Origin of the sequence: Streptomyces sp. NPDC053474 (assembly GCF_044544845.1) — a bacterium.
GTDB lineage: Bacteria > Actinomycetota > Actinomycetes > Streptomycetales > Streptomycetaceae > Streptomyces.
The window spans coordinates 564,976-791,594 of sequence record NZ_JBITXV010000001.1; the positions used below are offsets into that span (position 1 = coordinate 564,976).

208 protein-coding genes and 4 tRNA genes (2 of these 212 only partly in view) are annotated in these 226,619 nt (G+C 71.8%); 71 read left to right on the forward strand and 141 right to left on the reverse strand.

The annotated features are described in order from the left end of the window. The 29 genes from rplN to ACIG3E_RS02650 form a co-directional block, all read right to left on the reverse strand. Positions 1-7: the 5' portion of a 50S ribosomal protein L14 gene (gene rplN, locus ACIG3E_RS02510; RefSeq protein WP_003974257.1), read on the reverse strand. It extends 362 nt beyond the left edge of the window; only the first 7 of its 369 coding nucleotides appear in the window; its start codon is at positions 5-7; its stop codon lies beyond the left edge, outside the window. Between the two features lie 109 nt (positions 8-116). Then, positions 117-428, reverse strand: a complete 312-nt coding sequence (rpsQ, locus tag ACIG3E_RS02515) for a 30S ribosomal protein S17 (RefSeq protein WP_399610257.1) — start codon at positions 426-428, stop codon at positions 117-119. Beyond that, positions 428-652, reverse strand: a complete 225-nt coding sequence (gene rpmC, locus ACIG3E_RS02520; protein ID WP_010036720.1) for a 50S ribosomal protein L29 — start codon at positions 650-652, stop codon at positions 428-430. The genes rpsQ and rpmC overlap by 1 nt, the downstream gene beginning before the upstream one ends. Next, positions 652-1,071, reverse strand: a complete 420-nt coding sequence (gene rplP, locus ACIG3E_RS02525) for a 50S ribosomal protein L16 (protein WP_366789142.1) — start codon at positions 1,069-1,071, stop codon at positions 652-654. The genes rpmC and rplP overlap by 1 nt, the downstream gene beginning before the upstream one ends. A gap of 5 nt (positions 1,072-1,076) precedes the next feature. Then, complete coding sequence (rpsC, locus tag ACIG3E_RS02530; protein WP_030567260.1) at positions 1,077-1,916, reverse strand: 30S ribosomal protein S3; 840 nt, start codon at positions 1,914-1,916, stop codon at positions 1,077-1,079. Next, a complete protein-coding gene (rplV, locus tag ACIG3E_RS02535) occupies positions 1,916-2,263 on the reverse strand; it encodes a 50S ribosomal protein L22 (RefSeq protein WP_030685471.1) in 348 nt (115 codons plus the stop codon). The genes rpsC and rplV overlap by 1 nt, the downstream gene beginning before the upstream one ends. A gap of 42 nt (positions 2,264-2,305) precedes the next feature. Next, entirely contained in the window at positions 2,306-2,587 is a 282-nt protein-coding gene (gene rpsS, locus ACIG3E_RS02540; RefSeq protein ID WP_003948639.1) for a 30S ribosomal protein S19, read from the reverse strand. Between the two features lie 12 nt (positions 2,588-2,599). Then, complete coding sequence (rplB, locus tag ACIG3E_RS02545) at positions 2,600-3,436, reverse strand: 50S ribosomal protein L2 (protein WP_138961314.1); 837 nt, start codon at positions 3,434-3,436, stop codon at positions 2,600-2,602. Between the two features lie 38 nt (positions 3,437-3,474). Further along, positions 3,475-3,891 carry a 50S ribosomal protein L23 gene (rplW, locus tag ACIG3E_RS02550; RefSeq protein ID WP_030685476.1) on the reverse strand — a complete coding sequence of 139 codons (417 nt, stop codon included), beginning with the start codon at positions 3,889-3,891 and terminating at the stop codon, positions 3,475-3,477. After that, complete coding sequence (gene rplD, locus ACIG3E_RS02555) at positions 3,891-4,541, reverse strand: 50S ribosomal protein L4 (protein WP_030685479.1); 651 nt, start codon at positions 4,539-4,541, stop codon at positions 3,891-3,893. Before rplD ends, rplW begins: the two co-directional genes overlap by 1 nt. Positions 4,542-4,549: 8 nt before the next feature. Continuing rightward, on the reverse strand, positions 4,550-5,194 hold the full coding sequence (rplC, locus tag ACIG3E_RS02560) for a 50S ribosomal protein L3 (RefSeq protein WP_138961312.1): 645 nt from the start codon (positions 5,192-5,194) through the stop codon (positions 4,550-4,552). Between the two features lie 14 nt (positions 5,195-5,208). Next, complete coding sequence (gene rpsJ, locus ACIG3E_RS02565) at positions 5,209-5,517, reverse strand: 30S ribosomal protein S10 (protein ID WP_003948644.1); 309 nt, start codon at positions 5,515-5,517, stop codon at positions 5,209-5,211. 512 nt (positions 5,518-6,029) lie between these two features. Next, positions 6,030-7,223, reverse strand: coding sequence for an elongation factor Tu (gene tuf / locus ACIG3E_RS02570; RefSeq protein ID WP_366789141.1), 1,194 nt, complete (start codon positions 7,221-7,223; stop codon positions 6,030-6,032). Between the two features lie 149 nt (positions 7,224-7,372). After that, positions 7,373-9,499 carry an elongation factor G gene (gene fusA / locus ACIG3E_RS02575; protein ID WP_030685487.1) on the reverse strand — a complete coding sequence of 709 codons (2,127 nt, stop codon included), beginning with the start codon at positions 9,497-9,499 and terminating at the stop codon, positions 7,373-7,375. A gap of 39 nt (positions 9,500-9,538) precedes the next feature. Further along, positions 9,539-10,009 (reverse strand): 30S ribosomal protein S7, encoded by a 471-nt coding sequence (gene rpsG / locus ACIG3E_RS02580; protein WP_003974303.1) that lies wholly within the window; start codon positions 10,007-10,009, stop codon positions 9,539-9,541. Between the two features lie 2 nt (positions 10,010-10,011). Next, positions 10,012-10,383, reverse strand: a complete 372-nt coding sequence (gene rpsL / locus ACIG3E_RS02585; protein WP_003948652.1) for a 30S ribosomal protein S12 — start codon at positions 10,381-10,383, stop codon at positions 10,012-10,014. Between the two features lie 333 nt (positions 10,384-10,716). After that, positions 10,717-11,220: a DUF1707 and DUF4190 domain-containing protein gene (locus ACIG3E_RS02590; RefSeq protein ID WP_399610269.1), complete on the reverse strand. Its 504-nt coding sequence runs from the start codon at positions 11,218-11,220 to the stop codon at positions 10,717-10,719. A 119-nt stretch (positions 11,221-11,339) separates the two neighbouring features. Further along, positions 11,340-15,239 (reverse strand): DNA-directed RNA polymerase subunit beta', encoded by a 3,900-nt coding sequence (locus ACIG3E_RS02595; RefSeq protein ID WP_366789139.1) that lies wholly within the window; start codon positions 15,237-15,239, stop codon positions 11,340-11,342. Positions 15,240-15,333: 94 nt separating this feature from the next. Then, positions 15,334-18,819: a DNA-directed RNA polymerase subunit beta gene (gene rpoB / locus ACIG3E_RS02600; protein ID WP_399610273.1), complete on the reverse strand. Its 3,486-nt coding sequence runs from the start codon at positions 18,817-18,819 to the stop codon at positions 15,334-15,336. A 605-nt stretch (positions 18,820-19,424) separates the two neighbouring features. Next, positions 19,425-19,814, reverse strand: coding sequence for a 50S ribosomal protein L7/L12 (gene rplL, locus ACIG3E_RS02605; protein WP_172384593.1), 390 nt, complete (start codon positions 19,812-19,814; stop codon positions 19,425-19,427). 111 nt (positions 19,815-19,925) lie between these two features. Further along, a complete protein-coding gene (gene rplJ / locus ACIG3E_RS02610) occupies positions 19,926-20,453 on the reverse strand; it encodes a 50S ribosomal protein L10 (RefSeq protein ID WP_030685499.1) in 528 nt (175 codons plus the stop codon). A gap of 311 nt (positions 20,454-20,764) precedes the next feature. After that, on the reverse strand, positions 20,765-21,628 hold the full coding sequence (locus tag ACIG3E_RS02615) for a DUF6612 family protein (RefSeq protein WP_399610278.1): 864 nt from the start codon (positions 21,626-21,628) through the stop codon (positions 20,765-20,767). Between the two features lie 125 nt (positions 21,629-21,753). After that, positions 21,754-22,656, reverse strand: a complete 903-nt coding sequence (locus ACIG3E_RS02620) for a hypothetical protein (RefSeq protein ID WP_399610281.1) — start codon at positions 22,654-22,656, stop codon at positions 21,754-21,756. Between the two features lie 228 nt (positions 22,657-22,884). Next, the gene (rplA, locus tag ACIG3E_RS02625) at positions 22,885-23,607 is read right to left on the reverse strand and encodes a 50S ribosomal protein L1 (protein WP_138961307.1); all 723 of its coding nucleotides are present in this window, start codon (positions 23,605-23,607) and stop codon (positions 22,885-22,887) included. An 80-nt stretch (positions 23,608-23,687) separates the two neighbouring features. Next, positions 23,688-24,122 (reverse strand): 50S ribosomal protein L11, encoded by a 435-nt coding sequence (rplK, locus tag ACIG3E_RS02630; RefSeq protein WP_016645192.1) that lies wholly within the window; start codon positions 24,120-24,122, stop codon positions 23,688-23,690. A 272-nt stretch (positions 24,123-24,394) separates the two neighbouring features. Continuing rightward, the gene (locus tag ACIG3E_RS02635) at positions 24,395-24,922 is read right to left on the reverse strand and encodes a hypothetical protein (RefSeq protein ID WP_399610285.1); all 528 of its coding nucleotides are present in this window, start codon (positions 24,920-24,922) and stop codon (positions 24,395-24,397) included. Positions 24,923-25,206: 284 nt separating this feature from the next. Continuing rightward, positions 25,207-26,088: a transcription termination/antitermination protein NusG gene (gene nusG / locus ACIG3E_RS02640; protein ID WP_399610288.1), complete on the reverse strand. Its 882-nt coding sequence runs from the start codon at positions 26,086-26,088 to the stop codon at positions 25,207-25,209. A 77-nt stretch (positions 26,089-26,165) separates the two neighbouring features. Next, on the reverse strand, positions 26,166-26,450 hold the full coding sequence (gene secE, locus ACIG3E_RS02645; RefSeq protein WP_242721128.1) for a preprotein translocase subunit SecE: 285 nt from the start codon (positions 26,448-26,450) through the stop codon (positions 26,166-26,168). 107 nt (positions 26,451-26,557) lie between these two features. Next, positions 26,558-26,630 (reverse strand) — tRNA-Trp (locus ACIG3E_RS02650). 306 nt (positions 26,631-26,936) lie between these two features. On the opposite strand from ACIG3E_RS02650, the gene ACIG3E_RS02655 reads away from it, so the two are divergent. Together ACIG3E_RS02655 and ACIG3E_RS02660 are read left to right on the forward strand one after the other, a co-directional pair. Continuing rightward, on the forward strand, positions 26,937-28,163 hold the full coding sequence (locus ACIG3E_RS02655) for a pyridoxal phosphate-dependent aminotransferase (RefSeq protein WP_366789132.1): 1,227 nt from the start codon (positions 26,937-26,939) through the stop codon (positions 28,161-28,163). A 131-nt stretch (positions 28,164-28,294) separates the two neighbouring features. Then, positions 28,295-29,314 (forward strand): adenosine deaminase, encoded by a 1,020-nt coding sequence (locus tag ACIG3E_RS02660; RefSeq protein WP_399610293.1) that lies wholly within the window; start codon positions 28,295-28,297, stop codon positions 29,312-29,314. Here the strand turns inward: ACIG3E_RS02660 and ACIG3E_RS02665 are convergent. Beyond that, entirely contained in the window at positions 29,304-29,915 is a 612-nt protein-coding gene (locus tag ACIG3E_RS02665) for a TetR/AcrR family transcriptional regulator (protein ID WP_399610296.1), read from the reverse strand. The genes ACIG3E_RS02660 and ACIG3E_RS02665 overlap by 11 nt on opposite strands. Positions 29,916-29,998: 83 nt before the next feature. Here ACIG3E_RS02665 and ACIG3E_RS02670 point away from each other — a divergent pair, with 83 nt between their 5' ends. Beyond that, on the forward strand, positions 29,999-30,637 hold the full coding sequence (locus ACIG3E_RS02670; protein WP_399610299.1) for an NAD(P)-dependent oxidoreductase: 639 nt from the start codon (positions 29,999-30,001) through the stop codon (positions 30,635-30,637). Positions 30,638-30,674: 37 nt separating this feature from the next. Here ACIG3E_RS02670 and ACIG3E_RS02675 read toward each other — a convergent pair whose 3' ends face one another. The 8 genes from ACIG3E_RS02675 to ACIG3E_RS02710 form a co-directional block, all read right to left on the reverse strand. Continuing rightward, the gene (locus tag ACIG3E_RS02675; protein WP_399610303.1) at positions 30,675-31,730 is read right to left on the reverse strand and encodes a UDP-N-acetylmuramate dehydrogenase; all 1,056 of its coding nucleotides are present in this window, start codon (positions 31,728-31,730) and stop codon (positions 30,675-30,677) included. A gap of 119 nt (positions 31,731-31,849) precedes the next feature. After that, positions 31,850-33,289 carry a DHA2 family efflux MFS transporter permease subunit gene (locus tag ACIG3E_RS02680; RefSeq protein WP_399610306.1) on the reverse strand — a complete coding sequence of 480 codons (1,440 nt, stop codon included), beginning with the start codon at positions 33,287-33,289 and terminating at the stop codon, positions 31,850-31,852. A 155-nt stretch (positions 33,290-33,444) separates the two neighbouring features. Then, the gene (locus tag ACIG3E_RS02685) at positions 33,445-34,065 is read right to left on the reverse strand and encodes a TetR/AcrR family transcriptional regulator (RefSeq protein ID WP_399610309.1); all 621 of its coding nucleotides are present in this window, start codon (positions 34,063-34,065) and stop codon (positions 33,445-33,447) included. A 225-nt stretch (positions 34,066-34,290) separates the two neighbouring features. After that, a complete protein-coding gene (locus ACIG3E_RS02690) occupies positions 34,291-34,719 on the reverse strand; it encodes a MaoC family dehydratase (protein WP_399610312.1) in 429 nt (142 codons plus the stop codon). A 4-nt stretch (positions 34,720-34,723) separates the two neighbouring features. Continuing rightward, positions 34,724-35,182: a MaoC family dehydratase N-terminal domain-containing protein gene (locus ACIG3E_RS02695; protein ID WP_138961295.1), complete on the reverse strand. Its 459-nt coding sequence runs from the start codon at positions 35,180-35,182 to the stop codon at positions 34,724-34,726. A gap of 303 nt (positions 35,183-35,485) precedes the next feature. After that, positions 35,486-35,650, reverse strand: coding sequence for a 50S ribosomal protein L33 (gene rpmG / locus ACIG3E_RS02700; RefSeq protein WP_003956487.1), 165 nt, complete (start codon positions 35,648-35,650; stop codon positions 35,486-35,488). An 88-nt stretch (positions 35,651-35,738) separates the two neighbouring features. Then, positions 35,739-35,811 (reverse strand) — tRNA-Met (locus ACIG3E_RS02705). Between the two features lie 48 nt (positions 35,812-35,859). Further along, positions 35,860-35,932: transfer RNA gene (locus ACIG3E_RS02710), tRNA-Thr, on the reverse strand. 456 nt (positions 35,933-36,388) lie between these two features. On the opposite strand from ACIG3E_RS02710, the gene ACIG3E_RS02715 reads away from it, so the two are divergent. Continuing rightward, positions 36,389-37,621 (forward strand): amidohydrolase family protein, encoded by a 1,233-nt coding sequence (locus tag ACIG3E_RS02715; RefSeq protein WP_399610316.1) that lies wholly within the window; start codon positions 36,389-36,391, stop codon positions 37,619-37,621. A 79-nt stretch (positions 37,622-37,700) separates the two neighbouring features. Further along, a complete protein-coding gene (locus tag ACIG3E_RS02720) occupies positions 37,701-38,357 on the forward strand; it encodes an SDR family oxidoreductase (RefSeq protein ID WP_399610320.1) in 657 nt (218 codons plus the stop codon). A gap of 28 nt (positions 38,358-38,385) precedes the next feature. On the opposite strand, the gene ACIG3E_RS02725 is transcribed toward ACIG3E_RS02720, so the two are convergent. Beyond that, entirely contained in the window at positions 38,386-38,607 is a 222-nt protein-coding gene (locus ACIG3E_RS02725) for a hypothetical protein (RefSeq protein ID WP_138961292.1), read from the reverse strand. A gap of 254 nt (positions 38,608-38,861) precedes the next feature. Further along, positions 38,862-38,943: transfer RNA gene (locus ACIG3E_RS02730), tRNA-Tyr, on the reverse strand. 196 nt (positions 38,944-39,139) lie between these two features. On the opposite strand from ACIG3E_RS02730, the gene ACIG3E_RS02735 reads away from it, so the two are divergent. Next, on the forward strand, positions 39,140-39,628 hold the full coding sequence (locus ACIG3E_RS02735) for a YajQ family cyclic di-GMP-binding protein (protein ID WP_384797877.1): 489 nt from the start codon (positions 39,140-39,142) through the stop codon (positions 39,626-39,628). Positions 39,629-39,776: 148 nt separating this feature from the next. Here ACIG3E_RS02735 and ACIG3E_RS02740 read toward each other — a convergent pair whose 3' ends face one another. Further along, complete coding sequence (locus tag ACIG3E_RS02740; RefSeq protein ID WP_242721098.1) at positions 39,777-40,043, reverse strand: GlsB/YeaQ/YmgE family stress response membrane protein; 267 nt, start codon at positions 40,041-40,043, stop codon at positions 39,777-39,779. Between the two features lie 98 nt (positions 40,044-40,141). Here ACIG3E_RS02740 and ACIG3E_RS02745 point away from each other — a divergent pair, with 98 nt between their 5' ends. Continuing rightward, positions 40,142-41,416: an APC family permease gene (locus ACIG3E_RS02745; protein ID WP_399610325.1), complete on the forward strand. Its 1,275-nt coding sequence runs from the start codon at positions 40,142-40,144 to the stop codon at positions 41,414-41,416. Positions 41,417-41,727: 311 nt separating this feature from the next. On the opposite strand, the gene ACIG3E_RS02750 is transcribed toward ACIG3E_RS02745, so the two are convergent. From ACIG3E_RS02750 to ACIG3E_RS02805, 12 genes are all read right to left on the reverse strand, one after another. After that, a complete protein-coding gene (locus tag ACIG3E_RS02750; protein WP_399610328.1) occupies positions 41,728-42,165 on the reverse strand; it encodes a YccF domain-containing protein in 438 nt (145 codons plus the stop codon). Next, complete coding sequence (gene htpX, locus ACIG3E_RS02755; RefSeq protein WP_399610331.1) at positions 42,162-43,025, reverse strand: zinc metalloprotease HtpX; 864 nt, start codon at positions 43,023-43,025, stop codon at positions 42,162-42,164. The genes ACIG3E_RS02750 and htpX overlap by 4 nt, the downstream gene beginning before the upstream one ends. Before the next feature lie 182 nt (positions 43,026-43,207). After that, positions 43,208-44,776 carry an NADH-quinone oxidoreductase subunit N gene (locus tag ACIG3E_RS02760; RefSeq protein WP_399610333.1) on the reverse strand — a complete coding sequence of 523 codons (1,569 nt, stop codon included), beginning with the start codon at positions 44,774-44,776 and terminating at the stop codon, positions 43,208-43,210. Continuing rightward, positions 44,773-46,350: an NADH-quinone oxidoreductase subunit M gene (locus ACIG3E_RS02765; protein ID WP_399610335.1), complete on the reverse strand. Its 1,578-nt coding sequence runs from the start codon at positions 46,348-46,350 to the stop codon at positions 44,773-44,775. The genes ACIG3E_RS02760 and ACIG3E_RS02765 overlap by 4 nt, the downstream gene beginning before the upstream one ends. A gap of 6 nt (positions 46,351-46,356) precedes the next feature. Next, on the reverse strand, positions 46,357-48,351 hold the full coding sequence (locus ACIG3E_RS02770; protein WP_399610337.1) for an NADH-quinone oxidoreductase subunit L: 1,995 nt from the start codon (positions 48,349-48,351) through the stop codon (positions 46,357-46,359). Continuing rightward, positions 48,348-48,785, reverse strand: a complete 438-nt coding sequence (gene nuoK, locus ACIG3E_RS02775) for an NADH-quinone oxidoreductase subunit NuoK (protein ID WP_399610339.1) — start codon at positions 48,783-48,785, stop codon at positions 48,348-48,350. The genes ACIG3E_RS02770 and nuoK (ACIG3E_RS02775) overlap by 4 nt, the downstream gene beginning before the upstream one ends. Then, positions 48,785-49,423 (reverse strand): NADH-quinone oxidoreductase subunit J, encoded by a 639-nt coding sequence (locus tag ACIG3E_RS02780; RefSeq protein WP_399610342.1) that lies wholly within the window; start codon positions 49,421-49,423, stop codon positions 48,785-48,787. Before ACIG3E_RS02780 ends, nuoK (ACIG3E_RS02775) begins: the two co-directional genes overlap by 1 nt. Beyond that, positions 49,420-50,043: a NuoI/complex I 23 kDa subunit family protein gene (locus ACIG3E_RS02785; RefSeq protein WP_399610345.1), complete on the reverse strand. Its 624-nt coding sequence runs from the start codon at positions 50,041-50,043 to the stop codon at positions 49,420-49,422. The genes ACIG3E_RS02780 and ACIG3E_RS02785 overlap by 4 nt, the downstream gene beginning before the upstream one ends. Beyond that, positions 50,043-51,011, reverse strand: coding sequence for a complex I subunit 1 family protein (locus tag ACIG3E_RS02790; protein ID WP_138961283.1), 969 nt, complete (start codon positions 51,009-51,011; stop codon positions 50,043-50,045). Before ACIG3E_RS02790 ends, ACIG3E_RS02785 begins: the two co-directional genes overlap by 1 nt. After that, a complete protein-coding gene (locus ACIG3E_RS02795) occupies positions 51,008-52,204 on the reverse strand; it encodes an NADH-quinone oxidoreductase subunit C (RefSeq protein WP_399610349.1) in 1,197 nt (398 codons plus the stop codon). Before ACIG3E_RS02795 ends, ACIG3E_RS02790 begins: the two co-directional genes overlap by 4 nt. After that, entirely contained in the window at positions 52,201-52,854 is a 654-nt protein-coding gene (locus ACIG3E_RS02800) for an NADH-quinone oxidoreductase subunit B (protein ID WP_399610352.1), read from the reverse strand. Before ACIG3E_RS02800 ends, ACIG3E_RS02795 begins: the two co-directional genes overlap by 4 nt. Then, entirely contained in the window at positions 52,845-53,237 is a 393-nt protein-coding gene (locus ACIG3E_RS02805; RefSeq protein WP_030684951.1) for an NADH-quinone oxidoreductase subunit A, read from the reverse strand. The genes ACIG3E_RS02800 and ACIG3E_RS02805 overlap by 10 nt, the downstream gene beginning before the upstream one ends. A gap of 248 nt (positions 53,238-53,485) precedes the next feature. Here ACIG3E_RS02805 and ACIG3E_RS02810 point away from each other — a divergent pair, with 248 nt between their 5' ends. The 5 genes from ACIG3E_RS02810 (at position 53,486) to ACIG3E_RS02830 (ending at position 60,687) form a co-directional block, all read left to right on the forward strand. Continuing rightward, entirely contained in the window at positions 53,486-54,661 is a 1,176-nt protein-coding gene (locus ACIG3E_RS02810) for a sensor histidine kinase (protein ID WP_399610355.1), read from the forward strand. A gap of 217 nt (positions 54,662-54,878) precedes the next feature. Continuing rightward, positions 54,879-56,261, forward strand: a complete 1,383-nt coding sequence (locus ACIG3E_RS02815; protein ID WP_399610358.1) for a sensor histidine kinase — start codon at positions 54,879-54,881, stop codon at positions 56,259-56,261. Positions 56,262-56,580: 319 nt separating this feature from the next. Then, entirely contained in the window at positions 56,581-57,288 is a 708-nt protein-coding gene (locus ACIG3E_RS02820) for a LuxR C-terminal-related transcriptional regulator (RefSeq protein ID WP_399610360.1), read from the forward strand. A gap of 392 nt (positions 57,289-57,680) precedes the next feature. Further along, on the forward strand, positions 57,681-59,612 hold the full coding sequence (locus ACIG3E_RS02825; RefSeq protein ID WP_399610362.1) for a 2-oxoacid:acceptor oxidoreductase subunit alpha: 1,932 nt from the start codon (positions 57,681-57,683) through the stop codon (positions 59,610-59,612). Continuing rightward, entirely contained in the window at positions 59,605-60,687 is a 1,083-nt protein-coding gene (locus ACIG3E_RS02830; RefSeq protein WP_399610365.1) for a 2-oxoacid:ferredoxin oxidoreductase subunit beta, read from the forward strand. The genes ACIG3E_RS02825 and ACIG3E_RS02830 overlap by 8 nt, the downstream gene beginning before the upstream one ends. 37 nt (positions 60,688-60,724) lie before the next feature. Here ACIG3E_RS02830 and ACIG3E_RS02835 read toward each other — a convergent pair whose 3' ends face one another. Further along, positions 60,725-61,111 carry a winged helix-turn-helix transcriptional regulator gene (locus ACIG3E_RS02835; RefSeq protein ID WP_399610367.1) on the reverse strand — a complete coding sequence of 129 codons (387 nt, stop codon included), beginning with the start codon at positions 61,109-61,111 and terminating at the stop codon, positions 60,725-60,727. 102 nt (positions 61,112-61,213) lie between these two features. Between ACIG3E_RS02835 and ACIG3E_RS02840 the strand changes: the two genes are divergently transcribed. Together ACIG3E_RS02840 and rarD are read left to right on the forward strand one after the other, a co-directional pair. Further along, positions 61,214-62,074: an SDR family oxidoreductase gene (locus tag ACIG3E_RS02840; RefSeq protein WP_399610370.1), complete on the forward strand. Its 861-nt coding sequence runs from the start codon at positions 61,214-61,216 to the stop codon at positions 62,072-62,074. A 248-nt stretch (positions 62,075-62,322) separates the two neighbouring features. Further along, complete coding sequence (gene rarD, locus ACIG3E_RS02845) at positions 62,323-63,243, forward strand: EamA family transporter RarD (RefSeq protein WP_399610768.1); 921 nt, start codon at positions 62,323-62,325, stop codon at positions 63,241-63,243. Here rarD and ACIG3E_RS02850 read toward each other — a convergent pair. Beyond that, positions 63,197-64,063, reverse strand: coding sequence for an NAD(P)H-binding protein (locus tag ACIG3E_RS02850; RefSeq protein ID WP_399610373.1), 867 nt, complete (start codon positions 64,061-64,063; stop codon positions 63,197-63,199). The genes rarD and ACIG3E_RS02850 overlap by 47 nt on opposite strands. A 101-nt stretch (positions 64,064-64,164) precedes the next feature. Here ACIG3E_RS02850 and ACIG3E_RS02855 point away from each other — a divergent pair, with 101 nt between their 5' ends. Next, positions 64,165-65,025: an AraC family transcriptional regulator gene (locus ACIG3E_RS02855; protein WP_399610376.1), complete on the forward strand. Its 861-nt coding sequence runs from the start codon at positions 64,165-64,167 to the stop codon at positions 65,023-65,025. On the opposite strand, the gene ACIG3E_RS02860 is transcribed toward ACIG3E_RS02855, so the two are convergent. Then, the gene (locus tag ACIG3E_RS02860) at positions 64,962-66,428 is read right to left on the reverse strand and encodes an MFS transporter (protein ID WP_399610379.1); all 1,467 of its coding nucleotides are present in this window, start codon (positions 66,426-66,428) and stop codon (positions 64,962-64,964) included. The two genes, ACIG3E_RS02855 and ACIG3E_RS02860, sit on opposite strands and share 64 nt — an antisense overlap. A gap of 89 nt (positions 66,429-66,517) precedes the next feature. Between ACIG3E_RS02860 and ACIG3E_RS02865 the strand changes: the two genes are divergently transcribed. Both ACIG3E_RS02865 and ACIG3E_RS02870 read left to right on the forward strand, forming a co-directional pair. Then, positions 66,518-67,024, forward strand: a complete 507-nt coding sequence (locus ACIG3E_RS02865; RefSeq protein ID WP_399610382.1) for a winged helix-turn-helix transcriptional regulator — start codon at positions 66,518-66,520, stop codon at positions 67,022-67,024. 23 nt (positions 67,025-67,047) lie between these two features. Continuing rightward, positions 67,048-67,497, forward strand: coding sequence for a VOC family protein (locus tag ACIG3E_RS02870; RefSeq protein WP_399610386.1), 450 nt, complete (start codon positions 67,048-67,050; stop codon positions 67,495-67,497). Between the two features lie 10 nt (positions 67,498-67,507). Here ACIG3E_RS02870 and ACIG3E_RS02875 read toward each other — a convergent pair whose 3' ends face one another. Then, entirely contained in the window at positions 67,508-67,924 is a 417-nt protein-coding gene (locus ACIG3E_RS02875) for a cupin domain-containing protein (protein WP_399610388.1), read from the reverse strand. A gap of 51 nt (positions 67,925-67,975) precedes the next feature. Here ACIG3E_RS02875 and ACIG3E_RS02880 point away from each other — a divergent pair, with 51 nt between their 5' ends. Continuing rightward, on the forward strand, positions 67,976-68,983 hold the full coding sequence (locus tag ACIG3E_RS02880) for a helix-turn-helix domain-containing protein (RefSeq protein WP_399610391.1): 1,008 nt from the start codon (positions 67,976-67,978) through the stop codon (positions 68,981-68,983). 587 nt (positions 68,984-69,570) lie between these two features. Here the strand turns inward: ACIG3E_RS02880 and ACIG3E_RS02885 are convergent. After that, positions 69,571-70,458, reverse strand: coding sequence for a TIGR03619 family F420-dependent LLM class oxidoreductase (locus ACIG3E_RS02885; protein ID WP_399610392.1), 888 nt, complete (start codon positions 70,456-70,458; stop codon positions 69,571-69,573). A 134-nt stretch (positions 70,459-70,592) separates the two neighbouring features. On the opposite strand from ACIG3E_RS02885, the gene ACIG3E_RS02890 reads away from it, so the two are divergent. The 4 genes from ACIG3E_RS02890 (at position 70,593) to ACIG3E_RS02905 (ending at position 74,696) form a co-directional block, all read left to right on the forward strand. Next, positions 70,593-71,303 carry a hemerythrin domain-containing protein gene (locus ACIG3E_RS02890; RefSeq protein WP_399610395.1) on the forward strand — a complete coding sequence of 237 codons (711 nt, stop codon included), beginning with the start codon at positions 70,593-70,595 and terminating at the stop codon, positions 71,301-71,303. Between the two features lie 94 nt (positions 71,304-71,397). Then, positions 71,398-72,843, forward strand: coding sequence for a hypothetical protein (locus ACIG3E_RS02895; RefSeq protein WP_399610397.1), 1,446 nt, complete (start codon positions 71,398-71,400; stop codon positions 72,841-72,843). Between the two features lie 209 nt (positions 72,844-73,052). Next, complete coding sequence (locus ACIG3E_RS02900; RefSeq protein WP_399610400.1) at positions 73,053-74,006, forward strand: M28 family metallopeptidase; 954 nt, start codon at positions 73,053-73,055, stop codon at positions 74,004-74,006. Positions 74,007-74,096: 90 nt separating this feature from the next. Continuing rightward, positions 74,097-74,696 (forward strand): flavodoxin family protein, encoded by a 600-nt coding sequence (locus tag ACIG3E_RS02905; RefSeq protein ID WP_399610402.1) that lies wholly within the window; start codon positions 74,097-74,099, stop codon positions 74,694-74,696. Positions 74,697-74,706: 10 nt separating this feature from the next. On the opposite strand, the gene ACIG3E_RS02910 is transcribed toward ACIG3E_RS02905, so the two are convergent. From ACIG3E_RS02910 to ACIG3E_RS02945, 8 genes are all read right to left on the reverse strand, one after another. Then, on the reverse strand, positions 74,707-75,675 hold the full coding sequence (locus tag ACIG3E_RS02910) for an ABC transporter permease (protein ID WP_399610405.1): 969 nt from the start codon (positions 75,673-75,675) through the stop codon (positions 74,707-74,709). Beyond that, positions 75,662-76,609 carry an ABC transporter ATP-binding protein gene (locus tag ACIG3E_RS02915; RefSeq protein ID WP_399610408.1) on the reverse strand — a complete coding sequence of 316 codons (948 nt, stop codon included), beginning with the start codon at positions 76,607-76,609 and terminating at the stop codon, positions 75,662-75,664. Before ACIG3E_RS02915 ends, ACIG3E_RS02910 begins: the two co-directional genes overlap by 14 nt. Before the next feature lie 470 nt (positions 76,610-77,079). Continuing rightward, positions 77,080-78,294, reverse strand: a complete 1,215-nt coding sequence (locus tag ACIG3E_RS02920; RefSeq protein WP_399610410.1) for an outer membrane lipoprotein carrier protein LolA — start codon at positions 78,292-78,294, stop codon at positions 77,080-77,082. A gap of 295 nt (positions 78,295-78,589) precedes the next feature. Next, positions 78,590-79,525: a CHRD domain-containing protein gene (locus tag ACIG3E_RS02925; RefSeq protein WP_399610412.1), complete on the reverse strand. Its 936-nt coding sequence runs from the start codon at positions 79,523-79,525 to the stop codon at positions 78,590-78,592. 141 nt (positions 79,526-79,666) lie between these two features. Then, positions 79,667-80,677, reverse strand: a complete 1,011-nt coding sequence (locus tag ACIG3E_RS02930; protein WP_399610415.1) for a polyprenyl synthetase family protein — start codon at positions 80,675-80,677, stop codon at positions 79,667-79,669. A 353-nt stretch (positions 80,678-81,030) separates the two neighbouring features. Continuing rightward, positions 81,031-81,876 (reverse strand): HAD family hydrolase, encoded by an 846-nt coding sequence (locus ACIG3E_RS02935; protein ID WP_399610417.1) that lies wholly within the window; start codon positions 81,874-81,876, stop codon positions 81,031-81,033. A 470-nt stretch (positions 81,877-82,346) separates the two neighbouring features. Then, entirely contained in the window at positions 82,347-83,549 is a 1,203-nt protein-coding gene (locus ACIG3E_RS02940) for an FAD-dependent oxidoreductase (protein WP_399610419.1), read from the reverse strand. A gap of 53 nt (positions 83,550-83,602) precedes the next feature. Then, positions 83,603-84,859, reverse strand: coding sequence for an ATP-grasp domain-containing protein (locus tag ACIG3E_RS02945; RefSeq protein ID WP_399610770.1), 1,257 nt, complete (start codon positions 84,857-84,859; stop codon positions 83,603-83,605). Positions 84,860-85,071: 212 nt separating this feature from the next. Here ACIG3E_RS02945 and fahA point away from each other — a divergent pair, with 212 nt between their 5' ends. Further along, positions 85,072-86,382 carry a fumarylacetoacetase gene (gene fahA, locus ACIG3E_RS02950; RefSeq protein WP_399610421.1) on the forward strand — a complete coding sequence of 437 codons (1,311 nt, stop codon included), beginning with the start codon at positions 85,072-85,074 and terminating at the stop codon, positions 86,380-86,382. Positions 86,383-86,422: 40 nt separating this feature from the next. Here fahA and recQ read toward each other — a convergent pair whose 3' ends face one another. Then, positions 86,423-88,279 carry a DNA helicase RecQ gene (gene recQ / locus ACIG3E_RS02955; RefSeq protein ID WP_399610424.1) on the reverse strand — a complete coding sequence of 619 codons (1,857 nt, stop codon included), beginning with the start codon at positions 88,277-88,279 and terminating at the stop codon, positions 86,423-86,425. A 256-nt stretch (positions 88,280-88,535) separates the two neighbouring features. Between recQ and ACIG3E_RS02960 the strand changes: the two genes are divergently transcribed. After that, a complete protein-coding gene (locus tag ACIG3E_RS02960) occupies positions 88,536-89,084 on the forward strand; it encodes a hypothetical protein (protein WP_399610427.1) in 549 nt (182 codons plus the stop codon). A 70-nt stretch (positions 89,085-89,154) separates the two neighbouring features. Here the strand turns inward: ACIG3E_RS02960 and nuoN are convergent, their stop codons facing one another. The 14 genes from nuoN to ACIG3E_RS03030 all read right to left on the reverse strand — a co-directional run bounded on the left by nuoN (position 89,155) and on the right by ACIG3E_RS03030 (position 105,332). Next, positions 89,155-90,804: an NADH-quinone oxidoreductase subunit NuoN gene (gene nuoN / locus ACIG3E_RS02965; RefSeq protein ID WP_399610429.1), complete on the reverse strand. Its 1,650-nt coding sequence runs from the start codon at positions 90,802-90,804 to the stop codon at positions 89,155-89,157. Continuing rightward, the gene (locus ACIG3E_RS02970) at positions 90,801-92,372 is read right to left on the reverse strand and encodes an NADH-quinone oxidoreductase subunit M (protein WP_399610432.1); all 1,572 of its coding nucleotides are present in this window, start codon (positions 92,370-92,372) and stop codon (positions 90,801-90,803) included. The genes nuoN and ACIG3E_RS02970 overlap by 4 nt, the downstream gene beginning before the upstream one ends. 5 nt (positions 92,373-92,377) lie before the next feature. Then, entirely contained in the window at positions 92,378-94,324 is a 1,947-nt protein-coding gene (gene nuoL, locus ACIG3E_RS02975; protein ID WP_399610435.1) for an NADH-quinone oxidoreductase subunit L, read from the reverse strand. Between the two features lie 14 nt (positions 94,325-94,338). Beyond that, positions 94,339-94,638: an NADH-quinone oxidoreductase subunit NuoK gene (gene nuoK, locus ACIG3E_RS02980; RefSeq protein ID WP_399610437.1), complete on the reverse strand. Its 300-nt coding sequence runs from the start codon at positions 94,636-94,638 to the stop codon at positions 94,339-94,341. After that, positions 94,635-95,501: an NADH-quinone oxidoreductase subunit J gene (locus ACIG3E_RS02985; protein ID WP_399610440.1), complete on the reverse strand. Its 867-nt coding sequence runs from the start codon at positions 95,499-95,501 to the stop codon at positions 94,635-94,637. The genes nuoK (ACIG3E_RS02980) and ACIG3E_RS02985 overlap by 4 nt, the downstream gene beginning before the upstream one ends. After that, positions 95,498-96,187 (reverse strand): NADH-quinone oxidoreductase subunit NuoI, encoded by a 690-nt coding sequence (gene nuoI, locus ACIG3E_RS02990; RefSeq protein ID WP_399610442.1) that lies wholly within the window; start codon positions 96,185-96,187, stop codon positions 95,498-95,500. The genes ACIG3E_RS02985 and nuoI overlap by 4 nt, the downstream gene beginning before the upstream one ends. Beyond that, the gene (nuoH, locus tag ACIG3E_RS02995) at positions 96,180-97,547 is read right to left on the reverse strand and encodes an NADH-quinone oxidoreductase subunit NuoH (protein WP_399610444.1); all 1,368 of its coding nucleotides are present in this window, start codon (positions 97,545-97,547) and stop codon (positions 96,180-96,182) included. The genes nuoI and nuoH overlap by 8 nt, the downstream gene beginning before the upstream one ends. Continuing rightward, the gene (locus ACIG3E_RS03000; RefSeq protein WP_399610447.1) at positions 97,544-100,057 is read right to left on the reverse strand and encodes an NADH-quinone oxidoreductase subunit G; all 2,514 of its coding nucleotides are present in this window, start codon (positions 100,055-100,057) and stop codon (positions 97,544-97,546) included. The genes nuoH and ACIG3E_RS03000 overlap by 4 nt, the downstream gene beginning before the upstream one ends. Continuing rightward, on the reverse strand, positions 100,054-101,415 hold the full coding sequence (nuoF, locus tag ACIG3E_RS03005) for an NADH-quinone oxidoreductase subunit NuoF (protein WP_399610450.1): 1,362 nt from the start codon (positions 101,413-101,415) through the stop codon (positions 100,054-100,056). The genes ACIG3E_RS03000 and nuoF overlap by 4 nt, the downstream gene beginning before the upstream one ends. Next, positions 101,412-102,242 carry an NADH-quinone oxidoreductase subunit NuoE gene (nuoE, locus tag ACIG3E_RS03010; RefSeq protein WP_399610453.1) on the reverse strand — a complete coding sequence of 277 codons (831 nt, stop codon included), beginning with the start codon at positions 102,240-102,242 and terminating at the stop codon, positions 101,412-101,414. Before nuoE ends, nuoF begins: the two co-directional genes overlap by 4 nt. Before the next feature lie 26 nt (positions 102,243-102,268). Next, positions 102,269-103,606 (reverse strand): NADH-quinone oxidoreductase subunit D, encoded by a 1,338-nt coding sequence (locus ACIG3E_RS03015; protein ID WP_399610456.1) that lies wholly within the window; start codon positions 103,604-103,606, stop codon positions 102,269-102,271. After that, entirely contained in the window at positions 103,606-104,355 is a 750-nt protein-coding gene (locus ACIG3E_RS03020) for an NADH-quinone oxidoreductase subunit C (protein ID WP_399610458.1), read from the reverse strand. Before ACIG3E_RS03020 ends, ACIG3E_RS03015 begins: the two co-directional genes overlap by 1 nt. Continuing rightward, a complete protein-coding gene (locus tag ACIG3E_RS03025; RefSeq protein WP_030678080.1) occupies positions 104,352-104,906 on the reverse strand; it encodes an NADH-quinone oxidoreductase subunit B family protein in 555 nt (184 codons plus the stop codon). The genes ACIG3E_RS03020 and ACIG3E_RS03025 overlap by 4 nt, the downstream gene beginning before the upstream one ends. Before the next feature lie 66 nt (positions 104,907-104,972). After that, on the reverse strand, positions 104,973-105,332 hold the full coding sequence (locus ACIG3E_RS03030) for an NADH-quinone oxidoreductase subunit A (RefSeq protein WP_138961244.1): 360 nt from the start codon (positions 105,330-105,332) through the stop codon (positions 104,973-104,975). Positions 105,333-106,293: 961 nt separating this feature from the next. On the opposite strand from ACIG3E_RS03030, the gene ACIG3E_RS03035 reads away from it, so the two are divergent. Continuing rightward, positions 106,294-107,154 (forward strand): C40 family peptidase, encoded by an 861-nt coding sequence (locus tag ACIG3E_RS03035; RefSeq protein ID WP_399610462.1) that lies wholly within the window; start codon positions 106,294-106,296, stop codon positions 107,152-107,154. A gap of 73 nt (positions 107,155-107,227) precedes the next feature. On the opposite strand, the gene ACIG3E_RS03040 is transcribed toward ACIG3E_RS03035, so the two are convergent. Further along, entirely contained in the window at positions 107,228-108,520 is a 1,293-nt protein-coding gene (locus tag ACIG3E_RS03040) for a geranylgeranyl reductase family protein (RefSeq protein WP_399610465.1), read from the reverse strand. Between the two features lie 97 nt (positions 108,521-108,617). On the opposite strand from ACIG3E_RS03040, the gene ACIG3E_RS03045 reads away from it, so the two are divergent. Together ACIG3E_RS03045 and ACIG3E_RS03050 are read left to right on the forward strand one after the other, a co-directional pair. Continuing rightward, the gene (locus tag ACIG3E_RS03045) at positions 108,618-109,163 is read left to right on the forward strand and encodes a GNAT family N-acetyltransferase (RefSeq protein WP_399610467.1); all 546 of its coding nucleotides are present in this window, start codon (positions 108,618-108,620) and stop codon (positions 109,161-109,163) included. A gap of 88 nt (positions 109,164-109,251) precedes the next feature. After that, positions 109,252-109,617 carry a PASTA domain-containing protein gene (locus ACIG3E_RS03050; protein ID WP_399610469.1) on the forward strand — a complete coding sequence of 122 codons (366 nt, stop codon included), beginning with the start codon at positions 109,252-109,254 and terminating at the stop codon, positions 109,615-109,617. A gap of 113 nt (positions 109,618-109,730) precedes the next feature. Here the strand turns inward: ACIG3E_RS03050 and ACIG3E_RS03055 are convergent, their stop codons facing one another. The 15 genes from ACIG3E_RS03055 to ACIG3E_RS03125 all read right to left on the reverse strand — a co-directional run bounded on the left by ACIG3E_RS03055 (position 109,731) and on the right by ACIG3E_RS03125 (position 125,862). Then, positions 109,731-112,259 carry a zinc-ribbon domain-containing protein gene (locus ACIG3E_RS03055; RefSeq protein WP_399610471.1) on the reverse strand — a complete coding sequence of 843 codons (2,529 nt, stop codon included), beginning with the start codon at positions 112,257-112,259 and terminating at the stop codon, positions 109,731-109,733. Between the two features lie 174 nt (positions 112,260-112,433). Beyond that, positions 112,434-113,129 (reverse strand): demethylmenaquinone methyltransferase, encoded by a 696-nt coding sequence (locus tag ACIG3E_RS03060; RefSeq protein WP_242720913.1) that lies wholly within the window; start codon positions 113,127-113,129, stop codon positions 112,434-112,436. Between the two features lie 172 nt (positions 113,130-113,301). Then, positions 113,302-113,844, reverse strand: coding sequence for an imidazolonepropionase-like domain-containing protein (locus ACIG3E_RS03065; protein ID WP_399610475.1), 543 nt, complete (start codon positions 113,842-113,844; stop codon positions 113,302-113,304). A gap of 17 nt (positions 113,845-113,861) precedes the next feature. Continuing rightward, positions 113,862-115,076 (reverse strand): cyclic dehypoxanthinyl futalosine synthase, encoded by a 1,215-nt coding sequence (gene mqnC / locus ACIG3E_RS03070; RefSeq protein WP_399610478.1) that lies wholly within the window; start codon positions 115,074-115,076, stop codon positions 113,862-113,864. Positions 115,077-115,170: 94 nt separating this feature from the next. Next, on the reverse strand, positions 115,171-115,926 hold the full coding sequence (locus tag ACIG3E_RS03075) for a prepilin peptidase (RefSeq protein WP_399610482.1): 756 nt from the start codon (positions 115,924-115,926) through the stop codon (positions 115,171-115,173). After that, entirely contained in the window at positions 115,896-118,997 is a 3,102-nt protein-coding gene (locus ACIG3E_RS03080; RefSeq protein ID WP_399610485.1) for a BTAD domain-containing putative transcriptional regulator, read from the reverse strand. The genes ACIG3E_RS03075 and ACIG3E_RS03080 overlap by 31 nt, the downstream gene beginning before the upstream one ends. Positions 118,998-119,309: 312 nt before the next feature. Then, on the reverse strand, positions 119,310-119,789 hold the full coding sequence (locus ACIG3E_RS03085) for a TadE/TadG family type IV pilus assembly protein (protein WP_399610488.1): 480 nt from the start codon (positions 119,787-119,789) through the stop codon (positions 119,310-119,312). After that, positions 119,786-120,235, reverse strand: a complete 450-nt coding sequence (locus tag ACIG3E_RS03090) for a TadE/TadG family type IV pilus assembly protein (protein ID WP_399610491.1) — start codon at positions 120,233-120,235, stop codon at positions 119,786-119,788. The genes ACIG3E_RS03085 and ACIG3E_RS03090 overlap by 4 nt, the downstream gene beginning before the upstream one ends. Then, on the reverse strand, positions 120,232-120,714 hold the full coding sequence (locus tag ACIG3E_RS03095) for a TadE/TadG family type IV pilus assembly protein (RefSeq protein WP_399610494.1): 483 nt from the start codon (positions 120,712-120,714) through the stop codon (positions 120,232-120,234). The genes ACIG3E_RS03090 and ACIG3E_RS03095 overlap by 4 nt, the downstream gene beginning before the upstream one ends. A gap of 20 nt (positions 120,715-120,734) precedes the next feature. Beyond that, positions 120,735-120,986, reverse strand: coding sequence for a hypothetical protein (locus tag ACIG3E_RS03100; protein WP_399610496.1), 252 nt, complete (start codon positions 120,984-120,986; stop codon positions 120,735-120,737). 67 nt (positions 120,987-121,053) lie between these two features. Then, positions 121,054-121,983, reverse strand: a complete 930-nt coding sequence (locus tag ACIG3E_RS03105) for a type II secretion system F family protein (protein WP_399610499.1) — start codon at positions 121,981-121,983, stop codon at positions 121,054-121,056. After that, positions 121,980-122,969, reverse strand: a complete 990-nt coding sequence (locus ACIG3E_RS03110; RefSeq protein ID WP_399610502.1) for a type II secretion system F family protein — start codon at positions 122,967-122,969, stop codon at positions 121,980-121,982. The genes ACIG3E_RS03105 and ACIG3E_RS03110 overlap by 4 nt, the downstream gene beginning before the upstream one ends. Before the next feature lie 4 nt (positions 122,970-122,973). Beyond that, positions 122,974-124,281, reverse strand: a complete 1,308-nt coding sequence (locus tag ACIG3E_RS03115) for a CpaF family protein (RefSeq protein ID WP_399610505.1) — start codon at positions 124,279-124,281, stop codon at positions 122,974-122,976. Beyond that, positions 124,278-125,111, reverse strand: coding sequence for a hypothetical protein (locus ACIG3E_RS03120; RefSeq protein ID WP_399610507.1), 834 nt, complete (start codon positions 125,109-125,111; stop codon positions 124,278-124,280). The genes ACIG3E_RS03115 and ACIG3E_RS03120 overlap by 4 nt, the downstream gene beginning before the upstream one ends. A 19-nt stretch (positions 125,112-125,130) precedes the next feature. Next, positions 125,131-125,862, reverse strand: coding sequence for a hypothetical protein (locus ACIG3E_RS03125; protein ID WP_399610509.1), 732 nt, complete (start codon positions 125,860-125,862; stop codon positions 125,131-125,133). 541 nt (positions 125,863-126,403) lie between these two features. Here ACIG3E_RS03125 and ACIG3E_RS03130 point away from each other — a divergent pair. Then, positions 126,404-127,297 (forward strand): S1 family peptidase, encoded by an 894-nt coding sequence (locus ACIG3E_RS03130; RefSeq protein ID WP_399610510.1) that lies wholly within the window; start codon positions 126,404-126,406, stop codon positions 127,295-127,297. Between the two features lie 182 nt (positions 127,298-127,479). Here ACIG3E_RS03130 and ACIG3E_RS03135 read toward each other — a convergent pair whose 3' ends face one another. Beyond that, complete coding sequence (locus tag ACIG3E_RS03135; RefSeq protein ID WP_399610512.1) at positions 127,480-128,001, reverse strand: DinB family protein; 522 nt, start codon at positions 127,999-128,001, stop codon at positions 127,480-127,482. A 424-nt stretch (positions 128,002-128,425) separates the two neighbouring features. Here ACIG3E_RS03135 and ACIG3E_RS03140 point away from each other — a divergent pair, with 424 nt between their 5' ends. From ACIG3E_RS03140 to ACIG3E_RS03175, 8 genes are all read left to right on the forward strand, one after another. Continuing rightward, entirely contained in the window at positions 128,426-128,734 is a 309-nt protein-coding gene (locus ACIG3E_RS03140) for a hypothetical protein (RefSeq protein ID WP_399610515.1), read from the forward strand. Between the two features lies 1 nt (position 128,735). Then, positions 128,736-128,918 (forward strand): hypothetical protein, encoded by a 183-nt coding sequence (locus ACIG3E_RS03145; RefSeq protein ID WP_399610517.1) that lies wholly within the window; start codon positions 128,736-128,738, stop codon positions 128,916-128,918. Between the two features lie 274 nt (positions 128,919-129,192). After that, positions 129,193-129,855 carry a hypothetical protein gene (locus ACIG3E_RS03150; RefSeq protein ID WP_399610520.1) on the forward strand — a complete coding sequence of 221 codons (663 nt, stop codon included), beginning with the start codon at positions 129,193-129,195 and terminating at the stop codon, positions 129,853-129,855. Between the two features lie 251 nt (positions 129,856-130,106). Further along, positions 130,107-130,436, forward strand: coding sequence for a hypothetical protein (locus ACIG3E_RS03155; RefSeq protein ID WP_399610523.1), 330 nt, complete (start codon positions 130,107-130,109; stop codon positions 130,434-130,436). Then, positions 130,433-131,644 carry a putative T7SS-secreted protein gene (locus ACIG3E_RS03160; RefSeq protein ID WP_399610526.1) on the forward strand — a complete coding sequence of 404 codons (1,212 nt, stop codon included), beginning with the start codon at positions 130,433-130,435 and terminating at the stop codon, positions 131,642-131,644. Before ACIG3E_RS03155 ends, ACIG3E_RS03160 begins: the two co-directional genes overlap by 4 nt. A gap of 2 nt (positions 131,645-131,646) precedes the next feature. Then, on the forward strand, positions 131,647-132,243 hold the full coding sequence (locus ACIG3E_RS03165) for a hypothetical protein (protein ID WP_399610528.1): 597 nt from the start codon (positions 131,647-131,649) through the stop codon (positions 132,241-132,243). Then, positions 132,240-132,950 carry a hypothetical protein gene (locus ACIG3E_RS03170; protein ID WP_399610530.1) on the forward strand — a complete coding sequence of 237 codons (711 nt, stop codon included), beginning with the start codon at positions 132,240-132,242 and terminating at the stop codon, positions 132,948-132,950. Before ACIG3E_RS03165 ends, ACIG3E_RS03170 begins: the two co-directional genes overlap by 4 nt. After that, positions 132,947-133,579, forward strand: a complete 633-nt coding sequence (locus ACIG3E_RS03175; RefSeq protein ID WP_399610532.1) for a hypothetical protein — start codon at positions 132,947-132,949, stop codon at positions 133,577-133,579. Before ACIG3E_RS03170 ends, ACIG3E_RS03175 begins: the two co-directional genes overlap by 4 nt. A 125-nt stretch (positions 133,580-133,704) precedes the next feature. Here ACIG3E_RS03175 and ACIG3E_RS03180 read toward each other — a convergent pair whose 3' ends face one another. After that, positions 133,705-134,004: a WXG100 family type VII secretion target gene (locus tag ACIG3E_RS03180; RefSeq protein WP_150512489.1), complete on the reverse strand. Its 300-nt coding sequence runs from the start codon at positions 134,002-134,004 to the stop codon at positions 133,705-133,707. Between the two features lie 364 nt (positions 134,005-134,368). Between ACIG3E_RS03180 and ACIG3E_RS03185 the strand changes: the two genes are divergently transcribed. Further along, positions 134,369-138,949 carry an FtsK/SpoIIIE domain-containing protein gene (locus ACIG3E_RS03185; protein ID WP_399610534.1) on the forward strand — a complete coding sequence of 1,527 codons (4,581 nt, stop codon included), beginning with the start codon at positions 134,369-134,371 and terminating at the stop codon, positions 138,947-138,949. A 156-nt stretch (positions 138,950-139,105) separates the two neighbouring features. On the opposite strand, the gene ACIG3E_RS03190 is transcribed toward ACIG3E_RS03185, so the two are convergent. Then, positions 139,106-140,758, reverse strand: coding sequence for a protein kinase (locus ACIG3E_RS03190; RefSeq protein WP_399610536.1), 1,653 nt, complete (start codon positions 140,756-140,758; stop codon positions 139,106-139,108). A 145-nt stretch (positions 140,759-140,903) separates the two neighbouring features. On the opposite strand from ACIG3E_RS03190, the gene ACIG3E_RS03195 reads away from it, so the two are divergent. Continuing rightward, a complete protein-coding gene (locus tag ACIG3E_RS03195; protein WP_399610538.1) occupies positions 140,904-141,911 on the forward strand; it encodes an alpha/beta hydrolase in 1,008 nt (335 codons plus the stop codon). 18 nt (positions 141,912-141,929) lie between these two features. Here the strand turns inward: ACIG3E_RS03195 and ACIG3E_RS03200 are convergent, their stop codons facing one another. After that, on the reverse strand, positions 141,930-142,784 hold the full coding sequence (locus ACIG3E_RS03200) for a menaquinone biosynthetic enzyme MqnA/MqnD family protein (protein WP_399610772.1): 855 nt from the start codon (positions 142,782-142,784) through the stop codon (positions 141,930-141,932). Between the two features lie 527 nt (positions 142,785-143,311). On the opposite strand from ACIG3E_RS03200, the gene ACIG3E_RS03205 reads away from it, so the two are divergent. Beyond that, on the forward strand, positions 143,312-143,515 hold the full coding sequence (locus ACIG3E_RS03205) for a cold-shock protein (protein WP_016645643.1): 204 nt from the start codon (positions 143,312-143,314) through the stop codon (positions 143,513-143,515). Between the two features lie 535 nt (positions 143,516-144,050). On the opposite strand, the gene ACIG3E_RS03210 is transcribed toward ACIG3E_RS03205, so the two are convergent. From ACIG3E_RS03210 to ACIG3E_RS03235, 6 genes are read right to left on the reverse strand one after another with little or no spacing between them, the layout of a single operon-like run. After that, on the reverse strand, positions 144,051-144,878 hold the full coding sequence (locus ACIG3E_RS03210; protein WP_399610541.1) for an ABC transporter ATP-binding protein: 828 nt from the start codon (positions 144,876-144,878) through the stop codon (positions 144,051-144,053). After that, positions 144,875-145,822 (reverse strand): ABC transporter ATP-binding protein, encoded by a 948-nt coding sequence (locus ACIG3E_RS03215; protein WP_399610543.1) that lies wholly within the window; start codon positions 145,820-145,822, stop codon positions 144,875-144,877. The genes ACIG3E_RS03210 and ACIG3E_RS03215 overlap by 4 nt, the downstream gene beginning before the upstream one ends. After that, entirely contained in the window at positions 145,822-146,670 is an 849-nt protein-coding gene (locus ACIG3E_RS03220) for an ABC transporter permease (RefSeq protein ID WP_399610545.1), read from the reverse strand. The genes ACIG3E_RS03215 and ACIG3E_RS03220 overlap by 1 nt, the downstream gene beginning before the upstream one ends. Beyond that, positions 146,667-147,632 (reverse strand): ABC transporter permease, encoded by a 966-nt coding sequence (locus tag ACIG3E_RS03225; RefSeq protein ID WP_399610547.1) that lies wholly within the window; start codon positions 147,630-147,632, stop codon positions 146,667-146,669. The genes ACIG3E_RS03220 and ACIG3E_RS03225 overlap by 4 nt, the downstream gene beginning before the upstream one ends. A 6-nt stretch (positions 147,633-147,638) precedes the next feature. After that, a complete protein-coding gene (locus ACIG3E_RS03230) occupies positions 147,639-149,330 on the reverse strand; it encodes an ABC transporter substrate-binding protein (protein ID WP_399610550.1) in 1,692 nt (563 codons plus the stop codon). Then, positions 149,327-150,583, reverse strand: coding sequence for a C45 family autoproteolytic acyltransferase/hydolase (locus ACIG3E_RS03235; protein ID WP_399610552.1), 1,257 nt, complete (start codon positions 150,581-150,583; stop codon positions 149,327-149,329). Before ACIG3E_RS03235 ends, ACIG3E_RS03230 begins: the two co-directional genes overlap by 4 nt. A 502-nt stretch (positions 150,584-151,085) precedes the next feature. On the opposite strand from ACIG3E_RS03235, the gene ACIG3E_RS03240 reads away from it, so the two are divergent. Then, positions 151,086-151,931 carry a MurR/RpiR family transcriptional regulator gene (locus ACIG3E_RS03240; protein WP_399610555.1) on the forward strand — a complete coding sequence of 282 codons (846 nt, stop codon included), beginning with the start codon at positions 151,086-151,088 and terminating at the stop codon, positions 151,929-151,931. A 27-nt stretch (positions 151,932-151,958) separates the two neighbouring features. Here ACIG3E_RS03240 and ACIG3E_RS03245 read toward each other — a convergent pair whose 3' ends face one another. Beyond that, the gene (locus ACIG3E_RS03245; protein ID WP_242729052.1) at positions 151,959-152,474 is read right to left on the reverse strand and encodes a helix-turn-helix domain-containing protein; all 516 of its coding nucleotides are present in this window, start codon (positions 152,472-152,474) and stop codon (positions 151,959-151,961) included. A gap of 181 nt (positions 152,475-152,655) precedes the next feature. Between ACIG3E_RS03245 and ACIG3E_RS03250 the strand changes: the two genes are divergently transcribed. Both ACIG3E_RS03250 and ACIG3E_RS03255 read left to right on the forward strand, forming a co-directional pair. After that, entirely contained in the window at positions 152,656-153,390 is a 735-nt protein-coding gene (locus ACIG3E_RS03250) for an AzlC family ABC transporter permease (RefSeq protein ID WP_399610557.1), read from the forward strand. Beyond that, positions 153,387-153,701 (forward strand): AzlD domain-containing protein, encoded by a 315-nt coding sequence (locus ACIG3E_RS03255; protein WP_399610560.1) that lies wholly within the window; start codon positions 153,387-153,389, stop codon positions 153,699-153,701. The genes ACIG3E_RS03250 and ACIG3E_RS03255 overlap by 4 nt, the downstream gene beginning before the upstream one ends. 89 nt (positions 153,702-153,790) lie before the next feature. Here ACIG3E_RS03255 and ACIG3E_RS03260 read toward each other — a convergent pair whose 3' ends face one another. Next, complete coding sequence (locus ACIG3E_RS03260; RefSeq protein WP_399610562.1) at positions 153,791-155,557, reverse strand: AMP-dependent synthetase/ligase; 1,767 nt, start codon at positions 155,555-155,557, stop codon at positions 153,791-153,793. Between the two features lie 186 nt (positions 155,558-155,743). On the opposite strand from ACIG3E_RS03260, the gene ACIG3E_RS03265 reads away from it, so the two are divergent. After that, on the forward strand, positions 155,744-156,787 hold the full coding sequence (locus tag ACIG3E_RS03265; RefSeq protein ID WP_399610564.1) for an AraC family transcriptional regulator: 1,044 nt from the start codon (positions 155,744-155,746) through the stop codon (positions 156,785-156,787). A gap of 98 nt (positions 156,788-156,885) precedes the next feature. Then, entirely contained in the window at positions 156,886-158,043 is a 1,158-nt protein-coding gene (locus tag ACIG3E_RS03270; protein WP_399610566.1) for a lipase family protein, read from the forward strand. 74 nt (positions 158,044-158,117) lie between these two features. On the opposite strand, the gene ACIG3E_RS03275 is transcribed toward ACIG3E_RS03270, so the two are convergent. Beyond that, positions 158,118-159,521: an MFS transporter gene (locus tag ACIG3E_RS03275; RefSeq protein WP_399610568.1), complete on the reverse strand. Its 1,404-nt coding sequence runs from the start codon at positions 159,519-159,521 to the stop codon at positions 158,118-158,120. A 243-nt stretch (positions 159,522-159,764) separates the two neighbouring features. Between ACIG3E_RS03275 and ACIG3E_RS03280 the strand changes: the two genes are divergently transcribed. After that, positions 159,765-160,634, forward strand: coding sequence for a helix-turn-helix domain-containing protein (locus ACIG3E_RS03280; RefSeq protein ID WP_399610570.1), 870 nt, complete (start codon positions 159,765-159,767; stop codon positions 160,632-160,634). Positions 160,635-160,647: 13 nt separating this feature from the next. Here the strand turns inward: ACIG3E_RS03280 and ACIG3E_RS03285 are convergent, their stop codons facing one another. Next, positions 160,648-162,171, reverse strand: a complete 1,524-nt coding sequence (locus ACIG3E_RS03285) for an alpha/beta hydrolase (RefSeq protein ID WP_399610573.1) — start codon at positions 162,169-162,171, stop codon at positions 160,648-160,650. A gap of 393 nt (positions 162,172-162,564) precedes the next feature. Between ACIG3E_RS03285 and ACIG3E_RS03290 the strand changes: the two genes are divergently transcribed. Both ACIG3E_RS03290 and ACIG3E_RS03295 read left to right on the forward strand, forming a co-directional pair. Then, complete coding sequence (locus tag ACIG3E_RS03290; protein ID WP_399610576.1) at positions 162,565-163,881, forward strand: 3-oxoacyl-ACP reductase; 1,317 nt, start codon at positions 162,565-162,567, stop codon at positions 163,879-163,881. 789 nt (positions 163,882-164,670) lie between these two features. Then, the gene (locus tag ACIG3E_RS03295; RefSeq protein ID WP_399610774.1) at positions 164,671-165,495 is read left to right on the forward strand and encodes a MaoC/PaaZ C-terminal domain-containing protein; all 825 of its coding nucleotides are present in this window, start codon (positions 164,671-164,673) and stop codon (positions 165,493-165,495) included. Positions 165,496-165,592: 97 nt separating this feature from the next. Here the strand turns inward: ACIG3E_RS03295 and ACIG3E_RS03300 are convergent, their stop codons facing one another. The 4 genes from ACIG3E_RS03300 to ACIG3E_RS03315 form a co-directional block, all read right to left on the reverse strand. Then, positions 165,593-166,933 carry a dicarboxylate/amino acid:cation symporter gene (locus ACIG3E_RS03300; RefSeq protein ID WP_399610578.1) on the reverse strand — a complete coding sequence of 447 codons (1,341 nt, stop codon included), beginning with the start codon at positions 166,931-166,933 and terminating at the stop codon, positions 165,593-165,595. 347 nt (positions 166,934-167,280) lie between these two features. Then, complete coding sequence (locus ACIG3E_RS03305) at positions 167,281-167,574, reverse strand: DUF4229 domain-containing protein (RefSeq protein WP_399610581.1); 294 nt, start codon at positions 167,572-167,574, stop codon at positions 167,281-167,283. Between the two features lie 106 nt (positions 167,575-167,680). Next, positions 167,681-168,844 (reverse strand): aminofutalosine synthase MqnE, encoded by a 1,164-nt coding sequence (mqnE, locus tag ACIG3E_RS03310; RefSeq protein ID WP_399610584.1) that lies wholly within the window; start codon positions 168,842-168,844, stop codon positions 167,681-167,683. A 105-nt stretch (positions 168,845-168,949) separates the two neighbouring features. Further along, positions 168,950-169,405, reverse strand: a complete 456-nt coding sequence (locus ACIG3E_RS03315) for an Lrp/AsnC family transcriptional regulator (RefSeq protein ID WP_138961196.1) — start codon at positions 169,403-169,405, stop codon at positions 168,950-168,952. Between the two features lie 139 nt (positions 169,406-169,544). Here ACIG3E_RS03315 and ACIG3E_RS03320 point away from each other — a divergent pair, with 139 nt between their 5' ends. Then, complete coding sequence (locus tag ACIG3E_RS03320) at positions 169,545-169,670, forward strand: hypothetical protein (RefSeq protein WP_267885627.1); 126 nt, start codon at positions 169,545-169,547, stop codon at positions 169,668-169,670. Between the two features lie 81 nt (positions 169,671-169,751). Here the strand turns inward: ACIG3E_RS03320 and ACIG3E_RS03325 are convergent, their stop codons facing one another. From ACIG3E_RS03325 to ACIG3E_RS03335, 3 genes are read right to left on the reverse strand one after another with little or no spacing between them, the layout of a single operon-like run. Next, on the reverse strand, positions 169,752-170,453 hold the full coding sequence (locus ACIG3E_RS03325) for a UbiX family flavin prenyltransferase (protein WP_399610588.1): 702 nt from the start codon (positions 170,451-170,453) through the stop codon (positions 169,752-169,754). Beyond that, positions 170,450-171,352, reverse strand: coding sequence for a menaquinone biosynthesis prenyltransferase MqnP (gene mqnP, locus ACIG3E_RS03330; RefSeq protein ID WP_399610590.1), 903 nt, complete (start codon positions 171,350-171,352; stop codon positions 170,450-170,452). The genes ACIG3E_RS03325 and mqnP overlap by 4 nt, the downstream gene beginning before the upstream one ends. Beyond that, positions 171,349-172,800: a menaquinone biosynthesis decarboxylase gene (locus ACIG3E_RS03335; RefSeq protein ID WP_399610592.1), complete on the reverse strand. Its 1,452-nt coding sequence runs from the start codon at positions 172,798-172,800 to the stop codon at positions 171,349-171,351. Before ACIG3E_RS03335 ends, mqnP begins: the two co-directional genes overlap by 4 nt. Before the next feature lie 88 nt (positions 172,801-172,888). Between ACIG3E_RS03335 and ACIG3E_RS03340 the strand changes: the two genes are divergently transcribed. After that, positions 172,889-173,185 carry a PLD nuclease N-terminal domain-containing protein gene (locus ACIG3E_RS03340; RefSeq protein ID WP_366791008.1) on the forward strand — a complete coding sequence of 99 codons (297 nt, stop codon included), beginning with the start codon at positions 172,889-172,891 and terminating at the stop codon, positions 173,183-173,185. A 161-nt stretch (positions 173,186-173,346) separates the two neighbouring features. Further along, positions 173,347-174,267 carry an isopenicillin N synthase family dioxygenase gene (locus ACIG3E_RS03345; RefSeq protein ID WP_399610596.1) on the forward strand — a complete coding sequence of 307 codons (921 nt, stop codon included), beginning with the start codon at positions 173,347-173,349 and terminating at the stop codon, positions 174,265-174,267. Between the two features lie 33 nt (positions 174,268-174,300). On the opposite strand, the gene ACIG3E_RS03350 is transcribed toward ACIG3E_RS03345, so the two are convergent. Continuing rightward, on the reverse strand, positions 174,301-174,642 hold the full coding sequence (locus ACIG3E_RS03350; protein WP_399610598.1) for an ArsR/SmtB family transcription factor: 342 nt from the start codon (positions 174,640-174,642) through the stop codon (positions 174,301-174,303). 93 nt (positions 174,643-174,735) lie between these two features. Here ACIG3E_RS03350 and ACIG3E_RS03355 point away from each other — a divergent pair, with 93 nt between their 5' ends. Then, positions 174,736-175,713, forward strand: a complete 978-nt coding sequence (locus ACIG3E_RS03355) for a zinc-binding alcohol dehydrogenase family protein (protein ID WP_399610601.1) — start codon at positions 174,736-174,738, stop codon at positions 175,711-175,713. A 123-nt stretch (positions 175,714-175,836) separates the two neighbouring features. On the opposite strand, the gene ACIG3E_RS03360 is transcribed toward ACIG3E_RS03355, so the two are convergent. From ACIG3E_RS03360 to hemL, 8 genes are all read right to left on the reverse strand, one after another. Continuing rightward, the gene (locus ACIG3E_RS03360; protein ID WP_399610604.1) at positions 175,837-176,340 is read right to left on the reverse strand and encodes an SRPBCC domain-containing protein; all 504 of its coding nucleotides are present in this window, start codon (positions 176,338-176,340) and stop codon (positions 175,837-175,839) included. Positions 176,341-176,395: 55 nt separating this feature from the next. Then, positions 176,396-177,529, reverse strand: coding sequence for a c-type cytochrome biogenesis protein CcsB (gene ccsB / locus ACIG3E_RS03365; protein ID WP_399610607.1), 1,134 nt, complete (start codon positions 177,527-177,529; stop codon positions 176,396-176,398). After that, entirely contained in the window at positions 177,526-179,388 is a 1,863-nt protein-coding gene (locus ACIG3E_RS03370; protein ID WP_399610610.1) for a cytochrome c biogenesis protein ResB, read from the reverse strand. Before ACIG3E_RS03370 ends, ccsB begins: the two co-directional genes overlap by 4 nt. A gap of 3 nt (positions 179,389-179,391) precedes the next feature. Continuing rightward, the gene (locus ACIG3E_RS03375) at positions 179,392-180,162 is read right to left on the reverse strand and encodes a cytochrome c biogenesis CcdA family protein (protein WP_399610777.1); all 771 of its coding nucleotides are present in this window, start codon (positions 180,160-180,162) and stop codon (positions 179,392-179,394) included. 17 nt (positions 180,163-180,179) lie between these two features. Beyond that, complete coding sequence (locus ACIG3E_RS03380; protein WP_399610612.1) at positions 180,180-180,827, reverse strand: TlpA family protein disulfide reductase; 648 nt, start codon at positions 180,825-180,827, stop codon at positions 180,180-180,182. 102 nt (positions 180,828-180,929) lie between these two features. Next, positions 180,930-182,273, reverse strand: a complete 1,344-nt coding sequence (locus ACIG3E_RS03385; RefSeq protein WP_399610614.1) for a hypothetical protein — start codon at positions 182,271-182,273, stop codon at positions 180,930-180,932. Between the two features lie 313 nt (positions 182,274-182,586). Then, positions 182,587-183,234, reverse strand: coding sequence for a histidine phosphatase family protein (locus ACIG3E_RS03390; protein WP_399610780.1), 648 nt, complete (start codon positions 183,232-183,234; stop codon positions 182,587-182,589). Between the two features lie 32 nt (positions 183,235-183,266). After that, positions 183,267-184,592, reverse strand: coding sequence for a glutamate-1-semialdehyde 2,1-aminomutase (gene hemL / locus ACIG3E_RS03395; protein ID WP_399610617.1), 1,326 nt, complete (start codon positions 184,590-184,592; stop codon positions 183,267-183,269). A gap of 209 nt (positions 184,593-184,801) precedes the next feature. Between hemL and ACIG3E_RS03400 the strand changes: the two genes are divergently transcribed. From ACIG3E_RS03400 to fxsT, 5 genes are all read left to right on the forward strand, one after another. Continuing rightward, positions 184,802-185,398, forward strand: a complete 597-nt coding sequence (locus ACIG3E_RS03400) for a hypothetical protein (protein WP_399610620.1) — start codon at positions 184,802-184,804, stop codon at positions 185,396-185,398. A gap of 160 nt (positions 185,399-185,558) precedes the next feature. Then, positions 185,559-186,587, forward strand: a complete 1,029-nt coding sequence (locus tag ACIG3E_RS03405) for a trypsin-like peptidase domain-containing protein (RefSeq protein ID WP_399610623.1) — start codon at positions 185,559-185,561, stop codon at positions 186,585-186,587. Further along, a complete protein-coding gene (locus ACIG3E_RS03410; RefSeq protein ID WP_399610625.1) occupies positions 186,584-188,218 on the forward strand; it encodes a hypothetical protein in 1,635 nt (544 codons plus the stop codon). Before ACIG3E_RS03405 ends, ACIG3E_RS03410 begins: the two co-directional genes overlap by 4 nt. Positions 188,219-188,317: 99 nt before the next feature. Then, positions 188,318-189,580 (forward strand): AAA family ATPase, encoded by a 1,263-nt coding sequence (locus ACIG3E_RS03415; RefSeq protein ID WP_399610627.1) that lies wholly within the window; start codon positions 188,318-188,320, stop codon positions 189,578-189,580. Continuing rightward, a complete protein-coding gene (gene fxsT / locus ACIG3E_RS03420) occupies positions 189,577-194,205 on the forward strand; it encodes an FxSxx-COOH system tetratricopeptide repeat protein (protein ID WP_399610629.1) in 4,629 nt (1,542 codons plus the stop codon). The genes ACIG3E_RS03415 and fxsT overlap by 4 nt, the downstream gene beginning before the upstream one ends. A 55-nt stretch (positions 194,206-194,260) precedes the next feature. On the opposite strand, the gene ACIG3E_RS03425 is transcribed toward fxsT, so the two are convergent. Both ACIG3E_RS03425 and ACIG3E_RS03430 read right to left on the reverse strand, forming a co-directional pair. Then, positions 194,261-196,189, reverse strand: a complete 1,929-nt coding sequence (locus ACIG3E_RS03425; protein ID WP_399610632.1) for an aKG-HExxH-type peptide beta-hydroxylase — start codon at positions 196,187-196,189, stop codon at positions 194,261-194,263. Further along, the gene (locus tag ACIG3E_RS03430) at positions 196,186-196,404 is read right to left on the reverse strand and encodes a hypothetical protein (protein ID WP_399610635.1); all 219 of its coding nucleotides are present in this window, start codon (positions 196,402-196,404) and stop codon (positions 196,186-196,188) included. Before ACIG3E_RS03430 ends, ACIG3E_RS03425 begins: the two co-directional genes overlap by 4 nt. Positions 196,405-196,544: 140 nt before the next feature. On the opposite strand from ACIG3E_RS03430, the gene ACIG3E_RS03435 reads away from it, so the two are divergent. The 5 genes from ACIG3E_RS03435 (at position 196,545) to ACIG3E_RS03455 (ending at position 199,612) form a co-directional block, all read left to right on the forward strand. Continuing rightward, on the forward strand, positions 196,545-197,081 hold the full coding sequence (locus tag ACIG3E_RS03435; RefSeq protein ID WP_399610637.1) for a GNAT family N-acetyltransferase: 537 nt from the start codon (positions 196,545-196,547) through the stop codon (positions 197,079-197,081). Between the two features lie 127 nt (positions 197,082-197,208). Further along, positions 197,209-197,544 (forward strand): YnfA family protein, encoded by a 336-nt coding sequence (locus tag ACIG3E_RS03440; protein ID WP_399610639.1) that lies wholly within the window; start codon positions 197,209-197,211, stop codon positions 197,542-197,544. Between the two features lie 72 nt (positions 197,545-197,616). Next, positions 197,617-198,405, forward strand: a complete 789-nt coding sequence (locus tag ACIG3E_RS03445) for an SDR family NAD(P)-dependent oxidoreductase (protein ID WP_242720727.1) — start codon at positions 197,617-197,619, stop codon at positions 198,403-198,405. Continuing rightward, complete coding sequence (locus ACIG3E_RS03450) at positions 198,402-198,611, forward strand: hypothetical protein (protein ID WP_399610643.1); 210 nt, start codon at positions 198,402-198,404, stop codon at positions 198,609-198,611. Before ACIG3E_RS03445 ends, ACIG3E_RS03450 begins: the two co-directional genes overlap by 4 nt. A 167-nt stretch (positions 198,612-198,778) precedes the next feature. Then, entirely contained in the window at positions 198,779-199,612 is an 834-nt protein-coding gene (locus tag ACIG3E_RS03455) for a hypothetical protein (RefSeq protein ID WP_399610646.1), read from the forward strand. Positions 199,613-199,663: 51 nt separating this feature from the next. On the opposite strand, the gene ACIG3E_RS03460 is transcribed toward ACIG3E_RS03455, so the two are convergent. Beyond that, on the reverse strand, positions 199,664-200,857 hold the full coding sequence (locus tag ACIG3E_RS03460) for an RtcB family protein (RefSeq protein WP_399610647.1): 1,194 nt from the start codon (positions 200,855-200,857) through the stop codon (positions 199,664-199,666). Positions 200,858-201,049: 192 nt separating this feature from the next. Between ACIG3E_RS03460 and ACIG3E_RS03465 the strand changes: the two genes are divergently transcribed. The 3 genes from ACIG3E_RS03465 to ACIG3E_RS03475 all read left to right on the forward strand — a co-directional run bounded on the left by ACIG3E_RS03465 (position 201,050) and on the right by ACIG3E_RS03475 (position 204,724). Next, positions 201,050-201,970 (forward strand): DUF3558 domain-containing protein, encoded by a 921-nt coding sequence (locus ACIG3E_RS03465; protein WP_399610649.1) that lies wholly within the window; start codon positions 201,050-201,052, stop codon positions 201,968-201,970. A 134-nt stretch (positions 201,971-202,104) separates the two neighbouring features. After that, complete coding sequence (locus ACIG3E_RS03470; protein ID WP_399610652.1) at positions 202,105-202,962, forward strand: DUF3558 domain-containing protein; 858 nt, start codon at positions 202,105-202,107, stop codon at positions 202,960-202,962. Between the two features lie 328 nt (positions 202,963-203,290). Next, the gene (locus ACIG3E_RS03475) at positions 203,291-204,724 is read left to right on the forward strand and encodes a DUF2637 domain-containing protein (protein WP_399610654.1); all 1,434 of its coding nucleotides are present in this window, start codon (positions 203,291-203,293) and stop codon (positions 204,722-204,724) included. Positions 204,725-205,424: 700 nt separating this feature from the next. Here the strand turns inward: ACIG3E_RS03475 and lysS are convergent. Further along, on the reverse strand, positions 205,425-207,191 hold the full coding sequence (gene lysS / locus ACIG3E_RS03480) for a lysine--tRNA ligase (protein ID WP_399610782.1): 1,767 nt from the start codon (positions 207,189-207,191) through the stop codon (positions 205,425-205,427). Between the two features lie 226 nt (positions 207,192-207,417). Between lysS and argS the strand changes: the two genes are divergently transcribed. Beyond that, entirely contained in the window at positions 207,418-209,175 is a 1,758-nt protein-coding gene (argS, locus tag ACIG3E_RS03485) for an arginine--tRNA ligase (protein ID WP_399610657.1), read from the forward strand. A 66-nt stretch (positions 209,176-209,241) separates the two neighbouring features. On the opposite strand, the gene ACIG3E_RS03490 is transcribed toward argS, so the two are convergent. The 3 genes from ACIG3E_RS03490 to ACIG3E_RS03500 all read right to left on the reverse strand — a co-directional run bounded on the left by ACIG3E_RS03490 (position 209,242) and on the right by ACIG3E_RS03500 (position 212,693). Beyond that, positions 209,242-209,808 carry a Uma2 family endonuclease gene (locus ACIG3E_RS03490; RefSeq protein ID WP_399610660.1) on the reverse strand — a complete coding sequence of 189 codons (567 nt, stop codon included), beginning with the start codon at positions 209,806-209,808 and terminating at the stop codon, positions 209,242-209,244. Between the two features lie 51 nt (positions 209,809-209,859). Then, positions 209,860-211,077 (reverse strand): PLP-dependent aminotransferase family protein, encoded by a 1,218-nt coding sequence (locus tag ACIG3E_RS03495; protein ID WP_399610662.1) that lies wholly within the window; start codon positions 211,075-211,077, stop codon positions 209,860-209,862. Positions 211,078-211,214: 137 nt separating this feature from the next. After that, positions 211,215-212,693 (reverse strand): helix-turn-helix domain-containing protein, encoded by a 1,479-nt coding sequence (locus ACIG3E_RS03500; protein ID WP_399610664.1) that lies wholly within the window; start codon positions 212,691-212,693, stop codon positions 211,215-211,217. 206 nt (positions 212,694-212,899) lie between these two features. Between ACIG3E_RS03500 and ACIG3E_RS03505 the strand changes: the two genes are divergently transcribed. From ACIG3E_RS03505 to ACIG3E_RS03515, 3 genes are all read left to right on the forward strand, one after another. Then, positions 212,900-213,628: a DUF4232 domain-containing protein gene (locus tag ACIG3E_RS03505; RefSeq protein ID WP_399610667.1), complete on the forward strand. Its 729-nt coding sequence runs from the start codon at positions 212,900-212,902 to the stop codon at positions 213,626-213,628. A 91-nt stretch (positions 213,629-213,719) separates the two neighbouring features. Then, on the forward strand, positions 213,720-214,253 hold the full coding sequence (locus ACIG3E_RS03510) for a DUF4232 domain-containing protein (RefSeq protein WP_399610668.1): 534 nt from the start codon (positions 213,720-213,722) through the stop codon (positions 214,251-214,253). A 198-nt stretch (positions 214,254-214,451) separates the two neighbouring features. After that, positions 214,452-215,342 carry an NAD(P)-dependent oxidoreductase gene (locus tag ACIG3E_RS03515; protein ID WP_399610671.1) on the forward strand — a complete coding sequence of 297 codons (891 nt, stop codon included), beginning with the start codon at positions 214,452-214,454 and terminating at the stop codon, positions 215,340-215,342. Positions 215,343-215,376: 34 nt separating this feature from the next. Here the strand turns inward: ACIG3E_RS03515 and ACIG3E_RS03520 are convergent, their stop codons facing one another. The 7 genes from ACIG3E_RS03520 to ACIG3E_RS03550 form a co-directional block, all read right to left on the reverse strand. After that, entirely contained in the window at positions 215,377-216,339 is a 963-nt protein-coding gene (locus ACIG3E_RS03520; protein WP_399610674.1) for a zinc-binding dehydrogenase, read from the reverse strand. A gap of 93 nt (positions 216,340-216,432) precedes the next feature. Next, positions 216,433-217,422 carry a porphobilinogen synthase gene (hemB, locus tag ACIG3E_RS03525; protein ID WP_399610676.1) on the reverse strand — a complete coding sequence of 330 codons (990 nt, stop codon included), beginning with the start codon at positions 217,420-217,422 and terminating at the stop codon, positions 216,433-216,435. Positions 217,423-217,563: 141 nt separating this feature from the next. Continuing rightward, positions 217,564-219,234, reverse strand: a complete 1,671-nt coding sequence (locus ACIG3E_RS03530; protein WP_399610679.1) for a uroporphyrinogen-III synthase — start codon at positions 219,232-219,234, stop codon at positions 217,564-217,566. Next, a complete protein-coding gene (gene hemC / locus ACIG3E_RS03535; RefSeq protein WP_399610682.1) occupies positions 219,231-220,190 on the reverse strand; it encodes a hydroxymethylbilane synthase in 960 nt (319 codons plus the stop codon). Before hemC ends, ACIG3E_RS03530 begins: the two co-directional genes overlap by 4 nt. Beyond that, the gene (locus tag ACIG3E_RS03540) at positions 220,187-221,869 is read right to left on the reverse strand and encodes a glutamyl-tRNA reductase (RefSeq protein ID WP_399610684.1); all 1,683 of its coding nucleotides are present in this window, start codon (positions 221,867-221,869) and stop codon (positions 220,187-220,189) included. The genes hemC and ACIG3E_RS03540 overlap by 4 nt, the downstream gene beginning before the upstream one ends. Then, positions 221,866-222,621 (reverse strand): redox-sensing transcriptional repressor Rex, encoded by a 756-nt coding sequence (locus ACIG3E_RS03545; RefSeq protein WP_399610687.1) that lies wholly within the window; start codon positions 222,619-222,621, stop codon positions 221,866-221,868. The genes ACIG3E_RS03540 and ACIG3E_RS03545 overlap by 4 nt, the downstream gene beginning before the upstream one ends. A gap of 506 nt (positions 222,622-223,127) precedes the next feature. Beyond that, positions 223,128-223,427: a glutaredoxin family protein gene (locus ACIG3E_RS03550; RefSeq protein WP_399610690.1), complete on the reverse strand. Its 300-nt coding sequence runs from the start codon at positions 223,425-223,427 to the stop codon at positions 223,128-223,130. A 130-nt stretch (positions 223,428-223,557) separates the two neighbouring features. Between ACIG3E_RS03550 and ACIG3E_RS03555 the strand changes: the two genes are divergently transcribed. The 3 genes from ACIG3E_RS03555 to ACIG3E_RS03565 all read left to right on the forward strand — a co-directional run. Then, positions 223,558-224,496: an HAD family hydrolase gene (locus ACIG3E_RS03555; protein ID WP_399610693.1), complete on the forward strand. Its 939-nt coding sequence runs from the start codon at positions 223,558-223,560 to the stop codon at positions 224,494-224,496. Positions 224,497-225,205: 709 nt separating this feature from the next. Then, complete coding sequence (locus ACIG3E_RS03560) at positions 225,206-225,976, forward strand: ECF subfamily RNA polymerase sigma factor, BldN family (protein WP_138961157.1); 771 nt, start codon at positions 225,206-225,208, stop codon at positions 225,974-225,976. 346 nt (positions 225,977-226,322) lie between these two features. Further along, positions 226,323-226,619, forward strand: partial view of a DUF5667 domain-containing protein gene (locus tag ACIG3E_RS03565; protein WP_399610697.1) — the beginning only. 936 nt of this gene lie beyond the right edge of the window; the window shows 297 of its 1,233 coding nt (coding positions 1-297); its start codon is at positions 226,323-226,325; the stop codon falls past the right edge of the window.

Sequence of the window (226,619 nt, forward strand, 5' to 3'; positions counted from 1 at the left end):
GGATCACGTCTATCTCCTGTTTGTCTGCCGGTTCCCGGCAGGGGCCTCGTCCCTAGAGGGAGTGGGGCCCCTGCCGAGCCTGGCGGAACTGATCCGAGGGGAGACCCCCTCGGAAATTACTTGGCCTTCTCGAGGATCTCGACGACGCGCCAGCGCTTCGTCGCGGACAGCGGCCGGGTCTCCGCGAGGAGGACACGGTCGCCGACACCCGCGGCGTTCTGCTCGTCGTGCGCCTTGAGCTTGTTCGTACGGCGGATGACCTTGCCGTACAGCGCGTGCTTGACGCGGTCCTCGACTGCGACGACGACGGTCTTGTCCATCTTGTCGCTGACGACCAGACCCTCACGGGTCTTGCGGAAGCCGCGCGCGGCCTTCACCGCGGCGGAGCCGCTGATGTCTGCAGTTTCAGTCACGTTGCTCTCGCTCATCAGGCGCTCTCCACCGTCTCGATGCCCAGCTCGCGCTCACGCATCAGGGTGTAGATCCGCGCGATGTCCTTACGGACGGCCTTGAGCCGACCGTGGTTCTCGAGCTGACCCGTCGCCGCCTGGAAGCGGAGGTTGAACAGCTCTTCCTTGGCCTCGCGGAGCTTGTTGAGGAGCTCCTCGTTGCCCAGCTCGCGCAGCTCGGACGCCTTGGTACCGGCCGACATCACGCTTCACCTGCCTCGCGCTTGACGATCCGGCACTTCATCGGCAGCTTGTGGGCCGCACGGGTCAGCGCCTCACGGGCGATCTTCTCGTTGGGGTACGACAGCTCGAACATGACGCGTCCGGGCTTGACGTTGGCGATCCACCACTCCGGCGAACCCTTACCGGAACCCATGCGGGTCTCGGCAGGCTTCTTGGTGAGGGGACGGTCCGGGTAGATGTTGATCCAGACCTTGCCGCCACGCTTGATGTGGCGGGTCATCGCGATACGCGCGGCCTCGATCTGACGGTTGGTGACGTACGCCGGGCCCAGGGCCTGGATGCCGTACTCACCGAACGCAACCTGCGTGCCACCCTTGCTCATGCCCGAGCGCTTGGGGTGGTGCTGCTTGCGGTGCTTGACCCTACGGGGGATCAGCATGTCGGTCAGGCCTCCGTTCCGGTGCTCTCAGCAGCCGGAGCGGCAGCGGCGGGAGCCTCGGCCTTGGGGGCCTCGGCAGCCGGCGCGGACTGCTGCTGCGGCTTGCGGCCGCGGCCGCCACGCTCGCCACCACGGCCACCGCGGGCCGGGCGGTCGTTGCCACCACGGGCCGGGCGGTTGCCGGCGCGGGCAGCGGCGTTCTCGGCGCGGACCTCGGCGATGTTCTTGACGTCGCCCTTGTAGATCCAGACCTTCACGCCGATGCGGCCGAAGGTCGTCTTGGCCTCGAAGAAGCCGTAGTCCACGTTGGCGCGGAGCGTGTGCAGGGGCACACGGCCCTCGCGGTAGAACTCCGAGCGGGACATCTCGGCGCCGCCGAGACGACCGCCACACTGGATCTTGATGCCCTTGGCGCCCGCCTTCATCGCCGACTGCATGCTCTTGCGCATGGCGCGACGGAAGGAGACGCGGGAGGACAGCTGCTCCGCGACGGCCTGGGCCACGAGCTGAGCGTCCGTCTCGGGGTTCTTGACCTCGAGGATGTTCAGCTGGACCTGCTTGCCCGTGAGCTTCTCGAGGTCACCGCGGATGCGGTCGGCCTCGGCGCCACGGCGGCCGATGACGATGCCGGGACGAGCGGTGTGGATGTCCACACGCACGCGGTCACGGGTGCGCTCGATCTCCACCTTCGAGATGCCGGCGCGCTCCATGCCGGACGTCATCATCCGACGGATGGCGACGTCTTCCTTGACGTAGTCCTTGTACAGCTTGTCGGCGTACCAACGCGACTTGAAGTCGGTCGTGACACCGAGCCGGAACCCGTGCGGGTTTACCTTCTGGCCCATTACCGGGTTCCTTCCTTGCTGCTGACGACCACGGTGATGTGGCTGGTCCGCTTACGGATCCGGTAGGCACGGCCCTGAGCACGCGGACGGAACCGCTTCAGGGTCGGGCCCTCGTCCACGTACGCCTCGCTGATGTACAGCGACGACGCGTCCGTGTGGTCGTAGTTGTGCGCGGCGTTGGCGATGGCGCTGTCCAGCACCTTGCCGACCGGCACGCTGGCGGCCTGCGGGGCGAAACGCAGGACCGCCTGAGCCTCCGTGGCATCCATGCCACGGATGAGGTCCACCACGCGGCGGGCCTTCATGGGCGTGACGCGGATGTACCGCGCCTGGGCCCTGGCTTCCATGGTTGTCCCTTCGGTGTTAGTCATAGTCGATTCCACCCCGCCTTAGCGGCGCTTCGACTTCCGGTCGTCCTTGACGTGACCCCGGAAGGTGCGCGTCGGCGAGAACTCGCCGAGCTTGTGGCCGACCATCGACTCGGTGACGAACACCGGGATGTGGGTCTTGCCGTTGTGCACCGCGATCGTGTGGCCGAGCATGGCCGGGACGATCATCGAGCGGCGGGACCAGGTCTTGATGACGTTCTTGGTGCCGGCTTCGTTCTGGACATCCACCTTCTTGATCAGGTGGTCGTCGACGAAGGGCCCCTTCTTCAGGCTACGAGGCATCTCAACCCGTCCTTAGCGCTTCTTGTTCGTCTTGCGGCGGCGGACGATGTACTTGTTCGACGCCTTCTTGGGCGAACGAGTACGGCCTTCCTTCTTGCCCCAGGGCGAGACCGGGTGACGACCACCAGAGGTCTTGCCCTCACCACCACCGTGCGGGTGGTCAACCGGGTTCATCACGACACCGCGAACGGTGGGACGGACGCCCAGCCAGCGCTTGCGGCCGGCCTTGCCCCAGTTGATGTTCGACTGCTCGGCGTTGCCGACCTCACCGATGGTGGCGCGGCAGCGGACGTCGACCAGACGGATCTCGCCCGACGGCATGCGCAGGTGGGCCATCGAGCCCTCCTTCGCGAGCAGCTGCACCGAGGCACCCGCGGAGCGGGCGAACTTGGCGCCGCCGCCCGGACGGAGCTCGATCGCGTGGATCGTGGTACCGACCGGGATGTTGCGCAGGGCAAGGTTGTTGCCGGGCTTGATGTCGGCGCCAGGGCCGTTCTCCACCCGGTCACCCTGCGCCAGGTTGCGCGGAGCGATGATGTAGCGCTTCTCGCCGTCTGCGTAGTGCAGCAGGGCGATGCGCGCGGTGCGGTTCGGGTCGTACTCGATGTGCGCGACCTTGGCCGGCACGCCGTCCTTGTCGTGACGACGGAAGTCGATCACACGGTAGGCGCGCTTGTGTCCGCCACCCTGGTGGCGAACGGTCACACGACCGGCGTTGTTACGGCCGCCCTTGCTGTGCAGGGGGCGGACCAGCGACTTCTCCGGCGTGGACCGCGTGACCTCGACGAAGTCGGCGACGGAGGAGCCACGGCGGCCCGGCGTCGTCGGCTTGTACTTGCGGATTCCCATTTCTCAGTCCTCGTCCGATATTCGGACCAGGGTCTCCGTTAGGAGGCCTGGCCGAAGATGTCGATACGGTCGCCCTCAGCAAGGGTCACGATCGCGCGCTTGGAGTCGGCACGCTTGCCGAAGCCCGTACGAGTGCGCTTGCGCTTGCCCTGGCGGTTGAGCGTGTTGACGCCGGTGACCTTGACCGAGAAGACCGCCTCGACGGCCTGCTTGATCTGGGTCTTGTTGGCGCCGGGCGCGACGACGAAGGTGTACTTGCCCTCGTCGAGCAGCGCGTAGCTCTTCTCCGAGACGACCGGCTTGAGGAGCACGTCACGGGGGTCCGTGAAGCTCTTGCTCAGCGGCGTCTCGACGGTGTTCTTGCCCTCGGTGGCGTGGCGCTTCGCCTTGGCGACGCGCGCGGCCTTGGCGGCCTTGGCGGCCTTCGAGGCGATAGCGGGGTGACGGATAGCCATCAGGCCTCGCTCCCTTCGGTGTCATTGGCCTTCGGGCCCGACACGAAGGACTCGAACGCGGCCTGGGTGAAGACCACGTCGTCCGAGACGAGAACGTCGTACGTGTTCAGCTGGCCCGGCTCCAGGATGTGGACCTGGGGCAGGTTGCGGGCGGACAGCACGGCCTTCTCGTTCTCGCGCTCGACGACCAGGAGCACGTTCTTGCGCTCGCTGATCTTGCCGAGGAGAGCCTTGACGGCCTTCGTGGAGATGTCGCCCTCGACCACGTCGGAGACGACGTGGATGCGGCTGTTGCGGGCCCGGTCGGTGAGGGCACCGCGCAGGGCGGCGGCCTTCATCTTCTTCGGGGTCCGCTGCGAGTAGTCACGCGGCACGGGACCGTGCACGACGCCACCACCGGCGAACTGCGGCGCGCGGGTCGAACCCTGGCGGGCGCGGCCGGTGCCCTTCTGGCGGTACGGCTTCTTGCCGCCACCACGGACCTCGCCGCGCGTCTTGGTCTTGTGCGTGCCCTGGCGGGCAGCGGCCAGCTGCGCGACAACGACCTGGTGGATCAGCGGGATGCTGACCTTCGCGTCGAAGATCTCCGCGGGGAGCTCGACGGTACCGGCCTTGTCGCCTGCCGGCGAAAGGATCTCAACAGTGCTCATCGGTTACCTCAGGCCCCCTTGGCCGCGGTGCGGACCAGGACGAGGCCGCCGTTCGGACCGGGAACCGCGCCCTTGATGAGCAGCAGACCCTTCTCCGCGTCAACGGCGTGGACGGTCAGGTTCTGGGTGGTGACCCGCTCGTTGCCCATGCGGCCCGCCATGCGGAGGCCCTTGAACACGCGGCCCGGGGTGGCGCAGCCACCGATGGAGCCGGGCGAGCGGTGCTTGCGCTGGGTGCCGTGGCTGGAGCCGAGGCCACCGAAGTTGTGGCGCTTCATGACACCGGCGAAGCCCTTGCCCTTGCTCTTGCCGGTCACGTCGACCTTGACGCCCGACTCGAAGGTCTCGGCGGTGAGCTCCTGGCCGAGGGTGTACTCGGACGCGTCCGAGGTACGGATCTCGACGAGGTGGCGACGGGGGGTCACGTCGGCCTTGGCGAAGTGGCCCTTGAGGGGCTTGTTCACCTTGCGCGGGTCGATCTCGCCGAAGGCGATCTGGACCGACTCGTAGCCGTCGCTGTCATTCGTACGGACCTGGGTAACAACGCAGGGCCCGGCCTTGACCACGGTCACGGGGACGACACGGTTGTTCTCGTCCCAGACCTGGGTCATGCCGAGCTTCTCGCCCAGGATGCCCTTGATCTGCTTGGTCATCTCTTCCGTGCCTCTCAGAGCTTGATCTCGATGTCAACGCCGGCCGGAAGGTCCAGGCGCATCAGCGAGTCAACGGTCTTGGGCGTCGGGTCGAGGATGTCGATCAGGCGCTTGTGCGTGCGCATCTCGAAGTGCTCGCGCGAGTCCTTGTACTTGTGCGGCGACTTGATGACGCAGTACACGTTCTTCTCAGTGGGCAGCGGCACCGGGCCCGCGACCGACGCACCAGTACGCGTCACCGTCTCGACGATCTTCTTCGCCGAGGAGTCGATGACCTCGTGGTCGTAGGCCTTGAGCCGGATGCGGATCTTCTGTCCCGCCATGGCTACTTAGTAGTCCTTCGTCTCGAACGCTCTGGCCCCCGGGAGGCCCGTTTTTCTACTTCCTCCGACCCACGCGGTCGGGCGTGTCGCAGTCCCGCTCACACAGATCTCCCGAAGGATTTCCCTGCTAGGGGCTGCGGCCCTGAATGACCGCGGGTCCGGGGGAAGAAACCCACCGGGCGCCTGGCCGAGCCACCGCACCGCACTTCCCGAAAGATTCCCGTACGTCCGCCACAGCGCTGCCTTACGGCAGATGGGGCGACGAGTACTGTGGGACTCGCTTTCAGTCCTCCCGGCGGGAGGCGCACAGCATCGGCACTCAACCGAGCAACCTGAACAGTGTGCCACACCTGGTACGACGAAGGCCAATCGAGCCGATTGTCAAGCGGCACGGCCGCCCGCGGCGCGCCCCACAACGACAAGAGGCCCCACCCGCCGTAACGGCGAGCGGGGCCTCTTGCTGCGCTCAGTTCAGAGCAGCCGGGTCACCCCGACCAGCAAGCAAGCGGAGCTTACTTGTTGATCTTGACGACCTGGCCGGCGCCGACGGTCCGGCCACCCTCACGGATGGCGAACTTCAGGCCCTCTTCCATGGCGACGGGCTGGATGAGCTCCACCTTCATCTCGGTGTTGTCACCCGGCATGACCATCTCGGTGCCCTCGGGGAGGGTCACGACGCCGGTCACGTCCGTCGTACGGAAGTAGAACTGCGGGCGGTAGTTGTTGAAGAACGGGGTGTGACGGCCACCCTCGTCCTTCGACAGGATGTACGCCTGCGCCTCGAACTCGGTGTGCGGGGTGACCGAGCCCGGCTTGATGATGACCTGGCCGCGCTCGACGTCCTCGCGCTTGATGCCGCGGAGCAGCAGACCGACGTTCTCACCGGCCTGGCCCTCGTCGAGCAGCTTGCGGAACATCTCGATGCCGGTGACCGTGGTGGTGGTCTTCTCGGTCTTGATGCCGATGATGTCGACGGTCTCGTTGACCTTGAGGACACCACGCTCGATACGACCGGTGACGACGGTGCCACGACCGGTGATCGTGAAGACGTCCTCGATCGGCATCAGGAACGGCTTGTCGACGTCACGCTCGGGCTGCGGGATGGCCTCGTCGACGGCCTTCATCAGGTCGAGGACGGACTTGCCCCACTCGGCGTCGCCCTCGAGCGCCTTGAGCGCCGAGACCTTGACGACCGGGACGTCGTCGCCCGGGAACTCGTACTCGGAGAGGAGCTCACGGACCTCGAGCTCGACGAGCTCCAGGATCTCCTCGTCGTCCACCATGTCGGCCTTGTTCAGGGCGACGACGATGTACGGAACGCCGACCTGGCGGGCCAGGAGCACGTGCTCCTTGGTCTGCGGCATCGGGCCGTCGGTGGCGGCGACCACGAGGATGGCGCCGTCCATCTGCGCGGCACCCGTGATCATGTTCTTGATGTAGTCCGCGTGACCGGGGCAGTCGACGTGGGCGTAGTGACGCGTCTCCGTCTGGTACTCGACGTGCGCGATGGAGATGGTGATACCGCGCTGGCGCTCCTCGGGAGCCTTGTCGATCTGGTCGAAGGCCGAGGCCTCGTTCAGGTCGGGGTACGCGTCGTGCAGCACCTTGGTAATGGCGGCCGTGAGGGTCGTCTTACCGTGGTCAATGTGACCGATGGTGCCGATGTTGACGTGCGGCTTAGTCCGCTCGAACTTCGCCTTCGCCACTGGGGTCCTCCTGTGGAGTGGTTCTGTACGCCTTACTTCATCGGCGCCAGGTGATCTTTGCTGGGGTGCCGACCGCCGGGGCATTCCTCACGGATCGCAGGGTTTGCCCCGGCCGACGGTGTCAAGCCTAAAGCGTGTGCTCGGGTGAGCTACTCGCCCTTGGCCTTCGCGATGATCTCCTCGGCGACGTTCCGCGGAACCTCGGCGTAGGAGTCGAACTGCATCGAGTAGCTTGCGCGACCCGACGTCTTGCTGCGGAGGTCTCCGACGTAGCCGAACATCTCCGACAGCGGAACCAGGCCCTTGACGACCCGGGCGCCACTGCGCTCCTCCATGGCCTGGATCTGGCCACGGCGGGAGTTGATGTCGCCGATGACGTCGCCCATGTAGTCCTCGGGCGTGGTGACCTCGACGGCCATCATCGGCTCGAGCAGCACGGGCTTGGCCTGCCGCGCGGCCTCCTTGAAGGCCTGCGAACCGGCGATCTTGAAGGCGAGCTCGGAGGAGTCGACCTCGTGGTAGGCACCGTCGAGCAGCGTGACGCGGACGCCCGTCATCTCGTAGCCCGCCAGGATGCCGAACTGCATGGCCTCCTGCGCACCCGCGTCCACCGACGGGATGTACTCCCGCGGGATGCGGCCACCGGTGACCTTGTTCACGAACTCGTACGAGGCGTCGCCGTCGACGATGGGCTCGATCGCGATCTGCACCTTGGCGAACTGACCGGTACCACCGGTCTGCTTCTTGTGGGTGTAGTCCACGCGCTCGACGGCCCGACGGATCGTCTCGCGGTACGCGACCTGCGGCTTGCCGACGTTCGCCTCGACGCGGAACTCGCGCTTCATGCGGTCGACGAGCACCTCGAGGTGAAGCTCGCCCATACCACCGATGATGGTCTGGCCGGTCTCCTCGTCCGAGTGGACCTGGAAGGAGGGGTCCTCCTCCGAGAGGCGCTGGATGGCGACACCCAGCTTCTCCTGGTCGCCCTTGGACTTCGGCTCGATGGCGACCTGGATGACCGGCGCCGGGAAGTCCATGGACTCCAGGATGACCGGGGCCTTGTCGTCACAGAGCGTCTCGCCCGTGGTGGTCTGCTTCAGACCCATGACGGCGACGATGTCACCGGCGCCCACCGACTCGATCTCCTCACGCTTGTTCGCGTGCATGCGGTAGATCTTGCCGATGCGCTCCTTCTTGCCCTTGACGGAGTTCAGCACGGCGGTGCCGGAGTCAAGGCGACCGGAGTAGATCCGGACGAAGGTGAGCTTGCCGAGGTGCGGGTCGCTCGCGATCTTGAACGCGAGGGCCGCGAGCGGCTCGTCGTCGGACGGCTTGCGCTTGACGATCTCCTCCGGGTCCTTGGTGCCGTGGCCCTCGATGGCCTCGACGTCCAGGGGGGAGGGGAGGTAGCGCACGACCGCGTCGAGCAGGGGCTGGACGCCCTTGTTCTTGAACGCGGTGCCGCAGAACACGGGGGTGACGGTGGTGTCGCCGCCCTTGCCCGAGGCGATGGTGATGCGACGGATCGCCGCGTACAGCTGCTCCTCGGTGGGCTCCTGGCCCTCGAGGTACAGCTCCATCATCTGCTCGTCGTTCTCGGCGACGGCCTCGAGGAGCTTGCCGCGCCACTCGTCGGCGGCCTCGGTGTGCGTGGCCGGGATGTCGACGATGTCGTAGGCCTCGCCCATCTTGGTCTCGGCGGACCAGACGAAGGCCTTCATCGTGACGAGGTCGACGACGCCCTTGAAGTCAGCCTCCGCGCCGATGGGCAGCTGCATGACGATCGGGGTCGCACCGAGGCGGTCGACGATCATGTCGACGCAGCGGTGGAACTCGGCACCCGTACGGTCGAGCTTGTTGACGAAGCAGATGCGCGGGACGCCGTAGCGGTCCGCCTGACGCCACACGGTCTCGGACTGGGGCTCGACACCGGCGACGCCGTCGAACACCGTCACGGCACCGTCGAGCACGCGCAGGGAGCGCTCCACCTCGACGGTGAAGTCGACGTGCCCGGGGGTGTCGATGATGTTGATCGTGTGGTCGACGTCGTTCAGCGGCCAGTGACAGGTGGTGGCGGCAGAGGTGATCGTGATGCCACGCTCCTGCTCCTGCTCCATCCAGTCCATCGTGGCGGCACCGTCGTGGACCTCACCGATCTTGTACGAGACACCGGTGTAGAACAGGATCCGCTCGGTGGTCGTCGTCTTGCCCGCGTCGATGTGAGCCATGATGCCGATGTTGCGCACCTTGGCCAGGTCAAGTGAAGTGGTAGCCATATCGGCTCAGTCTTCTCTCGGTCTCGATGGGGGTAGCGACTACCAGCGGTAGTGCGCGAAGGCCTTGTTGGACTCGGCCATCTTGTGGGTGTCCTCGCGCTTCTTCACAGCGGCGCCCAGGCCGTTGGAGGCGTCGAGGAGCTCGTTGAGCAGACGCTCGGTCATGGTCTTCTCGCGACGGGCGCGGGAGTAGCCCACCAGCCAGCGCAGGGCCAGCGTGTTGGCGCGACCGGGCTTGACCTCGATCGGCACCTGGTAGGTCGCACCACCGACGCGGCGGGACTTGACCTCGAGGGTCGGCTTGATGTTCTCCAGCGCGCGCTTCAGCGTGATGACCGGGTCGTTGCCGGTCTTCTCACGCAGACCCTCCATGGCGCCGTAGACGATGCGCTCGGCGGTGGAGCGCTTGCCGTTCAGCAGCACCTTGTTGATGAGGGAGGTCACCAGAGGAGAGCCGTACACCGGGTCGATGATGACCGGGCGCTTCGGGGCGGGGCCCTTACGAGGCATTCTTACTTCTCCTTCTTGGCGCCGTAGCGGCTGCGGGCCTGCTTGCGGTTCTTGACACCCTGGGTGTCGAGGGAGCCGCGGATGATCTTGTAGCGAACACCCGGCAGGTCCTTCACACGGCCGCCGCGCACGAGCACGATGGAGTGCTCCTGCAGGTTGTGTCCCTCACCCGGGATGTAGGCCGTGACCTCGATACCGGAGGTCAGACGCACACGCGCGACCTTCCGGAGCGCCGAGTTCGGCTTCTTCGGGGTGGTCGTGAACACACGCGTGCAGACGCCACGGCGCTGGGGCGAACCCTCGAGTGCGGGCGTCTTGTTCTTCTCGACCTTGTCCTGCCGGCCCTTCCGGACCAGCTGCTGGATCGTAGGCACTACTTCTCCGGTTTCTGTGTGCCGAATAGTAAAGCTAACCTGGAACGTTGCCGACCCACGCGGTCGGGTGTGTCGAATGCTGCAGACCCCCGCCAAAGGCGAGAAGGGCGCAGATTGCGGTGGCCGGATCAGACTCACGATGCGGTTGAAGACACGCGCGCGAGCCCAGGCACACCCCAGGCACAAGGTCTGAGCGTACCTACCTCATTGGCTGCGGTCAAAACAAATACCCCGCACCCCGGACACGCCAGGCGCCTCGGGCGCCGTGAGCCGGGTTATCGGCCTTCGGCCTCGTCCTCAAGCGCCGGACGGGCTGAAACGTGCCCTGCTGGTTCAGTTCGCTGCCGACACCACCAGGAGCAGGATCACCGCCCAGCCCACGATGGCCAGCCAGCCGAGGGCCAGGCCCGCGACCGCCTGGCCGTCGCCGCTCTCGTGGGTGCGGCGGATCTCGGAGCGGGCGATGTGGCCGAGCACCACGGCGGGCACACCCGAGGCCCCGAACGTGAAAAATGTCGCGATCCCGCAGATCATGGCGGCGGTGGCCTTGCCGTTCACGGGCGGCGCCGCCATGAAGGTGGACACCGCGGGCGGGCCTTGCGCAAAGCCCGAGGGGCCCTGCGGCAGGTCGGCGACAAGCAGGCCGAGCTCCCCCACCGTACGCGCCTGGTAGGCCCGCTCGACGCGGCGCTCGTACTCGTCCTGCTGGAGGCGGCCCTCGGCGAAGCCCGCGCGCAGCACGTCGACCGCGCGCTCCCGGTCGGAGTGGCCCGCCAGCATCGACGGCTGCCCCTGCTGTCCCGGCCACGGCGCCGGCTGCCCCCACGGACTGCTCACGATAGGCACGCTCCCCCACACGATGTGTGCCCTCCATCATGCGGCAAAGCGCCGCAGGGCGGCCACCCGACTCTCGTCGGGCGACCGCCCTGCGGTGTGTCTCGCGCTGGGGGCGAGGACTACTGGTTGTAGGGACCGTAGTCGTAGTCCTCCAGCGGAACGGCCTGGCCGGAGCCGGTGCCGAACGGCGAGTAGTCGATGTCGTCGTAGCCGACGGCCGAGTACATCGCGGCCTTGGCCTCCTCGGTCGGCTCGACCCGGATGTTGCGGTAGCGGGACAGACCCGTACCGGCCGGGATGAGCTTACCGATGATGACGTTCTCCTTGAGGCCGATGAGGCTGTCGGACTTGGCGTTGATCGCCGCATCCGTCAGGACTCGGGTCGTCTCCTGGAAGGAGGCGGCCGACAGCCAGGACTCCGTCGCCAGCGAGGCCTTGGTGATACCCATCAGCTGCGGACGGCCGGAGGCGGGGTGACCGCCCTCGGTGACCACACGACGGTTCTCGGTCTCGAACTTCGAGCGCTCGACGAGCTCGCCCGGAAGCAGCTCCGCGTCGCCGGACTCGATGATCGTCACGCGGCGCAGCATCTGCCGGATGATGATCTCGATGTGCTTGTCGTGGATCGACACGCCTTGCGAGTTGTAGACCTTCTGGACTTCGCCGACCAGGTGGACCTGGACCGCGCGCTGGCCGAGGATGCGCAGCACGTCGTGCGGGTTGGTGGCACCCACGGTGAGCTTCTGGCCCACCTCGACGTGGTCGCCCTCGCCCACGAGCAGACGGGCACGCTTCGAGATCGGGAACGCCGTCTCGTCGCTGCCGTCGTCCGGGGTGACGACGAGCTTCTTGGTCTTCTCGGTCTCCTCGATGCGGACCCGGCCCGCGGCCTCGGAGATCGGGGCGACGCCCTTCGGCGTACGGGCCTCGAAGAGCTCGACGACACGGGGCAGACCCTGGGTGATGTCGTCACCGGCCACACCACCGGTGTGGAAGGTACGCATCGTCAGCTGGGTACCGGGCTCACCGATGGACTGGGCGGCGATGATGCCGACCGCCTCACCGATGTCGACCAGCTTGCCGGTGGCCAGCGAGCGGCCGTAGCAGAAGGCGCAGGTGCCGACCGCGGACTCACAGGTCAGGACCGAGCGGGTCTTGACCTCCTCGACGCCGTTGGCGACCAGGGCGTCGATCAGGACGTCACCCAGGTCGACGTTGGCCGGCGCGATGACCTTGCCGTCGATGACGACGTCCTCGGCCAGCATGCGGGCGTATACGGACGTCTCGACGTTCTCCGTCTTGCGGAGCACGCCGTCCTCGCCACGGACCGCGATCTTCAGCTTCAGGCCGCGCTCGGTGCCGCAGTCCTCCTCGCGAATGATGACGTCCTGGGAGACGTCGACCAGACGACGGGTGAGGTAACCGGAGTCGGCGGTACGCAGAGCCGTGTCCGCCAGACCCTTACGGGCACCGTGGGTCGAGATGAAGTACTCGAGCACGGAGAGGCCCTCGCGGAACGAGGCCTTAATCGGACGCGGGATGGTCTCGTTCTTCGCGTTCGACACCAGACCACGCATACCGGCGATCTGCCGCATCTGCATCATGTTTCCTCGGGCACCCGAGTCAACCATCATGAAGATGGGGTTGGTCTTGGGGAAGTTCGCGTTCATCGCCTCGGCGACCTCGTTGGTCGCCTTGGTCCAGATCGCGATGAGCTCCTGCGTGCGCTCTTCCTTGGTGATCAGACCGCGCTCGTACTGCTTCTGGACCTTCTCGTCCTGGGCCTCGTAGCCCGCGACGATCTCCTTCTTCGCCTCAGGCACGACGACGTCGGAGATGGCCACGGTGACGCCGGAACGGGTCGCCCAGTAGAAGCCCGCCGCCTTCAGGTTGTCGAGCGTCGCCGCCACGATGACCTTGGGGTAGCGCTCGGCGAGGTCGTTGACGATCTCGGAGAGCTGCTTCTTGCCGACCTCGTAGTCGACGAACGGGTAGTCCTCGGGCAGCAGCTCGTTGAAGAGCGCGCGGCCCAGGGTCGTGCGCAGGCGGAAGCTGTCGCCCTGCTGGTACTCCTGCTCGCCCTCTTCGGCGACCGGCGGGGTCCAGCCGCGCGGCGGGATGGTGCCGACCGGGAAGCGGATGTCGACCTTCGACTGGAGCGAGAGCTCGCCCGCGTCGAACGCCATGATCGCCTCGGCGGTGGAGCCGAACGCGCGCTCCTCGCCCTTGACCCCGCGGCCCTCGCCGTCGGTGGTGAGGAAGAACAGACCCAGGACCATGTCCTGCGTCGGCATCGTCACCGGCCGGCCGTCGGCGGGCTTGAGGATGTTGTTCGAGGACAGCATCAGGATGCGGGCCTCGGCCTGCGCCTCCGCGGAGAGCGGCAGGTGCACGGCCATCTGGTCACCGTCGAAGTCCGCGTTGAACGCGGTGCAGACGAGCGGGTGGATCTGGATGGCCTTGCCCTCGACCAGCTGCGGCTCGAAGGCCTGGATGCCGAGGCGGTGCAGCGTCGGCGCACGGTTCAGCAGGACCGGGTGCTCGGCGATGACCTCTTCGAGGACGTCGTACACGACCGTGCGGCCGCGCTCGACCATCCGCTTGGCGCTCTTGATGTTCTGCGCGTGGTTCAGGTCGACCAGGCGCTTCATCACGAACGGCTTGAAGAGCTCCAGGGCCATGGCCTTGGGCAGACCGCACTGGTGCAGCTTCAGCTGCGGACCGACGACGATCACGGAACGCGCGGAGTAGTCCACGCGCTTGCCGAGGAGGTTCTGACGGAAGCGGCCCTGCTTGCCCTTCAGCATGTCGCTGAGGGACTTCAGGGGGCGGTTGCCGGGACCGGTGACCGGGCGACCGCGGCGGCCGTTGTCGAACAGCGCGTCGACGGCCTCCTGGAGCATGCGCTTCTCGTTGTTCACGATGATCTCGGGCGCACCGAGGTCGAGAAGGCGCTTCAGGCGGTTGTTGCGGTTGATCACACGGCGGTACAGGTCGTTCAGGTCGGAGGTCGCGAAGCGGCCACCGTCCAGCTGCACCATCGGACGCAGGTCCGGCGGGATGACCGGCACGCAGTCGAGCACCATGCCCTTGGGGCTGTTGGACGTCTGCAGGAACGCGGAGACGACCTTGAGGCGCTTGAGCGCACGGGTCTTCTTCTGGCCCTTGCCGGTGCGGATGATCTCGCGGAGGCGCTCGGCCTCCTCGTCGAGGTCGAAGGACTCCAGGCGCTTCTGCAGCGCCGCGGCACCCATCGAGCCGTCGAAGTACGTGCCGAAGCGGTCACGCAGCTCGCGGTAGAGCAGCTCGTCGCCCTCGAGGTCCTGGACCTTGAGGTTCTTGAAGCGCGACCAGACCTCGTCCAGACGGTCGATCTCGCGCTGCGCGCGGTCGCGCAGCTGCTTCATCTCGCGCTCGGCACCCTCGCGCACCTTGCGGCGCACGTCGGCCTTGGCGCCCTCGGCCTCGAGCTCGGCCAGGTCGGTCTCGAGCTTCTTGGCGCGGGCCTCGAGGTCGGCGTCGCGGCGGTTCTCGATCTGCTGACGCTCCACGGAGACGTGCGCCTCCAGGGAGGGCAGATCGCGCGTGCGGCGCTCCTCGTCCACGAACGTGATCATGTACGCGGCGAAGTAGATGACCTTCTCGAGGTCCTTCGGCGCGAGGTCGAGCAGGTAGCCCAGACGCGACGGGACACCCTTGAAGTACCAGATGTGCGTGACGGGCGCGGCCAGTTCGATGTGGCCCATCCGCTCACGACGCACCTTGGCGCGAGTGACCTCGACACCGCAGCGCTCGCAGATGATGCCCTTGAAGCGGACACGCTTGTACTTGCCGCAGTAGCACTCCCAGTCCCGGGTCGGACCGAAGATCTTCTCGCAGAAGAGCCCGTCCTTTTCCGGCTTGAGGGTGCGGTAGTTGATGGTCTCGGGCTTCTTGACCTCGCCGTGGCTCCACTGACGGATGTCGTCCGCGGTAGCCAGGCCGATCCGGAGCTCGTCGAAGAAGTTGACGTCGAGCACTATGCGTCAATCCCTCTCAGGGTCGTGTCTCAATCAATGGTCTGTCGGGGTCCGGGGGCCCGCCACCCCGGTGTCAGGGGTGGCGGGGGACCCGTCAGACCTCTTCGACGCTGCTCGGCTCGCGCCGGGACAGGTCGATACCGAGCTCCTCCGCGGCGCGGAAGACGTCCTCGTCCGTGTCGCGCATCTCGATGGACATGCCGTCCGAGGACAGCACCTCCACGTTGAGGCACAGGGACTGCATTTCCTTGATGAGCACCTTGAAGGACTCGGGAATGCCGGGTTCGGGAATGTTCTCGCCCTTGACGATGGCCTCGTAGACCTTCACGCGGCCGGTGACGTCGTCGGACTTGATCGTCAGCAGCTCCTGGAGGGCGTACGCGGCGCCGTAAGCCTCCAGCGCCCACACCTCCATCTCACCGAAGCGCTGGCCACCGAACTGAGCCTTACCACCCAGCGGCTGCTGGGTGATCATGGAGTACGGACCGGTCGAGCGGGCGTGCAGCTTGTCGTCGACCAGGTGGTGCAGCTTGAGGATGTACATGTACCCGACCGAGATCGGGTCCGGGAACGGCTCGCCGGAGCGGCCGTCGAACAGGCGCGCCTTGCCGGACGGGAGCACCATGCGCTCGCCGTCGCGGTTCGGGATGGTGTGCTGGAGCAGACCGGCCAGCTCGTCCTCGCGGGCGCCGTCGAAGACCGGCGTGGCGACGTTGGTGCCCGGGGCGACCGAGTCGGCGCCGATCGCCTGCAGCCGCTCCGCCCACTCGTCGGCGAGGCCGGAGACGTCCCAGCCGCGGCTGGCGAGCCAGCCGAGGTGGATCTCCAGGACCTGTCCCGGGTTCATTCGGGACGGCACACCCAGCGGGTTGAGGATGATGTCGACCGGAGTTCCGTCCTCGAGGAACGGCATGTCCTCGATCGGAAGGATCTTCGAGATGACGCCCTTGTTGCCGTGACGGCCGGCGAGCTTGTCACCGTCGGTGATCTTGCGCTTCTGGGCCACGTAGACGCGGACCAGCTGGTTCACGCCCGGCGGGAGCTCGTCGCCCTCTTCGCGGTCGAAGACGCGGACGCCGATGACCTTGCCGATCTCACCGTGCGGCACCTTCAGGGAGGTGTCACGGACCTCGCGGGCCTTCTCACCGAAGATCGCGCGGAGCAGGCGCTCCTCCGGCGTCAGCTCGGTCTCACCCTTGGGCGTGACCTTGCCGACGAGGATGTCACCGGCGACGACCTCGGCACCGATGCGGATGATGCCGCGCTCGTCGAGGTCGGCGAGGACCTCCTCGGAGACGTTCGGGATGTCCCGGGTGATCTCCTCGGGGCCCAGCTTGGTGTCACGGGCGTCGACCTCGTGCTCCTCGATGTGGATCGAGGAGAGGACGTCGTCCTGCACGAGGCGCTGCGACAGGATGATCGCGTCCTCGTAGTTGTGGCCCTCCCACGGCATGAAGGCCACGAGCAGGTTCTTGCCCAGGGCCATCTCGCCTTCCTGGGTGGCGGGGCCGTCGGCGAGGACCTGGCCCTCGATGACGCGCGCGCCTTCCTCGACGATGACCTTCTGGTTCACCGAGGTGCCCTGGTTCGAGCGGGAGAACTTCGCGACGCGGTACGTGGTGTACGTGCCGTCGTCGTTCGTGACGGTGATGTAGTCCGCGGAGACCTCCTGGACCACACCCGCCTTCTCGGCCTTGATGACGTCACCGGCGTCGACGGCGCAGCGGTACTCCATGCCCGTACCGACGAGGGGGGCCTCGGCGGTGATCAGCGGCACGGCCTGGCGCATCATGTTCGCGCCCATGAGCGCGCGGTTGGCGTCGTCGTGCTCGAGGAAGGGGATCATCGCGGTCGCGACCGACACCATCTGGCGCGGCGAGACGTCCATGTAGTCCACGTCCGTCGGCGCGACGTAGTCGACCTCGCCGCCGCGGCGGCGGACCAGGACGCGGGCCTCGGCGAACCGGAGCTCGTCGGTCAGCGGCGCGTTGGCCTGGGCGATGACGAATCGGTCCTCTTCGTCAGCGGTCAGGTAGTCGACCTCGTCGGTGACCTGGCCCTCGACGACCTTGCGGTACGGCGTCTCGATGAAGCCGAACGGGTTGATGCGGCCGTACGAGGCGAGCGAACCGATCAGACCGATGTTCGGGCCTTCGGGCGTCTCGATCGGGCACATGCGGCCGTAGTGCGAGGGGTGCACGTCACGGACCTCGAAGCCCGCCCGCTCACGGGAGAGACCACCCGGGCCGAGCGAGTTCAGACGCCGCTTGTGGGTGATGCCCGACAGCGGGTTGTTCTGGTCCATGAACTGCGACAGCTGGCTGGTGCCGAAGAACTCCTTGATGGAGGCGACGACCGGCCGGATGTTGATCAGGGTCTGCGGCGTGATCGCCTCGACGTCCTGGGTGGTCATGCGCTCGCGCACGACGCGCTCCATACGGGCGAGACCCGTACGGACCTGGTTCTGGATCAGCTCGCCGACGTTGCGGATGCGGCGGTTGCCGAAGTGGTCGATGTCGTCGGTCTCGACGACGATGGACGCACCGCTGTCGCCCACGGTCTCGGTCTCACCGGCGTGCAGCTTCACCAGGTACTTGATCGAGGCGATGATGTCCTCGACCGTGAGGACACCCGCCTCGAGCGGGGCGTCCGCGCCCAGCTTCTTGTTCACCTTGTAGCGGCCGACCTTCGCGAGGTCGTAGCGCTTCGGGTTGAAGTACAGGTTCTCGAGCAGCGTCTGCGCGGCCTCGCGGGTCGGCGGCTCGCCCGGGCGGAGCTTGCGGTAGATGTCGAGCAGCGCGTCGTCCTGGCCCTGGGTGTGGTCCTTCTCCAGGGTGGCGCGCATGGACTCGTACTCGCCGAACTCCTCGAGGATCTGCTCGGTCGTCCAGCCGAGGGCCTTGAGCAGCACGGTGATCGACTGCTTGCGCTTGCGGTCGATGCGCACACCGACCATGTCGCGCTTGTCGATCTCCATCTCCAGCCAGGCACCCCGGGACGGGATGATCTTGACCGAGAAGATGTCCTTGTCGGACGTCTTGTCGATGGAGGAGTCGAAGTAGACGCCGGGCGAACGGACGAGCTGCGACACCACGACACGCTCGGTGCCGTTGATGACGAAGGTGCCCTTGTTCGTCATGAGCGGGAAGTCGCCCATGAAGACCGTCTGGGACTTGATCTCGCCGGTCTCGTTGTTGGTGAACTCAGCGGTGACGAAGAGCGGGGCGGCGTACGTGAAGTCGCGCTCCTTGCACTCGTCGATGGAGTTCTTCGGGGGCTCGAAGCGGTGGTCCCGGAACGTCAGGGACATCGACCCGGAGAAGTCCTCGATCGGAGAGATCTCCTCGAAGATCTCCTCCAGACCGGACTTGGTGGGGACGTCCTGTCCGGACTCCAGAGCCGCCTCGACACGAGCCTTCCACGCGTCGTTGCCGAGCAGCCAGTCGAAGCTCTCGGTTTGCAGCGCAAGAAGGTTCGGAACCTCGAGGGGCTCCTTGATCTTTGCAAAGGAGATGCGCAGCGGGGCGGTGCTGGCGCCGTTGTTCGTATTCGCGGTCGAGGCAGTGCGCGAGGCGGCCAAGAGGGGGTCCTTCCGAGGGCTCGGACTCACTACGCGCGTACCGGTCCCAGCCTTGGCACGGAGGAGAGACGGTCCCGAAGTGGCCAAAAGGCCAGGTCAGAGCGGCTTCAACTCACGATGCTCACGGATGGGCATGCCCCTGGTGACGGGCAGGAGGCAGCTAACAGGCAGCGCAAAGGGTCAGTGTAGCCACCTGGCCCACTGATGTCCAGTGCGGGTTTCTGAAGACCCTCTGTGTTCTCAACACCTGCGGCAAGCCACGTCCTCAACGCACATCGATACTGCCCTCTTCGCCGCCGATCCATGCCTCGGATGCGGATCCTTGTGACGACGCGTCCTGAGAATTGCGCGCTGCGTGCGGTTCGTCAAGGCCCCCCTGCCCTGCCAGGCTCCGATTCAGGAACGTTCGGAGTCCGCTCGGAGGCACAACGAAGATCACCATACTCGCCGGTGCCGACAGTGCAAGGCAGCCGTCACGGGAACGCCGAAGGGCGACCACCCAACTGGGTGATCGCCCTTCAGTGTGTGCGCGTTACAGCGCGGGAGCCGTGTGGTCCCTCACAGGACCACGGGGCTCGAGGAGTCGCGTACGACCCCGTGAGGTGTTACTTGACCTCGACGGAGGCGCCGGCGCCCTTGAGGGCCTCGGCGGCCTTCTCCGCGGCGTCCTTGGCGACCTTCTCGAGGACCGGCTTCGGGGTGCCGTCGACGAGGTCCTTGGCCTCCTTCAGACCCAGGGAGGTCAGCTCACGCACGACCTTGATGACCTGGATCTTCTTGTCGCCGGCGCCGGTGAGGATGACGTCGAACTCGTCCTTCTCCTCCTCGGCAGCGGCGGCGGCGCCACCAGCGGCACCACCGGCGACGACGACCGGCGCGGCAGCGGCGGCGGTGACGTCGAACTTCTCCTCGAAGGCCTTCACGAACTCGGAGAGCTCGATGAGGGTCATCTCCTCGAACTGCGCGAGCAGCTCGTCCTGGGTGAGCTTCGCCATGATGGCGGTCCTTCCACTAATTCGGCAGGTGCCGGATGTACTGGTGTGGCGGGCGTACGTCTGGCCCGCTGTGACCGTCGCCGTCAGGCGGCGGTCAATGTGCGAGCCGAGTTACTCGGCACCGCCCTGCTCGTCCTGCTTGGCACGGAGCGCGTCCACGGTGCGGACGAGCTTCGACGGCAGCGCCTGGAAGACAGAGGCAGCCTGAGACTGCTTGCCCTTGAAGGCACCGGCCAGCTTGGAGAGCAGAACCTCGCGGGACTCGAGGTCCGCAAGCTTCTTGATGTCGTCGGCGGACAGCGCCTTGCCGTCCAGAACACCGCCCTTGATGACAAGAGCGGGGTTCTCCTTGGCGAAGTCACGCAGACCCTTCGCCGCCTCGACCGGGTCACCGGTCACGAAGGCGACAGCGGTCGAGCCCTTGAGGTGCTCGTCCAGCTGAATCCCGGCCTCGTTGGCCGCGATCTTGGTCAGCGTGTTCTTCACCACACGGTACTGAGCGTTGTCGCCGAGAGAACGACGGAGCTGCTTGAGCTGCGCCACGCTCAGTCCGGTGTAAGAAGTCACAACAGCAGCGTTGGAGTCGCGCAGCTTCTGCGTGATCTCCTCGACGGCTGCGACCTTGTCGGACGTCGCCATGAGCCTCGGCCTCCTTCCGGGGTGATGATCCTCGACTGACCCTTCTCGATCAGCCGTGTCGCCGGACCGCCTGAATCAGGCACAAGGAAGGGGCTCTGCACAAAACGAAACGCCCCGGCGCAGGCGCACGGGGCGTGAGCTCGACCGGACACGAACGCGTCCAGGAGCACTTCCTCGGTCACCTGCGCGGGTCGTCCGCAGTTCAGCGGATCCTTCGGCCGCCGCGCACTCTCACGAGCACACGGCAACGACCAGCGGTCTTTGGCTTCTCCGGAAGGCTACGCGAACGGGGCCGCGTCAGGCAAATCGGGTCAGCTCTTCGCGCCCGCGCCCTTCATCATCTCGGCGAGGTCCATGACCTGGCTCTTCGGCGGCGCCGTGACCGTCACCGGCTTGTTCACGTCGAAGAACGTGATCGTCATGTCGAACTTGCCCTTGTCGGCGTCGCCCTGGGTGCGGAACTGCTTGGCCCGGTCGTCGCCGTCGATCCACATGTCCATCGAGAGCTTCTCGATGCCCATGTCCTCGAACTTCTCGATGTTCTTCGTGCGGCTCGCCCGCGTCTTCGCGTCCTCGTCCTTCAGGTCCGCGCGGAGGTCGGCCAGGGTGACCGTGCCCTTGTAGTGGGTGGTCTCGACGCCGTCGACCTTCTCCTCGCCGACCTTCTCCACGTCCTTGGAGCCGGTCAGGAAGGCGGCCTCCTGGGCCGGGTTCTTCTCGGCCTGGCTGGACATGGAGGCGCCCGCGGGCTTGCCCGCGCCCTGCTTCTCCAGCGCCTTGGCGTCGAACTTCATCCAGCTCTTGCCGTCCGTCTCGGCGGTGGGCTTGCCGCCGCCGACGTACAGGCCGCCGTCGACGAGCCGGATCTCGGCCTTCTGGCCCGCCTGGTCGAGCGAGGTCATCTTCATCCGCATGGCGAGCGGCTCCGCCGTCATCGACGCCTCGGCCTTCACGCGCCCGTCGCCGGGCACCTGGCCCTTCATGCGGAAGCTGAACGACTTGAGCCGCTCGCTGTTCTTCGCGGCCTTCTTCACGGCCGCGGCGGGCGAGAGGTCGTCCCCCGCGCCGTCCGACTTCTTCTCCGTGCCGCAGCCCACCGCGCCGGCGGCGAGCAGCAGGGCCGCCGCGGCGGCCCCCGCCGCCCTCTTACGGCCCTTACGTACGGAAACGATCATTACCCCACCCCTAGGAACATTTGATCCATATATTGCGGTGGGCTGAGATTACCTGACGGACGCGCGCGGAGGCTCGGGGATATCTTCCGAGGTCAGCCCGGCATGGGGCCGCTATCGGACCGAGATCAGGTGGCGGGCTGACGGTTCACCAGGTCCTTGAAGTCGGCGGTGTCGGCCGCGGGCGGCTCCTTAGCGGAGACCGCGGTGCCGTAGTCGCTGTAGTACGCGGTCGCGGCCAGCTCGCCGGTCTTCATCTGGCCCTTCTCGACCTTCTTGACCAGCAGGTTCTCGTCGTTGACCCAGATGTCGACGGTCTCGGTGGTGACGCCCGCCTGCTCCAGCTGCCGCTTCATGTCGGAGAGCTGGGAGGCGCTGAGGCCGGAGGACTTCTCGGCGAGCTCGGCGACGTCGACGGTGCCCGAGTAGTGCGTGGTGTTCACGCCCCGGACCTTCTCCTCGCCGACCTTCTTCACGTCACCGGAGGCGAGCAGCATCTTCACCGACTGGTGCGGCGTGCTGTTCTGCATCGCGTCCTTCATGTACGCGCCCGAGCCACCGCCGACCCGCTCCAGGTCGTCGTACGCGTACTTCACCCAGTGCTTGCCGTCGGCCTGCGCGGCGAAGCGGTCGCCCATCTTCGCGTAGTACGCGTCGGGCAGATAGCGGGCCTCCATCGAGGTGCTGCCCGTCTGGCGCATCGTTTCCGCGAGCTGGCCGCCGGTGTACGTGATCGTCATGTTGCCGGTGAGGCCGTCCTCCCAGCCGAGGGCGCCGCTGGCCTTCATGGACATCACCGAGCCCATGGTGGTCTCGGACTCCACCTTGGCCGAGTCCGCCTTGTCGGTGGACTTCTCGATGGTGCGCAGGGCGGCTATCGGGCTGACGGCGAGGCCGCCGCCCCCGCCCTTGCCGGAGGAGCCCTTGGAGTCGCTGTCCGTGCCGTCCGACGAGCCACAGGCGGTGATGCCGGTCAGCGCCGTCGCGGCCGCGATCGCCAGTGCCACGCGGCGTGCTGTCGTGCCGTTCATGTCGTCCCACCCCTTGCGTCCATGGAGAGCCAGCACGCTAGCGCGGCCCGCCCTCCGGCGTCCCCCGTACGTAGTCGACATCACGTACGGCGAAGTCACTTGCGGGGAAAACCCGTTCACGGGAAGACCCGTTCCCCCAGCGTCTACCCGTACAACGGGACGGGTCCCGCACCACGAATGGTTGCGGGACCCGTCGGATACGCGCCAGACGCGCGGCTGCCGTCAGTGTCAGACGGCGGCCGGGTCCTCCTCGACGAGGAGGTTGCGGGTGCGGTTGGAGTCGACCGGAATGCCGGGGCCCATCGTGGTGGTGATGGCGGCCTTCTTGATGTAGCGACCCTTGGCGGCCGACGGCTTCAGACGGAGGATCTCCTCCAGGGCCGCGGCGTAGTTCTCCACCAGCTTGGTGTCGTCGAAGGACACCTTGCCGATGATGAAGTGCAGGTTCGAGTGCTTGTCGACGCGGAACTCGATCTTGCCGCCCTTGATGTCGTTGACGGCCTTGACGACATCGGGGGTCACGGTGCCGGTCTTCGGGTTCGGCATCAGACCACGCGGACCGAGCACGCGGCCGAGGCGGCCGACCTTGCCCATGAGGTCCGGCGTGGCGACGACGGCGTCGAAGTCCAGGCGGCCCTTGGAGACCTCGTCGATCAGCTCGTCGGCGCCGACGATGTCGGCTCCGGCGGCTTCCGCGGCCGCAGCACGGTCACCGGTCGCGAAGACCAGGACCCGGGCGGTCTTACCGGTGCCGTGCGGGAGGTTCACGGTGCCACGGACCATCTGGTCGGCCTTGCGCGGGTCGACACCCAGACGGAAGGCGACCTCGACGGTGCCGTCGAACTTGGTCGAGGAGGTCTCCTTGGCGAGACGGACGGCCTCGAGCGGGGCGTACAGCTTCTCCCGGTCGATCTTGGCGTCCGCAGCGCGGAGAGTCTTGCTGCGCTTCACTTCGTACTCCTGAGGTTCAGGTTTGGAGTTCGTGGTCCGGGCCAGCGCTGGCCCTGCCACTCAAGGTCAAACGGGGAGGATCAGCCCTCGACCGTGATGCCCATGGAACGGGCGGTGCCGGCGATGATCTTCGACGCGGCGTCCAGGTCGTTCGCGTTGAGGTCGGGCATCTTGGTGGTGGCGATCTCGCGGACCTGCGCCTCGGTGATCTTGGCGACCTTGGTCTTGTGCGGCTCGCCGGAGCCCTTCTCCACGCCCGCGGCCTTGAGGATCATCTTCGCGGCTGGCGGGGTCTTGGTGATGAAGGTGAAGGAGCGGTCTTCGTAGACCGTGATCTCCACCGGGATCACCCAGCCACGCTGCGACTCGGTCGCGGCGTTGTAGGCCTTGCAGAACTCCATGATGTTCACGCCGTGCTGGCCCAGCGCGGGGCCGACAGGCGGGGCCGGGTTGGCGGCGCCGGCCTGGATCTGGAGCTTGATCAGCCCCGTGACCTTCTTCTTCTTGGGAGGCATTGCTCTCTCCGGGTCCTAGTGAGAGTGTTGAGCAGCCCCCTCCGACATGATCCAGCGGCGTTCCGCGACGACCGTCACACGATCGTCTGGATCATTTGGATGGAGGCATACCGCACTACGATAACGGGTAACGCGCCGGGGCCCAAACCGGCCCCCGAGCAGGCCCGTGGGCCCGCCCCCGTGTGACGGGCCCACGGACGTATCGGTGGCCCCGCTCGGCGAGGGCCGGGAGGGCGACCCCCGCCGAGCGAGCTTGGGAAGCGCGGCTCGGCTCAGCAGCGCTTGGACGTCAGCGCCTGGCCCGGCAGCGGGTCGCCGGGGGCGCGCAGCTGGCCGATCGCCGCGGTGCACTCGGCGGCGGTGGCGGCGGGCAGGGACCAGAACTCCGCGCTGTTGGTGCCGTTCCACCAGTCCTGGCCGAGGATCTCGTCCCGGGAGTAGCTGTAGACGCCGGTGCTGACGTCGTAGTCCTTGATCTTGTCGCGGAAGCTCTTCCACACCCACACGTAGCCGTAGTTCTGCTTGCACGACGGCGAGTAGAACTGCTTGACCGATGCCGCGTGCGCGCCGCCCCGGTCGATGTAGGCGGTGGTCCCGATCTGGTACGCGTCGGCACAGACCCCCGCGGCCTGTGCCTTGGCGCTCCTCGGGTTGCCGTCCGCGGAGGGCGCCGTCGACTGGGGCGCGGCCCCGCGGGCGCCGGGCGCGGGGGCGGGGCCGGTGCCGGCGAGCGCGGAGCCGCCGCCGAGCAGGACGAAGGCACAGGCAGAGGCGGCGATCGCGGTCTTGCGAGCTCTCATGAGGTGTCCCCTTGCTCGTGGTGAGTGAGCCCATCCGGCCATACCGCTGCAGAGCACCACAAATCGCCGCGCCAGGGTCGCGGGAATCCCCTGGGCGCGGGTGGTGCGTCGTGGAGAGCGGTGGGAGGCCGGAAGGTTCCGTCTACCAGGTCAGACAGCCCGAGGCGCCCGATGGTTGTGGTGCGGAACACATGTGCTTGCCGCGGGCCTGTGCCGGGGCACGCGACAGGGCCCCCGTCCGGCGGATATCCGCTGGTCGGGGGCCCTGTCGGAAGAGCGTCGCGTCAGTTCTTCTGGATCTGGTCGAAGCTGAGCTCGACCGGGGTCTCGCGGCCGAAGATCTCGACGAGGCCCTTGACCTTCTTCGAGTCGGCGTTGATCTCGTTGATCGTGGCCTGGAGCGTGGCGAAGGGGCCGTCGGTGACGGTGACCGAGTCGCCGACCTCGAAGTCCAGGACCTGGACCTCGACCTTGCGCTGCGGGGCGGGCTTGCCCTCGGCCTCGGCGGCCTCGCGGGCGGCCTTCTCCTCGGCCTCCGGGGCGAGCATCTTGACGATCTCGTCCAGGGTCAGCGGGTACGGGTCGTAGGCGTTGCCCACGAAGCCGGTGACGCCGGGGGTGTTGCGGACGACGCCCCAGGACTCGTTCGTCAGGTCCATGCGGACCAGGACGTAGCCGGGGAGCTTGTTCTGGCGGATCGTCTTGCGGTCGCCGTTCTTGATCTGGACGACCTCTTCCTGGGGCACCTCGGCCTGGAAGATGTAGTCCTCGACGTTCAGCGAGACGGCGCGCTGCTCGAGGTTGGTCTTCACGCGGTTCTCGTAACCGGCGTAGGTGTGGATGACGTACCACTCGCCGGGCAGGCCGCGCAGCTCGTCACGGAGGGCGGCGACGGGGTCGACCGGCTCGGCGGGCTCCGCCTCCTCGACCTCGGCCTCGGCTTCGTCCTCGACGGACTCGGCGGCAGCGGCGTCCTCGTCGGTCTCCGCGACGGCCTCGGCCTCGTCGTCCTCGTGCACAGCGGCCTCTTCGGCAGCCTCACCGGCGGCGGCGTCGGCAGCCTCGACCTCGTCCGGGTCCACGGCGTCCGCCGCCTCGACGATGTCGATCTGGTCCTCCACGGACTCCGCCGACTCGATGGCGTCGTTCAGGTTCGGGTCAGACACGGTGGCTGCTTCTTCCTGGATACATGGGGGTGGAACACGCGAAAGGGGCGCCTGGTGCGGCGCCCTTCGCTTTCGGCCTAGCCGAAGACGTACTTGATGAGGTGGCTGAAGCCGTAGTCAATCACGGTCACCAGACCGATCATGATGACGACGAAGACGATCACGACGGTGGTGTACGTCGTGAGCTGGTTCCGGGTGGGCCAGACGACCTTGCGGAGCTCGGCGACGATCTGGCGGTAGAAGAGCGCGAGACGGCCCAGGGGGCCCTTCTTGCCGCGCTTGCCGCCCTTGCGGCTCTTCTTGGACTCCGGCGCCTCGTCCTGGGCATCAGGCATGTCGATGGAGCCCACGGCGTCCGTCACTCGTCCTCACCTGATTCCGGGTCGTGGCCGTGCCGCGCCCGGTTGAGCCGCACGGCGGTGCAATGCAGTACGTACATGCGCACACATCCTGGCGAAGGAGTGTGTAGCAGGGCCGGAGGGACTTGAACCCCCAACCGCTGGTTTTGGAGACCAGTGCTCTACCAATTGAGCTACGACCCTTTGATTTCCCCCAACCTACCGCATCCGACCATGTGCACGGAGTGCGGTGGAAGGAGCGGCCGGTGAGGGCCAACGACGAGTGAGTGTACGTGGTCCGGAGCGCCCCGTCGAACAGCTTGGGTTCCGCCGGTCGCTCCGGGGGCGCTCAGGGGTCCGGCGGGCGCCCCCGCGAGCGGCCGGAGCGGGGGCGGACCGAGGCCGGCGGCGAAGGGGCCCCGGGGCCGGGAGCGGGGCGGGGCCGAGGCCCGGCGGGCCATCCGGCAAACCCGTGTGCCCGGGCCCCTCGGGGTCTGGAACGATGGGCGCATGAGCGCTGTCACTCCACCCACCGAGCGCCGGGTCTCCGCCCGAGTCGGCGCGATCTCCGAGTCCGCGACCCTCGCCGTCGACGCCAAGGCCAAGGCCCTCAAGGCCGCCGGGCGCCCGGTGATCGGTTTCGGCGCGGGCGAGCCCGACTTCCCGACCCCGGACTACATCGTCGAGGCGGCCGTCGAGGCCTGCAAGAACCCGAAGTACCACCGGTACACCCCGGCGGGCGGCCTGCCCGAGCTGAAGGCCGCGATCGCCGCGAAGACGCTGCGCGACTCCGGCTACGAGCCCGAGGCCGCCCAGATCCTCGTCACCAACGGCGGCAAGCAGGCCATCTACGAGGCCTTCGCCGCGATCCTCGACCCGGGTGACGAGGTCATCGTCCCGGCGCCGTACTGGACGACGTACCCGGAGTCGATCCGTCTCGCGGGCGGCGTCCCGGTCGACGTCGTCGCCGACGAGACCACCGGCTACCGCGTCTCGGTCGAGCAGCTGGAGGCCGCGCGCACGGAGAAGACCAAGGTCGTCCTCTTCGTGTCGCCGTCGAACCCGACGGGCGCCGTCTACAGCCGCGAGGACGCGGAGGCCATCGGCCGCTGGGCGCACGAGCACGGCCTGTGGGTGATGACCGACGAGATCTACGAGCACCTCGTCTACGGAGACGCTGAGTTCACGTCCCTGCCCGCGCTCCTGCCCGAGCTGCGCGACAAGTGCATCGTGGTGAACGGCGTCGCGAAGACGTACGCGATGACCGGCTGGCGCGTGGGGTGGATCATCGGCCCGAAGGACGTGGTGAAGGCCGCGACGAACCTCCAGTCGCACGCCACCTCCAACGTCTCCAACGTCGCGCAGGCCGCCGCCATCGCCGCCGTCTCCGGCGATCTGACCGCCGTCGAGAAGATGCGCGAGGCCTTCGACCGCCGCCGCAAGACGATCGTGCGGATGCTGAACGAGATCGACGGCGTCGTCTGCCCCGAGCCCGAGGGCGCCTTCTACGCGTACCCGTCGGTGAAGGGCCTCATCGGCAAGGAGATCCGCGGCAAGCGCCCGCAGGACTCCGTCGAGCTGGCCGCGCTGATCCTGGACGAGGTCGAGGTCGCGGTCGTCCCGGGCGAGGCCTTCGGCACGCCGGGCTATCTGCGCCTGTCGTACGCCCTCGGTGACGAGGACCTCGTCGAGGGCGTCTCGCGGATCCAGAAGCTGCTCGCGGAGGCGCGGGACTGACCCGCCGCCGCCCCGGGGAACGGGCACCAGCGCATCACGTGGTGCGGTGGTGCCCGTTCCTTCGTTCGGTGACGTACCTCATGGGAAGAAGCGGCTACCGGGACCGGGGGTGCGTACGGCAAGATCCTGGAATGGAGCGTGTACGAGACGTCAGCGAGCTGCCCAAAGCCCATCTGCACCTGCACTTCACCGGGTCGATGCGGCCCTCCACCCTCCTGGAGCTCGCCGACAAGTACGGCGTCCATCTGCCCGCCGCGCTGACCGGCGGGACCCCGCCGAAGCTGCGCGCCACCGACGAGCGCGGCTGGTTCCGCTTCCAGCGGCTCTACGACATCGCGCGGTCCTGTCTGCGCGAGCCGGAGGACATCCAGCGGCTGGTGCGGGAGGCCGCGCAGGAGGACCTCAGGGACGGTTCCGGTTGGCTGGAGATCCAGGTCGACCCGACGTCGTACGCGCCCCGGCTCGGGGGGCTCATCCCGGCCCTGGAAGTCATCCTGGACGCCGTCGACAGCGCCTCGCGCGAGACCGGCCTGGGGATGCGCGTCCTGGTCGCCGCGAACCGCATGAAGCACCCGCTGGACGCGCGCACGCTGGCCCGGCTCGCGGTCCGGTACGCCGACCGCGGCATCGTCGGCTTCGGCCTGTCCAACGACGAGCGGCGCGGCATGGCCCGGGACTTCGACCGGGCCTTCGCGATCGCGCGGGAGGGCGGCCTGCTCGCGGCCCCGCACGGCGGTGAGCTGACGGGCCCGGCCTCGGTGCGCGACTGCCTCGACGACCTGCACGCGCGGCGCATCGGCCACGGTGTGCGCGCGGCCGAGGACCCGCGGCTCCTGAAGAAGCTCGCGGAGCGCGGTGTGACCTGCGAGGTGTGCCCGGCGTCGAACGTGGCCCTCGGTGTCTACGAGAAGCCCGAGGACGTGCCCCTGCGCACGCTGTACGACGCCGGGGTGCCCATGGCGCTCGGGGCCGACGACCCGCTCCTGTTCGGCTCGCGGCTCGCCGCGCAGTACGAGATCGCGCGGCGCCACCACGGCTTCAGCGACGCCGAGCTCGCCGAGCTCGCGCGGCAGTCGGTGCGCGGCTCGGCCGCCCCCGCCGACGTGCAGGAGAAGCTGCTCGCCGGGATCGACGGGTGGCTCAGCGGCTGACGCCGGCCAGGAGCGTGCGGGCGAGCCCCGCGGCGAAGGCGTCGACGGGCTGCGGGGGCCGCTTGCCGACCGTGGCGTCGTAGGCGAAGGCGCGCTGGGCGCAGGCGCCCAGGAGCAGCGAGGCCGCGGCGAAGGTGTCGGCGTCGGGGTCGACGCGGCCCGCGTCGCGCTCGGCGCGCAGATAGGCGTCCAGGGCCTCGATGGGCATGTGGGGGCCCATGCCGCGCTCGCGCATGGCGTCGTCGTGGCGGCGCTTGAGCTTGGTCTCCGCGTACAGGGAGGCGGCGACCGGGAAGCTCTGTGCGTAGAAGTCGCAGGCCAGGACGGCGATCTCGGTGAGGTTCTGCTCGAGGGTGCGCTCTCCCGGCTCCTCGATGAGGCGGTGAAGGAGCGGTCCGAGGCGCGGCAGGCGCTCCTGGAGGACGCCGACGAACAGGTCCTCCTTGCTCGTGAAGTGCTTGTAGAGCGCGGCTTCGGAGCAGCCCGCGGCCTTCGCGATCTCCTTGGTGGTGGCCCGGGCGAGACCGAGCGTGACCATGAGCTCGTGGGCCGCGTCGAGGATGCGTTCGCGCGTGGGCCGCTGCGGTGCCTGCCGTTCCATGAACCGTCCAAACGAGCTTGACTACGGGGTGAGTGCGTACTCACTCTAGTGGTGAGTGAATACTTACCCACCAGGAGAGCGCGATGAGGATCACGGTGTTCGGGGCGAGCGGCGGCATCGGCGGGGAGATCGTCCGGCAGGGTCTGGCGGCGGGGCACGAGGTCACGGCGGTGGTGCGCGACCCGGCGCGCCTGGCGGCGACCGGGGACCGCCTGGAGGTGTTCCGCTCCGACCTCACGGACGCGGAGGAGCTGCGCGGGGCCGTGGCGGGGCGGGACGCGGTGCTCTCCGGCCTGGGGGCGCGCGGACGCGCGGACGCGCGCGCGGGCATCGCGACGCGCCTCACCGTGCCGGTGCTGCGCGCCATGGAGGCCGAGGGCGTACGCCGCCTCCTGGTGGTGAGCGCGGCGCCGCTGGCCCCGGCGGCGGAGCGCGAGCCGCTCGCCGACCGCGCCATGATGGCCGTGGTCGGCAGGGTGTTCAAGCCGGTGTACGTGGATCTGCGCGCCATGGAGGACGAGCTGGCGCACAGCGCGACGGACTGGACGTCCGTCCGCCCGCCGCGGCTGCTCAACAAGCCGCTGACGGGCGTCTATCGCACGGCCGTCGGGCGCAATCCGCGCAGCGCCCGGCTGATCGGCAGGGCCGACGTGGCGCACGCCATGCTGACGATGATCGACGACCCGGCGACGGTGAAGCGGGGCGTGGGCGTGGCCTACTGAGTGCCTCCGGGGCCTGCGGGCTCTGCCGGGAGGGGCGCTACAGGCTGACGCCCACCGTCACCGGCTCGTTGACGAGCGTGACCCCGAAGGCGTCCCGTACGCCCGCGACGACCTCGCGCGCCAGGTCGAGCAGGTCCTGCGTGGTGGCGCCGCCGCGGTTGGTGAGGGCCAGCGTGTGCTTGGTGGAGATGCGGGCGGGGCCCTGGCCGTAGCCCTTGGGGAACCCGGCCTTGTCGATGAGCCAGGCGGCGGAGGTCTTCACGTGTCCTTCGCCCGCGGGGAAGGCGGGCGGGGCGACGTCCGGGCCGAGCCGGTCGGCCACGCGCGCGTGGAAGGCGGCGAACTCCGCGTCGGTGAGGATCGGGTTGGTGAAGAACGACCCGGCCGACCAGCTGTCGTGGTCCTCGGCGTCGAGCACCATGCCCTTACCCGCGCGCAGCTTCAGGACGGTCTCGCGGGCCACGGCCGCCGGGACGCGGTCGCCGACCTCGACGCCGAGCGTGCGGGCCGTCTCCGCGTACCGGATGGGGGCGCTCATGCCGTCCGCGTCCTCCAGCGCGAAGCGCACGCGCAGGACCACATAGCGCTCGGGGTCGGCCTTGAAGCGGCTGTGGCGGTACGAGAACACGCACTCCTCGTTCGAGAGGGTGACCGTCTCGTCGGTCCTGCGGTCGTACGCGACCACTTCGGTGATGGTCTGGGAGACCTCCTGGCCGTACGCGCCCACGTTCTGGATGGGGGTCGCGCCCGCGGAGCCCGGGATCCCGGCGAGGCACTCGACGCCCGCGAGACCGGCCGCGACGGTCCGCTCCACGGCGTCCGTCCACACCTCGCCCGCCGCGAGCTCCAGCGTGGTGCCGTCGAGCGCGAAGCCGGTGGTGGCGATGCGCAGCGCGGTTCCGGCGAAGCCCTTGTCGCCGATGACCAGGTTGCTGCCGCCGCCGATGAGCAGCAGCGGCGTACCGGACGCGTCGGCCTCGCGGACGGCGGCGACCACCTCGGCGTCGGTCGTGGCGGTGATCAGCCGGTCGGCGGGGCCGCCGAGCCGGAAGGTGGTCAGCGGGGCGAGGGGGGCGTCGTCAAGTACCTGCACGCACACCAGGGTATGCGGGCCCGCTCCCCCGCCCGGGCGCCGGGCCTCCGGGGCGCCGGGCGGGCAGGCGCGAACCCACCCGCCCGGGAGGGGCGGGTGGGTCGGTGGACGCTACGGCCTCACGCGCTGACCGGCACCCGTTCCTCCGCGGCCGGAGCGGCGACGGAACCGTCGGCCTGCCCGGCCCGCCGCCCCGGCAGCAGCGCCGCGGCGGCGGCCGCCAGGGCGACGACTCCCGCGCCCACCCACAGCGCGGGCTCGAGCCCGTCCACGAACGCCCGCGGCGACTCGTACCCGCCCTGCGCGGAGAAGACCGAGGCGAGGACGGCGATGCCGAGCGCGCCGCCCACCTCGCGCAGCGCGTTGTTCGCTCCGGAGGCGATGCCCTGCTCGGCGGGGCGGACGCTGGACATGACCAGGCTCGCGGCCGGGGCGAAGTACAGGGCCATGCCGATCCCGCTGATGATCAGGGCGGGCAACTGGGCGGCGTACGACACGTCCGGAGAGACGATCAGGGCGAACCAGCCGAGGCCCACGGCCTGGAACGCGAGGCCCGCGGTGACGACCGGGCGGCCGCCGATGCGGTCGGAGAGGTACCCGGCGATGGGCGCGACGATCATCGGCATGCCGGTCCAGGGCAGCATCCGCAGGCCCGCCTCGGTCGGCGAGTAGCCGAGCACGCCCTGGAGGAACTGGCTGAGCAGGAAGATCGAGCCGAACATCCCGACGAACATCAGCAGGCTGGCGGCGTTGATCGCGGAGAAGGCACGGTTGCGGAACAGCCGCATGGGCAGCATCGGGGCCCGGTTGCGGATGCCGTGGTGCACGAACCCGGCGAGCAGGGCGCTGCCCGCGATCAGGCCGGTCAGGACGGGCGCGCTGGTCCAGCCGTCGACGTTGCCGCGGATCAGGGCGTAGACGATGCCGAACAGACCGCCGCTGGCGAGCAGGGTGCCTGCGACGTCGAGCCGGGCGCCGGTCCCGTACGACTCGGTGAGGCGCAGACGGGCCAGCGGCAGCAGGGCGATGCCCAGCGGAACGTTCAGCCAGAAGATCCACTGCCAGGACACGTGTTCGGTCAGGGCGCCGCCGATGAGCGGCCCACTGGCGACCGCGAGGCCGTTGACGGCCCCCCAGATCCCGTACGCCATGCCGCGCTTGGCCGCGGGCACGGCGGCCGTGAGCAGGGTGAGGGTGAGCGGCATCATGATGGCCGCGCCGACGCCCTGCACCGCGCGGGCCGCGATCAGCTCCTCCAAGCCGGGCGCGAGGGCGGCGGCCGCGGAGGCCGCGGTGAAGACGGCGAGGCCCGCCCCGAAGAGCTTGCGGCGCCCGAAGCGGTCCCCCAGGGCCGCGCCGAACATCAGGAGCACGGCGAAGGTGAGGGTGTAGGCGCTCACCGTCCACTCCAGGTCCTCGAGTCCGCCGCCGAGGTCCTCCCGGATGGAGGGCAGCGCGGTCGTGACGACGAGGTTGTCCAGGGCCGCCATGAACCCGGCGACGCTGGTGATGACGAGGGCCCACACGACTCTTCCGCGCGGTACCGCTTGCTGTGACATCGCTCCCCCAGAGACTGTTTTACCGATGCTGTCTTCGTAGACGCCGTCTTGCAGACGCCGTCTTCGCAGACGCCGTTTTGGTTAGTAATTGATGACTAACTTCTGCGGGCAGAAGAACGCCCGGACACCGGGCGATTCCACCGGGCCGGACGCCCCTACGGGGACTGCCCCGGAACCCGCGCCGACTCCGGCTCCTTCACGAGCTGGGGCCTCTTCGCCTCCCCCGGAGGCTGCGCCGAGGCGTAGAACCCTTCCCACACCCGGTGCTCAGGCGGAAAACCCATGGCCGACAGGGCGTTGAGCAGCATCCCGTAGGCCAGGAAAGTCGTCGTCTCGTCCACGTCGGCGCCGAGCGGCAGGTGCACGGTCTCCCAGAGCTCCATCCAGCCGGCGCGCACCATCTCGCCGAACTCGTAGTCCCCGGCCGCCTCGGCGGCGGCCACGGCCACGTACGTCTGGAGCTGCATGTGCAGCTTGTCGGGGTCCTCCGTGATGAGGCCGTGGTACGCCCGCGCCATGGAGTGCAGGGCTTCTTCGCCCTGGAGCCCCTCGCTCGCCGTCTCGAACACCTTCCGGACCTCCTCGCAGCAGCGCGCCGACGCCGCGAGGAACATCGCCTTCTTGCCGGGGAAGAGGCGGAAGAGATACGGCTGCGAGACCCCGACGCGCTTGGCGATCGCCTCGGTGGACGTCCCGTGGTAGCCGCCTCGGGCGAACTCGCTCATCGCCGCCCGAATGACGCTCTCGCGCCGCTCTTCCGCGCTCATCCTGACCATGCGAGTAAGTTAGTACTCAATCACTAACTACGTCAAGGGGGGTGGGCGAGGCGGCCGAGGGACTGGAACGTGGCTCCTGCGCGGAGCGTTGATCAGGCCGGGGGGCCGTTACGCGTAAGGGGCGCCTCGCAATGGAGAACGCCCCTTACTTCGCCTACTTCATCGCCCTGACCTCACGGCCTCGCGGGCGGGCCTCCGCAGGCCTTGGGCCTTGGGCTTCGGGCCTCAGGCCAGCCGCACGACCGCGCGCGACATTCCGAGGACCTTCTGCCCGGCGCTGGTCGCCAGCAGGTCCACGCGGACCTTGTTGTCGTCGAGCTTGGCCGCGACCTTGGCGCTGACCTCGATCGTCGCGCCCTCGTCGTCGTTCGGGACCACGACGGGCTTGGTGAAGCGCACGCCGTACTCGACGACGGCGGCCGGGTCACCGGTCCAGTCCGTCACGACGCGGATGGCCTCGGCCATGGTGAACATGCCGTGCGCGATGACGTCCGGCAGGCCGACCTCCACCGCGAACTTCTCGTTCCAGTGGATCGGGTTGAAGTCCCCGGAAGCGCCCGCGTACCGCACCAGCGTGGCGCGCGTCACGGGGAAGGTCTGGGTCGGCAGCTCCGTGCCGACCTCCACGTCGTCGTATGCGATCTTCTCTGCCATCGCCTTACGCCTCCTCGGTCCCGGCCGCGCGCGCGACGAGCTTGGTCCACGCGGTCACCACGTGCTCGCCCGCCTCGTCGTGGACCTCGCCGCGGATGTCCAGGATGTCGTTGCCCGCCATCGACTTGATCGCCTCGATGGTCGAGGTGACGGTGAGCCGGTCGCCCGCGTACACGGGGCGGGTGTACGCGAACTTCTGGTCGCCGTGCACGACGCGGCTGTAGTCGAGCCCCAGCTGCGGGTCCTCGATGACCTGGCCCGCGGCCTTGAACGTGATCGCGAACACGAAGGTCGGCGGGGCGATGACGTCGCGGTGGCCGAGCGCCTTGGCGGCCTCCGGGTCGGCGTACGCCGGGTTGGCGTCGCCCACCGCGACCGCGAACTCGCGGATCTTCTCGCGGCCGACCTCGTACGGGTCAGTGGGCGGGTAGGTCCGCCCGACGAAGGACTGGTCGAGCGCCATGGCTCGGCACCTCCTGCAGCTGGGTTCCAATGAGCTCGGATTCTCGCGAGCCCGGTGCCGCCGGTGCGCGCCCGCACGGAGCCGCAGACCGGCTACGGCCTTGGCGAGAGATCGAACAAGAGACGCTACCGGCGATCCGCAAAGACTGGGTCCACCAGATCTCTTCTGGATCTACTGGATCTACATCGGGGGTACGGGATTCCCTGGAGATCCCCAGGGAACCTCCCGGGGATCTCCAGGATCCACAAACGACTAGAGGCCACCCCCGAAACAACGGGGGCGGCCTCTAGTTCTAGCCTGTGTTTATCGCGTCTCGCGGTGCGCGGTGTGCGAGTTGCAACGCGGGCAGTGCTTCTTCATCTCAAGACGGTCCGGGTTGTTACGCCGGTTCTTCTTGGTGATGTAGTTCCGCTCCTTGCACTCCACGCAGGCCAGCGTGATCTTCGGGCGGACGTCGGTGGCAGCCACGTGAGTGCTCCTATGACGGACGGATGGACGGATGAACGCATAAAGAGTAGCCGATCGAAGGACCGACCCCGCAATCGGCTACTGTGTGTAGCGGTGACCGGACTTGAACCGGTGACACAGCGATTATGAGCCGCTTGCTCTACCGACTGAGCTACACCGCTGCAGATGTGATGCGGATCCTCGCCGAGGCGAGGAACCCTTCACATCAGAGCCCCAAAACGGAATCGAACCGTTGACCTTCTCCTTACCATGGAGACGCTCTACCGACTGAGCTATTGGGGCGAGCGATGAAGACATTACACGCTCGGCAGCCGTTCGCCCAAATCCGTTTCGCGAGGCCCGTCCGGGGTCGTGGCGGGCGCCCCGATCAGCCCGTCCCGTACGTGTCACAGCGCCTCGCGAGCCACCACCGAGCACGTGCGCCACACCGGTACGCGGACCACCAGGCGTCACACGGGCACGTGGGCTCACCAGCGCCGCACCGGCACGCCTGAGCGCGCCCGCGCCACAGCGGCAGGGCGCACGCGCCACGACGGCACGACGGTAGGGCGGCAGGGCGGCAGGGCGGCAGGGCGGTAGGACGCGCACGCCACGACGGCACGGTTCCCGCACCACAGCGGTACGACTAATGCGCTCCTCCGCGAAGCGGGGCCGCCGCCGTCCTAGGCTCGCCTCACCCTGCGTGATCTTGCGCGCCTCGAAGCCGCGTCCGCGCCGCCCCCGAGCCCCAGGAGCGCGATGCCCGACAGTCAGCCGCAGCAGCCCCACTCCGCCGAGCCCGACGCCACCTCCGGAGCCCTGCTGCTCTGCGGGGCGCGGCTCGTGGACGGCAGGGCCGTGGACGTCCGGGTCGGCGCCGGGCGCATCGAGGCCGTCGGCACGGCGGGCAGCCTCAGCGCGCACGCCGCGCGCGTGGACCTGAGCGGCTTCCTGCTGCTGCCCGCCGCCGCCGAGCCGCACGCCCACAGCGACACGGCGCTGTCCGCGCTCCGCGAAGGGCCCGTGTCGTACGACGCGCGGGACGTCCAACGCCGCACCACCGAGGCGGCGTTGTTGCAGCTGGGGCACGGGGCGACGGCGCTGCGCGCGCACGTACACGTCGGGGGCGTGCAGGGTCTTGGCTGCCTGGAGGCGGTGCTCCAGGCGCGCCGGTCGCTGCGTGGGCTCGTCGACCTGTCCGTGGTCGCGGTGCCGCGGCTCCTGACGGGCGCGGCCGGGGCCGACGGGCTCGCGATGCTGCGGGACGCGGTGCGGATGGGGGCCTCCGTAGTGGGCGGTTGCCCGGATCTGGACCCCGATCCGACGGGGTACGCGGAGGCGGTCCTCGATCTCGCGGCGGAGTACGGCCGCCCCGTCGACCTGCACACGGACGGCGGCGACCCGGCACGCCTCGGCCGACTCGCCGCCATGGCCGGGGGCCTGCGGCCCGGTGTGGCGGTCGGCCCCTGCGGCGGTCTGGGGCGGCTGCCCTCCGACGTGGCCACGCGCGCGGCGGAGCAACTCGCGGCGGCCGGGGTGGCGGTGGTGTGCCTGCCGCAGGGCGGCTGCGGCGCGCTGCCGGGCGGTACCGGCACGCCTCCGGTGCGCCTGCTGCGGGCCGCCGGGGTGCGGGTCGCGGCGGGCAGCGGCGCGCTGCGCGACGTCGCGAACCCCGTGGGCCGCGGGGATCCGCTGGAGGCGGCGTACCTCTTGGCCTCGCGCGGCGGGCTGCGCCCCGACGAGGCGTACGCCACGGTGAGTTCGGCCGCCCGCGAGGCCATGGGCCTGCCGCCGGTCAGGATCGAGGCGGGCTTCCCCGCCGAACTCCTCGCCGTGCGCGGCGACAGCCTCGAAGGGGCGCTGTCGCTGGCGTACAGCCGTGTGGTGGTGCATCGGGGGCGCGTGGTGGCACGGACGAGCGCGGTGCGCGAGTACTGCGACTCCGCGGCCGCGGTGGCGCTCGGCCTGCCGCGGCAGGGGCGGGGGGCGTGACGGCGTACGCCTGCGGGGACGGGGGCGTCGCGGGTGCTGTCCGAGGCCGAGCGGCCGGATCTGCCGTACCGTCGGAAGCATGCGCATTGTCATCGCTGGAGGCCATGGACAGATCGCCCTGCGTCTGGAGCGGCTGCTCGCCGCGCGTGGGGACGAAGCCGTAGGAGTCATCCGCAATTCGGCGCACGAGTCGGATCTGCGGGAGGCCGGTGCCGAGCCGGTGCTGTGCGACCTGGAGTCGGCGTCCGTCGAGGAGGTCGCGGGGCATCTGGAGGGCGCGGACGCGGTGGTGTTCGCCGCGGGCGCGGGCCCCGGCAGCGGCGCCGCCCGGAAGGACTCCGTGGACCGCGCGGCCGCCGTCCTGTTCGCGGACGCGGCGGAGCGGGCCGGGGTGCGGCGGTACGTGGTGGTGTCGTCGATGGGCGCGGACCCGAACCACGCGGGGGACGAGATCTTCGACGCGTATCTGCGCGCCAAGGGCGAGGCCGACGCGGACGTGCGCGGACGTGCGGCTCTCGACTGGACGATTCTGCGCCCGGGGATGCTCACGGACGACGCGGGCACGGGCCTGGTGCGCCTGGAGGCGTCGACGGGGCGCGGTCCCGTCCCGCGCGACGACGTGGCCGCGGTGCTCGCCGAGCTCCTGGAGACCCCGGCGACGGCGGGCCTGACCCTCGAACTGGTCAGCGGTTCCGTGCCGGTGTCGGTGGCCGTGAAGTCGGTCGCCGGGAACTGACCCGCACGACACCGGGCGCGGCCGGGGCTCAGAACAAGGGCAACTGGCCGGGGAATTCAGGCACTACGTAGCCGTCGAGTGCGGGCTGCGCGGCGCCGATCTGGGCGTGCCGACGCGAGCCGGGGCACGAGACCAGGTCCTCCCCGCCGCGCGGCCCCGGCGGGTCGTGACGAGCGAACCGCCCGCCGACGACGGCGATTTCGCGCCGACACTCCGGGCAGTGCCTGCGACGCGCTGAACTGGACGACATGTCACCAGTGTGCCCACGGCACCCGCGTGCGTCGCGCACCCACTCCCGCGTCGGCCCCCTTCGCGAGGCAGGCAGTGCGACCGAGGCGGGTGGCGCGACCGAGGCAAGGGCACGACCAGGGCAATGTGAGGCAGATCACCCATTTTCGACCCGCTTTTCGATCGGCGCAAGTGATCCCTTGATGCCCCTCCAGGGAAACGCAAAGACCCTCTCCGACCTGCGTAAACACAGATCGGAGAGGGTCTCTCTCAGCGTGGCGGCGCCAGGATTCGAACCTGGGAAGGCTGAGCCGGCAGATTTACAGTCTGCTCCCTTTGGCCGCTCGGGCACACCGCCGGGTTTGCTGCCTGGCCCCGCTCTCGCGGTGCTCCGTGGCAACGACGTAAACGATACCTGATGCCCAGGGGTGCTTCGCCACCCGATTGATCGGCACCCGGCGCGGGGGCAGTGGCTAGGCTTTGCGGATGCGGTCGGCGACTGAAGGCCGTGTACCCGCTGAGTACGCAGATACCGATACAAGGAGCCACAGGACATGGCCGACTCCAGTTTCGACATCGTCTCGAAGGTCGAGCGGCAGGAGGTCGACAACGCCCTCAACCAGACGGCCAAGGAGATCTCGCAGCGCTACGACTTCAAGGGCACGGGTGCCTCGATCTCGTGGTCCGGCGAGAAGATCCTGATGGAGGCGAACGGCGAGGACCGCGTGAAGGCGATCCTCGACGTGTTCCAGTCCAAGCTGATCAAGCGGGGCATCTCGCTGAAGTCGCTGGACGCGGGCGAGCCGCAGCTGTCCGGCAAGGAGTACAAGATCTTCGCGTCGATCGAGGAGGGCATCTCCCAGGACAACGCGAAGAAGGTGGCGAAGATCATCCGCGACGAGGGCCCCAAGGGCGTCAAGGCGCAGGTGCAGGGCGAGGAGCTGCGCGTCAGCTCGAAGAGCCGCGACGACCTCCAGACCGTGATCGCCCTCCTGAAGGGCAAGGACTTCGACTTCGCGCTGCAGTTCGTGAACTACCGGTAGGTAGTCGAGTACGCGGTCGAGTCGTACGCACGCCGTGGGACACAAGGGGGCGGGCACCCGGGTCGGGTGCCCGCCCTTGCTGCTGGCTGCGGTCTGTGTGGGGAACTCGTAGGTGCCTCGTGGGGACGTCCGCGGCCGTCCGGCGGAGTCAGCGCCGTGAGTGGCCGAAGAGGATGCGGTAGGCGATGAGCAGGACGAGCGAGCCGCCGATGGCCGCCGTCCAGGTCGCGCCGTCGAAGAAGTGCTCGGCTATGGGCCGGTCGAGGAAGCGCGCGGAGATCCAGCCGCCCACGAAGGCGCCCGCGATGCCGATCACCGTCGTGCCGACGAAGCCGCCCGGGTCGCGGCCCGGGAGCAGGATCTTGGCGGTGGCACCGGCGAGGAGGCCCAGAATGATCCAGCTGATGACGCCCATGCGGTGACCTGACCTTTCGTGCCTTTTCGTGCGTTGTTGTCCTGTGGGACGTCGCGAGGGGCGGTGGCGGTTCCCGCGGGTCGCTAGGGTGCGGGCCCATGACAGGGCGGACGGGGCGACAGGGGCCTGGTGAGGCGGGGGAGCTGCGGCGGACGCTCGGGGTCCGCGACGCCGTGGTGATCGGGCTCGGCGCGATGGTGGGGGCCGGGATCTTCGCGGTCCTCGGGCCCGCGGCCGACGCGGCCGGGTCGGGGCTGCTGATCGCGCTCGCGGTCGCCGCCGTGGTCGCGTACTGCAATGCCGTGGCCTCGGCCCGGCTCGCGGCGCGCTACCCCGAGTCCGGCGGGACGTACGTGTACGGGCGGGAGCGGCTCGGGGAGTTCTGGGGCTATCTGGCGGGATGGGCATTCGTCGTCGGCAAGACGGCCTCCTGCGCGGCCATGGCGCTGACGGTGGGGGCGTACGCGTGGCCCGGGCAGGCGCACGCCGTCGCGGTGGCCGCCGTGGTGGCCCTGACGGCCGTGAACTACCTGGGCGTGCGGAAGTCGCTGTGGCTGACCCGGGTGATCGTGGCCGGGGTGCTCGCGGTCCTCGTGCTGGTCGTCGCGGTCTGTCTGGGCTCTTCGGAGGCCACGGCTGGACGCGTGGACGTGGGGCTCTCCGGCGGTGGCTTCGGCGGGGTCCTGGAGGCGGCGGGGCTGCTGTTCTTCGCCTTCGCCGGGTACGCGCGCGTGGCGACGCTGGGCGAGGAGGTACGCGATCCGGCGCGCACCATTCCGCGCGCGGTTCCGCTGGCCCTCGGCATCGCGCTCGCGGTGTACGCGTGCGTGGCTGTGGCGGTGCTCGCCGTGCTGGGGGCGGGCGGACTCGCGGAGGCTTCGGCTCCGCTGGCGGACGCCGTGCGGGCCGCGGGGGCGCCGGGCCTGGTGCCGGTGGTGCGGGTGGGGGCGGCCGTGGCGGCGCTCGGGTCGCTGCTCGCGCTGATCCTGGGCGTGTCGCGGACGACGCTCGCCATGGCGCGCGACCGCCATCTGCCGGGGGCGCTCGCCGCCGTGCATCCGCGCTTCCAGGTGCCGCACCGGGCGGAGCTCGCCGTGGGCGCGGTGGTGGCCCTGCTGGCCGCGACGGTGGATGTGCGTGGCGCGGTGGGCTTCTCGTCGTTCGGGGTGCTCCTGTACTACGCGATCGCCAACGCGTCGGCGTGGACGCTGAGTCGGGCGCCCCTCGCGCGCGTGGGGCCGGTGGTGGGCGCCGTGGGGTGCGTGGTGCTGGCGTTCGCGCTGCCGGGGGTTTCGGTGGCGGTCGGCGCGGGGGTGGTGGCGGTGGGGGGTGTGGCCTACGGGGTGCGGCGGTGGATCGGGGGGCGGGGCTGACGTGGGCCGGGGCTGGCCCGGCGGGGGCGTCAGTTCCTGGCGGGTGCAGGCGATCCCCGGCGGTCCCCGGTCAGCGGTCCCCCGGCTGTGGCCCTGCCTTGTCCGTGAAGGTGCCAGTGGCCGCCCTGCCTTGTCCGTGAGCGAGCCCGTGGCCCTGCCTTGTCCGTGAGAGGGCCCGTGGCGGTGAGGGAGCCCCTGCTGCCAGGTGCGCCACGCTCAGGAAGGCGCCACCAGGCCTGGGCGCGCCATCGCCGCGGGGCGCTGACCGTCCCGGCGAGCCCTCGGCCGGAGCCCCGCCTCTTCGGAGCGGGTCACCACCCCTGGTTCTGCGGATGCCCGGCGGGTGCCGGTCGTACCGACGCCGCGCCGAACGGCTCGTCCGTGGGCACGATTTCGCGGCCCAGGGGCATCAGGGAGATCGGGATCATCTTGAAGTTGGCGAGGCCCAGCGGGATGCCGATGATCGTGAGGCACAGCAGGACGCCGGTGATGATGTGGCCGATGGTCAGCCACCAGCCCGCGAGGATCAGCCACACCACGTTGCCGATCAGGGACGGCGCGCCCGCGTCGGACCGCTCGACGGCCTTGCGGCCGAAGGGCCACAGGGCGAAGAGGCCGATGCGGAAGGCCGCGAGGCCGAGCGGGATGCCGATGATCGTGATGCACAGGATCAGGCCCGCGACCAGGTAGGCGAAGCACATCCACAGTCCGCACAGGACGAGCCAGATGAGGTTCAGGATTACTTTCATCGCGGGCTACCTGCCATCTTTTCGAGCCGGGCGATGCGCTCCGCCATCGGCGGGTGGGTGGAGAACATCTTCGACATACCCTGGCCCGGCCGGAACGGGTTCGCGATCATCATGTGACTCGCCGTTTCCAGCCGCGGCTCGGGAGGGAGCGGCAACTGCTTCGTACCGGCGTCGAGTTTACGCAACGCGCTCGCGAGGGCCAGGGGGTCGCCGGTGAGCTGGGCACCGGACGCGTCGGCCTCGTACTCCCTGGAGCGGCTGATGGCGAGCTGGATGATGGAGGCCGCCAGCGGGCCGAGCAGCATGATCAGGAGCATGCCGAAGATGCCGGGGCCCTCGTTGTCGTTCGACCGGCCGACGGGAATCAGCCAGGCGAAATTGACCAGAAACATGATGACCGAGGCGAGGGCGCCGGCGACCGAGGAGATCAGGATGTCCCGGTTGTAGACGTGGCTCAGCTCGTGGCCGATGACGCCGCGCAGCTCGCGCTGGTCGAGGATGCGCAGGATGCCCTCCGTGCAGCAGACGGCGGCGTTGCGCGGATTGCGGCCCGTCGCGAAGGCGTTCGGCGCCTCGGTGGGTGAGATGTACAGACGGGGCATGGGCTGGCGGGCCTGGGTGGAGAGCTCGCGCACCATGCGGTACAGCTCGGGGGCCTCGAATTCGCTGACCGGGCGGGCGCGCATGGCGCGCAGGGCCAGCTTGTCGCTGTTCCAGTACGCGTACGCGTTCGTCCCGATGGCTACGAAGAGCGCGACGATCAGGCCCGTACGGCCGAAGAAACTGCCGATGACGAGGATGAGTGCCGACAGTCCCCCGAGGAGTACGGCGGTTTTCAGCCCGTTGGTTCGGCGGTGCACGGTACGCCCTCCTGGTGGTGCGCGGGGGAACCCTCTGCTTGCTGGTCTTCCACTGTTCAGTGGACCCTCCCTTCCTGGTCAACGCCAGGCGGGAGGAGCTAGTTCCCTTGTGCGCGCCGGAGCCGCTGTGAGCCGCCCGGGTGACGCGGTCGCCTCCGGGGCGGAGCGGCTTCAGGAAGGCGTCAGAACGGGCTGGTCCCGGTGAACCTCAGGACGAGCTGGGGCGCTCCGGAGAGGGCGATTCCGAGGACCGCGGTCGCGACGATGGCCACGGTGAGCGGGGCGGGGACGCGGTGCCGGGCGGGCTCGCCCTCGGGGGCGCGGAACAGCAGCGCCGTCCACTGGAGGTAGTAGTACAGGGCGATCACCACGTTGACCGCCATGATCACGGCGAGCCAGCCGAGGCCCGCGTCGACGGCCGCGGAGAAGACGGTGACCTTCGCGAAGAGGCCGATGATGCCGGGGGGCAGACCCGCGAGGCAGAGCAGGAAGAAGGCCAGGGTGAGGGCGGACAGCGGGCTCTTGGCGTACAGACCCCGGTAGTCGCTGACGCGGTTCTTGCGCCGCGTGCGGCCGACGAACGCGGCCACGGCGAAGGCCCCCAGGTTCACGACGGCGTACATCAGGGCGTAGGCGACGGTGGCGCCGACGGCGTCCGCGGTGGCGCCCTCGCCCCGTCCGTTGTCGAATCCGGCCGACGCGATCGGCACCAGGAGGTAGCCCGCCTGGGCGACCGACGACCAGGCGAGCAGTCGGACCGCGCTGTACGCGCGCGTGGCCTGCTGTCTGAGGGCGGCGACGTTGCCCGCCGTCATGGTGAGCGCGGCCAGTGCGGCGATGGCCGGGCCCCACACGTCGTCGTACGACCGGAAGCCGACGACGGTGACGAGGATGAGCCCGGTGAAGCCGACCGCCTTGCCGACGACAGAGAGGTACGCGGCGACGGGCAGGGGCGCGCCTACGTAGGCGTCGGGTACCCAGAAGTGGAACGGGACGGCCGCCACCTTGAAGGCGAATCCGACGAGGGTCAGCACGACACCGGCCTGGGCGAGCGTCTCCAGCTGCCCGTCGACCTGCCCGAGCTTCTCGTCCAGCTCGGTGAGGTAGAGGGTGCCCGTGGCCGCGTACACGAAGCTCACGCCCAGGAGGGTCACCGCGGTGGCGGCGACCGAGGAGAGGAAGAACTTCAGGGCGGCCTCGGCGGACCGCTTGTCCCCGCGTTTGAGGCCGACCAGGGCGAACGCGGGCAGGGAGGCGACTTCGAGGGCGACGACGAGCGTGGCCAGGTCGCGGGAGGCGGGCAGCAGGACGGCGCCCGCGACCGACGACAGGAGCAGGAACCAGAACTCCCCTTCGGGGAGCTCCCGCTTGGCGGCCCGTGCGTCCTTGAGGGTGCTCAGGGACAGCAGACCGGCGAGCAGCGCTCCGCCGAGGACGAGGAGCTGGATGGCGAGGGTGAACTCGTCGACCGTGTAGCTGCAGACGGTGCCGTCCGTGCCGACCACGCAGAAGGTGTCGCGGTGGTGGGAGTCGGCGATCGGCAACATGGAGAGCGCGGCGGCGGCCAGGCCCGCGAGGGAGATCCAGCCGAGGAGCGCCTTGCGGTGCTCCCCTACGAAGAGGTCGATCACGAGCACGGCGAGCGCGACGACGGCCGTGATGGTGGGCGGCAGGACCGCGGGCCAGTCGACGCTCTGGACGACGCTGGCCGCGCTCTCGACGAAGGCGCTGTCGGTGGGGGCCACGGTCACGACTTTCCTCCCGCGAGGAGCTGCTGCACGGCCGGGTCGGTGAGGCCGAGGAGGGCCGCGGGCCAGAGTCCGGCGAGGACGGTGAGGGCGACGAGCGGGGTCCAGGCGGCGAACTCGTAGCCGTGGACGTCGGCGAGCCGGGGCGCGTCCTCTCCGGCGGCCGGGCCCATGCACACGCGGCGGACGACGATGAGCATGTACGCGGCCGTCAGGAGGGTGCCGAAGGCGGCGACCGCCATGAACGTGAGGTACGCCGGGCGGCTGAGGCCGTCCGCGGGCTTGAACGCGCCGAACAGGGCGAGCATCTCGCCCCAGAACCCGGCGAGGCCCGGCAGCCCGAGCGAGGCGACGGCCCCGAAGGCGAGCAGGCCGCCGAGGCGCGGGGCCTTGCCGTAGAGGGCGGCGCCGGACCCCTCGGCTAGGGCGTCGAGGTCGCTGGTGCCGGTGCGGTCCTTGAGGGCGCCGACGAGGAAGAACAGCAGGCCGGTGATCAGGCCGTGGGCGATGTTCGCGAACAGGGCGCCGTTCACGCCGGTCGGGCTCATCGTGGAGATGCCGAGCAGCACGAAGCCCATGTGGCCGACGGACGAGTACGCGATGAGGCGCTTGAGGTCGCCCTTCGCGCCGGGCCGCGCGAGCGCGAGGCAGGCGAGCGAGCCGTAGACGATCCCGACGACGGCGAACGCGGCGAGGTAGGGCGCGAAGGTCCGCATGCCGTCCGGCGCGATCGGCAGCAGGATCCGGACGAACCCGTACGTACCCATCTTCAGCAGGACACCGGCCAGCAGGACCGAGCCGACGGTCGGGGCGGCGGTGTGGGCGTCCGGCAGCCAGCTGTGCAGCGGCCACATCGGCGTCTTGACCGCGAGCCCGACGCCGATCGCCAGAACGGCGATGACCTGCACGGACTTGGTGAGCTCGGGGTGATTGTCAGTGGCGAGTGCCACCATGTCGAAAGTGCCGGACTTGAGACCGATGAGGAGGAGGCCGAGCAGCATCACGACGGAGCCGAGCAGCGTGTAGAGGATGAACTTCCAAGCCGCCTGCGTGCGTTCGGCGCCGCCCCAGCGGGCGATGAGGAAGTACATCGGGATGAGGACCATCTCGAACGCGAGGAAGAACAGCAGCAGGTCGAGGACGGCGAAGGTCGCGAGGGTGCCGGACTCCAGCACGAGGATCAGCGCGACGAATGCCTTGGGTGACGGGCCCTCAGGCAGCTTGAAGTAGGAGTACAGCGCGCAGAGGAAGGTCAGCAGCGCGGTCAGGACCAGAAGGGGGAGGGAGATGCCGTCGATGCCGAGGTGGATGCGCACGTCGAGCGCGGGGATCCAGCTGATGTCGGTCGTGGCCTGCATCTTCGACGGGTGGTCGTGGTCGAAGCCGAGCGCGAGGACGATCGCGGCGAGCAGGATCGCGCCGGTCACGGTCACGCCGTGGCGCAGCACGGCCTGGTCGGGCGACTTCCCCTTCAGCCCGGGCGGCGCCGGAAGGAGGGCGGCCACGGCGCCGACGAGCGGACCGACCACGATCAACGCGAGAAGGAACTGCATCACGGACTCACTGATACCGATCACTGCTGCTCACGCTCCGGCGGTGGCGACGAGGACGGCGGCGACCGCCAGGACGACGGTGCCCGCGAGCAGCGCGCTCAGATAGGTCTGCACGTTGCCCGTCTGCGCGCGCCGGACGGCCGCGCCGAGCAGGCGGGGCGCGGCGCCCGCACCACGGACGTACGTGTCGACGACCTCGCGGTCGAGGAAGCGGACGAGGCGGGCGCCCGCCTGGACGGGGCGGACGAACAGGGCCGCGTAGACGGCGTCCAGGTGGAAGCCTGCGGCGGCGTGGCGGTGCAGCGGGCCGAGCAGCAGACGGCCGGGGTCCGCCGGGTCGGGGGCGCTCGCGATGTCGCCGTACGCGGGAGTGTGGGTGGCGATGGCCTCCGCCTCGACCTCTCCCCCGTCGGCTTCGGGACGGGCGGCGACGGCGCCGATCGGCACGCGGGCCGCGAGGGCCGTGGTGTGCCGCCAGGCGCCGTAGGTGACGAGGGCGCCGACGAGGGCGAGGCCGGTGCCGAGGACGGAGGTGGTGAGCTTCGGGGCGAGTTCGTGGCCGTCGAACCAGTCCGGGAGGACGCCGACAGTCACGCCGAAGGCGAGCGAGGGGACGGCGAGTACCCAGAGCACGGCGGTCATAGCCACGGGCTGCTTTCCGTGGTCCGGTGCCTCCGCTCCCCTGCCGTAGAAGGCGAGGAGCCACAGCCGGGCCGCGTAGGCGGCGGTGAGGAGGGCGCTGACCAGGCCCGCGACGAGGACGATCCAGCCCGCGGCGCCGGGGACGGACGCGGCGTGCCCGGTGGCCGCGTGCTCGGCCGCGCCGAGCACCGCCTCCTTGGAGAAGAAGCCGCTGAACGGCGGGATCGCGGCGAGCGCGAGGAGCGCCACGGTCATCGTCCAGTAGGCGTCGGGGACGCGGGCGCGCAGGTTCCGCATGCGGGACATCGCGGCCAGGGAGTTGGTGCCCGCCGCGTGGATGACCACGCCGGCGGCGAGGAAGAGGAGCGCCTTGAAGGCGCCGTGGGACAGGAGGTGGAAGACGGCGGCGCCCCGGTCGCCGACGGCGAGCGCGCCGGTCATGTAGCCGAGCTGACCGATCGTCGAGTACGCGAGGACGCGCTTGATGTCGTCCTGGGCGAGCGCGGCCAGGGCGGAACCGGCCATGGTGACGGCGGCCATGACCGCGAGGACGACCAGGGCCGCCGACGAGGCGGCGAAGACGGGGAGGAGCCGGGCGACGAAGTAGACACCGGCGGCGACCATCGTCGCGGCGTGGATCAGCGCGGAGACGGGTGTCGGGCCCGCCATCGCGTCGGGCAGCCAGGTGTGCAGCGGGAACTGCGCGGACTTGCCCGCCACGCCCGCGAGCAGCAGCAGGGCGATCAGCGTCGGGTGGTCGAGGCCGCCGTCCGCGACGGTCGCGAGGACGGTGGTGATCCGGAACGACCCGGCGTCGACGGCGAGCGCGAACAGGCCGATCAGGAAGGGGACGTCGCCGAGCTTGGTGACCAGGAAGGCCTTCAGGGAGGCGGCTCGGGCCTCGGGGGTCTCCCAGTAGTGGCCGACGAGGAAGTACGAGCAGATGCCCATGACCTCCCAGCCGACCAGGAGCACCATCAGGTCGCCGGAGTAGACGACGAGCAGCATCGCGGAGGTGAACAGCGACACGAGGGCGGCGTACGAGGGGTAGCGCGGGTCGTCGCGCAGATAGCCCGTCGAGTAGATCTGGACGCAGGAGGCGACGACGCCGACGAGGACGGCGACGAGCGCGGCGAAGCCGTCGATGTGCAGGGCGAGGTCGATCGGCACCGAGCCGGTGGGCGTGAGCTGGGTGGCCGCGTCCACGGCGGAGTCGCCGCCCTGGCGGGCGGCCACGACGGCGGCGAGGACCAGCGACGTCAGGGTGGGCAGCACCGCGAGGGGCCGCACCAGGCCGGGGACGGTGCGGCCGAGCAGCAGGCCCGCGGCGGCGCCGAGGAACGGCAGGAGGGGGACGAGGACGGCGAGGGTGGTCGTGGTCACGCGGTGGCCTCGGCCTTCTGCGACTGCTGAGACGTCGGGGACTGCTGGGCCGCCTCGTCGGGGGCGGGCTCGGGCTCGTCGAGGGCGGCGCCGTCCAGGTCGTCGTCGCCGTCGTCGTCGCCGTCGGGGTGTTCGGCGGTGTCGCGGAGGTCGTCGACGGCGGAGGTGCCGCGGTTGCGGTAGACGGCCAGGACGATCGCGAGGCCGATGCCGATCTCGGCGGCGGCGATGGCGATGGTGAAGAGCGTCAGGGCCTGGCCGGAGTGGAGCGTGTCGCGCAGCCAGACGTCGAAGGCGACGAGGTTGAGGTTGACGGCGTTGAGCATCAGCTCGACGGACATCAGGACCAGGATCGCGTTGCGGCGGGCGAGCACGCCGTACAGGCCGACGCAGAAGAGGAGGACGGCGAGGACGGCGGGGTAGGCGAGGTGCATCAGCGGGTCCTCTCCTGTGGGGCCGTCGCGCCCTTGGGGGGCTGCGGGCCGCCGCGGCTCTGCGGGCCTCTCGGGGGCGTGCCGCCGGGGTCCTCCTTGGACTTGCGGGACAGCACGATCGCGCCGACCAGTGCGGCGAGGAGCAGTACGGACAGCGCCTCGAAGGGCAGCACCCAGTTCCGGAAGAGGAACGCGCCGGTCACTTCGGTGGAGCCCTGGGCGGGGCCGTCGAGGTCGATCCACTGCGTGCGGAAGGCGTCCACGACGACCCACACCAGGGCGGCAGCGGCGGCGAGGGCCACGGCGAGCGCGACCCAGCGGTTGCCCGAGTCGGCGTCCGGGGAGCGGCCGATGGGGGCCCTGGTGAGCATCAGGCCGAAGAGGAGGAGGACCACGACGGAACCGACGTAGATGAGGACTTGCACCCAGGCGACGAACTCGGCGCTCAGGAGGAGGTACTCGACGGCGAGCCCGCCGAGCGCCACGACCAGCCAGAGCGCGGCGTGCACGAGCTGTTTGGTGGTGACGGTGACGATGGCGGCGCCGAGGGTGACCAGGCCGACGAGGAGGAAGGCGACCTCGACGCCGGTCGGGGACAGGAAGCCGTGGGGGGCCGCGGCGGCGACGTGGGCGTTCACGCGTCCCCCTCGGGCTCGGTGGCCTGCTGTGCGGCGGCGTCCCGCTCGGCGGCGAGCTTGTCGGCGGCCTTGCGGGCGGCGGCCAGTTCCTTGGGTTCCTCGGCGGCGGGGTCGAGGGCGGGCGGGGCCGGGACGGTCCACATCCACTCGCGGAGCTTGTCGCGCTCGTGGGTGAGCTCGCGGATGTCGGTCTCGGCGTACTCGAACTCCGGGGACCAGAACAACGCGTCGAAGGGGCAGACCTCGATGCAGATGCCGCAGTACATGCAGAGGGAGAAGTCGATGGCGAAGCGGTCGAGGACGTTGCGGCTGCGCTCGCGGCCGCCGGGCGCGGCGGCCGGGACCGTCTCCTTGTGGGAGTCGATGTAGATGCACCAGTCGGGGCACTCGCGGGCGCAGAGCATGCAGACCGTGCAGTTCTCCTCGAACAGGCCGATGACGCCGCGGGTGCGGGGCGCCAGGTCGGGCTGGACGTCGGGGTACTGCTCGGTGACGGACTTCCGCGTCATCGTGCGGAGGGTGACGGCCAGGCCCTTGGCGAGGCCGGATCCGGGGACGGACAGGCGGGGCCGCCCGGAGGGCGTCGTTGAGGGGCGGTGGTCGGGTGACGGGCGGGCCATTAGTTGATCGCCACCTTCACGATTCCGGTGAGCGCGATCTGCGCCAGGGCGAGCGGGACGAGGAGGGTCCAGGAGAGCTTCTGGAGCTGGTCCTCGCGGAGCCGGGGGTAGGTGACGCGCAGCCAGATGACGACGAAGGCGAGGAGGCCCGTCTTCAGGAGGGTCCACACCCAGCCGAGGCCGTCGGCGCCCCCGGGTCCGTGCCAGCCGCCGAGGAAGAGGACGGTGGTGAGGCCGCACAGGACGACGATCCCGGCGTACTCGGCGAGGAGGAACAGCGCGAAGCGCAGTCCGGTGTACTCGGTGTACGCGCCGAAGATAATCTCGGAGTCGGCGACCGGCATGTCGAAGGGCGGGCGCTGGAGTTCGGCGAGCCCGGCCACGAAGAAGACCACGGCACCGACGATCTGCCAGGGCAGCCACCACCACTCGAAGGCGTTGAGGATGCCGGGCAGCGAGACCGTGCCCGCGGCCATCGCGACGGAGGCGGCGGCGAGCAGCATCGGCAGTTCGTACGCGAGCAGCTGGGCCGCGGTGCGCAGGCCGCCGAGCAGGGAGAACTTGTTGGCCGACGCCCAGCCCGCCATCAGCGAGCCCAGGACGCCGACGCCCATGACGGCGAGGACGAAGAAGATGCCCGCGTCGACGACCTGGCCGACGGCACCCTCCTGGGGGCCGATGGGGATGGCGACGAGGACCAGGAGGTAGGGCAACAGGGCGACGGCCGGGGCGAGCTGGAAGATGCGGCGATCCGCGTCGGCGGGGACGACGTCTTCCTTCTGCGCGAACTTCACGCCGTCGGCGACCAGCTGGGCCCAGCCGTGGAAGCCGCCCGCGTACATGGGGCCGAGGCGGCCCTGCATGTGGGCCATCACCTTGTGTTCGGTCTGGCCGACGATCAGGGGCAGGGCGAGGAAGGCGACGAAGACGACGAGGAGTCGCAGGGTGACGTCGAGGGCGTCGTTCACTGCGCTCCTCCTTCGGTGCCGGTGTCCGGGGCGTTCCTGGTGTCCTGGAGGGTCCCGGTCTCCCTGGGGGTCCCGGTCTCCCGGGTGGTCCTGGTGTCCCCGTTGTCTCCGGTGGTCCCGGAGTCCTCTTCGTTCGCCGTGGTCTCTGTGGCCTCGGTCGGTGTCGTGTTCTCTGGAGGTGCCGTGTCCTCTGGAGGTGCCGTTTGAGGTTTCCGCTCGGGGGCCTGCTTCGGCGTGTCGAAGGCCGGGCGGGCGTGGTGCCACGGGGCGTCGGAGGCGCGCGGCGCGGGCTGCGGCTTGTCCGGCGCCGGGGCGGCCGGGGCGGGGGCGTCGGCGGCAGGGGCCTCGGGGGGCTGCGCCGCGTCCGCCGGAGCGGGGGTCTCCGCCGCCGTACGCTGCGACGCCGACCCCTGGCTCACGCTGCGCGCGCGGCGCGGCGGCCGGGCGGGAGCGGGGGCCTGGTCGGCGGCCGGGGCGTCAGTGGCCGGAGGCTCGGCGGCCGGAGTGGCGGTCGGAGCGGCGCTCTGGCTTGCCGAGCCCGCGCTCGCGCTCCGCGTGCGCCGTGCGGGGCGCTCCCCCGCGGCCGCGGCACGGCCCGCTCCGCGTGCGGGGCGCGCCGGGGCGGCGGGCAGCTGGCCCTTCAGCGGGCCCCACTCGTTCGGGTCGGGCACGCCGGGCGGCAGCATCTGGCGCCGCTTGGGGCCACCGTGCTCGGACTCCCCCGGTTCCTTCGCCCCGGGCCACGCCTTCGCGACCCGGGCCGCGAGTACGAAGTCCTTGCGCAGGGGATGGCCTTCGAAGTTCTCCGGAAGCAGCAGCGGGACCAGGTGCGGGTGGCCCTCGAAGCGGACGCCGAACATTTCGTGGGTCTCGCGCTCGTGCCAGGCCGCGCCCGCGTAGACGTCGACCGCGGAGGGCAGGACGGGCGCCTCGTGCGGAACCGTCGTACGGACGAGGAGGCGCCGCACCGGGGACAGCGCCACCACGTGGGCGCTCACGCGAAAGCCCGTGCCCGGTTCGTCGACGGCGCTCAGCCAGTCGAAGTACGTGCAGCCGAGCGTGGACCGGGCGGTGCGCAGGGCTTCGGGCCAGGACGCGGGCGGCACGTCCACGGTCAGGAGGTCGTACGACTCTTCGGCGGTCGCCTCCGCGCCGAACAGTTCCTCCACGGGGGCGGACAGCCAGCCGGTCATCTGCCGTCCTCCTGTGCCGAAACCGAAGCCGAAGCTGAAGCCGAAGCCCCAGGCGCGGACGTGGGCGGCGCCACCAAGTCGCTGCGCAGCGCGGCCGTGGACGGACGCGCCCCGTTGGGGGCGTACCGCTCGCCGAGGGACTCCCGCGCGATCTTCTCCTGGAGCTTGAGGATGCCCTGGAGGAGCGCCTCGGGCCGGGGCGGGCAGCCGGGAACGTACACGTCGACCGGGATGATCTGGTCGACGCCCTTGGTGACGGAGTACGAGTCCCAGTACGGGCCGCCGCAGTTGGAACAGGCGCCGAAGGAGATGACGTACTTGGGCTCGGGCATCTGCTCGTACAGGCGCTTCACGGCGGGCGCCATCTTGTCGGTGACCGTGCCGGACACGACCATCAGGTCGGCCTGGCGCGGGCCCGGTGCGAACGGGATGACGCCGAGCCGGATGAAGTCGTGGCGGGCCATGGAGGCCGCGATGAACTCGATGGCGCAGCAGGCGAGCCCGAAGTTGAAGACCCACAGGCTGTAGCGGCGGCCCCAGTTCAGGACCACCTTCATCGGCTCGGGGGCGAGCCGGGACAGGACGCCCAGCTTCTTCGGTTCCGGGAGGAGCACGGGCTCGGCCCCCGCGGGCTCCTGGTTCACGTCCATGTGAGGACGCCCTTCTTGTAGGCGTACAGCAGTCCCACGGCGAGGAAGCCGAGGAAGATGAACATCTCGACGAGGGTCGTCGCGCCGTAGCCGGACTCGGCGAAGACCGTCGCCCACGGGAAGAGGAAGATCGAGTCGACGGCGAAGATCACGTAGAGGAAGGCGTACACGTAGTAGCGCACCTGGGTGTGCGCCCAGCCCTCGCCGACCGGGTCCACGCCGCACTCGTACGTGAGGAGCTTCTCGGGGGTCGGCACGACGGGCCGCAGCAACCGCCCGGCGCCGAAGGCCACGGCGACGAACAGCACGCCGACCACGGCGAGCAGTCCGACGACGGAGTACGACTCGTAGTAGCTCGCCGCGACGTACGTCGTCCCTGGCACGTCAGCCCCTCGCTCCCTGCACTCCGTGACTCGCCCTGTTCGACGATCTGTACGCACGGGAGTCTAGGGCCTGCTAAAGGCGAGGTAAGCAGACCGTCACGGACCGGTCGGCCGCGGGTCCGTCATCGGCCGGATCCGCCGGATCGGTTCGCCGGATCCACCACAGCGATCTGGTGGGGTTATCCACAGTCCGGTTCGGCGGTCCCCCTCATGGCGCGCGGGGCCACAGGCCGGGCACTCTTGCTCATATGACCCCACGTTCCACGTCTTCGCAGGCCACACCGGAGCCACTGCCGCCTGCCCGGTTCGCGTACGACGCGCACACCTGGAAGGAGATCCTGCACCTCCTGCTGAATCTCCCGGCGGGCCTGGTCGGTTTCACGTACGTGGTGACGGCGTGCTTCATCGGCGGATTCCTGTCGTTCACGGTCATCGGTCTGCCGCTGCTCGCGCTCGCGCTGTACGGGGCGCGGCTCTTCGGCAAGTTCGAGCGAGCGCGGGCCCGGGCGCTGCTCGGCGTGCACATCGACGAGCCGAGCCCCATGCCGCTGAAGTCGCGGCGCGGCGGCGGGGTCCTCGCCTGGCTGTGGTCGACGCTGAAGGACCCGGTGGGCTGGCGGGCCGTGCTGTACGGCTTCATACGCCTGCCGTGGGGCATCGTGACGTTCACGCTGGCGCTGTGCGGCCTGTTCCTGCTCTGGCCGGTGCTGCCGTTCGTGGTGCGGGCGCTCGCCAACGCCGACCGGGCGATGGCCCGCGGCCTGCTCTCGCCGTCGGACGAGCTGGAGCGGCGCATCGCGGAGCTGGAGTCGGACCGGGGTGTGGTCGTGGACACCGCGGCGGCGGACCTGCGGCGCATCGAGCGGGACCTGCACGACGGCGCGCAGGCCCGGCTCGTCGCGCTCGCCATGGGGCTCGGCCTCGCCAAGGAGAAGCTCCTTGAGGACCCGGACGCGGCGGCGGCCATGGTCGACGAGGCGCACGGCGAGGTGAAGCTCGCCCTCCAGGAGCTGCGCGACCTGGCCCGGGGCATCCACCCCGCGGTCCTCACCGACCGCGGCCTGAGCGCGGCGCTGTCCTCGGTGGCCGCGCGGTGCACGGTGCCGGTGAAGGTGACGGCCGACCTGCCCGCGCGCCCGGCGGCGGCGATCGAGGGCATCGCCTACTTCACGGTCTCCGAGCTCCTGCAGAACGTGTCCAAGCACAGCGGCGCCCGCACCGCCGCCGTCGAGGTGTGGCGCTCGGACCAGCGGCTGCTCATCCAGGTGCGCGACGACGGGCGCGGCGGCGCCAGCCTGGACGGCGGCACGGGCATGGCGGGCCTCTCCGAGCGGCTCGGCGCGGTCGACGGCCTGTTCATCGTCGACTCGCCGCAGGGCGGGCCGACGACGATCACGGCGGAGCTGCCGTGGCGCGACCGGTGAGGCGGGCGCGGCGCGGGCGCCGGGCCGGAGCACACCCTTCCGCCGCCGGGGCCCACATCCCCCCGGAGGGTAGGGAAAACCCCCGGCCGAAGACGCCGACGCGCTCCATGGCCCACCGCACGCCCCGGAGCGCACTCTGGGAGTACGACAAGAGGCAGCCCGCGCCGGTCACGGAGGGCCGGGAACCGCGCGGGACGAACAGGAACGGACGGCAGCGATGGCCACGGACTACGGACAGGGGTACGGACGCCTCATGAGGAGCGACCTCGACGGCCGCTGGGCCGAGGACCACGGGGGCGACGGGGCCCAGACGGCCCGCCAGCACCTCCTCCCGGTCTGGCTGCGGGCGCCCTTCGAGGGGCGCACCCTGCGGGAGTTCGTGTACGTGCTGCTGTCGATGCCCCTCAGCGTCATCGCCTTCTCCTTCGCGGTGACGACGCTCACGCTCGGCGTGGGCCTGCTGATCACGTTCATCGGCGTCCCCGTGCTCGCCCTGGCGCTGACCGCCTGCCGCGGCTTCGGCGCCCTTGAGCGGGTGCGGGCGCGGACGCTGCTCGGCGTCGACGTGAAGGACCCGCACCCGCTCCAGCCGCGCGGCTCGGGGCCGCTGGCCTGGATGGGTGCCGTCCTGAAGAGCGGCGTCTCCTGGCGGCACGCGGTGTACGCCGTCGTCCACATGCCGTGGGCGATCTTCGCCTTCGCGGTGGCGCTGGTCTTCTGGACGTACGGCTGGGCGATGCTCACGTACCCGCTGTGGTTCTGGGTCTTCCCGGCGTACGCGGGCCAGGGCGGCATCCAGCTCTACGGGGACGCCACGCACCACATCTACCTGGACAACCCCTTCGAGATCGGGCTCACCGCGCTCACCGGTCTGCTGATCACGCTGGCCACGCCCTGGATCATCCGTGCCCTGACCACCGTCGACCGCGTCCTGGTCTTCGGGCTCCTCGGCCCCTCGCGGCTGGTGTCGCGCGTCGAGGAGCTGGAGTCGGACCGGGGGGTGGTCGTGGACACCGCGGCGGCGGACCTGCGGCGCATCGAGCGGGACCTGCACGACGGCGCGCAGGCCCGGCTCGTCGCCCTGGCCATGGATCTCGGCCTCGCCAAGGAGAAGCTCGCGGAGGACCCGCAGGCGGCGGCCCGGATGGTCGACGAGGCCCACGGCGAGGTGAAGGTGGCCCTCCAGGAGCTGCGCGACCTCGCGCGGGGCATCCACCCCGCGGTGCTCACCGACCGGGGGCTCGACGCGGCCCTCTCCTCCCTCGCCGCGCGGTGCACCGTGCCGGTGGACGTGGAGGTCGACCTGCCCGCGCGGCCCGCGGCGGCGATCGAGGGCATCGCGTACTTCACGGTCTCCGAGCTCCTGCAGAACATCAGCAAGCACAGCGGGGCCTCGCGGGCGTCCGTGGACGTGTGGCGGGCGGCGGACCGGCTGATGCTCCAGGTGACCGACGACGGGCGGGGCGGGGCCGACGTGGGAGCGGGCTCCGGGCTCGCGGGGCTCGCTGAGCGGTTGGACGCGGTGGACGGGATCCTCGTGGTGGAGTCCCCCGTCGGCGGCCCGACCCTGGTGACGGCGGAGCTCCCCTGGCGGGGCTAGCCCCGGGCCGCGGGCAGCCCCGACCGGCGCATCCCACCCCCGGGCCGCGGGCAGCCCCGACCGGCGCATCCCACCCCCGGGTCACGGCGGCCCCGACCGGCGCAGCCCCACCCGCGCCACGGCGGCCCTGACCGGCGCAACCCCACCCGCGCCCCGGTGGCCCGACCGGCGCGCCCCGCGCCTCCCCCTCGAACACCCCAGCGGCTGGAAAGCCACGCCCCGGACGGGCTTGATCTGCCCGTTCGGGGCGCTCGGCTGTTCGGACGTGGCCGGAGTCGGTCCCATGGGGGTCCGGATGCTGGGATGCTGGGGTCTGGCAATGGGGTGGGGACAGGCTGTGGGGGGCCGGAACATCGTGGAGGACAAGGTGCGGGTGGTCATCGCCGAGGATTCAGTGCTGCTCAGGGAGGGGCTGACCCGGCTGCTGACCGACCGCGGACACGACGTGGTCGCGGGCGTGGGCGACGCGGACGCGCTGATCAAGACGATCACGGAGCTCGCGGCCCAGGACGAGCTGCCGGACGTCGTGGTCGCGGACGTGCGGATGCCGCCGACGCACACGGACGAAGGGGTGCGCGCGGCCGTGAAGCTGCGCAAGAGCCACCCGGGGCTCGGCGTGCTCGTGCTGTCCCAGTACGTGGAGGAGCAGTACGCGACCGAACTGCTCGCGGGGTCGAGCCGGGGCGTGGGCTATCTGCTCAAGGACCGGGTCGCGGAGGTCCGCGAGTTCGTGGACGCGGTGGTGCGGGTGGCGCAGGGCGGGACCGCCCTCGACCCGGAGGTCGTGGCGCAGCTGCTCGGGCGCAGCCGCAAACAGGACGTCCTCACGGGGCTCACCCCGCGCGAGCGGGAGGTCCTGGGCCTGATGGCCGAGGGGCGGACCAACTCGGCGATCGCGCGCCAGCTCGTCGTCAGCGACGGGGCCGTGGAAAAGCACGTCAGCAATATCTTCTTGAAGCTCGGGCTTTCCCCGAGCGACGGCGATCACCGAAGGGTGCTTGCCGTGCTCACGTATCTGAATTCCTAATTCCGTATTTCCGGTGTCGTTCCGGGAACGTCCGGCCCCATTGAGGGGCGTTCGGGATTCACCATCCACCCACCGCACTGACATCGTGTCAGGGGTGCCGGACGAGGTACTCCGACCAGGGCGGGGACGTCCCGGCAGCGGGACAGCGCCCAGCGCAGGAGGGCGCCGGTCCTAGATCCGGCGCCCTAGAACCAAAGGATGAGCGGAGAGCGTCTTCATGAGAGGCCGGGGGGCGAGGCAGAACGTGATAAATCAGGGCATCAAGCTGTCTCAAAGGTGCGTCCACCATGCGAGCGGCCCCAGGAAGGTACCCCTTACAGACGTAGGGTGGGCGATGGGAGGGCAGGTCTGCCTGCGATCCCGCACAGTCGCCTCGAGGGAGGTCCAGTTCAGTGACCAGCCAGGTCAGTAGCCCGGCCGAGCAGGCCGACGAAGCCGTAGTCGGGGAACAGCGCAGGCCCGCGGGCGAGAAGGACGTACGTCGTCTCGACCGAGTGATCATTCGTTTCGCGGGTGACTCCGGTGACGGCATGCAGCTCACCGGCGACCGGTTCACCTCCGAAACGGCGTCCTTCGGCAACGACCTGTCGACGCTGCCGAACTTCCCCGCCGAAATCCGTGCCCCCGCCGGCACGCTGCCCGGCGTCTCCAGCTTCCAGCTGCACTTCGCCGATCACGACATCCTCACCCCGGGCGACGCGCCGAACGTATTGGTCGCGATGAACCCGGCCGCCCTCAAGGCGAACATCGGCGACGTGCCGCGCGGCGCCGAGATCATCGTCAACACGGATGAATTCACCAAGCGGGCCATGCAGAAGGTGGGGTACGAGACCTCGCCGCTGGAGGACGGCTCGCTCGACGGGTTCCAGGTCCACCCGGTGCCGCTGACCACGCTGACGGTCGAGGCGCTGAAGGACTTCGACCTGTCCCGCAAGGACGCGGGCCGCAGCAAGAACATGTTCGCGCTCGGGCTGCTCTCGTGGATGTACCACCGGCCGACCGAGGGGACCGAGCGGTTCCTGCGGACGAAGTTCGCCAAGAAGCCGGACATCGCGGAGGCGAACATCACCGCGTTCCGCGCGGGCTGGAACTTCGGCGAGACGACCGAGGACTTCGCGGTCTCCTACGAGGTGGCGCCCGCGGCGACCGCGTTCCCGCCGGGCACCTACCGGAACATCTCCGGCAACCTCGCCCTCGCCTACGGCCTGATCGCCGCCTCGCGCCAGGCCGACCTGCCGCTGTACCTGGGCTCGTACCCGATCACGCCCGCCTCGGACATCCTGCACGAGCTGAGCAAGCACAAGAACTTCGGCGTGCGCACCTTCCAGGCCGAGGACGAGATCGCGGGCATCGGCGCCGCCCTCGGCGCCGCTTTCGGCGGCTCGCTCGCGGTGACCACGACGTCGGGGCCCGGCGTGGCCCTGAAGTCGGAGACGATCGGCCTCGCGGTGAGCCTGGAACTGCCGCTCCTGGTCGTGGACATCCAGCGCGGCGGGCCCTCCACCGGCCTGCCCACCAAGACGGAGCAGGCCGACCTGCTCCAGGCGATGTACGGCCGCAACGGCGAGGCGCCGGTGCCGGTGGTCGCCCCGCGCACCCCGGCGGACTGCTTCGACGCCGCCCTGGAGGCGGCCCGGATCGCGCTGACGTACCGCACGCCCGTCTTCCTGCTGAGCGACGGCTACCTGGCCAACGGCTCCGAGCCGTGGCGCATCCCGGAGCCGGACGAACTGCCGGACCTGCGCGTGCAGTTCGCCTCCGGGCCGAACCACACCCTGGCGGACGGCACCGACGTCTTCTGGCCGTTTAAGCGGGATCCGAAGACCCTCGCCCGGCCGTGGGCGATCCCCGGCACGCCGGGCCTGGAGCACCGCATCGGCGGCATCGAGAAGCAGGACGGCACGGGCAACATCTCGTACGACCCGGCCAACCACGACTTCATGGTCCGCACCCGTCAGGCCAAGGTCGACGGCATCGACGTGCCCGAGCTCGAGGTCGACGACGCGACGGGCGACGCGCGGCTCCTGGTCCTCGGCTGGGGCTCCACGTACGGGCCGATCACCGCCGCCGTGCGCCGGCTGCGCGCCGCGGGGCAGAGCGTCGCGCAGGCCCATCTGCGCCACCTCAACCCCTTCCCGCGGAACCTGGGCGACGTCCTGAAGCGTTACGACAAGGTGGTGATCCCCGAGATGAACCTCGGCCAGCTCGCCACACTGATCCGCGCCGAGTACCTCGTGGACGCGGTCTCCTACAACCAGGTCAACGGAATGCCGTTCAAGGCCGAGCAGCTCGCCACGGCTCTCAAGGAGGCCATCGATGGCTGACACCACGATCGAGGGGCCCACCGGCTCCGAGACGCTGCTGAAGCTCGTGCCCAAGGCCGAGGCCAAGCAGTCGATGAAGGACTTCAAGTCCGACCAGGAAGTGCGCTGGTGTCCCGGCTGCGGTGACTACGCGGTCCTGGCGGCCGTCCAGGGCTTCATGCCCGAGCTCGGCCTGGCCAAGGAGAACATCGTCTTCGTCTCCGGCATCGGATGCAGCTCCCGCTTCCCGTACTACATGAACACGTACGGGATGCACTCCATCCACGGCCGCGCCCCCGCCATCGCCACGGGCCTCGCCTCCTCGCGGCGCGACCTGAGCGTCTGGGTCGTCACCGGTGACGGCGACGCCCTGTCCATCGGCGGCAACCACCTGATCCACGCCCTGCGGCGCAATGTGAACCTGAAGATCCTGCTGTTCAACAACAGGATCTACGGCCTCACCAAGGGCCAGTACTCCCCCACCTCCGAGGTCGGGAAGATCACCAAGTCGACGCCGATGGGTTCGCTCGACGCGCCCTTCAACCCGGTGTCCCTCGCGATCGGCGCCGAGGCCTCCTTCGTCGCCCGCACCGTGGACTCCGACCGCAAGCACCTGACCGAGGTCCTCCGCCAGGCCGCCGACCACCCGGGCACGGCCCTGGTGGAGATCTACCAGAACTGCAACATCTTCAACGACGGCGCCTTCGAGGTCCTCAAGGACAAGCAGCAGGCCGAGGAGGCCGTGATCCGCCTGGAGCACGGCGCGCCGATCCGCTTCGGCACGGACGGCTCCAAGGGCGTCGTGCGCGACCCGGCCACCGGCGACCTCAAGGTCGTCCCCGTGACCGCGGAGAACGAGAGCGAGGTCCTCGTCCACGACGCCCGCGCCGCGTCCCCGACCACGGCCTTCGCGCTCTCGCGCCTGGCCGACCCGGACACGCTGCACCACACCCCGATCGGTGTGTTCCGGAACGTGGAGCGGCCGGTGTACGACACGCTGATGGCCGACCAGCTCGACACGGCCATCGAGCAGCACGGCAAGGGCGACCTCGCGGCGCTGCTCGCCGGCGGCGACACCTGGACGGTCGTCGGCTAGCCGCCACCCGCGTTCGACGAGGCCCGGTCCTGACCCTTCAGGACCGGGCCTCGTCGTACTTCTCGCGCGCCTTCAGTACGTCGTCCATGCGCCGGTCCGTCCAGGCGGCGAGGGCCCTGACCTGCTCGGCGGCCTCGCGCCCCAGGCCGGTGAGGGAGTAGTCGACGTGCGGCGGGATGACCGGCCTGGCCTCGCGGAGCACCAGTCCGTCGCGCTCCAGGGTCTGGAGGGTCTGGGCCAGCATCTTCTCGCTGACGGCCCTGCCGGTCCGGCCGACCTCGCGGCGCAGCTCGCTGAAGCGGTACGAGCGCTCCGCGAGCGCGATCAGGACGAGGACGCCCCAGCGGCTCGTGACGTGCTCCAGGATCAGGCGGTGGGGGCACAGCTGCTCGGCGTCCGGGGACCCACTCTTACTTACGGCCATGCCAGTACCTTACTTCAAAGTTGGTACTTACGGCTGGTTAGTGCCTTAACTAGGGTGAGTGGCATACCGAATCCCACCGGGGCATAAAGGGAGCAATCACCCATGAGCATCGTCGTCACCGGAGCCACCGGACACCTCGGCCGTCTCGTCGTCGAGGGGCTGCTCGACGCGGGCGTACCCGCCGACCGGGTCGTGGCCGTCGTACGGAACAAGGAGAAGGCCGCCGACCTCGCCGCGCGCGGCGTCGAGCTGCGGATCGCGGACTACAGCGCGCCCGAGACCCTCGCGGGCGCCTTCGCGGCGGGCGACAAGGTCCTGCTCGTGTCCGGCAGCGAGGTCGGCCGCCGGGTGCCGCAGCACCGGGCCGTCATCGACGCGGCGAAGGCCGCCGGGGTCGCGCACCTCGTGTACACGGGCGTCCTCGGCGGGCCCGACGCCGACTTCGACCTCGCCGCCGAGCACAAGGAGACCGAGCGGGCGGTGCTCGACTCGGGCCTTCCGTACACGTTCCTGCGCAACGGCTGGTACCACGAGAACTACACCGAGCACCTCGCCCCCGTCCTGGAGCACGGGGCCGTCGTCGGCAGCGCCGCGCCCTCGGGCCGCGTCGCCTCCGCCGCCCGCGCCGACTACGCCGCCGCGGCCGTCGCCGTCCTGACCGGCGAGGGGCACGAGGGGCGCGCGTACGAGCTGAGCGGGGACGTGGCGTGGAGCTTCCCCGAGTACGCGGCGGAGGTCGCGGAGGCCTCCGGCAAGGATGTGACGTATGCCGAGGTGTCGCCTGCGGAGCATCTGGCGGTGCTGGTCGGGGCGGGCCTGCCCGAGCCGCTGGCGGCTGTGCTGGTGGATGTCGACGCGGCCATCGGGCGTGGGCTGCTGGCCGGGACCAGCGGGGACCTCGCCCGGCTGATCGGGCGGCCCACCACTCCGCTTGCCTCGGCTGTCGCTGCCGCCCTGGCCTGACCGTCTCGTTTGTGGCTGCTGGCCGGTGGGGGGCTGTGCCCACCCGTTCCGCCCTCTGGGCGGACCAGCTGCCCACAGCGGGGGGCGTGTCATGACCGTATTGCGGAACGGGCATGACAGGTGCGGGGCGGGGGCGCTACCTTCGGGGTGCAGCGTGGGGCTGCTGGCACGGAGGAGGAACTGTGGGACCTGCGCAGGCGAAGGGGGAAGCCCGCATAGGCCTCCTGAACGGCGTCGCCGCCTACGGCATGTGGGGCCTCGTGCCCCTCTTCTGGCCGCTCCTCAAGCCCGCGGGCGCGGGCGAGATCCTGGCCCACCGCATGGCCTGGTCCCTCGTGGTCGTCGCCGTCGCGCTGCTCTTCGTACGCCGCTGGGCCTGGGCCGGTGAACTGCTGCGCCAGCCCCGCAGACTGGGCCTCGTCGCCATCGCCGCGTCCGTCATCACGGTCAACTGGGGCATCTACATCTGGGCCGTGAACACCGGCCACGTCGTCGAGGCCTCCCTCGGCTACTTCATCAACCCCCTGGTCACCATCGCGATCGGCGTCCTGCTGCTCGGCGAACGGCTGCGGCCCGTGCAGTGGGCCGCCGTCGCCGTGGGCCTGGCCGCCGTGCTCGTCCTCGCCATCGGCTACGGCAGGCCGCCGTGGATCTCGCTCTGCCTGGCCTTCACCTTCGCGACGTACGGCCTGGTGAAGAAGAAGGTCAACCTCGGCGGCCTGGAGTCCCTGGCCGCCGAGACCGCCGTGCAGTTCCTGCCCGCCGTCGCCTATCTGGTGTGGCTCGGCACCCAGGGCGACCTCGTGTTCGGCACGGAGGGCGCGGGGCACGCCGCGCTGCTCGCCGCGACCGGTGTGGTGACGGCGGCGCCGCTGGTCTGCTTCGGCGCCGCCGCGATCCGCGTGCCGCTGTCCACCCTCGGGCTGCTGCAGTACCTGGCGCCCGTGTTCCAGTTCCTGCTCGGCATCCTGTACTTCCACGAGGAGATGCCGCCGGAGCGGTGGGCCGGGTTCGCCCTGGTGTGGCTGGCGCTCGCGCTGCTGACCTTCGACGCGTTCCGCTTCGCGCGGCGCAACGCGGCCCGGGCCGCCGCCGCGCGGCAGGCCGTCCCGTCTCCCGCCGTCAGGCCCACGCACCCCGCGCCGCCGCCGACTTCACGTACGCGCTGAAGTCCCGCGGCGCCCGGCCAAGGACGTCCTGGACGCCCGTCGCGAGCGGCGAGAGGTGGCCCTCGGCCGTGAACGTGAAGATGGCGGCCAGTTCGCGCGCCAGCGGCTCGGGGACCTCCGCCGCGCGGAGCTCCGTCAGGAACTGCTCCTCCGTGACCGCCTCGAAGCGCATCGGGCGGCCCGACGCCGCCGCGATCTCCGCGACCGCGTCCGCGTAGCTGAGGGCGCGCGGCCCCGAGAGCTCGTACACGCGGTGGGTGTGGCCGTCCTCGGTGAGCAGCGCGGCCGCGACCTCCGCGATGTCCTCGACGTCGACGAACGGCTCGGCCACGTCGCCGACCGGCAGGGCGAGGCGGCCCGCGAGCAGCGGCGCGTGGGCGAAGTCCTCGTCGAAGTTCTGCGCGAAGTTGTTGGCGCGGATCACCGTCCAGTCGACGTCCGACTCCCGCACCACGCGGTCCGCCCGGGCCATGCCCGCGAGGAAGGACTCGCCGGACACCTCGATGCCGCGCCCGGACAGGACCACGAAGCGGCGCACGCCCGCCGCCACGGCCTGGGCCACGAAGTCGGCGACGGGCTCCGGATCCTCCGGCGCGACCAGATAGAGGGCGGTCACGCCGTCCAATACTGTTGGCCAAATAGAGCGTTCGTTCCAGTCGAAACGAGTCTCGCCGGAGCGGGAGGCCGCGCGCACGGTGTGGCCCGCCGCGCGCAGCCGGGGCACGATCCTGCGCCCGGTCTTGCCGGTGGCGCCGAGCACGAGGATCAACTCGTCGGTACGCGGTGTCTTCTGGGGTGCTGCCTGGGGTGTCGTCGTCATGCGTCCAGCCAACCCCCGTGCCGCTCCGGGTGACATGGGCGTCCGTCTCGGCCCCATAGGCATCCGTCCAACCGGCCCGGACGGCCGTTTACGGTGGGGGCATGGACGCTCTGGGGGATCTGCTGCGCGGTATCCGCGCGGACGGCGCGCTGTTCGCTCGTACGGTGCTGCGCGGGGCGTGGGAGCCGGAGCGGACGGAGCCCGCCGCGCTGACCCTGGTCATGGTGTTGCGCGGGCAGGCCCACGTCACGGGCCCGGGCGGGACGCGCACCCTGGGGGCGGGCTGCGCCGCCGTGCACACCTCGGGCCCCTTCGGCATCGTCGCCGCGGGGGACGCGGAGACCGAGCTGGTCACCGGCACCTACCAGTGGGACGGCAGCGGCGGGCGGCGGCTGCTCAGCGCGCTGCCGCCGGTGCTCGTGGTGCCCGGCGGCGAGGAGTGCCTGACCATCATCGGCCTGATCGCGGACGAGGTGGCGACCGACCGGCCGGGGCGCCAGTACGTGATGGACCGGATGCTCGACTGGCTGCTCGCCTGCACCCTGCGGGAGTGGTTCGACCTGCCCGAGTCCTGCCCGCCCGCCTGGTACCGGGCGCTGGGCGACGACGTGGTGGGCCCGGCCCTGCGCGCCATGCACGAGGAGCCGGGCCGGGCCTGGACGGTGGCGGCGCTGGCCGCGCGCGCCCGGGTCTCGCGCGCGGCCTTCGCCCGCCACTTCACCGATCTCGTCGGGCGGCCGCCGATGGCGTACCTCACCGAGTGGCGCATGACGCTCGCCGCCGAGCTGCTCGCCGAGCCGGGCGCGACGGTGGCGTCCGTGGCCGGACGGGTCGGGTACGCCGACGGGTTCGGCTTCAGCGACGCCTTCAAGCGGATCCGGGGGATCACCCCGAGCGGTCACCGCGCCTCGCTGGTCACGGGCAGGGCGGCGGCGGGCTCCTCGCTCCGGGCCGCGGGCTGACCCGGCCACCTTCCGCGCACCACCCCGGCCAGGGCGACGGCCACGCCCACCAGGGCGAGGGCCACCGGCACCACGAGGGCCGCGCGGAAGGCGTCGAGCGAGTGCCCGGCCCCGTCCGTGCCGCCGTGGCCCCCGGCGACGAGCCCGTACACCGCCGTCACGCCCGAGACCCCGATCGCCGCCCCGAACTGCGTGGCGGTGTGCAGGATTCCGCCCGCGAGGCCCTGCTCCCGCGCGTCGACGCCGTCGGTCGCCGCGATCATCAGCGGCCCGTACGCGAGGGCGAAGGCCGTGCCCGCGACGAGCAGCGTCGGGAACATCGCCGCGTACGTCCAGTCCCTGCCGACCGGCAGGAAGAGCGCGTACGCGAGGGCCGCGAGCAGGAAGCCGCCGAGGATCACGCGGGCGTGGCCGTAGCGGTTCACCAGGCGGGGCGTGAGGGTCGGCGCGAGCACCACGTCGCAGCCCATCACGACGAGGGCGATCGCCGTCTGCCACGACGACCAGCCGCGCAGCTCCTGCAAGTACAGCGTGAGCACGAACTGGAAGCCCATGAAGGCACCGAGGAACAGCAGCGCGCCGAGCCCGGCCCGCACCACCGTGCCGGTGCGGAAGATGCCGAGGCGTACGAGCGGCACGGCCGCGCGGCGCTCGATGCCGACGAACGCGGCGCTGAGCAGCAGCCCGCCGAGGGCCGCGCCGAGCGTCACCGGCCAGCCGTCGAGGCCGTGTTCGAGCCGTACGACGCCGTAGGCGAGCAGCAGCATGGCGCCCGCGGCCGCCGCCGCGCCGGGCAGGTCGAAGCCGCCCGAGCGCAGGGTCGCCGACGCCTTCGCCGCGGGCGCGTCGGCCGCGGGCACGAGCCGGACGGCGGCGGCGAGGATCGCGGCGGCGAGGACGACCGGGGCGAAGAACACCCACTGCCAGCCGAGTTCGGTGAGCAGTCCGCCGATGACCAGGCCGAGCGAGAAGCCGCCCGCCGAGGTACCCGCGAACACGAGCAGCGCCTTGTTGCGCTCGGGGCCCTCCGCGTAGGAGGTGGTGATGATGGACATCGCGGCGGGCGTCATGAACGCGGCGGCCACGCCGGTCACGAACCGGGCCACGATCAGCATCCAGCCCTCGGTCGCGAGGCCGCCGAGCCCGGAGAAGACCAGGAAGACGCCGAGCCAGGTGAGGAACATCCGCCGCCTGCCGAGCAGGTCGGCCGCGCGGCCGCCGAGCAGCGTGAAGCCCGCGTAGCCGAGGACGTACGAGCTGATCACCCAGGCCGCGGTGGCCGTCGACAGGTCCAGGTCGGACCTGATCGTGGGGATCGCGATCGCGAGCATCGCGATGTCGGCGCCCTCCAGGAAGATCGTGCCGCAGAGGACGAGCAGCAGTGCCCACGCGCGGGCGCCCATGGTGACTCCTCGATTCAATCCGTTGGTTACCCAACTGGTGGCCGGTTCCTTCTTGTAACCGTGGACAGCGTGCGGCAGCATCGACGGGTATGGAAGAAGGCACTTTGAAGTCACCGAGTAACTCCGGGGGCACCGTGCCGCCGCACGGCGCCGCCCAGGAGTACGGGAACGGGCTGGACTACGGGGACGCCGACCCCTTCCAGTGGGACACCCGCGAGGACTGCCAGGTGCGGCAGATCCTCGACCGGATCGCCGACAAGTGGTCACTCCTGGTGATCGCGCTCCTCGACCAGCGCCGGCTGCGCTTCACCGAGCTGCGGCGCGAGATCGACGGCATCAGCCAGCGGATGCTCACCGTCACCCTGCGTCAACTGGAGCGCGACGGCCTCGTGCAGCGCACGGTCCACCCGGTGGTGCCGCCCCGCGTCGAGTACGAGCTGACGCCGCTGGGCGGCACCCTGCACCACACCATCCAGTCCCTGGTCACCTGGACCGAGGAGCACCAGAACGAGATCGCGGCGGCGCGGTCGTCGTACGACGCGCGGGCGAACGACGCCGGGGCGGGCGCGGCGGCCGGCCCTGGGGCAGGCGCCTGAGGGGCGGGCGCTTGAATGGCCGCATGACCCTGCACTGGAAGCTCGTCATCGACGCACACGACCCGCACGCCCAGGCCGCCTTCTGGGCCGAGGCGCTCGGCTACGTGGTGGAGGACAACAGCGCCCTCATCGAGCGGCTGCTCGGCTTCGGCGCCGTGACCGAGGCCGAGACGGTGGTGTTCCGCGGCCGCCGCGCCTTCCGCGACCTCATCGCCGTACGGCACCCCGACGACCCGTACGAGGAGGACAGCGGCACGGGGCTCGGCCGCCGTCTGCTCTTCCAGCGGGTGCCGGAGCCGAAGTCCGGCAAGAACCGGCTGCACGTCGACGTGCACGCCGCACCCGGTACGCGCGACGAGGAGGTCGCCCGCCTGGAGACGCTGGGCGCGGCCGTGCAGCGCCAGGTGCGGGCCGCGGGCGGCGCGTGGACGCTGATGACGGACCCGGAGGGGAACGAGTTCTGCGTCCATTGAGGGCCGACGGCTAGGCGTTGAGGGCGTGGCCTGTGGTGACGTCCACGTGGGTGGGGACCTCGTCGTGGCGGTCGCCGACCGTCAGCGTGCCCGTGGGCTCGAAGAGCAGGATCCGGGTGCCGGGGCGCGCGGTCGGCTTGTGCTCGGTGCCGCGCGGGACGGTGAAGACCGACCCCTTCGGCAGGGTCACCGTGCGCTCCCCCGTGGGCTCGCGCAGGGCGATGTCCAACTCCCCGTCCAGGACGAGGAAGAACTCGTCGGTGTCGTCGTGCACGTGCCACACGTGTTCGCCCTCGACCTTGGTGACGCGTACGTCGTAGTCGTTGACGTGCGTGACGATACGGGGGCTCCAGTGCTCGTCGAAGGAGGCGAAGGCCTGGTCGAGAGCGATCGGCGTACGCCTCTGGACTGCGGTTTCTCTGGTCATGAGCCCATCGTGGGCCTTGGCCCCGCCGACCACGAGTGCTAGGAATCGCATATGGCGCAAGAAAACTCTCAGGTGGTGCCCTTGGGTGGGGGCCCGGGGCCGGTGCCTCATCGGGTCGTCGTCATCGTCGACGAGAACTCCAATCCCTTCGAACTCGGGTGTGCCACCGAGATCTTCGGCCTCCAGCGGCCCGAACTCGGCCGTGCGCGGCCCGGCCTGTACGACTTCGCGCTGTGCTCGCCCGAGCCCCGCACCCTCATGCGGGACGGCTTCTTCACGCTCACCGGGGTGGCCGGGATCGAGGCCGCCGACACCGCCGACACGCTGATCGTGCCCAACCGGCCCGACATCGAGGTGCCGCGCCGCCCCGCCGTCCTGGACGCCGTACGGCGCGCGCACGCGCGCGGGGCCCGGCTCGTCGGCTTCTGCAGCGGCGCGTTCACGCTCGCCGAGGCCGGGGTCCTCGACGGGCGCCGCGCCACCGCGCACTGGCAGTGGGCCGACGACTTCCGGGCCCGCTTCCCCGCCGTCCGGCTCGAACCCGACGTCCTCTTCGTCGACGACGGCGACATCCTCACCGCCGCGGGCAGCGCCGCCGCGCTCGACCTCGGCCTGCACATCGTGCGCCGCGACTTCGGCACGGAGGTCGCCGTGTCCGTGTCCCGGCGGCTCGTCTTCGCCGCCCACCGCGACGGCGGACAGCGGCAATTCGTGGAACGGCCCGTCCCCGACGTCCCCGACGAATCCCTCGCGCCGCTCCTCGCCTGGGCCCAGGAACGGCTCGACGAGCCCCTCACCGTGAGCGGGCTCGCCGCGCGGGCCGCCGTCAGCCCCGCCACGCTGCACCGGCGGTTCCGGGCGCAGTTGGGTACGACGCCGCTGGCCTGGCTGAACGGGGAGCGGGTGGGGCTCGCGTGCCGGCTCATCGAGCGCGGGGAGCAGCGGCTCGACGTGGTGGCCCAGCGCAGTGGGCTCGGCTCCGCGGCCAACCTCCGCGCGCGGCTGCGCCGGGCCACGGGGCTCAGCCCCTCCGCCTACCGCCGCCGCTTCGGCCCCTGACGGGTAGGTTCCCTGTCCCTGGCGCGGCCCCGGCTTCGCCGGGCGGGGCCCGAGCCGTGGCGCCGCGCCCCCACCGCTACCGCGGCGGGTCTCTCCCACCCACCCACCCGTTGCACCCGGCTTCGCCCGGCCGGACCCCGACGCGGAGCGCTGCGGCCGATCTCCTCCCCTCCCCGCCGCTACCGCGGCGGGTCTCTCCCACCCACCCACCCGTTGCACCTGGCTTCGCCGGGTCGGCCCCTACGCGGGGCGCTGCGGGTGCGTGACCGATGTACACCGCCCCTGCGGGGCGGGGGTGGTGGGCGAGTCCACGCTGCGCGGGGGCGCGGGGCGCACCGCGGGTGAGGCGCAGGCCGGGCCGCCCCCCCTGTGGGCAATCGTCCCGCAGGGCGGGACGGGTGGGCACAGCACCCAGGTGCCGACCAGCCGTAGGCGAGGGCCCCACCCCAGCAGCCAACCGCAGCTACCCGGGCCCGGGCCCCGCCCAGGCAAGGCAGGCTCAGGCCAAGCCCCGCCCGGGCAAGGGCACGCCCAAGCCAAGCCCCGCCCGGGCAAGGGCACGCTCAACAAGCCCCTGCGCAGCGGGGTCAGCCCCTGCGGAGTAGGTCCAGTACGCGGGCGCCCAGGTCCAGCGCCGCCCCCGGCTCCCGTACACACTGCTGAAGATCCACGAAACACCCCTCAACCCCGGCCCCCCGGACCCCGCGCAGCACCCCCGCGATCTCCTCCGCCGAAGCCCCCGGCTTCGGGTTGTGGCGGATCTCGCGGCGCAGCGCGTCGGGGTCGCGCCCGGCGGCCTCCGCGGCACCGCGGGCGAGGGACCACAGGCCCGCCAGCGCCTCGGGCGGCAGCGTCACCCCGACCCAGCCCGCGGCCCGGCGGCCGACGCGGGCCATCGCGGCGGGGCTGAAGCCGCCCAAGTACACGGGCGGACCGGCCTGCTGGACGGGCCGGAGGCCGACGTAGGAGCGGGGGATCCGCCAGTGCGGCCCCTCGTGCGCGAAGGTCTCCTCGGTCCAGATGCCCTCCAGGACGTCCAGGATCTCGTCGAGGCGCGCCCCGCGCTTGCCGAAGTCCGCGTTCACGGCCGTGTACTCGTCGCGCAGCCAGCCGATGCCGAGCCCCGCGTCGAGGCGGCCCCCGCTGACGCGGTCGAGCGTGGTCAGGGTGCGGGCGAGGAGCAGCGGCGGGTACCAGGGGGCGTTGAGGGTGCTGGTGCCGAGCCGGACCCGGGTGGTCGCCGCGGCGGCGACGGTGAGGACCGTCAGGGGGTCCATGAAGGTCTTGTACTCGGGCGGGTAGGGGTTGTCGGGGGTGTGCCCGGGGTAGAGATCGCTGGGCGCGACGGGCGTGAGCGAGCGGTCCCCGACCCACAGCGAGTCGAACCCGGCGGCCTCCGCGTCCCGGGCGAACGGCGCGATGGACTCTTCCCGGGCGTGCGTGCCGTACTGCGGCAGGGCGATACCTATGTGCATGGGCCCATCCTGCGCGCGGGGACGGCCCCGGACCGCGTAGCTCCACGTGTGACCCGTGCCACCCGAGCCGCGGCGGGCCCGGTCGTTTAACGGCCGTTGACCGGTTCTGTACCTGCCCCCTCCACAGTCTCTCCATGACCAACCACACCCTGGCCCCCGCACCCGACCTGACCGGCATCCGCCTCGCCCACCGCGCGATCATCGGCGACGTCGAGCGCCTGGCCGCGCTGGTCGAGGGCATCGCCACGTCCGGCCGCCCGGTGACCGGCGCGTGGGCCCGCTCCATCGCCACGTACGTGCACCGCTACAACGTCGGCGTCCGGCACCACCACGACAACGAGGACGCCATCCTGTGGCCGGTGATCGCCACCGCCGTCGAACAGGCCCTGACGGACGGCTCCTTCGTGGCGGGCCTCTCCCCCGAAAGCGTGGTCGACCTGGCCTCGCTCACCGAGGACCACACGGCCCTCGACCCGCTCCAGGACGCCTGCGACTGGGCGGCCACGCTGTTCGGCGAGGCCCCCGCGCGGCACGCCCGCCGTCTCGCCGACGCGCTCGCCGCGCAGCACGCGGCCCTCGTGGGGCACATCGCGGCCGAGGAGCGGGAGCTGTTCCCGGTCATCACGCGGCATGTCAGCGCCGAGGACTACGCCGCCGCCGAGGCCAGGATCCGCGCGGCCACGCCCGTCGAGCACGCCCCGTGGCTGCGGGCCTGGCTGATGTCGTGGGCGACGGCCGACGACCTGCGCGCCCTCGCCCCGCCCAGCGGTTCGTCGCCCGTGGCGGACACGGTGTTCCGGGCGTACGCCGAGCACGAGGTGGAGGTCTTCGGCCCGGCTTCCTGACGGCCCGGGAGAGCGCCACGTTCACGACAGCGCGTGCCACGCCCGGCGGCAGGCGCACTCCCGCCGTAATGCCCGCATTCCGTACGGTTGCCGGGTGGCGCTCGACTTGCGGAAACAGGAAGCGCGACGCTCCGCGCGTCGCGACCGCGAACAGCGCGCTCACCGGCTTCTGCTCGCCGTCTGCGCGCTGTTCGCCCTCACCTCGCTCGTCCTCGTCCCGCTCGGGCTGCGGCTCGGCTGGGACGAGCTCGTCTACGCGAGCCGCTTCGGCCCGTTCGCGGGCCCGGGCGCCGGGGTGCCCTTCAGCGCGCCCCGCACCCGGGGCGTGCCGCTGCTCCTCGCGCCCGTCGCCACCTGGAGCGACTCGGCCGTGCTGCTGCGCGCCTGGCTGACGCTCCTGGCGAGCGCCGCGCTCTACCTCGGCTTCCGCCCCTGGGTGCGGGCCGCGCCGGACCGCCCCGAGGCCGCGCCGGTGGCCGCGGGCCTGTACGGCAGCCTGTGGATCACCCTGTTCTACGCGAACGCCGCCATGCCGAACCACTACACCGCCATGGGCGCCACCGGTGCCGTCGGCCTCTTCCTGCACCGCCGCCCCACGGCGCGCGCCTGCGCGGGCGTCGCGGGCGGCCTCGCCCTCGCCACCCTGATGCGGCCCAACGACGGGGCCGCCGTCGCCGGGCCGCTGCTGCTCGCCACGGCCCTGGTGCCGAGGTGGCGCTCGGGCGCCCGCGCCGCCGCGGCCGTCACCGGCTTCGCGGCGGGCTTCCTGCCCTGGGCGATCGAGGCGTACGTTCGCTTCGGTGGCGTACGCGAACGGCTCAGCTCCGCGAGCGAGGTGCAGGGCGGCCTGCGGCTCACCGACTCGGCGCTGCACCTGTTCACCGCCGTCGACGGGCCGCTGCTCTGCCGCCCGTGCTCCGGCGACGGGGTGCGGCCGACCGCCCTGGGGTGGTGGCTGCTGCTCGCCGTCCTGGTGCCGCTCGGCCTGTGGTCGGTGCGCGGGCTTCGACGCACGGCCGCCGGGGGCCTGCTGGCCGTGGCCGTCGCGGCCTCGGCCGCGCTGCCGTACGTGCTGGTGGTGCCGTACACCGCGCCGAGGTTCCTGCTGCCCACGCACGCGCTGCTCGCCGTGCCCGTCGCCTTCGGGGTGCTCGCGGCGGTCCGTGCGGCGCGGCGCGCGCGGCCGCGGAAGGCGGCGGTGGGCGCCCTCGCCCTGGCCCTCGCGGCCCATCTGACCGCGCAGCTCACCCTGGTCTCCTCCACGTACCACGTCCAGGAGTCCGCGCGGCGCGACTGGGCGCGGGTCGCCGCCGTCCTGCACGAGCGGGGCGTACGGACGCCCTGCCTGCTCGGCGGCAACACGTCGGTGATTCCGCTTGCCTATGTCGCGGGCTGCGAACCCTCGCCCCGCGGCGCCGAACGCCACCCCACCGCCCTGGTCATGCGGAAAGCTCCGCCTCCGGCATGGGCCCGGTCCTGGACCCGGGTGCCGGTTCCGGATACGTACGCGCCCGGCTGGGTCGTGTACGTACGGCCCTGAGGCGGCCACCCTGCCGTACCCCTCGCGGATCCGCCCACACGCGTACGAAGAGCGCACGGTATGCGGAACTACGCGTCCGGATCCCGCTCTTGACGTGAACTCAACACGCCTCCACCATCGGGCACCCCAGGCTCATTCGACGTTCAACTCGGGATGTGAGCCCCGGGAATCCACCCGGAATTCACCACACAGAAGCCGGAGCCCCCCACATGAGACTCTCCGCTCCCGGACGCACCGCGACCGCGGCCGCCCTAGCCGTCGCCGCGCTCCTGACGACCAGCGCGATATCCACCGCGGCCGCCGGGACGACGGCGCCGACGCGCGCCGCCGCCCCCGACATCCCGGTGGCCAACGTCAAGGCGCACCTCTCGCAGCTGCAGTCCATCGCCTCCGCCAACGGCGGCAACCGCGCGCACGGCACCGCGGGCTACAAGGCCTCGATCGACTACATCAAGGGCAAGCTGGACGCCGCCGGATACACCACGACCGTCCAGCAGTTCACGTCCAGCGGCCGGACCGGCTACAACCTGATCGCCGACTGGCCCGGCGGCGACCCCAACCAGGTCATCATGTCGGGCTCGCACCTCGACAGCGTCAGCCGCGGCGCGGGCATCAACGACAACGGCTCGGGCTCCTCGGCCGTCCTGGAGACGGCGCTCGCCGTGTCCCGTGAGCAGTACAAGCCCACCAAGCACCTGCGGTTCGCCTGGTGGGGCGCGGAGGAGCTGGGCCTCGTCGGCTCCTCGTACCACGTGCGGAACCTGCCCGCCGCGGAGCGCACGAAGATCAAGGGCTATCTGAACTTCGACATGATCGGCTCGCCGAACCCCGGCTACTTCGTCTACGACGACGACCCCACCATCGAGCGGACCTTCAAGACCTACTACTCGGGCCTGAACATCGGCACCGAGCCGGAGCGCGAGGGCGACGGCCGCTCCGACCACACCCCGTTCAAGAACGCGGGCGTCCCGGTCGGCGGCATCTTCACCGGCGCGAGCACCGCCAAGACCTCCGCCCAGGCCCAGAAGTGGGGCGGCACCGCGGGCCAGGCCTTCGACCGCTGCTACCACTCGTCGTGCGACACCTCGGCGAACATCAACAACACGGCGCTCGACCGCAACAGCGACGCGATCGCCTACGCGGTCTGGGGCCTGTCGCAGTAGGCCGGTCATCTCTGGTCATCTCTGGACGGTGATCCTTGCGCGTGCATATAGTGCACGCGCAAGGATCCGCCGCACCGCCCAGGGAGCGTCATGACCCGGAAATTCCTGTTCGTCCTCGGCAGCGCCCGCCCCGAGGGCAACACCGAGATCCTGGCCCGCAAGGCCGCCGAGCAGCTCCCCCCGGACGTCGAGCAGCGCTGGCTCAGCCTGGCCGACCACCAGGTCCCCGACCTGGAGGACCTGCGCCACCACCCGTCGTACGGCCGCGCCCGCCCGCTGCCCGTCGGCGACAACGAGGCGCTGCTCCTGGAGGCCACCCTCGACGCCACGGACATCGTCATCGTGTCGCCGCTGTACTGGTACTCGGTCTCGGCCTCCGTCAAGCGCTACCTCGACTACTGGGACGCCTGGCTGGAGGTCCCCGAGCTCGGCTTCCAGGACGCCATGAAGAGCCGCACCCTGTGGGGCGTGACGGCGCTCGCCCACCGCGAACAGGAGGTGGCGGAGCCGCTGATCGGCACGCTGCGCTACTCGGCGGCGTACTTCCCGATGCGCTTCGGCGGCGTCCTGCTCGGCAACGGCACCCGGCCCGGGCAGGTGCTCGACGACACGGAGGCGCTGACCCGCGCCAAGACGTTCTTCGCCCAGGAGGCGCCGCTCGCGCGCTACCCGTACGACGACGGCGCGTGACCGGTGCCCGTCAGCTCGCGATGTCCTTCGCCCCGAACCGCGCCCACGCCGCCGAGCCGAACACGCCCGCGTACAGCGCCTGGAGGCCCAGGTTCCGCACCAGGTCGTCCCAGTAGACCGGGTCGCGCATGAGGTCGGCGAAGGACAGCCAGTAGTGCGGGAACAAGTACGGGTGGACGGCGTGCAGCTGCGGGATCTGGTCGACGATCTGGACGGTGATGAGCAGGCCCACCGTCGTCGCCATCGCGGCGATGCCGCTGCCCGTCAGCGTCGACACGAAGAGCCCGAGCGCCGCCACGCCGATCAGTGAGGCGGCGACGACGAGCGCGATGAGCAGTGCGCGCAGCAGCCCGTCGGCGAAGCCGATGCGCGTCCCGGAGATCGTCGTGACCTCTCCGAGCGGGAACAGCAGGGCTCCGACCGCGAGCGCCGACGCGGCCACGACCAGGGTCGCGACCACGCAGAAGACCAGCGTGGTCGCGTACTTGGCGAGCAGCAGCCGGGTGCGGCCCGCGGGCGCCACGAGGAGATAGCGCAGCGTGCCCGCGCTGGCCTCGCCCGCGATCGCGTCGCCCGCGACGACGCCGACCGCCATCGGCAGGAAGAACGGCAGCGTCGCGGCGAGCGCCGTGAAGACCAGGAACAGGCCGTTGTTGGTGACCTGCGCGATGAACGCGGGGCCCTCGCCGTCCGGGCCGCCCGCGCTGACCGAACCGCCGTCGCTCGTCTCGATCTTCACGGCGATGCCCACGAGGATCGGCACGGCGGCCAGGACGGCGAGCAGCGCGAGGGTGCGCCAGCGCCGGAACGTCACGGACAGCTCGCTGCGGAACAGACCGAGGCTCCACAGCAGGCTCGGCGTGCGGGGCGCGCCGCCGCCCGCCTTCCCCGCGGAGCCCTCGCCCGTCGCGCCCGTCCTGTCTCTCACGCCCGTCCCGTCCGTCATGCCGGTCCCTGGTGTCACTTCAGCCCGCGACATCGAATCCCTCCCCTGTCAGCGCCACGAACGCGTCCTCCAGGGAGGCCCGTTCGACGCCGAAGCCGCGGACGCGGACGCCCGCCCCGACCAGTGCCGCGGTCACGTCGGCGAGGTCGGGCACGCGGTCCGGGCCCGGCGGCTCGCCCGTCACGCGGTCCTCCTCGACGACGACGTCCGCGACGCCCTGCTCCTTCAGGACCCGGGCGGCGTCGGCGGTGTCCGGCGTCGTCACGACGAGCCGCCCCCGCGCACCCGCGGCGAGCTCGGCCACCGGGCCCTGGGTGATCAGACGGCCCTGCGCCATCACGGCGGCGTGCGTGCACACCTGCTCGATCTCGTCGAGCAGGTGGGAGGAGAGGAAGACCGTCGTGCCGTCGGAGGCCAGCTCCCGCACCAGGGAGCGGATCTCCCGCATGCCCTGCGGGTCGAGGCCGTTCGTCGGCTCGTCGAGCACCAGCAGCTCGCGGGGCTGGAGCAGCGCCGTGGCCAGGCCCAGGCGCTGCTTCATCCCGAGCGAGTACGCCTTGGCCTTCTTGCCCGCGGCGGCGGTCAGGCCGACCCGGTCGAGCGCGGCCTCGGCGCGGGCGCGGCGGGTGCGGGGGTCGGCCGTCGGGTCGGCGGCGTCGTACCGGCGGAGGTTCTCGCGGCCGGAGAGGAAGCCGTAGAGGGCGGGGCCCTCGATGAGCGCGCCCACACGTGGGAGCACGGTGCGCTGGGCGCGCGGCATGGGGCGGCCGAGCACCGAAGCCCGGCCGGACGTCGGCTCGATCAGGCCCATCAGCATGCGGATGGTCGTGGTCTTGCCCGAGCCGTTGGGTCCGAGAAAGCCGAAGACGCTACCGCGGGGCACGACGAGACTCAGCCGGTCCACAGCGACGTGCTTGCCGTACCGCTTCGTCAACGCGGAGGTCTCGATCACGCTGTCCCCACGCACGCGGCCGCCGCGCGCGCTGTCCTCGCGTGAACGGTCTTCACGTGCGCTGTCCCCGCGTGCGCGATCGCCACGCGCACCGTCTCCGCGTGCGCTGGCCTCGCCTGCGCTGGCCTCGCCTGCGCTGGCCTCGCGTGCACGGGTTTCACGTGCGCTGCCCCCGCGTACACGGTCCCCGCGCGCGCGGTCTTCGCGTGCACTGGCCTCGCGTGCGCTGTCCCCGCCTGCGCTGCCCCCGCGTGCACCGCCTTCACGTGCGCTGGCCTCGCGTGCGCCATCGCCGCATGCGCGATCGCCGCGCGCGCTGTCGCGCGGTTCCCCGTCGGTGCTCGGCACCCGTTCCTCCTGTCGTCCGGCCGGCGGCCGGTGGTCGTGCTGGTTCCGCCGTCGCCGGTAGGGGCCGGGGCCGAGCGCCAGCGCGGCGGACCGGGGGTGCCCCGGCCCGCCGCCCGGTCGCCCGTCGGCGCCCCGCGCTAGCGGTTCGCCGCCTCGACCAGCGCGTCCTTCGTCACCGCGCCCACGTACACCTTGCCGTCGTCGGTGATCAGGGCGTTGATCAGCCGGGTCTTGAAGACCGTGCCCGAGCCGAACTTGCCGCTCACCTTGTCCCCGAGGGAGTCCAGGAACCGCTGGGCGTCCGCCGGTATGTCGGCGGAGCCGGACGTGGGCAGGCCCTGGCCGCCGGGCAGTTCCAGCTCGGCGACGGACGTCCAGCCCTCGCCGATCACGTTGACCCCGGGCTCCGCGCCCTTGAAGCCGCCGGACCCGTGCTTGCCCGACCTGCCGTCCTCCTCGGTGACCTTCGTGCCCTTCGCGGGCTTGAAGTCGAAGGTGGACGCGGACGGCTTGGCGAAGTCGACCTTCGTGAAGCCGACGTCGACGACCGCCGCGCCGCCGCTCGCCGGGGTGAGCGTGAACTTCAGCGGCGTGCCCGTCTTCGCGTCGACCGCGATGGTGATCTGGCCGACCGTGGTGCCCGCGTCCTTCGGCTTGAGCACCAGGCGGTACGCGTCGCGGCCCGCGACCTTCGCGCTGCCGTCGACCTTCACCGACGTCGTCTTGTCGGCCGCCTCCAGGGCCTGGCGCGCGAACTCCTTGGGCGTGGCCGGGACGCCCTTCGGCAGGTCGCCCTTCTTGCCGTGCCGGTCACCGGACTTGCCGGTGTCCTTGGTGTGGTACGCCTCGTTCGTCGCGCTGTCGTACGCCCATACGTCGTCGCCGTTGTGGATCACGCTGTACTCGGCGGCGTCGTCCAGGACGGAGACCTTCTGCTTGTCGGGGCCGTCCGCCGCGACGCGCAGCGTGTGCGAGCCGGACGCCAGCTCCATCAGCTTGGCCGCCGGGTCGGCGGCCGAGCCCTCGTCGTCCTCGCCGCCACCGCCCCCGGCGCCGCCCGGCACGAAGGCGCCGGCGCCACCGCCCAGCGACGGCAGACCCAGATCCGTGTTGATCTTCACGGTGCCGGACAGCTGCTCGGTGTCCGACGCGGCGATCTTCTCGATGAGTTCCTGTGCGGTCAGCTTGGGCAGGTCCGGGTCGCCGCCGGACGCGAGCGCCGGGACCAGCCCGATGGTCGCCGCCGCCACCCCCGCCACCGCGACCGGGACGAGGTAGCGCGCTGCCTTGCGGCGGCCCGCGCTCAGCTCCTCGGCGTCGGTCGTGCCCTGCTCCGGTTCGTACGGTGCCATTGTGTGCCTTACCTCCGTGGTCGGCGGCGGCTTTCCGTTTCGTACACGCGCTCGTCCACCCCGCGCCGCCATTCTCACCCGAATTGGTCAGGAGTGGTGGTCCGTGTTCGCCTTTCGACGGTCTCCATCCGACCAAATCGGCCAGCGGGAAGCGTCAGACCCCGGGAGCAACTCCGCGTACTGCTACGGGATGACAAAAGGGGGCGGCGCCTCCCCCGTCCCGTAAGGGGAGGCGCCGCCCTGGAGGTGACGACCGGCCCGCCGGGGGTCTGCCGGGCCGGTCGTCCGCAGTGGCTCAGCGCTGGACGAACACGTAGTCCGCCGCGTACGGCACGGAGGCGATCGTGCCGGGCCTGCACGCGCCCGCGGGCTGGACGCCGCCCACCGTGTTCAGGCGCAGGATCTCGACGGTGTGCGCGAACAGGCCGGTGTGCCGCCCGGCCTGCTTGGCCCTGAGGTCGAGCTCGGGGATGTTCTTCGCGCCGTTCGGCGTCTTGGAGAGCAGCTTGCCGGTGACGGCGCTGCGGTCCGGGGCCCGCCAGCGCGGCGTACCGGAGTTCGGGGCGACGAAGTCGTGCGCGATGCGGCCGCCGAGCGTCGCGCGCACGTCGCGCTGCGCGAAGGCGTACGTCCCGTCCGGGCGCTTGGCGCACTGGTAGATCTGCTCGCCCTTGACGACCGGGGCCTGGAAGCCGCGGGCGGCACCGGTGGTGACCCGGTGGAGCTGGCCCCGGACGGCTCCCCCGGGGAACTGGGCGGTGTGCAGGTTGGCGTAGAAGGCGGTCGGCTTCGTCTTCAGGCGCTTGAGCAGGGCCGCGTCGCGCACCGTGACCGTGCCGGTGACCCGCCGGTGCTCGGCGCGCGCCAGGAGCCCGGTGAAGTCGACCTTGACGCCGCCGTTCGTCCCCTTCCCGCCCTGGTGGATGTGGAGGGCGGTGGGCCGGGCCGTGCCGCGCCACGTGGCGGTGACGGTGACCTTGTCGCCCTTGATCCGGACGAACTCGAGGGCGGCGCCGTCCTTGTCGCCGACGGCGGGGCCGCCGGGCACGGGCACCTCGTTGGCGCCGTTCAGGCTCGCCACGAGGAGGGCGCCGCTGGTGGCGGTGGCGGTGGCGTCCCTCGCCGTCGCGGGGAGCACGGCCGCGCCCAGGGCGCCCACCGTGGCCACCGCGACCCCGGAGGCGAGCAGCGCCCGGCGGCGGTTCTTCGCATACGCAGTGAAAGCGCCCATGACGTGAAATCTCCCCGTTCCGTAGCCAACGCCCCCTGCGTCGGCTTCTGGGCATGAGTACGGAACGGATCTGAGCCTGGACTCAATCCAGGCTCAGCCAATTCATGTGACGCGCACCACACGGGCGGAGCGCCCCGGGGATCACCCCGCCCGGTGCACCACCAGGTCGCAGAGCTCGACGAGGGCGGCCTTGGCGTCCCCCTCCGCCAGCGGCGCCAGCGTGGCGCGCGCCTCCTGCGCGTACCGCACGGTGTCCCGCCGCGCCTGCTCCAGCGCGGGATGGGCGCGCAGCAGCGAGAGCGCCTCGGCGTGCCGGGCGTCGTCCGTGAGGTCGGAGTCGAGCAGCTCGCTCAGCGCGATGTCCTCCGCGAGCCCGAGCCGCTCCACCCGCTCGCGCAGCCGCAGCACCGGCAGCGTGGGAATGCCCTCGCGCAGGTCCGTGCCGGGCGTCTTGCCGGACTCGGTGGAGTCGGACGCGATGTCGAGCACGTCGTCGGCGAGCTGGAAGGCGACCCCGAGCCGCTCCCCGTACTGGGTCAGGACGTCCACGACCGTCTCGTCCGCGCCGGACATCATCGCGCCGAAGCGGCCCGCCACGGCGATCAGCGAGCCGGTCTTGCCGCCGATGACGTCCAGGTAGTGCTCGACCGGGTCGCGCCCGTCGCGCGGCCCCGCCGTCTCCAGGATCTGCCCGGTGACGAGGCGCTCGAAGGCCTCGGCCTGGATGCGTACGGCCTCGGGGCCGAGGTCGGCCAGGATGTGCGAGGCGCGCGCGAAGAGGAAGTCGCCGGTGAGGACGGCCACGGAGTTGCCCCAGCGCTGGTTGGCGCTGGGCACCCCACGGCGCACTTCGGCCTCGTCCATCACGTCGTCGTGGTAGAGCGTCGCGAGGTGCGTGAGCTCCACGACCACGGCGGACGGCACGATGCCGGGCGCGTACGGATCGCCGAACTGGGCCGCCAGCATCACCAGGAGTGGCCGAAAACGTTTGCCCCCCGCGCGGACGAGGTGCTGTGCCGCCTCGGTGATGAACGGCACTTCGCTCTTGGTGGCCTCGAGCAGGCCCTCCTCGACAGCCGCCAATCCTGCCTGGACATCGGCTTCGAGGGCCTGGTCCCGCACGCTCAGCCCGAAGGGCCCGACGACGGTCACGAGGGGTTCTCCTGTCTGCTGACGATCACAAGTCGATCACTCGGTCGATCACTCGTCGATGACACGGTTTGTCGATGTGTCGCTGCCATCACTCAAGTCAGCGTATCCGGTCGCCTTTCGATCACAGCGAGCACCTGCCCGACCAGAGGGGGCCAGCCTGCCCGATAGACATGAAATGACCGCTTTGCCGCCCAGCGGGCGATGCGCCCCACATGCCGAGCACCCTCCCCGCGGCCGTCGCCCACGCCCGGCGGCGACGGCTCGCGACGGCCCGCACGACCGGGCCACGACGGGCCGCGCCGCCGGGCCACGCTGAGTGATCCGGCGGCCACAGGGCACCCTCCCGGGTACCCTCACGAGCGCTGTCCGCCACCCACCGCTTTCCGGCCATCGGCACTCAGCATCCGCTCCAGGACCACGGCGATCCCGTCCTCCTCGTTGGACAGCGTCAATTCGTCCGCCACCGCCTTCAGTTCGTGGTGGGCGTTGGCCATCGCCACGCCGTGCGCCGCCCAGGCGAACATCGGGATGTCGTTCGGCATGTCACCGAACGCGATCGTGTCGGCCGCCCGCAGGCCGAGCCGCTCCGCCGCGAGGGCGAGACCGGTCGCCTTGGTGACCCCGCAGGGCTGGAGTTCCACCGTGCCGGGCCCGGACATCGTCACCGTGGCGAGCGAGCCCACGACGCCCCGGGCCACCTGGGCCAACTCGTCGTCCGCCAGCGTGGGGTGCCGCAGGAGCACCTTGCTGATCGGCTCCTCCCAGAGCACGTCGCGGCCGGGCACACGCATCGCGGGCAGCGTCGGGTGCGGCATCTCGTACCCGGGCTCGATCAGGGTCAGGCCCTCGACCCCGTCCTGGTCGACCGCCGCGAAGACCTGGCCGACCTCCGCCTCGATCTTGCCGAGCGCCACCTCCGCGAGCTCCCGGTCCAGGGTCACCGACCACACCATGCGGTCGGCCCCGGCGTCGTACAGCTGCGCGCCCTGCCCGCACACGGCGAGCCCGTCGTACCCGAGGTCGTCGAAGAGCGGGCGCACGCGGGGCGCGGGGCGTCCGGTGACGACGAGGTGCCGCGCTCCGCCCTCGCTCGCGGCGGCCAGCGCCCGGCGGGAGCGGTCGGAGACCGTGTCGTCGCCGCGCAGCAGCGTTCCGTCCAGGTCAGTAGCGATGAGGGAATATGCGAGGGGAGCGGCCATGATCCGAAGAATACGGATCTGAGCCCGGCCGGTAAGCCGTGTCACAGGACCTGTGACGCTTTGGGTGCGCCCGGCGCACCCCCGGCATGCACCAGGTCGTGCGGCCAACGTCCCCTGCCCGTACGCGCCGGGGGCGCAGAAGAGCGCCGGGCGTGACCGCCCGCTCCCGGTTCACCGGAACGAGGCGGGCCGTGCGGCGGCCGCGGCGACGGGGGTGCCGGATCGCCCCGCGTCCCGCCGTCCGTCCCGGGCGCCCCGGGCCGCCGCCGGACGCCCGCGCGCACCCCCGCGCGCCCTGCCTCGAACTCCCCTGTGAACGCGCCCCGCAAGGAGCGCGGGGCCACGTCGACGTGCGGCTACGCCGCGAAGGGGGTCCCCCCTGTTCGAGCGAAGCCGAGAACTTGGGGGAGCGACCAGCCCCAGCGGACCCGCTGACGACAACGGCCCCCTCGCGGCAGCCGACGCGGCGCTCAGCCGTACGCAGCCGCCAGATGCCGGGCCAATCGCGGCGACGCGAACTCCGTGCCGCACACGAACCGCATCACCGGCCCGTACGACGACCCGGCCAGCATGCCCGTGAAGTACAGGCCCGGGACCGAGGAGGCATAGCCCTCGCCGAGCCTGGGCGTGCCGCGGCTGACCGCCATGCCGGCGCGCAGGCCGTGCCCGAGGAAGCTGAGGGCGGCGAGGTCGACGCGGTAGCCCGTGGCGGCGATGACGTGGTCGGCGGTGAGCTCCCGGGTCCGGCCGCCGAGCGACTCCACGGTGAGCAGGGGGCGGCCGTCGTGGACCTCGGCCCGCACCACGCGCCGCATCTCCCGGGCGTCGACACGCTCCTGGAACCGCTCGCGCAGCCACCAGGCGCCGAGCGGACCGAGGACCCGGCGGACGAGGAAGTGCCGGGCCTGCGGCGGGAGATGGCGGTACAGCTCGGCGTGGTGGCTCAGCGCGTACAGCGACCAGGCGCGGCCGAAGGGCGACTGAGGGCGCATCCTGGGCTGCTGCCACGGGGGCGCGCCGAAGCCGATGGCGCCCCTGCCCCGGGCCACGAGCCGGACCCGGGCGCCCGCCTCGGCGGCGAGCACGGCCGTCTCCAGGGCGGACTGGCCCGCGCCGACGACGAGCAGGTCGGTGCCCGCGTACCGCGACAGGTCGTGGTGTTGGGAGCTGTGCGAGAAGGGGCCCGCGGGCGAGGGCCCGTCGGGCACGGCGGCGGCCAGGGCGGGCGGGAGCTGCGCAAGGCCCGTCAGACCGCTGGCGACGACGACCGCGGAGGCCGTGAACTGCTCCCCCGAGTCGAGCTTGAGCTCGAACCCGCCGCGCTCGCCGCGCTCGACGGACACCACCCGCACCCGCTCGAGGCCGGGCACGAGCTTCTCCTGGAACCACTGTCCGTACCGGACGAACGTGTCGGCCGGGATGAGGTCCTCGTCCGTGACCAGGCGCGGGATGCCTGCCGCCGCGCAGTAGTCGGTGAGGGTGTGGCCCGGCTGCGGGGCGTCGATGTTCGACGCCGCCGGGGTCGACTTCAGGAGCATTCCCGCGGGCATGTGGGAACGCCAGCTGACCATGGGGTCGCCGAAGACGCGGACGCGGACGCCCCGCGCGCGCAGATGGGCTGCGGCGGACAGGCCGTAGGGCCCTGCCCCGATGACTGCTACTGGTTGCTTCACGAAGTCCCTCCCCAGGACATCGCGCGCGCCGTGCCGTCGCACGGCACACTGCCTTACTTCGTGGCGGGCCTGCTGCCGCGCCGACCGGTCCGCCACAGCTGATACAGGTGGATCGCCCCCGGCCGGACGAAGCGCGCCAGCATGGTGAAGAACGGCTTCATGTCGTCGGCGGCGAGCCAGGCGAGCTCGGTGCCGCTGGCTCGGGCGGGGGCGTGCGGCGTGACATATCCGCTGCGGCGGTAGGCGATGAGGGCGGGCAGGTCGATGTTCTCCACCACATAGCGGTGGCCGACGCGCTGGTCGCCCTCCGGAACCTCGCGGCCCGTCAGGTGCAAATGCATGGCCCGCACGACGTCGACGCCCGTCTCGCTTTCGAAGAGACGGAACTGGGCGCCCATGCGCGGGTTGAAGTCGAGCAGTTTGTACTGGCCGTCGCGGCGGTCGAAACGGAGGTCCAGGTCGATGATTCCGGTGAAGCCGATCTCTTTGATGAAACGCGCGGCGAGGTCGGCGAGTTCCGGATTGTCGACGACGTACGCGTGGGCCGTCATGCCCGCGTGCGGCGGCCAGGAGCGGACCTTCACGCCGGTGAACAGCGCGAGGGGCAAGGAGTTGGCGTCGAAATAGGCGTGCACCACCCAGTCCTCGGCCTGCTCGCGCGGCAGATACTCCTGGAGGATCACCCCGGGCCGCTCGCCCCAGCCCCGGGCCAGCTCGCGCAGGCCCTGGGCGGTGTCGATGCGGGTGGTGCCGTGCACCGCGGGCCGTTCGCGGCGCTGGAACGCCTCGCGGTTCTTCGCGACCACCGGGAAGGCCGCCGTCTCCGCGAACTTCTCGATGTCGTCCTGGCTCTGCGGGCACGCCGACGCGGGCGAGCTGAGGCCGTGCTCCACGCACAGCTCGTGCAGCCCCTCCTTGCTGGCGAGGCGGCGCGGCAGCGCGGCGTCGACACGCGGGAAGAGGAAGCCTCCGAAGTCCGTGTCGGTCAGCTCCCGCTGGTGCTCGGCGATGAGCACGGCCGCTTCCTCGTCGGTCGGTATGAGCACCGCCGGCCTGCCGATGCGCCGTCCGATCCGCAGCAGCCCGTCGAGCAGATATCCCGGGTCCTCCGCCCCGGTGGTCCGCCAGGGAAAGGCACCGGTGAGATAGCGGGACGCGGCGGCGGGCGTGTGCCGGTCCTCCGTGATCGCGTACATCGGTACGCCGACGCGGCCGAGGCTCCGGATCGCCCCCACGCCGCCGTGGTGCAGTGGATAGTCGCCGAACTTCACGATGAGTCCGGGCACTTCGCGGTCGGGCGTGCAGGGCACACCACCGCTGGAATTGGTCACGGGTCCCCCCACGCGTCCAGATCGCACCGACCCGGACCCACCCCGTCCGCGTCCCCCCGTGGAACCTAAGCCGGAACTGAACACTCCATGCGTGGTTTATCCGGACATTGCTAACTCTTTAGGCACTGCCCGAATACAGGGCTTCCACGTAACGTGTGGGGCACCCAGATTGGAAAGCGAGGCAGGAACGCATGTCCGAGCAGAATCCGCTCGACCTCCCCGAGGGCGACCCCTTCGGCCCGCACAATCTTCCGTACGGTGTCTTCTCCCCGGCCGGATCCGCCGACCCCGGGTCCGGCTCCGCTTCCGGCTCCGCGCCTGGGTCGGCGCCGGTCAGCGAGGGCCGTCGCGTCGGTGTCAGGATCGGCTCCCACGTCCTCGACGCGGGGGCCGCCGCGGCCGCCCTCGGCTCACCCCATGTGTCCCTGCTCGCCCAACCCACACTGAACCCACTGCTCGCCGCGGGCCGCCGGACGTGGAGCGAGGTGCGCCGCGCCCTGACCGCCTGGGTGACGGAGCCCGCGCACCGCGACGCGATCCGCCCGCTGCTCCACCCCCTCTCCGACGTCACCCTGCACCTGCCCTTCGACGTCGCCGACTACGTGGACTTCTACGCCTCCGAGCACCACGCGTCGAACCTGGGCCGCATGTTCCGCCCCGACGCACCGGCACCGCTCACCCCCAACTGGAAGCACCTGCCCATCGGCTACCACGGCCGCTCGGGCACCGTCGTGGTCTCCGGCACGGAGGTGATCCGCCCCACCGGGCAGCGCAAGACGCCCGCCGACGCCGCCCCGGTCTTCGGCCCGTCCGCCAAGCTCGACATCGAGGCGGAGGTCGGCTTCGTCGTCGGCAAGCCCTCCACGCTCGGCACGCCGGTGCCGCTGACCGACTTCCGCGAGCACGTCTTCGGCCTGTGCCTCCTCAACGACTGGTCGGCCCGTGACATCCAGGCCTGGGAGTACGTGCCGCTCGGCCCGTTCCTCGGCAAGTCCTTCGCCACCTCCGTCTCGGCGTGGGTCACGCCGCTCGACGCCCTGGACGCGGCGCGGGTCGCCCCGCCGGAGCGCACCGAGCCGCTCCTGCCGTACCTGGACGACACGGCCGACCCGGCCGGATCCGCCGACTCCGCGGCCGACGGGCCCGGCGGCTACGACCTCCGCATCACGGTCACCCTGAACGGCGAGGTCATCTCCAACCCGCCCTTCTCCACCGTCTACTGGACCGCCGCCCAGCAGCTCGCCCACATGACGGTCAACGGCGCCTCCCTGCGCACCGGTGACCTCTACGGCTCCGGCACCGTCAGCGGGCCTTCGCCCGACCAGTTCGGCTCCCTGATCGAGCTCACCTGGAACGGCCGCGACCCCCTCGAACTCCCCTCCGGCAAGCGGACGTTCCTGGAGGACGGCGACGTGGTGACCCTCTCGGCCTGGGCGCCGGGCCCGGGCGGCACCCGGGTGGGCCTGGGCGAGGTGACGGGCCGGGTGGCCCCGCCGCGCTGACGCGCCCCCGGCGAGAGGTCCGGGGCGCCGCCCGCGAGGGCTACGCCCCGGCCTCCGCCAGGACCTCAAGCACCCCTTCCCCATACGTCGCCAGCTTCTTCTCGCCGACCCCGCTGATGCCGCCGAGGTCCGCGACGGACGCGGGCCGCGCCGCCGCGATCTCCCGCAGCGTCGCGTCGTGGAAGATCACATACGCGGGCACGCCCTGCTCCCGCGCCTGCGCCGCCCGCCAGGCCCGCAGCGCCTCGAAGACCGGCACGGCCTCCTCCGGCAGCTCGGCCACGGCAGCCGCCGCCTTGGCCTTGCGCTCCCCGCGCGGCGCGGACCGCGCCGAACCGGCGGGCTTCTTCGGCTCCTTGCGCAGCGGCACCTCCCGCTGCCGGCCGAGGACGGCGGCGCTCTCCTCGGTCAGCACCAGCGTGCCGTACTCCCCCTCGACGGCGAGGAGGCCCTGCGCCAGCAGCTGCCGCACCACACCCCGCCATTCGGCCTCGCTCAGCTCCTCGCCGATGCCGAAGACGGACAGCTGGTCGTGGTCGAACTGGATGACCTTGGCGGTCTTGCGGCCGAGCAGGATGTCCACGATCTGGCCCGTGCCGAACTTCTGGCCGCGCTCCCGCTTCAGGCGCACCACCGCGGAGAGGACCTTCTGCGCGGCGACCGTGCCGTCCCAGGTCTCCGGGGGTGTCAGGCACGTGTCGCAGTTCCCGCAGCCGGTGGCCGCCGGGTCCTGGCCGAAGTACCGCAGGAGCTGGGCGCGGCGGCAGGAGGCCGTCTCGCACAGCGCCAGCATCGCGTCCAGATGGGCCGCCGAGCGGCGCCGGAACGCCTCGTCGCCCTCGCCGGACTGGATGAGCTTGCGCTGCTGCACGACGTCCTGGAGGCCGTACGCCATCCAGGCCGTCGAGGGGAGGCCGTCGCGGCCCGCCCGGCCCGTTTCCTGGTAGTACCCCTCCACCGACTTGGGCAGGTCGAGGTGGGCGACGAAGCGGACGTCCGGCTTGTCGATGCCCATGCCGAAGGCGATCGTGGCGACCACGACCAGGCCGTCCTCGCGCAGGAAGCGCGACTGGTGGCGGGCGCGGGTGCCGCTGTCCAGACCCGCGTGGTACGGCACCGCCTCGACTCCGTGGGCGCTGAGGAAGTCGGCGATCTGCTCGACGGACTTGCGCGAGAGGCAGTAGACGATGCCCGCGTCGCCGTCGTGCTCCTCCTTCAGGAAGGTGAGGAGCTGCTTCTTCGGGTCGGACTTCGGCACGATCCGGTACTGGATGTTCGGCCGGTCGAAGCTGGCGACGAAGTGCTTGGCGTCCGGCATGGCCAGGCGCTCGGTGATCTCGCGGTGCGTGGCGTCCGTCGCCGTGGCCGTCAGCGCGATGCGCGGGACGTCCGGCCAGCGCTCGCCGAGGACGGAGAGGGCCAGGTAGTCCGGCCGGAAGTCGTGGCCCCACTGAGCCACGCAGTGCGCCTCGTCGATCGCGAAGACGGAGATCTCCGCCCGGGAGAGCAGCTGGAGCGTGGAGTCGAGGCGGAGCCGCTCCGGCGCCAGATACAGCACGTCGAGCTCGCCCGAGAGCAGCTCGGCCTCGACGAGGCGGCGCTCGTCGAAGTCCTGCGTCGAGTTCATGAACCCGGCGCGCACGCCGAGGGCGCGGAGCGCGTCGACCTGGTCCTGCATGAGGGCGATCAGCGGGGAGACCACCACGCCCGTACCAGGTCTGACCAGGGCCGGGATCTGATAGCACAGGGACTTTCCGCCGCCGGTCGGCATGAGGACGACCGCGTCGCCGCCCGCCACCACGTGCTCGATGATCGCTTCTTGCTCGCCCCGGAAGGCGTCGTACCCGAACACCCGGTGGAGCGTCCGCAGCGCGTCGCTCTCCACCACCTCTGTCATGCCGACCCCACTGATCCCGCTCATCGCCGTGCCCCCGCCTGTCGCACCTCGACCACTGCCTCCACGATAGGCGCCCGCGCCGACACCCCGGGAAGTTATCCACAGGCCGGTCGGAGGCTTCTCGGTCAGTCCAATGGCCCAGGCGTTCTGGCCGCGGGGTCCGCCCCGGGTGATCCTGCTGCTTGCGGCGGCCCGGGGGCCCAGCCCGCCCAGGTCATGGCGCCCGAGCGCGCCTCACCCGTCGAGGAGCCCCTCCATGCCTCTGCCCCGTACCGCCCAGGCCGCCCTCGCGCTGGCCGCGGCCTCCGGTCTGGCCCTGTCCACCGCGCCCGCGCGAGCGGCCGCGCCGACGCCTCCGCCGCCCCCGCAGCAGGCCGCCTTCGCCAAGGTCTACGCCGCGACCGCCAAGTACGCGTACGAGCCGCTCGCGATCAAGGCGGGCTTCGCCCGTACCGACGAGTGCGCCGCCGACCCGGACCTCGGCGGGATGGGGTACCACTACGTCAACCCGGCGAACTTCGGCTCGGTCGATCCGGCGAAGCCCGCCGCGCTGCTCTACGAGGACGCGGGCGACGGCAAGCGCAAGCTCATAGCCGTCGAGTGGATCGTCGTCGACGCCGACCAGGACAAGAGCACCGACGACGACCGCCCGTCGCTGTTCGGGCGGCCCTTCGACGGGCCGATGGACGGGCACGTCCCGGGCATGCCGATCCACTACGACCTGCACGCCTGGCTCTACAAGGAGAACCCCAGCGGCAGGCTCTCCCCCTGGAACCCGACCGTCCACTGCCCCGAGCGGTCCTGACGGCGCACGCGAAGGGCCCCGGCCTCCCGAAGGAGGGCCGGGGCCCCGCGCGCGCCAGCGGACGACCGGGTCAGCGCACGAACACGCCCGCCTGGTTCGCCAGGTCCAGGAAGTACTGCGGCGCCACCCCGAGTACCAGCGTCACGGCGACGCCGATCCCGATGGCCGCCGTCGTCAGCGGCGAGGGCACGGCGACGGACGGGCCGTCGGCCTTGGGCTCGCTGAAGAACATCAGCACGATCACCCGGATGTAGAAGAACGCCGCGATCGCCGACGAGATCACACCGACCACCACGAGCGCGCCCGCGCCGCCCTCGGCCGCCGCCTTGAACACGGCGAACTTCCCGGAGAACCCGGAGGTCAGCGGGATGCCCGCGAAGGCGAGCAGGAACACCGCGAAGACCGCGGCGACCAGCGGCGAGCGGCGCCCGAGCCCCGCCCACTTCGACAGGTGCGTCGCCTCGCCGCCCGCGTCCCGCACGAGCGTCACCACGGCGAACGCCCCGATGGTCACGAACGAGTACGCGCCCAGGTAGAAGAGCACCGACGAGACGCCCTCCTCCGTGGTGGCGATGACACCCGCGAGGATGAAGCCCGCGTGGGCGATCGACGAGTACGCGAGGAGCCGCTTGATGTCGGTCTGCGTGATCGCGACGATCGCGCCGCCCAGCATCGTGATGATCGCGACGCCCCACATCACCGGCCGCCAGTCCCAGCGCAGCCCTGGAAGGACCACGTACAGCAGCCGCAGGAGCGCGCCGAACGCGGCCACCTTCGTCGCGGCCGCCATGAAGCCGGTGACCGGTGTGGGCGCGCCTTGGTAGACGTCCGGCGTCCACATGTGGAAGGGCACCGCGCCCACCTTGAACAGCAGGCCCATGAGGATCATCGCGGCGCCGATCAGGAGCAGCGCGTCGTTGCCCATGGTGTTCGCGAGGGCCGGGTCGACCGTCTTGACCGTGCCGTCGACGACGTCGGCGATGGTGCCGTACGACACCGAGCCCGCGTAGCCGTAGATCAGCGCGATGCCGAAGAGGGTGAACGCGGACGCGAAGGCGCCGAGCAGGAAGTACTTCACGGCCGCTTCCTGCGACATGAGGCGCTTGCGGCGGGCGAGCGCGCACAGCAGGTACAGCGGGAGCGAGAAGACCTCCAGGGCGATGAACAGCGTCAGGAGGTCGTTCGCCGCCGGGAAGACGAGCATGCCGCCGATCGCGAAGAGGGCGAGCGGGAACACCTCCGTGGTGGTGAACCCGGCCTTCACCGCGGCCTGTTCGCCCGCGCCGCCGGGGACGGCTCCGGCCTGGGCCACGAAGGAGTCGACGCGGTTGCCGTGCGCCTCCGGGTCGAGGCGCCGCTCCGCGAAGGTGAAGATCGCGACCAGACCCGCGAGGAGAATGGTGCCCTGGAGGAACAGCGCGGGCCCGTCGACCGCGATGGCGCCCATCGCGGCGATGCGCGCCTTCGTGGTGCCGTACCCGCCGGAGGCGAGCGCGACGACCGCGGCGAAGGCGGCGGCGAGCGCCACGACCGACACGAACAGCTGGGCGTGGTAACGGGACTTGCGCGGTACGAAGGCTTCGATGAGCACTCCGATGACGGCGGCACCGATGACGATGAGCGTCGGCGCGAGCTGGCCGTACTCGATCTTCGGCGCGTCGATCTTGTCGATCGGCTCGGCCGCCACTGTCCACAGGCTGTGGACGGCTGTCGCACTCACTTGGCGGCCTCCACCTCGGGCTCGGGATCTGTCTTCTGTACGTCGGACATGGTGTGCTCCACCGCCGGGTTCACCAGGTCGGCCACCGGCTTCGGGTACACCCCGAGGCCGATGAGGAGCACGATCAGCGGGGCCACCACGACCAGCTCGCGGGCCCGCAGGTCGGGCATCTTCGCGAGCTCGGGCTTCACCGGGCCCGTCATCGTCCGCTGGTAGAGGACGAGGGTGTAGAGCGCGGCGAGCACGATGCCGAGCGTCGCGATGATCCCGACCGCCGGATAGCGCGCGAACGCGCCGACCAGGACCAGGAACTCACTGACGAACGGCGCGAGCCCCGGCAGCGAGAGCGTGGCGAGACCGCCGACCAGGAAGGTGCCCGCGAGCACCGGGGCGACCTTCTGCACCCCTCCGTAGTCCGCGATCAGACGCGAGCCGCGGCGCGAGATCAGGAAGCCCGCGACCAGCATCAGGGCGGCCGTCGACAGGCCGTGGTTGACCATGTAGAGCGTCGCGCCGGACTGCCCCTGGGAGGTCATCGCGAAGATGCCGAGGATGATGAACCCGAAGTGCGAGATCGACGCGTAGGCCACCAGGCGCTTGATGTCGCGCTGGCCGACGGCGAGCAGCGCGCCGTAGATGATGCTGATCAGGGCGAGCACCAGGATGACCGGCGTCGCCCACTTCGAGGCCTCCGGGAACAGCTGGAGGCAGAAGCGCAGCATCGCGAACGTGCCGACCTTGTCGACCACCGCCGTGATCAGCACGGCTACCGGGGCGGTGGCCTCCCCCATCGCGTTCGGCAGCCAGGTGTGCAGCGGCCACAGCGGGGCCTTCACCGCGAAGGCGAAGAAGAAGCCGAGGAAGAGCAGCCGCTCGGTGTTGGTCGCCATGTCCAGCGAGCCGTCGGCCCGCGCGGCGGCGATCTCCTGGACGGAGAAGTTCCCCGCGACCACGTAGAGGCCGATCACGGCGGCGAGCATGATCAGGCCGCCGACCAGGTTGTAGAGCAGGAACTTCACGGCCGCGTACGAGCGCTGCGCCGAGGCGTTCTCGTCGCTGCCCGCGTGCGCGCGGTCTCCGAAGCCGCCGATGAGGAAGTACATCGGGATGAGCATGGCTTCGAAGAAGATGTAGAACAGGAAGACGTCGGTGGCCTCGAAGGAGATGATCACCATCGCCTCGACGGCGAGGATGAGGGCGAAGAAGCCCTGAGTCGGGCGCCAGCGCGACGACTTGGTCTCAAGGGGATCGGCGTCGTGCCAGCCCGCCAGGATGATGAAGGGCAGCAGCAGGGCGGTCAGCGCGATCAGGGAGACCGCGATGCCGTCCACGCCCAGTTCGTACCGCACCCCGAAGTCCTTGATCCAGGAGTGCGACTCGGTCAGTTGGTACCGGTCGCCGTCCGGGTCGAACCGGACGACCGCCGTGATGGCAAGCGCGAGCGTCGCCAGCGAGAAGAGCAGCGCGAGCCACTTGGCGGCGGTGCGCCGGGCGGCCGGGACGGCCGCCGTGGCGATCGCGCCCACCGCGGGCACCACGGCCGTCGCTGTCAGCAGAGGAAAGGACATCGGTATCAGACCGCCCTCATCAGCAGCGTCGCGGCGATGAGGACCGCCGCGCCGCCGAACATCGAGACCGCGTAGCTGCGGGCGTAGCCGTTCTGGAGCTTGCGCAGGCGCCCGGAGAGCCCGCCGACCGAGGCCGCCGTGCCGTTGACCACGCCGTCGACCAGGGTGTGGTCGACGTACACCAGGGAGCGCGTGAGGTGCTCGCCGCCGCGCACCAGGACGACGTGGTTGAAGTCGTCCTGGAGCAGGTCGCGGCGGGCCGCGCGGGTGAGCAGGGAGCCGCGCGGGGCGACGACCGGAACCGGCCTGCGCCCGTACTGCGCCCAGGCCAGGGCCACGCCGACGACCAGGACGGCCACGGTGGCGCCGGTGACCGTGGCGGCGCTCAGCGGGGAGTCGCCGTGGTCGTGGTGCGTGACCGGCTCCAGCCAGTTCAGGAAGCGGTCGCCGATGCTGAAGAAGCCACCGGCGAACACCGACCCGAAGGCCAGCAGGATCATCGGGATCGTCATGGTCTTCGGGGACTCGTGCGGATGCGGCTCGGCGTGCTCGCCCTGCGTCTCGGCGGCGGGCTCGACACTCGGCTCCTCGGGAGAGGCCGTCTTGCGGTGGCGCCAGCGCTCCTCGCCGAAGAAGGTCAGGAGCATCACGCGCGTCATGTAGTACGCCGTGATGGCCGCGCCGAGCAGGGCCACCGAGCCGAGGATCCAGCCCTCCGTGCCGCCCTTGGCGAACGCCGCCTCGATGATCTTGTCCTTGGAGAAGAAGCCGGAGAGGCCCGGGAAGCCGATGATCGCGAGGTAGCCGAGCCCGAAGGTCACGAACGTCACCGGCATGTACTTCCGCAGGCCGCCGTACTTCCGCATGTCCACCTCGTCGTTCATGCCGTGCATGACCGAACCGGCGCCGAGGAAGAGCCCGGCCTTGAAGAAGCCGTGCGTCACCAGGTGCATGATCGCGAAGACGTAGCCGATCGGGCCGAGGCCCGCGGCCAGGATCATGTAGCCGATCTGCGACATCGTGGACCCGGCGAGGGCCTTCTTGATGTCGTCCTTCGCGCAACCGACGATCGCACCGAAGATCAGCGTGACCGCGCCGACCACCGCGACGGCCAGCTGCGCGTCCGGCGCGGCGTTGAAGATCTCCCCGGAGCGCACGATCAGATACACGCCCGCGGTGACCATCGTCGCCGCGTGGATCAGGGCGGAGACCGGGGTCGGGCCCTCCATCGCGTCCCCGAGCCAGGACTGCAGCGGCACCTGCGCGGACTTGCCGCACGCGGCGAGCAGCAGCATCAGGCCGATCGCCGTGAGCTTGCCCTCGCCCGTCTGGTCCGTGGACTCTAGGACGGGCCCGAAGGCGAACGTCCCGAAGGTGGTGAACATCAGCATGATCGCGATCGAGAGGCCCATGTCGCCGACGCGGTTGACCAGGAAGGCCTTCTTCGCCGCGGTGGCCGCGCTGGGCTTGTGCTGCCAGAACCCGATCAGGAGGTACGAGGCGAGGCCGACGCCCTCCCAGCCGACGTACAGGAGCAGGTAGTTGTCGGCGAGGACGAGGAGCAGCATCGCCGCGAGGAACAGGTTCAGATAGCCGAAGAAGCGGCGGCGGCGCTCGTCGTGCTCCATGTACCCGACGGAGTACAGGTGGATCAGCGTGCCGACGCTCGTGATCAGCAGGACGAACGTCATCGACAGCTGGTCGAGCTGGAAGGCGACGTCGGCCTGGAAGCCCTCGACCGGGATCCAGCTGAACAGGTGCTGGTGCAGGCCGCGGTCCTCCGCGTCCTTGCCGAGCATGTCGGTGAAGAGCACCGCGGCGAAGACGAAGGAGACGGCCGAGAGCAAGGTGCCGAGCCAGTGGCCGACGCGGTCGAGCAGGCGCCCGCCGCACAGCAGGACGGCCGCTCCGAGCAGAGGCGCCGCGACGAGCAGCGCAATCAGTTTCTCCACGATTCAGCGACCCCTTACAGCTTCATCAGACTGGCGTCGTCGACCGAGGCCGAGTGGCGGGAGCGGAACAGCGACACGATGATCGCGAGCCCGACCACGACCTCGGCCGCGGCGACGACCATCGTGAAGAAGGCGATGATCTGGCCGTCGAGATTGCCGTGCAGCCGGGAGAACGCGACGAACGCCAGGTTGCAGGCGTTGAGCATCAGCTCGACGCACATGAAGACCACGATCACGTTCCGCCTGATCAGGACGCCGGTGGCGCCGATGGCGAACAACAGGGCCGCCAGGTAAAGGTAGTTGACCGGATTCACTTCGACGCCTCCTCGGTCTGCTCGGCCCGGTCGCCGCCCGCGTCGCGCCCGGGATCCGTGCGGCGCAGGTCGGGACGTTCGAGGCGGTCGGTGGAGCGCTGCTCCAGGGCCCGCAGGTCCTCCAGGGCCTCGCTGGAGACGTCGCGGATCTGGCCGCGCTCCCGGAGCGTCTTGTTGACGGTGAGCTCCGAGGGCGTGCCGTCGGGCAGCAGGCCCGCGATGTCCACGGCGTTGTGCCGGGCGTAGACGCCCGGGGCCGGGAGCGGCGGCAGGTGCTTGCCCGCGCGCACCCGCTCCTCGGCAAGCTCGCGCTGGGTCTTGGCGCGCTCGGTGCGCTCGCGGTGGGTGAGCACCATCGCGCCGACGGTCGCCGTGATCAGCAGGGCGCCGGTGATCTCGAAGGCGAAGACGTACTTCGTGAAGATGAGGGCGGCGAGGCCCTCCACGTTGCCGCCCTCATTGGCCTTGCCCAGGCCGTTGAAGTCCTTCACCGAGGCGTTGCCGATGCCCGCGAACAGCAGGACGGCGAAGCCGACGCCGCACAGGGCGGCCAGCCAGCGCTGCCCCTTGATGGTCTCCTTCAGGGAGTCCGCGGCGGTGACGCCGACGAGCATCACGACGAACAGGAAGAGCATCATGATCGCGCCGGTGTAGACGACGATCTGGACGATGCCCAGGAAGTACGCGCCGTTGGCCAGGTAGAAGACCGCCAGGATGATCATGGTCCCGGCCAGGCAGAGGGCGCTGTGCACCGCCCTCTTCATGAGGATCGTGCTCAGTGCGCCGATCACGGCGACCGTGCCGAGCACCCAGAACTGGAAGGCCTCGCCCGTGGAGGTGGTGTAGGCCGCGACGGAGGTCACGCGTCCACCCCCTCGGCCCTGGGCTCCGGCTCCCGCTCACCCTTGGAGACGGCGACCTGGCGCTCCGTGCCGGGCGCCGCCCGCGTCACCAGACCGCGGTAGTAGTCCCCCTCGTCCGTGCCGGGATAGATCGCGTGGGGCGCCTCGACCATGCCCTCGTCGAGGCCCGCGAGCAGCTGCTCCTTGGTGAAGATCAGGTTCTGGCGGCTGCTGTCGGCGAGTTCGAACTCGTTCGTCATCGTCAACGCGCGCGTGGGGCACGCCTCGATGCACAGGCCGCAGAAGATGCAGCGGGCGTAGTTGATCTGATAGACGCGGCCGTAGCGCTCGCCCGGGGAGTAGCGCTCCTCCTCGGTGTTGTCCGCGCCCTCCACATAGATGGCGTCCGCCGGGCAGGCCCAGGCGCACAGCTCGCAGCCGACGCACTTCTCCAGGCCGTCCGGATGGCGGTTGAGCTGGTGCCTGCCGTGGAAGCGGGGAGCGGTGGTCTTCTGCTGCTCCGGATACTGCTCGGTCAGCCGCTTCTTGAACATGGCCTTGAAGGTCACGGCGAAGCCCGCGACGGGGTTCTGGAACCCCTGATCCGACTGGGTCGCCTGCGCTGCTTCCTGGCCCGTCGGCCGCTCGGGCGGCTGCCCGCGCCGCGGCCGGTCCGGCGTGTTCGACTGCTCGGACTGCTCAGCCATCGGACGCCTCCTTTCCGTCACTTTGAGTATCCGGGCCACCACTGACAATCAACTCCCGCTCATGGCGCGGGCGTCGGCGCGGCACGGGTGGCAGGGTCTGGCCGGGCAGCGGTGGCACCGGGAAGCCGCCCGCCATCGGGTCGAAGACTTCGGCCTCGACGGGCTCGGCGGCGGCCGCGGCCTCCTTCTCGCGCTTGTCCCGGAACAGGTCGTACAGGACGGAGAGCAGGAGCAGCGCGATGACTCCGCCCCCTACGTAGAGGGCGATCTCGCTGAAGTCGTAGTCCTCGTTGCGCAGCGCGCGGACGGTGGCGACGAGCATCAGCCACACCACCGACACCGGGATGAGGACCTTCCAGCCGAGCTTCATCAACTGGTCGTAGCGGACGCGGGGCAGCGTGCCGCGCAGCCAGATGAAGAAGAACAGCAGCAGCTGCACCTTGAGCGTGAACCAGGCCATCGGCCACCAGCCGTGGTTGGCGCCCTCCCAGAAGCCGCTGATGGGCCAAGGAGCCCGCCAGCCGCCGAGGAAGAGCGTCGCGGACACGGCCGAGACGGTGATCATGTTGATGTACTCGGCGAGCATGAAGATCGCGAACTTGATCGACGAGTACTCGGTGTTGAAGCCGCCGACGAGGTCGCCCTCGGACTCCGGCATGTCGAACGGCGCGCGGTTGGTCTCGCCGACCATCGTCACGATGTAGATCAGGAACGACACCGGCAGGAGCACGATGTACCAGCGCTCCTGCTGCGCCTCCACGATCGCCGACGTGGACATCGACCCGGAGTACAGGAAGACCGACGCGAACGCGGCGCCCATCGCGATCTCGTACGAGATCATCTGCGCGCAGGAGCGCAGACCGCCGAGGAGCGGATACGTGGAGCCGGAGCTCCAGCCCGCGAGCACGATGCCGTAGATGCCGACCGAGGCGACCGCGAGGATGTAGAGCATCGCGATCGGCAGGTCGGTGAGCTGCATCGTGGTGCGGTGCCCGAAGATCGAGACCTCGTTGCCCGCGGGCCCGAAGGGGATCACCGCGATCGCCATGAAGGCGGGGATGGCCGCGACGACCGGCGCCAGGATGTAGACCACCTTGTCGGCGCGCTTGACGATCAGGTCTTCCTTGAGCATCAGCTTGATGCCGTCCGCGAGGGACTGCAGGAAGCCCCAGGGGCCGTTGCGGTTGGGGCCGATGCGCAGCTGCATCCAGGCCACGACCTTGCGCTCCCACACGATGGCGAAGAGCACGGACACCACGAGGAACGCGAAGCAGAAGACCGCCTTGACGGCGACCAGCCACCAGGGGTCGCGGCCGAACATGGAGAGGTCTTCGGCGGCGAGCTGGGTCATGGGGCTCACGACTGCACCTCCTGGGCGCCCTGGGCGGGCTCGACGCGGACAGCGGGGCCGATCCTGACCAGCGCGCCCGGCCGCGCCCCCGTGTCGGAGGCGACGCCGCCGCCCACGGAGTTCAGCGGCAGCCACACCACGCGGTCGGGCATCTCCGTGACCGCGAGGGGCAGTTCGACCCGGCCCGCGGTGCCGGTGACGGCGAGGGTGTCGCCGTCCTTGACACCGGCCTCGGCCGCGGTGGCCGCCGAGAGCCGGGCCACCGCCGCGTGCCGCGTCCCGGCGAGCGCGTCGTCGCCCTCCTGGAGGCGGCCCCGGTCGAGCAGGAGCCTGTGCCCGGCGAGCACGGCCTCCCCCGCGGCAGGCCGCGGCAGCTGGACCGCGGTCTCCAGGGGCTCGGTCGCGCGCGGCCCGTCCCAGCCGCCGAGCCGGTCGAGCTCGCGCCGGACGGTCAGCAGGTCGGGCAGGCCGAGGTGCACGTCGCCCGCGTCGGCCAGCATGTGCAGGACGCGGGCGTCGGTGGGTGCCAGGCGGCGCGTCATCTGGTCCGGCTTGAGCGCGGCCTCGAAAAGCCGGGCCCTGCCTTCCCAGTTGAGGAAGGTGCCCGGCTTCTCGGCGACGGCGGCCACCGGGAGCACCACGTCGGCGCGCTCGGTCACCTCGCTCGGCCGCTGTTCCAGCGACACCAGGAAGCCGACCGCGTCGAGCGCCTCACGCGCGCGTGCCGGGTCGGGCAGGTCGGCGACCTCGACACCGCCCACCAGGAGGGCGCTCAGCTCGCCGGTCGCGGCGGCCTCGACGATCTGGCCGGTGTCCCGGCCGTAGCGGTGCGGGAGTTCGGCCACGCTCCAGGCGGCCGCGACCTCGTCCCGCGCGCGCGGGTCGGTGGCCGGGCGGCCTCCCGGAAGCAGTGACGGCAGCGCGCCGGCCTCGACGGCGCCGCGCTCGCCCGCGCGGCGCGGGATCCACACCAGTGCCGCGCCGGTCGCGGACGCGGCCCGCACGGCGGCGGTGAGCGCCCCCGGCACGGCCGCGAGCCGCTCCCCCACGACGATGACCGCGCCCTCGGCGCGCAGCGCCTCGGCGGCCTGCGCGCCGTCGTCCTCCAGGCCGACCCCGGCGGCGAGCGCGTCCAGCCACTCGGTCTCCGTGCCGGGCGCCGCGGCGAGGAGCGTGCCGCCCGCCTTCTCCAGGCCCCGTGTGGCGTGCGTGGCCACGGCGTACGTGCGCTGGCCGTGCTTGCGCCACGCCTTGCGCAGCCGCAGGAAGACGCCGGGCGCCTCCTCCTCGGCCTCGATGCCGACGAGCAGGACGGCGGGGGCCTTCTCCAGGGCGGTGTACGTGACACCGGTGCCGTCGAGGTCCCGGCCGCGCCCGGCGACACGTGCCGCCAGGAAGTCGGCCTCCTCGCTGGAGTGCACCCGCGCGCGGAAGTCGATGTCGTTCGTGTCGAGCGCCACGCGCGCGTACTTGCTGTACGCGTAGGCGTCCTCCACGGTGAGGCGCCCGCCGGTCAGGACACCGGCCCGCCCGCGCGCGGCGGCGAGGCCGCGTGCGGCCGCCGCCAACGCCTCGGGCCAGCTAGCCGGTTCCAGCTCACCCGAGGACGCGTTGCGCACCAGCGGCGTGGTCAGCCGGTCGGGCTTCTGCGCGTACCGGAAGCCGAAGCGGCCCTTGTCGCAGATCCACTCCTCGTTGACCTCGGGGTCGTCCTGGGCGAGCCGCCGCATGACCTTGCCGCGCCGGTGGTCGGTGCGGGTCGCGCAGCCGCCCGCGCAGTGCTCGCACACCGACGGCGACGACACCAGGTCGAAGGGGCGCGACCGGAAGCGGTAGGCGTGCGAGGTGAGCGCTCCCACCGGGCAGATCTGGATGGTGTTCCCGGAGAAGTACGACTCGAAGGGGTCGCCCTCCCCGGTGCCCACCTGCTGGAGCGCGCCCCGCTCGACCAGCTCGATCATGGGGTCGCCCGCGATCTGCTGGGAGAAGCGGGTGCAGCGGGCGCACAGCACGCAGCGCTCGCGGTCGAGCAGCACCTGGGTGGAGATCGGCACCGGCTTCTCGTAGGTGCGCTTGCTGCCCTCGAAGCGGGACTCGGCGTTGCCGTGCGACATGGCCTGGTTCTGCAGCGGGCACTCGCCGCCCTTGTCGCAGACCGGGCAGTCCAGCGGGTGGTTGATGAGCAGCAGCTCCATCACGCCGTGCTGGGCCTTCTCGGCGACCGGCGACGTCAACTGCGACTTGACGACCATGCCGTCGGTGCAGGTGATCGTGCAGGACGCCATCGGCTTGCGCTGGCCCTCGACCTCGACGATGCACTGGCGGCAGGCGCCCGCGGGGTCGAGCAGCGGGTGGTCGCAGAAGCGGGGGATCTCGATGCCGAGGAGTTCGGCGGCGCGGATCACCAGGGTGCCCTTGGGGACGCTGATCTCGATGCCGTCGATGGTCAGTGTGACCAGGTCCTCTGGCGGAACCGCCGCCTCCCCGCCCCCGGAGGGAGCGCTGGTGGTCACTGTCATGCGTTCACCTCCGTGTTCGCCGCGGGCCTGTCGGCCCAGAGGGTGGACTTGGCGGGGTCGAACGGGCAGCCCCTGCCGGTGATGTGCTCCTCGTACTCCGCGCGGAAGTACTGGAGCGAGGAGAAGATCGGCGAGGCGGCGCCGTCGCCGAGGGCGCAGAAGGACTTGCCGTTGATGTTGTCGGCGATGTCGTTCAGCTTGTCGAGGTCGGACATGACGCCCTTGCCCGCCTCGATGTCGCGCAGCAACTGGACGAGCCAGTACGTGCCTTCGCGGCAGGGCGTGCACTTGCCGCAGGACTCGTGGGCGTAGAACTCGGTCCAGCGCGTCACCGCGCGCACGACGCAGGTGGTCTCGTCGAAGCACTGCAGCGCCTTGGTGCCGAGCATGGACCCGGCGGCACTGACGCCCTCGTAGTCGAGCGGGACGTCGAGGTGCTCGTCGGTGAACATCGGCGTCGAAGAGCCGCCCGGCGTCCAGAACTTGAGGCGGTGCCCGGGCCGCATGCCGCCGCTCATGTCGAGCAGCTGGCGCAGCGTGATGCCGAGGGGCCCCTCGTACTGGCCGGGCGACGCGACGTGCCCGCTGAGCGAGTACAGCGTGAAGCCGGGGGACTTCTCGCTGCCCATCGAGGTGAACCAGTCCTTGCCCCGCTGCAGGATCGCGGGAACTGATGCGATGGACTCGACGTTATTGACCACAGTGGGGCACGCGTAGAGACCCGCGACCGCAGGGAAGGGGGGACGCAGTCGCGGTTGGCCACGGCGGCCTTCGAGCGAGTCGAGCAGCGCGGTCTCCTCACCGCAGATGTACGCGCCCGCGCCCGCGTGCACGGTGAGTTCGAGGTCGAGTCCGCTGCCCAGGACGTTCTTGCCGAGGTAGCCCGCCGCGTACGCCTCGCGCACGGCCTCGTGCAGCCGCCGCAGTACGGGGACGACCTCACCACGCAGATAGATGAAGGCATGCGACGAACGGATCGCGTAGCAGGCGATCACGATGCCCTCGATGAGGGAATGCGGGTTCGCGAAGAGGAGCGGGATGTCCTTGCAGGTCCCGGGCTCCGATTCGTCGGCGTTGACAACTAGATAGTGCGGCTTGCCGTCCCCCTGCGGAATGAACTGCCACTTCATCCCGGTGGGGAAGCCCGCGCCACCGCGGCCGCGGAGCCCGGAGGCCTTCACATAGGCGATGAGGTCGTCCGGCTCCATCGCGAGGGCCTTGCGCAGTCCCTCGTAGCCCTCGTGGCGCCGGTAGACGTCGAGGGTCCAGGACTTCTCCTGGTCCCAGAAGGCCGAGAGGACCGGGGCGAGCAGCTTCTCCGGGCTGGTCTCGTTGATCTCGGCGGCCAAGGTCATCACTCTCCCTCCTCGCGGCCCTCGCCGACCGGGCCCGCAGGGTGCGAGGGGTCGGATGCCGAGGTCCTCTGCGGCGCGTCGTGCGAGCTCAGGTGCTCGCTGGGCGACGGGTCGTGCGGCTGGGCGCCCTCCGGCCCGCCCGTGCGCGGATGGACCACGCGCGCGGGGGGCGCCTCGCCCTTGGCCAGGCGAAGCCCGACCAGCGAGGCCGGGCCCGCGCCGCCGGTGGCCTCGACGGCTCCGGGGCGCTCGTCGGGGAAGCCCGCGAGGATGCGGGCCGTCTCCTTGAAGGTGCACAGCGGGGCGCCGCGGGTCGGCTCGGCCTGGACGCCCGCGCGCAGGTCGTCGACGAGGCGCTTGGCGCTCTGCGGGGTCTGGTTGTCGAAGAACTCCCAGTTGACCATCACCACGGGCGCGAAGTCGCAGGCGGCGTTGCACTCGATGTGTTCGAGCGTGACCTTGCCGTCCTCGGTGGTCCCGCCGTTGCCGACGCCCAGGTGCTCCTGGAGGGCCTCGAAGATGGCGTCCCCGCCCATGACGGCGCACAGGGTGTTGGTGCACACGCCCACCTGGTAGTCGCCGGAGGGCTTCCGCCGGTACATGGTGTAGAAGGTCGCGACGGCCGTGACCTCGGCGGTGGTCAGGTCGAGCACCTCCGCGCAGAACCGCATCCCGGTGCGCGTCACGTACCCCTCTTCCGACTGCACGAGGTGCAGCAGCGGCAGCAGGGCGGAACGGGAGTCCGGATAGCGGGCGATGACCTCCTTGGCGTCCGCTTCGAGCCGGGCCCGTACGTCGGCCGGGTAGTCGGGGGCGGGGAGTCGAGGCATCCCCAGGCTCGTCGGCGATGCGTCTGTCACCGGTCGACGCCTCCCATCACGGGGTCGATGGACGCGACGGCGACGATGACGTCGGCGACCTGGCCGCCCTCGCACATCGCCGCCATGGCCTGCAGGTTGGTGAAGGACGGGTCGCGGAAGTGCACCCGGTAGGGGCGGGTGCCGCCGTCGGAGACGACGTGCACGCCGAGTTCGCCCTTGGGGGACTCCACGGCGGTGTAGGCCTGCCCTGGCGGCACCCGGAAGCCCTCCGTCACCAGCTTGAAGTGGTGGATCAGGGCCTCCATGGAGGTGCCCATGATCTTCTTGATGTGGTCGAGCGAGTTGCCGAGGCCGTCGGGGCCGAGCGAGAGCTGGGCGGGCCAGGCGATCTTCTTGTCGGCGACCATGACCGGTCCTGGCCGCAGCCGGTCCAGGCACTGCTCGATGATCCGCAGCGACTGGCGCATCTCCTCCAGGCGGATGAGAAAGCGCCCGTAGGAGTCGCACGTGTCGGCGGTCGGGACCTCGAAGTCGTAGGTCTCGTAGCCGCAGTACGGCTGGCTCTTGCGCAGGTCGTGCGGGAGCCCGGCGGAGCGCAGGATGGGGCCGGTGGCGCCGAGGGCCATGCAACCGGTCAGATCGAGGTAGCCGACGTCCTGCATGCGGGCCTTGAAGATGGGGTTCCCGGTGGCGAGCTTGTCGTACTCGGGGAGGTTCTTCTTCATCTTCTTCACGAACTCGCGGATCTGGTCCACCGCGCCGGGCGGCAGGTCCTGGGCGAGTCCGCCGGGCCGGATGTACGCGTGGTTCATGCGCAGGCCGGTGATCAGCTCGTAGATGTCGAGGATGAGCTCACGATCGCGGAAGCCGTAGATCATGATCGTGGTGGCGCCGAGCTCCATGCCGCCGGTGGCGATGCACACCAGGTGCGAGGACATCCGGTTCAGCTCCATCAGGAGCACGCGGATGAGGGTGGCGCGGTCGGGGATCTGGTCCTCGATGCCGAGGAGCTTCTCGACGCCCAGGCAGTACGCCGTCTCGTTGAAGAACGGCGTCAGATAGTCCATGCGCGTGACGAACGTGGTGCCCTGGGTCCAGGTGCGGTACTCGAGGTTCTTCTCGATGCCCGTGTGGAGGTAGCCGATGCCGCAGCGGGCCTCGGAGACCGTCTCGCCCTCGATCTCCAGGATGAGCCGGAGCACGCCGTGCGTGGAGGGGTGCTGCGGGCCCATGTTCACGACGATGCGCTCGTCGTCGGCCTCGACGGCGGACTTGGCGACCTCGTCCCAGTCGCCGCCGGTGACCGTGTAGACGGTGCCCTCGGTGGTCTCGCGCGCGGAGGCGGAGGAGGCAGAGGTGAAGGGAGTGCTCATCAGCTGTACGACCTCCGCTGGTCCGGAGCCGGGATCTGGGCGCCCTTGTACTCGACGGGAATGCCTCCGAGCGGGTAGTCCTTCCGCTGCGGGAAGCCCTGCCAGTCGTCCGGCATCATGATCCGCGTGAGCGCGGGGTGGCCGTCGAAGACGAGGCCGAAGAAGTCATAGGTCTCGCGCTCGTGCCAGTCGTTCGTCGGGTAGACCGCGACGAGGGACGGCACGTGCGGATCGGCGTCCGGGGCGCTGACCTCCAGGCGGAGCAGCCGGTTGTGGGTGAGCGAGCGCAGGTGGTAGACGGCGTGCAGCTCGCGGCCCTTGTCGCCGGGGAAGTGCACGCCGGACACGCCGGTGCACAGCTCGAAGCGCAGCGCCGGGTCGTCCCGCAGGGTCCGGGCCACCCGGACGAGATGCTCGCGCGCGATGTGGAAGGTGAGCTCGCCGCGGTCGACGACCGTCTTCTCGATGGCGTTCTCGGGGACGAGGCCCTGTTCCTCCAGGGCGCCTTCGAGTTCGTCGGCCACCTCGTCGAACCAGCCGCCGTAGGGCCGGTTGGCGGCGCCCGGGAGCCGGATGGAGCGGACCAGGCCGCCGTAGCCGGAGGTGTCGCCGCCGTTGTTCGCGCCGAACATGCCGCGCTGGACGCGGACCTCCTCGCCGTGCTCGCCGCGCTGGCCGGGGAGGTTGGAGGCGCTGAGGTCCTTCTCGGGGTTGACCCCGTTGCTCGCGCCGTCGTGGGGGTCGGTCACCGCAGCAGCCCCTTCATCTCGATGGTGGGGAGGGCCTTGAGGGCCGCTTCCTCCGCCTCGCGGGCCGCTTCCTCCGCGTTCACACCGAGCTTGGTGTTCTGGATCTTGTGGTGCAGCTTGAGGATCGCGTCCAACAGCATCTCGGGCCGGGGCGGACAGCCGGGCAGATAGATGTCGACCGGGACGACATGGTCAACGCCCTGGACGATCGCGTAGTTGTTGAACATTCCGCCGGACGACGCGCAAACCCCCATGGAGATCACCCACTTGGGGTTGGGCATCTGGTCATAGACCTGTCGCAGGACGGGCGCCATCTTCTGGCTCACGCGCCCGGCCACAATCATCAGGTCCGCCTGCCGCGGCGAGCCGCGGAAGACCTCCATGCCGAAGCGCGCCAGGTCATAGCGCCCGGCGCCGGTCGTCATCATCTCGATGGCGCAGCACGCGAGGCCGAACGTGGCGGGAAAGACGGATGCCTTGCGCACCCACCCGGCGGCCTGCTCGACGGTGGTCAGCAGGAATCCGCTCGGCAGTTTCTCTTCGAGTCCCATGCTCAGTGGCTCCTCTGTCCCCTTCCGGGGCTCAGTCCCATATCGGGGGTCAGTCCCTTGCCGGGGTCAGTCCCATTCCAGGCCGCCGCGCCGCCATACGTACGCGTACGCGACGAAGACGGTGAGCACGAAGAGCAGCATCTCCACGAGCCCGAAAATCCCCAGGGCGTCGAAGCTCACGGCCCAGGGGTAGAGAAAGACGATCTCGATGTCGAAGACGATGAAGAGCATCGCCGTCAGGTAGTACTTGATGGGGAAGCGCCCGCCGCCGGCCGGCGTGGGGGTCGGCTCGATTCCGCACTCGTAGGCCTCGAGCTTCGCGCGGTTGTAGCGCTTGGGGCCGACAAGCGTGGCCATGACCACGGAGAAAATCGCAAAGCCTGCCCCGAGGGCTCCCAGTACGAGGATGGGCGCATACGCGTTCACCGCTCCTCGCTCCTCTCAGTCGGCACTGACTGCTGGCGGTTGCGTCGGACCCGCTCGCCGCCCCGCCCGTATGCGATCCCCGGGCCTTCGGAGCTCCTCGAAGATCGCTTACATGTGAAGCAGGTCACAAGCCCAACTGCCCCGCATCTTATGCCCGCCGGTCTGTGATCTGCGACACGGGGTACGACAACGGCTTTGTGATCTCCACCACCTGACGAAGGATCATGAAGTCGGATGAGCGGTGATCTTCGTACGCGAAGCACCTGAGTGATCACCAGAGGTGACATCTTGACGCGTCGAGGCTGGTCGGGGCGGTGTTGCATTATCAAGAGGTGGCCACTACAGGCAAATTGGCGCTGGACGTGATCACTTGATAGAGGGGCGCGTTCACACTTTGGCGGCAGGGGTGTGGACGGCGGTGGACGCGTCCGCACGGAGGCGCCGGGGCGGGTGGGCCACTCCGTTGCGTGCGCGCGTTCACGAGCCCCTCGCGGAAGTGGGGCATTCCCCCGTCAGTCACGCATTCCGCCCGCCGGTCGCGCGCTTCCCCGCCGAAGTCGGGAGGCACCGCGCGCGAAGCACTCATAGAAGAGGTGGCGGGGAGGGGTGGGAGGAGTACGGAGGGATTCGGCGGGAACCCGCGAGATACCCGGGAGATATCGGCCAGATCTCAGCCAGGTCTCGGACGGCCCCCATGAGCCCCAGAACGTGACCTGCGCCACACTCGAACCCCGGGTCGAACAACCGGGCTTGGCCAACGGCCTGAACACGTGTTAGACCACGGGCAATTCGGACGTAACTCGGAAAACCCATGATCACAGGCGTGATCACGACTGTCCGCATTGCCCTTTACGGCGTCAATAAGATGCGACACGCCCGGGATTCACGGCCACGCGGGACAACTGTGGCGCAGCACACGTTTCTTGAAGGGAACCCCTACTCCTTGATAGCGGTTGTTCCCATGTCCCACACCGCTCACATACCCAGCCACCGGAAGCCCCGTCGCAGCGCGTCGAAGATGGCTCTGCGCGCCGGAGTTGCCGGTGGCGTCCTCAGCACCCTGGCCGTGGCCGGCGCCGCCGGCACGGCGAACGCCGCCGAGCCGGTGACCGAGACGATCGAGCTGCCCACCCTCACCGCCGATCTGTCCGCTCAGATCGCGCAGTCCGCGGACGCCACCCAGCAGACCGCCGACAGCTACGAGGCGCGTGCCCAGCAGGAGGCCGCCGCCGTCAAGGCCGCCAAGCAGGCCAGCAAGGACCAGAAGGCCGCAGAGAAGAAGGCGGAGGCCGAGAAGAAGGCCAAGGCCGCGGCCGAGGCCAAGCGCGAGAAGGAGGCCCAGGAGCGCGCGGCGCGGGCCACCGAGCGCACGCGGCTCAGCACCAACTCGGCCCCCGCGGGCGACTCCGGCGGCTCCGGCGGCGGCTCCTCCGCCTCCGACTCCTCGAACGTCTCCGCGCCCTCCAGCGGCAGCGTGGCGACGGTCATCAGCTTCCTCAAGGCCCAGCTGGGCGACGCGTATGTGATGGGCGCCTCCGGCCCCAACGCGTGGGACTGCTCCAGCCTCGTGCAGGCCGCCTTCAAGCAGGTGGGCGTGGACCTGCCGCGCGTCTCGCAGGCCCAGTCGACCGCGGGCACGCCGGTCTCGCTCTCCAACATCCAGCCGGGCGACGTCCTGTACTGGGGCGGCGCGGGCTCCGCGTACCACGTCGGTGTCTACATCGGCAACGGCCAGTACCTGGACGCCGCGAACCCGAGCAAGGGCGTCGTGATCCAGGACCTGTCGGGCTACCCGGCCTCCGGGGCCGTGCGCGTCCTCTGACGGCCTCTCTCCGCCACGCCTAAGGGCCGGAACCCTCCTGGAGGGTTCCGGCCCTTGGTCGTGCGTCGAGGCGTCAGGCCTTGGGGGCCACCCGGCTCAGGCCGTTGATGATGCGGTCCATCGCGTCGCCGCCCGTCGGGTCGGTCAGGTTGGCGAGCATCTTCAGGGTGAACCTCATCAGCATCGGGTGCGTGAGGCCGCGCTGGGCGGCGATCTGCATGACCTTCGGGTTGCCGATGAGCTTCACGAAGGCGCGGCCGAGCGTGTAGTAGCCGCCGTAGGTGTCCTTGAGGACCTTCGGGTAGCGCTGGAGGGCCAGTTCGCGCTGGGCGGGCGTGGCGCGGGCGACGGCCTGCACGATGACGTCGGCGGCGATCTGCCCGGACTCCATGGCGTAGGCGATGCCCTCGCCGTTGAACGGGTTGACGAGGCCGCCCGCGTCGCCGACGAGCAGCAGGCCGCGGGTGTAGTGCGGCTGGCGGTTGAAGGCCATCGGCAGGGCGGCGCCGCGGATCGGGCCCGTCATGTTCTCCGGGGTGTAGCCCCAGTCCTCGGGCATGGAGGCGCACCAGGCCTTGAGGACCTCGCGCCAGTCGAGCTCCTTGAAGGCGGCGGTGGTGTTCAGGACGCCGAGGCCGACGTTCGACGTGCCGTCGCCCATGCCGAAGATCCAGCCGTAGCCGGGGAGCAGCCGGTCCTGGGCGCCGCGGCGATCCCACAGCTCCAGCCAGGACTCCAGGTAGTCGTCGTCGTGGCGCGGCGAGGTGAAGTACGTGCGCACCGCGACGCCCATCGGGCGGTCCTCGCGGCGGTGCAGGCCCATCGCGAGCGACAGGCGGGTGGAGTTGCCGTCGGCGGCGACCACCAGCGGCGCGTGGAAGGTGACCGGCGTCTTGTCCTCGCCGAGCTTGGCCTCCACGCCGGTGATGCGGCCGGTGCGGTCGTCGATGAGGGGGGCGCCCACGTTGCACCGCTCGTACAGGCGTGCGCCCGCCTTCTGGGCCTGCCGGGCGAGCTGCTCGTCGAAGTCGTCGCGCTTCCGGACGAGTCCGTAGTCGGGGTAAGAGGCGAGATCCGGCCAATCCAGCTGGAGGCGCACACCGCCCCCGATGATGCGGAGGCCCTTGTTCCGCAGCCAGCCCGCCTCTTCGGAGATGTCGATGCCCATGGACACCAACTGCTTCGTGGCGCGCGGGGTCAGGCCGTCGCCGCAGACCTTCTCCCTAGGGAAGGCGGTCTTCTCCAGGAGCAGCACGTCGAGCCCGGCCTTCGCCAGGTAGTAGGCGGTGGTCGAACCGGCCGGACCTGCGCCGACGACGATGACGTCCGCGGAGTTGGCGGTGGTGTCGGAGAGCGGCTCGGTCACGGCGGGTTCTCCCCAAGGCTCGAAATCAGTGTGCCGACCGGCACGGGATAGGGGCAGTCTATGAGGCGGTACTGATCAATCACCCGAAGGGCCACTTGTGAGCGACGTGAGCGAGCTGGACGACGCCCCCCACCGGACCCGCACCGCCCCCGCCGTCGGTCTGCGCGTGCCGACCCACGAGGACGCCTTCGTCTGGCACCGGCTCTTCGACGACCCTCAGGTCATGGAGTACGTGGGCGGCGGTGTGTCCAGCGAGCTCTCCGTGTACGAGGAGCTGACCGCGCGCCAGCGCCGCCACGACGCGGAACTGGGCTTCTGCCTGTGGACGTTGCTGGACCCGGACGGCGAGCCCGTCGGCCTCGCCGGGGCCCAGCCGTGGCCGCGCGCGTGGGGGCCCACGGGTGAGATCGAGATCGGCTGGCGGATCGCCCGCCGGGCGTGGGGGAACGGCTACGCGACCGCGGCGGCCCGCGCGAGCCTGGACCGGCTGCGGGCGGTGGGCGTGCCGTCGGTGGTCGCCGTGATCGACGTGCGCAACGAACGGTCCATGGCGGTGGCCGAGCGCCTCGGCATGGAGCGCCAGGAGACGTACGACGTGCCCGGCGCGGACCGCCGCGCGTGCTGCTACCGCGTGGGGTTGTAGTCCGGCCCGCCCGGGCTACCCTTCCCCTACCGCCGGGGCCTCCCCTACCGCTGGGGGTTCGCGCCCCTGCCGCTGAGGAGTGACGCCTGTGCCGAGGACGCCGGGGGACACCGGGCCGCTGGACGTGCGCGTGCCGCGCTTCGTGGGCCTGATGGCGATGGACGCGCGCAAGAGGGCCGCCGAGCGCGGCGTGCGCCTGGTGGCGGGCGACCGTTCCGAACTCGACGACGTGGTCCTCGAGTACGTCGTACGCCAGTACCCGCTGCCGGAGGTCGAGGTGCCGCGCGGTGCCGTCGTGACCGTGTGGTTCGACCTCGGCCCCGGCGAGGGCGAGGGCGGCGCCGGGGTGCGCGAGCCGCGGCTGCCCGGCCCGTCGGACGGCGGCCTCCAGCGGGAACTGGCCGAGCCGGGGCAGCCGGGGGTCGGCGTGGGGGCCGAGGCGTTCGAGGGCTGAGGCGTTCGAGGGCTGAGGCGTTCGAGGGCTGAGGCGTTCGAGGGCCGAGGCTTTCCAGGACTGAGGGCTTTCCAGGCCCCCGAGGCTCCGGGGCCCGGGGCGGCCGCCTGCCGTCAGCCCGTGGTCCGCCAGGTGTCGAGCGCCGTCCGGTGCGTCCGCGTGCCCCGCTCCGTCGACCAGACCTTCGCGCGCCAGGACAGCTGGATCGCGTACTCGGTGCCGTCGGCGGTGACGTAGCTCTGGTCGATCGCGTGGATCTTGCGGCCCGACTTGTCGGTGTACGTGTACTCCCACACCGCGCCCGCGCGCCCCTGGAAGGTGTTGTCCTCCAGGCGGATGCGCCGGTAGTCGGACTTGTCGGGGTCCTTCTCCGCGTGCTCCTCCATGTTCGTGAGGTTCTCGTACGAGGTGTAGTCGGCGTTCGGGATCACCCCGACGAGGAAGTTCTCCGCCCCGCTCGCGCCCGCGTACATGGACTGCGTGGGGTTGTCCCCGGCCCGGCTGCTCCAGCCCTCGGGCGCCGCGAACGAGAACCCCTTCGGGTCGGTGACGCGCTCGGAGCCCGGCGGCACCGCGGCGTCCCCCGCACTCTCGCCGCCGCTCTCGCCGTCGGAGGGCCGCGCGGGTTCGGTCGGCGGGGTCCGGCTCGGCTCGTCGGTGCGGCTGGCGGCCGGGCCGTCGTTCTTGCCGTCGTCGTCGGAGCCGGTCCCGGTCCCGGCCGCGTCCTGGCGCGCCTTGTCGGACGTGCCCGCTCCGTCCGACGTGCTCTGGTTCTCCTGCCAGACGACGATGCCCGCCGTCGTGCCGCCGCCGACGAGGAGGGCGACGGCCAGCGTGAGCGCCCAGACCCCGGCGCGGCCGCGCTGCCGCGCGGGGGCGGGCGGGGACGCCAGGACGCCCTGGGTGGGGGCCGCGCTGGGGTCGTACGGGCCGGGGACGGCGTACGCCGCGGGCGCGCCGGGGCCCGCCGCGCCGGGCGCGGGCGGCGGCAGCTGGCCCGGCGGCGACTGGCCCGGCGGCAGCCCTGGCGGAACCGGGGGCGCCCCGCTGCCGCGCGCGGTGAACACCGCCGCCACGAGCACCGCTCCGGCCACCCACAGCAGCCCGAACAGCAAGAGGTCCGGCATGCTCACACCCGCGTCGAACGAGCCGCTCGACGTCTCGCCGCCGAGCCCGCGCTGCCGGGCGGTGGTCTCCACGCCGAGGCCGCCGACGGCGGCGAGCAGCAGGATCAGCCCGAAGGAGAGCCCCGCGGCCAGGATCTGCTCGCCGCGGCGGGCGCAGCGGCGCGCGCCCACGAAGGCGATCACGAGGGCGCACACCAGGCCGAGCGCCAACGCGCCCACGACCGCGCCCGAGTTGACCAGGTCGCCGAGTTTCGACAGGCCGAACGACTCGCTCTCGCCGCTGTCGCCGTAGCCGCCGTACCGCGAGCCCCTGCTCGCCTCGGACTTCAGGGGCGCGCCCCAGCCGAGGCCGAGCGCGTGCAGACCGAGGTTCGGCAGGAGCAACAGGGCGACGAAGTAGGGCGAGACCCGGTCGTCCGAGACGTCGGAGCCCGGCACCTCGGAGTCGCCGTTGAAGGCGTCGATCTGCGTGACGCTGAAGTACGCGGTGACGGAGCTGAGGACGAGGACGAGGGCAAGGGCGCGCAGGGACGCGCCCAGGGCGCGGGTGAAGAACTGCGCGCCGGGGCGGGTGGCGAGCCAGGGCGCGGCGCCGTCGCGGTGCAGCACGGCGGCCGAGACCCCGAGGGCGAGCGCGAGCGCGCCGAGCATCGCGAGGAGCGGCCCGGACGACACCTCGACGCGCTGGATCTCGGGCTGCCCGAAGAGGGCGAGCACCAGCACGCCGAGCGCGGTGAGCAGCCCGACGCGGACGGCCGCTTCGAGGCCCGCCGTGCTCCCCGGCAGGCTCTGCCCGCGCAGCCGGAGGCGGTTCCTGAGGATGCGCGCGCCGATGACGAGCCCGCCGATGAACAGCGCCGTCACCGTGAGCGGCACCAGGTGCACGCCGAAGGTGCCCTCGACCACCCGTTGCGAGACCGAGCCGTCGAGGCCGGTCTCCTCGTCGGTGCCCGAGAACTCCAGGCGGCCGCCCACGGCCTGGAGGACGAAGGCGAGGGCGATCCGCAGCCGGTCGGCGAAGCCGACGAAGTCCTCGTCGTCCTGTCCGTACTTCGGCGTGGCGCAGACGAGCGCGGAGATGAGCAGCGCCGCGAGCGGCCACAGCGCGGCCTGCGCGGAACCGGCCCAGTCACCGCGCGCGGTCCGCCCGAGGAAGGCACCGACGGGCGAGGGCGCGGCGGGGGCCGGGGCGTACGCGGGCGCGGCGGGGTGCGGGGCCGCCGCTGCGACCGGGGCCGCCGCGGGGGCGGGCGGGGCTGCCGGGGAGGGCGGTGCCGGTGGGGTCGGCGGTGCTGTCGGTGGCGGCGCGGCCACCGGGGCGGGGGGAACCACCAGCGTCTCGGGGTGACTTGGGGCTTCGGCGGGCGCGTCCCGGGGTGGGCCCTGGGGCGCGGCGGGGGGCGCGGCGTCCGAGGCCTCCCCCGTCGGCTCCGGGAGGCGTTCGCGCCCGCACTTCATGCAGAAACGGGCCTCGTCCGGGGATGGCGCCCCGCAGTGCGGGCAGTACGACGACATCGGAACGCTCCGTCTTGAGGAGATCGTCAGGGGGACGGGTCGGTGAGCGCCGACCGTTATGCTCCGGCCACGTGGAGTGGCCGGTACATATCAACTGACACATCTTCCCCGGCGCGCGGTTCCCGTCAACCGCCGCGTCCGAAACGACCGTTCGACCGTTGTCGAAACGACCGTTCAGCCCTTCTTGAAACCCCGGTGGAGCGCCACCACGCCACCCGTCAGGTTCCGGTACGCCACCTTGGACCAGCCCGCGTCGGCCAGGCGCGCCGCGAGCTGCGGCTGGTTCGGCCAGGAGCGGATGGACTCGGCGAGGTAGACGTACGCGTCCGGGTTCGAGCACACCGTGCGGGCGACCGGCGGGAGCGCGCGCATCAGGTACTCGATGTAGACCGTGCGGAAGGGGCCCCACGTCGGCTCGGAGAACTCGCAGATCACCACGCGCCCGCCGGGCCGGGTGACGCGGAACATCTCGCGCAGCGCGGCGTCGGTGTCCTGCACGTTGCGCAGGCCGAAGGAGATCGTGACGGCGTCGAAGGTGTCGTCCTTGAACGGCAACTTCGTGGCGTCCCCCGCGGTGAACGGCATCCACGGGTGGCGCTGCTTGCCGACCCGCAGCATGCCGAGCGAGAAGTCGCACGGCACCACGTACGCGCCCGCCTGCGCGAAGGGCTGCGAGGACGTGGCCGTCCCGGCGGCGAGGTCGAGGATCTTCTGCGCGGGCCGCGCGTCGACGGCCCTGGCGACCTCCTTGCGCCACAGCCGGGCCTGGCCGAGCGAGATCACGTCGTTCGTGAGGTCGTACCGTTCCGCGACGTCGTCGAACATCGAGGCGACTTCGTGCGGCTGCTTGTCCAGGGATGCGCGGGTCACCCGGCCCATTGTGTCAGGCCGGTCTTCTTCCTTGGGCGGGGGCCTCTTCGCCTGCGTCGCGCCTGCGGCGGGCTTGGCGCCCTCGCGTCTGCCCGCTTCGCTTGTCCGGCGGGTGCGGATGGGTTCTGGTTGCTCGCGCAGTTCCCCGCGCCCCTTTCAGGGGCGCTTCCCCTTAGCGGCGGCGGAAGAGGAGGCGGCCCTCGATGGCCGTGGTCAGGCAGGTGCCGTCCTCGGTGAAGATCGCGAAGTCCGCGAGGGCCGACGGGGCCAAGGGCGCTTCGGGCGGGGTCGCGGTGACGACTCTGATGCCCGAACGGGTGACGGCCGTGCGGACCGGCGGGTGGGTGAAGGGGCCCGCCAGGGTCGTGGTGCCGGTGGCCAGGAGGCGTTGCAGGCCGCGGCGGGCGCTGGCGCCCCAGCGGGTGTCCGTCATGCCGAGCCGCGCCAGGGCCTGTCCGGTCAGCGGGTCCGTGCCGAGCTCGTCGGCCTCGCGCGGGTCGGGCCAGTACGCGGACTCCAGGAGGGCCACGGCGTCGGGCTCGTGGCGGCCGGGGGTCAGGACGCCGTCCCAGCGCCGGACCCGGGCGCGCTCGCCGTACGCCGCGTGCAGTTCCGCGTACGGGCCGACGGCCACGATCCGGGCGCCGTTGACGACGACGGCGTCCGCCCCCGCGGGGGCGGGCCGGACCGCGTCCACCTGGTGCAGTGTCAGCAACTGGCCCTCGCGCGGCCCTAGTTGGAGGTGAGGAGCTTCAGCTCCGGGTGGGCCGTGCCGCCCTCGATGGCGGTGGAGGAGATGTGCGAGGCGACGCGCTCGTCGACCGGGTCGTTCGCCGGGTCGTCGTGCACGACCAGGTGCTCGTACGTCGTGGCGCGCTGCGCGGGCACGCGGTCGGCGGAGCGGATCATGTCGATCATCTCGCGCAGGTTGGAGCGGTGCTTGGCGCCCGCGGAGGAGACCACGTTCTCCTCCAGCATCACCGAGCCGAGGTCGTCCGCGCCGTAGTGCAGCGTGAGCTGACCGGCCTCCTTGCCGGTGGTCAGCCAGGAGCCCTGGATGTGCGCCACGTTGTCCAGGAAGATCCGCGCGATCGCGATCATGCGGATGTACTCGAAGATCGAGGCCTGGGTGCGGCCCTTGAGGTGGTTGTTCTCCGGCTGGTACGTGTACGGGATGAAGGCCCGGAAGCCGCCCGTCCGGTCCTGTACGTCGCGGATCATGCGCAGGTGCTCGATGCGCTCGGCGTTCGTCTCGCCGGTGCCCATGAGCATCGTGGAGGTGGACTCCACGCCCAGCTTGTGGGCGGCCTCCATGATCTCCAGCCAGCGCTCGCCGGACTCCTTCAGCGGGGCGATGGCCTTGCGCGGCCGCTCCGGGAGCAGCTCGGCGCCCGCGCCCGCGAAGGAGTCGAGCCCGGCGGCGTTGATCCGCTGGATGGCCTCCTCGACGGAGACCTTCGAGATCCGGGCCATGTGCTCGACCTCGCTCGCCCCCAGGCTGTGGATGACGAGCTGCGGGAACTCCTTCTTGATGGCCGCGAAGTGCTTCTCGTAGTACTCCACGCCGAAGTCCGGGTGGTGGCCGCCCTGGAACATGATCTGCGTGCCGCCGAGCTCCACGGTCTCCGCGCAGCGGCGCAGGATGTCGTCGAGGTCCCGGGTCCAGCCCTTCTTGGTGTCCTTCGGGGCGGCGTAGAACGCGCAGAACTTGCACGCCGTCACACAGACGTTCGTGTAGTTGATGTTCCGCTCGATGATGTACGTCGCGATGTGCTCGGTGCCCGCGTACCGGCGGCGGCGCACGGCGTCGGCGGTCGCGCCGAGCGCGTGCAGCGGGGCGTCCCGGTACAGGGCGAGCGCCTCTTCGGCGCTGATCCGTCCGCCCGCCGCGGCACGGTCGAGGACGGCTGTGACATCAGAGGACGTGAGGTCGGCCTGCTCGGTCACCGGTGCGTCCCTTCCGTAAGGGGGTTGGACAGATCGCTCTTCAGCGTACGCCAGGGCTCTGGGGCCCCGGCGTCCGGTGGGCCGCGCCCCGGCGTCAGGCCGCGTACGCGCCGAGCAGGACGCCCGCGAGCCCCCCGGCCAGCAGGAACGGGCCGAAGGCTATCGCCGTCCTGCGGCCCGCCCCGCGCACCACGACGAGCCAGCCGCCGTACAGCGCGGCGCACACGAACCCGGTGAACGTGCCGAGCACCAGCGCGCCCCAGCCGTACCAGCCCAGGGCCGCGCCGAGCGCGAGCGCGAGCTTCACGTCGCCGAACGCCATCCCGTTCGGATTGATCAGGAACAGCACGAAATAGCCGCCGCTGAGCATGAGCGTGCCGAGGACCGCCTGCGTCCAGTCGCCGCCGTGGCCGGGCAGCGCGGCCGCCACGCCGAGGAGCGCGAGCGCGGCCGCGGCGAGCGGCAGCGTCAGCACGTCCGGCAGGCGCATGACGGCACGGTCGACGCAGGCGAGGACGAGGGCGGGCGGCACGCACAGCAGCCACACCACGAGCTCGGGGCGCGGGCCCGTCGCAAGACCGAGCAGGGCGCAGACCACCGCCGCGACGGCGGCGAGGGCGGGGGCACCGGGGCCGTACCGCTCCCCGTCGGGGCAGCGGCCCCGGCCCAGCCAGCCCCGCACCTCGTGCGCGTCGCTCGGGCAGCGGGCGCGCCAGGGCTCACCGGCCGGGGCCGAGAAGCGGTACACGGCGCGCGGCAGGGCGAGCCCGGCCAGGGCACCCCACAGGGCACCGGCGAGCGCGAGCGGCAGCTCCACGGTCACCCCACCGCCGTGAGGCCGTCGCGCCACGCCGGGAGCAACTCGTCGAGCAGCGCCTCCGTGCGCGGCGGCAGACCGCGCGCGCCGCTGCGGGCGACCAGGTCGGCGGCCAGCGCCCGGAGCCGGGCCGGGTCGTTGGTGGCGTGCGTGGCCCGCAGCAGTTCGTTCCACAGGCGCTCGTCGGCGGGGGCCGAGGTGCGGGCAGAGGTGAGCGCCTCGATGGCCTGCTCGGCCCGGCCCTTCTCCAGGTGGAACTCGCTGAGGGCGAGCCCGATGTCCGCCACGAGCAGCGGCAGCCGCGCGTCGACGATCTCGTGCGTCAGCCAGCCGTAGCGTCCCTGGGGGCGGTCCGCGAGCAGCGGGCCGCGGACCAGGACGAGCGCGTCCGTGAGCATGCGGCCGCGCACCGCGCGGTTGGCGGCCCCGCGCCCCTGCGTCGCCTCGTGGTACAGCGAGCGCAGCACGTCCAGGTCACAGACCACGGAAGGGGCGAGCGTGAGCCGCCCCGACGCGTCGGCGCGCAGCCGGGGCGTGCCGTCCTGGTCGCTGCCGAGCCACGCGCGGACCCGGTCGACGAGCGCGTCCCGCACGTCCTCGGTCACGCCGCGCGGCCACAGCGCGGAGGCGAGCACGCGCGGGTGCACCCCTTCGCGGTGGAGCAGCAGCAGCGCGAGCGCCTCGTGCATCAGCGGGCCGCGCTCGCCGTCGGGCGTCTCCAGGCCGATGATCTCGTACGTCCCGACCAGGCGCGCGTACACCGCGGGGCGGCCCTGCTCGCTGACGTCGACGAGGAAGGGGGGCGCGGCCGCGCCGCCGGTGGAGTCGTCCCCGCCGTCGCCGCCGTCGCCGCCGTCGGGGTCGGCCGCGGTGAACAGCTCGACCACCGCCTGCTGGAGCGCGTCCGGCAGCCGCTGCGCCGCCAGTTCGAGGCCGAGCAGCGGGGCCAGCAGCTTGCCGTCGTCGGTGATCTCCATCTCCCAGGCGGCACCGGGCAGTTCGCCGGAGTCCGTGCCGACGAGATAGCCGATGCCGAGGCGGCTCGCGTCGGCGGCGAGCTCGGCGAGCTCGACGGCCTCGTCCGCGGTGGGCGCGGCCGCGAGCAGGACCAGGTGCGGCGCCCAGCGGGTGTGCCGGGCGGGGCCGGTGCGGCCGGTGAGGACCGAGTCGTGTCCGGCGGCGCCGAGCGCGCCGCGCCGCTGCCGCGTCTCGGCGCCCATGGTCTCGATGAGCGCCTCGACGTCCTCCAGGTGCCGCAGCCTGTTCGGCGCGAGCGGGGTGAGGTCCCGGCCGAAGCCGACGAGCGTGATCGTCATGCGGTCCGACCAGCCGTTGGTGGCCAGCTCGGCGGCGACGGACGCGAACACGGCGGCCCGGTCGGCGGCGGCGCCGCTCAGCGAGACGATGCCCGGCACCGCCTCCAGGTTGAGCAGCAGGCGCGAGTCGTCCATCGTGCCGAGGCACACCAGGCCGGGGTAGGGCGCCGCCGCGTCCACGTCCTCGTACGCCTCGGCGTCGGCGCGGGTCAGCACCCAGAACGTCTGGTCCTGCCCCAGCTGCCAGGGCGCGGGCGGCCGTCCGGCGGGCTGGGCGAGCTGGAGGTGCAGATCGCCGTTGCTCAGCCAGGCCGCGTACACCGTCGGCAGGGGGCGGGACTCCGCGGTGAGCGCGGCGGCCAGGCCGCGCAGGGCGCGGTCCAGGAGCCGGACGCCCTCGGGGTCGGCGCCGACGAGCAGCGCGTCCTGCGCGTCGGCCGCCGCGCCGGTCGGCGTGGGCGGATCCATGCCGCGGCGCCCGCCGACGGCACCCATCGCCGACTGCCACAGCGCGTGCCGACGGCGCCTGCCGAGCGCGCCGAGCAGCCCTGCGGCGAGCAGCGGCGCCCCGACGAGCGCCTCGGGCAGGCCGAAGGAGAAGCCGTCGGACGCGGCCTCGGCGGCCTTCTGGGCCGCGGCGGGCGTGGCGGGCGCGGGCGGTTCGCCGCTGCCCCGGCCGTCACCCTGGCCGCCACCCCGGCCGTCGCCGCTGCCCCGGCCGTCACTCCGGCCATCGCCTCGGCCGCCGTCCCGCTCCTCGCCGCTGCCCGGGCGCTGCTCGGGGATCGCGATGTGCGCCGTGTCCCGGTCGACGGATCCGCCGCCCTTGCGGTCGCCGACCTGCTGCGCGCCGCCGCCCTGGCGCTCGTCCCCGGCCTTCGCGTAGTCGGAGATCTGCTCGCGGACCTCCTCGGGCACCTTGGGCGCCTCGTCGGGCATCTCGACGAGCTCGCCGCCGTGGGCGTCGGCGGGCATCTCCATGATCCAGCCGGGCCGGATCAGGCTGGCCTCGGAGAGGCGGGAGCCGTCGGGCTGCTCGCGGTCCTTGTTGAGCTGGTAGATCTCCCTGTACCTGCGGCCGTCGCCCAGGTGCCGCTCCGCTATCTCCCACAGCGAGTCGTGGTGGCGGCCCTCGGGCGGCTGGATGCGGTAGAACTTCGTGTCGCCGTCCCTGGCGGTGCCCGCGCGGTCGGCGGCCCGCGCGGCCTGGTCCGCGACCGCGTCCGCCGCGGCCGCCGCGCCCCGCTGCTCCTGCGCGAAGGGCCCCGGCGTCCGCTGGGCTGCTACGGCGGGGGGCTGCTGGTTCCCCTCGGGGGACTGCCCGAACTGCGAGAGCCCCGGCGCGAAGCTGGCCGCCGTGGCGCCGATGAGCAGCAGCGCGGCGACCAACTGCCGCGCGAGCACCTGGCTCGGCCCCGCGCCCGGCACCCGCCCCGGCATCCCGACCCCGGAGAGGGCGGCCTTCACCTCGACGAGCACGCAGGCGGCGAACTGGGCCCAGGCCAGCCACACGACCACCGTCAGCACACGGACGAACGTGCCGACCGTGACCTCCTGCTGGAGCCAGTCGAGGGTCGGCGCCCCGTCCGGCAGCGGCCAGCCCACGAAGTACGCGAGCGCGCCGGGCACGCCGACGAGCAGCACGGCGAGGGCGACGAAGGCGAGGAACGCCTTGACGAAGTCCCCGGCCGAACGCCGACGCGTCGGCAGCGGCTGCGGCGTCCTGTTCCGCGGCACCGCCGGGCTGACCGGCGAGCCGTTCGAGGAGCGGGTGTTGCGTCGCGCCATGGCGGGTGTCCTGGTCCTGGTCCTGTAGATGCCTGTGGTGTCTGGAGGGGTGTGGTGCCTGGATGCCTGGTTGCCTTGAGGCCCACGGCCTGGGAGGCCGGGATGCCCGTGATGTCAGATGCCCGTGGTGTCGGATGAACGTACTGCTGGCCGTATGAACGCGATCGTACGGAAGGCGTCTTCGGCCGGGAGCGCCCTGTGGACAACTCCCCGTCTGTGGACAACTTCCGCCGCAACCATGCCGCCCAGCCGCGCCGCAACCATGCCGCCGAGCCGCGCCGCAACCGTGCCGTACGCCCCGCCGAACCCCCCTCACCCCACTCGGTTCTCCGCCCTCGCCCGCCCGTGCACCACGACGTCCCCGCCGTAGAACAGGCCGGTGAAGACCGGGCTGTACGTCATCTGGACCTCGACCTCCACCTGTTGGGCGTCGGCGCTCACGCAGTGCGTGGCCGCCACGTCCGCGCCGCGCAGGCCCATCTCCCGGGCGAACTTCCGTACGCGGGCGCCGCAGTTCTCGTAGCGGATGGGCGCCTCCTCGCCCGCGTACAGGCCCTCCCGGTCGATGTCCTGGGCCGCGTAGCGCGCCGCCTGCTCCGCGATGTCCGCGGCGCGTTCGCGCTTCGAGATGGACAGGCCGCCGTCGATCACGAACGCGGCCAGGGTCAAGAAGACGAGCGCGAAGACGATGACCGCGCCCGCGCCCGAGCCCCGGTCGTCCAGGCGGGCGCGGCGGGCATCGAGCCAGGGCCGGGCCCGTGCCGCGTACGCGCGGCGCGCTCGCGTGCTCATGTCCCGGCCCTCCGCAGCGGATCGAGCGGCGAGCTGAACGTGGACTTCAGCGTGGTCGGCACGTCGAGGCCGAGCATTCCCAGGCCCCGTACCCGACAGCTCACTTCGACCGTGAAGAGGGAGTCGGGCCGGAATCCTGCGCTCTTCCGCACGACGTGCACGGGGCCGGAGCAGACGTCCTCCAGGTTCGCCGCCGCGGCCCTGCGCGCCTCGGTCATCGCCGTGCCCAGGTCCTTCTGGATGGAGCCCGCGCGGGCCGCGTCCCGCGCCGCCCCGTCGAGGGCGCCGCGCCCGTCCACGAGCTGCCCGAAGGCCACCAGGACGAGGATGAAAAGGATCATCACGGGCGCGAGGATGACGACTTCGACCGTGGAGAGGCCGCTGTCGCCCACCTGGGGCCGTGCCGGACCCGTGAGGCGCCGACGGCCTGGTTCGGGCCGTGTCATCCGCCCTCCTCCACGAACCGCTCCACCGGGCCCGCGGAGCGCGCGTGCACGGTCAGGTCGAGGCCCGGGAACACCGACGGCACGTTGGCGGTGATCTCCACGCCGACGGTGTTCTGTTCGGGCTGGATCGTCTTGACGTCGGGGCCGAGCACCAGCTCGGGCCCCAGTTGGCTGATGTAGTCCTCGACGACGTCGTTCGCCTCGCCGCGCCAGCCGCCCGGGTTCTCGTCGGCCGTGGCGCGGGCCTTGCGCGCGCCCGCCTGGGCCGCGGCCTGGGCGACGTGGTCCGCGAAGAAGTACAGCGCGAACTGCACCGTCGCGAAGATCATGAAGAACAGCACCGGGGTGAGCAGCACGAACTCGACCGCGGTCATGCCGGACTCGCCGCGGGCGGAGGCGGCCTCCACTCGACGGCGTACGCATCCGGGCATCCGGTCGCGGTGCGGCGCGGCTGCGCCCCGGCCCCCGTGGCCCCACATGGTCGTAGGTGACCCGTCGCTCAGCAGGTCTTGCCCGCGTCGGCGCCCTCAATGCAGTCGCCGACCTTGTCGGCACCGCCCTTCAGGGCGTTGTTGATGATCGCGGCGACCACGCCGACGATCGCCACGACGACCGCCGAGATGATCACCCACTCGACCGCCGACGCGCCCCGGTCCAGCTCGCCGGAGCGCACGCGGCGCACCCGGGCCCGCAGGAAGGTCACGAGGAAGTCGACCGCCGGGATGCCGGTGCTGACGTTCCGTCCGTTCATGGTGTGTTGTCCTCTCGGGAAGCAGGATGGTGGTGGGGCTCGGAGGGCCCGCCCGCGGGGTGGGGGTTCAGACCTGGAACACGCGCATCGCCGCCGGGAAGATGAGGAAGACCAGGAACCCCGCGCACAGCAGCAGCTGGGCCACCAGCATCGACTGGGACTTCTCGCCCGCGCTGCCCTCGATCTCGGCGAGTTCGCGGTGTCGCATCGTCTCGGCGCGGGAGGCGAGCGACTCGCGCACCTTCGCGCCGTCGTCGGCCACCAGCGCCAGGGACGCGGAGAGGTCCTTGAGCTCCTCGACGCCCAGTTCCTCGCCGAGCGAACCGAGCGCCTGCCACTGGCTGACGCCGGTGATGCGGGCGTCAGCCAGGGCGTTCCTGATGCGTTGGGTGGCCCAGCCGTCGGAGACCTCGGCGGCGGCCATGAGCGCCTCGGGCAGGCCGCGGCCGCCCGCCAGGCTCATGGACACCAGGTCCAGATAGGCGCCGATCACGCGGCGCAGGTCGCGCCGCTTCTCCTGCGCGTCCCGGCGCACCTCCAGGTCCGGCAGGAAGAAGAAGAGCACCCCGAACATCAGGGCCAGCCAGACCGGGATGATCGGGCCGCGGCCGAAGCCGAGCGTCCAGACGACGGCGAAGAGGAAGGGGCCGAAGAACACGCCCGCCACCGCGAGCAGCACCTTCGTCGCGAGGAACTTCTCCCAGCCGCGGTCGAGCACCGCGAGGTCGGCCCGCAGGGACCGCAGTTCCCAGCCCTGCTGGACGTAGAACGCGGCGACCCGGGCGCCCACCCGCGCGCGCAGCGCGGCGAAGCGCCCGGTGGCGTCCGCGTCCGCCGTGCGGTGCGAGGATTCGTACGCGGCGCCGCGCGCCCGCATCGCGTCGATCCGGGCGACCGTGGCGACGGCGCTGCGCCTGCTCGGCAGCAGCGCCCGGACCAGGGCGAAGACGCCGAGGCCGAGGGTGGCGCCGATGAGGATCGGCCACGTCAGGCTCATCGGCGTACCCCCTCGGTGGGCGGGTGCGGCGGCAGCGTCTGGGCCTGGCCCGGGGTGCCCTCGCCGCCCGCCGTCCGGGGGCGCACGAACCGCACGCCCGGCTCGTCGCGGACGAGGAACCGGTCCGGCGTCTCGACCGTCGACAGCTTGCGCAGCCACCAGAAGCCGAGCGCGAACAGGCCGCACACACAGGCGAGGACGAGCTGCCCGACGGCCGTGCCGTACGGCGAGACGAACGCGCGGTTGAAGATCGAAAGGCCCAGGACGAAGACGACCGAGACGGCGACGACGATCTGTACGGAGCGGCGCGTGGACGCGCGCTGCGCCATCACGCGCTGGCGCATGTCGACCTCCTCGCGCGCCGACTTGGCGAGCGCGCCGAGGACCTGGCGCAGACCGGGGCCGCGCAGGCGGGCGTTGAGGATCAGCGCGGCGACGATGATGTCGGCGGAGGCGTCGTCGATCTCGTCGGCCAGCACCTGGAGCGCGTCCGGCAGCGGCGTCCGCGCGCGCAACCGGTCCACCAGCGCGTCCAGATGCGGCCTGAGCACCGGGGCAGCGGCCCGCGCGGAGGCCGGAATGGCCTGCTCCAGGCCGACCGCGCCCGCGATGGTGTCGCGCAGCGACTCCGTCCAGGCAGCCAGCGCCTCGACCCGCTTCATCTGCGCCCGCTCCTCGGCGGCCCCGCCGAACAGCTTGTCCCAGAAGAAGACGAGGACGCCGGAGGCGATGCCCGCGACCGCCCACCGGGTGAGCAGCAGCACGACGAGGCCGACGCCGACCGCGAGCGAGCCGCGCCGCCCCGCGAACCGGACGAGTTCGCTCATCCGCTCGCTGGCCTGCCGCTTCTCGTGCTCCGGCTTGGCGGGCAGCCCGCGCAGCGCGACGGCCAGCAGGGCGAGCCCGCCGCCGACGGCGACGCCGCACGCGAGGCCGTAGAGCACGGTCAGCGAGAACAGGCCCCCCGTGGATCCCAGCGCGTTCATGTGCTCACCCCCATTGGCCCGCGGGCCGGTAGCCGTACGCGACGAGGTCGTCCAGGCACGCGATCGGGGCGTGGGCGACGACGCGCCCGTCCGGGGCCTGTGCGAACACCTCGCTGGACAGGACCCGGCCGTCGACGCCGTTGACCTCGCGGACGGAGGTCACGACGCGCTGGAGCTTGCCGCCGGTCTGGTAGGCGTTGCGGCGCTGGATGAAGACGACGAAGTTCACCGCGCCCGCGACGAGCATCTGGCTGGCCTCGATCGGCAGCCGCTCGGCGGCCTGGAGCGCGTACGTGGAGATCCTGTTGAAGACCTCGCTGGAGCTGTTGGCGTGGATCGTGGACAGCGAGCCGTCGTTGCCCTGCGACATGGCGTTGAGCATGGTGACGATCTCGTCGCCGAGGACCTCGCCGACGATGACGCGCGAGGGGTTCATGCGCAGCGAGCGCCGCACGAGCTCGGCCATGCCGATGGCGCCCTGGCCCTCGGAGTTGGGCAGGCGCTCCTCGAACGCCACGACGTTCGGGTGCAGATCGGTGAAGGTGTCGAGGCCGAGCTCCAGGGCGCGCTCGACGGTGATGAGGCGCTCGTGCGGCGGGATCTCGTTGGCGAGGGCGCGCAGGAGCGTGGTCTTCCCGGCGTTGGTGGCGCCCGCGATCATGATGTTCTTGCGCGCCCGCACGGCACAGGCCAGGAAGTGCGCGACGTCGGGCGTGAGCGTGCCGTTGCCGACGAGGTCGGACAGGAACACCTTGCCCATGCGGGCGCGGCGGATGGACAGGGCGGGCCGCCGGGCCACGTCCATGACGGCCGAGAGCCGGGACCCGTCGGGAAGGCGCAGGTCGAGCTGGGGATTGGCCGAGTCGAAGGGGCGCGAGGAGAGACCGGAGTAGGCGCCGAGTACCTGGATGAGCTCGATCAGCTCCTCGTCGGTCTCGGCGACCGGCTCCCCGGTGACCTCGCGGCCGTCGGCGTATCCGACGAAGACCTGGTCACAGCCGTTGATGTCGATGTTCTCGACCTCGGGGTCGTCGAGCAGCGGCTGGAGTCGGCCGACGCCGAAGAGCGCGGCGTGCACGGCGGCCGCGTACTGCTCCTCGGTCTCCGCGTCCAGGGGGGTGCGCCCGGCGTTGATCTCCGTACGGGCGTACTCCTCCAGGATCTGCGCGATGACGGCGCGGGCGTACTGCCGCTCGTCCTCCTGGGACATCGGAGTGACGCCGGAGACCTGGTCGAGGCGGCGCTGCTCGGCGATGCGGTCGCCCGCGTCCTGCCGGAACCGCTTGACCAGCTGGTGGTCGACCGCGCTCACCGCCCGGCCCCCGCTCCGGCGGCGGGGCCCGACCAGGCGGCGCCGTAGCTCTGGTAGAGGTCGGCGGTCACCTTGCGCGCGGAGCGGATGAGCATCGACTTGTCGAGCCGCCCGCGGCGGCGTCCGGCCAGTTGGGCGGCGCCCGTGGGGTCGTCGGCGAGCGTGCCGACGACGCGGGCGCCGGTCTGCGCCGCGACCAGCATGTCGTTGACCTGGTGGACGAGCTTGGCGGAGTGCGCGGGGTCGGCGACGAGGACGACGCCGATGAGCGGCGTCGCGAGCGAGGCGGCCCCGCGCGGCCCGCCGTGCAGCTTGGCGGCCAGGGCGGCGGCGCGGTCCCGCACGCGGGCGAGGGACTCCGGTTCCGCGCGGGCCACCAGGAGCACGAGCGCGGCCTGCGGGAACATCTCGACCACCGGGCTGTCGCCGCTGATCCGGCCGCAGTCGGCGATGACGTCGGCGGGCGCGTGCGGCGAGTCGGCGAGCTGGGCGAAGGCCCGGCCGAGCGTCGGCCAGATCCCGGCGAGTCCGGCGGCCTGCTCGGAGACGCCGAGGCCCACGAGGACGTCGAGGCCGCCGGAGAGCGGCTGGGTGTGGTCCCACAGCTGGTCGGGGACGAGGCCGCGGCGCGCGGTCGCGGCGATCGACAGCATGCCGGTGTTCGGGTTGAGGGGCCCGCCGTGCGCGGCGGCGCTGCGGTAGACCAGGTCGCCGCCCGCGGGGTCGGTCTCCGCGAGGAGCACGCGCCGCGGCCAGACGGCGGCGAGGGCGACGGACGCGGTGGTGACGCCGGGCGAGCCCTTGTCGGCGGCGAGGGCGATGAGAGCCATGGGTGGTCCGCTCGCCCTTCTAGTCGCCGGAGGCGCCGGAGCGGCCGGGCACGACGACCAGGGAGACCTCGCCCGCGGACGCGGCGGCAGTGAGGGACGCGGCGTCGTCGGCGTCCACGAGGAGGGTGATGCTGAGGTTGCCCGTGCTGATCGTCGAGTCGTTCTTGCTGGCGACGGTGTTCACGCGCGCGTCGGCGACGATCGGCGTGCTACCGCCCGCGCCGCCGCGCTCCGTGCCCTTGCCGCTGGAGCCGCCCGCGGCCACGCGGTACGCGGCCACGGTGTCGCCCTGCTTCAGGGTCGAGGGGTACTGCCCCTCCTTGAGCGAGAGGCCGACCGTGGACTTGCCCGTCGGCACGCCGCCGTCCACGGCGAACATCTGGCCCACGGCGACGGAGCCCGCCGGGATGGTGCTCTTGGCCTTGTAGTCCTCGAGCGTCTTGCGCTGGGACCACTTCACGTACTTGATGCCGGTGTCCTCGGCGACCAGGACGGGCGAGATGTTCACGCCCTCCTTCGGGGACTCTCCCGCGGGGATCTCCTTGGTGACCTTCACGACCTCGATCCGGTCACCGGCGCGCAGCACGAGCACGGTGGCGCCGAGCGCGCCCACGAGGATCAGCAGGACCGCCAGCGCGGCAAGGGCTGGTTTGCGCTCGCGAGGTGCTGTGGGAAGTCGCTCGCCGACCCCGGCCTGAGCCGATACGCCGGTACGGTTTCCGCCCGCCCCCGTACGCTCTTGGATCTTCACGCAACCGCTCCCCGTACACCCAAGAAAAAACCGTCATTTGGACACCATCGAGGCACTTCGGCCCCACCTCGGCCGGGGTTTACTTGGCCCGTCAGCCACAGGTGCCGCGTCAAGCCACCGCACCGTATCAGCAGCACATAAGCCCCTCAAGGCGCGTTTTGAATCGCGAAGCTCACATAATTCATGGCCTTTCACGTGCCCCGTGAGGCGGGCGGTTCCTCTTTTGGGGCAACGTTTTTCCATATCCCTCAAATGTGCACATGCGAACCAAACATGGCCACGGGAGCAGGAGTTCACATCGGCACGACGGGCCCCCCACGAACCGTCAGCCACACAGGGGACGCGGGCGACAGGGACAGCGGTTCCCGCACCACGCGCCTCGCCCGCTCCGGCCGGGGATGCGTGAAGTGTCCGTATTGGGGCCCCTGTTGAATGAACCAGTGCTGGTCAGCGGATGAACCACGGACCCTCGTACGTCATCTGACAGACCGGCACGGGGAGTGCCCGCGCCACAGTTCGACGAAAGAGAAGTTCGACCCCCATGAGACTTTCCTTTCCCTCCCGCGCCGCCCGGATCTCCCGCCCGCGGCGCGCCGCGGCCGCCGGTCTCGCCGGTGCCGCGGCCCTCGCGATGGTCGCCACCGGCGCCCCCGCCGCCCACGCCATCGTCGGCGGCACCGAGGTCTCCAACGACGCGTACCCGTTCATGGTCGCCGTCCTCGACAAGGGCCCCGGCCCCGTCAAGGACCGCCAGTTCTGCGGCGGCAGCCTGGTCGCGCCGGACACCGTGATGACGGCCGCGCACTGCCTGGTCGACGACTCCCGCAAGCCGGTCAAGCCCAAGAGCATCCAGACGGCCATCGGCCGCACGGTCCTCTCCAACTCCCGGCAGGGCCAGATACGCAACGTGGCCAAGGGCGGCATCCTCGTCCACCCCCGCTACCTCCAGGGCAAGGACGCCTACGACGTGGCGTTCATCCAGCTCAGCAAGCCCGTGCGCGGCATCAGCGCCGTCAAGCTCCCCACCCAGGGCACCGACTCCCTGCTGCGCCCCGGCCAGAAGGCCACCGTCGCGGGCTGGGGCAACACGGACACCGAGCTGACGCACCAGCCGGACCGGCTGCGCCAGGTCCGCGTGCCGATCCTGTCGCACGCCGAGTGCAAGACGAGCTACGGCGAGTACGACACCAAGCTCAACTTCTGCGCCGGGGTCGAGGGCAAGGACTCCTGCCAGGGCGACAGCGGCGGCCCCATCTTCCGCAAGGTCCCCGGCCGCGAGGCGCCGATCCTGATCGGCGTGGTCTCGTACGGCGAGGGCTGCGGCGACCAGGGCGCCCCGGGCGTCTACACGTCGACGAGCTCGGCGAAGCTGTGGAAGACGCTGGGCGACACGGCCGAGGCCAAGCGCGTCAAGCGCAGCCTGCGCCGCGGCTGATCCGGCGGGGCCCGCTGACACGGCCCCGCTGACACAGCCCCGCTGACGCGGCGTGCCGGTGCCCTTGCGGCAGGGGGCACCGGCGCGCCGTATCGTTTCCGCCCGCTTCGGGGCCTCGGGGCTTCGGGGCTTCGGGGCGGGCCAGGGCGGCCGGGGCGGGCCAGGGCGGCCGGGGCCTGGGGCTACTCCCCCGTGACCCCGTCGATCCGCTCCCGCAGCAGATCGGCCTGGCCGTTGTGCCGGGCGTACTCCTCGATCATGTGGATCAGGATGTGCCGCAGCGAGTACGCCGTGCCCTCGTGCTCGCCGGTGACCTCCAGGGAGCTCGCGGCCGCCACCGTCGCCCGGGAGCGGTCGCACTCCGCGCGCCAGACGCGGAACGCCTCGTCGGGGTCGGCGAGGTCGACGTCCCACGCCGCGGAGCCGTCGTCCACGGGCCCCGCCCAGTGCGGCTTGTCCGGCTCCCCCAGGAACACGCACCGGAACCAGCCGCGCTCGACCTCGGCGAGGTGCCGCACCAGGCCGAGCAGACTGAGCGAAGAGGGGGGAACGGCCCACCGCCGGAGCCGGTCCGGGGTCAGGCCCGCGCACTTGAGGGCGAGGGTCGCGCGCTGGTAGTCGAGGAAGGCACTGAGCATCGCGCGTTCGTCGGCGACACCGGGCGGCTCAGTCCGGGCATCTGTGTGACCGTCATCACTGGGCATCGCCCCATCATGCCGAGTCCGCACCTCCCCCACCAGAGCCCGCGCACGCCCCCCGTGCCCGCGGGCCCCGCCCGGTCGAATCGCCTGCGCGCGGGCCTTGTCAGGGCCGGATCGAGCATCCCGTACGCGGCCTGCGCGCGGCCGCCGGAGAAGGGGCCGTCGAGCCACAGGAGCACGGGGCGGCTCGCCGAACTCGCCTACCACCGGCTGCGCCTCACCTATCTGCGCTCGTCCGGCGAGGGCGCCTTCAAGCTCCAGGCCGCGATCACCTGGAAGGTCAGCTGGACGGGCACGGGCAACGCGGGGCCCAGCGGACTTGACGTACTGGACCTCCAACTGCCGGAGCACGTACCGATGTTCACACCAGCGAATCCGCTGGTAACGTCGGATGTTCCACGACGGATGAAGGGGCCTGTACCGACGCATGAGCGACTTACGCCTGGACGGCACGGTCTTCGAGGACCTGAGGAAGACCTTCACCACGATCAGCGACCGGATGGACGCGGCCCGCCGCGTGCTCCACGGCACCGACGCGACGGCCGTCGGCGCGGGGCGGCTCGTCGAGGAGGTCCGCGACTTCGCCGACGAGTGGGGCTACGGCATCAAGCAGCTCCGCAAGCACACCGGCGGCGCGGTCAGGATGATCGACAAGATCGACGAGGAGTTCGGCAAGCTGGACCTGGCGCTCGCCGCGTCCCTGAAGTCCGCCCGGGCGCCGCGGCGGGGCCGCTGACGTGTCCGGCGGACGGCCCGCCTTCCCGCACATCGGCTGGGACCCGACGCCCGGCGACGTCCAGGACACCCGGGACCTCGCCCGGAAGCTGGGCGGCCTCGCCCGTGAACTCGGCACGTCCGGCTGCGCTTCACCGACGAGTCCTGGACCCGCTGGCGCGTCCGTGACGCGGCCCGGCTCGTGAGTCATGTCCGTGGAGAGAGAAGACCTGTCACACACGACGACCTCACTCCTCAACAGCGCTCGCGAGTCAGCGAGTTGATGGCGAATCCGCCCCTTGAAGCGGGACGGTCACTCGGCAAGGTGCACCCCGTCGAGGAGGAACCACAACTGGAACTCCTTTCCGGCGGGGTCGTCGCCGTCCACCTCCAGGTTCCGCTCTCGAACGGCAGCCGCATTCCGCTGACCGAACACCTGGACCCGTCCGGTGCCGATGCAACTCGGGAGGGAGAGAGCCCATGACCTCGGCCCCGCATCCGACGGGCGAGGAACACGCCCCGCTCCTTCTTCCTCCGCTGACGTTCGTCGTGCCGGACGGATTCCACCATGTTCCCGTCGACGCCTCGGCCGACGAACGCCCCACGTCCACCGCGGCATTCGTGCGCGACCTCTACCCGACCGGAGACACCGAACTCTGGCGGTCGGCCGCCCCGTACTACGAACAGGTCGCCACGCTGCTGTCGGCCGCCGGGCTGCTCTACTCCGGTCTGGGAATCTTCGGTCTGGGCGAGGAGGGCGTTGCCCATTGCTCCTTGTCGGTGGCCGTCTGCGCATCGGGGCACGCCGATACGGAGTCAGCCGCTCAAGGAACCCTGGCCGTGCTCTCCGGCGACCCTCTGAATGACGCGCGCTGGCTCGATCTGCCCTGCGGACCGGCCATTTCGTGCGTATCGATGCGCGAACTCTCCCTGGACGCCGAGCAGACGACAGCATCCGAGGAACAGCCGAAGATCATAACTGGGCAGATCCAGGTATACCTGCCCTTCCCCACCGGTCCCTACATGGCGGTCTTCACCCTCAGCACCGCGTCCATGCGGTGCTGGGGAGAGTTCTGCGACATGCTCACCGCAATCCTCCAGACGGTCTCGTTCGCCGATCCCGACGCCCCCGACCACGCCTGAGCGATGCGGTAGCAGCTCCCTCCGGACGACGGCGGAATTGTCCGTACCTCTCCCCCACAACGAAACAAATCAGCGACAGCCCTGTCCACTTCAGGCCGCTAAGTCAGGGCATATCGCGCCCTGTTGCAGGCGACGTGTCTGGCGAGATCTCGATGGTCGTGGATACCTTATTTCCTCTTGTCCGGGGCCTCGTGGCACCGCTCGGTCCGGGGTCCGGCAGGCGTACGGGGCGAGCAGGCGCGGGGGAGCCGATGAGTGACAGGACGAGGGCGGATCTCGGGATGATCCGGGACTGCTCGGACGCGTTGTTCCGGATTCACCGGGAGTTCAAGGAGAACAGCAACCCGGCCGACGAGTACGGCGACGCGCTCGGCAGCGAGAAGCTCCGGGACGTCTTCGACGACTTCTCCGGCACGTGGAAGAAGACGCGGAAGAAACTGATGGCGGACATCGAGAAGCTCGCCAAGTTCACCGACTCCGCGGCCGACACGTACGACAAGGTCGACCACGAGCTGGCCGAGGCCCTCCGCAACGCCCGCAAGGAAGCCAAGGAAGCCAAGGAAGCCAAGGGGAAGAAGTGACGCGCCCGACCGACTGGGAGCCGCTGCACGACGGCGACCCCGTTCCCGGTGATCCGTACGAGGTCGCGCGGCTCGGCAAGGAGCTGCGCACCATGGCCGACGAGATAGACAAGCAGGCCCGCAACATCAAGGCCCTCTCGTCGGTGGAGAGCTGGGACAGCGACGCCGGGCGCGCCTTCCACGAGATCGCGGACGGCACGTCGGGCCGGTTGAAGCGCTCCTTCGAACGGTACGACGAGGCCGCCAAGGCCCTGGGCACGAAGGTCGTCGAGGGCGACACCGAGTCCAAGGAGTACGCCAGCGAGCTGTACCGCGCGCAGAAGGTGGCCGACAAGGCCCTGGAGAAGTACCGCGCGGCGCGGTCCGACCAGCAGACCGCGGTCGGCGACCTGGACAAGTACAAGGGCACCGTGCCGAGCAAGGACGACATCGCGGACCGCACGCGCCTGGAGAAGCGGCGCGACGAGGCGATGAACGTCATCCGCGACTGCCACGGCGAGATCGCGCGCGCGAAGGGCATCCGCGACGACGCCGCGAGCGCGGCGGCCAAGCACATCAAGAACATCATCCACCACGACGGCGTCCGCGACCCGGGCGGCTTCATGAACTGGCTGGCCGACTGGGCCGACCGGTTCTCGAACCTGTCGGCGGTCTTCGCGATCCTGGCGGTGGTCTGTACGTTCGTGCCACCGCTGCAAGTGCTCGCCCCGGTCTTCGCCGCCCTGTCCGTGGTGTGCAGCGCGGCGGCGCTCGCGGGGCACGCGTACGACATGTTCAAGCGGGGCGGGAAGCTCAACCTCCTGAAGCTGGGCCTGGACGTGCTCGGCGTCATGCCGGGCCTCGGCGCCCTGAAGGGGTTCAGCGCGCTCAAGGGCCTCAAGGGCCTGGCGAAGCTGCGCGGCGTGCGGTTCAGCGGCCTGGGCGCGCTCAAGGGCGTGGGGTTCAAGTTCAACAACGGCATCGCCGTGAACCTCACCAACAAGATCCTCACCAAGGCCAAGCGGATGCCCATCGCGGGCGAGAAGATCACCGCGGGCATCAAGACGGCCGGGTTCGGCAGCGCCCTGTACAAGATCTTCACGGGCAAGGACGGCGCCCGCACCGGCGACCCGGGCGACCCGGTGAAGCCGACGAACCTGCCGCGGCCCTCGCCGCGCCCCGCGCCCACGCCGTCGCCGACGCCGTTCCGCACCGCGCTGGCGGGGTAGCCGTGTCCCCGCCCTTCGACGAGCGGCCGCTTGGGCCCGGCACGTACCGGGCCCGGGGGGACGTCGTCCGGTCGCTGGTCCCGGGCGCCGTGCTCGCCGCGGTGCCCGCGGCCCGCGCGGCCGCCGAGGCCGAGGGGCACCGGCTGCGGTTCGACTTCCTCGACGACGCGGCGGTCCTGGAGCTGCTGCGTCTTCGCCACCTCGACGAGGCGGCGCTGCACCGGGCCGGGGTGCGCCTCGGCGTCCCGACCGCGCTCGTCGCCTTCGCGCTGTTCGCGGGCTGGGGCGCGTACGCGCAGCACTGGGAGCCGGGCCGGGACCAGTACCTGTACTACGGCCTGTGCGGCGCGGTCGGCGTCCTGGTCGTCGTCCTGTACGCGGTCACCCTGACCCGGCACTGGGGCAGCCGCCCGCGCCAGCGGGTGCGGGCACGGGCCGCCGCGTACCGCAGGATCGCGCACCTCGCCCGCGACGGCGGGGCCCCGCTGCCGGACGCGTACCCGCACTACGGCCCGTATCCCTTCGCGGCCCGCTTCCACCCCGAGACCGAGAGGCGCGGAGATCCGCCCGGCGCGCCCGATGGGAAAGGCCCCCGATGAGTTCCATGGTGTCCGAGACGACCGGGGCCGCGACCGCGGCCGACGGCGCGCTGTTCCACGTCCGGTGGATCATGCCGGAAGGGTTCTTCGAACTCCCCACGGAGGCCGAGGACATCGACGAGCTCGCCGACAAGCTCATCGACCTGGCCCGGGAGATCCAGCCCAGGTCCACGCCGGAGATGCAGTACCTGTGGGCCGCGATGGTCGGGTCCACGTACGACGAACTGGTCGACGCCGGGGTCCAGTACGCCGGGTTCGTCGTCACCGAGGTCGACGGCGTCCGCTGCACGGCCAACGTGTCGATCGCGCTCGCCGATCTGCCGGACGAGGCCCGCTTCAGCCCGGTGGAGGGCACCGCGCGGGCGCTGCGCGCGCTCGGCCGGGGCGAGGTGGAGGAGCTGTCCCTGCCGTGCGGGCCCGGCGTGTCCTGGATCGGCTCGCGGCGCGCCGCCGTCGACGGCTCGCTCACGCCGTCCGGCGAGGAGGAGCCGTTCTGGACGTCGTTCATCAACGTCCAGGTGCCGCTGGCCAACGGCACCGCCGTGGTTCTGGAGATGTCCACGCCGACGATGGAGGGCTGGGACGTCTTCTCCAGCATGTTCGCGGGCGTCTGCCGGAGCCTCCAGCTCTTCGACGCCGCCGGGAACCCGGTGGACAGCAAGGGCCGCCCCGTCGACATAGCCGACACGGCGGAGGGCGCGGAGTGACCGGCACGGACCCGCGTACGGAGCGGCCCCGCACGGACCCGCGAACGGGGCGGCCCAGCACAGACCCGCGTACGGAGCGGCCCGGAGCGGACGACGCACCGCCGGAGGACTACCGGCTCCTCGTCCCCCGCGACTGGTTCCGCATCGACCTCACGCTCGACCGCTGGCGGCCCCAGCTCAAGACGTTCGCCGACCGGCAGGCGGCCCGGCGCCGGATGTCCGCGCAGGCCGCGCGGGGGTTGTGGGCCACGCTGCGCAACACCGCGGAGAGCGGGGCGGCCCAGGGCGCCATCGAACTGTTCCTGCGCTCGGAGGTCGACGACACGGGCGCGACCCCGGCCACGCTGCTCGTGTCCCTGCTGCCGATGTCCGGCGCGCTGTACGCCACGCCGCAGGACCTGGCGCGGAGCGTCGCCGAGCGCCGGGGCGCGGGCGCGGCGGTGACCGTGACGGAGCTTCCCGCGGGCGAGGCGGTCCGCGTCACGACGGCCACGACGCTGGACCTGTACGTCAACATGCCTGGAAGGGCAGGGTATTTGCTGCTCGCCTTCTCCGTACCGCTGAGCGGTGTCGAGAGCCCGCTGGGCGGCCTGTGCGAGGCGATCGCGGCGTCGCTGCGCTGGCTCTGAGGCCGACAGCGGCAGCGGCGGGCGACGAAAAGGGGCGGGGCGAGGGGCAGTTGTACCCCCTCACCCCGCCCCTGCCGCTACCGTGCCTGCGGACTAGCCCCGCTGGTGCCGCCGGGCCCGGGGAACTAGCCCCGCGCGGCCTTGCCCAGCTCGTCGTCGATCTGCTCGAACTTGTCCGCGGCGGTCGTCAGGTAGTCGCCCATGCCGTCGAGGCCGTCGAGCATGTCCTTGGCGCCGCGCACGAACTCGTCGAAGTTCTCGTCGAACGCCTTCGAGGAGCTCTTGGTGACGTAGCCCGTCTCGACGAGGTTCGCGATGTACTTGCGGAGGCCGTCGAGCTTCTCCTTGAGCTTGTCCTTCTCCTTGACGACATGCTTGGCCGCATCCCGCATGTCCTGGTATGTGACATCAAGGTCCTTGGCCACGAAGCCCACTCCCTATCCAACACGCCGCAGGGCCAGCCCCCGTGGCTCCACTGATGGGTGCGCGTCGCACCTGAAACGGCGCGAATGACGCTGTCGGCACGGCGGCTGCGCCCGGACCCACCCGGTGCGGCCGTCCGCCAGTGCGCCAGCAGCTTACGGGTGTGGTCAGGGAGGGAATACCCCCGTTGAGTCACAGCTCTGCTATGAGCGCGTACCGGGGTGGAAGTGCCGCAACTGGCGGGCGTTGCCGGTGGAAAGCGTGCGCCGACAACCCGTTGCCCCGGGCCGGGAGTGAGCGGTTATCGTCGCTTCCACTGTGAGCCGTGGTCCGGAAGCGGTCACGGGGGGCCGTGGGAGGACGAGCGTGCGTCTGACACTGACCGTCGTCGATCCGATCGGCGGCGGCTCCACCGACGTCGTGCTCGACGCCGATCCCGACTCCTCCATCAGGGACATAGCCGCCGAACTGGCCCGCACGGCGGGCCGCAGCGGCGCCCAGGTCATTCCCCTCGGCCCGCACCGCCCGACGCCCGACGGCGCGCCGGTGATCTACGTCGACGGGTACGCCGTCGACCCCGGCGCCACGGTCGTCACCTCGCCCCTGCGCGAAGGCGCCGTCGTCAGCCTCCACGACCCCGCGGGCTGCGTGCCCGGCGAGCCGACCGGCCTGGTCGAGCTGCGCGTGGCGGGCGGCCCGGCCGCGGGCGCCGTCCACCGGCTCGGCATCGGCCGGTACGACATCGGCAGCGGCCCGGCCGCGTACGTCCGCGTCGACGACCCCGAACTCGCCGCCCGCGCCCTGACGTTGTCGGTGGCCACGGACGGCACCTGCCAGCTGGTCGCGCACGGCGACGAGGAGGAGCGGGGCGAAGTCACCCTCGACGGCGAGAAGTTCAGCGGATCCGAGGGCGGCACCTGGCCCCTCGGCGCCCAGCTCGCCGCCGGGAACACCCTGTTCGAGCTCGTGCGGTACGCGCCGCCCAACGCGGCCCTCAAGTGGTCCGAGGACGGCGCGGGCCTCGACTACAACCGGCCGCCGCGCCTTCGCCCGCCCGAGCGGCAGACCACGTTCCGCCTGCCGTCCCCGCCGCGCGACTTCGAGGCCCGGCCGCTGCCGTGGCTGATGGCCCTGTTCCCGCTGGTCGGCGCCGTGATCGCGGCGATGATCTTCAACCGCTGGTACTACCTCATCATCGCCGGGCTCAGCCCGATCATGCTGTTCGGCAACTACTTCCTGGACAAGAAGCACGGCCGCAAGTCCCACGCCAAGCAGGTCAAGGAGTACAAGGAGACCAAGGAGCGGATCGAGAAGGACGCGCGGGACGCCCTGGTCGCCGAGCGGCTCGACCGGCGCCACGCGGTCCCCGACCCGGCGACCGTCCTCACCCTCGGCACCGGCCCGCGCACCCGCCTGTGGGAGCGGCGCCGCACCGACGCCGACCATCTGCTGCTGTGCTTCGGCACCGGCCGACTGCCGTCCGACGTCGTCCTCGACGACCCCGAGCAGGACGAGCACAAGCGCCAGGTCACCTGGACCATCGAGGACGCCCCGGTGGCCCTCGGCCTGAAGCAGCTCGGCGTCATCGGCCTGGCCGGGCCCGGCGACGCGGCGGCGGCCCTCGGCCGCTGGGCGGTCGCGCAGACCGCCGCGCTGCACAGCCCGATGGACGTCCAGTTCTACGTCCTGACGGAGAACTCCGCCCGGGAGTCCTGGGACTGGCTGCGCTGGCTGCCGCACGCCCGCCCCGGCAGCGGCCAGGACGTCAACGTGCTGATCGGCACGGACGCCGAGACCGTCGGCGCCCGCGTCGGCGAGCTGACGCAGGTCCTCGACGCGCGCGAGAAGGTCAAGCAGGAGACCCGGGGCCAGAGCGGCGGGTTCGCCGACCCGGACATCGTCGTCGTCTGGGACGGCTCGCGCCGCCTGCGCTCGCTGCCCGGCGTCGTCCGGCTCCTGCGCGACGGCCCGGCCGTGGGCATCTACGCGCTCTGCCTCGACACCGAGCAGCGGTTCCTGCCCGGCGAGTGCCAGGCCTTCGTCGTGGCCGAGCCCAGGGCCCGGGAGCTCGCGGACCCGGCCGCAGGGGCCGCGCCCGTGGCGGGCGGCATTCCGCCCCGGCCCGCCGCCGCGCCCGGCGGCTTCCCGTCCTTCCACGCCTGGCACACCACGGACCCCGGCGCCGACCGGGCGGCCACCCACGAGCTGCGGCTTCGCGTCGAGCAGACCGGCGCCCGGCGCCTGCTCGACGTACGCCCCGACTTCGTCTCGCCCGCCTGGTGCCTGCGCCTCGCGCGCGCCCTGGCGCCGCTGCGCGACATCAGCGGCGAGACCGAGGACTCGGCGCTCCCCGCCGCCAGTCGGCTGCTCGACGTGCTCCAGCTGGAGCCGCCGTCCCGCGAGGCCATCGCCGCGCGCTGGCGGTCCGGCGGACAGTCCACGACGGCCGTCATCGGCGAGTCGTACGACGGTCCGTTCGGCATCGACCTGCGCAAGGACGGGCCGCACGGCCTGATCGCGGGCACCACCGGATCCGGCAAGTCGGAGCTCCTGCAGACCATCGTGGCCGCGCTCGCCGTGGCCAACACGCCCGAGAACATGACGTTCGTCCTCGTCGACTACAAGGGCGGCTCCGCGTTCAAGGACTGCGTACAGCTGCCGCACACCGTCGGCATGGTCACCGACCTCGACGCGCACCTCGTCGAACGCGCCCTGGAGTCCCTGGGCGCCGAGCTGAAGCGGCGCGAGCACATCCTCGCCGACGCCGACGCCAAGGACATCGAGGACTACCAGGACCTGGTGCGCCGCGACCCCACGCGCACGCCGGTGCCCCGGCTCCTCATCGTCATCGACGAGTTCGCCTCCATGGTCCGCGACCTGCCCGACTTCGTCACCGGCTTGGTCAACATCGCCCAGCGGGGCCGCTCCCTCGGCATCCACCTGCTCCTCGCCACGCAGCGGCCGAGCGGTGTCGTGTCGCCCGAGATCCGCGCCAACACCAATCTGCGCATCGCCCTGCGCGTCACCGACGGCGGCGAGTCATCGGACGTCATCGACGCGCCCGACGCCGGGCACATCTCCAAGAACACACCGGGCCGCGCCTACGTCCGCCTCGGCCACACCTCCCTGGTGCCCTTCCAGTCCGGCCGCGTCGGCGGCCGCCGCCCCGGCGCCGCCGACCCGCGGGCGCTCGCGCCCTGGGCCGACGCACTCACCTGGCCGGGCCTCGGGCGCGCCACGGCCGCCCGGCCCAAGGCCGCGGCCCGCGAGGACGCGGAGATCACCGACCTGAAGGTCCTCGTCGACGCCATCCGCGAGGCCCACACGGCCCTCGCCATCCCCGCCCAGCACAGCCCCTGGCTGCCCGCCCTCGACGAGACGCTGCTGCTCGACGCCATCGCGCCGCCGCCCGCCCCCGCCGGTGCGCTCCCGCCCGCTCCGTACGGCGTCGAGGACCTGCCCGCCGACCAGGCGCGCCGCCCCGTCACCGTGGACTTCGCGACCTTCGGGCACCTGATGGTCGGCGGCGCCCCGCGCAGCGGCCGCTCCCAGGTGCTCCGCACGATCGCGGGCTCCCTCGCGCGCACGCACTCCTGCGCCGACGTCCACCTGTACGGCATCGACTGCGGCAACGGCGCGCTCAACGCGCTGACCCGGCTCCCCCACTGCGGCGCCGTCGTCAACCGCAACCAGACCGAGCGCGTGGTCCGCCTCGTCAACCGGCTCAAGGGCGAACTCGGCCGCCGCCAGGACCTCCTCGCCGAGAAGGGCTACGCCGACATCGGCGAGCAGCGGGCCGGTGCCGCGGCCGACGAGCGCCTGCCGCACCTCGTGGTCCTCCTCGACCGCTGGGAGGGCTGGCTGCCCACGCTCGGCGAGATCGACCACGGCAGCCTGACCGACGAGGTCACCACGCTCCTGCGCGAGGGCGCCAGCGTGGGCATCCACCTCGTCCTCACCGGCGACCGGCAGCTCCTCGTCGGCCGCGTCTCGTCCCTCACCGAGGACAAGTACGGCCTCCGGCTCGCCGACCGCTCCGACTTCTCCCTGCTCGGCATCCCCTCCCGCAAGGTGCCCGAGGAGATCCCCCCGGGCCGCGCCTTCCGCAACGAGAGCGGTACGGAGACGCAGTTCGCCCTGCTCTCCGAGGACGCCACCGGGCAGGGCCAGGCCGCCGCGCTCGCCGCCATCGGCGAGGCCGCCGCGGTCCGCGACGCCGACGTGCCGCGCCGGCTGCGCCCGTTCCGCGTCGATACGCTGCCCGGCCGGATCTCCTTCGACGAGGCCTGGGAGCTGCGCGACCCCGAGGCCTCGCGCTCGAAGCTGTGGGCCCTGATCGGCGTCGGCGGCGACGAACTCATGGGCCACGGGCCCGACCTGGCCGAGGGCGTGCCCGCCTTCGTCGTCGCGGGCCCCGCCAAGTCCGGCCGCTCCACCGCCTTGATGAACGCCGCCCGCTCCTTCCTCGCGCAGGGCGTACGCCTCGTCGTCGCCGCGCCCCGCCCGTCCCCGCTGCGCGGGCTCGACGGCACCGAGGGCGTCCTGAAGGTCTTCACCGGCGACGACATCGACGAGGACGACCTGGAGGAGGCCATCGACTCGGCGACCCCCCAGGCGCCGATCGCCGTCCTCGTCGACGACGGCGAGATCCTGGAGGACTGCGACGCCGCGAGCCAGTTCAAGCGCATCATCCAGCGGGGCGCCGACGAGGGCCTCGCCCTCGTGCTCGCCGGGGACGAGGAGGACGTGTGCAGCGGGTTCTCCGGGTGGCAGGTCGACGCGAAGAAGGGGCGGCGGGGCATCCTGCTCTCCCCACAGGACACCTCCAGCGGCGACCTCATCGGCATCCGCGTCTCCCGCAGCATGATCGGCGGCCCCGTCACCCCCGGCAAGGGCCTCCTCCACCTGGCCACGGGCGAACCGACAACGGTGACGACTCCCCTGTGACGCGTGGCCGCAGCCCGGCTATGACGCGTGGCCAGGCGGGGCAGTCTCAGCCCGTCCGGCGTTTGAGGACGAGGCGCGGAGCGCCGATAAAGCGGGGGCACGGGGGCGGCAGCCCCCGGATCGGGAAGGGGCGGGCCTGGGGCGCACCCGCGAGGGTTAGCCTCGGACGCGTCGCAGCCGGGCCTCCGGGTCACCCGCCTTGGGATCCTCGGAGGTGTACTGCAGCTCCGTCCCCACCGGCCGCAGCGACACCGTATGGGCGGCCTGCGAGCACCCCGCGCCATTGGACCGCGCCCCGACCCCCTTCAGCACCAGCTCCTTCTCCGAGGCCGACGTGAGCCGGAGCACGTCGACACACGTACCGCCGATGAGATCCGTCTGCGTCACCGTGCCGACCCGCTCCCCCCGCTTCGCGACCTGCCGGACCGTCACGTCGAACGTGCCCAGGGCGACGAGCCCGCCCTGCGCGGAGGCCTTGCCGCGCCACGTGCCCAGGTACCGCTTGGGTACGAGGCCAACGGCGTCGGGGGCGTCACCGGTGGCGGCGGGCGGCCGCTTCCCGGCGCTGCCGTCGCCCTCGCCGCCCGCACCAGAACCGGGCAGCACGTCGAACAGGAACGCCGACCCCACAAGGACCGCCGCGAGCGCCCCGGCCACGGCGAGGGCGATCGTGCAACTCACCCTCCGCCCGCGGCCGTCGGGCGCCCCGGGCGCGCTCGTCGCCGCGACGGAGAGGGAGACCTTGCCGGGGGAACCAGGGGAAGGCGCAGCCGCCCGCGCCTCGGCGGGGCCGTCCCGCGGGGGCGCCGCCGCGGCCCCCGCCCCGTACGACGTGTCCGGCGGCCCGAACACCCCCACCGCGGGCCCCGCGAACGACACCGGCCCCGACGCCACGGCTCCGGCGCCGTCCTCCCGGGCCTCCAGGTCGAGCAGCCGCACCGCACCGCGGCTCACGCGCTCCACCAGCGGCCCCGGCAGCCAGCCCGCGGCCACCAGCGGGGCCGCCCCCGCGGGCGCGAGGCGGTGGGCGACCTCGGCCGGGGCGGGCCGCGCCGCCGCGTCCTTGGCCAGGCAGGCCGCGGCCAGGTCCCGCAACTCGCCGCTCAGCGGGCCGAGGTCGGGCTCCTCGTGGACGACCTGGTAGAGCAGCGCGGCCGACGTGTCCCCGGTGAAGGGGGGCTCTCCCGTCGCCGCGTACACGAGTGAGGCGCCGAGCGAGAAGACGTCCGCCGCGCCCGTGGCGCCCTTGCCGAGGATCTGCTCCGGCGCCATGTAGCCGGGCGAGCCGATGGACACGCCGGTGGACGTGAGCGAGGCCGTGCCGTCCGTCGCGCGGGCGATGCCGAAGTCGATCAGGCGCGGGCCGTCCAGGGTCAGCAGGACGTTGGAGGGCTTCACGTCGCGGTGGACCAGGCCGAGGGCGTGGACGTGCGCGAGCGCCTCCGCGAGGCCCGCGCCGAGGACGCGGGCCGAGTGCTCGGGCAGCGGGCCCGCGTCCCGTACGGCCTCCGTGAGGGACGGGCCCGCCGCGTATCCGGTCGCGACCCAGGGCAGCGCGGCCTCGGGGTCGGCGTCCAGGACCGGGGCCGTCCACTGGCCGCCGACCCGCCGGGCCGCGTCGACCTCGCGGCGGAAGCGGGCGCGGAACTCCTCGTCGAGGGCGAAGTGCGGATGCACGACCTTCACGGCGACCGTGCGGCCGCCCGCGCTGCGGCCCACGTAGACGCGGCCCATGCCGCCGGAGCCGAGCCGGCCGAGCAGTCGATAGGGCCCGATGGCCGCGGGCTCGTCCGGTTCGAGCGGGTGCATCGCGGAGGCCTCCCCCTGGTGCGCCGTACGCGGACCACTGCCACGGATCAGCCTACGGCGCGGGGAACCTCCGCCCGGGTTTCTCCCTCTACCCAGACGGAATTGACCGTATTGCCGTCCTTGTCCCCAGGTCCGTCGAGGTCAGATGAACATCCGCCGCACCACCGCCGCCCTGACCGCCGCGCTCGCCGCCGCCGCGGTCCTGCTCACCGGCTGCTCGTCCGACGGGGGCGAGCCCATGAGCTTCGACAGCGCCTCCGCCCCGGCCCCCGCCAAGGGCCGCGGGAGCGAGGACTCGGGCATCCGGCTCCCCACCGGGCCCCGCGCCTCCTTCACCACCGAGAGCACCCTCGACGACGGCACCAAGATCGGCGTCACCACCCTGCACGGCAAGAAGTCGGGCTTCACCGGAAAGGTATGGGTCTGGGCGCCGAAACAGTACTTCGACCCGAAGTACTCCCGCAGCGGCTTTCCCGTACTCATCGCGCTGCCCGGCGGCCCCGGTTACCCCAATAACTACTGGATGGGCACGGACCTGAAGCTGGAGAGCTCCATCGCCCAGTGGTCGAAGGAGGGAAAGAGCCTGCCGTTCATCGTGGTGATGCCCGTGCTCAATCCCGACGCCACGTTCTATTACGACGGCAGTGACATACCGGGGCAGCCGAAAATGGGCACCTGGATGACCGAGGACGTACCGGATTTCGTCAAGGCGAATTTCCGCACCTTCACGTCCCGCGACGGGTGGGGCTTCATGGGGTCCTCGTCGGGCGGTTTCGTGGGCCTGAAGTCCGTCCTGAAGCACCCGGAGAAGTTCAGGGCCGTGATCGCGTCGGGCCCGGACACCGTGCCCGACTCACCGCTCTGGCGCGGGCACGAGCCACAGCGGCTCGCCAACGACCCGGGGCGCCTCGCCGAGCGCCTCATCCGGCGCGGCGGGCCCGAGGTCGACATCGCCTTCCAGGTCGGCACCGCGGAGTCCGGGCAGCCGAACCTGCGGGCCTTCATGGAGAAGTACGGCAAGGGGCCGGTCAAGACCCGGCTCAACGTCATCCCGGGCGGCACCCACAGCGCCCGCTCGTACGTCCCCGCCATGGCCGACGGGCCGATCCAGTGGATCAGCAAGAAGATGAAGGGCCCGGTCCCCAACGGCTGAGGTCCGGGCCCGGCACGGCTACGGCCGCAGCAGCTCCACGTTCACGTCCGCGGGGAAGCCCGTCGTCGGCCCCACCCGGCGCGCGAACTCCGTGACGCCCTCCAGCTGCGCGCCGCCGAAGCGGAAGTCAAGGGTCGTGAAGTACCGCTCCAGGACGCCCGCGTCGAAGGACTCCCAGCGCGAGGCCTGCTCCGCGACCTTCGCGACCTCTTCCAGGGACAGGTCGCGGGAGGCCAGGAACGCCTTGTGCACCTCGCGGACCACCTCGGGCTCGCGCGCGAGGTAGTCGCGGCGGGCCGCCCACACCGCGAAGACGAACGGCAGGCCCGTCCAGTCCTTCCACATCTGCCCGAGGTCGTGCACCTCCAGGCCGAGCTTGGGGGCGTCGATCAGGTTCGCGCGCAGCGCCGCGTCTCCGATCAGGACGGCCGCGTCCGCCTCCCGCATCATCAGGCCGAGGTCGGGCGGGCAGGTGTAGTACTCGGGGCGCACGCCGTGGCGCTCGGCGAGCAGCAGCTGCGCCAGGCGCACGGAGGTGCGCGAGGTGGAGCCGAGCGCCACCCGCGCCCCGTCCAGGCGGTCGAGCGGCACCTGCGAGACGATCACGCACGACATGACCGGGCCGTCGCAGCCCACGGCCAGGTCGGGGAAGGCCACCAGGTCGTCGGCGTTGCGCAGGAACTCGACCAGGGTGACGGGGCCGACGTCGAGGTCGCCGCGCACGAGCTGCTCGCTGAGCTTCTCCGGGGTGTCCTTGGTGAGCTCGAAGTCGAGGAGGGTGCCGGTCCGCGCGAGGCCCCAGTACAGGGGCATGCAGTTCAGGAACTGGATGTGGCCGACGCGCGGCCGTGCGGTGCGGCGCGAGCTGGGGATGGGGTACCCCTCGCCCGCGCGCGGCCGAGAGCTTGGGGAGGGGTCGGCGTCGACCGCCCCGCCCGTGGTGTCAGCGGGAGAATTGTCCACATCCGTGAGGCTAGCCCTCGTGCGCCACGGAGCGAGCGCCGGGTCCCGCGGCGACCGGGCCGCGCCTCTGCGCGCCCCGCGCCGGGCCGCCGCCGGGGCTGACCGCGAGGTCGGTCCCGGCGCCTGTCCCAGCGCCCCGCTGAGGCCCGCTCTGGTGGTCCGCCTCGCGCTGTCGCCGCGGCTTCCGCCAAGGCCTCGGCGGGCCCGTGTCAACCCGGCGCGAGGGGCCGTCAAACCTCCGGGTGACGTGATCTTGATCCCTATTGCTTCCGGGTGCCTGCGTGCTAAGCTCGCCGCAAGTTGCAGTTTGGTTTCCCTTGCAGTACAGAGCCTGCGGAGCATGTAACCCGCAGGCTCTCGTCGTTTTCAGACTTTTGCAGTTGTTTCAACAATCGCAGGTTCTGGAGCAGGGCAACCCTTTGGCCCAAGGAGGGCTTATGGCTACCGGAACCGTGAAGTGGTTCAACGCCGAAAAGGGCTTTGGATTCATCGCCCAGGAAGGCGGCGGCCCCGACGTCTTCGTTCACTACTCCGCGATCAACGCCAGCGGTTTCCGTTCCCTCGAGGAGAACCAGGCCGTGACCTTCGACGTCACGCAGGGCCCGAAGGGCCCGCAGGCGGAGAACGTCACCCCTGCCTAGTCAGGGACGGCTTGATCCTCCCGTAAGGGTGGCTTGATCCAACGGAAGCAGTACCCAAGGGGCCCCGCGCCCTCGCTTTGGCGAGGCATCGGGGCCCCTGCCTTTTCCTGGCGGGGGCGCCTTGGACGGGTGAGCTCCCTCAGGCGGGCGGGCCCCTCCCCGGCGCGGGCCCATCGGCCTCCGGCCTCGTCCTCAAACGCCGGACGGGCTGGAACTTCCCTGCGGCGCCGTCGTCAGTCGTCGCGCTGGCGCGCTCGTCCTCAAGCGCCGGACGGGCTGGATCTTTCCCTCGGCGCCGTCGTCGCCCATCGGCCTGCGGCCTCGTCCTCAAGCGCCGGACGGGCTGAGAGTTTCCGGTGCGGTCGGGATCTTGTCTGCGGGCCGGGAAGCCCGCAGACGAGATCCGGGGCGCGCCGGAACCATCCAGCCCGTCCGGCGTTTGAGGACGAGGCGCGGAGCGCCGAAAAGGCGGGGGCGCGGGGGCGGCAGCCCCCGGATCGGGAAGGGGTGGGTCTGGGGCGCTCCCCGCGAGGGCCTAGCCCGGGGGCAGGGCCTCGCGGGCGCGGGACACCGCCGCCGGGTCCCAGTTCTCGCCGGGCACGCTGGCCAGGAGGAGCCGCGTATAGGCGTGCTCCGGGGCCGCGAGGACCCGGTCCGTGGGCCCCTGCTCCACCACCTCACCGCGCCGCATCACCAGCACCTCGTCCGTCACATGCCGCACCACCGCCAGGTCATGGCTGACGAAGACGAGCGCCACCCCCGTCTCCTCCCGGATCTCCCGCAGGAGCTGGAGGATCTGCGCCTGGATCGACACGTCGAGCGCGGCCACGGCCTCGTCGAGCACCAGGACCCGGGGGTCGACCGCGAGGGCCCGGGCGATGGCCAGCCGCTGGCGCTGCCCGCCGGACAGGTCCCGGGGCCGCGCGTCCGCCTCGCGCGCGCCCAGACCGACGCGGTCCAGGAGGTCGCGGGCCGCCGCCCCGCCCTGCTCGTCCTTGCCGTGCAGGCGCAGCGCCGTACGGAGGCACTGCGTGGCGGTGAGCCTCGGGTCCAGGGAGACGTACGGGTCCTGGAAGACCATCTGGATCTCCCTGGCCCTGGCAAGGCGGGCCCGGGAGGTGCGCGGGGTGCGGGGCTCGCGGCGGCGGCCCGCCACGGTGATCTCCCCCCGGTCCGGAGGGACGAGGCCCACCAGCATGCGGGCCACGGTCGTCTTGCCGGAGCCCGATTCGCCGACTATGCCGAGGGAGCCGCCCTCGGGGACCGTGAAGCCCACGTCGTGCGCGGCCTGGTGGCTGCCGCCGCCGGGCAGGGGGTAGCTCTTGCTCAGCCCGGTGGCCCGGAGCAGGGCGGTCGTCGTCACGGCTTCACCTCGATCTGCACGGGGGTGCCCGCGGCCAGGCAGGCGGACGTGCCCCCGTCCGGCAGGGGCACCGGCCGCGGGGCCCACGTCCCGCACTCCGGCCGCGCCTCACCGCACCGCTCCACGAACGCGCACCCCTCGAACACGTCCGCCAGGGACGGCGGACGGCCCGGGATCGGGCGCAGCGGGGCCTCCAGGGCGTCCAGGGTCGGGGAGCAGGACAGCAGGCCGCGGGTGTAGGGGTGGGAGGGGGTGGTGAACAGGGACTTCGCCGTGCGCTCCTCCACCACCCGGCCCGCGTACATCACGTACACGCGGTCGCTGTACGCCGCCGCCAGGTGCAGGTCGTGGGTGATGAACAGCAGGCCGAGGCCGTGCTCGGCGCGCAGGGTGCGCAGCAGGGCGAGGATGTCGGCCTGGGTGGTGACGTCCAGGGCGCTGGTGGCCTCGTCGGCGAGGAGCAGGCGGGGGCGGGCGGCGAGGGCGCCCGCGATGACGACCCGCTGGAGCATGCCGCCGGACAGCTCGTGCGGGCGCTGGCGCACGCGGCGCTCGGGGTCGGGCAGGCCGACGGAGGCGAGCAGTGCGACGGCCTCGGCACGGCTGGCGCCCCGCTCGGTGAGGAAGTCGCCGACGCGGCGCACCGGGTTGAGGGCCGCGCGCGGGTCCTGGTGGACCAGGGCGACCGACCCCGCGCGGTGGGCGCGCAGCCGCTCGCCGGTCAGGGCGAGGACCTCGGTGCCGTCGAAGCGTACGGAACCGGAGACGCCCGCCCCGTCCGGCAGCAGGCCGAGCGCCGTGCGCGCGGTCGTCGACTTGCCCGAGCCGGACTCGCCGACCAGGGCGACCACCTCGCCCTCGGCGACCCGCAGGGACACGGAGTCGAGGAGCGGGCGGGCGGCGCCCGGCACGGTCACGGTCACGTCGTCGATGTCGAGCAGCATCACTGCCTCCCCAGGCGGTCGGCGGCCCAGACGCCGACGACGTTGAAACAGACGACGACCAGGGCGATCGCGGTGCCGGGCACCAGGGCGGGGAGCATCGCGCCCTGGACGATCGCCGCCTGCCCCTCCTGCACCATCAGGCCCCAGTCCGAGGACGGGGGTTGGGCGCCGAAGCCCAGGTAGGAGAGGGTCGCCAGGGACATCAGGGCCTCGCCGAAGAGGACCACGAGATAGCCGAGGACGGACCGGCCGAGGTTCGGTATCAGATGGCGGGCGCAGATGCGGGCGCCGCCCATGCCCTGCACGCGGTACGCGTCGACGTACGGCTTGCGGGCCTCGGACAGGGCCAGGGAGCGGGTGTACTTGGCGATGGTCGGTGTGAAGGCCAGGCCGAGGGCGAGGACGGACGTCGTCGTGCCCGTGCCGAAGACGGCGATGATCAGGACGGTGAACAGCAGGCCCGGGAAGGCGTACATCACGTCCGTGAGGCGGGAGACGAGCGTGTCCACCCAGCCGCCGCGCCAGGCGGCGAGCACCCCGAGCGTGACGCCGAGCACCCCGGCGACGGCGAGCAGCAGGAGCGGCGCGATAAGGCTGGTCCGCGCGCCGTACAGGGCGCGGGAGAGCAGGTCCTGGCCGGAGGAGTCGGTGCCGAGGAGGTGCTCGCGGCCGGTGCCCACCAGGGAGGCGGACAGGTCGATGGCGTCCGGGGCGTAGGGCGCGAGGAGGGGGGCGAGGGCGGCCGCGAGGACGACGAGGCCGAGGAGCCCGCCCGCGATCAGGACGCCGATCGGGCGCCGTGGCCCGGCCGCCTTCACGGCGTTCGTACCGTCGAGGGTCAGGGTCATGAGCGCACCTCCTTCACGCGCGGGTCGAGCAGCGGGTGGACGGCGTCCACGGCCGTGGTGACGACGATGTAGCCGGTGACCATCAGGAGCAGGACGGCCTGCGCCACGGGGAAGTCGTGGGTGTTGATGGCGCCGACGAGCAGGGAGCCGATGCCGCTGAGGCCGAAGGCGGTCTCGACGACGACGGTGCCGGCGAGCATGCCCGCCATGACCAGGCCGCACATGGTGACGATGGGCCCCAGCGCGTTGCGCAGGACGTGGCGGCGGACTATCTCCCGCTCGGGCACGCCGGACGCGCGGGCCGCCGCCACGTGGTCGGAGGCCGCCGCGTCCACCATCGCCTGCCGGGTCACGCGGCTGACCAGGGCGAGCGCGCCGAGCGCCAACGACAGGGCGGGCAGCGTGAGGTGGTGCACAGTGCCGAGGAATCCGTCGCCGCTGCCGGTCACCGGGAACCAGCCGAGCCGGACGCCGAAGAACGACACCAGGGCGATCGCCGCGACGAAGGACGGCACCGACGCGGCGAGCGTCGTGACCCCGACGACCGCCGAGTCCACCCAGGTGGACCGCTTCACGGCGGCGAGGATCCCGGCGCCCACGCCGAGGACGACGAACAGGACGGTGGCGTACAGGACGAGCTGGAGCGTCGTCGGGAAGCGGGCCGCCACCAGGTCGGACACCTGGTCGCTGTACTTGAACGACCGGCCGAGGTCGAGGTGCAGGCAGTCCCACAGCCAGCGGCCGTACTGGGCGGCCAGCGGCTCGTCCAGGTGGTACTCGGCGCGCACCTGGGCCAGGCGCTCGGGGGTCAGCTTGTCGCGGCCGCCCGCGAGGAAGACGGCGGGGTCGCCGGGCGCGGCGTACACGGCGGCGAAGATGACGAACGACGCGGCGAGGAGCGTGGCGAGCACGCCCGCGAGCCGACGTACGAGACGGACGGCGATGCCCTTTCCCATTCCCATGGCGGCCTAGCCCTTCCGCGCGCCCAGGCGGGCGGCCCACGGATAGTAGAGGTACGACTGGGAGGAGGGCGGTCCGGTCAGCCGGTCGCTGAGGACGAGCGCCGTCGGCACCTGGGCGACGGGGATCCACACGGCGGCGTCGACGAACCGCCGCTGTGCCTCGGTCGTGAGGCGGGCGCGCTCGGTGTCGTCGAGCGTGGCGAGGGCCTTGTGGACGAGGCGGTCGTACGCCGGGTCCTTGAAGCCGACCCAGTTGTTGGAGGAGTCGGACAGGCCGTTGTCGTAGAAGCCCATGGGGTCGGCCTTGGAGATGTACCAGTCGCCGACGAGGACGTCGATGCCGTCGCGGGCCTGGGGGTCGCTGTAGAACTCCTCGAACTGCGCGGGCGGCACGGTCTTGATCTGCGCCCGCACGCCGATCCGCTGGAGCGCGGCGCGGGTGGCGTTGGCGACGACGGTGCGGCCCTGGCTGCTGTCGGTGCCGATGACGACGGGGCCGTCGGGGGCGCCCGCCTCCTTGACCAGCTTCTTGGCCTCGGCGAGGTCGTCGGCGGTCGGGGTCGCGGGGGCGGCGGCGCCCAGCTTCTTCTGGGCGGCGGCGAACCGGGGCCGCTCATAGCCCCAGGCCCCGGCGCCGACGGGGGCGGCCCAGGGCTGCACGAGGCCGCCGTAGCCGGAGTTGGCGATGCCCTTGCGGTCCAGGGAGAGGGACAGGGCGCGGCGGATCGCGGGGTCCTTGAGGCCGCCGCGCGCGGTGGGGATGAGCACGAGCGAGGCGGTGGAGGGGCCGTAGTACTGCCGGAGGTTCTTGGCTCGGCGCAGGGCCGCGGCCGTGTTCGGCGACTCGGCGTACGTGCCGTCGGCCGCGCCTGTCCGCAGGGCGTTGACCAGGGCGCTGTCGGAGGCCCAGCGGAAGACGACGCGGCGGGTCAGGGGCTTGGTGCCCCAGTAGTCGTCGTACGCCTCGATGGTGAGGGAGTCGCCGGACTTCCACTCCTTGAGGCGGTAGGGGCCCGAGCAGGCGTCGGCCTGGCCGGGGGTGCCGAACTCCTTGCCCGCGGCGGCGATGCGGCGGGGGTTCCACACGATGCCCGCGTCTCCGGCGAGGGCCTTGGTGAACAGGGCGTCGGGCTCCTTGAAGCGGATCGTCAGCTCGCGGGGGCCTGTCCTGCGCATCGAGGACACGTTGCCGAACTCGTCGGACTGCTCCATGTCCTTCGCGGCGTGCCGCTTGAGGCTCCACAGGACGTCGGCGGCGGTGAGCTTCGAGCCGTCGTGGAAGGTGACGCCGTCGCGGACGGTGAGGACGAGCCTGCGGTCGTCCGGCGTGCGGGCCTTCTCGGCGAGGAACGGCTCGACGCTCATGTCGGGCTGGAGCTGATACAGCCGCTCGCAGACGTTGGTGAGGACGACGCGGCCCGCGCTGCCGCCCTGGCGGTCCAGGTCGAGCGAGTCGGGCTCGTCCTCAAGGAGCCAGTCGGCCCGGTCCAGGCGGCCCTGGGCGGGCGGGGTGGTGGCGCGCAGGGTCAGCTTGGCGGCGTCGGCGGGAGCGCCGCCGAGGGCGTTGGTGTCGGCCCCGGCGCACCCCGCCGCGAGCAGGGACACCGCGGCGAGCCCGGCGGCGGCGCGCGCGGCCCGCCGCGGTGCGGCCTGGGGCGGGCCCGTCGGGCTCGGTGGTCGCGTCGGTGGGTGCGTCATCTGGCGTCTCCGAACGGGCCGTCGTACAGGTTCCAGGGAAGGTGCTGGTAGTCGCGGTCGCAGGGGGTGCCCGCCGTGACGCGGTAGTCGCCGGTGGTGAGGTCCACGCAGGAGGAGACGAGCGTGGCCCAGCGCCGCAGCTCGGGGCGGCGCGGGTCCGGGTGGGTGCACAGGGACTCGGGGTGCCCCAGGTGGTCGGACATCGCCTGCTTGATGATCTTGATCGACTCGTCGGGTCCCGTGGCGCCGCGCAGGGCGGCCAGGCCCTCCTCCGCGCGCGGGACGCGGACCAGGGAGTCCGGGGACAGGGGGCGGTAGCCGGGGGCCAGGGCGGCGGGCACGCCCGCCTGGTAGTGGTTGCCGTGCACGAGCAGGCCGTCCTTCGGATACATCCAGCCGTGCCCCGCGGGGGTCGTCTCCAGGTCGATGGCGAAGCCTTCGCGGCAGGTGAGCAGCGCGTTCGACGCGATGTGGGCGCGGGTGCGGCAGAGCACGTCCACGGCGTCGGTGACGGCGTGCTGGTCGAGCACGCTGCGGCGCACCACGGTCTGCGGCAGGCCCACCGCGTCGCTGAAGCGCCCGCCCAGGCCGTTCGCGTTGAGCGCGATGCCCGCCGAATTGGCTCCCTGGCGGCCGATCTGGCCCGCCTCGACCTGCATGATCAAGGTGGGCCTCGGGGGCTGCACGACGCGCAGCATCACCACGGTGTCGGCCACTCCGGCGCGCCAGTCCCAGTTCTGTCCCGCGTACACATGGCCGTCGCCGCTGGCCGGGCCGTACGCCGCGAAGGAGGTGCAGCCGTCGGCGGCTTCGGCTTCGCCATCGGCTTCGGCTTCGGCTTCGGCCGCGACGGAGGCGTTGGCTGTGGCGGTGGCTTCGGGGGCCGCGCCCTCCGCCCGCTCGGGGGCCGCCATCCGCTTGAAGGATCTGTCGTAGATCACCTCACCGCGCGCGTTCAACGCGAGGACGTCGAGGAGGTCCACGCCCGCGCCCTGCGCTATGCCCGCCATCTCCTCCTCCAGGTGCGGCGCGTACTCCCGGACGGGCTTGAGCCAGCGGGCGGCGCGGTCGGTCACCTGGTCCCAGGTCAGGCCCGCCGACTGGCCGAACGCGGCCGCGTAGTACCCGAGGGCCGCGTGCAGTTGGGGGCGGACGGCCTCGCCGTACTGCCGACCGCGCTCGGTCGGCGTGCCGGAGATCTCGACCACGGGGAGGACCCGGGCGGATCGGTCGGAGGTGGTGCGCGGGGCCATTCTTCTCCTGTAACGTCGGTTACGAAAGGCTCGATGCTTGGAACGTGCCATCCAGCATGTAACGTCCATCACACGGGAGTCAAGACCTGTAATGAAGATTTCAGAGCCGCCGGAGGGCGGAGCCGTGCCGCCGGAGGGCGGAGCCGTGGACGGGCCGAACAGAACTGCGGGCGAGGCGGGCGGGACCGGCACCGCGGGCGGACCGACGGCGGGATCGACGGGGGCGTCGGCCGGACCGGCGGGAGGATCGACGGGCGGACCGGCCGACAGACCGACGGGCGCATCGACGGGAGGACCGGCCGACGGACCGACAGGCGGACCGACGGGCAGACCGACAGGCGGACCGACGGGCAGACCGGCGGGCGGGGCGGCGGGCGGACCGACGGCGGGATCGACGGGCGCATCGGCCGAAGGACCGGTAGGCGGACCGGCGGGCGGGTCGACGGGCGTGGCGACGGGCGGACCGGACGGTGCAGGTGGTGCCGCGCGGTTGCGTAGCGCCGTGCGTGGGCAGTGGGAGACCCTGTCCGCCTCCGAGCGCGCCGTCGCCCAGTACCTGGCGAGCGTGCCCGCCGAGTCCCTCCTCTTCGCCTCCGCGCAGGAGCTCGGCTCGGCCAGCGGGACCAGCAACGCCACGGTGGTCCGCGCCCTCCAGCGCCTCGGCTACGCGGGCCTGCCCGCGCTCAAGCGCGACCTCGCCACGGACTTCACGGCGGCGGTCGCCCCCGAGGTGCGGCTCGCCAAGCGCATCGCGCACGTCGGCCGCGACCTCGGCGGCATCTGGGACGAGGTCTTCGACGAGGCGCAGGAGCGCATCGAGCACGCCCGCCGCCTCACCCCCGACGACGCGCTGCGCACGGCCGTCGGCGTCCTCGCCGACGCGGGCGAGATCCACGCGTACGGCGTCGCCGCGTCCGAGCTGGCCGCCCGCCATCTGGCCCTCACCCTGGGCCGCGTCGGCCGACGCGCGCGGTACGTGGGCGCGACCGGGTTCGCGCTCGCCGACCACCTGCTCGCGCTGCGCCAGGGCGACGCCGTGGTGATCTTCCAGCCGGGCCGGGACCTGGCGGAGCTCTCCGTGCTCATCGAGCGGGCGCGGGCGGTGGGCGCGCGCGTCCTGCTGGTGACGGACGAGCTCGCCGAGCGGTACGGGGGGCGCGTGGACGCGGTGCTCACCGCCCCGCACACACCTACGGGGATCACCACCGAGGCGTTGACCGCCCTGGTCGTGGCGGACGTCCTGCTCCTCGCGCTGACCACGCTCGACGAGGCCAGGGCCGTGGACACGTCCCATCAGCTGACGGCCCTGCGCGAGCAGTTGCTGGCACCCCGGCCGCGCAAGGGGTAGCACCCCGCCCGGACCCCCGGGCCCGCCCTACACGTGCTGCATGACCAGCACGAACGTCGTCCCCGGCACCAGCGCCTCGTACGCGTGCGGCACATCGCCCCGGTACGCCATGTAGTCGCCGGGGGACAGCTCCACCGGCTCGTCGCGGGGGCCCGCCAGGAGGCGGCCGGTGGAGACGATCAGGTGCTCCACGGTGCCGGGGTTGTGCGGGTCGGACTCGCGCGCCGGGCCGGGCTCCATGGCGCCGTGGTAGATGTCGCGACGCAGCCCTGACGGGCCCCTGGACAGCAGCGTGCCCGCGTACGAGGAGCGCTCCGCGTGCATGGTCGGGCCCTCGCCCGCGCGGATCACGGTGACGGCGGGGGCGGGCGACTCCATGAGCGCGCTGAACGGCACGCCGAGCGCTACGGCGAGCGCCCAGACCGTCTCGATGCCCGGGTTTCCGGTCGCCGCCTCCAGCTGGGACAGCGTGGACTTGGCGATTCCGGCGCGCTTGGCCAGCTCGGAGAGGGAGAGCCCGGCGCGCGCCCGCTCCCGACGCAGCGCCTCAGCGACCCATTCGCGCGGGGCGCGCGGGGCCCGGGGGGCGCGTGGGGCTTCCGCGCCGTCTCCGGCGCCTTCGGTGTTGCGGTCCGTCCTCACCGTTTCGACTCCCGACCGTTCGGCATACCAGTCCATTCGTTCGCCTTGACGAACATGATCCCCCTGAACCATCCTACGGGGCATGCGTTCGACACAGCGAACGGATGACCCGGCAGAGCGAACAACCGGGTTCGTCCGCTTCTCCGACCTGCCCTCCGACGTGCTCCGCGACATCGCCCTCGTCCTGCTCGCCGACCTCGTCGTCGGTGTGTCCTTCGGCGCGATCGCCGTCGCGGGCGGCCTGCCGGTGTGGGTGCCGGTCACCATGTCGCTGTTCGTGTACGCGGGCTCCGCCCAGTTCAGCGCGGTCGCCGTGCTCACCTCGGGCGGCGGCCCGGCGGCGGCCGCCGCGACCGGGCTGCTGCTCAACACCCGCACCGCGGCCTTCAGCCTGGCCGTGGCCGACAGCCTGGGCCGCTCCTGGGCGGCGCGGCTCGTGGGCGCGCACCTGGTCACCGACGAGACGGCGGCGTTCGTCCTGGCCCAGCCCGACGCGCGGCGGCGCAGGGCCGCCTTCTGGATATCCGGGATCGGCCTGTTCGTGGCCTGGAACGCGAGCGTCGTCGCGGGCGCGCTGGCTGGCTCCGCGCTCGGCGACACCGCCCGGTTCGGCCTCGACGCGGCCTTCCCCGCCGTGCTCGTGGCCCTCGTCCTGCCCGTCCTGCGCGACGCCGACGGCGGCGCGCGCCGGGCCGCCGCCCTCGGCGCGGTGCTCGCCGTGGCGGCCGCGCCGGTGCTGCCCGCGGGCCTGCCCGTGCTGCTCGCGCTCCTCGGCCTGCTCGCCGTCGGCCACCGTCCCGCCGGAGGTGCGGCATGAACGCCCAGCTCGTCTGCGTCCTGGCCCTGGCCGCCGGGACCTATGTCTTCCGGCTCGCCGGGCCGCTGCTCCACGGCCGGGTCGAACTGCCCGCACGGGTCCAGGAGTTGCTGGCCGTCGCGGCCACCGTGATCCTCGTCGCGCTCCTCGCGACCGGCGCCTTCACCGAGGGGCACGCCTTCGCGGGCTGGGCGCGCCCGGCGGGAGTCCTGGTGGGGGCGGCGCTCGCCTGGAAGCGCGCGCCCTTCGTGATGGTGGTCCTCGGCGCGGCGGGCGCCACGGCCCTGCTGCGCCTCGCCGGGCTGCCGTAGCCAGGTAGCCCGGTATCCCAACAGCCCGGTAGCCCGCCCCTGTTAGGCCTCGCCGCCCGCCCCTCGGCGCAGGCCCCCCGTGGCCCCGGCTACGCCTCGCCACCCCGCCGCAGCCCCCCGTACAGCTCCTCCACCACCGCCCCGTACCGCTCCGCCACCGCCCGCCGCCGCACCTTCAGGCTCGGCGTGAGGAGCCCCGACTCCACCGTGAAGTCCTCCTCCAGGACGGCGAAGCCGCGGATCCGCGCCGGGCGCGACACCCGCGCGTTGGCCTCGTCGACCGCCTCCTGGACCAGGGCGCGGACCGTCGGATCGGCCGCGAGCGGCTCGGTGAGGGTGACGCCCGCGCGCCCCGCCCACCCCGTGACCTCCTCCGCGTCGAGGGTGATCAGCGCGACCGGGTAGGGCCGCCGGTCGCCGACGAGGACCGCGCGCGAGACGAACCGCGAGGCCTGGACGGCGAGTTCGGTCAGCGAGGGCGTCAGGTTCTTGCCTCCCGAGGTGATGATCAGGTCCTTCTTGCGCCCGATGAGGGTGAGGTAGCCGTCCTCGTCGAGCGCGCCCAGGTCGCCGGTGTGCAGCCAGCCGTCGGCGTCGAGCGCCGCGCGGGTCGCGGCCGGGTCGCCGTGGTAGCCGGGGAACACGTGGGGCCCGCGCGCGAGGACCTCCCCGTCGTCCGCGATCCGCACCTCGCAGCCCGCGATGGGCCGCCCCACCGTGCCGTACTTGACCGCGCCGGGGTGGTTGAGGGTGATGACGCCGCCGGACTCCGTCATCCCGTACCCCTCGAAGACCTGGATGCCGCAGGCCCGCAGGAAGTCCAGGACGTGCGGGGCGATCGGCGCACCGCCGGTGAGGGCCCACCGCACGCGGCCCCCGAGCGCCTGTCTGACCGGCGCGAACAGCGCCTCGTCCGCGGCCTCGTACGTTTCCCCGAGCTCCGGCGGCAACGCGCCGTCCGCCGCGAGGACGCCGACGCGCACGGCCTCCGCGAAGCGCTCGCGCCCGCCGTCGCGGGACTCCGCGAGCGAGAGGACCGTCGAGTACACCTTCTCGAACAGGCGCGGCACCGACGGCAGATGCGTCGGCCGCGCCTCGGCCAGCTCGGCGACGACGTCCTCGATCCGGCCGCCGAAGTACACGACCGTGCCGCCCTCGATGAGCGTCGTCACCTCGATGAGCTGCGCGAGCAGGTGCGCGAGCGGCAGATAGAGGTACGTCGCGTCTCCGGGGCCGCCCTCGATGAGCGGCAGCGAGGCGTCCTGCACGGCTCCGAGGTTGCCGTGGGTGAGCACGCAGCCCTTGGGCGGTCCGGTGGTGCCCGAGGTGTAGATGACGGTCGCGGGGTCCGCGGGGCCGCGGCCGCCCGCCCGGTCGAGCAGCGCCTCGTCGGTGACCCCCTCGGCGTCCTCGTACGCCCGCGGGTCGGTCATCGCCACGAGCCCGCGCAGCCCCGGCAGTTCGCCGCGCAGCCGCTCCACCTCGGCGACGCGCGCCGCGTCCTCGCACAGCACCACCGAGGCGCCGGAGTCCCCGAGGACCCAGGCCAGTTCGTCGGCGCCCGCCGTCGGATACACGGGCACGAGAACCGCGCCCGCCGCGAGCACCCCCAGGTGCGCGTACGTCCACTCGGGGCGGGTCTCGGCGAGCACCGCGACCCGGTCGCCGGGCGCGACGCCCCTGCCGATCAGCGCCCGGCCCACCCGCCGCGCCTCGGCGCGCAGGGCCTCGTACGACACCTCCCGCCACCGCCCCGCGCGCTTGAACCGCAGGGCGGGCAGCGCGCCGTGGCGGTCCGCCGCCCACTCCGCGAGCACGGACAGGGTCGGGGGCCGGAGCGTCAGCTGATCCGTCATGCGTCGACGCTAGGGACGCGGACCGGCCGGACGGCATGACGCGAAACGTCACCACGGCTGACCCGTGTGCTCACCACCGCGCCCCTGCCAGGAACACCACCGCGCCCCGCCGGGAATCGGCCAACCCCGCGTGCGTCGGCGGGCACACCCTTCTTGAGCAGGTGCCCTGCGGCTAACGTCATGGTCATGGCCAGGCGGACGATCACCGTGCACCACGTGCGGGCCGTGCTGCGCGGCGTGGAGCGGCGCGGCATCGACCCCGTGCCCCTGCTCCAGACCGCCCAGATCCCGCCCCTGCTGCTCGGCGACGACCGGGCCCGGATCACCGCGCCCCAGTTCGCCCGGCTCTTCCGGGAGCTGTACCGGACGACGCACGACGAGTTCCTCGGCCTCGGCTCCTCGCCCAGCAGGCCCGGCACCTTCGCGATGATGTGCTACGCCGCGCTCGGCTGCCGCGACCTGGGCGCGGCCATGGAGCGCGGGGTCACCTTCTACGGGCTCTTCCCCGGCGGCCCCGACCTCGTCCTCACCCGCGCCCCGGACGCCGCCGTCTTCACCGTGCGCAACGACCTGGAGCAGGACTTCTTCCTCGCCGAGTGCCTCGTCATCATCTGGCACCGGCTGTGCAGCTGGCTGATCGGCCGCCGCATCCCGCTGCGCTGGGCCGACTTCGGGCATCCGCCGCCCCCGCACAAGGACGAGTACGAGCTGCTCTTCGGCTGCCCCGTGCGCTTCGGCGCCGAGCGCACCGGCGCCGGGCTCGCCCCGCACTGGCTGAACGCGCCGCTCGTGCGGGATGAGGACGCGCTCGCGGCGATGCTGCGCCGGGCCCCCTTCGACCTGCTCTCGCGGCGCGACTACGGCACCACGGTCGCCGAGCAGGTGCGCAGGGCCCTCGCCACCGGGCTGCGCGCCTCGCCGCGCCTGCCCTCGCTCGGCGAGATCGCGGCGCGCCTGGCGCTCAGCCCGTCGACGCTGCGCCGCCGCCTCGCGCTGGAGTCCACGTCGTACCAGGAGCTGAAGGACGCGGTGCGGCGGGACGCGGCGATCGCCGGGCTCGCGGAGGGCCGGGAGCCGATCGCGGACCTCGCGGCGCGGCTCGGCTTCTCGGAGGACACGGCGTTCCACCGGGCGTTCCGGCGGTGGACGGGGACGACACCGGGCGCGTACCGGTACGCGTACCGCGACGGCCACGCGAACGGCGATGGTCCCGGCGGTCAACGAAGCTGAGCGTTCCCGTCAGCCCCGTGCCTCCTCGCGGGTCACTACGGTCGTCGGCGTCTGGGCGACCAACGGCCCAGTCCCCCACGCACAGTTGGGAGACCCGCATGCACGTACGGACGTCCTTCAGATGGCTGGCGGTGACGGCGGCGGCGGGCCTGGCGGCCGCGACGCTCGCCTCCACCCCCGCGCACGCGGACGACGCGAAGGCTCCGGGTGACCTCGTCAAGACCGAGCCGAGCGCCTTCCACCCGCTGCCCGGCCAGCCCACGCACACCAAGGCCTGGAAGATCCACTACCGCTCGACGACGGCGAAGGGCGAGCCGAACACCGTCTCCGGCACGGTCATCGTCCCGCAGGACGGGCGCCCGGGCCCGCGCCCGCTGATCACGTACGCCGTCGGCACGGTCGGCGTCGGCGACCAGTGCGCGCCGAGCGCGGGCTTCCCGCGCGGCACCACCCTCGAAGCCAACCTCATCCAGCAGCTCACCCTGCGCGGCTGGGCCGTCGTCGTCACCGACTACGAGGGCCTCGGCACGCCCGGCGACCACACCTACACGGTCGGCCGCTCCGCGGGCCACGCCGTCCTCGACGCGGCCCGCGCCGCGATCCGGCTGCCCGAGGCGGGCCTCACGAAGGACTCCCCGGTCGGCATCATGGGCTACTCCCAGGGCGGCCAGGCCACTTCCTGGGCGGCGGAGCTGCACGGAAGCTACGCCCCCGACCTGAAGGTGAAGGGCACGGCGACCGGCGGCGTGCCCGGCGACCTGCCGAAGGTGGCCGCCTTCAACGACGGCTCGTACGGCGCGGGCCTGATCTTCATGGCGGCGATCGGCCAGAACGCGGCGTTCCCCGAGCTGAAGCTGGAGTCGTACCTCAACCCGCTCGGCACGTCCCTCATCGGCGCGCTGCGCACCAGCTGCGTGGCGGACGGCTCGGCCCTCGGCGCCTTCAAGAAGATCAGCGACGTGACCACCAAGAACCCGCTGGAGCAGCCCGACTGGCGCCAGCGCCTGCGCGAGTCCCAGGTCGGCACGCGCGCCCCCGACGCGCCGGTGTACCTCTACCACGCGCTCGCCGACGAGCTGATCCCGTACGGCGTCGGCAAGCAGGTCCGCGAGGACTGGTGCGCGAAGGGCGCGCGGGTCGAGTGGCACACGATCCCGGTCGGCGAACACGTCAGCGGCGTCATCACCCAGTCGCCCCTGGCGACCCAGTGGCTGGCCGACCGCTTCGCCGACAAGCCCGCCCCCGGCAACTGCTGAGCCCCGCCCCCTGAAACGCGCGCCGCGCGAGCCGGGACCCCGCTCACGCGGCGCGTTCGGAGCGCGGCGCGGCTTCAGCGCCGCCCTCTCGGCAGCCGCCACACCGAGAGCGCCGCCGTGCCGAGCAGCACCAGGCCCACCACCACGAGCCCCTGGCGCATGCCGGTCAGCGAGAAGCCACCGCCGCTGCCGATGAGCGCCCCGAACAGCGCCACCGAGAGCGCGCCGCCGGTCTGGCGCAGCGAGTTGAGGAGGCCGGAGGCCGTGCCCGCGCGGTGGCCGGGGACCGCGTCCATCAGCAGGGCCGTCAGCGCGGGCACGGCGAGCGCGCCGCCGATGCCGGTCGGTACGAGGAGGACGAGGACCAGCCACATCGGGGTGTCCGCCGCGAGCGGGAGCAGCGCGAACATGGCCACGGCCAGGATCAGTTGGCCGGTCACGATCACCGGGCGGCGGCCCGCCCGCTCCGCGAACCGGGGCGAGACGAGGTTCGTCGAGGTGATGAGCACCGCGAGCGGCACGAACGTCAGGCCCGCCGCCACCGCCGACATGCCCCGCAGCTGCTGGAGGTACAGGCCGAGCAGGAACACCACCCCGTAGAAGCCCGCGTTCACCGCGAAGCCGACCGCCAGCGACGCGCTGACCTCGCCCCTGCGCAGCAGGGACAGCGGCACCATCGGCGCCGGGTGGCGCCGTTCGGCGGCGCGGAAGGCGAAGGCCGCGGCCACCGCGAGCCCCGCCGCGAACAGCACCGAGGGGTTCGTCGGACCCGCGTGCCCGCCCTCGATGACGGCGTACGCGAGGGCGCCGAGGCCGAGCACGGCGGTGAGCTGGCCGGGCACGTCAAGGGGTGCCGGGCGGCGCGGCGAGGGCGCGGTGCGGGCGAGCAGCGCCAGGATCAGGGCGCCCAGCGGCAGGTTGAGCAGGAAGACCGCGCGCCAGCCGACCGTCTGGGTCAGGACGCCGCCGAGCACCGGGCCCGCGGCCATCGCGGCGGAGCCGCCCACCGTCCACAGCGCGATGGCGCGGGCGCGGCGCTTGGCGTCGTCGTACGCCTGCCGGATCAGCGCGAGCGAGGCGGGCATCACGACGGCGGCCGCGGCCCCCTGGGCGACCCGGGCGGCGATGAGCGCGCCGATGCCGGGGGCGAGGGCGCAGGCCAGCGAGGCGAGCGTGAACAGGGCGGTGCCCCAGGCGTAGGCGCGCCGCGCCCCCGCCCGGTCGGCGAGCGCCCCCGCGGAGATCATCAGCGCCGCGAACATCAGCGTGTACGCGTCCACGACCCACTGCAAGCCCGTCATGCCGCCGTGCAGCGAGGAGCCGATGTCCGGCAGGGCGATGTTGACGGCGGAGACGTCGACGGTGATGACGGTGAAGCCGAGGAGGGAGGCGAGGAGGGCGGTGCCCGCGCGGGGGGTCGGTGGGGTCGGTGGGGCCGCGGGGGCGATCGGAGGGTGGAGCGTTGTGGCTGCGGCCATGAGGGGTCCTCTCTTGGGGCCGTCGCGGAGCGGCGGAGTGGGGGACGGGCGGGTGGGAGACCGGCGCGGAGCGGCGGAGCACGGCCGCGGAGCGGCAAGGCCCCGGGCCGCGGAGCGGCGAAGGCCCGGCGCGGAGCGGCGGTGGGAACAGCCTCCGCCCTGGCCGCCGCCCCCGGCAGACCGCCGTGTTCCTGGCCCTGACACGGCCCCCCACAACGCCCCGGGGCCGGGGACAATGAACGTATGAAGAACAACGGCGGGACCGAGCTCGGCCGCTATCTGCGGGCGCGCCGCGCCCAGATCCGCCCCGAGGACGCGGGGCTCCCGGCCGGTGCGGGCATCCGGCGGACGCCGGGCCTGCGCCGCGAGGAGCTGGCGACCCTCGCCGGGGTGAGCGTCGACTACTACACGCGCCTGGAGCGCGGCCGCGAGACCAACCCGTCACCGGCCGTCGTCGACGCCCTGGCACGCGCCCTGCACCTGCGCGGCGACGCCCACGAGCGGCTGCACGAGCTGGCGGAGCTGGCCTCGGGCCGCCTCTCCGAACCGCGCCCCACCGACGAGTCCACCGTCCGTGAGTCCGTGCACCGGATGCTGGAGGCGCTGCGCCCGCTGCCCGCGTACGTGGTGAGCCCGCACAGCGACATGCTCGCCGCGAACGCGCCGGGCCGCCGCCTCATGCCGGGCCTGTGGGACTGGCCCGCGCCGGAGCGCAACCTCGTGCGCTATCTCTTCCTGCACCCCGTGGGCCGCACCCTCTACGTCCCGTGGGAGGAGACGGTCGCCCTGTCCATCGCGCATCTGCGCGCGGTCGGCGGCCGCGACCCCAACTCCCCGCGCCTGACCGCCGTCGTGGGCGAACTGATGCTCAAGTCCCCCGACTTCGCCCGCCTCTGGGACCGCTACGAGGTCTGCGAGCGCGGCGGCGGCGTCAAGTCCTTCGCGCACCCCAAGGTCGGCCCGATGACCCTCACGTACGAGGTCATGTCCCTGGCCCGCACCGGCGGCCAGCGCCTGGTCACCTACCAGGCCGAGCCGGGCACGGCCGACGAGGCGGCACTCCTGCGCCTGGACTCCGCGGCCCGCACGACGGCCGGGTCGGACAGGCCCTAGGGGTGGCGGGAGGTCACTCCCGCCACTCCGCCGAGCACGAACTCCCGTTCTTCGGCAGCTCCTTGTACAGCAGGAACCCGTCGACCTTCGCCTTCACGCACTTGGAGCCGAAGTAGCCGGTGTGCCCGTCGCCCTTGTTGTCGAGCACGACCGCGGCCGAGCCGAGCCGCTCCGCGGTCTCCACCGTCCAGCGGTACGGCGTCGCCGGGTCGCCCCGCGTCCCGACGAGCAGGAGCTTCGGCGTGTCGACGTCCCGTACGTCCTCGCGGATGTACGAGGTGCCCGCGGGCCAGCCGAAGCACATCAGGACGAGCCCCAGGTTGTGCTCGCCGAAGACCGGCGAGGCCTCCTTGAACTCCCGCTGGAGCCGCCCGATCTCCTTCTCCACCTTGCGCGCGTCCGGCCGGTCGGGGTCGTCGGCGCAGTTCACCGCGGCGAGCGCGGCGGTCTCGTTGTCCTGGGGCACGTCCTGGCGCCCCATGCCCCCGGCGCCGCCGACGCGCAGCAGCGCCCGCGGGTCGCCGTCGGCGAGCAGCGCGCCGAGCGCCTGCGACAGGGCGGGCCAGGCCTGACGGCTGTACAGGGCGGAGCCGATCACGCTCACCACGTCCTGCCCGGTGAACTTCTCGCCGTCCGTGGAGCGCAGCGGCATCGCGTCGAGGTCCTCGATGACCTTCACCATGGTCTCCCTGGCCCGGCGCGAGTCGTCGCCGAACACGCACCCGGCGTTCTTCGTGCACCACAGCAGGAAGTTGTCGAGCGCTGTCTGCTGCCCCTCGGCGGACACGAGCCCCTGCTCGTCGACGGGTTCCGTCAGCGTGTCCACGCCGTCGAGCACCATGCGCCCGACCTTCTTCGGGAACTGCGCCGCGTACACCGCGCCGAGCCGCGTCCCGTACGAGAAGCCCAGGTAGTTGAGCTTCTTGTCGCCGAGGGCCGCGCGCATGACGTCCATGTCGCGCGAGACGTTCACGGTGCCGATGTGCTCCAGGACGGGGCCCGACTCCTTGGTGCAGCGCTCGGCGGTCGCGCGCAGCTGCTCCAGGACGGCCGCCGCGTCGTCCGGGTCGTCGAGCCCCTCGGGCTCCGGTTCGTCGCCGCAGCTCACGGGCTCGCTCAGGCCCACCCCCCGCGGGTCGAAGCCCACCACGTCATAGCCCTTGCCGAGGTCCCCGAAGCCCTTCAGATCGGCCCCGAGCCCGGCCACTCCGGGGCCGCCGGGGCCGCCGAAGTTCACCAGGAGCGAGCCGCGCTTCTTGCCGCTGGCCTTCACCTTCAGCATGGCCAGGTCGACGGTGCCGGACCCCGGCCGCGCGTAGTCGAGCGGCACGGTGAGCGTGCCGCAACGGACGTCCGCGTTCTTCGTGACCGTCTCCGGGAGGTTCTGCTTCTGTGGCGTGCAGGCGGCCCACTTGACCTTCTGGGCGTAGAAGCGCTTGAGGTCCGGCCGTGGGGGCGCGGATCCCGTCGTGGTGGCGGGCAGGGCCGTGAGGGCCAGGGCGAGGGCGGTGACGCCCGTGAGCGCCGGTATGCGCACGGCGGCCTCCAAGAGGTGCGGTCCCCTTCCGCAAGGCTAGGCGCCCCGGCCGCACCCCGCCCCCCAGCGTGGCTACGCCCCGTGATCGCCCCTGATCAGGAGGGATGCGGGGGCGCGGCCCTCCCCGCCGCGGCCACGAGCCCGGCCGGGATTCGGCGGTATCCCTCGACCGTCTCCTGACCATTGAGTAACCTTACTGAAGGGTAAATTGAAGCGGGTGTACGCCCGTTGGGAAGTGGGCGGACGTCTGTGGGACGCGGGCGGACGTCTGCGGGACGCGGGCGGACGTCTGCGGGACGCGGGCGGACGCCTGCGGGAAGCGGACGGACGTCCAGGGGAAGCGGGCGGACGCCTGCTCGTCCCGCCGAGACAGACCGAGCTGGGAGCTGGGCCATGGCCGACCGCTATCTGACGTTCACCCGCACCGCGCCCGGCCGGTTCCTCACCCGCGGGCTCGGCCTGCCCCGGCCCGTGCCGCTGCGCCGCTGGTCGCCCGAACACCCCGCGCTCGAAGGCCCGTTGCTGCACCTCACGGCGGGCGACGTACCGCTGCCCGGCCTGCACGAGGTGCTCACCCGCACCGGACTGCCGCCGCACGCCGGGCCGTTGGGCACCCGGCGCCCCGCCGCCGTCGTCCTGGACGCGACGGGGGTCGCCACCGTCACCGCCCTCGTGGACGTGCACGCCACGCTGCACCCCGTGGTGCGGTCGCTCGCGGACTGCGGCCGCGTCGTCGTCCTCGGCGCGCCGCCCTCCCCGGCCGACCACCACCAGGCCGCCGCGCAACAGGCCCTCGACGGGTTCGTACGCTCCCTCGCGAAGGAGCTCGGCCGGGGCAGCACCGCGACCCTCGTCCGCACCACCTCCGCGCCCGCCGCCCTGCCCGCCCTGCGCTTCCTCCTCTCCCCCAAGTCCGCGTACGTCAGCGGCCAGACCATCGAGGCCACCCTCCACGACGAGAGCGTCCCCGAACCCCCGGAACCGGAACGGCCGTTGGCGTGCCGCACCGCACTCGTCACCGGGGCGGCACGCGGCATAGGCGAGGCCATCGCCCAGGTCCTGGCCCGCGACGGCGCCCACGTCGTCGCCCTCGACGTGCCCGCCGCGCACACCGATCTCGTACGCGTCGCCGAGCGCGTCGGCGGCACCCCGCTGACCCTCGACATCACCGCCGACGACGCGGGCGAGCGGATCGCCGCCGCCCTGCCCGACGGCCTCGACGTCCTCGTCCACAACGCGGGCATCACCCGCGACCGGCGCCTCGCCAACATGGCCGCCGACCGCTGGAGTCCGGTCATCGACGTCAACCTGGGCAGCGTCCTGCGCACCACCGACTTCCTCCTGAAGTGCGGCACCCTGCGGCGCGGCGGCAGCGTCGTCGCCACCGCGTCCGTCGCGGGGCTCGCGGGCAACGCCGGGCAGACCAACTACGCCGCCGCCAAGGCGGGCGTCACCGGCCTCGTCCGGTCCCTCGCGCCCCGGGCCCTCGCCGAGCACGGCATCGCCGTCAACGCGGTGGCCCCCGGCTTCATCGAGACCCGCATGACCGCGGCCGTGCCCCTCCTCATCCGCGAGGCCGGGCGCCGCCTGAACTCCCTGGCGCAGGGAGGTCAGCCCGTCGACGTCGCCGAGGCGGTGGCGTGGCTGGCCCTCGGTGGGGTGAACGGCCAGGTTTTACGGGTGTGTGGCCAGAGCCTCCTCGGCGCGTGACGCCAGCGCTGTGCTTGAGCCATGCCCTCCCGCTACACCCCGACCCCACAAGCCCGGCCCCAGCCACGCCACACCCCCACCCGGGCCCACCCCTACGTCCGCCCCGGCCCCTGCCCTACGCCCACCCCGGCCCTGCCGAGCTCCCACCCCGGGCCCAGCCCCACGCCCACCCCGGGCCCTGCGGCGCTTCCACCCCGGGCCCTGCCCCACGCCCTGCCACGCTTGCGCCCCGGGCTCTCCCGCCCACCCGCCCGCAGGTCCCCGGCCTTGCGAGGCCGGACCCCGACGCGTCCGCGCCACCGCTCAGCGGTCGCCGCCGCCGCTACCGCGGCGGTTCTCCCACCCACCCACCCGAAACACCTCGGCTTCGCCCGTCCGGCCCCGACGCGGAGCGCCGCGCCTTGCGACTTCACCGGCGCCAACGGTGGGACGGGCGGGCCCTGCCTGCCGTGCCCACCCGTCCCGCAGGGCGAAACAGGTGGGCGCACAGCCCCAAGCGCCGAGCAACCGCCGCACCAACCCCCTGTGAAAGGCTCCATGCCCCGCAAGGCCGGACGCCCGGGCCCAACCCGGGTGCCACGCAACTCTCCCGCCCTGGCGGGGGCGGGTGGGTGGGCCCACCCCGCCCGCGCGCAGCGCGGCGCCCCCTGCCCCAGCGGAGCCGGGGCCTGAGGAAAGGGGCGGGTGGGTGGGCCCGCCCCGGTGGTGCTGTACCCGGCCCGGCCGCAGAGGCGCGGCCCCGGCGCCGAGCAACCGTCACGCCAACCCCCACGAAAGGCCCCCATGCCCATGGCCCCGCTCCCCCTCACCCTCCTCAAGGGCGCCCTCCTCTCCCCCTTCAAGCGCCCGGGCACCGGGCACCCCGGGCCGCCGGGTCGGCAGGGCCGCGCCCGGATCGCACCCGGCCGAGTGGACGCGTACCGCCGGATCTGCGGGTTCGCCCCCACCGGGGCCACCGTCCCCCTGCCGTACCCACACGTCCTCGCTTTCCCCCTCACCACCCGCCTCCTGGCCGCCCGGGCCTTCCCGCTGCCCCTGCTCGGCCTGGTGCACACCTCCATCGAGGTCGTACGGCACCGCGCCCCACGGCTCACGGACGAGCTCGACCTCACCGCGTACGTGGAGCGGCTGACCCCGCACCACCGCGGCACCGAGGCCACCGTGGCCCTGGAGGCAGCCGTCGCCGGAACCGTCCTGTGGGAGTCCCGCAGCACCTACCTCGCCCGCCACCGCACCCCCACGACGGCACCCGGGCGGAGCCCCGGCGCGGAGCCCCCGCTGCCCACCGGCGCGCGGTGGCACCTCGCGGCCGGTCTGGGCCGCCGCTACGGCGCCGTCTCCGGCGACCGCAACCCCATCCATCTGCACCCACTCACGGCCCGCCCCTTCGGCTTCCCGCGCGCGATCGCCCACGGCATGTGGACCTTCGCCCGCTGCCTGGCGGAGTACGGGCTCGACGACACCGAACCGGTCCGCGTGACCGCCGGGTTCCGGGCGCCCGTACTGCTGCCCGCGACCGTGACGTACGGCCGCCGAGGGCAGGACTTCGAACTGCGCGACAGCGCGGGACGCCCGCACCTGCGCGGCCGGGTGGAGCCGCTGGCGGGGCGGTGACCAGGAACGCCCCGCCAAGGGCCCACGGATCGGCGTACGGCCGTGCCCCGCACCGGAGTTCCGGTGCGGGGCACGGCCGTACGGGGCGGACGCTCGCCTACGCGGCGGCGGGCAGCGGCCCGTCGTCCAGCGGTTCGTCGAGCGGCGAAGCCGACGCGTGCTCGTACGCCTCGCGGTCGAGGATGTTCTCGCGGGCCGCGACCACGACGGGGACCAGGGCCTGGCCCGCGACGTTCGTGGCGGTGCGCATCATGTCGAGGACCGGGTCGATGGCGAGCAGCAGGCCGACGCCCTCCATGGGCAGGCCGAGCGTGGACAGGGTCAGCGTCAGCATGACCGTGGCGCCCGTGAGACCGGCCGTGGCCGCGGAGCCGACCACCGAGACGAAGGCGATGAGCAGGTACTCCTTGATGCCCATGTGCACGTCGAAGATCTGCGCGACGAAGATCGCGGCGATCGCCGGGTAGATCGCGGCGCAGCCGTCCATCTTGGTGGTGGCGCCGAACGGCACCGCGAAGGACGTGTACTCCTTCGGCACGCCGAGGCGCTCGGTGACCTTCTGCGTGACCGGCATCGTGCCGACGGAGGAGCGGGAGACGAAGGCCAGCTGGATGGCGGGCCAGGCGCCCTTGAAGAACTGGAGCGGGTTGACCTTGGCGGCGAACGCGAGCAGCAGCGGGTAGACGCCGAACATCACCAGGGCGCAGCCGATGTAGATGTCCGCGGTGAAGGTGGCGTACTTGCTGATCAGGTTCCAGCCGTAGTCGGCGATGGCGAAGCCGATGAGGCCGATGGTGCCGATCGGGGAGAGCTTGATGACCCACCACAGGGCCTTCTGGAGCAGCGCGAGGACGGACTCGCTGAGGTCCAGGAGGGGCTTGGCCTTCTCGTCACCGATCTTGAGGATGGCGATGCCCGCGACGGCGGCCATGAAGACGATCTGCAGGACGTTCAGCTGGGTGAACGGCGTGATGACGTCGGTCGGGATGATGCCGGTGAGGAAGTCGATCCAGGAGCCCTCGTGCTCGGGCTTCGCGCCGTCCTTGGGGGTCAGGCCCGTGCCCGCGCCGGGGTTGGTGACCAGGCCGATGACGAGGCCGATGACGACCGCGATCAGCGACGTGATCATGAACCAGAGGAGCGTCCGGGTCGCGAGCCGCGCGGCGTTGTTGACCTTCCGCAGATTGGTGATCGAGATCAGGATGGCGAAGAACACCAGCGGGGCGACGGCCAGCTTGAGCAGGCCGATGAAGGTGTCGCCGACCTTGGAGAGGGTGGTGACGAGCCAGCTGATGTCCTGGCTGCGGGCGAGCCAGCCGAGCAGGACGCCGAGGACCAGACCGCCGAGGATCTGGGCCCAGAAGGGCACCTTGAGGAACCTGGGTATCCGGAAACCGGATCGGGGCTCGTCGGTGGGGGACGCGGAATTCGCGGACACGGACACACTCCGGGTAATGACGGGGGACGTGAGGAGCGGCGGCCCGAAGGGGTCACGGGCGCCGCTGCAGTGCAGATGTCGAAGTCGTTCAGATGACGCGACAGGCCGCGGACATGCAGCGGCAGAGATCGACATGCAGGCGCGCCACGAGCGGGACGCTCATGGCGTTGCGGTGCGCGGCTGCTGTCTTCATGTCGAACACGTTAACACTTGAACTTTGAGTACATCAAAGCCCTTGTTTGAGGTAAGAGGGGTCCCAAGGGTCCCAGAAACGGCGGAACCCCGGTACCGGAGCGGCATGCTCCGGTACCGGGGTTCGCTGCGTGGTAAGTGGGGTGTGACGAACCTTACGACTGCGCGGTGCGCGCCGAGTCGTCGGCGCCGTCCTCCTGGGTGCGGTTGCGCTCCAGGTTGGCCTTGACGTTCTCGACCTTCGCGACGACCTTCTCCGAGGCCCGGTCGCGCTCCTTGCGCAGGAGGACGAAGCTGATGGGCGCGGAGACCACCAGGGAGAGCAGCGCCACCCACAGGAGGTTGGAGCCGCCGAGCCCGCGCGGCACGATGCCGGAGTAGACGAGGCCCCAGACGACCAAGAAGCAGCCCGCGAAGACCCCGAGGCGCATCAGCGTGTAGCGGAGCATGTCAATCCACTCTTCCGTTCCGACATAGGCCCGAGCATCCCGAATCAGCCCGAGCCGGACGAGCCCCTCCAGTGAAGCACGGGGACCCGCCCCCGCAGGAGGCGGGTCAGAACCGCATCGGCTGCGGCGACTCGCGCAGCTCCCGGTCCGGGCCTGCGAACTCGCGGATGACCTCGTAGCGCGTGTTGCGCTCCACCGGGCGGAACCCGGCCTCGCGGATCAGGTCGAGCAGGTCGTCGCGGGTCAGCTTGTTCGGCGTGCCGAAGTTGTCCGCGTCGTGGGTGATCTTGTACTCGACGACGGAGCCGTCCATGTCGTCCGCGCCGTGCTGGAGCGCGAGCTGCGCGGTGGCGAGGCCGTGCATGACCCAGAAGACCTTGACGTGCGGCACGTTGTCGAAGAGCAGCCGGGAGACGGCGAAGGTCTTGAGGGCCTCGATGCCGGAGGCCATCTTGGTGCGGGCCTGGAGCCGGTTGCGGACCTTGCCGTCCTGCACGTCCACGAAGTCGTGCTGGTAGCGCAGCGGGATGAAGACCTGGAAGCCGCCGGTCTCGTCCTGGAGCTCACGCAGCCGAAGGACGTGGTCCACGCGGTGCCGGGGCTCCTCGATGTGCCCGTACAGCATCGTCGCGGGGGTCTTCAGGCCCTTCTCGTGCGCCAGGCGGTGGATGCGGGACCAGTCCTCCCAGTGCGTCTTGTGGTCCACGATGTGCTGGCGGACCTCCCAGTCGAAGATCTCGGCGCCGCCGCCGGTCAGCGACTCCAGACCGGCGTCGATCAGCTCGTCGAGGATCTCCGACGCGGACAGGCCGGAGATGGTCTCGAAGTGGTGGATCTCGGTGGCCGTGAAGGCCTTCAGGGAGACGTTCGGCAGCGCGGCCTTCAGCTCCCGCAGCGAGCGCGGGTAGTAGCGCCAGGGGAGGTTCGGGTGCAGGCCGTTGACGATGTGCAGCTCGGTGAGGTTGTCGGCCTCCATCGCCTTGGCGAGCCGGACGGCCTCCTCGATGCGCATCGTGTACGCGTCCTTCTCGCCCGGCTTGCGCTGGAAGGAGCAGTACGCACAGGAGGCCGTGCACACGTTGGTCATGTTGAGGTGCCGGTTGACGTTGAAGTGCACCACGTCGCCGTTCTTGCGGGTGCGCACCTCGTGGGCGAGACCGCCGAGCCAGGCCAGGTCGTCGGACTCGTACAGGGCGATGCCGTCCTCGCGGGACAGCCGCTCCCCGGAGCGGACCTTCTGCTCAAGGTCGCGCTTGAGCCCTGCGTCCATGTGCCGTACCTCTAACTTTCCGCCGACCGACGACCTGCAACAGACCGCACCAACGGTACTCCCCCACCCTTCGGGCGGGAGGTGCCCCCTGACGGCGCTCCGCGCCTAGACCTCCTCGGGAAGTTCCCCGACCCGGTTCTCCCACTTGGTGGAGAGGACGATCGTCGTCCGCGTCCGCGAGACGCCCTTGGTGCCGCTGAGGCGGCGGATGGTCTTCTCCAGGCCGTCCACGTCGTTGGCGCGGACCTTGAGCATGTACGAGTCGTCGCCCGCGATGAACCAGCAGTCCTCGATCTCGTGCAGGTCGCGCAGGCGCCGGGCGACGTCCTCGTGGTCGGCGGCGTCGGACAGCGAGATGCCGATCAGCGCGGTGACGCCGAGGCCGAGGGACGCGGAGTCGACCGTCGCGCGGTAGCCGGTGATGACACCGGCCGCCTCCAGGCGGTTGATGCGGTCGGTGACGCTGGGCCCGGAGAGACCGACGAGGCGCCCGAGCTCGGCGTAGGAGGCACGGCCGTTCTCGCGCAGAGCCTGGATGAGCTGCCTGTCCACGGCATCCATAGGTCGAAGCCTTTCATTATTTAGCGTTTTCGCGAGTCTACGTGTAGAATCTAAGGCGTAACAGGGTCCAGACCCTGCGAATCTTCCGGATGTTCAGCCGATCAACGACGATCCTTCGAATTCTTCAGGAGTGTTCCCCGTGTACACGATCGAGATGGCCTACGCCCGTATGCGCGAGCTTCAGGACCAGGCCAACCGCTCGCGTGCCCACCTGTCCGCCGCGGCCGCGCGCAAGGCCAAGAAGCGCGCTGCCAAGAAGCGCTAATCCCGTCGCGGGGATGCGGAGCAGTATCGGCTGCGGGTTCGTCGTGGCTGGTCGCGCAGTTCCCCGCGCCCCTTCGGGGCGCTAGCTACCTCCTAGCTTCCCCTCCCATCGGCGGTACAGCTGGTGCGGCACTCCTGCCGCGTCCAGCGTTCGCCCGGCGACGAAGTCCACCAGGTCCTGGATGTGCGTCGCCCCCGCGTAGAACGCCGGAGAGGCGGGCAGCACGATCGCGCCCGCCTCGTCCAGGCTCACCAGGTGCCGCAGCGTCTGCCCGTTCAACGGGGTCTCCCGTACGCAGACCACGAGCCGCCGCCCCTCCTTGAGCGTCACGCTCGCCGCGCGCTGGAGCAGGTCCTTCGAAAGACCCAGCGCCACCCCGGCCACGCACGCCGTGGACGCGGGCACGATCAGCATCCCCTTCGTCGCGTACGAACCCGACGACGGCCCCGCCGCCAGGTCACCGGCCGCCCAGTAGCGCACGTCCTCCGTGCTCACCCCGAACGTGCCCGGCTTGCCGTCCGCGCCCCGTGCCAGCCACTCCTCCAGGTCCTCGCGCCAGTGCGCGTCCCGGAAGGAGATGCCCGTCTCGTCGAGCAGCGTCAGGCGCGAGGCCCGCGAGACCACCAGGTCCACGCTCTCCCCGGCCGCGAGCAGCGCCCGCAGGACCGCCGCGGCGTACGGGGTGCCGGAGGCGCCCGACACCCCCACGACCCAGGGCCTACGCTCCGTGTCTCCCGCGTTCACGCCCCGCAGCCTATCCACGGGCTCACCGCCGCCCGTCATACCGTGAGCCCGCGCACCAGCAGGTCGAGCAGCGCGCACACGAAGAGCGCGATGCCGATGAAGCCGTTGACCTGGAAGAAGGCGCGGTTGAGGCGGGACAGGTCGTGCGGCCGCACGATCGAGTGCTCGTACAGGAACGCACCCGCGACGATGAGCAGACCGAGCCAGAAGAACGCGCCCGCGCCGGTGGCCAGGGCGTACCAGACGAACAGCGCCGTCGCGACGGCGTGGCAGCCGCGCGCGCCCCAGATGGCGGCCGGGACGCCGAACCGCGCGGGCACCGAAAGGACGCCGACCTCCCGGTCGGTCTCCACGTCCTGGCAGGCGTAGATCAGGTCGAAGCCGCCGATCCACACGCCCACCGCGAGGCCCAGGATCGCCGCGGTCCAGGACCACTCGCCGCTGATCGCGAGCCAGGCGCCGACGGGCCCGATGGCCTGCGCGAGACCGAGGATGGCCTGCGGGAAGTTGGTGAACCGCTTGCCGTACGGATAGACGACCATCGGGATCACGGCGACCGGCGCGAGCGCCAGGCACAGCGGGTTGAGCAGCGCGGCGGAGCCCAGGAAGACCACGACGGCGATGAGCGCGCCGGTCCACGCGGACTTCACCGTGACGGCGCCGGTGACCAGCTCGCGGTGGGCGGTGCGCGGGTTACGGGCGTCGATCTCGCGGTCGATGATGCGGTTCGCGGCCATCGCGAAGGTGCGCAGGCCCACCATGCAGATGGTGACCAGGAGCAGCCGCCCCCAGTGGATGTTCTTGTCCCACTCGTACATCGCCGTCAGGGACGCGATGTAGGCGAAGGGCAGCGCGAACACGGAGTGCTCGATCATGACGAGCCGCAGGAAGGCTTTCGTACGTCCCGGCTGCGGCAGCGCGGCGGATGCGGAGCTCACAGGCCGTACTCCCGCCAGCGACGGTCCACGAGCGCGGCGGTGTCCGGGTCCGACTCGACCATGTCCGGCCAGCCCCCGTCGCGGGTGTAGCCCTCCTCGGGCCACTTCTTCGTCGCGTCGATGCCCGCCTTGCCGCCCCAGAACTGCTGGTAGGAGGCGTGGTCGAGATGGTCGACCGGTCCCTCCACGACGGTCAGGTCACGGGCGTAGTCGGTGTTGCCGAGCGCCCGCCACGACACCTCGTGCAGGTCGTGGACGTCGCAGTCGGAGTCCACGACCACGATCAGCTTGGTCAGGGACATCATGTGCGCGCCCCAGATGGCGTGCATGACCTTCTGCGCGTGCTTCGGGTACTTCTTGTCGATCGAGACGATCGCGCAGTTGTGGAAGCCGCCCGACTCCGGCAGGTGGTAGTCCACGATGTCCGGAACGATGATCTTGAGGAGGGGGAGGAAGAACCGCTCCGTCGCCCGGCCCAGCGGGCCGTCCTCCGTCGGCGGGCGGCCCACCACGATCGACTGGAGCAGCGGCCGCTTGCGCATCGTCACGCAGTCGATCGTCAGCGCGGGGAACGGCTCCTGCGGCGTGTAGAAGCCGGTGTGGTCGCCGAAGGGCCCCTCGGGGAGCATCTCGCCCGGCTCCAGCCAGCCCTCCAGGACGACCTCGGCCTGCGCGGGCACCTGGAGCGGCACGGTCTTGCAGTCGACCATCTCGATCCGCTTGCCCTGGAGGAAGCCCGCGAAGAGGTACTCGTCGATGTCACCGGGCAGCGGCGCGGTGGACGCGTACGTCACCGCGGGCGGGCAGCCGAAGGCGATGGCGACCGGAAGGCGCTCGCCCCGGCGCGCCGCCACCTGGTAGTGGTTGCGGCTGTCCTTGTGGATCTGCCAGTGCATGCCGATGGTGCGCCGGTCGTGGCGCTGGAGCCGGTAGAGCCCGAGGTTGCGCACCCCGCTCTCCGGGTCCTTCGTGTGGGTGAGCCCCAGGTTGAAGAAGGACCCGCCGTCCTTCGGCCAGGTGAACAGGGCCGGGAGCCGGTCCAGGTCCACGTCGTCGCCCCGGAGCACGACCTCCTGGACCGGCGCGTCCTTGACCTTCTTCGGCGGCACGTGCGTCATCGCGCCGAGCTTCCCGAAGGCCTCGCGCACCCCGACGAAGCCCTGCGGCAGCTCCGGCCTGAGCAGCCCGCCGATCTTCTCGCTGATCTCGCCGTACGACTTCAGGCCGAGGGCCTTGAGGAGGCGCCGGTCGGTCCCGAACACGTTCATCGCGAGGGGCATGTCACTGCCCTTGACGTTCTCGAAGAGGAGCGCCGGGCCGCCGGACTTCTGGACGCGGTCGACGATCTCGCCGACCTCCAGATACGGGTCGACCTCGGCCTTGATCCGCTTCAGCTCGCCCTCGCGCTCCAGTGCCCTCAGCAGAGAGCGGAGATCGTCATAAGCCATGCGGTCAAGTATCGGTCACCGGCTACCCTGGCCCCGTCACCGGGTACGCCCGGCGCCCGCACTCCGCTCCCTGGGGGATCTCCGACACATGCTCAGGTATCTGCCGTTCCTGCTGGTCCTGGCCGTGTGGATCTACGCCTTCATCGATGTGCTCAACACGCCCGAGAAGGAAGTGCGCCATCTGCCGAAGGTGGTGTGGGTCATCATCGTCCTCCTCTTCGGCGAGGTCCTCCTCGGCCCGATCGCCTGGTTCGTCACCGGCAAGAAACGCCACCCCGCCGCGGGTGGCCCCCGTAGGTCCGGTGGCTGGGTCGCCCCCGACGACAACCCCGAGTTCTTGAAGAACCTGAACAAGGACCTGGACGACAAACGCGACGAGGCCTGAGGCCCCTGCCGGGGGCTTCCTCCCCAATCCCGCCCCTTCCCGAAACCAGGGGGCTCCGCCCCCTGGGACCCCCGTTTGAGGAGCGGGGGTCTGGGGGCGGAGCCCCCAGTTTCGGGAAGGGGCGGGTCTGGGGCGCTCCCCGCGAGGGCACCATAGGCACCATGACGATCCCCACCGTCGACCTGCGCACCTGGCGCACCGGCACCCCCGGCGCCCGCCACGAGATCACCCGGACCGTGGACGAGGCCCTGCGCACCGCGGGCTTCCTCCTCGTCACGGGCCACGACGTGGCGCCCGACCTGCGCACAGCCATCCGCGAGGAGTCCCGCGCCTTCTTCCGCCTCCCGCCCACCACCAAGCAGCGCTACGCCGTACGGGTCGGCGCCCGCGGCTGGCTCGGCCCCGGCGCGGAGGCCAACAGCTACGCGGAGGGCACCCCGTCCCCGCCGGACCTGAAGGAGTCGCTGTCCTTCGCCGCCGACGAACCGACCGGCGACCCGGCCGTCGACGCGGAGTGGTTCGCGCCCAACACCTGGCCCGCCGAGACCCCGGGCCTGCGCACCCCCGTGGAGACGTATCTGTCGCTGATGCGCGCGCTCTCCGACCAGCTCCTCGAACTGCTCGCGGCCGCGCTCGGCGAGCCCGAGGACTTCTTCACCCGCCACACCGGCCACCCCACCTGGGGCTTCAACATCAACTGGTATCCGGGCCGGGACACGGTCGGCACCCCCGAGCCGGGCCAGTTCCGCATCGGCCCGCACACCGACTTCGGCACGGTCACCGTCCTGGACCGGCAGGCGGGCCGGGGCGGCCTCCAGGTGTTCACGGACGCCGACGGCTGGCAGGACGCGCCCTGGGACCCGGCGGCGTTCACGATCAACATCGGTGATCTGATGGCGCGCTGGACCGGCGGCCGCTGGCGCTCCGGCCGCCACCGCGTCCTACCGCCACCGGCCGAGGTGCCCGCCGAGGAGCTGATGTCACTGGTGTACTTCTACGAGTGCGACCCGGGCACGGACGTGCGCGGCACCGACTCGCACACCTATCTGCGCGCCCAGCTGGACGCGATCGCCTCCGGCTGACGCCGCCGACCGCCGCCTTCGGCCGGGGCCGGGTCAGTCCCCGCGCAGCACCAGCGCGAGCAGCCCCGGGAAGCGCGCGTCGAACTCCTCGCGCCGCAGCCGGTTCACCCGCCGCGGGCCCTCGTCGCGCTGCTCGACGACGCCCGCGGCCCGCAGCGCCGCGAAGTGGTGGCTCAGCGCGGCCTTGCCGACGGGCACGTCGAAGCTGCCGCAGGCCCGCGACCAGTCCGGCGAGCCCGCGAGCTCCCGTACCAGGTGCATCCGCACGGGGTCGGCGAGCGCGGCGAGGGCCTCCTGGACGGTGACGTCCTCCAAGCGCGCGTGCACAGGTGCCGCGCGGTGGCTGGTGCGTGGGGCCACGGGCCGCCTCCCCATTCGTGAGGGTCAGGGACTTGCCGAGTGTTCGATGAAAACCATACAGTCCCGAGTGTTCAATGCGGATCGAACACCAAGCACCGGGAGACACCCATGCGCGCAGTCCAGCTCCACGAGTTCGGCGGGCCCGAGGTCCTTGCGGCCGTCGAGACCGACACCCCCGAGCCCGGGCCCGGCCAGGTCGCCGTCGACGTCGCGTACACGGGCGTGAACTTCGCCGACCTCAAGGCCCGCGCCGAGGGCTACCGCGTGCCGGGCCTGCCGTTCGTGCCGGGCCTCGAAGTGGCGGGGCGGGTGCGCGCGGTGGGCGCGGGCGTCGAGGGCGTCGAGGCGGGGCAGGAGGTCGCCGCGCTCACCGCGGGCGGCGCCTACGCCGAGGTGGCCGTCGCCGACGCCGCCACCGTCTTCCCCGTCCCCGCGGGCGTCGACCTGCGGACGGCCGCCACGCTGCCCACCGTGCTTCCCACCGCCCACGCCCTGCTGCACGAGGTCGGCCGGCTGCGCGCGGGCGAGACCGTGCTCGTGCAGGGCGCGGCGGGCGGGGTCGGTACCGTCGTCGGCCAGCTGGCGAAGGCCGCGGGGGCCACCGTGTTCGGCGTGGTGTCGAGCGCGGCCAAGGCGGAGTACGCGCACCGGTACGGCTACGACGAGGTGTTCGTCGACAGCGGGACCGGCTTCGCCGCCGCGGCCCGCGCGGCCACCGGCGGGCGCGGCGTCGACCTCGCCCTCGACCCGGTCGGCGGCGCCGCCTTCCGCGCGGGCCTCGACGCGCTGGCCACCTTCGGCCGCCTGGTCTCGTACGGCAACGCCAGCTCGGCCGAGCCGTGGCGCGTGGGCCAGGCCGAGCTGTTCCCGGGCACGCGGTCCGTGGCGGGCTTCTCCATCCTGACGCTGGCGCGGGAGGACCCGCGAGCGCTGCGCGCGATCGCCGAGCGCGCCTTCGAGGCGGTCGCCGACGGCACCGTCACACTGCCCGTCACCGCCGAGTTCACCCTCGAAGAGGCCGCGAAGGCCCACGAGCTGATGGGCAGCCGCACAACGACGGGCAAGCTGCTGCTGCGCGTGCGCTAAGCGGTCTTGTGGAAGTGTGGCGCGGTTCGGCAGCGCCCCCGAAGGGGCGCGGGGAACTGCGCGACCAGCCACGACGCTCCCGCAGACCATCGACGGCCCCTCGCGGCAATTCCAGCGAAGCGCTTAGGCGTACGTCTCCCGCAGCTCGCGCCACCGGTCCAGGTTCCACGTCGACCAGTCCTTCGGCCGTCCGTCGAGCGCGGCCACCAGGAACTCGAAGTGGTCGTGCCACCCGGCGAGGCAGTCAAGGCGGAAGGCGTCGTCGCCGGTGAGCTCGTTGGTGAAGCGCAGCGTCGCGCCCGCGGCCCCGGCGGGCTCCAGGTGGAACCGGCAGCGCCCGTGCAGGTCGATCGTGTACTCGGCGACGACCTCCGGGTCCCAGGCGGTGATGTGCCCGGAGTGGACCGCGGCGGCCGGGTCGTCCTGGTTGAGCCAGCGCAGGCTCACCGCGCCGCCCAGGCGCGGCTCGAACACGTCGGCGGCGGCGAGCCACCCGGGAAGCCCCTCCGGGGTGGCCACCGCCGCCCAGACCGCCGCCACCGGGTGCGGCAGGCGCAGCACCCAGTGGAGCGTGTGCGTGTCCCCCGTGGTCCGGCTCGTCCCCTGTTCGACCGTCGTCTCACTCATGGCTCCCAGGGTCACGCACCCGAAGCCTCAGGTCACGCAGCTGGGCCGTCGGGGATCAGACCCCGGCGTAGGAGTGCTTGCCGCTGACGAAGATGTTCACGCCGTAGTAGTTGAACAGCCAGCAGCCGAAGGCGATGAGCGCCAGGTAGGCGGCCTTGCGGCCCTTCCAGCCCGCGGTGGCGCGCGCGTGCAGATAGCAGGCGTACGCGACCCAGGTGATGAAGGACCAGACCTCCTTGGGGTCCCAGCCCCAGTAGCGGCCCCAGGCGTCGCCCGCCCAGATCGCGCCCGCGATGATCGTGAACGTCCACAGCGGGAAGATCGCGGCGTTCATGCGGTACGTGAACTTGTCGAGCGAGGCCGACGCGGGCAGCCGCTCCATGACCGAGGTCGCGAACCTGCCGGGCGTGCCGCCGCTCTGCAGCTTGGCCTCGTAGCTGTCCTTGAACAGGTACGCCGCCGTGGACACCGCGCCGACGTAGAAGGCGGCGCCGCAGAAGATCGCGGTGGAGACGTGGATCCACAGCCAGTACGAGTGCAGCGCGGGAACCAGCTGGTCGCTGTCGGTGTACAGGACGGTGACGGCCAGGCCCAGGTCGAGCAGGACCGTGGTGATCAGCGGCAGACCGATCCAGCGGACGTTCTTCTTCAGGGCGAGCAGCCCCAGGAAGACACCGATCGCGACCGTGGAGAAGGTGATGTTGAACTCGTACATGTTGCCCCACGGCGCGCGCTGCACCGAGAGCGCGCGGGTGAGGACACCACCGGCCTCGACGAGGAAGCCGAGCGCGATCATGGAGACGGCGATGCGGCCGTAGAGGTCGCCCTGCTCGTCACCGGCGGCGGCACCCGGGCCGTCCGGCACGTCGCGGTTGCCCGCGGCGGCGCGGGTGACGACCTTGGGCGCGGCCTCGGGCCGCTCCAGGGTGGCCGTGCCGCCCTTGGCCCGTACCGTGACGGCGGGACCGGCGGAGGTCGAGGCCTTGGCGGCGGCCGTCTCCTTCGCCCCGGCGTCCGCGGTGAGCGCGGCGGCGGTGCGGGCGACCTTGCTTCGGCTGCCGAACAGCCACTCCGCCATGAGCGCGAAGAAGGCGAGGAGGTAGACGGCCATCGCGGAGTAGATCAGCACATTGCTGATGTGCGCGAGGTTCTCGTTGGTTTCGGCGGCGAGGGTGGTGGCGAGCGTCACTTCTCAGCCCCTTCGGCAGGAACAGCGGGGGTGGGGTGGGGGTCGTCGGTGTCTGAGGCGCCCGTGCCCTTACCGGACGGTGGGGCGGCCTCAGAGGTATCGGCTGTGTCAGCAGCCTCAGCGGCGGCAGTGGGCCCAGCGGCACCAGCCGCCCCGGTGGCCTCAGCGGGCTCCGGGGCCGCGGCGGTCTCCGGTTCCGTTGTGCTCGGAGCGCGCTCGTGCAGGCTCTCCGCCAGCGCGGCCAGCTCCTCGGGCACCTTGGCGGACTCGCTGCGGCCGAGGCCCGCCATCTCGACGACCGTGACGCCGTCGGCGCCCCGCACCGCCCGGACCCAGACGCGGCGGCGCTGGATGAAGAGCGAACCGGCGAGGCCCGCGATCGCGGCGATCGCGCCGCCCAGGGCCCAGCCGCTGCCCGGCTCCTGGGAGATCTGGAAGGTCGCCCACTGCTTGAGCTCCTTCTCGAAGGTGATCGAGCCCGCGCCGTTCGGCAGCTTCATGGTCTCGCCGATCTTGAGCCGCTTCTTCAGCAGCTCGCCCTTGGCGTCCTTGAACTTCTGCATCTTGCGCGTGTCCAGCTGGTACACGTTCTGCGGGATGCCGGAGTCCACGCCGAGGCTGCCGTGGTACGCGGAGAGCGCGAGCCGCGGGTTGAAGGGCGCGGGGAACTGGGAGAACATCTGGCCGTTGCCCTCGCCCGCGAACGTCGGCACGAAGAAGGCGTTGAAGCCGAGCTGCTCCTTCTTGCCGTTCTTGTCGCGGTAGCCGTCGAGGATCTTGATGGCGCCGGTGGCCGTGCCCATGGAGTCGATGGGCAGCAGCGGCACGGAGACCCGGGAGACGACCTTGCCCCGGCCGTCGCGGACGGTGACCGTGGGAGCGTAGCCGTGGCCGATCAGATAGACCTTCGTGCCGCCCACCTCAAGGGGCTTGTTGACCTCGATGGCCTTCTGCTTCTCCGGCCCGTCGGCGCCCTCGGTGTAGGTCACGTGCGCCTTGTAGGTGCGGGCCGTGCCGCGCTGGGGCCCCGACGTCTCGTACGTGCCCTCGAAGCTGCGCAGCTTGAAGCTGAACGGCTCCAGTTCGTCGGTGCTGAACAGGCTGCCGGACTTGAAGTCGTCGTACTGCGTGAGCGTGTTGGAGAAGCCGTCGCCCTCCATGATCAGCTTGCCGCCCTCGGACTTGAACAGCTGTCCGGCGGCGAAGGCGAGCAGGAGCACGATCAGGGCGATGTGGAAGGCCAGGTTCCCGGCCTCGCGCAGATAGCCCTTCTCGGCGGCGACGGCCCCGCCCACCTGGTGGGAGCGGAAGCGCCGCTGCTTGAGCAGCGCGAGCGCGGCCTCGTTGACCTGCTCGGGCGAGGCGTCGGTGCGCCAGGTGGTGTACGCGGGCAGCCGGGTGAGCCGCTTGGGCGCGGCCGGCGGGCGGCCGCGGAGCTGGCCGACGAACTGCCAGGTGCGCGGCACGATGCAGCCGATGAGCGAGACGAAGAGCAGGATGTAGATCGCGGAGAACCACACCGAGCTGTAGACGTGGAACAGGCCGAGCTTCTCGTAGATCGGCGCGAGCGTGGTGTGGGTGTCCTTGAAGTCCTGGACCTTGAGCTCGTCGGTGCCCTGCTGCGGGATGAGCGAGCCGGGGATCGCGCCGAGCGAGAGCAGGAGCAGCAGGAGCAGCGCGACCCGCATGGAGGTCAGCTGCCGCCAGATCCACCGGAACCAGCCGATGACGCCGAGCGAGGGCAGGGTCGGGCCGCCGCCGGTGACCTCGTCGAGGGGGGCGGTGGACAGCTGCGCACCGGCCGCCCCGAGCTCGTCCTGGGCGGCGGACTCGTCCCGGGTGGTCGTGGTCTTGCTCATGGATCAGATCCCCACCGAGTAGCTGTTCGACCAGACCTGCATCTGCTGCATGACGCTGTCCCAGACGCCGGTCAGCATCAGCAGCCCGGTCACGATCATCATCCCGCCGCCGATCCGCATCACCCAGGCATAGTGCCGCTTCACCCAGCCGAACGCGCCGAGCGCCTTGCGGAACGCGACGGCCGCGAGGATGAACGGGATGCCGAGGCCGAGGCAGTACGCGACGCCGAGGAGCGCGCCCCGCTGCGGGTCGGCGCCCTCGAAGGACAGGACGTTGACGGCCGCGAGCGTCGGGCCGATGCACGGCGTCCACCCTACGGCGAACAGCGCGCCCAGTATCGGGGCCCCCACGAGCCCGGTGGCGGGCCGCTTGTGGAAGCGGAACTCGCGCTGGGTGAGCCAGGGCATGAGGCCCATGAAGAAGAGCCCGAGCAGGAGCATCACCACGCCGAGCACGTTCGTGACGGTGCTCTGGTGCTCCTTCAGGGTCTGCCCGAGGGCCCCGACGAACATCCCGGCGGGTACGAAGATCGCGGTGAAGCCGAGCACGAAGAGCCCGGCCCCCGCGACCATCCGGCCCCGCTTGGCCTCCTCCAGGTCCTGCCCGGTCACGCCGGTGACGTACGAGAGGTAGCCCGGCACCAGCGGCAGGACGCACGGGGAGAAGAACGAGACGAGGCCGCCGAGGATCGCGGCGGGGATCGCGAAGAGCAGGGCCCCGCTCATGACGGTCTGGTTGGGATCGGACACGGCGAGCGTATGGGCGGCGGCGATGGCGGTCGACACGTCGGTCACTTCTCCGCGACCACGGGGTCGATCATCTTGCGCAGCTTCTCCTCGCTGAGGGCCCGCTGCGAGCGCGCGGCGATCTTCCCGTCCTTGTCGATGACGAGGGTGGACGGGATGAAGTTGGGGTTGAGCGTGCCCCGCGGGAAGCGCAGCATCAGCTTGCCCATCGGGTCGTACAGGCTCGGGTACGGCACGCCCTTGTCCTTCTCGAAGGCGATGGCCGGGCCCTTCTCGGGGTCGCGGGCGTTGATGCCGACGAACTCCACGCCCTTGGCCTTGGTCTCCTTGGCCACCTTCGCGAAGGTCGGCGCCTCGGCGCGGCACGGCGGGCACCAGGAGCCCCAGACGTTGACGACGAGGACCTTGCCCTTGTAGTCGCCGAGGCTGAGCTTCTTGCCGTCGAGGGTCTCGCCGTCGAGGTCCGGCGTGTCGTGCCGGTCGGCCTTCTTCACGGTGGAGATGCCGTCGGAGCCCACGACGAAGTTCGTGTTGCCGGAACCTCCCGACGTCCCGCCCGAACTGCACGCCGTCAGGGTGAGCGCGGCGGCGGCCGCGGCCACTGCCAGCGCCGACGCGCGACTGCGACGGCGGCTGGCACGGCGGTCGAGACTGCGGTTCTGGCTGCGGGGGGCGCGGCAGGCGGCACTCATGTGAAAAGTTTCGCATGCCCGATTCGGGGATCTTCGACGCCCCCCGCGGTAGCGGAAAGTCCCATTTCAGACAGGGTTTCCGCGTGTTTTCCAGCCGGTGGTTCAGGCTGCGTTTCCGGTGCTGCCGGTGTCCTTCTCGGCGTCCTTGCGGCTGTCGCCGGAGCCCGCGTCGGACAGGAAGCTCTTCCAGCCGCCGGTGGGCTTCTGGCCGACCTCCAGGCTGCGCAGCTTGGCGAGCACCTCGGGCTTCTGCACGTCGAGCCAGTCCACGAACTGCCGGAAGGAGACCAGGCGTACGTCCTTCTTCCCGGCGATGCCCTTGATCGCGGCCTCGACGGCGTCCATGTAGATGCCGCCGTTCCACTCCTCGAAGTGGTTGCCGATGAAGAAGGGGGCGCGGTTGGACTCGTAGGCGCGCTTGAAACCGGCGAGGTAGGCCTCGGTGGCCTGCTTGCGCCAGCCCGGGTAGTTGGCCGGCGGGGCCTTCGTGGAGTTCTTCGACTGGTTGGCGAGGATGTTGTAGTCCATCGACAGGACCTCGAAGGAGTGCCCCGGGAACGGGATCTGCTGCAGCGGCAGGTCCCAGACGCCCAGCTTCTTCTCGGGCCACTTCTGGCGGCCGCCGGGCGAGGACGCGTCGTAGCGCCAGCCGAGCTTCTTGGCGGTCGGCAGCAGGTTGTTCTGGCCGAGCAGGCACGGCGTGCGGCCGCCGACCAGCTCCTTCTCGTAGTCGAACGGCAGCGGCGGCAGGTCCGTCCAGCCCGTGTTCGTCCGCCACTTCTTCACGAAGGACTTGGCCTGGTCGATCTCGCTCTGCCACTGGGCGGGCGTCCAGTTGCCGACGGTGCCGGTGCCCGCGCAGAAGTGGCCGTTGAAGTGCGTGCCGATCTCGTGGCCCTCCAGCCACGCCTGGCGGACGTACTTCAGGGTCTCCTTGATGTGGCCGTCCGTGAGGTAGCCGATGTCGGAGGCGCCGACGGCGTTGTTCGGCGGACGGTAGAGCCGCTTCTTCGACTCGGGCAGCAGATAGAGCCCGGAGAGGAAGAACGTCATCCCCGCGTCGTGTTCCTTCGCGAGCTTCAGGAAGCGCGGGAACAGGCCGTTGCCGACCTCGCCCGCGCCGTCCCAGGAGAAGATCACGAACTGCGGCGGCGTCTCCCCCGGCTCAAGGGGGCGGGGCGCCTCCGGCTGGTTGGGCTGCTTTCCGGTGAACGCCGTGGAGCCGTCACCGATCGGCTTGGCCGGGCGCTCCGGCTTGGCGCCGCCGCCCTTGCCCTTGTCGGCGGCGGAGCCCGAGTCCCCGGAGCCGGAGCCGCAGGCGGTGAGCCCGAGGGCCGCCGCGGTGCCTATGCCCAGGCCTATCGCGCCCCGTCGGCTCAGCGCACCACGGCTCGCGGCCGGTGCTCCGCCGCTCAGGTCCGGGTCCGTCCGGCTGTCGTCGCGCATTCCATCCCCATTCGTCGCGCCCTCGGTTGTGCAAAGGACAACCACTTAGAGGGCACGACACGGGGACGGGTTCCGGCCAAGCCGGACCTATTCGGGGCCTATTACAGAGAACAGACATTCCACGCCATAGGGTGGCCACCCCATCACCGGCCGCACACAGCAACCTCACAGCGAACCCATGGGGGGCAGCGCCCCAAAGGGGCGCGGGGAACTGCGCGCCCAGCCACGACGAACCCGAGGAAGACAGACGGCAAGCGGCAGCGGTCGGCTAGGCCCCGCAGGGGCCAGCCCCTGCTCAAGCCCAGCGCACCGCTCAGGCTCCGAAGGCCTTGGCCTTGCCTTTGACCGGCTTGGCCCCTGCCAGGAGATGCTTCGGCACGAGATCCCGCGCAGGCTCCGAGTACCCCACCGAAACGATCTTGTCGCCGCGATACGTGAACGACGTGAGCGAGGCAAGCGTGCACTGCCGCTTGCGCGGGTCGTGCCACAGCCGCCGCTTCTCCACGAAGCTGCGCACGATCCAGATCGGCAGCTGGTGGCTGACGCACACCGCCTCGTGCCCGCGCGCCGCGTCCTTCGCGGCATCGAGCGCGCCCATCATCCGCACGACCTGCTCGACGTACGGCTCGCCCCAGGACGGCTTGAAGGGGTTGACCAGGTGCTTCCAGTTCTCCGGGTTCTTCAGGGCGCCGTCGCCGACGCCGAAGGTCTTGCCCTCGAAGACGTTGCCCGCCTCGATGAGCCGCCCGTCCGTCGCGAGGTCGAGGCCGTGCGCCTTGGCGATCGGCGTCGCCGTCTCCTGCGCCCGGTCGAGCGGCGAGGCGACGACGTGCGTGACGTCCCGCGACGACAGGTGCTCGGCGACCCGGTCGGCCATCTGCCGCCCGAGCTCGGAGAGGTGGTAGTCGGGCAGGCGCCCGTACAGGATCCCCTCCGGGTTGTGCACCTCGCCGTGGCGCATCAGATGGACGACGGTCAGCTCATCGGCCCCGCTCACGCGCTGACCTCCTCGGCCTCGGCGGCGGCGCGCGCGGCCGCCGGAAGGGCCGCCGCGATCTTCTCGACCGCACGCTCGTCATGGGTGGTGGACACGAACCAGGACTCGAAGGCCGACGGCGGCAGATACACGCCCTGCGACAGCATCGAGTGGAAGAACGCGGTGAAGCGGAACGACTCCTGCGCCTTCGCGCCCTCGTAGTTGCGCACCTCGCGGTCCGTGAAGAACACGGAGAACATGTTGGAGGCGTTCTGCACGCGGTGCGCCACGCCCTCCTTGGTGAGCGCCTCGCTCACCAGGCCGCGGATCCGCTCGGAGACCGCGTCGACCTTCGCGTACGCGGCGTCGTCGAGCAGCCGCAGCTGCGCGAGGCCCGCGGCGGTCGCGACCGGGTTCCCGGAGAGCGTGCCCGCCTGGTAGACGGGGCCCGCCGGGGCGAGGTGCGCCATCACGTCGGCGCGGCCGCCGAACGCCGCGGCGGGGAAGCCGCCGCCCATGACCTTGCCGAAGGTCATCAGGTCGGGCACGACCCCGTCCACGCCGAACCAGCCGGCCCTGCTCGTCCGGAAGCCGGTCATGACCTCGTCGGAGATGAACAGCGCGCCGTTCTTCTCGCACGCGGACTTCAGGCCCTCGTTGAAGCCGGGCCCCGGCGGCACCACGCCCATGTTGCCCGGCGAGGCCTCCGTGATCACACAGGCGATCTGGCCCGGGTGGTTGTGGAAGGCCTCGTGCACGGCCTCGATGTCGTTGTACGGAAGGACGATGGTGTCGCCCGCCTGGGCGCCCGTGACCCCGGGTGTGTCCGGCAGGCCGAGGGTGGCGACGCCGGACCCGGCCGCGGCGAGGAGCGCGTCCACGTGGCCGTGGTAGCACCCGGCGAACTTGATCACCTTGGCGCGCCCGGTGAAGCCGCGGGCGAGGCGGATGGCGGACATCGTCGCCTCGGTGCCGCTGGACACCAGGCGGACCTGCTCGACGGGGGCGATCCGGGCCACGATCTCCTCGGCCAGGGCGACCTCGCCCTCGCCCGGCGTGCCGAAGGACGTGCCGCGCGCGACGGCCTCCTGGACGGCCGCGGTCACCTCGGGGTGGGCGTGGCCGAGGATCATGGGGCCCCACGAACACACGAGGTCGACGTACTCGCGACCGTCGGCGTCCGTGAGGTACGGACCGGTACCGGACACCATGAAGCGGGGCGTACCCCCCACCGCGCGGAAGGCGCGCACGGGCGAGTTCACACCGCCGGGCGTCACGGCCGCCGCGCGGTCGAAGAGAGTCTGCGAAACTGGGGCGCTATACGGGAAGCTCACATGAACCATGGTGTCAGAGGGTCCGGACAGCGCGCCGGGGCCTCCTGCGCGCCGGCTTTCCGGCCGCACCGCCTTCCCTCGGGGCGGGTGGTGCGGAGATCCTGTGGACTGGTGTTTCACCCCACGTTTCGGCGGGTGACCGTGGGGGAGGTCACTGACACGATGATCGGGTTGCGCGGCAAGGCCCGTGCGCCCTGGAAAAGCAGTCGGGTGGAGATATGCAGCGCGGTGGTGGACTGGGCGAGGGGACCGACGGCCTGGGTCCCCGGCGTGCCCGGCGGGGCAAGCACCGGCGAGATGCGGAGGCGGCCCCGGCCCCCGAGCAGCGGGCGCCGGACAGGGCGCGGCGGGAGCGCACGGGAAGCAGGAGCGGCGGGGTGGGGGTGACCTACAAGTACTTCGGGGCCCCGGACGGCGCGACCGCGGCCCGGGTACCGATCTCGATGCGGCCCGAGGAGCTCGGCGGCGACGAGCTGGGCATGGGCGGCATGTTCACGAAGATCAAGCCGGAGACGATGGCCGCGATGGTCCTCACCGGCATCGAGGGCATACCCCTGCACAAGGTCCCCCCGCTGGAACTGGTCGTCCTCCACCCCGACTACGCGGTCGTGAAGCTCCCCATGACGGTCGTCGACCCGCTGCGCGGCGTCGGCGAGGAGTCGGTCGGCGCCGCCGCCTTCATCTGGTCCACGGTCCCGGACCGCGGCGGCCCCCGCGACGCGTTCAACGTCTACCAACTCCTGCACGAGTGGCAGGACTTCAGCCACCGCCTGCACGACGCGGGACACCAGGCGTACTGCCTGGTCTGGCCGTGAACGTCCGGTTCCCTGGGTAAGCACCGGAGAACCGGCGGTTACCGACCCGGGACACTCCGGTGCGCGCAGCGCCGGTGCGCGGAGCGTGCGTCCTTCGTACGCTGGCTCCGTACCGGGAAGTGCGCGCCGTCGGATCCGTGCCGGGGGAAGGGGCGGGGCAGTGGCCGAGGGGGATGGGCAGAGCACGCCCGCGGCGGGGCGCGTGCGCGTCCTCACGCCGGCGGGCGACTTACGGGGCGCCGGGATCATGGTGGCGCCCTGCTACGTGCTGACCTGCGCGCACGTGGTCGCGGGCGCCCTGCGCCGGACGAGTCCCGACGCTCCCGCCGACCCGGTCCGCGTGGACGTCGGCGGCCACCCGGGGGTGGCGCCCGGCGAGGCCACGGTCGTGCCCGGCGGCTGGTTCCCCGGCCCGGCGGACGGGGTCGGTGACCTCGCGGTCCTCACCACCACCTGGCGCCCGCCCCCCGACGTCGGCTTCGCCCGGCTCGGCCCCTGCGGCGAACCCGACCGGCGCGAGGTGAGCGTCTACGGCCACCCCGCCCGCGCCCCCGACGGGCTGTGGTCCAGAGCGAGCCTCGCGGGCCGCGGGGGCCCGCACCTGGATTGGGTGCAGCTCGACGGGCTCGACGCCGCGAGCGCCTGGATCGAGCCGGGCTTCAGCGGCGCGGGCGTCTGGGACCCCGCCACGCGCAGGGTGGTCGGCATGCTCACGGCCGCGCTCGGCGACCGGCGCACCAGGGCCGCGTGGATGCTCCCCATGGAGGCGGCGGCCCGCCTGTGCCCCGCCCTCGCCGACGCGGTCGACGGCGGGGCGAACGGCGGCGCGGGCCCGGCCCACGGCACCGCGCCGGAGCCCCGTGCCGAGCGCCCGCCACCCCAACTCCCCACCGACCGCGAGCAGTTCGCCCTCGCCGACGCCCTCCTGGGCGTACCCCTGGTCGAGGAGGACCGCGCGGCCACCCTGCGGCGGCTGCTCCCCGCGCACATCCGGCACGGCGTCCGGGACCACCCCAGACCGCGCCTCCAGGTCTTCCACGTCGTGCAGGCCTGCGTCGACCACCGCGACGGCAGGGAGGCGCTCGTGGCCGCGCTGCGCATGCTTGACGAGTCGTCAGAACCGGCACGGGCGGCGCTCGCCCTGTTCGACGAGGTGTGGCCGCAGGCGCCGGGCGGCGATGCCCCGTGACGCAGTCCTGGGGACCGCCCAAGATCGTGCTCGACGCCCTCGACGGCGTACCGGCCTTCGACGAGACGGCCACCCTTCGCGAATGCACCCGCATGGTCGGCCGGGCCCTCGGCGCCACGGTCGCGGTGCCGGACAGCGCCCGGCGGCGGACGTACCTCTCCTCGCTCCTCATGGCGGTTCTGGAGTACGCCGACGGCCTCCAGGTGCTCGGCGGCGTCGTCGAACTCCTCGAAGGCAACACGCGCTACACCGAGCGCGTACGGACCGCGATCGCCGTGGCGGAGGTGCCCTTGTTCCCGCCGGAGGACTGGTCCCGTCTGATGGAGGCGCTCGGCGGTCTCGAAGTGCTCGACATCGCGGGCGCGTACCAGGAGGTCATGCGGTACCACGCCGACCCGCTGCCCGCCCACTGCACCGAGCCCTGGCTCGCCGTCGTGCACGCCGCGACGCTCAACGCCCGGCCCGGCGAACTGCCGCCCTGCGTCCTGCTCGTCGAGCACCTCGCCCGCTACGCGAAGGGCCAGCGGCAACAGGACCTGCTCGACTGGGTGCGGGAGCACCGCGCCCGCCCCGAGCCGTACGGCGACGGGCCGGTGCGCCCGGCCGCCTGCCGGGGCGAGCGGAGCCGGAGCGAGCGGGGCCGGGGCCGCCCGGCGAGGGCCGAGCACGTGCCCGGCGTACCGGTCGAGAGCGGCGATCCCGTCCTGCCCGTGGCGGCAGGGGCGGAATCCGGCCTTCTTGGGCGGGGCGTCCGCGCGGCGGCCCCCACTCCCGCGCCCCCGGTGCGCGCCGTCGGCCAGGAGCCGGTGTGGGCGCCGAGCGCCTGTCTGCTGATCCGGCTGCGCCCCCTGCCCGACCCCGACCACGCGGACGAGCGGCTGCTCTCGTACTGGTGGCAGATCGAGGGGCCCGAGCCCTATCCGGTGCGCGGCGGGGATCTGCGCGTCGACGTGGCCGAGCTGCCCGAGCGGGTGAAGTCCCTGGTGGAGGAGGCGGAGACGGGCTGGGCCTACTTCTGCAAGGAGGACCTCACGCTGGAGTTCGTGCTGCCCAGGGAGCTGTTGGGGCTGCCGGTCGAGCGGTGGGCCAAGAAGGGCTTCCACGGCGCGGACGGCAGCCTCGGGGAGGACCACCCGGTGCTCCTGCGCAGCCTAGAGCGGATGGAGCGCACGGACACCCACGGCCGCTGGGCGCGCCGCTGGGACGCGCTCCTCACCGGCCGCGCGGGCCCCGTGCACTGGTTTCCCGACGACGGCCGCTCCCGGCTGCTCTCGGACCCCAGGCGCGTCATGGTGGTCCTCAGCGACCCGCCGGGCCGCACCGGCGGAAGCGGTTCCGGTGTCGACGAGTTGGCCGAGTCGCTGCGCGCCGGGGTGCCGATCGTGGTGTGGGACAGACGGGGCGGCATAGATCCGGTGTTCCGCGGCGAGCTGGCCGACTTGGCCGCTCGCACAGGAATCCATCAACTACCCAATGCCGTCCGGTCGTTGCGCATAGAGGCAAAAGCCGGGGATGCTGCTGAGGGCGACTCTACGCTGGGTCGCCACGCAGCACTGCTCTGGGACGATCCGTACCGCCTTCCAGGAGGGGGCGGCGCCATGGCGGATTCTTCCGCACAGGGGGGAGGGTAGGACGCGATGCTTCCCGAGGACGGCGCGCCTCAAGGGATCCGCCCGGTCGGCGCGGCGGGCGCCGAGGACGTCCGGTCACAGGCCGTCCGGTCACAGGACATGACTCCTGACGCGGACACGGCGACACCCGCGGAAGCGGCGGACCCGGCGGCCACGGGCCCCGGCCCCGCCGAGGGCGGCCCCGACCCCGGATCCGGCCCGGACCCCGGCTCGCCCCACCCCGCCACCTCTGCCGGAACGTCCGGCTCCGCAAGCCAGAACCGCTGGTGGATCTACCGAGGTTCGGGACAGCCCCTGTACGACACGACCCTGCGCGAGCTGCTGCCCGAACCACCGCCCTGGCGCCGCTTCACCGGCGGGCCCGTGGTGCCGCCGCCCCCCGCCGGCGACGACGAGGTCGCGCGCAGGCTCGGCAGGCCTTCGGGGCGCTCCCCGGCCTCCGAGCAGCTGCGGCGCGAGGCCGACATGGTCAACGCCGCTTTGCTTCTGCGACGCCCGCTCCTGGTGACGGGCCGCCCCGGCACGGGCAAGAGCAGCCTCGCCTACCGCATCAGCCGCGAGCTGCGGCTCGGCCGGGTCCTCCGCTGGCACATCACCAGCAGGACGACACTGCGCTCGGGCCTGTACGAGTACGACGCGATCGGCCGCGTGCAGGACTCCGCCGCGCTGCGCGCGCTGCGCACGGCGGAGGACTCCCCCGTCGCACCCCGGACGGCCGACGGCGGCGCGGCGGCGGCCGACGAGCAGCTCCCCGGAATCGGCGACTACGTCCAACTCGGCCCCCTGGGCACGGCGTTGCTCCCGTACGAGACGCCGCGCGTCCTGCTGATCGACGAGCTGGACAAGAGCGACCAGGACCTGGCCAACGACTTGCTGAGCGTCTTCGAAGAGGGTCAGTTCCCCGTCTCCGAGCTGCTGCGGGCCCGGCGGCGCCATCCGCGCGTGACCGTCCTGACCGACGACCCGGAGGGCACCGCGGAGATCGTCGGCGGCGTCGTCCGCTGCCGCGCCTTCCCAATCGTGGTCATCACGTCCAACGGCGAACGCGAGTTCCCACCCGCCTTCTTACGGCGCTGTTTGCGCCTGCATATGCCGGATCCGGATCGTACGCAGCTCGTCGACATGGTGACGGCACACCTCGCGGAAGGCGCGGCCACCCGCGCCGGGGACGGCGGCGATCTGATCGAGCGGTTCCTGAGGCGCAGCCGGGAGCGCGGCGGCCTCGCCATCGACCAGCTGTTGAACTCCGTGTACTTGACGACCTCGGGACGCCTACCCGCCGACGCGGGGGCGCTCGACGAACTGGTCGACGCCCTGTGGCACCGGCTCGACGGGGCGGGGGCGGAATCGAGGCCGGGATGACGGTCGCCGCCGCGGAGCCGCCGCCCGAGGCCGCACGGGAGTCCGCGCGCGCCGGGCAGGCCCCGGACACCCCGAATCCGGACGGGCCCACGTGGTCGGAGCTCGCGGACGCGGTGTACCTGGCCGCCTGCCGGGACGCGGCGCTTCCGGTGTTCCCCCCGCCGCAGGCGACGCGCGGCACGGCCCGGCCGGGGCGCCCCGCCCCCGACGCCCCCGATGCGCCCCACGCGCCCCACGCGCCCGACTCCCCTGACGCCCCGGGCGAGCACCCGAAGGAGCTCCCCCAGGAACCCGCACGCGAGCGCCCCCGAGAACACCCCCAGGAACGCCCGCAACCCGCCCACGAGAAGGCACCGCCCGTCGCCGCCGCCCCCGTCCGGCCGCTCGTCGGCCTGCGCGGCGGCTTCGGCGGCGCCCCGGGCGGCGAGCAGGCCGCCCGCACCGACGGCACGCGGCTCGACTCCCTCGCCCTCGGTCGTGCCCTGCGCCCGCTGCGCCTGTTCCGGTCCTCGCCGTACGACACGGCCCTCGACGAGGAGGCCACCGCCGAGCGGGCCGCCGTGGACGGCCTGTGGACGCCGGTGTGCCGCTCGCTGCCGGAGCGGCGCCAGGACCTGCTGCTGCTCGTGGACGACGGCCCCTCGATGGCCCTGTGGCGCCGCACGGCCCGCCAGATCGGCGAGCTGATGGAGCAGACGGCGGCGTTCCGCACGGTGCGGCGGCTGCGCTGGAGCCCGCACGGGGCCCCGCCCGCCGCCCTGTCCCCCAGCGCGCGCCAACTGGTCCTCGTCGTCACGGACGGCGGCCACGAGGCCTGGCGCGACGGCAGCGCCGCCGCGTTCCTGCACCGCCTCGCGGGCACCTCCCCCACCGCCGTCCTGAACGTGCTGCCCCAGCACCTGTGGGACCTCACCCTGCCCACGGTCACGCCCGTCCGGCTGCGCACCGCGTCCCCGGCCGAGCCCAACCGCCGCTACGACGCCGAGACCTGCCCCCCGGAAGCCGACGCCCTGGCGCCCCGCGCCGTCCCCGAGCCGGGCCCCGCGGACGCCGTCGCCGTCCCGGTGGTGGAGCTGCGCCCGGAGTCGCTCGGCCGCTGGGCCCGCCTGGTGGCCGCGGCCGACACCAGCCAGTGGCACCGCATCGCCGCGCTCCTGACGGCACCGGCCGGGGACCTGCGCGCGGAGGCGGTCGGCCCGGTGCCCGAGCGCCTCGCCGACGTGCTCCTGGAGGGCCTCGACGAGACCGCAGGGCCAGGCCGGGGCGCCGCGCCCGAGCCGTCCCCTGAGCGGGACCGCGCCGAGCGGGCGGCCGCCGTGGTGCGCCGGTTCCGCGCCACCGCGTCGCCCGCGGGCTTCGCCCTGGCCAAGCGCCTGGCGGCGGTGCCCCTGAACCTGCCGGTCATGCGGCTGCTCCAACAGGCCCTGCCGGGCACCCGGTTCTGGAACCTGGCCGAGATCGTACTGCTCGGCCTGGTGCGCCGCGGCGACGACACCGCCGACGTCGAGGACGCGTACCGCGTGTCGTACGACTTCGTGGAGGGCGTGCGCGAGGAGCTGCTCGCGCTCGGGCGGCGCGCCGACACCCTCGGGGCGCTGCGGCAGGTCCAGGGGTTCCTGGGGCCCCGGCTCGAAGCGCTCTGGGAGGGCGGCGGCGCCCTGGTCGCGCCGGACGGCGACCCCGCGGACCCGCCGATCACGGACCAGACGCGCCCTTTCGTGACCCATCTCTACACCGCGCTCTGCGCCCTTTCGGGGCCCTATCTCGCCCGCGCCAACCATCTGGGAAGGCTGTTGCAAAGCCATGCGGCAGGCCCGCGCGCCCTGACTCTTAACGAAGCCTTTACATCAGGACATAAGCATTCATTACAGTACTCAAAGGCTGATAGCGGGTCAAACTTGAAAAAGAGCCATCAAACTGCGATACGGTACCGGCCGCAAGCCCCGGCGAACACCCCGGACCGCGAGGGCTTTCCGGCGCCGCCCCCATCCCGGGCCGCGTCCCCCACCGCCCCACCCCCCACTGCTCCCACCCCCTCCGCAACCACCCCACCCCCCTCCCCCTCAGCTCCCCCTCGCTCCCTTTCTGGAGGCCCCGCCGTGTCTGCCGGTCTGCCGGTTGCCCCGGGCCCGCGCGGCCCGCACGACCCGCCCCGAATCTGGGGGAACGTACCGCAGCGGAACAGGAACTTCACCGGCCGCCAAACCCTGCTCGAACAGCTGCAGGACCGCCTCGGCACCGGAGTCACCGCGGTGCTCCCCGAGGCGCTGCACGGCATGGGCGGCGTGGGGAAGTCACAGATCGCCGTCGAATACGTGTACCGGCACAGCCGCGACTACCGGCTCATCTGGTGGGTGGCCTCCGAGCAGGAGAACCAGATCGTCCAGTCCCTCATCGAACTGGGCGAACAGATGGGGCTCCAGGCCGGTTCCGAGATCTCCGCGGTCCCGGCCGTCCTCGACGCGCTGCGCAGGGGCGAGCCCTACAGCGATTGGCTGCTGGTGTTCGACAACGCCGAAGACCCCAAAGAAGTACGCAAGTACTTCCCCAGCGACGGCCCCGGACGGATCCTCGTCACCTCCCGCAACGTCCAGTGGTCCAGCACGGCGAGCTCCCTGGAGGTCGACGTGTTCGCCCGCGAGGAGAGCGTCTCGCTGCTGCGCCGCCGCAGCCCCGAGCTCCCCGACGAGGCCGTCAACCACCTCGCCGCCTCCCTCGGCGACCTCCCCCTGGCCGTCGAACAGGCCTCCGTCTGGCTGGCCGAGACGGGCATGCCCGTCCAGCAGTACCTGGAACTCTTCGAACGCAAATGGGCCGAACTCCTCCAGTCCGACCCGCCGCCCGACTACGAGATGCCGGTCGCGGCCGCCTGGAACGTGTCCCTGGAACGCCTCCGCGAGGACCGCCCCGACGCCCTCCAACTCCTCCAGGTCTGCGCGTTCTTCGCCCCCGAACCCATCTCCTGGGACCTCTTCTCCGCCGTCCGCGGCATCTCCGTGCCCCAGGAACTCCAGGCCGCGCTCGACGACCCCGTCAAACTCGGCCGCGCCGTGCGCGAGATCGGCCGCTACGCCCTCGCCCGCATCGACCACCGCCAGTCGACCGTCCAGCTGCACCGCCTGGTCCAGCGCGTCCTCGTCGAGCAGATGAACCCCCAGGAGCGGGCCCAGATGCGGCACGCCGCCCACCAGCTCCTGTCCAACGCCGACCCCAGGAACCCCCAGCGCGCCACCTTCTGGCCGCGCTACTCCTCCCTCCTCACCCATCTGCGGTCCTCCAACGCCGTCGAATGCCAAGAGGGTTGGACCCGCCGCCTCGTCCTCAACGAGGTGTGGTTCCTGCGGGCCAGGGGGGACTACGCGGCGGCCCTCAACCTGGGCGAACGCGCCGCCGACATCTGGCGGCAGCGGCTCGGCGAGGACCACGAGGAAGTCCTCGGCATCGACCAGCAGATCGCCCAGGCCCTGCGCGAGCAGAACCTCGACCTCGACCGCGCCTTCCACCTCCAGGCCGAACTCGTCGACCGCTACCGCAGGGCCCTCGGCGACGCCCACGAGAACACCCTCCAGGCCCAGAGCTTCATGGCGGGCAACCACCGCATCCGCGGCAACTTCTACGAAGCCCGCGAGATCGACCAGCGGGTCTACGAGACGAGCCTCGCCGAATTCGGCCCCGACGACCCCGCCACCCTCCTCACCGCCCACAACTACGCGGTGAGCCTGCGCCTCGCGGGCTCACCGGAGAAGGCGCGGGAACTGGACCACGACACGTGGCAACGCCGCGTGGAGGTCCTCGGCGAGGACCACCTCTACACCCTGACCACCTACAACGCCTACCTCCTCGACCTCCAGGAAGTGGGCCGGTACGAGGAGGCGCTCGAAGGCTACGAGCAGCTCGCCGAGGAACTGCGCGACCAGCTCGGCGGTGACCACTGGTTCACCGTCCAGGTGATCCGCAACCTCTGCGTGACCCGCCGCAAGAAGGGCGACCACGAAGGCGCGTACGAACTCTCCACCCCGTACGTCTCCCTGGTGCGCAACCGCTTCGGGGAGCGCAGCCGCCAGTACCTCCAGATGGCCATCAGCCACGCCAACGACCTGCGCCAGGTCGGCAAGCTGCAAGAGGCCAGGCAGCTGACCGAACAGGCCCTGGAGGAGCACCGCGGGCTCTACGGCCGCGAACACCCGCACAGCCACGCCATGGCCATGAACCTCGCCGTGACCCTGCGGCTGCTCGGCGAGAACGACGGCGCCCTCGCCCTGGACCAGGAGATCGTCGACGGGCTGACCCGCACGCTCTCCGCCGAGCACCCGCGCACCCTGCTCGCCCGGATGAACCTCGCCAGCGACCACTTCGCGCTCGGCCGCCCCGACCGGGCCTACGAGATCGACGCGGCCGTCGCCGAGGAGGCCGCGCGGCTGCGCGAACGGCACCCCGCGAACCTCGCCGTCCAGCTGAACCTCAGCCACGACCTCAAGGCCCTGGGCCGGACGGAGGAGAGCGGCCAGATCCTCCAAGAGGCGCTGTCCACGTACCGGACCATCCTGGGCCCGTCCCACCCCGCGACCCGCGACGCCGAGAAGGGACTCAGGGCCAACGCGGACATCGACCTGATCTCGCTCTAGCCACGCCGGTCGCTGGCGGCGACACCTGCTGTCGCCGATACCGGCTGCCGCCGCTCTACCTGCTGTCGCCGCTCTCGCCGCTCTCACCGCCGGGCGCGGCGACAGCGCCGCGCAGCCACCGCGCGAGCTCCAACGGGCCCGGCGGCTCTCCGCCTTCGGCCGCCGCCGCCCGGCGCACCGCCGCCACGGCCTCCGGGCGGCCGAGCAGCAGCTCCCCGGCCGCCGAGCGGCCCGGGTCCGCGAGCACCGCGCCGATCCACGCCTCCACGTCGTCCGGCTCCGCCTCGGCCCACGCCGCGTAACGGCGCGCGGCACCGTCGGCGTCCCCGGCCACCGCCGCGCACTCGGCACCGACCACCACGTCCCCCGCCGCGTCGGCCTTCCGCCAGCGGCGGGCGAACTCGTCCGGCGTCCCCAGATAGAGCCGGACCACGTGCCCGAAGGTGTCCGTGCGGATCGCGTCCGGACGCGGCCGCAGCCGCGAGCCCGGCAGCGGCCCAGCCGCCTCGCCCGCCGCCCGCGCGGCAGCGGCCCGCCGCGCCGCCTCCCCGTCGAACTCCAGGTGCCGCGCCCGCCACACGGCCCGCCGCAACGCGCAGTAGTGCGCGGCCAGCCGCGCGGGCTCGGCCATGACGTCCTCCTTCGCCCACCCCTCGGCCGCCGCCGCGATCTCCTCCACGAACAGGCGCCCCGCCGCGGTGAGTTCCGCACCCGCAAGGAGCGCGGCGGCGACCTCCCGCACCTGGTCCCGGAACACGGCGAACTCGAAGTCGGCACGCCGCGCCTCGTCCCCCGTGACGAACTCCCGGTGCAGCCGCCAGAAACGCGCCACCCCCGCGAACGCGAACACCCCGTGCAACAGGCCGTGCACGGGCCGCGGATCGCTGCGCCAGGGCGCGTAGTGCAGCGGACGCCCCCCGCCCGCGTCCGGCTCCCGCACCAGCGGCACGAGGCTGAGCAGCGCGTTCAACTGCTGATGGCGGGTCTCGTGCACCAGCGTGGCGGCCATCTGCGCCTCGTCGTACGGCAGCGAAAGCGTGACCGCGCCGAAGGCGTCCGGCGAGGAGGAACTGGCCACCTGGCCCCGCGTGGACGCGGCGAAGGCCCGGGGCACCAGGACCCGCACCAGCGCCGCGAGCCGCACCGCGTCCGCCGGGGACTCGCGGGTCAGCAGGGCGCACGCACCGGCGACCCGCTCCCGCCACAGCCCGGACCGCCGCCCCGCCATCCGCACCGGCGCCCGCGGGGACACCACGAAGTCGCGGTACGGCGTCACCGTGTCGAAGCGGAGCGCGGCCCCCGGCTCCTCGGACCAGGGCGCCGCGGACCACAGCACCGGAAGCGGCTGCCACCCCGGCGCGGACTCCCCCAGGTCCCGGGGCAGCCGCACCTCCCCGCCCTCCCCCCGTACGACCGCGCCGTGCGCGGCCACCCGGACCTCGGCCCCGCTCCACCTGCGCGCCGACAGCGGCCCCACGACCCCGGCGCCGGGCACCCACACCATGCCCCGGTGGGCCGGTACGCCCACCACGGCGTCCCGCCCGGCACGCAGTGCCGCCGCCGCGGCCAGCGCGTACAACTGGCCGACATCCGCCCACAGCGGCGCCGCCGAGGAAGCCGAGGGGGCGGCGCCCCGCCCGACGCCGCGCAGCCGCCGCAGCAGCCGCATGGCCCAGGCCATCACCATGGGGTCCGCGAGGACCGCGTCGACCGCGCCCGGGTCACCGCGCTGCACGGCGGCGAGCAGGCACCAGGCCGCCTCCGCCGACGCCACCGCGCCGAGGCGGGGCGCCGCTGCGCCGACGCGGGGCGGCCGGGCCCGCGCCACGCCGCTGTGGTCGACCAGCGACCTCAGGACCAGCAGCAGGTGGCTGCGCTGGGCGGAGCGCAGCAGCCGCAGCTCCGGAGCCCGGGCGTCACCTGCGGCGATGGACCTCAACGACTCCTCGGGGAGCCGGTAGGGGTCCAGCCGCCCGTCGGTCACCCCCGGCGCCTCGGCCGGTCCCCGCGCAGCAGTGCCATTTCCTCGCTGTTCTGCTCGTCCAGCGTGCCGGGGAACACGCTCGCCCGGCGTGCGGCGCGGTGCAGTGCCCGCCGCAGCACCGGATCGTCACCGGCGTGCAGCTCCGCCAAGGAGACCAAGGAGACCCCGGACAGATCGACCAAGTCGGAACAGAAGTCCTTCGCAGACTCCGCCATACCGTGGTTCCCCCTGACGTTACGGTTCCGCGACTCAGAATCCGCTTCCATGGTGGCTGCATTGGCACGCCAGCGGAAGACTGACGCTGGTCATCCCGTGCCAGGGCGGCGTTGTCAGACCCTCCCCCTACCGTGAGGACATGGAGCGCACACCCAGCACGGCCCACCCGCCACCGGTCCGCCTCGTCCCGTACGGCGAGGGTGACTTCCCGCAGCTCGTCCTGCACAACACCCCCGCGATGACGGCGCACTTGGGCGGCCCCGAGCCGGAGGAGAAGCTCCGCGACCGCCACCACAGATATCTGCACCTGGGCGGCACGGGCCGGATGTTCACGATCGTGACGGCGGACACGGGAGAGGCCGCGGGCCTCGTCGGCTACTGGGAGGCGATCCACGCCGGGCAGACGATCTGGGAGACGGGCTGGGGCGTCCTGCCGGAGTTCCAGGGCAGGGGCCTCGCCGTCACCGCCACCCTCCTGGCCGTCGAGGACGCCCGCACGGTCGGCCGCCACGGCTCGCTGCACGCCTTCCCGGCCACGGCGAACGCCCCGTCCAACGCGGTCTGCCGCAAGGCGGGCTTCACTCTCGTGGGCACGGGCGACTTCGAGTACCCGAAGGGCCGCTGGAGCCGGTGCAACGACTGGGCGCTGGACCTGACAGAGGCCCGGACCGGCTGAGGCCAGGGGGTGGCGCGGCACGCGGCGCGGCGGGGGCGGCGGACCGGCCGACGCCACGGCGCGACACAGCGGCCGGGACCAAGGCGGCGGGCCGGTCGGCACCGCGGCCCGTGACACCCTGGGTGCCATGCTCGTCGCCCGCTCCGCCGCCCTCTTCGCCGTCGCCGCCCTCTTCGAGATCGGCGGCGCCTGGCTCGTCTGGCAGGGCGTGCGGGAGCACCGGGGCTGGGTGTGGATCGGCGCGGGCGTCCTCGCCCTCGGGCTCTACGGCTTCGTCGCGACGCTCCAGACCGACGCCGAGTTCGGCCGCGTCCTTGCGGCGTACGGCGGCGTCTTCGTGGCCGGGTCGCTCGCCTGGGGCGCGGTCGCGGACGGCTACCGGCCCGACCGGTGGGACGTCACCGGCGCCCTGGTGTGCCTCGCGGGCATGGCCCTGATCATGTACGCGCCGCGAGGCGAGTGAGGCACCCCGCCTATCCTGGCTGCCGGAGCGAGAGAACGCCCGTACGAGCCCCGCACCCGAGGGAGCAGCCCCATGCCGTCCACGCCGCACGCCGACACCCCCCGCAAGCCCGGCATCGCCGTCGTCACCGGCGCCAGCGGCGGCATCGGCGCCGCGACGGCGCGCGGCCTCGCCGAGGCCGGATACCGCGTCGTCCTGACGGCCCGCCGCAAGGACCGCGTCGAGGCGCTCGCCGCGGAGCTGACGGAGGCGGGCCACAGCGCGACGGCGTACGGCCTCGACGTCACCGACCGCGCGGCCGTCGACGCCTTCGCCACGGCCTTCCAGCGCATCGCCGTCCTGGTGAACAACGCGGGCGGCGCGCTCGGCGCCGACCCCGTCGCCACCGGCGACCCGGCCGACTGGCGGCAGATGTACGAGACGAACGTCATCGGCACCCTGAACGTCACCCAGGCCCTGCTCCCCGCCCTCACCGCGAGCGGCGACGGCACGGTGGTCGTCGTCTCCTCCACCGCGGGCCACGCCACGTACGAGGGCGGCGCGGGCTACGTGGCCGCCAAGCACGGCGCCCACGTCCTCGCCGAGACCCTCCGCCTGGAGATCGTCGGCACTCCGGTCCGCGTCATCGAGATCGCCCCCGGCATGGTCAGGACCGAGGGCTTCGCCCTCACCCGCTTCGGCGGCGACGCGGAGAAGGCCGCCAAGGTGTACGCGGGCGTGGCCGAGCCCCTGACCGCCGAGGACGTCGCCGACACGATCACCTGGGCGGTCACCCGCCCGCCACACGTCAACGTCGACCTGCTGGTGGTCCGCCCCCGCGCCCAGGCCTCCAACACCAAGGTCCACCGGGAGCAGCCGTGACCTACGCGGCCGACGACCCCGGCACCCCCGGCGGCTCCCCCGACTCCACGGACCCCCTCGACCGCCTCCGCCACGAGCAGGAGTCCCGCCGCCTCCAGCAGGAGAAGAAGAACGAACGCATGGTGTGGTGGTACCTCGCGTACTTCCTCTTCGGCATCCACATCGTGGCCTTCGTCATGATCTACGCGGTCTCCCACGCGAAGTAGCCACCCCGCCTCGAACGCGTTCACCTATCCAGGTGAACGCGTTCTATCGCCATTCCTCCGTGATGTCCGGCCTGCCTAGGCTCAAACCGACAACATCACACAGACGGCCCCCGGCCGGGCGGCATCCCGAACCGAGGGCCTGACCAAGCAGGAAGGGCACCTTCCTCATGGCTGCACACGAGCCTAACGGGCACGGCTTCATGGACCTCGAAGTCCCCGAGTACGCGTACATGTTCGGGTTCTTACAGATGGACGGACACCTGCACCAAGGGGCAGGTCAGAAGGGCCGCCTGACAGCCGAGGTCAACGCGCGGGATATCGAGCTGCTGTACACGTTCAAACAACTGACGCCCTACAACAGCAGCGTCACCCAGCGCACTCGAACGACGAACTTCGCCCCGGTCCACACCTCGGCGACGTGGAGCATGTGCTCCCTGGAGGCCAGAACCAGGATCAACGCACTCGGCCTGCCCTACGGCCGCAAGTCCAAGGACATCGCACCGCCCCGAGTGGCCTTCTGCACGCGGGACTACGTCCGGGGCATCGTCGATGCCGACGGCTCCGTCGGCTACACGAGCCAAGGGTGGCCGTTCGTTTCACTGACCACGGCCAGCACCGCGATCGCCGCGTTCTTCTGTGACTACGCCCGCGATCTCACCGGCGCCGACCGCACGATCAAACGCAACGCCCGGGACAGCATCTACAACGTCCTCTACACGAAGGAGCCCGCACAGACACTGGCGGCTGCCCTCTACTACCCAGGCTGCCTCTCACTGCAACGCAAGCTGGACAAGGCCGATTCACTCGCCGCATGGAGCCGCCCTGTTGGCATGAGGGTGGCTCACACACAACGACGCTGGACGCCCGAAGAAGACCGGAGGCTCCTGCGGATCGGCGACAGCTCGACAGCAGCCGACTATCTCGGACGAAGCGAGCGGAGCTGTCACATGCGCTTATGGCGACTACGCAGCGGCCAGGTGCCGACACCAACCGAGCAGTGACGTACTGAACACCGGGGCCCGGGCTGGCATCAGCCCGGGCCCAACGCGCTGTCAGCCCTTCACGCACACCACCTGCTTGAGCTTTGCCACGACCGCGACCAGGTCGGTCTGCTGGTCGATGACCTGCTCGATCGGCTTGTACGCGCCGGGGATCTCGTCCACGACGCCCGAGTCCTTGCGGCACTCCACGCCCCGCGTCTGCTCCTCCAGGTCCTGCGTGGAGAAGCGCTTCTTCGCGGCGTTCCGGCTCATCCTGCGGCCCGCGCCGTGCGAGGCCGAGTTGAACGACGCCTCGTTGCCGAGGCCCTTCACGATGTACGAGCCGGTGCCCATCGAGCCCGGGATGATGCCGTAGTCGCCGGAGCCCGCGCGGATCGCGCCCTTGCGGGTGACGAGCAGGTCCATGCCGTCGTACCGCTCCTCCGACACGTAGTTGTGGTGGCAGGAGATCTCCTGCTCGAACGTCGGCTTGGCCTTCTTGAACTCCTTGCGGACGACGTCCTTCAGGAGCGCCATCATGATCGCGCGGTTGTACTTCGCGTACTCCTGGGCCCAGAAGAGGTCGTTCCGGTACGCCGCCATCTGCGGCGTTTCCGCGATGAAGACGGCCAGGTCGCGGTCCACCAGGCCCTGGTTGTGCGGCAGGTCGCGGGCGACGCCGATGTGGTGGTCGGCCAGCTCCTTGCCGATGTTGCGGGAGCCGGAGTGCAGCATCAGCCACACCGCACCATCGCCACTAATGCAAACTTCAACAAAGTGGTTGCCCGACCCAAGTGTCCCCATTTGCACCATTGCCCGCTCCCGACGGAACTTCACCGCGTCCGCCACCCCCTCGAACCGCCCCCAGAACCCCTCCCACCCCGCCGTAGCGAAGCCGTGGAAGCCCCCCGGGTCGACCGGGGAGTCGTGCATCCCGCGGCCCACCGGAATCGCCTGCTCGATCTTCGAGCGGAGGCGGGACAGGTCGCCGGGGAGGTCGTTCGCGGTGAGGGACGTGCGGACGGCGGACATGCCGCAGCCGATGTCGACGCCGACCGCGGCCGGGCACACCGCGTCCTTCATGGCGATCACGGAGCCGACCGTCGCCCCCTTGCCGAAGTGGACGTCCGGCATGACGGCCAGACCTTTGATCCACGGCAGCGTGGCCACGTTCCGCAGCTGCTGCATCGCGACGTCCTCGACCGTGCTGGGGTCGGCCCACATCCGGATCGGCACCTGCGCGCCCGGAACCTCTACGTACGACATACCGTCCTCATTCCCCCGGAATCAAAGCAAAAGCACTGGAGCGCAAATACCGGCGCCAAGGTCAACGAATGGGAAAACGGACCGGCGTCCACGGCAGCGCGTGCGATACACATTGTGTCCACCGGCCGCCCGCCGGCGGCAACCCAATAACCAGGCCGGACGGACCGGACAGGACCGAGAGGAGCCAGCACGGTGCAGCGGAGGAAGGTCTATGTACCGGGCGCCGCGGTCCTCCTCGTGGCACTGCTCGGCGGCTGCACCAGCGGCTCGGGCCACGACGACGACGGCGACGACAAGTCCGGCGACACGGGTGCTTCGACGACGGCCGCCGAGCCCGGCAGGTACCGCACCCTGCCCGAGCCCTGCGGCGCGGTCGACCACTCGACGCTCGACGCGATGCTGCCCGGCATCGCGGAGATCAAGGACGCGGGCCAGCGCGAGAAGGCCTACGGGGGCTCCCCCACGGTCACCTACGACACCGACCGCCGCGTGGGCTGCCGCTGGAAGGTCGAGTCCCCCGACGCCACGCACCACCTGCTCGTCGACTTCGAGCGCGTCGTCTCGTACGACGGGGCCGTGAGCGACGACGCCCGCGCGCAGGAGGTCTACCGGACGAAGCTCCGCGAGGCGGACGTCCCGGAGCCGTCGGCCTCGGGGTCCGAGGAGGAGTCCCCGTCCCCGTCCGGCTCCGAGGGGTCGGACGAGCCCGAGGGGACCCAGGGGCCGAAGAAGTCCAAGGGCTCCGAGAAGCCCCAGGGGTCCGAGGGGACCCAGGTCGCCGCCAGGGCGCAGGGCGGCGCGGCCGCCGAGGTCGGCATGGGCGACGGGACCGAGCCGGGGGACACCCCCGACCCCGAGGCCACCCCCGAGGGCCTGGAGTCCCGCACCCTGGACGACCTGGGCGACGAGGCGTTCCTCGCGGACGTGCTCAGCACCGCTTCGTCGGCGAGCCGCCACCGGACCGTGACTGTGGTGTTCCGCACGTCGAACGTCGTCGTCACCGTCGAGTACGACGAGCAGCCCGCCCGCCGCACCGAGGTCCCGGACTCCAAGGAAATGCAGGACAACGCGCGTGAACTGGCCGAAAACCTCACCGACCGGTTCAACGGCTGACGGGTCCGCGATGCCGGACCGGGCTCCCGGGAAGCCGGGTCACCCGCGTCGCTCACCGCGTACGGTGGCCCAACGGACCCTGTGGTCCACGCGCACCCGCACGGACGCCACGAGCGAACACGAGTGAAGGAACCATGCACCGACCCGCACAGCGACAGCGACAGCGACTCACCCGCGTTCTGGTGGGCGCGGCCGCCGCACCGGTGATCCTCTTCGCCGCCGCCTGCAGCGGCGACGACTCCGGCTCCGGTTCGGACGGCGGCAAGAAGGACTCCGCGGACAAGCCCTCCGCCTCGGCGTCGAAGGGCTCCGGCGGCGAGGCCGCGACCGTCGAGAAGGCCGCGTACGGCAAGCTTCCCGAGCCCTGCAAGACGCTGTCGAAGAAGACGCTCGACGGCCTCGTCCCGTCCGCCAAGGACAAGGCGGGCAAGACGGGCACGTCGGACGACGTGTCGACGCGTGGCAACTGCACCTGGGAGAGCCTGGAGGACAACGGCGTCGACGGCTCCCAGTTCCGCTGGCTGCGGGTCTCCCTGAACCGCTTCGAGTCCGACCAGTCCCTGGGCAGCGGCGCCAAGCGCGCGCAGGCCAACTTCGCCAAGCAGGTCGCGGACGCGCAGGCGGTCAAGGGCGCGAAGAGCGTGAAGACCACTCCGGTGCCGGGCACGGGCGACCAGGCGACGCTGGTCAGCTACGACGTGACCAAGGACAAGGAGACCTTCAAGCAGCAGACCCTGGTGACGCGCGTGGAGAACGCCGTCGTCACGGTCGACTACAACGGCGCGGGCCTCGCGGGCGACAAGCAGCCGAACGCCGCCGACCTCGGCAAGGCCACGCAGAAGGCCGCGAAGGAGGCCGCCGCGTCGGTCGTCGCGGCGAACAAGGCGGGCGGCACGGCGACTTCGGACAAGCCGAAGGACGACGCGAAGGACAAGCCGAAGGCCGGTGACGGCAAGGGCTCGGCCCTGGACGGCGCCAAGCACAAGAGCTAGCCCGCCGGTCGGTCAGCTCCGCAGAGCGAACCAGCCACACAGGCACGGAAGAGCCCGGCCGCAGCGCGCGGCCGGGCTTCCGGTTCTCCGGTCAGCGGCCCTGCGCCCACCATGGCGGTGTTGGTGTTGTACGGCGATGAGCCGCGGCGCACGCAGTGGGCCGCGGCTCATCACGGCGGAGGGTCGGCGCTGTTGACGACCTGTGGCACACGGGCCGCACCGCGCCCCACCGCCCGGGCCAGCGGTACCGGCTCACGCTCAGCCGCACACATGTGCCACGCTGTCGCTCGCAACAGCCGGAATAGGGAGGGGTTCGCGGGTGGCCGCGATGCAGCTGACACGCATGCACCGGATACTCATCGGGGTCGTCGTCTTCGGTGCGCTCGTCATCGCCGGTATCGGCTTCGCCGGTTCGTACGCGGCCGTGCGCGAGCTCGCCGAGAAGAAGGGCTTCGGCACCTTCTCCGTGGTGTTCCCCATCGGCATCGACGCGGGCATCTGCGTGCTCCTCGCGCTCGACCTGCTCCTCACCTGGATCCGCATCCCGTTCCCGCTGCTCCGCCAGACGGCGTGGCTCCTGACGGCGGCGACGATCGCGTTCAACGGCGCGGCGGCGTGGCCGGATCCGCTGGGCGTGGGCATGCACGCCGTGATCCCGGTGCTCTTCGTGGTGGCGGTGGAGGCCGCGCGGCACGCGGTCGGGCGCATCGCGGACATCACGGCAGACAAGCACATGGAGGGCGTGCGCCTGACGCGCTGGCTGCTCTCCCCGCTGCCCACGTTCCTGCTGTGGCGCCGGATGAAGCTGTGGGAGCTGCGCAGTTACGACCAGGTCATCAAGCTGGAGCAGGAGCGGCTCGTCTACCAGGCCCGGCTGCGCTCCCGCTTCGGCCGCCGCTGGCGCACCAAGGCTCCGGTGGAGTCGCTGATGCCGCTGCGGCTCGCCCGTTACGGGGTGCCGCTGGCGGAGACCGCTCCGGCGGGGCTGGCCGCGGCGGGCATCGAACCGGCCGTGCTGCCGCCCGCGCCCGCCCCCGTGGCCGTGCCCGCCGCTCCGGCCGCCCAGCAGCCGGAGCTGGCCCCGGCGCCGCCCGCCCCTGCCCCTGAGCCCCAGCGGCCCGTAGACCTCCAGAAGCCCCAGAAGCCCCAGCAGTCCGAGGGGGCCGAGGAGCAGCGGGCGCCCGGGCAGCACGACAGCCCGTGGTTCGCGGCGCCGCCGCAGCAGCGCTCCCAGGGCGAGGCGCCGCTCCCGTACGACCCGGAGGGTCCGTACGACGAGTGGTACGAGGAGCAGGCGGCGTACGAGGAGCAGCAGGCGTACGACGAGGCCTACGAGACGTTCGAGGACGCGCGGCCGTACGCGCAGCAGGCTCCGGACGCGCCCGAGTTCCGCGTCCCGTCGGGCCCCGGCCGCACCCGCCCGCTGGCGAACGGGCAGCTGATCCCTAACCCGCGCGCGGAGCAGGCGCCCGCCGAGGAGCCCGAGCCACTGCCCGAGCCGCTGCCCGAGCCCGTCGAGGGCGGTCCGGGGCTGCCGGACGACATGACGCGCGAGGAGGCGTACTTCAACGCCTTCCGCAAGTACGTGAGCGAGATGGGGGACTACCCCAACGCCCGCCAGTTCAGCCTGTACCTGATGGAGCTGTACGGCATCACGGGCCAGGCGGGCGGCCCCCTCGCCGAGAGCACGCTCCGCCCCTACCTGCGCGACTTCCGGGACCGCTACCAGCAGGACCTGGACGCCGAGGAACACATCGCCTGACCGAGCGCGGCCGAACGGTCCCCCGCTACCGCGGCGGCCCCTCTCCCACCCACCCACCCGCCACACCAAGCTTCGCCCGCCCGACCCCGACGCCCAGCGCCGCGACTAAGTGGCCAGCGAACCCCCGCTACCGCGGCGGTTTTCCTCCCACCCACCCACCCGTCACACCAGCCTTCGCCCGCCCGACCCCAACGCACAGCGTCAGCCCGCGCCCCGGTCGGGGGCGGGCGGCGGGACCACGCCGCACACGCAGCGCCACCCCGCCCCCCGCTGTGGGCAATCGTCCCGCAGGGCGGGACGGGTGGGCACAGCCCCAGCCGCCGAGCAGCCGTATCGCCACGGCCCAGGGCACAAGGGCGGGGGCGGGTGGTGGGACCACGCAGCAGCGCCCGCAGCCCCGCCCCGCTGTGGGCACAGCCCCGCCGCCGAGCAACCCTGTCGCCAAGGCCCGGGGCGCGAGGGCGAGGGCGGGCCCCAGCCGCCGAGCAGCCATGTCGCCAGGCCCCGGGGCACGAGGGCGGGGGCGGGTGGCGGGACCACCCCGCACACGCAGCGCCGCCCCCGCTGTGGGCACAGCCCCAGGCACTGGGCAACCCTGTCGCCAGGGCCCGGGGCGCGAGGGCGAGGGCGGGCCCCAGCCGCCGAGCAGCCATGTCGCCGGGGCCCGGGCGAGGGACCGGTTCGAGGCCCAGGGGCCAGGTCAGGCTCCGAGGAGCTTGCGCACCCGCCCCGCCCCCACCGCAAGCAGCAGCGTAGGCAGCCGCGGCCCCGTCTCCCGGGTGACCAGGAGGCGGTACAGGAGCGCGAAGAAGGAGCGCTGCGCCACCTTGATCTCCGGCGGCAGCTCCTTGGCCGTGGCGTCGGCGGAGAACCCGGCCCGCACCTTCGGCACGCCGTACACGAGGTGCGTCAGACCGTCCAGGGACCAGTGCGAGTCCAGGCCCTCCAGGAGGAGCCGCAGCGATTCGCGGGCCTCGTCGTCCAGGGACGCCAGGAGCTCCGCGTCGGGCTCGGCCCTGACGATCGTGCGGGCGTCGGCCGGGACCTGCGTGGTGATCCAGTTCTCGGCGCGGTCGAGCCGGGGCCGGACCTCGTCGAGGGAGGCGAGCGGCTCCGACGGGTCGAGGTCGCGCAGGATCCGCAGGGTCTGATCCTCGGCCCCGGCGGTGATGTCGGCGACGGAGGCCAGCGTGCGGTAGGGCAGCGGCCGCGGGGTCCGCGGCAGCTCGCCCGCGGCGGTGCGCACGGCGCGGGCGTGCGCGGCGGCGTCGGCGGGCAGCGCGCTGCCGTCGGCGACCTTGGCCTCCAGCTTGTCCCACTCGTCGTAGAGCCGCTGGATCTCCTGGTCGAAGGCGATCTTGAAGGACTGGTTGGGCTTGCGGCGCGCGTACAGCCAGCGGAGCAGCGGCGCTTCCATGATCTTCAGCGCGTCGGCGGGCGTGGGCACGCCGCCGCGCGACGAGGACATCTTGGCCATGCCGCTGATGCCGACGAAGGCGTACATGGGGCCGATGGGCTGCACGCCGTCGAAGATCTGCCGGACGATCTGCCCGCCGACGACGAACGAGGAGCCGGGGGACGAGTGGTCCACGCCGCTCGGCTCGAAGACCACGCCCTCGTAGGCCCAGCGCATGGGCCAGTCGACCTTCCAGACGAGCTTGCCGCGGTTGAACTCGCTCAGCAGGACGGTCTCGTCGAAGCCGCACGCGGTGCAGACGTAGGCCAGCTCGGTGGTCTCGTCGTCGTACGAGGTGACGGTGGTGAGGTCCTTCTCGCAGCGGCCGCAGTACGGCTTGTACGGGAAGTACCCGGCGGAGCCGCCGCTGCCGTCGTCCTCACCGGCGGCGCCGGAGCCCTCCGCGGCCTCCAGCTCGGCCTCGTCGACGGGCTTCTGGGCCTGCTTCTTGCCCTTGGCGGGGTCCTTCTTCGTGCGGTACTGGTCGAGGATCGCGTCGATGTCGGCGCGGTGCCGCATCGCGTGCAGGACCTGCTCGCGGTAGGCGCCCGAGGTGTACTGCTCGGTCTGGCTGATCCCGTCGAACTCGACGCCGAGCTCGCGCAGGGAGGCGATCATCGCGGACTTGAAGTGCTCGGCCCAGTTCGGGTGCGCGGACCCGGCGGGGGCGGGCACCGAGGTCAGCGGCTTGCCGATGTGCTCGGCCCAGGACTCGTCGACGCCGGGGACCCCGGCCGGGACCTTGCGGTAGCGGTCGTAGTCGTCCCAGGAGATCAGGTGGCGGACCGTGTGGCCGCGGCGGCGGATCTCGTCGGCGACCAGGTGCGGGGTCATGACCTCGCGCAGGTTGCCCAGGTGGATGGGGCCGGAGGGGGACAGGCCCGAGGCCACCACGATCACCGGTGCGGCGGTGGCGGATTTCGCGCCCGCGGCACGACGCTCCGACTCGGCGATGACCTCGTCCGCGTAGCGGGAGACCCAGTCGGTGGTATCGGTGCTCTGAGCCACGATCGGCGCCCTTCTTTTCCTGCCTCGATGCCGGTACGTACGGGCGTACCGCTGGACCGCACCATTCTCCCAGGTCGCCCGGCAACCGCGAAAACGCCTTTCCGTTCCGCCCGCCGACCTGGGGTGGAGCACCGGCGCGCGGCCCCGTCGCGACCGCGAAATCCGTTGGACGCCCCGTGGGATACTGGCCAGGTCTACCCACACCCTCGAGGAGAACGGCACCCACTCCATGGCCTCGGTCCAGTCCCTCACCGCCTCCGTCCACCAGCGCCTCGCGGACGCCCTCTCGGCAGCCCTGCCGGAGGCCGCCCCCGCCGACCCGCTGCTGCGACGCAGTGACAGGGCCGACTTCCAGGCCAACGGGATCCTCGCGCTCGCCAAGAAGCAGCAGGCCAACCCGCGCGACCTCGCGACGCGGGTCGTCGAGTCGATCGACGCGCCGGAGCTCCTGAAGGACGTCGAGGTCTCCGGCCCCGGCTTCCTGAACATCACGGTCACGGACCGGGCGATCACCGAGACGCTCGCGGCCCGCGCGGCCGACGGCGACCGCCTCGGCGTGCCCCTGAAGGCCGAGCCCGGCACCACGGTCATCGACTACGCCCAGCCGAACGTGGCGAAGGAGATGCACGTCGGCCACCTGCGCTCGGCGGTCATCGGCGACGCGCTGCGCGGCATGCTCGACTTCACCGGCGAGAAGACGGTCGGCCGCCACCACATCGGCGACTGGGGCACCCAGTTCGGCATGCTCATCCAGTACCTGATCGAGAACCCGGGCGAGCTGGCCGGGGAGACCGACACGGACGGCGAGCAGGCCATGTCGAACCTGAACCGGGTCTACAAGGCCTCGCGCGCGGTCTTCGACGCCGACGAGGACTTCAAGGAGCGGGCCCGCAAGCGGGTCGTCGCCCTCCAGTCCGGCGACAAGGAGACCCTTGAGCTGTGGCAGCGGTTCGTGGACGAGTCGAAGGTCTACTTCTACTCGGTCTTCGAGAAGCTGGACATGCGCATCCGCGACGAGGAGATCGTCGGCGAGTCCGCGTACAACGACATGATGGCCGAGACGGCCCGCATGCTGGAGGAGTCGGGCGTCGCCGTCCGCTCCGAGGGCGCGCTCGTCGTCTTCTTCGACGACATCAAGGGCAAGGACGACAAGCCGGTCCCGCTGATCGTGCAGAAGGCCGACGGCGGCTTCGGCTACGCGGCCTCCGACCTGTCCGCGATCCGCGACCGCGTCTTCGGGCTGCACGCGACGACGCTCCTGTACGTGGTGGACGTACGCCAGTCCCTGCACTTCCGGATGGTCTTCGAGACGGCCCGGCGGGCCGGGTGGCTGAACGACGACGTCACCGCGCACAACATGGGCTACGGCACGGTGCTCGGCGCGGACGGCAAGCCGTTCAAGACGCGTGAGGGCGAGACCGTGCGCCTGGAGGACCTCCTGGACGAGGCGGTGCAGCGCGCCGCCGAGGTCGTGCGCGAGAAGGCGCGGGACCTCACCGAGGACGAGATCCAGGAGCGGGCCGCGCAGGTCGGCATCGGCGCGGTGAAGTACGCGGACCTGTCCACGTCGCCGAGCCGCGACTACAAGTTCGACCTGGACCAGATGGTCTCGCTCAACGGCGACACCTCCGTCTACCTCCAGTACGCGTACGCCCGCATCCAGTCGATCCTGCGCAAGGCGGGCGAGACGCGGCCGACCGCGCACCCCGAGCTGGAGCTCTCCCCGGCGGAGCGCGCCCTCGGCCTGCACCTGGACGCGTTCGGCGACACGGTCTTCGAGGCCGCCGCCGAGTACGCCCCGCACAAGCTGGCGGCCTACCTCTACCAGCTGGCGTCCCTGTACACGACGTTCTACGACAAGTGCCCGGTCCTGAAGGCGGACACCCCGGCCCAGGTCGAGAACCGCCTGTTCCTCTGCGCCCTGACGGCCCGCACCCTCCAGCAGGGCATGGCCCTCCTGGGCATCAGGACGCCCGAGCGGCTGTGATCCCCGTACGCACCCGAAAGGGCCGGTCCCCGCACCACGCGGGGACCGGCCCTTTCGCATCCACGCTCAGCCGTAGAGCGGGAACCCTTCGGTGGCCACCGTCACCTCAAGCCCCGGAATGTCGACGTCCTCCCCGAACTTGCCGCGCCGCCGCCCCTGGAACTCGCCCTCGCGCGGCACGGTGTAGAGGATCCAGGTGCCGTCCCTCGGGTCCACGAGGAGATACGCCGGGATGCCCGCGTCGGCGTACCACTCGACCATGTCGCGGGTGTCCTTGCTGCTGTTGCTCTTGGACACCACCTCGACGACGAGCTCGACGTCAGCCGGGTCGACCAGCCAGTCGTCGGAGTCACCGAAGGCCACGTCGCAGATGAGGAGGTCGGGGGTGGCGTAGTCGTCGGGGTTGTCGGGCATGCAGACCGAGGAGACCTGGAACGCGCTCAGGTGCTCCGGCAGCACGGGGCGCAATCGGTCGTACAGGTCGTTGATGGCCTTCGCGTGTTTGCCACGCGGCGTCGGCGACATCATGAGCACTCCCCGGATGATCTCGGCCCGCAGGCCACTGGCTTCCTCCGCGGCCTCGGCGGCCTTGCGCAGCCGCGTCATCGCGCGCTCCGGGCTCGTGAGAGTCATGACAGTCTCCCTTCCGACACCACCGAGTGTAACGAGACCGCCTCACGGGGGTCACTCCGCTTGTCCGATCAACGCCGACTTCAAGCGCCGCAGCCCTTCCGCGATCTCCTCCGGCGTCTGCGTCACGAAGCACAGGCGCAGTGTCGCCGGGTCCGGGGCGCCCGCGTAGAAGGGGGCTCCGGGGACGTAGGCCACGTCGTGGGCGACGACCTCGCGGAGGCGGGCCGTCGCGTCGTGGCCCGAGGGCAGGCGGACCCACAGGAACATGCCGCCCTCGGGGCGGTTCCACGTGGACCCTTCGGGGAGCGCGGCCGCCAGGCCCGCGAGCATCGCGTCCCGCCGCTCCCGGTAGGCCCCGGCGACCTTCGCCACGTGCGCGTCCAGGTCGTAGCGCTCCAAGTACCAGGCGGCGGCGAGCTGGTTGACGGTGGGCGTGTGCAGGTCGGCGGCCTGCTTGGCGATGGCGCAGGCGCGCCGCAGCGCGGCGGGGGCCCGCAGCCAGCCGAGCCTGAGGCCGGGCGCCATCACCTTCGAGAAGCTGCCGAGCAGCGCGGTCCGGTCCTCGGCCCCGGCGTGGGCGGCGATCCACGGCACGCGCTCCCCCTCGAACCGCAGCTCCCCGTAGGGGTCGTCCTCGACGATCCAGAGGCCGCGCCGACCGGCCACGGCGGCGACGGCGGCGCGCCGCGCGGCGGGCATGGTGCGCCCGGTCGGGTTCTGGAACGTGGGCACGGTGTACAGGAGCTTGGGCCGGTGCTCGGCGATCAGCGCCTCCAGGGCGCCGGGGTCGATGCCCTGCTCGTCGCCGGGCACGGGGACCACGCGCGCGCCCGCGAAGGCGAACACCTGGAGTGCCGCGAGGTAGCAGGGGTTCTCGACGAGCACGGTGTCCCCGGGTTCGACGAGGGCCGTGGCGAGCAGCGAGAGGGCCTGCTGGGAGCCGGTGGTGACGAGGATGTCGTCGGCGTCGGTGGGGAGCCCGCCGTCGGTGTACCGCCCGGCTATGCGGGCCCGCAGCGCGGGCTCCCCCTCGGTCGTCGAGTACTGGAGCGCCTGCCCGGGCCGGGCGGCGAGGACGGCCTGGTAGGCGGCGGCGACGCCCTCGCTGTCGAAGAACTCGGGCGCGGGCAGACCGCCCGCGAAGTTGATGACCTCAGGGCGTGCGGTGACCGCGAGGATGTCCCGTACGGGCGAGCCGCCGACGGCGGCGGCTCGGGCCGCGAGGGCCGGAACGGGGGCGGTGCTGGGCGCGGGTGCGGTGGCGGTCATCGTCTGCTCCTTCGGTTGCCGAGCAGCCTAGGCGGCTGGGTGGCCCTTACAGGAGTCGTTTCTCGCGATGCGGACGCGCGCGCCCCGGGCGGTCCCGGTCCCGCCCACCCGGTTCCGCCCGCCTGGTCCCGCCGCCGCTAGCCGCGCTCCCAGTCGTACCCGTCCTCCCCGTTGGGGCGGCGCCACGCCTTCACCCACTTCTTGTCCTCGAGGGTGTAGCCGTAGGTGCGGTTCTTCGGGGAGCCGCTCGTGCGGAACGGCTTGCCCTCGTCGTCGATGATCTCCGTGCCGTGCCGGGAGCCGCTGGACCACTCCAGCTCCAGGTACCAGCGCACGTAGCGGGTCTTGCTGGTGGCGAAGACGTAGAAGGTCTCGGGGTCGTTCTCGCTGACCTTGTACGGGAATTCGTCGCCCTGGGAGACGAGGGCGGCCTGTCCCCTGTCGAGCTGTACGTCGAAGGAATGCTTGGGGACGTCGCCGCCGCAGCCCACGCCGAGGTAGCCCATGAGGTACATGTTCCGGGCGAGCGGTTCGCTCTTGCCGACGACGCGGACGTTCAGGGACTCCAGGACGACGGTTTCCTTGCCGGTCCCCTGGACGGTGAACTTCACGTCGTGCTGCTCGGCGGAGACCCCGTCGAACGCGGACACCCAGCCCGGGGCGTCCTGCGAGGTGGGCGGCGCGGGCAGCCTGCTCGGTGGGCGGCTGATGAGGTACGGGCGCCCGCAGTCGTCCTGCCAGTACTGGGGGTTGGTGGACACGGTGATGAGGCGGCGGGCCGAGGCGCTTCCGGGCGCCTTGCCTCCGGCGCCGGAGGAGCGGTCCTCGCTGCCCTCCCCGCCGCCCTGGGGGGCGCCCTTCGGGCCGCCGCCGTCCTTCTTGTCCACGTCCTTCTCGGGGGGCTTGGCCGAGGAGGTGACGGAGGGCTTGCCGGACGGCTCCTTCTGGCCCGGCGTGCCGGACGGGGAGCGCTCGGCTCCGGGGCGGGGGCCTTCGTCCGCGGTGGCGTTCTTGCCGTTGCCGCCGGAGCTGCCCGACGCCGAGTGCACGGCGAGGGCGGTGCCGCCGATGGCGAGCACGACACCGACGGCGGCGAGGACGCCGAGCCGCTGCCGCTTGCCGCGCGGGAGGCGGGGGGTCTTGCGGGGGCGGGGCCGCAGTTGCCTCTCCGGCTCCGGGTCCGGGCCGGGTCCGGGGTCCGGCTGCGGCTCCGATTCCGGTTCCTGTCCTTGGACGGCTTCCGGTTCCTGGACGGCTTCCGGTTCCGGCCGGGGCGCGGGTGTGTCGACGACGCTCGCGGGATCCGGTGCGGCCTGGGTGGCCGCGGGCTCGGAGGCCTCGGCAGGTGCTGAGGGCGCAGCCGGCTCCGCCTTACGCCCGCGCGTGGCGTCGGCGACGATCCACCTGCGGTGGACCTCCACCAGCTCCTCCGGCGTGGCCTTGCACAGCCGGGCGAGGCGCTCGACCGGGGCGAACTCCGTGGGCACGGCGGTGCCGTTCACATAGCGGTGGAGCGTCGACGTACTGACGTGCAGTCTCTTGGCGAGGACTCCGTAGCTGAGCCCGGACCGCCCCTTCAGTTCTCGCAACAGCTCCGCGAGATCGCCCGCCCCCACGTGTTCTCCTTCCCGCGCCACCGTTCCAGGCGACGCCTATTCCCCCAGCTCAGGGCCGGTACGAACGTTCCAGCGTCCCGAACGCCGCGGTGAAGCTAACGGCTGGGACGAAAACCCGCACAAGCTGTTGGTCATCCAAGCACGCCGCTCGCCACGGCCCGGCCGAGCGGCACGCGTCTACCCCGTCACACGAGAAGAGACCAGCCATGCGTGCGCCCGTCCGACGTCCCCGTACCCGCTTGCTCGCCGCCGCGACGATCGCGGTCGCCGCGCTCTCGCTGACGGCGTGCGACGACGAAGACGGCACCCGGGACGAGGGCGCCGCGAAGCCCACGCAGTCGTCCACGGGCAGCTCGTCACAGGAGTCCGACGGAGCACAGCGGCCCGACGGGACTGACGACGGTTCAACGGCCAACGGTTCCGGCGGGAGCGGCGGAAGCAAGGGCTCCGGTGGCCCCTCCTCCGGGAGCGGCAAGGGCTCGTCCGGCGCGTCCGGCGGCACGGAGTCCGACCCGTACGACCCGGCGAACCGCGTGCCCTGCTCCGCCGCCAACACCTCGATCACCGCGACCCCGGTGCAGCGCCCCCTCAACTACATGCTCATCACGGTCACCAACACCGGCTCCAAGATGTGCGACCTGAAGGGCTACCCGCGGCTCAAGTTCGAGAACGCGCAATCCGTCCCGCCGGTCATGGAGAACACCAAGCCGCAGGCCGTCACCTCGCTCAAGCCGGGCGCCAAGGGCTACGCCGGGGCGATCCTGTCCGCCGGGGACGGCAGCGGCGGCGAGGGCTACACCGCGCAGAGCCTGGAGGTCGGCTTCGAGGGCAGCGACCGGATGGCCCAGGCCGCGCTCCAGGCGAAGGGCGTCCACGTGGACGACAAGCTGCGCGTCACGTACTGGCTGACCAGCTCGACCGACGCGCTCAACTGACCACCTCCCGCGTCCGGCCGCGCAGCCGCAACGGACGCACCGCACCACCTCACCCACCGCACACGCGAAAGAGAAAGAGACGGACCCGCCCATGCGCACGAACCGCCGCACCACCACCGCCCTCCTCACCCTCACCGCCGCGCTCTCCCTGACCACCCTCGCCGGGACGGCGGCGACGGCCGCCACGCCCGCCAAGGCCGCCGCGCCGGTCGCCTGCTCCGCCGCCACCACCAAGGTCACCGTCAAGGAGGTCCAGCGCCCGGTCAACCACCTGCTCCTGACCGCCAAGAACACGGGCACCAAGACCTGCTACGCGTACAACGCCCCGTACCTGCGCTTCGACAACGCGCAGGCCTCCACCCGCATCCTCCGGGACAGCGTCCCGCAGGCGGTCGTCACGCTGAAGCCGGGCCAGTCCGCGTACGCGGGCATCGGCACCTCGTCGCCGGAGGGCCACGACGGCTACCGGGCCAAGAAGCTCGGTGTCCTCTTCGCCAACCGCGCGGACAACGGCGGTGTGGGCTCCACGACCCACCCCAAGCTCCCGGGCGGCAGCGTGTACGTGGACAGCTCCGCCTTCGTCACCTACTGGCAGTCGACGGCCGCGGACGCCCTCTCCTGGTAGCTCCCTACCGGTAGGTCCGCGGGACCCGTACGACTCGCCCCGGCCGCGCCCGCGCACCTCCCCCTGGTGCGCGGGCGCGGCGCCTTCACTGACCAAATCGTAAGTACGCACTTAAAAGTCGGTACTTGTCCGAAGGATCGTGGGGCCGGAGGATCGAGGCATCACCTCGATCCCCCTTCCTTCCTCCTAGGAGCACCCATGCCCTCCGCGTCCTCCGCGTCCGCCAAGCCGTCCGTGTCCGTCCTCGGGCTCGGCAACATGGGCAGCGCCCTGGCGGCCGCCCTGCTCAGGGCGGGCCACCCCACCACGGTCTGGAACCGTACGGCCGCGAAGACCGGCCCCCTCGCGGCCCAGGGCGCGACCCCCGCCGAGACGCCCCTGGCCGCGGTCGCCGCCAGCCCGCTGGTGATCGCCTGCCTCACGCTCAACGACCACGTCCGGGACGTCTTCGAGCCGCTCGCCGAGGAGCTGCGCGGCAAGACTCTGGTGAACACCACGAACGGCACCCCGGCGCAGGCCCGCGAGCTCGCGGCCTGGGCGGCGAAGCACGACATCGCGTACGTCGACGCCGGGATCATGGCGATCCCCCCGATGATCGCGACGCCGGGCGCCTACATCCTCTACAGCGGTGACGAGAAGGCGTTCCAGGTGCACCGCGAGACGCTGGCCGCGCTGGCCGAAACCAAGTGGGTCGGCCAGGACGCGGGCCTCGCCGCGCTGTGGGACCTGTCGCTGCTCACCGGCATGTACGGGATGATCCAGGGCGTGGCGCAGGCGTTCGCCCTGACGGGCCGGGCGGGCGTGCCGCCGCAGGAGTTCGCGCCGCTCCTGGCCGACTGGATCGTCGCGATGACCCGGGGCATCGTGCCCGGCACCGCGGCCGCCCTGGAGTCGGGGCAGCACCTGACGGACGTGTCCAGCCTTGAGGTGAACCAGGCGGCGTTCCCCAACCTCCTCGCGGCGTTCGCGGAGACGGGCGTCAGCGACGAGCTGTTCGCGGGCCTCCAGCCCCTGCTCGACCGCGCGGTGGCACAGGGCCACGGCGCGGACGGCCTGTCCCGCCTCGCCGAACTCCTCCAGCGGGGCTAAGCGACGGCCCATCGCGGCAATTCCAGCGAAGCGCTCAGGGCACTAGGACGACCTTGCCCGTGGTCTCCCGGCGTTCCAGGGCCGCGTGCACCTCCGCCGCGTGGGACAGCGGGAAGGACTGCACGGCGGGCACCAGCTCGCCGCGCGCGCCCGCATCCAGGGCGCGGCGCTCGTAGCCGGGCCGGTCCCCGGGCCGGGCCAGGAGGTCGTGCAGCGCGTTGACGTAGGCGACCCGGTCGGACGCGGGGGTGAAGCCGACCTGCGAGGCGGCCCCGATGGACACGAACCGGCCGCCGTCACCGATGAGTTCGAAGGCGGTGGCGGCCAGGGCGCCGCCGACCCCGTCCAGGACGACGGTCACCGGCCGGTCGGCGCCGAGCAGCTGGCGGACGGCGTCGTCCCAGCCGTCCTCGCGGTAGTCGACGGCCTCGGCGCCGAGCTTGCGTACGGCCTCGGCCTTGGCGGGGCCGCCCGCCGCGCCGACCACGGTGGCGCCCACGGCGAGCGCGTGCTGGACGACGAGGCGGCCGACGCCCCCGGCCGCGGAGGTCACGAGGACCACGTCGTCGGCGGTGATCCGGGCGATGTCGAGCAGCCCCACGGCGGTGGCGCCGGTGACGACCATGGCGACGGCGTCGGGGAACCCGAGCCCCTGGGGCAGGGGGTAGACCTGCTCCACCCCGGCGACGGCCAGCTCGGCGTAGCCGCCGGGCGCCCCGAAGGCGGTCACGACGGCCCGCCCGAGCCAGGAGGCGTCGACCCCGGGGCCGACCGCGTCGACGACCCCGGCGACCTCGCCGCCGAGGACGGCGGGCAGCTCGGGCAGCGGCGGCGCCAGGTCACTGGCGGCTCCCGCCCGCATCACGGTCTCGATGAAGTGGACCCCGGCCGCCCGTACGACGATCCGCACCTGGCCGGGCCCCGGCTCGGGGTCCGGCACGGTCTCGTAGCGAAGGTTCTCGGCGGATCCGAATTCGCGCAGCACGACGGCGTGCATCTGTGGTCCTCCCCAGCGGGCGACGAACGACCTGACGCACACCACTCTGAAACGTCAACTTACGTTGAGGTCAAGCGCGGCCGGGAGAGGACTTCAGAGCTGCCGGGCCACCTCGGTCGCCCAGTAGGTGAGGATCAGGTTGGCCCCGGCCCGCCTGATCCCGGTGAGCGTCTCCATGATCGCCTTGTCCCGGTCGATCCACCCGCGCTCGGCGGCGGCCTCGATCATCGCGTACTCACCGGAGATCTGGTACGCGGCCACGGGCACGTCCACGCGCTCCGCGACCTTGGCGAGGACGTCGAGGTAGGGCCCGGCGGGCTTCACCATCACCATGTCGGCGCCCTCCTCCAGGTCGAGCGCCAGCTCCCGCAGGGACTCGCGGAGGTTGGCCGGATCCTGCTGGTAGGTCTTGCGGTCGCCCTTCAGCGAGGAGCCCACGGCCTCCCGGAAGGGGCCGTAGAACGCGGACGAATACTTGGCGGTGTACGCGAGCACCGCCACGTCCTCGTGACCGGTCTGGTCGAGGGCGTCCCGGATGACGCCGACCTGGCCGTCCATCATGCCGCTCGGCCCGACCACGTGCGCGCCCGCGTCGGCCTGCACCTGCGCCATCTCGGCGTACCGCTCCAGGGTGGCGTCGTTGTCGACGCGGCCCTCGCTGTCGAGGACTCCGCAGTGCCCGTGATCCGTCGTCTCGTCCAGACAGAGGTCGGACATCACGATGAGGTCGTCGCCGACCTCGGCCCGCACGTCGCGGATCGCGACCTGGAGGATGCCCTCCGGGTCGGTGCCCGGCGTGCCCAGGGCGTCCTTCTTGGACTCCTCCGGCACGCCGAACAGCATGATCCCGGAGACCCCCGCCTCCAGCGCCTCGACGGCGGCCTTCTTCAGGGTGTCCCGCGTGTGCTGGACGACACCCGGCATCGCGTCGATCGGCACGGGCTCGTCGACGCCCTCCCGCACGAAGGCGGGCAGGATCAGATCGGCCGGGTGCAGCCGCGTCTCGGCGACCATCCGCCGCATCGCGGGGGTGGTGCGCAGCCGCCGGGGCCGCGAGCCGGGAAACGAACCGTAGGTGCTCACTCTTGACTCCCTTCCGGCGGGCTGACCCAGCCCGTCCGGCGTCTCAGGACGAGGCCGAAGGCCGATGAACGAAAGGTCCCGGAGGGCAGCGCCCTCCGGTCCGGGAAGGGGCGGGCCCGGGGCACGCCCCGCGAGGGCACCTTACGGCGCCGCGGCCCGCCGCCTCCGCGCTCCTGGCCGACGCTCGCTGGGCCTGGTCACCGGGTCCCCCGCCGCAAGGGCGGCCGTGCGGCGGCGCGCGCCGAACTCCGCGAGCGCGGCGGCCAGCTGGTGCACCGACGGCTCGGGAGCCATCACGTCCACGCGCAGGCCGTGCTCCTCCGCGGTCTTCGCCGTGGCGGGCCCGATGCAGGCGATGACGGTCACGTTGTGCGGCTTGCCGGCGATGCCGACCAGGTTGCGCACCGTGCTGCTCGACGTGAAGAGCACGGCGTCGAAGCCGCCGCCCTTGATGGCCTCACGGGTCTCCGCGGGCGGCGGCGAGGCCCGCACGGTCCGGTAGGCGGTGACGTCGTCGACCTCCCACCCGAGGTCGATGAGCCCGGCGACCAGCGTCTCCGTGGCGATGTCGGCCCGGGGCAGGAACACCCGGTCGATCGGGTCGAAGACGGGGTCGTAGGGCGGCCAGTCCTCCAGGAGGCCCGCGGCGGACTGCTCGCCGCTGGGCACCAGGTCCGGCTTCACGCCGAAGGCGATCAGCGCGGCCGCCGTCTGCTCGCCCACGGCAGCGACCTTGATGCCCGCGAAGGCGCGGGCGTCGAGCCCGTACTCCTCGAACTTCTCGCGCACCGCCTTGACGGCGTTCACCGAGGTGAAGGCGATCCACTCGTAGCGCCCGGTCACGAGCCCCTTGACGGCCCGCTCCATCTGCTGGGGCGTGCGCGGCGGCTCCACGGCGATCGTCGGCACCTCGTGCGGCACCGCGCCGTACGAACGCAGCTGGTCGGAGAGCGACGCCGCCTGCTCCTTCGTGCGCGGCACGAGCACTCGCCACCCGAAGAGCGGCTTCGACTCGAACCACGACAGCTGGTCGCGCTGGGCGGCGGCGGAACGCTCACCGACCACGGCTATGACGGGCCGACCGCCGTCGGGCGACGGGAGGACCTTCGCCTGCTTGAAGACCTGCGCGATGGTGCCGAGCGTCGCGGTCCAGGTGCGCTGGCGCGTCGTCGTACCGGCGACGGTCACCGTGATCGGCGTGTCGGGCTTGCGCCCGGCGGCCACCAGCTCACCGGCGGCCGCGGCCACCGAGTCCAGGGCCGTCGAGACCACCACGGTCCCGTCCGAGGCGCCGACCTCGCTCCAGCAGCGGTCGGACGCGGTGCGCGCGTCGACGAAGCGCACGTCGGTGCCCTGCGCGTCCCGCAGCGGCACCCCCGCGTAGGCGGGCACGCCCACCGCGGCCGCGATGCCCGGCACCACCTCGAAGGGGATGCCCTCGGCGGCGCAGGCGAGCATCTCGTCCGCGGCGTCCGTGTCCAGGCCGGGATCGCCGGTCACCGCACGCACGACCCGCCTGCCGCTCCGCGCCGCCTCCATGACAAGATTGGCCGCAGCCCGATCCGGTGCGGCCGTCGGCGCCTGAGCGCCCTCTGACGTGCCGTCGGCGTCCTGCTGCAGGGGTGTGTCCACACCCCCTCGGGCATGCACACGTACGACATCGAGAACGTCCGGCTCGGCGATCAGCACATCCGCTCGGGCCAGCGCCTCGACGGCGCGCAGAGTCAGCAGTCCCGGATCTCCGGGTCCGGCACCGAGAAAGGTGACGTGCCCGTGTGCGGGAAGGCCGGGAAGGTTCGAGGTGGGGCTCAAAGTGCTCGCTCCCCCATCAGACCGGCCGCGCCCTTGGCGAGCATCTCGGCGGCGAGTTCCCGCCCAAACGCCGTCGCCTGGTCTTCCGTCTCGGGCACGGGACCGGTGGTGGTCAGCTGCACCAGCGACGAGCCGTCGGTGGCACCGACGACGCCGCGCAGGCGCATTTCCTTGACAACCTGTCCGTCGGCCAGCAGGTCGGCCAGCGCCCCCACGGGTGCGCTGCAGCCGGCCTCCAGGGCGGCGAGCAGGGATCGCTCGGCGGTCACGGCGGCCCGTGTGTACGGGTCGTCGAGCTCGGCGAGCGTGGCGACGAGGGCCGCGTTGGACGCGGCACACTCGATCGCCAGTGCCCCCTGGCCGGGGGCGGGCAGAACCATGTCGACCGACAGGAAGTCGGTCACCTCGTCGAGCCTGCCGACGCGGCTGAGTCCGGCGGCGGCGAGCACGACGGCGTCGAGCCGCCCGTCGTGCACGTATCCGATCCGGGAGTCGACGTTGCCGCGGATCGGCACGGTCTCGATGGTCAGACCGTGCGCGCGGGCGTACGCGTTGAGCTGCGCCATGCGGCGCGGCGAGCCGGTGCCCACCCGGGCCCCGTCGGGCAGCTGCGCGAAGGTCAGGCCGTCGCGCGCGATCAGCACGTCCCGCGGGTCCTCGCGCACCGGAAGCGCGGCGAGCGTGAACTCCTCGGGCTGCGCGGTCGGCAGGTCCTTCAGGGAGTGCACGGCGAAGTCGACCTCGCCCTCGCGCAGCGCGTCGCGCAGCGCGGTCGCGAACACACCGGTGCCGCCGATCTGCGCGAGGTGCTCGCGCGAGGTGTCGCCGTACGTGGTGATCTCGACCAGCTCGACGGGACGCCCCGTCAGCTGCCTGACTTCCTCGGCGACCTGGCCGGACTGGGCCATCGCCAGCTTGCTGCGCCTGGTCCCGAGCCTGAGGGCCCTCTCGGTCATGCCCGGCCTCGCTTCGGGTCGTCGTTCTGGTGGTGCTGGTCCTGCTGGCCCGCCTGTGCGCCGGGGGCGTCCCGCAGGTGGTCGGCCCGGGAGACGGCCGCGACCGTCTCCGGGTCCAGGTCGAAGAGGGTGCGGAGCGCGTCCGCGTACCCGGCGCCGCCGGGCTCGCTGGCCAGCTGCTTCACCCGCACCGTCGGCGCGTGCAGCAGCTTGTCCACGACGCGGCGCACGGTCTGCGTGATCTCGGCCCGCTCCTTGTCGCCGAGCCCCGGAAGCCGTCCGTCGAGCCGGGCGATCTCGCCGCTGACGACGTCGGCGGCCATGGTGCGCAGCGCGACCACGGTGGGCGTGATGTGCGCGGCCCGCTGGGCGGCGCCGAACGCGGCCACCTCGTCGGACACGATCGTGCGCACGGCGTCCACGTCGGCGGCCATCGGCGCGTCGGCGGAGGCCTCCGCGAGCGACTCGATGTCGACGAGCCGGACGCCCTCGACGCGGTGCGCGGCCGCGTCGACGTCCCGCGGCATGGCCAGGTCGAGCAGCGCGAGCGCGACGGTGCGGGCGGGGGCGGCGACCTGCGCGCGGGCCACGGCCGTGGCGGTCCGCGCCGCGCCGCCGCCGACGGAGGGGCTGTTGTCGACGAGCGCGCCGTGCTGCTCGTACGCGTGGGCGTCGCCGATGTGCGGTCCGGCGTCCGGGCCCTCGGGGCCGTCGGTGCCTTCCGCGCCTTCGGTGCCGTCGCCGGGCGTGCCGAGGCGGGTGTCGTCCGCGCGGGCCCGGTCCGCGTCACCGGCGGCGGGGGCGCCCGCCTGACCGGGAAGCGTCACCGCGGGCGTGCCCGTCCGGCCGGAGACCGCCGCCGCGACATCGTCGCCCGTGAGCACAAGGCCCGTCGCGCCGGTGCAGGAAACGGCCACGTCGGCACGTGTCAGCTCGGCCGCCACCGCGTCCATCCGGACCGCCCGGGCGCGCACGCCGGTGCCGCCCTCGGCCAGGATCTGGGCGAGCCGCTCGGCCCGCTCCAGGGTGCGGTTGGCGATCACGACCTCGTCGACGCCGGAGCGCGCGAGGGTCGCCGCCGCGAGGGACGACATGGAGCCCGCGCCGATCACCAGGGCGCGCTTGCCCTTGGCCCACGCCTCCACCGGCTCGCGCCCGGCGAGCTGCTCCAGGCCGAAGGTCACCAGGGACTGCCCGGCCCGGTCGATGCCGGTCTCGGAGTGCGCCCGCTTGCCGACGCGCAGCGCCTGCTGGAACAGGTCGTTGAGCAGCCGCCCGGCGGTGTGCAGGTCCTGCGCCCGCGCCAGGGCGTCCTTGATCTGGCCGAGGATCTGCCCCTCGCCCACGACCATCGAGTCGAGGCCGCACGCCACCGAGAACAGGTGGTGCACCGCCCGGTCCTCGTAGTGCACGTACAGATAAGGGGTGAGCTCTTCGAGGCTCACGCCGCTGTGCCGGGCGAGCAGCGTCGACAGCTCGGCCACGCCCGCGTGGAACTTGTCCACGTCCGCGTACAGCTCGATGCGGTTGCAGGTGGCGAGCACGGCGGCCTCGGCCGCGGGCTCGGCGGCCACCGTGTCGTGCAGCAGCTTGGACTGCGCGTCGACGGTGAGCGCGGCCCGCTCCAGGACGCTCACCGGGGCGCTCCGGTGGCTGAGGCCAACGACGAGGAGACTCATGCCGGCATCACCGCGGGGACGTCCCCGTCGGGTCCCTTCCGGTGCTCCTGGGCGGCGGCGGGCGCGGCGGCGCCGTCGCCCGCCCCTTCCTCGCCGGCCTTGCGCTGCTCGTGGAAGGCGAGGATCTGCAGCTCGATGGAGAGGTCGACCTTGCGCACGTCGACGCCGTCCGGGACGGTCAGGACGGTCGGCGCGAAGTTCAGGATGGAGGTGACACCGGCGGCGACGAGACGGTCGCAGACCTGCTGGGCGGCGCCCGCGGGGGTCGCGATCACGCCGATCGAGACACCGTTGTCCGTGATGATCTTCTCGAGGTCGTCGGTGTGCTGCACCGGCATGCCCGCGACGGGCTTGCCCGCCATCGCCGGGTCGGCGTCGATGAGGGCGGCCACGCGGAACCCGCGCGAGGCGAACCCGCCGTAATTGGCCAGGGCGGCGCCGAGGTTACCGATGCCGACGATGACAACCGGCCAGTCCTGGGTCAGGCCGAGCTCGCGCGAGATCTGGTAGACGAGGTACTCGACGTCGTAGCCGACGCCCCGCGTTCCGTACGAGCCGAGGTACGAGAAATCCTTGCGCAGCTTCGCGGAGTTGACCCCCGCGGCGGCCGCGAGCTCCTCGGAGGAGACCGTGGGCACGGAGCGCTCCGACAGTGCGGTCAGCGCCCTCAGGTACAGCGGAAGCCTGGCGACGGTGGCCTCGGGGATCCCTCGGCTACGGGTCGCCGGTCGGTGAGTTCGGCCAGTTGCCACGGTGCTCCTGCGGGTAGAGCGGGGCTGCGGGCGGCCCCACGTCCCCAGACCGCCCCGTCGACAGCAGGCTATGTCTTTGTGAACGCGTGCACAAAGATGGTGTCCGATTTGCCCGGCCAACGTGACCGGGGTCACGCGCCCCTGGCGCACTTTCGTGGAACCGGCGCACGGCCAGGAACGACACTCACCTGACGGGGGCAAAGCCGCACACACTCCTCATGATCATCGCCCCCGAGACCTCACAACCGCACCCGATGCTAAACGACTTTCCGGACAGCTCCGGACGTCATAACCAGCCATCGGCGCAGCCGGGGCCCTCACGGCCGTGCTATGCGATCACCCGCGGCGACGCACCCCGTCCGACGACGCACCCCGTACGGCGACGCACCCCGTACGGCGACGCACGCCCGGGCGACGCGCCCCGTCCGGCGACGAGCCCCGTACGGCCATGCACGTCCGGCGACGCGCCCCGTCCGCCGTCGCCTCCGTCCGCCACCGCACCCCCGCTACTCCGTCAGCGCCCGCCGCAGCCGCCCCGCGTCGACCTTCCAGAAGGTGTGCTGCTCCCCGTCCACGAGCACCACCGGGATCTGCTCCCAGTACTCCCGGTGCAGCGCCTCGTCCTCGGTGATGTCCTTCTTCTCCCAGGCGACGCCGAGCTCGCCGCACACCTGCGCGACGACAGCCTCGGCGTCCTCGCACAGATGGCACCCGGGCTTGCCGACCAGCGTCACCAGCCGGTCCCCGGGCGCCTTCGCGGCGCTCTCGACCGTTCGCTTCGCCGTCCTACGAAAAATCGGGCTCATGCCTCCAGCTTCCTACGCGCTCCCGCACACCGTGCGAACCTCGCGCTGTGACCAGTACGACACAGCGAGTTGACGGGTTCGCATCCTCGCATTCACGGGACAACCGAACAGAGTGGCTATGCTCGACGGCATGGCCGCTCTCGGTTGGCTCCATCCCCGTAGGCGCTCCGCCACCGCGCGCAGCGTCCTGGCAGGCGAGGCCTCGGCGGAGGCCGCCCGCAAGTCCTCGCAGGAGCTGGAGGACCTCGCGCGGACCCCGGCGCCCGACGAGGCCGAGGGCCCCGAGTTCCCGGTGGTCGGCGACGACAAGGCCGCCGCCTTCTTCGACCTCGACAACACCGTGCTGCAGGGCGCCGCGCTCTTCTACTTCGGCCGCGGCCTGTACCAGCGCAAATTCTTCCAACGCCGCGAGCTCACCCGGTTCGTCTGGCAGCAGGCCTGGTTCCGGCTCGCGGGCGAGGATCCCGAGCACCTCCAGGACGCCCGCGAGAGCGCCCTGTCCATCGTCAAGGGCCACCGCGTCGCCGAGCTGATCTCCATCGGCGAGGCCGTGTACGACGACTATCTGGCCGACCGCATCTGGGCCGGTACCCGCGCCCTCGCCCAGGCCCACCTCGACGCGGGCCAGAAGGTCTGGCTGGTCACCGCGGCACCGGTGGAGATGGCCACGATCATCGCCCGCCGCCTCGGCCTGACCGGCGCGCTCGGCACGGTCGCCGAGTCCGTGAACGGCGTCTATACGGGCAAGCTCGTCGGCGAGCCCCTGCACGGCCCCGCCAAGGCCGAGGCGGTGCGCGCCCTGGCCGCCGCCGAGGGCCTCGACCTGGCCCGCTGCGCCGCCTACAGCGACTCCCACAACGACATCCCGATGCTGTCCCTCGTCGGCCACCCCTACGCGATCAACCCCGACGCCAAGCTGCGCAAGCACGCCCGCGCCCGCGACTGGCGGCTGCGGGACTACCGCACGGGGCGGAAGGCCGCGAAGGTCGGCATTCCGGCCGCCGCGGGGGTCGGGGCGCTGGCCGGGGCTACTGCGGCTGCGGTGGCCCTGCACCGTCGCCGCCGCTGAGCCCTCGGGGCACGTGAGCCGCCCCTCGGCGCTGCGCACCTCGTCCTCCAGCGCCGGACGGGCCCCTCCTATCGCGCTACGCGCTCGTCCTCAAACGCCGGACGGGCTTCTCTGTGGCACTGACCGCCTCGTCCTCGGACACCGGACCGGCCTCTCTATCGCGCTGCGCGCTCGTCCTCAAACGCCGGACGGGCTTGATTGCCGTCGCCCCCCCTCGCCTCGTCCGCAGACACCGAACGGGCTCCCCCGACGCCCTGCGCGCTCGTCCTCAAACGCCGGACGGGCTTGATTACTGTCGCGCCGCTCACCTCGTCCGCAGGCACCGGACCGGCTCGATGGCTGTCGCCTCGCTCGTTCATGCGTGCGGGGCGGTGGTGGACACGTACCGTCACCTGTGCGAAAACGGCGGTAATCGTTCTCTCTTACCCTTCGGGCCTCCCGCCAGTCCCGTTCGTTCAACTCGGCCACAACACGCCCCCCGCTCAGCCGGAATGCGCGCCGTTTCGATCAACAAGCGTTCAATAACCGGTACTTGTCCGACCGCTGATCGGTAAGAGAAGCGACGTAATCGATGATTTGAGCAACTGGGTGTAGCGCTGCCTGTACGAAGCGTTATTCTCCTCAGACGCATGACAGGACCTTGCACGTCGCTACGACGGGTGAATGGTCCCGCACTGCACGTGATGGAAGCTCTGCCTCTGGGAGTCCCGTGTACCCACACGTCGGGGTTGACGCCTCGGGCCTGGCTACGCTGCGCGCAACGGTCCTCGACCGCCTGCGCGGCTTCGTCCCCACCGCGTACGCCGTCCCCGCCTTCGCCGTCCCGGCACCCGCCGGGCCGTGCTACGCCTTGGCGGACGGCGGTGCCGCGGTCAGCAGACGGTCGCGCTCCGGCGCCGCCACCACCACCCGCCGCCCCGCCGCGGACAGTGACAGCGCCCGCATGATGGACCTCGTCGAACGCGCCCAGGCGGGCGAGGCCGACGCGTTCGGCCGCCTCTACGACCAGTACAGCGACACGGTCTACCGCTACATCTACTACCGCGTCGGCGGCAAGGCGACCGCGGAGGACCTCACCAGTGAGACCTTTCTGCGCGCCCTGCGCCGCATCGGCACCTTCACCTGGCAGGGCCGCGACTTCGGCGCCTGGCTGGTCACGATCGCCCGCAACCTCGTCGCGGACCACTTCAAGTCGAGCCGGTTCCGCCTCGAAGTGACCACCGGCGAAATGCTCGACGCCAACGAGGTCGAGCGCAGCCCCGAGGACTCCGTCCTCGAATCCCTGTCGAACGCCGCGCTCCTGGACGCGGTCCGCCGCCTCAACCCGCAGCAGCAGGAGTGCGTGACCCTGCGCTTCCTCCAGGGCCTCTCCGTCGCCGAGACCGCGCGCGTGATGGGCAAGAACGAAGGCGCGATCAAGACCCTCCAGTACCGAGCCGTCCGTACGCTCGCCCGGCTCCTCCCGGACGACGCCCGCTGACCGTCCCCACCCCGGCCGCGACGCGGCCACCCAGCGGCCACCGACCCGGCCGGGCCCTCGCCCCGACACCCTCGGCGACGGCCAACTCACCGTCCGTGGCGGCCAGATGGCCGTCGCGGCGCCTCCCCATTCTCTGGCGGTCCGATCATCCTCCGTCCGTAACCCAAGTGCCGCGACGCTCGTTGTGCGGGATGCAGGCTCCCTGTGGTCGCATCCTGACCTCCCCCGAGCTCCGAAAGAGCAGGGGGACGCTCCATTCGCTCACCCGATCGTGTGGAAGCGCTCAGGACCTGCAACCCTCAGGACCCCTGGGGAGTCGACGTCATGACGAGAGGAGGTGCCGCCAGTGATCGCGAACGTATCGGCCCACCGGCGGGCGAACGCCTTCGCCCAGGCCCTGGAGGAGCACTCCGGCCAGGACCCGGCGGCCGAGCAGCCCGAAGAACCCGCCGACCCCACGGTCGCCCGCACCGACACCGCGGCCCCAGGACCGGCCGAGCACGACCGCCTATTGGCGCTCGCCGACGGCCTGGCCCAGCTCCCGAGGCCGGAGCTTGACCCCGAGGTCAAGGTGGTGCAGCGGGCCCAGCTCGTGGCGGCCATGGAGGCCATGCTCGCGGAAGGCACCACGGGCGATACGGCC

Bases quoted from the DNA above. Each gene is read 5' to 3' on its own strand.
- rpsQ (WP_399610257.1), bottom strand. From the start codon at position 428: ATGAGCGAGAGCAACGTGACTGAAACTGCAGACATCAGCGGCTCCGCC.
- rpmC (WP_010036720.1), bottom strand. From the start codon at position 652: ATGTCGGCCGGTACCAAGGCGTCCGAGCTGCGCGAGCTGGGCAACGAG.
- rplP (WP_366789142.1), bottom strand. From the start codon at position 1,071: ATGCTGATCCCCCGTAGGGTCAAGCACCGCAAGCAGCACCACCCCAAG.
- rpsC (WP_030567260.1), bottom strand. From the start codon at position 1,916: ATGGGCCAGAAGGTAAACCCGCACGGGTTCCGGCTCGGTGTCACGACC.
- rplV (WP_030685471.1), bottom strand. From the start codon at position 2,263: ATGGAAGCCAGGGCCCAGGCGCGGTACATCCGCGTCACGCCCATGAAG.
- rpsS (WP_003948639.1), bottom strand. From the start codon at position 2,587: ATGCCTCGTAGCCTGAAGAAGGGGCCCTTCGTCGACGACCACCTGATC.
- rplB (WP_138961314.1), bottom strand. From the start codon at position 3,436: ATGGGAATCCGCAAGTACAAGCCGACGACGCCGGGCCGCCGTGGCTCC.
- rplW (WP_030685476.1), bottom strand. From the start codon at position 3,891: ATGGCTATCCGTCACCCCGCTATCGCCTCGAAGGCCGCCAAGGCCGCC.
- rplD (WP_030685479.1), bottom strand. From the start codon at position 4,541: ATGAGCACTGTTGAGATCCTTTCGCCGGCAGGCGACAAGGCCGGTACC.
- rplC (WP_138961312.1), bottom strand. From the start codon at position 5,194: ATGACCAAGCAGATCAAGGGCATCCTGGGCGAGAAGCTCGGCATGACC.
- rpsJ (WP_003948644.1), bottom strand. From the start codon at position 5,517: ATGGCGGGACAGAAGATCCGCATCCGGCTCAAGGCCTACGACCACGAG.
- fusA (WP_030685487.1), bottom strand. From the start codon at position 9,499: ATGGCTACCACTTCACTTGACCTGGCCAAGGTGCGCAACATCGGCATC.
- rpsG (WP_003974303.1), bottom strand. From the start codon at position 10,009: ATGCCTCGTAAGGGCCCCGCCCCGAAGCGCCCGGTCATCATCGACCCG.
- rplL (WP_172384593.1), bottom strand. From the start codon at position 19,814: ATGGCGAAGCTCACCCAGGACGAGCTGCTCGCGCAGTTCGAGGAGATG.
- rplJ (WP_030685499.1), bottom strand. From the start codon at position 20,453: ATGGCGACGTCCGACAAGGTCGCAGCCGTCGAGGAGATCACGCAGAAG.
- ACIG3E_RS02615 (WP_399610278.1), bottom strand. From the start codon at position 21,628: ATGATCGTTTCCGTACGTAAGGGCCGTAAGAGGGCGGCGGGGGCCGCC.
- ACIG3E_RS02620 (WP_399610281.1), bottom strand. From the start codon at position 22,656: ATGAACGGCACGACAGCACGCCGCGTGGCACTGGCGATCGCGGCCGCG.
- rplK (WP_016645192.1), bottom strand. From the start codon at position 24,122: ATGCCTCCCAAGAAGAAGAAGGTCACGGGGCTGATCAAGCTCCAGATC.
- ACIG3E_RS02635 (WP_399610285.1), bottom strand. From the start codon at position 24,922: ATGAGAGCTCGCAAGACCGCGATCGCCGCCTCTGCCTGTGCCTTCGTC.
- ACIG3E_RS02655 (WP_366789132.1), top strand. From the start codon at position 26,937: ATGAGCGCTGTCACTCCACCCACCGAGCGCCGGGTCTCCGCCCGAGTC.
- ACIG3E_RS02660 (WP_399610293.1), top strand. From the start codon at position 28,295: ATGGAGCGTGTACGAGACGTCAGCGAGCTGCCCAAAGCCCATCTGCAC.
- ACIG3E_RS02665 (WP_399610296.1), bottom strand. From the start codon at position 29,915: ATGGAACGGCAGGCACCGCAGCGGCCCACGCGCGAACGCATCCTCGAC.
- ACIG3E_RS02670 (WP_399610299.1), top strand. From the start codon at position 29,999: ATGAGGATCACGGTGTTCGGGGCGAGCGGCGGCATCGGCGGGGAGATC.
- ACIG3E_RS02680 (WP_399610306.1), bottom strand. From the start codon at position 33,289: ATGTCACAGCAAGCGGTACCGCGCGGAAGAGTCGTGTGGGCCCTCGTC.
- ACIG3E_RS02685 (WP_399610309.1), bottom strand. From the start codon at position 34,065: ATGGTCAGGATGAGCGCGGAAGAGCGGCGCGAGAGCGTCATTCGGGCG.
- ACIG3E_RS02690 (WP_399610312.1), bottom strand. From the start codon at position 34,719: ATGGCAGAGAAGATCGCATACGACGACGTGGAGGTCGGCACGGAGCTG.
- ACIG3E_RS02695 (WP_138961295.1), bottom strand. From the start codon at position 35,182: ATGGCGCTCGACCAGTCCTTCGTCGGGCGGACCTACCCGCCCACTGAC.
- ACIG3E_RS02715 (WP_399610316.1), top strand. From the start codon at position 36,389: ATGCCCGACAGTCAGCCGCAGCAGCCCCACTCCGCCGAGCCCGACGCC.
- ACIG3E_RS02720 (WP_399610320.1), top strand. From the start codon at position 37,701: ATGCGCATTGTCATCGCTGGAGGCCATGGACAGATCGCCCTGCGTCTG.
- ACIG3E_RS02725 (WP_138961292.1), bottom strand. From the start codon at position 38,607: ATGTCGTCCAGTTCAGCGCGTCGCAGGCACTGCCCGGAGTGTCGGCGC.
- ACIG3E_RS02735 (WP_384797877.1), top strand. From the start codon at position 39,140: ATGGCCGACTCCAGTTTCGACATCGTCTCGAAGGTCGAGCGGCAGGAG.
- ACIG3E_RS02740 (WP_242721098.1), bottom strand. From the start codon at position 40,043: ATGGGCGTCATCAGCTGGATCATTCTGGGCCTCCTCGCCGGTGCCACC.
- ACIG3E_RS02745 (WP_399610325.1), top strand. From the start codon at position 40,142: ATGACAGGGCGGACGGGGCGACAGGGGCCTGGTGAGGCGGGGGAGCTG.
- ACIG3E_RS02750 (WP_399610328.1), bottom strand. From the start codon at position 42,165: ATGAAAGTAATCCTGAACCTCATCTGGCTCGTCCTGTGCGGACTGTGG.
- nuoK (WP_399610339.1), bottom strand. From the start codon at position 48,785: ATGCACCTCGCCTACCCCGCCGTCCTCGCCGTCCTCCTCTTCTGCGTC.
- ACIG3E_RS02785 (WP_399610345.1), bottom strand. From the start codon at position 50,043: ATGGCCCGCCCGTCACCCGACCACCGCCCCTCAACGACGCCCTCCGGG.
- ACIG3E_RS02795 (WP_399610349.1), bottom strand. From the start codon at position 52,204: ATGACCGGCTGGCTGTCCGCCCCCGTGGAGGAACTGTTCGGCGCGGAG.
- ACIG3E_RS02800 (WP_399610352.1), bottom strand. From the start codon at position 52,854: ATGGACGTGAACCAGGAGCCCGCGGGGGCCGAGCCCGTGCTCCTCCCG.
- ACIG3E_RS02810 (WP_399610355.1), top strand. From the start codon at position 53,486: ATGACCCCACGTTCCACGTCTTCGCAGGCCACACCGGAGCCACTGCCG.
- ACIG3E_RS02815 (WP_399610358.1), top strand. From the start codon at position 54,879: ATGGCCACGGACTACGGACAGGGGTACGGACGCCTCATGAGGAGCGAC.
- ACIG3E_RS02820 (WP_399610360.1), top strand. From the start codon at position 56,581: ATGGGGTGGGGACAGGCTGTGGGGGGCCGGAACATCGTGGAGGACAAG.
- ACIG3E_RS02830 (WP_399610365.1), top strand. From the start codon at position 59,605: ATGGCTGACACCACGATCGAGGGGCCCACCGGCTCCGAGACGCTGCTG.
- ACIG3E_RS02835 (WP_399610367.1), bottom strand. From the start codon at position 61,111: ATGGCCGTAAGTAAGAGTGGGTCCCCGGACGCCGAGCAGCTGTGCCCC.
- ACIG3E_RS02840 (WP_399610370.1), top strand. From the start codon at position 61,214: ATGAGCATCGTCGTCACCGGAGCCACCGGACACCTCGGCCGTCTCGTC.
- rarD (WP_399610768.1), top strand. From the start codon at position 62,323: ATGTGGGGCCTCGTGCCCCTCTTCTGGCCGCTCCTCAAGCCCGCGGGC.
- ACIG3E_RS02850 (WP_399610373.1), bottom strand. From the start codon at position 64,063: ATGACGACGACACCCCAGGCAGCACCCCAGAAGACACCGCGTACCGAC.
- ACIG3E_RS02855 (WP_399610376.1), top strand. From the start codon at position 64,165: ATGGACGCTCTGGGGGATCTGCTGCGCGGTATCCGCGCGGACGGCGCG.
- ACIG3E_RS02860 (WP_399610379.1), bottom strand. From the start codon at position 66,428: ATGGGCGCCCGCGCGTGGGCACTGCTGCTCGTCCTCTGCGGCACGATC.
- ACIG3E_RS02865 (WP_399610382.1), top strand. From the start codon at position 66,518: ATGGAAGAAGGCACTTTGAAGTCACCGAGTAACTCCGGGGGCACCGTG.
- ACIG3E_RS02870 (WP_399610386.1), top strand. From the start codon at position 67,048: ATGACCCTGCACTGGAAGCTCGTCATCGACGCACACGACCCGCACGCC.
- ACIG3E_RS02875 (WP_399610388.1), bottom strand. From the start codon at position 67,924: ATGACCAGAGAAACCGCAGTCCAGAGGCGTACGCCGATCGCTCTCGAC.
- ACIG3E_RS02880 (WP_399610391.1), top strand. From the start codon at position 67,976: ATGGCGCAAGAAAACTCTCAGGTGGTGCCCTTGGGTGGGGGCCCGGGG.
- ACIG3E_RS02885 (WP_399610392.1), bottom strand. From the start codon at position 70,458: ATGCACATAGGTATCGCCCTGCCGCAGTACGGCACGCACGCCCGGGAA.
- ACIG3E_RS02890 (WP_399610395.1), top strand. From the start codon at position 70,593: ATGACCAACCACACCCTGGCCCCCGCACCCGACCTGACCGGCATCCGC.
- ACIG3E_RS02900 (WP_399610400.1), top strand. From the start codon at position 73,053: ATGAGACTCTCCGCTCCCGGACGCACCGCGACCGCGGCCGCCCTAGCC.
- ACIG3E_RS02905 (WP_399610402.1), top strand. From the start codon at position 74,097: ATGACCCGGAAATTCCTGTTCGTCCTCGGCAGCGCCCGCCCCGAGGGC.
- ACIG3E_RS02910 (WP_399610405.1), bottom strand. From the start codon at position 75,675: ATGTCGCGGGCTGAAGTGACACCAGGGACCGGCATGACGGACGGGACG.
- ACIG3E_RS02920 (WP_399610410.1), bottom strand. From the start codon at position 78,294: ATGGCACCGTACGAACCGGAGCAGGGCACGACCGACGCCGAGGAGCTG.
- ACIG3E_RS02925 (WP_399610412.1), bottom strand. From the start codon at position 79,525: ATGGGCGCTTTCACTGCGTATGCGAAGAACCGCCGCCGGGCGCTGCTC.
- ACIG3E_RS02935 (WP_399610417.1), bottom strand. From the start codon at position 81,876: ATGGCCGCTCCCCTCGCATATTCCCTCATCGCTACTGACCTGGACGGA.
- fahA (WP_399610421.1), top strand. From the start codon at position 85,072: ATGTCCGAGCAGAATCCGCTCGACCTCCCCGAGGGCGACCCCTTCGGC.
- recQ (WP_399610424.1), bottom strand. From the start codon at position 88,279: ATGACAGAGGTGGTGGAGAGCGACGCGCTGCGGACGCTCCACCGGGTG.
- ACIG3E_RS02960 (WP_399610427.1), top strand. From the start codon at position 88,536: ATGCCTCTGCCCCGTACCGCCCAGGCCGCCCTCGCGCTGGCCGCGGCC.
- ACIG3E_RS02970 (WP_399610432.1), bottom strand. From the start codon at position 92,372: ATGTCCTTTCCTCTGCTGACAGCGACGGCCGTGGTGCCCGCGGTGGGC.
- nuoI (WP_399610442.1), bottom strand. From the start codon at position 96,187: ATGGCTGAGCAGTCCGAGCAGTCGAACACGCCGGACCGGCCGCGGCGC.
- ACIG3E_RS03000 (WP_399610447.1), bottom strand. From the start codon at position 100,057: ATGACAGTGACCACCAGCGCTCCCTCCGGGGGCGGGGAGGCGGCGGTT.
- nuoE (WP_399610453.1), bottom strand. From the start codon at position 102,242: ATGCCTCGACTCCCCGCCCCCGACTACCCGGCCGACGTACGGGCCCGG.
- ACIG3E_RS03015 (WP_399610456.1), bottom strand. From the start codon at position 103,606: ATGAGCACTCCCTTCACCTCTGCCTCCTCCGCCTCCGCGCGCGAGACC.
- ACIG3E_RS03025 (WP_030678080.1), bottom strand. From the start codon at position 104,906: ATGGGACTCGAAGAGAAACTGCCGAGCGGATTCCTGCTGACCACCGTC.
- ACIG3E_RS03035 (WP_399610462.1), top strand. From the start codon at position 106,294: ATGTCCCACACCGCTCACATACCCAGCCACCGGAAGCCCCGTCGCAGC.
- ACIG3E_RS03055 (WP_399610471.1), bottom strand. From the start codon at position 112,259: ATGTCGTCGTACTGCCCGCACTGCGGGGCGCCATCCCCGGACGAGGCC.
- ACIG3E_RS03080 (WP_399610485.1), bottom strand. From the start codon at position 118,997: ATGGCGCGACGCAACACCCGCTCCTCGAACGGCTCGCCGGTCAGCCCG.
- ACIG3E_RS03085 (WP_399610488.1), bottom strand. From the start codon at position 119,789: ATGAGCACGCGAGCGCGCCGCGCGTACGCGGCACGGGCCCGGCCCTGG.
- ACIG3E_RS03090 (WP_399610491.1), bottom strand. From the start codon at position 120,235: ATGACACGGCCCGAACCAGGCCGTCGGCGCCTCACGGGTCCGGCACGG.
- ACIG3E_RS03095 (WP_399610494.1), bottom strand. From the start codon at position 120,714: ATGTGGGGCCACGGGGGCCGGGGCGCAGCCGCGCCGCACCGCGACCGG.
- ACIG3E_RS03100 (WP_399610496.1), bottom strand. From the start codon at position 120,986: ATGAACGGACGGAACGTCAGCACCGGCATCCCGGCGGTCGACTTCCTC.
- ACIG3E_RS03105 (WP_399610499.1), bottom strand. From the start codon at position 121,983: ATGAGCCTGACGTGGCCGATCCTCATCGGCGCCACCCTCGGCCTCGGC.
- ACIG3E_RS03110 (WP_399610502.1), bottom strand. From the start codon at position 122,969: ATGAACGCGCTGGGATCCACGGGGGGCCTGTTCTCGCTGACCGTGCTC.
- ACIG3E_RS03120 (WP_399610507.1), bottom strand. From the start codon at position 125,111: ATGGCTCTCATCGCCCTCGCCGCCGACAAGGGCTCGCCCGGCGTCACC.
- ACIG3E_RS03130 (WP_399610510.1), top strand. From the start codon at position 126,404: ATGAGACTTTCCTTTCCCTCCCGCGCCGCCCGGATCTCCCGCCCGCGG.
- ACIG3E_RS03135 (WP_399610512.1), bottom strand. From the start codon at position 128,001: ATGCCCAGTGATGACGGTCACACAGATGCCCGGACTGAGCCGCCCGGT.
- ACIG3E_RS03140 (WP_399610515.1), top strand. From the start codon at position 128,426: ATGAGCGACTTACGCCTGGACGGCACGGTCTTCGAGGACCTGAGGAAG.
- ACIG3E_RS03150 (WP_399610520.1), top strand. From the start codon at position 129,193: ATGACCTCGGCCCCGCATCCGACGGGCGAGGAACACGCCCCGCTCCTT.
- ACIG3E_RS03155 (WP_399610523.1), top strand. From the start codon at position 130,107: ATGAGTGACAGGACGAGGGCGGATCTCGGGATGATCCGGGACTGCTCG.
- ACIG3E_RS03170 (WP_399610530.1), top strand. From the start codon at position 132,240: ATGAGTTCCATGGTGTCCGAGACGACCGGGGCCGCGACCGCGGCCGAC.
- ACIG3E_RS03190 (WP_399610536.1), bottom strand. From the start codon at position 140,758: ATGCACCCGCTCGAACCGGACGAGCCCGCGGCCATCGGGCCCTATCGA.
- ACIG3E_RS03195 (WP_399610538.1), top strand. From the start codon at position 140,904: ATGAACATCCGCCGCACCACCGCCGCCCTGACCGCCGCGCTCGCCGCC.
- ACIG3E_RS03205 (WP_016645643.1), top strand. From the start codon at position 143,312: ATGGCTACCGGAACCGTGAAGTGGTTCAACGCCGAAAAGGGCTTTGGA.
- ACIG3E_RS03215 (WP_399610543.1), bottom strand. From the start codon at position 145,822: ATGCTGCTCGACATCGACGACGTGACCGTGACCGTGCCGGGCGCCGCC.
- ACIG3E_RS03220 (WP_399610545.1), bottom strand. From the start codon at position 146,670: ATGACCCTGACCCTCGACGGTACGAACGCCGTGAAGGCGGCCGGGCCA.
- ACIG3E_RS03225 (WP_399610547.1), bottom strand. From the start codon at position 147,632: ATGGGAATGGGAAAGGGCATCGCCGTCCGTCTCGTACGTCGGCTCGCG.
- ACIG3E_RS03230 (WP_399610550.1), bottom strand. From the start codon at position 149,330: ATGACGCACCCACCGACGCGACCACCGAGCCCGACGGGCCCGCCCCAG.
- ACIG3E_RS03235 (WP_399610552.1), bottom strand. From the start codon at position 150,583: ATGGCCCCGCGCACCACCTCCGACCGATCCGCCCGGGTCCTCCCCGTG.
- ACIG3E_RS03250 (WP_399610557.1), top strand. From the start codon at position 152,656: ATGCGTTCGACACAGCGAACGGATGACCCGGCAGAGCGAACAACCGGG.
- ACIG3E_RS03255 (WP_399610560.1), top strand. From the start codon at position 153,387: ATGAACGCCCAGCTCGTCTGCGTCCTGGCCCTGGCCGCCGGGACCTAT.
- ACIG3E_RS03260 (WP_399610562.1), bottom strand. From the start codon at position 155,557: ATGACGGATCAGCTGACGCTCCGGCCCCCGACCCTGTCCGTGCTCGCG.
- ACIG3E_RS03265 (WP_399610564.1), top strand. From the start codon at position 155,744: ATGGCCAGGCGGACGATCACCGTGCACCACGTGCGGGCCGTGCTGCGC.
- ACIG3E_RS03270 (WP_399610566.1), top strand. From the start codon at position 156,886: ATGCACGTACGGACGTCCTTCAGATGGCTGGCGGTGACGGCGGCGGCG.
- ACIG3E_RS03275 (WP_399610568.1), bottom strand. From the start codon at position 159,521: ATGGCCGCAGCCACAACGCTCCACCCTCCGATCGCCCCCGCGGCCCCA.
- ACIG3E_RS03280 (WP_399610570.1), top strand. From the start codon at position 159,765: ATGAAGAACAACGGCGGGACCGAGCTCGGCCGCTATCTGCGGGCGCGC.
- ACIG3E_RS03290 (WP_399610576.1), top strand. From the start codon at position 162,565: ATGGCCGACCGCTATCTGACGTTCACCCGCACCGCGCCCGGCCGGTTC.
- ACIG3E_RS03295 (WP_399610774.1), top strand. From the start codon at position 164,671: ATGGCCCCGCTCCCCCTCACCCTCCTCAAGGGCGCCCTCCTCTCCCCC.
- ACIG3E_RS03305 (WP_399610581.1), bottom strand. From the start codon at position 167,574: ATGCTCCGCTACACGCTGATGCGCCTCGGGGTCTTCGCGGGCTGCTTC.
- mqnE (WP_399610584.1), bottom strand. From the start codon at position 168,844: ATGGACGCAGGGCTCAAGCGCGACCTTGAGCAGAAGGTCCGCTCCGGG.
- ACIG3E_RS03315 (WP_138961196.1), bottom strand. From the start codon at position 169,405: ATGGATGCCGTGGACAGGCAGCTCATCCAGGCTCTGCGCGAGAACGGC.
- ACIG3E_RS03325 (WP_399610588.1), bottom strand. From the start codon at position 170,453: ATGACGGGCGGCGGTGAGCCCGTGGATAGGCTGCGGGGCGTGAACGCG.
- ACIG3E_RS03335 (WP_399610592.1), bottom strand. From the start codon at position 172,800: ATGGCTTATGACGATCTCCGCTCTCTGCTGAGGGCACTGGAGCGCGAG.
- ACIG3E_RS03340 (WP_366791008.1), top strand. From the start codon at position 172,889: ATGCTCAGGTATCTGCCGTTCCTGCTGGTCCTGGCCGTGTGGATCTAC.
- ACIG3E_RS03345 (WP_399610596.1), top strand. From the start codon at position 173,347: ATGACGATCCCCACCGTCGACCTGCGCACCTGGCGCACCGGCACCCCC.
- ACIG3E_RS03350 (WP_399610598.1), bottom strand. From the start codon at position 174,642: ATGGGGAGGCGGCCCGTGGCCCCACGCACCAGCCACCGCGCGGCACCT.
- ACIG3E_RS03355 (WP_399610601.1), top strand. From the start codon at position 174,736: ATGCGCGCAGTCCAGCTCCACGAGTTCGGCGGGCCCGAGGTCCTTGCG.
- ACIG3E_RS03360 (WP_399610604.1), bottom strand. From the start codon at position 176,340: ATGAGTGAGACGACGGTCGAACAGGGGACGAGCCGGACCACGGGGGAC.
- ACIG3E_RS03370 (WP_399610610.1), bottom strand. From the start codon at position 179,388: ATGAGCAAGACCACGACCACCCGGGACGAGTCCGCCGCCCAGGACGAG.
- ACIG3E_RS03380 (WP_399610612.1), bottom strand. From the start codon at position 180,827: ATGAGTGCCGCCTGCCGCGCCCCCCGCAGCCAGAACCGCAGTCTCGAC.
- ACIG3E_RS03385 (WP_399610614.1), bottom strand. From the start codon at position 182,273: ATGCGCGACGACAGCCGGACGGACCCGGACCTGAGCGGCGGAGCACCG.
- ACIG3E_RS03390 (WP_399610780.1), bottom strand. From the start codon at position 183,234: ATGCGCCACGGCGAGGTGCACAACCCGGAGGGGATCCTGTACGGGCGC.
- hemL (WP_399610617.1), bottom strand. From the start codon at position 184,592: ATGGTTCATGTGAGCTTCCCGTATAGCGCCCCAGTTTCGCAGACTCTC.
- ACIG3E_RS03400 (WP_399610620.1), top strand. From the start codon at position 184,802: ATGCAGCGCGGTGGTGGACTGGGCGAGGGGACCGACGGCCTGGGTCCC.
- ACIG3E_RS03415 (WP_399610627.1), top strand. From the start codon at position 188,318: ATGACTCCTGACGCGGACACGGCGACACCCGCGGAAGCGGCGGACCCG.
- fxsT (WP_399610629.1), top strand. From the start codon at position 189,577: ATGACGGTCGCCGCCGCGGAGCCGCCGCCCGAGGCCGCACGGGAGTCC.
- ACIG3E_RS03430 (WP_399610635.1), bottom strand. From the start codon at position 196,404: ATGGCGGAGTCTGCGAAGGACTTCTGTTCCGACTTGGTCGATCTGTCC.
- ACIG3E_RS03435 (WP_399610637.1), top strand. From the start codon at position 196,545: ATGGAGCGCACACCCAGCACGGCCCACCCGCCACCGGTCCGCCTCGTC.
- ACIG3E_RS03440 (WP_399610639.1), top strand. From the start codon at position 197,209: ATGCTCGTCGCCCGCTCCGCCGCCCTCTTCGCCGTCGCCGCCCTCTTC.
- ACIG3E_RS03445 (WP_242720727.1), top strand. From the start codon at position 197,617: ATGCCGTCCACGCCGCACGCCGACACCCCCCGCAAGCCCGGCATCGCC.
- ACIG3E_RS03455 (WP_399610646.1), top strand. From the start codon at position 198,779: ATGGCTGCACACGAGCCTAACGGGCACGGCTTCATGGACCTCGAAGTC.
- ACIG3E_RS03460 (WP_399610647.1), bottom strand. From the start codon at position 200,857: ATGTCGTACGTAGAGGTTCCGGGCGCGCAGGTGCCGATCCGGATGTGG.
- ACIG3E_RS03470 (WP_399610652.1), top strand. From the start codon at position 202,105: ATGCACCGACCCGCACAGCGACAGCGACAGCGACTCACCCGCGTTCTG.
- ACIG3E_RS03475 (WP_399610654.1), top strand. From the start codon at position 203,291: ATGCAGCTGACACGCATGCACCGGATACTCATCGGGGTCGTCGTCTTC.
- argS (WP_399610657.1), top strand. From the start codon at position 207,418: ATGGCCTCGGTCCAGTCCCTCACCGCCTCCGTCCACCAGCGCCTCGCG.
- ACIG3E_RS03490 (WP_399610660.1), bottom strand. From the start codon at position 209,808: ATGACTCTCACGAGCCCGGAGCGCGCGATGACGCGGCTGCGCAAGGCC.
- ACIG3E_RS03495 (WP_399610662.1), bottom strand. From the start codon at position 211,077: ATGACCGCCACCGCACCCGCGCCCAGCACCGCCCCCGTTCCGGCCCTC.
- ACIG3E_RS03505 (WP_399610667.1), top strand. From the start codon at position 212,900: ATGCGTGCGCCCGTCCGACGTCCCCGTACCCGCTTGCTCGCCGCCGCG.
- ACIG3E_RS03510 (WP_399610668.1), top strand. From the start codon at position 213,720: ATGCGCACGAACCGCCGCACCACCACCGCCCTCCTCACCCTCACCGCC.
- ACIG3E_RS03515 (WP_399610671.1), top strand. From the start codon at position 214,452: ATGCCCTCCGCGTCCTCCGCGTCCGCCAAGCCGTCCGTGTCCGTCCTC.
- ACIG3E_RS03520 (WP_399610674.1), bottom strand. From the start codon at position 216,339: ATGCACGCCGTCGTGCTGCGCGAATTCGGATCCGCCGAGAACCTTCGC.
- hemC (WP_399610682.1), bottom strand. From the start codon at position 220,190: ATGACCGAGAGGGCCCTCAGGCTCGGGACCAGGCGCAGCAAGCTGGCG.
- ACIG3E_RS03540 (WP_399610684.1), bottom strand. From the start codon at position 221,869: ATGAGTCTCCTCGTCGTTGGCCTCAGCCACCGGAGCGCCCCGGTGAGC.
- ACIG3E_RS03550 (WP_399610690.1), bottom strand. From the start codon at position 223,427: ATGAGCCCGATTTTTCGTAGGACGGCGAAGCGAACGGTCGAGAGCGCC.
- ACIG3E_RS03555 (WP_399610693.1), top strand. From the start codon at position 223,558: ATGGCCGCTCTCGGTTGGCTCCATCCCCGTAGGCGCTCCGCCACCGCG.